Origin of the sequence: Pseudomonas sp. Irchel s3f19 (assembly GCF_900187555.1) — a bacterium.
GTDB classification, from domain to species: Bacteria; Pseudomonadota; Gammaproteobacteria; order Pseudomonadales; family Pseudomonadaceae; genus Aquipseudomonas; species Aquipseudomonas capeferrum.
The window spans coordinates 1-230,686 of sequence record NZ_FYDW01000007.1; the positions used below are offsets into that span (position 1 = coordinate 1).

Below are 230,686 nucleotides of genomic sequence, written 5' to 3' on the forward strand. Positions count from 1 at the left end.
TTATCTCTGCGCGCAGGCGGGCATCCTGAGCGCCTTTGCGAAGTTTGATCCGGCGTAGCAGTTCCGACTTTTCAGTTTCGGAAAGGGTAATGACGGTTGCTGGTCGGCCCATGTCGATGCCCTTGGAGAGTTGGCTTCTACAGAGCCTAGCTCAGATTTTCAGCGGTATTTGTGAAACACCACACTAGACAAAGCAACACTCGCTGATAGTGATCCTCGATCCGTCAAGCGTGCAAGGGATCGTGTCTCTGGAAGTTGTGTAACTCATCTCGCGGCGCTATTGAGCGTCCTCCACACCTTTGCTTGATCAGCAGAAAACCAAGATTGACCATGTAAGGATTTTTCCTTACCCTTCAACCAATACATCCGGGAGAACGCTCATGCCTGCCATCCACGAAATCGCCACATTGACCTCGAAGGGGCAGATCACACTGCCCAAATCCGTTCGCCAGCTTTTGGGCATTGACACTGGTGGCAAGATTGCATTCGACGTACGCGGAGGTGAAATCGTGGTCAGCCGCGTAGAAACCACCCACGAAGACCCTGCCATCGGTGCGTTCCTGGGTTTGCTGGAGGCTGATATCCGAGGCGGCCGCAACCTCACCACTCTGCCGGAAGACTTGGCGCAAACCATGCTCGCCAACGCAAACCACTCCGTAAACCTGGACGAAGATATCGATGGTGAGGTCGCGATCTGATGCTGCGACATGGCTGGACACTGTTGTTCCATGAAGGTGTGACTTTACAGCTACGCAAATTGCAAGAAGCCGCCGCCCGGGCCGAGCAGAACGACCCGCAAGGTTTTGAAAGCAACGCCAACGTCAAGCTGCTTCGGGCATTGAGCCATCTGATCATGGAGGCTGTGCCTGCCGATCCGGGCCGTGATGAGTTCCGCCAAGGGAATACGCTGGGCACCGCGTACCGACATTGGCGCCGTGCAAAAATCGGCAGGTGCTTTCGGCTGTTCTTTCGCTACGACTCAAGGTCCAAGGTCATCGTCTATGCATGGGTCAACGACGAAAATACGCTAAGGTCCGCAGGCAGCAAATCCGATCCCTACGCCGTATTCGAGAAGATGCTGGGCTGCGGCAACCCTCCTGATGACTGGGGTGCGCTGACTGCTGCAACGCGTAGCGACTGGGACGAGCCCAAAGCATAAATGGCGCAAGTGGGTGAGGGATTGCACGTTTCGCGCCAGCCCCGCCCCCGGTGTATCCACTGTAATCCACTCGTAGCTGCTGTAAAAATGGGTACATCTGGTGGAAACCAATTCCCCATTCATAACCATCTGACTTATATGAATGGCCAAATTTTTTTGGGGACCCTGAGAGTCTTTGAATCGCACATCGAGTCCAGAAATACTCTCCCCTCAAATCAGACGGACACAATCACATCGAATGCTGATTGTGGTGTTCTTCGCGTCTTTAGATATGACCGGATTCACCTTCAGATCCGCCCCAATACCATCGGCCAATATTTTAAGGCTGAAGACACTTATACGTGGGTTGTCCGTCACTACGGAGACTAAGGCTACCAAAAACCACTGGCCACCCAAAGCGCGCTGCACCAAATTAAAGCTACCCCCTTGCGTAACTACCCCAAACATCTATATCATGCCGCCCGCAAATAATGGCATTATGCTATAACAGGCTGTAGTCTCAGCCGCACTCCGCTTGCGGCCAACGGCCGTGTCAAGGTTAGCAATGACGCAAGACCTCGTTTTACAGGCGCTCAGGGAGGCGCTGCTAACCGCCGCCATGGTGGCCGCGCCATTGCTGCTGGCGGTGCTGATCGTTGGCTTGCTGATTAGCATTCTCCAGGTCGCTACGCAGATCCAGGAAATGACCCTGACCTTCGTCCCGAAGTTAATCGTGAGCGTGGTGATGCTGCTGGTTTTCGGTGGCTGGATGCTGAGCTTGCTCAGGCAATTCGCCCTGAGCGTCATCACCCGCGCCGCCAGTCTCTAGCCCTCGCCTTCCTTCGCAATACGGACGTTGCTATATCGTGTCGAGCTCCTTTTTCGTCAATGCTTTACTGCTGTCCGTGCGCCTGCTGCCGCTGATGGTGGCTTCGCCCATCCTGTTTTTCACACGCATCCCTTTGACCGTCCGGGTGCTGCTGAGCCTCGCCCTGGCAACAGTGATCGCCAGTGCAATACCGGCAGCATCGGCGCCACGAGTCACCGTACTTGTGCTGGCCGGCGAACTGCTGCTTGGTACAGTCATGGCCTTTGCCCTCCATGCCGCCCATGCTGCGCTGGACATGGCCGGCAAGCTGATCGACACCCAGGTCGGCCTGAATGCCGCCGGGGTTTTCGACCCAGGCACAACAGGCTTGAGCGGCATGGTCTCGGAACTGCTGACCCTCACCTTGGCGGTATTGTTCGTCAGCCTCGACCTGCACCATGACCTGCTGCGGGTGTTCAGTGCGCTGCTCGCAACGGTGCCACCCGGTTCGGTATCGGTGGGGCTGCTTGATATCTCGCTGGCTGGCATTCTGACGCGCCAGCTCCTACTCGCCTTTCTGCTGGTCAGCCCGATTATTGTCGGGCTGTGGTTGATCGATGCTGCGTTCGCCTTCCTGTCGCGCTCCATGCCTCAAGCCAACGTGTACTTCCTGGCTCTTCCGGTGAAGCTTGGCATGGGCATGTTCCTGGTATTGCTGACCCTGCCGTTGCTCGTCCAGCGCCTTCCGCGGTTGCTCGAGCAGGCTCTGCACTTCGCTTACGTCCCGGGGGCCAGCGCATGAGCGGCGGCGACCAGCAGGAAAAAAGCGAACAGGCCACGCCTTTCAAGCTTGATGAGGCACGTAAGAAAGGCCAAGTCGCGCGCAGCCCGGAACTGCTTTCGTTCATGATGCTGCTGAGCTTCCTGTTCGTAATTTCAGCCACCGTCCGCGAGCTCTGTGGCGTTATCGCCACCCACAGCCACTGGTGGCTGGGCAACGCCGCCAGCCTCGGCCAAGACTGGGGCAACGTGTCCGCCCAGGGCAGCCACAGCCTGCGCCATTTGCTTGATGCGCTGATGCCCCTGCTCGGTGCGCTTGTGCTGGTGGCGATACTGACCAACCTGATCTTCAACGGTCCGGTATTCTCCCTCACCCCGATCAAACCCGACTTCAAGCGCCTGCACCCGGTCCAGGGGCTCAAGCGCATGTTCAGCCGGCGCATGCTGGTAGAGCTGCTCAAGGTCTTGGCCAAAGGCGTGCTGTTTTCGCTGGCACTGTACTACCTGTTCCTGGGCTTGCTACGAGAACTGCTCGACCTCGCTACCCTCGCCCCGCTCGCGCTGCCCCCGGCCATGCATGGGCTATTGATGCAAGTGGGCTTCGCCGTACTGATGGTGATGGCGGCAGCGATGCTGTTCGATATCTGGTACTCGCGTCGGGACTTCGCCCGGCAGATGCGCATGAGCCGTCGCGAGGTCAAGGATGAGCATCGCCGCCGCGAGGGTGACCCGGAAGTGCGCTCGCGCCGACGTCAGTCCCAGCAGGAGCTACTGCAGAAAACCGCCGCGCTGGGCAAGGTCAAAGACGCTGATGTGATCATCACCAACCCGACCCACTACGCCGTCGCCTTGCAATACCGCCCGGCGAGCATGCGCGCACCGGTGGTGGTAGCCATGGGCCGCGGCCTTCTGGCCCTGCGTATCCGCGGCCTGGCACGCAAGCACCAGGTGCCGGTGCTGCGCCGCCCAGGCCTGGCCCGTAGCCTGCACGCCCTGGCCCAACTCGATGCAGCCATTCCTGATATCACGCAAAACGAAGTGGCCCGGGTATACCGGTGGATCATTTCCGTGCCCGGCAACAAGGTCATGACCCCATGAAAGCGATCTGGTCCCGATTCATGAATGAAGGCAGCGATCTGCTGCTGGCAATCGCCGTGATCGGCATTCTTCTGGTGCTGTTCACCCCGATACCCACGGTGCTGCTCGACCTGCTGCTGCTGACCAACTTCGCCATCGCCCTGCTGGTGCTGCTGGTGACGTTCGACACCGACAAGCCGCTGAGTTTCTCCACCTTCCCATCGCTGCTGTTGATGACAACGCTGTTCCGCCTGTCGCTGAACATCGCCGCTACCCGGCTCATCCTCACCGACGGAGATGCCGGCCAGGTGATCAGCGCCATAGGCCGTCATGTGGTGGGTGGCAACTATGTGATCGGCTTCGTGGTATTCCTGATCCTGGTGGTGGTGCAATACGTAGTGGTCACCAGCGGTGCACAACGGGTCGCCGAAGTGGCCGCACGTTTTACCCTGGACTCGCTGCCTGGCAAGCAGATGAGTATCGACGCCGACCTCAACATGGGGCTGATCGATCAAGACGAAGCGAAGAAGCGCCGCAGCCAGCTGGAGCGCGAATCGAACTTCTACGGCGCGATGGACGGCGCTTCGAAATTCGTCAAAGGCGACGCTGTGGCGGGGATCATCATCATCGCCATCAACATCGTCGGCGGCCTCTCCGTGGGTTTGCTGCAAAAGTCCATGAGCTGGGGCGATGCTCTTCATCACTACACCCTGCTGACCGTTGGAGACGGCATCGTCACCCAAATCCCTTCGCTGATCATTGCGGTCGGCGCAGGCATCATCATTACCCGCGCCGCCACCGACGCGCGCCTTGGCCAGGAACTGGGCCGCCAGGTTTCAGCCTATCCGAAGATCCTGCTGGTCGTGGCGTTGGTCACCCTGCTCCTGATGATGATGCCGGGCCTGCCGATACTGCCGCTGTTGCTGCTGTGCCTGGTGTTTTCTGCAGCCGCCTGGTTCGCCTGGCGCAGGAAGCGCCCCACGGTGGGCGAGCATGACAGCGAGGGCAGTAGCGTGGTCGACCAGGCCCAGGGCAGCGAGACGGAGGACATCTATGCCCTGATGAGCAGCCAGCCTTTCGAGTTGCGCCTAAGTGCGGACCTTGCCAGTAATGTGTTGTCGGTCAGCAGCACCTTGAGCCTGCGTATAGACAACCTTCGCAAGCAGTTTGCCCGCGACTATGGCTTTGCCCTGCCGCAACTGCACGTGCATGTGGAAAAAAAGCTCGGCCCCGGCACCTACCAGGTTTGTGTTCAGGGTGCGGTCATCGCCAACGGCGAGCTGGCCTTCGACAAGCTGCTGGCAATCAATCCTGGCAATGCAACCCTGGCCCTCGAAGGTCGCCTCACCCGCGAACCCACCTACGGCCTTGCCGCCTTGTGGATTGACCCGGCTCAACGCAACCAGGCACGTGTTGCCGGGCATACCCTGGTGGAACCGGACACCGTGCTGCTCACGCACCTGTCGGAACTCGCCCGGCGCTACGCCCCGGACTTCCTCACCCGCGCCGAAACCGAGCGCTTGGTAGAGAAGAAACGCGATGCCCTGGGCAGTTTGGTAGACGAGTTGATTCCACAGGTCCTCAGCTATTCGGATGTGCAACGTGTACTTCAACTGCTGTTGCGCGAGCAAGTACCGATCCGCAACCTGGAAACCATTCTCGAGGTGCTGGTGGACACCGGCCGTACCCAGAAAAACGCCGAGGACCTCGCCGAGAAGGTCCGCGAACGCTTGGGCGCTGCACTGTACGAGCGCTTACTGGACAAGAATGGCGAACTCAACGTGCTAACCCTGGCCCCGCAACTTGAAGGCTACATGCTGGCCGCCACCCGCCCCCGAGACGGCCTGCCGGGCGCCCTGTTACCGGGAAGGGAGCTGGAGCAGTTCGTCGGCAACATGGCACGCGAAGCCGAGCGCCAGCTCAGTACCAACAAGCAGCCGGTGCTGCTCTGCGCAGCGCCGCTGCGGCGCGTGCTGCGTGCCTTCATGGCCCGTGCAGTTCCGCACCTGGCCGTGCTGTCTGTCAATGAGGTTGGTCAGCATGCCCGGGTGGTCTCGGCGGGCATGATCGATTTACCGAACTTCCCCCGTCAGGAGAGCTGATGAGCGATCTGATCATGCAACTGGCCGGCGTTATCCAGCGCGACATCGATAGCCTGAACGCGGTCTCGCAGAACGTCGCCAACGCCAATACCCCGGGCTATCGCGCCAGCCACAGCTTCAATGTGCTAGCCCCGGTGAGTACGCCCACGGGTGCCAGCCAAGGCCTGGAAAGCATTGCAAGCCGCACCAGCTTCGACCTGCAAGGGGGTGCCCTGCAACAGACAGGCACCGCTACCGACCTGGCCCTGACAGGCGAGGCCTGGTTCGCTTTGCAGGATGGCCAAGGCACCCTGCTGACTCGCGACGGGCGTTTTCATGTCGACAACAGCGGCTATCTGGTCAACGCCAGCGGCCTGCGCGTACTTGGCGACAGTGGCCCGTTGCAGGTGGACACCGGTGTACTCAAGGTCGACAGCCGTGGCGAGGTGCTTCTCGACGAGCAGCCCGTGGCTCGCCTGAACCTGGTGCGGATCAGCGACCCGACACGGCTGACCGCCGTCGGTGCCGGCCTCTACCAATACACCGGCCGCATGGCCCCGGCACAGGATTACGTGGTTCATCAAGGCGTGCAGGAACGCTCCAATGTGGCCCTGGGCAATGACATGGTGAAAATCATGGAAGTCACCCGCCATGTGGAAAGCATGCAGCGCGCACTCTCGGTGTACGACGGCCTGCTCGATACCGGCATCAACCAATTGGGAAAGGATTGAGAAGCACGACATGATCGACGCATTGAGCATCGCCAGCTCCGGCCTGACGGCGAACCAGAACTGGATCGACACTATTTCCAACAACGTCGCCAATATGCAGACCCTTGGCTACAAGCGCAGCCAGGTAGAGTTCCACGACCGCGTGCGTGAAGTCGCAACCCGTGACGAAACGGGCGCGACCAGCGAAATCCTCACCGCAGGTGCCGGTATCCAGGCGGCCCCGACGACCCAGGTGTTCAGCCTCGGCACACTGCGCCAGAGCGGCAACGAGCTGGACCTGGCAATCCAGGGTGACGGCTTTTTCGAAGTAGCCCTACCCACTGGCGAGATGGCCTATACCCGCGCCGGGCGGTTCCACCTCGACAGCAACGGCCAGCTTGCCCTGACCAGTGGCCAGGTGTTGACCTCCGACCTGCGCGTGCCACCTGACGCAAGCAAGTTGGTGATCGACCAGGCCGGGCAGGTCCAGGCGACCCTCACCGAGACCGGTGAAGTCATCACCATCGGCCAACTGCAACTGGTGCGCTTCGCCAGCGCCAACAACCTGGCCAAGCTCAGTGATGGCCTTTACCGCCCCACAGCCGCCAGCGGCGAGGCGCTGTACGCGGAACCCGGCCGCGACGGCCTGGGCTCGCTGCTGCAGGGCTATGTGGAAATGTCCAACGTCAACCTGATCGACGAGATGTCCAGCCTGGTCCTGGCCCAACGTGCCTACCAGATGAACGCACGGCTGCTGCAGGCCAGCGACCAGATCCTCGAAACCATCAACAACCTGCGGCGCTGAACAATGGAACTGCGCCGATCTGCCCTGCTTGCGCTACTCCTCAGCGCGCCCGCCCTGGCTTGCGATACAGACGACCAACAGCGTCTGCTGGTACGCATCGATGTGCAGGTCCGTGCGGGCCTGGCGCTGGACAGCGCACAGCTGGAATTGACGCCGATTGGTGCACTGCCGACGTTGGCGGCGCCCCGCGTGCGGCTGCTTGGGCCAAGCCTGCGCAGTCGCCTGGCAGTGGAGCTTGAGGGCGTGCCCTGCACGGGCGGCCCGAGCCAGACCCAGACTTTATGGTTCAAAGCCCGGGCCTGGCGTGAAGCTTGGGTGTATGGCCGCGACGGGCACGCCGAGCGGGCACTGGCTGACGCCCAGCCACGCCGCGCGCGCATCGACGTTGCAGCGCTGCAGTTGCAGCCTCTCGACCTGGCGCAACAAATCGACGGGCTCTGGCTGAATCAGGCTACCCGCGCCGGCGCGCCAGTACTCAAGCGCCACCTCCAGCCTGAGCCGCTGGTTCAGCGCAACGCCGTGGTCAACGTGGTGGTACAGGGGCCAGGCCTGCGTTTGCAGACCCAGGGAAAAGTCATGCGCCAGGGCCAGTTCGGTGAGCGGGTACCGGTGCTGGTTGACGGCGCCGAGTCGAGCATGATGGCGGTGGTCAGCGCAAAGGGTGAAGTACATGTGGAACATTAAAAAGGCAGTTTGCGGCCTGGCATGGCTGTGCCTGCCGCTGCTGGCCGAGGGCCAGAGTCTGGTCAACCCGGACAGCTACCGGGCCCTGACCGGTGACCGCCGCGGCCACCATATCGGAGAAATGCTCACCGTGCTGGTGATGGAGTCGACCAATGCGCAAAGTGCCGCCGGTACGGGTGCCGACAGCTCGACCAGCATTTCCGGCAAGGCCGGAGTCAACAGCCATTCGAGCAAAGCGTCCCTCGGCCTGCAGGGCGACACCAACGGCGTTGGCCAAACCAGCCGCAGCGGTCAGGTGCGTGCCAATGTCTCGGTACGCATCATCGACACGCTGCCTGAAGGGTTGCTGCGCGTCAGCGGCGAGCAACTGGTCACCGTCAACGACGAGAAGCAGCAGATCCGCATCAGCGGCCTGGTCCGCCCGGATGACATCAATTACAACAACACGGTCCTTTCCTATCGCCTTGCGGATGCACAGATCGACATCCTCGGCGATGGCGTGGTGGCCGATTCGCAGAAACAGAACATCGTGTTCCGAATCATGAAGTGGTTGCGCATTCTATGAAATCGCTAATGGCAATTTTGGCCGCAGTGTTCCTGTGCCTACCCGCCCTGGCTGAGGTACGCATCAAGGAACTGACGCGCATCCAGGGCGTGCGCGACTACTCGGTGATTGGCTACGGCCTGGTGGTAGGCCTGGCGGGCAGCGGTGACAGTGAGCGCAACCGGGCGACCCGTCAGGCGTTGGTCAATACCTTGAAGAACTTCAACGTGAATGTCGCCGACAGCGACCTGAACGCCCGCAACACGGCGGCGGTGATGATCACCGGCACACTGCGCTCGTTCGCCGAGACCGGCGACAAGATCGATGTTGCGGTCTCGTCCCTGGGCGACTCGCGCAGCCTGCTCGGTGGCACGCTGCTGATGACCCCGCTGTATGGCCCGGACGAAAAGCTCTACGCCTTGGCCCAGGGCCCGGTTTCGGTTGGCGGTTTCGCCTTCGAGGCAAATGCCAACTCGGTGCAGAAAAACCACCCCACGGTTGGCCGCATCCCCCGTGGAGCAAGCATCGAACGCTCGGTATTCAATGAGCAAGACCGCGCACCACGCAACCTGGTGCTGATTCTCAACGACCCGGACTACACCACCGCCCAGCGCATTGCCGACACACTCACCGTGCAAGGCGGGCTGCCCGGCGTGCGGGTGGTCCATGCGGCCAGGGTGGAAATCCCGGTATTGCCCGGGACCGCCGTGCCACGCCTGATCTCGCAGTTCGAGAACCTCTCGGTCAACCCGGACTACGCAGCCCGTGTGGTGGTCAACGAGCGCACCGGCACGGTAGTCGCCGGGGCCAATGTGCGCATCGGCGAGGTGAACATTTCCCAGGGCAACCTGAACGTGATGATCAGCACCAAGTACCAGGTATCACAGCCAGTGGCGCTAATCCGACCGGGCGCAAACGTCAGCACCGTGGTGGTACCGGATACCGAAATCGATGTCCATGAAGAGCAGTATCCGCCGGTACAACTGGCCGAAGGCGCCAAGGTCGGCGACCTGGTCCAGGCGCTGAACCGGATCAGGTTGAGCACCCGCGAAATCATCACCGTGTTGCAAGCCATCAAGCAGGCCGGCGCGTTGCATGCCGATCTGATCATTCAATAAGGAGTCCAGATGTCTGCAGACATGGGCCTGGCGGTGGACGCCGTGCGTCTCGCCATGAATCTCGAACAACTGCGCGCCCGGGTAGCGGCGCACAACATCGCCATGGCCAATGTGCCCGGCGCCACGGCCATGCGTGTGGATGTCGCCGGGGCCCTGGCCGCCGCACGCGGCAGCCAGCATGACGGCAGCCTGTTTGTGCAGAATCTTCATGCTCTGGCCCGCCAGGACCTGGATGTTTATCTACACGACAGTGCCAGCCCTTCTGCGCTCACGCTGGACGGCGAAGTAGCGGAAATGTCGGCCGCCAGCGGCCGCTTTCAAGCCCTGGCGGAAGGCGTGTCGCGCCAGTTCGGCCTGATGCAGCTGGCAATCAAGGGAGGGCGCTGACCATGCCGCTGGACAACGTCAGCGAAGTGATTCGCGCCAGCCTTGCCTACGAGCGCACCCGCGCCGAAGTAGCCAGCTACAACCTGGCAATTGCTAACGTGGCCATACGTCCTGGCGAGGGCTCGCCGCTGCTACGGGTCGCAGCGCCGGCGCCATTCGCCGAACAGATCGGTATCGGCGCAGCCAACGTGCAGGCCCAGCGGGGCAATGATACGCGGGTCGAGCACGACCCCACCCACCCCCTGGCCGACCGCGACGGCATGGTCCATTACCCGCGCCTGGAACCCGCGCTGGAAATGGCCACGCTGGTTTCCGCAACCCGTGCCTATGAAGCCAATATCCGTGCCTACAACACGCTGCGGGCAATGAACCTGAAAGCCTTCGAGATCGGAAAGTGACATGACCAGTGCGATCAACCCCATCGAGTGGCTGCCGCAAGCCAAGGAATCCGTGATGCCGCTGGAAGCCACTGCGCAAAGCGCCGCCAGTGATTTCACCCGCTTGCTCAAGTCTGGCGCCACCACCCTTGGCGAACAGACCGGTCAGGCCAGCGAGCTGCTCTCGGCCTATGCCGTTGGCGAGAACGTTTCCCCGCATGAACTGGTCATGGCCATGGAGCAGGCGAAGCTGTCCCTGCAACTGGCCGTGGAAGTACGAAACCGCCTGGTGGACGCCTACCAGGAATTGACCCGGCTGCAGATCTGAATCATGGAAAATACCACCCCGTCTTCTCTGTTCACCGGCCGTTCCGGGCTGTTCTTCACCGGCCTGGTGATCATTATCGTCCTGTTCGGCTCAGCGCTATGGTGGCTGACTCGGCCAACCTGGGCGGCGTTGTACAAGGACGCCGGCGAAGCCAACCAGGCAGCAATCCTCGCCACCCTCGGGCAATGGCAGCTGCCCTATCGCATCCGCCAAGGGGTGATCGAAGTTCCCGAAGACACCGTCGCCGCCGCCCGAATGCACCTGGCCGATGCCGGCGTGCCAGGACGTGGCAGCACGGGTTTCGAGTTGTTCGACCAGGCCGACTACGGCATGTCCGAGTTCAGCCAGAAGATCAACTATCAACGTGCGCTGGAAGGAGAGCTGGCGCGGACCATGATGGGTACTGCCGAAGTGCAGCATGCCCGGGTCCACCTGACCTTCAAGAAAAGCGGCCTGTACCGTCAGGCGGAAGAACCGGCCAAGGCCTCGGTGGTGTTGCGGTTGCAGCCCGACGCAGTGCTCGACAACCAGCGCGTGCGCGGCATCCAGCAACTGGTGGCCTCGGCGGTGGAAGGCATGAGTGCCGAGCGCGTCGTGGTGCTGAATGAGAACGGCCTGCTGCTCAGCAGTGCCGACGGCAGTGCCGCACAACCGGAGCACCTGCGCATGACCGCCCAGGTCGAACAGGACCTACGGAGCAAGGCGCAAACCTTGCTCACCCGGTCCCTGGGGTACAACGCTGCCGAAGTTTCTGTGCGTGTGCAACTGAACTTCGACCGGGTCAAATCGGTGCGCGAGCTGCCCGTAGGCGGCGGCAGCGATGCGCTGCAACGCTCGCGGGAAGTCACATCCACTGAAAGCGCCAGCGGTAGCAGCGACAGCAAGCGGCGCCAGAGCACCCGAGAAAGTGACTTCATGGTGGGCAAAGAGCGCGCGGAGATCGAGCACGCCGCCGGCGGCATCGAGCGCATCAGCGTCGGTGTGGTGCTGGCCGCGCCGCAGCCCGAGGCCGGTTTGAAGGAAATGCGCAACTTGCTGCAGGCAACCCTGGGCCTGGACACGACGCGCGGCGATCAGTTGGTGATTGCCTATCTGCCGCGTTCCCCGGCAGCCACTGCAGCGCCCGCCACAGTCACACCTGCGCAGCAGGCACCCACTGCCATCGTGGCCAACAGCGAACCGGTTGCCACCCCAGAAGCGCAAACGCCCTGGTTGCGCTGGGCCGTCTCGGCCGCTGCCGGCCTGCTTTCCGTGATTCTGCTTAGCCTATGGCTGAGCGTGCGCAAGCGCGCCCGCCGCCCTCTGGCGGCTGCGCAGCCGCGACTGACTTCTGTGGAGCGGGAACAGTTGCTGGTGGATCTGCGCCGCTGGCTGGCAGAGGTTCGTTAAGCCATGAATCCATCTCCCTTACGCAAACTGGCAATCCGCTTGGCATGCGTCCATGCCGAAGACCGCGCCTGGATCCTTGCTCAGCTCGATGACGACGACGCCCTACGGCTCAACGAACTGTTGCAGGAAATCGAAACACTGGGCCTGGCCAGCGATCCGTCGGTGGTCAATGCGGTGATGACCGAGATAGCCAGCCAGGGCGTGACACGGCCTGTGCCGGACAGCGCAAACCACGTCTGGGCAACGGTTCTGGCACGCGCTGAACACCCGCTATGGGCTGCTCTGGCCCTGCAACTGCAAGACAGGGACATGCGCAACGAGTTGCTCGAGGCCCTGCCCGAAAGCGCGGCCGTGCGCCGGTGGGATACGGCTTTTGCTGCGCAAACAGTGCCCCCCGCTTTGGCTCGCTGCGTCAGCCTGCTTTTGCAACCCGAGGAGCGTGCCCATGACTGAGCAGCAACCTCGAATCGGCTCCGTCCTGCGCCAACCTGACCAACGTAGCGGTGGTCGTCGGCTGCCTGGCCCGCAATCAGCGACGCCGGCCCAGGCGCAGGTACAGAACCGCGAGCAAACCCTCGATGGCCTGCGCCAGGCGTTTGCCGCCGAACTCGCGCAACTGGAAGAACAGGCCCGCGAACGCGGCCTGGCGGTAGCCCGCGAAGAAAGTGCCAAAGCCCTCTCGCAGAGCCAGCAGCGCCTGAGCCGCGAATGGCAGGACAAGCAGGCCGCCCTGGACAAGTCCCTGGAGCAGCAACGCCGACAGGTGGCTGAGCTGACCCGTGCCCTGGAACAGCAGCGGGAAACCTTGCTGCAGGCCATGGAGCCAGTGGTCGCGCGCCTGGGCCTGAGCGTGGCGACCCGCTTGCTCGGTCAGCAGGCGCACAGCACGACGCTGGTGGCGGCCCTTGCCACCCACGCCATCGAGGAGTACCGCCTGAAAGCGCCGCTACGCATCCGCGTCAGCAGCGCCGATCACGCTCGCCTGCGCAGCTTGCTCGATGATGAACACACGCTATCAGCCTACCAGGTCGACCCTGCCGCCAACGTAGGGGCTTGCCTCATCGAACATGCCCTGGGCCACCTGGATGCAGGGCTCGACACACAGATGACCGCGCTGCGCCAGGCGCTGCTGGGAGACGACCGTGTGGCAGTTGGTTGAACAACGCCTGATGGCACGCCTGGCCGGCGCCCGCCCGTGCCGGCGCAGCGGCCGCCTCAGCGCTATTCGCGGCATGGTCCTGGAAGCCTCGGGGCTGGACGTGCGCCTGGGCGAACTAGTGGATATCCACCCCGCTCATGGTGGCGAGGCGCTGGCTGCAGAAGTAGTCGGTCTGCACGACGCACATGCCTTGTTGATGACCTTCGGGCCTGTGGAAGGCCTGAGCCTGGACAGCAAGGTCCTGGCCCGTGGCCAGGCCTGGAGCATACCGGTGGGCGCAGGCCTGCTCGGTCGGGTACTGGACGCGACCTGCCAGCCCCTCGACGACATGCCGCTGCCGAAGGACCTGCAAGCCGTGCCGCGCCTGGTTACACCGATCAATCCACTGCACCGCACGCCCATCGACCAGCCGCTGGTTACCGGGGTGAAAGCGGTGGACCTGTTCATGCCGCTTGGCCGTGGCCAGCGTATGGGCATTTTCGCCGGCAGCGGTGTGGGCAAGAGTACCCTGCTGGGGATGATGAGCAAGCACACCGAAGCCGAGGTGATCGTGATCGCCCTGATCGGAGAGCGCGGTCGTGAGGTGGGCGACTTCATCCGCGACAGCCTCGGCGCGCAAGGCTTGAAGAAAGCCGTGGTCATCGCAGCTGCCGCCGAACAGCCGGCGGTACTGCGACGCCAGGCCGCCTATACCGCTACCACGATCGCAGAATGGTTCCGGGCCCAAGGCAAGCAGGTGCTGCTGATCATGGACTCGGTGACCCGCTTCGCCCTGGCGCAAAGGGAAATAGGCCTGGCCACCGGCGAACCCATGGGCAGCCGTGGTTATCCGCCGTCGGTGCTTGCTTTGCTACCACCGCTGATGGAGCGTGCCGGCAACCTGCGCGGCCAGGGCTCGATTACCGGGGTCTACACCGTGCTGGTGGAGGGGGACGACATGAATGAACCGGTGGCTGACCATATGCGCGCCATTCTCGACGGCCATATCGTCCTTGACCGAAGCATTGCCGCGCGCGGTCAATGGCCAGCGGTCGATGTACTGAACAGCATAAGCCGCCTGGCCGGCACCTTGCACGGCAAGCAACAGAAACAGGCGATAGAGCGGGTGCGCAGTGCCATGGGCGTGTACCGCAACAGCGAAACGCTGATTGAACTGGGCGCTTATGAAAAGGGCAGCCAGCGACTGATAGACCTGATGATCGAACTGAAACCCGACCTCGATGCCCTGCTTGCCCAGTCCCTGGACGAGCACAGCGCGGTGGAGAAAACCTGGCAGACCCTCTACCGACTGGCCCAGCAACTGAACCGGGAAACTGCCCATGCCGGCTAACGCCCATGATCTGCGCCAGTTGCGTGGCGTCCTGCGCCTTCGGCAAATTCGCTGCGAGCAGGCCGAACGGATCCATGAACACAGTCGCAAAGCCCTGGTCCAGTCGCAACGCCTGCTCGAACTGGCGTTACGACAGCAGCGCGCCACCCTTGCCCGCCTAGGCGAGCGGCAGTGTGCCGGCGCGTTGCTGGACCCGGCACAACACGAACAGCGCCTGCTGGCACAACAGGCGGGGCAACTGCACATTGATGACTGGCGCCACGCCACGGCCGAGGCCTTGGCCGCGCAGGAACAGGCGCTGGCCGACCTGCTCGCGGCCAAGGTTGCGGAGGATGTCGCCACCAAGGCCTTCGAGCGCTTGGCCACTGCCCTGCGCCAGCACACCGAGCAACGCGAGAGGCTGGATATCTTCGACAGTTGGCTACCACGGAAGCAGCCCCATGGACTTTAAGGTTTCGGTATCGCTGTGGAGCCAGGCACAGAATACGACTGCGACAGCCACAACGTCGACTTCGACAACCAGCGACTTCAAGCAGCGCCTGGGTCTGAACCAGCAGTCCACGCCGCGCCAGGGTGATGCAGGACACCAACCTGCAGACCAGAACGAAGCGCCACTGGGGAATCAGGCGTTTCTGGAGGGACAACAGCCAGATGCGAACATACCTGGGTTCAAGTCTGCGCCGGTCAGGGTCGACCCCGCAGCCGGCCTTGAACTTTATACCCTCGGCCTGCAGGCCGGCACACGGCTGTCCCATGTACCTGCCGGGTTGCTGGCCAGCGTCGAGGCGGCCTACCGGGCCAATGGCTCTGTCGCCACGGCGAACGCCGCCGACACGCAGCAGCTGTTATCAACGACGCTTGCACCCACGTCCGTTACTGCCGCAGCGCCAACCCACTACCAGGCTGTGAGGGCGCCGGTCATACCCGATACGGGCTCTGGCGAACAAACCCTGGCCCGCCTCAACGAAGGCTTCGGCGCCTGGCACAACGCCCGCTGGCCACAACGCAACTACTTGCTGCTGCCCCGAGGCGATGGGGTGGAGCTGCTGATCCGTGACCATCACCTGAACGCCGAGGAACAGGCCACGCTGCTTGGCGAACTGCTGCGGCGCTTGCCTAGCAGTGGCGCCGACACGCAACGGATCTGGATCAACGGTCACTCTGTGTGGCAACGGCAACCTCATTCACGCCTGCAAGGAGATGCCTGAAATGGCCATCGACGCAATTGGCAATGCCCTGAATTCCACTACCTCCGAGCTGAGCCAGAGCCGCCTGGGCCAGGAGGACTTCATCAAGCTGTTCCTCACCGAACTGACTTTCCAGGACCCGCTTGAGCCGATCAACAACCGTGAGTTCCTGGCGCAAATGGCGCAGTTCGCGAACCTCGAACAGACCCGGGTCACCAACGAGAACACCGAGAACCTGGTAACCCTGAACGCTACCGCGCAATCCATCGGCCTGCTCGGGCGGCAGGTGGAGGTAACTACCGAGTCCGGCGAATCGGTAATTGGCGCGGTGACGTCGATTGCTTTTTCGCTATCCGGCCCGGTGCTGAGCATCAAGGACGGCAACGGCAACGTGCTGCCGGACGTACGCATGGCCCAGGTCAAACTGGTGCGAATCTAAGGAGGCATGATGCTGCAAGCATTCTTCAATGGCCTGAGCGGGCTACTGGCGTTCTCCAAGGGCCTGGACAACGTGTCCAATAACGTGTCCAACATGAATACCCCGGCCTATCGCGGCAGCGATACCTTCTTTCGCAGCGTCAACGGCCAGGACGGTCAGGGTTTGGGCGCTGGCATCACCGGCACGCAGGTGCGGACCAAGGCGGGTGACACCCGACAAACCGGCAACGACACCAATGCTGCGATCACCGGTGCCGGCTACTTCGTCCTGCACGACAGCAACCAGCAGCTTTTCTATAGTCGCGCCGGGCAGTTCCAGATCGATAAAGACGGCTATCTGGTGGACTCCGTCAGCCAGTTCCGCGTGCAGGGTGTGGATGCCTCGGGCAAGCGTGGCGACATCAATATCAACGCGCATCGGGCCCTGCCGCCAACAGCTACCACCAAAGTCGAGATGATCGGCACGCTGGCCCGCAGCGGTAGCACCGAGCCGACCCACCAGATCAAGGATATCGTGGTCTATGACGCTTCTGGCTCTGGCCAGAAGCTGACCCTCAAGTTCACCCCGCAAGCCACCTCGGTCTCCGGCAACAGCTGGCAGGTAGATGTCAGCGATGCCCAGGGCACGCTGCTGACCAGCGGCAGCATTGCCTTCGGCATCGATGGCAGCCCCGCAGTCGGCTTCAACACCCTGACGGTACCGCTACCCAGCAACGGTGGCAGCCAGGCCATCGTTCTCGATTTTGGTACGCCGGGCAGCTACAACCTGGCTTCCCAGGTCGCCAGCGGGGCAAGCCATACCCTCACCGCCAGGGTGGTGGACGGCAGCGCAGTGTCCGGCCTGAGCAATTATGCGTTCGATGAAAAAGGTGTGATGAAGCTGACCTATGCCAGCGGCGAAAAGCGCGACGGCAGCCAGCTGGTGCTTGCCGACTTCGACGACAGCGCAGCACTTGTTGCCGGGGAAAACGCCCTGTACCGCAGCCCAGACTACATGCATCCGCAATTCGGCCGCGCCACCGAAGGCCGCTTGGGGCGCATCCAGGGCGGTTACCTGGAGCTGTCCAACGTCGACCTGGCCCAGGAATTCGGCGACATCCTGATCATCCAGCGGGGCTACCAGGCCAGTTCGCGGGTGATGACCGTCTCCAATGAAATGATCGAACAGCTCTACAACGGCACCCGCGGAGGCTGAAACATGAGATTACTAGGTTTTCTGGGCACCAGCCGCCTAGCCATGGCGCGCCAGGTGTTGCCAGAGCAGGTCGAACAGTGGCGTGGGCAATGGTGCTTCTATGGCGGTGAGCGCTGGCATATCCAGTGCCACGCCGAACAGGCACTGGCCAACCATGAACAGGCTGCCGACCTGGCCTGGCAGCGAGCACAAGGTGCCCATGGCGCGCTTTACATAGCAGGTCTGCGGGCCGATAGCTGGAAACGCGCAGTATTCGCCACCCAGGCCGGCAAAGTGCCTGACGACGCCAGTGCCCGCCATGTACTTGCACAGGCGCGCCTGGCCTTGGTCAACACCCTGTTCCAGGGCCTCGGCCAGGCGCCGGTCGAGCAACTGGACGATCAAGCTCCCGATGCGCCCGGCGCAGTCCTCGGCTCCCGTCTCTGGTTGCAGATCGAACTCGCCGATGCAGCACTGCTTTGTCTGGTGGACGCCGCGCTGCTGGAGCCGGCGCTACCGGCCCTGGCAAAGCCTGCCGCACTGACGCCGCGCAAGGACGCTATCGGCGGTGCAAAGATCCGCCTGAACCTGGCTTTGCCCCTGGCAGGGCTGGCTTTGGGCGATATCAACGACCTGAACCCTGGTGATGTGCTACTTGCGCACGCCCGCCTCGATCAACCCCTGACCTTGAGTAGCACACAGGGCGCCCCCCTGGCGACCGGTTACCTGGCTCGCCGCCAGGAATGCCTGGCGCTGCAACTGATTCCCTGAATTCGCGGAGAAAACCAACATGACCACCGTTATCGATGCCATCGAGCTGGAAGAACCCCAGCCCGTCAACAACAGCGCCCTTGCACCGCTCATCAAGCGCGATCTGGGCCTGATCAAGCACGTTCGTGTAGAGCTCAGCGTTGAGCTGGGCACGGCAGAAATGACCGTCGACGAGCTGTTCGCGTTGAAGGCCGGCGATATCGTCAAGCTGCTGCAGCAGGTCAACGAGCCGGCGCGGCTGAGCCTCGATGGCAAAGCCGTAGCCCGCGGCAACCTGGTGGCGGTGGACGACAACTTCGGCCTGCAACTGACGGAAATCCTGTGAGCACAGTGACCGACCAACTCGCAGCGCCACCGCCATTGCCGCTGCGTTACGACGACCCCATCTCGCTGATGCTGATCATCAAGACCCTGGCCATCACCGCCCTGCTGCTGGCGGTGGCCTACGTGGTGCTGCGCTGGTACAGCCGGCGCGGCAACGTGGGCATCGGCGCGCGCAACGAACAGGCGGGGCTGCACTGCATTGCCAACCTGCGCCTGTCGCCGCGCACCCGGGTATTCCTGGTCAAGACCGCCAACGAACAAGTTCTGATTACCGAAACGCCGACCGGCGCGACGGTGACCCGCCTGTCCGGCCCGGCGCCGGCGACGCTTGCTGACTGAGTGCCTGCCATGCCTCTTCCCGATCACCCACCAACCAGCGATTCGTCATGTTCAGCCGCCCCCAACTGATTGCCCTGCTCTGCCTCGTTTCCGGTCCGTCCATGGCTGCTGGCGTCAACGCCCCCTGGGACAGCTTCGCTGCGTCGTCCCTGGGCTCGCCTGTCAGCGTGTTCTCCATGCTCACGCTACTCTCGCTGTTGCCCTTTGGCATGATCGCCCTGACTACCTTCACCCGGAACATCGTGGTGCTGTCCCTGGTGCGCCACGCCCTCGGCTTGCAACAAACGCCGCCGAACATCGTGCTGATCGTGCTGGCCCTGTTCCTTACCCTGTTCGTCATGGCACCGACGCTGGAGAGCACCTACCAGGCCGGGGTCAAGCCATTTCTCGAGCAGCAGGCCACCCTTGAGCAGGCCGCCGTGAAAGGCTGGGTTCCGGTCCGCGACTTCATGGTGCGCCAGACCCACGAATCCGACTTGCGCCTGATTCACGAACTGGCCAAGGCACCGCTGCCGGCCACGGTGGATGAACTCACGCCGGTGCACTTAGTGCCGGCGTTTATGCTTAGTGAACTGAAGATTGCCTTCCAGATCGGCTTCATGATCTTCCTGCCGTTTCTGATCATCGATCTGATCGTCTCCTCGATCCTGATGTCGCTCGGCATGATCATGGTGCCGCCGATCACGCTTTCGCTGCCGCTGAAGATCATGCTGTTTCTGCTGATCGATGGCTGGGGCCTGATAACCCAGACGCTCGTGCGCAGCGTGGTGTGAGCTGTCCATGGACAACCCGCAAGTGCTCAGTGACGAAGAACGCCTGCTCTGGCAGCAATGGCTGTGCCTGCGTGAGGCAGACACCCGCACACGCCTGTTCTTCTTCCATAGCCCCTGGTCGCGCACCGTCGCCGGGTACTACTACAACCGCTATCCGCACCCGCTGGCGCAATGGCACGACTACCTCAGCCTCACCTCCCAAGGGCTGCTGCAGGCCATCGACGGCTTCGACCCACTGCGCCAGGTACGCTTTCGCACCTACGCCGAGCCATTCCTCAAGGGCGCAGTACTCAAGGGGCTGTCTGCCTATATCAAGGATCAGCGCCCAATCGCCCGCGAACGCCTGGAAGGCATCGGCAGCGAGCAGCGGTTCGGCGCCACCGACAGCGATTTCGAGCTGGTGGTCAACAACGCCGTCGACCTCGCTTTCGGCTACTTCCTTGAACTGGGGGTGATCGATGAAGAACCGCCAGACAACAACCCTCTCAGCGCGTATGTCCAGCAAGACAAGGATGAAAGCCTCGGCCTGCTGGTAGAGCGCCTGCCGGAGCGGGAACGGCAGATCATCGTCGGGCATTACTACCAGCAGATGAGCTTTGTGGAGCTGGCGGGATTGCTCGGGGTGGGCAAGGCGCGGGTGTCGCAGTTGCATGGGCAGGCGTTGCGGCGGATCAGGGAGCTATATGAGGAGGTCGGGGGGATAGAGTGGGAGTGGTGAGGTTTGCGGCAGGGAAGTGACGTAAAAAAGCGCACTTCTACTGATGCATCTGCCAACAAACCAGCCACTGGTAACCGACTTTCATCTAGGCAATCTGCTCAACGTACTTATGTACCTTGTCAGCTGTTAGGCGTTTGGGGAATCGAGTCCTACCCCCTGAAGTCGAATCCCGCCGGAGATTGCGTCGTCACGTAATGCGCCAGGTAATTGTCCAGGACGGTTTCTGGATCATCGAGCAGACGATAATCAGCAAAGTTATCGCCCTGGACGTGATAGACCTTCCCATCGCGCTTTTCTTCGTCAAGAAACAGGGCATCGCCCGCATCAGTCAACAGCCAGCAACGCAAATAGTGCTCGGAGTTCGCCTGGATGCTTTTGACGAAATCCCTGATCACGGCCTTCTTCACCCCACGCAACACTCGATAGCGTTCGATTGACAGACGTCCGCTGTAGGAAAACGGGGTGTTGGTCCAATCAATGGACAGATAGGAATCCTCGGTCAGCATGAAAGAATTGAAATAGCGATACAGTTCCTTCCAACGGGGCGGCAGCATCGCACATTTTCTTTCGAACTCTGCCCCCTCTGCTACAAGTGTTTCCGGAATCAAATAGAAGAACAGGTTCAGTGCGCGCCCTTCAGCCGCTAGCGATGCTATCCAAGTACCCTGAAAACGCCTGCACAGCACTATCGGCACCGCGTACTCACTCTTGATCGCCGCCACTGTACGAGGAAAGGCGGCAGCAAAGCCAGGAAACATTTCATCTACGGAGGCGCCTAGTTTATCGATCACCACGCTGCTCAGCCGCTGACGCTGGGCATCACCAACATCGACTGTCCGCGTGCAGACCAGATCATACATAGTCTTATCAAGCATCAAATGCCTCCAGCGTTCAGTTTTAGGAAAGCCTGTATCTGCTTCTCGATTTTCTCCGCCAACAGCATCTGCGTATCCTGTAAATTGCGGATATATGTTGTATTCAGCCCTTGACCACGGTGAGTCTCCCATTTTAGGTTGGCGCCTTTCGAAGCATTGAGCGACTGCGGCAGCGGCTGCAGATTTCCAAGCCCGACACGGTCCTGAATAATGTCAGTCATCTGTGATCGGGTGAGTCTATCGAATCCATCCATTTCAATAATCCTGCTAACCGGGAAAATATGATCAACCGCCAGCACTTGACCAGCAGATGGCGCAATGAACTTGTGTTTTTCCATCGGATCTAGGTAGCCATTGCCCTGAAACCTGTCGCTCATCGCCTTGGTGACCGTGGTAATCCGCTTGCCAAGGCTCGGGATAAAGATCCCGCCGTATACGGTACCGCGTGACATTGGAGGTGGCACGTACACCGAATTACGATAGTAGTTGGCCCCCGCCCGCACCGTCGAGCGCGCTGCATCAGTGGTCGCCCGCAAGGCCAGGCCACCGGCCAGGGTGCTGGTGAGCATGCGCAGGCCATCCTCGGCAATCTGCGCACCCTCGGTTTGCGTCAGGTAGCGATCCGCCGCGCTGGCTGTCCTGTCGAAGACACCCTGTGGGTCATTCAACACCTCGCTGCCCAGGCGGGACAAGCCTTCCAGTGCCTGGTCGCGGAGCTGTGCATCGGTCACCAACCCGGCCATTATCGCCGTGCTGTCGAGCATGTCCAGCGCCGCATTGGAAACCCCGCGTACGGCACGCCAAGACAGCGCTTCTGCCTGGCTGTCGGCAGCTCCGACCCGTGGATCGAGGACAGCGCGCAATGCTGTGCGGGCTTCACCAGACACGTTCAACAGGGTCTTGTAGCTAATGGTGGGGGTGTCCGGTGCAGCCTCATAGGTGATGTCGTTTGCACCAGCGGCGACCCAGGGGTAGTTACCGGCATCGAAATCGAACAGAGGTTCCTGCTGGTCCGGTGTTACCAGGCTTGCCGGCAGTTCCACCACCAGCCCGTCCGCAAGTGACGCAGCCATTGAGCCGTACCGAGCGGCCTGGGTGCGGAAGCTGTCGGCAGCACCGAAGGCGAAGTTGGCCAGGACGTTGCCAAAGGCATCCGCCGCAACCCTGGAGTAATCCGGTTTGTCGCCACCAAACCACTTGTCGTTCATGAACGCATTGGCGTGAGCGGCGACCTGGCCTCTAACGACCATGCCCCCTACACCCGGCTGCACGATCTGCCCACTGACATTGGCCGCCAGCGCCGAGGCCGCCATGCCACCCCAGCTGAAGGTACTGTCCAGGCCGACGATGCGGTTGGCGACCTGGCTGCTGGCGTAGTTGAAGACACCCAGCGCGGTATAACCCAGCGCGTCCTTGCCTTTGACCACGTCGGCGGCGGCCCGTGCCCAGGAGCCGGCCTGGGCGCTGCGGGCCAGGCTCCCCGCACCGGCTGTAATTCCCGCAGTCAAGCCGCTGGCGGCCACCTGCCCCCAGGAAAAGCTGTCGACCGCGCCCATGGCCATGCCGCTCAACTGCGCCGCCGCGCTGCCGGCTGCGGCGCCCACTATCGCGCCGCCAATCATGGCGCCTGTGCTGACCCCGGTAATCGCACCACCGGTCAACGCGGCCGTTCCGACCGCCGCATAACCACCGGCCGCACCCACCGTGGCGGAGGACGCCGAGGCCAGGGCAGCTGCCCCTGCACCGGCGGTATAGACCGCTACCACCACCGCCACTACTACCATCACCACGCTGGCAAGGCCGTTGCACTTCTTTTTCTTCGGCTTGGGTGGCGGCGGGAATACCGGCTTCGGCGTGGTATCGCCAACCACATCACTGGCGTTGTACGGCTTGAAGGTGGTTGCGTCGTTGTGGGTGCTGCTGACCACGTTGGGGATGCGGATACTGTCGCCGACCACCAGTGTCTTGGCCGGGTCGATGCCGTTGGCATCGGCAATCAGGTACCACATTTTCGAATCACCCCAGACCGCCTGGGCGATGCTGGCCAGGGTATCGCCCTGGTTGACCACGTAGTTGCCCGGCGTGCGGCTCGGGTACTCCTCAGAGATAGGGGTCAGGGTATCGGTGATCTGCGCTGCACTGAGATTGCCGTAGTTGGCCAGGGCAGCGCCCTGATAGTAGAGATAACTCTGGTTGCGTTGGCTGTCCGTGCCGACGCGAGTGGTTAGCATACCCTCCTTGTTAGACGTGAAGTTCTGGTTGAGGATCGAGCCGTTGTAGGTCATTACCCACACTGCATTGCCGCGAGCATCGAAGGTGGTCGAGGTCCACCCCGGGGTACTGGATATATTGGTGGTGACCTCGATATTCGTCTCTTTGTAGCTATCGCCGGCCAGGAACTTACGGACGTAGGTACCCCGGTAACTGACGGTAGTGCCGTTGGCCGCATACACGACATAGCGATAAGACGCCTGGTTGCCCGCGGCATCGATCATCCCGGCTTCGCCAAAGTAGTTGGCCTGCGACTTGCGTTCCACGCCGCTGGCGATCTTGTAGACCAGCTGGGCGACCAACTGGCCGTCGCCACGATAGGCGTAGCTGCTGCGCTCCACCGCGACGCCGTTGCTATAGGACATCTGGCTGGAGCGATTCCCCAAGGAGTCGTAGGTGTTCCTGAAGAGCAGTTTCCCGGCATCCGCCACCTGGACGGCCCCGGCAGTGTCGGCACCGGCTGCACGGGTCAGCAGCCCGCTGCTGGCGTCCAGTACCTGCCCCATATCGGTGTAGCGGTATGTATCGCGGGCATAGCGCTCACCACCGCTGATCGAGGTACTCCAGGTTTCGGAGGACAACCGCCTGCCAGCGGTGTCGTAAGTTATTGCATAGCCCTTGGCCTTGCCCGCCAGCTTGCCGGCAACCACCTTGCCATTACTCAGATAACCGCTGCCGATAAGTACCCTGCCCTCCAGGTCGTACTTGTACCAATCGTCGATAACCGTTCTGGCGCCCGACTGGTTGGTCGTATCCATGTAACTGCGACGACGATTTCCAAGCTCGTCGTAGTCATAGCGCAATGCATCGACGCGCGCGGTGCCAACCTGAGATGGCGAGAAAGCTCCGGCAGCCACCGTGCCCGCTGGGCTCTTGACCTCTTTAAGCCGGCCAACCTCATCAAGCTTGTAGCGTGTATCGGCCTGACCGCTGACGGCCGCGAAAGACAAGATCTTGTCTTTGTAATAGGACTGGGAATATTCCCGTACGCGTTGTCCTGCCTGGTCGTATTGGTAGTTTTCGACCGACCACTCAACGCTGTAGATCTGCTCGGTATTTTCATCACGGATACTTTTGAGCAAGCCATTGCCGTAATAATCGAAGGTCTTACGATAGGTGGTTAGATATGAACCCTCGAAATAGACAGGAATGCTGTCCGTCAGCACTTGGCCGAAGGCGTTATACGTATAAGTGGTAACCTGCTTCGACAGATCCGCCCGGGACACCATTCGCCCGTAATCCGCCTCGTTGTAGGTCCACGTCAAACTGTTGCCCAGCCCATCGACTTCCGCCACCTTGCGATTGGCCGCGCTGAACACGTAGGACTTGACAATGTTCGATTCATTACGCGTCGCAACAATGTTGCCGCGCTCGTCAAACAGACTGAAACGGGTATTGCCTGCCACCCCGGCGACGGCACTGGTAAAGTCGGCTTTGACCGTGCCGGTGAGGGTTTCCGTAACCGTGGTAGCGCCTTTGATCTCGCCGTACAGACGGCCTGCCTGGTCGTACTGGTTGGTCAGCAGCACCACCTTCTGCCCGCTGCGTACCACACCGTGGCGGGTGTGCCGGTCCATGGCGTCGTACTCGTCGAAGGTGACCACGCCCACGGCATCGCGGGTACCGACGCGGTTGCCATAGGCGTCCACTGCGTAGGAGCGCACGGCGCCCAGGGCATCGATGTCGCGCACCAGGTCGCCGCCTTGGTTGTACACATGCTGGCGGCTGCGCAACAGGCTACTGCTCGTGACGCCAGTGTAGGGCCCTACGAGGTCGGCCTCCTCCAGCAGGCGCCCCAGAGCGTCGTAGCGTTTTTCGTGAATCAGGCTGGCGCGGTAGCTGGTGCCGTTTTCCCGCAGAATGTCGGTAACCGGCAAGGTCTCGGTCAGCGCCTGGTTGTTGTGATCGTAGCTATAGGTAGTGACCTTGCCGCGGGTATCGGTACGGCTCAGCACATTGCCCCAGCGATCATTGACCAGGCGAATGATCGGTGTAACCCGGGTCAACGTGAGGTTGTTCAGTGTGTCAGCATTGACGTTGGCCTCGAAGGCAGGCAGATGCTGCTCCATGGCTCGGCCGAGCAGGTCGTTGCGGAAAAAGGTGACACGATCGTCCGTCGCGCTGGCCACAATGCCCAACTGGGCACTGCGGCTGGCTTTACCGGTGAGGTCATAGTCGACCTGGGTCACCCCTTGGGCATTCGTCTGCCGGAACGCATTACCGATCCGGTCGTATTCGTAGCGCGCCTTGTAGTTGCCGTTAAGCAACTCGGCCGTGACTTCGCCGAACAGGTTGTAGGTCACCGTGTTGCTGGTGCTTTTCTGCACGCCATTATCGGTGTACCAGTCCGTGGTGCCGACCTGCTGGCCCAGGCGGTCATAGCCGTAGCTGCGGCGCAAGGTCTGGTTATTGTTACGCCAGCCAGTCAGGCTGGTGCTGATCACACGGGTTTCCTCCAGGCGGTGCCCAGCGACATCCACCTTGAATTGCTGCGCGGAACCTGCAGCATCGTACTCCCGGACCAGATGCCCGGCGGCGTCGTACAGGCTGCGTGTGATCTGGGTCAAGCCCACCTGCCCTGCCCCGGCGCTGCGCTGTTCGTAGACCACCTGACCGAAGGCGTTGACCCCATACTGGGTGGTCGGTGCAGCCGAGACCGGTGTCTCGAAAGGGCTGACTGCGCCGGCCTTGGCGGCAGACCGCGCCGGCTCGGTAACCAGCACCACCTGGCCCGCCGCGTTGTACTCGGTGGTGGTCACGTAGCCCCCCGCATCGGTCAGGGTACGCAGGTTGCCAACCCCGTCGTAGGTATTGCGGCTAACGATGACATCGCCCGTGAGTCGGGTCATGGTCGCCCGGGTGGAGCCAGCAGCGAAGCTCTGCCGCCAGTAGGTGACGTTCTCCTGCACAGTCTGCACCAGGCGATCAGCAGCGTTGTAGACGAAACGCTGGCTGCGGTCATTGCCACTGGCCTTGGCCACCGGCATGGCCGTCTCGCTCCAACTGGCCAACGCCGTGGCGTACTCGACCCGGCGGCTGAGATTGCCGTTGCCGTCGTACTCCATGCGGGTGAAAAAACCCAGTGCATCGACGGTACCGATGCGCTGGCCGGCCGAGTTGTAATAATGGACCGTGCTGATCTGCGCCATTACCGAGGCACCGGTGCTGTCGCGCGCCACCAGGGTCTCGCGGATCACTTGGCCAAAGGCGTTGTAGCTGTAGACCCGGGTCGGTGCGACGTTCTTCACGGCTGATGTGGCAGCATTCCCCGTGAAGCTGTAGAGGTTGACGAAATCCTGCTGCACCTCGCTCTTGCGACCGATACGGTCATAGCGGGTGACCAGCGTGCGGTCATTGCCCGCACTGGCCGGCAGTGCCTTGGCGGTAAAGTCGGTAGGCTGCAAATAGCCGATCGCCGGGACCGCAGCAGCCAGTGCAGTGGCATAGCGTCGGGTCAAGGTAACCTGGCCGAAAGCGTTGTATTCGTAAGCCGTTACCCCCTTGAGCGCATCGACCTCGTAGCGCACCCGCCCGAGTACGTCATAGGCCTTGTAGCTGTCGGCGTAGTCGTTGGCCGCAACCCCGCTGTTATTGATCCTCACCCGGTTGCGCACGGCATTGCCAAGGCCGTCGTAGCTCACCTCGGTGGTGACCTGGAATGTATTGGCCGTACCGTCGCTGGCTTGCTGGTATTGCCCTGTAGCCTTGTTGTACCAACCCGGGCTGGTGACACGAACCTGCCGGCTCAGGGCATCGTAGACGTAGCTGCTGGTCCGCGCCTGGCTCAGGTCGTCCAGTGCCGGATCGCTGCTGGCATCAGCACGCAGGCGGCCTTCGCTACGGGTAAGCATATTGCCCAGGCCATCGTAGCTGTAGCGGGTGACCAGCGACGCTGCCAGCCCGCTGACCACGCCGGCGACGTCGACTTTGGTGATCCAGATCGGCGGGGTGATTTCCTCGAACAGGCGACCGAGCTTGTCGTAGCGGTAGTTCCATACCTGGCCATTCTTGTTGGTCAGGCTGATGCGATTGCCAGCAGCATCATAGGTGTACGACTCGCTGAAGCCGGCGGGGTCAATCACGCTTTTAAGGCGCCCAAGGGCGTCATAAGTGTAACGATTGCGGCGGTCCGCAGCCCCGACCAAGGTCGGCTTCAGGGTATTGCTGGCCGCAGGCGCCAACAGCGTCTGCAACGTCGCGGCATCCCGCGCCCCCTGCAGCGCATTACTGTAGCGCAACTCCTGGGCGAGATTACCCGCGGCGTCATAAACACGCTCGCTGACGTAGCCCAACGCGTCCACGGTAAAGCGCAGTTGCCCGGCCTGGTCATGCACGTAGTCGGTAGTGCCCGCGCCAGCATCGGTTCGCCGCGTAACACGACCGGCATGGTCGTACTGATACTGGGTCAACAGGTTCAGGCCTTGCGGATCGACGTGTTCTTCGATACGCCGGCCAAGGTTGTCGAACACATACTGGGTGACCCGCTGGGCCGGGCTGGCGACCGTGCCCAGGCTGACACTGACCACATTGCCGGTGCCGTCGTAGTTGTAACTGGTGCTGAGTTTCTGCCCTGCGGGGTCGACGATACTCTGCTTGAGTTGACCCTTGCGGTCGTAGCGATACTCGGTGGTGCGGGTGGCAGTGGTGCCGGCGTTTTCCACCACGCGCACCTTTCGCCCTGCGCTATCGAACTCGTAGGTGGTGCGCAGGTTCAGGCCATTCGGATCGACGCTCTGCTGCACCACTCGGTTTGCCGCGTCGTAGGACAGGCGCGTGATCACCCCACGCGCGTCCACGCTCTCACTCAGGCGCCCGACCACGTCATAGCGCTTGATGTCGGCTACCTGGCCGAGGGCATTGAGGGTCCGGGTCAGCTGACCATCACGGTTGTATTCATACTGGGTAATCTCGCCATTGCCATTGGCTACCTTGATGGTTTCGCCGTGACGATTCTTCCAGGTGCTGATGCGCGCACCGTCCGGCAAAGTCACGATGATGCTGCGATTGGCGTCGTCATACGCGTAGAGCGTGGACTGGCCCAAGGCATTGATTTCTTTGAGCACCCGGCCGAAGGCATCGTATTCACTGCGTCGGGTACGGTTCAACGGGTCACGGACCACTACGCTGCGCCCGTTGTCCAGGTACTCGGTGCTGCTGACGGCCCCTCCCGCGTCGACGCTGCGGACCAACCGGCCGTAGGCGTCGTAGCTGCTGCTGTCAGCCAGATTCAAGCCACCCACATCGCGCGTCTGGCTAACCTGTTCGCCGCGCAGGTTATAGGCGAAGGCAGTCGTCAGCGTCCGCCCCGAAGCGATGCCGCGGACTTGCCGCAGCAGCTGGCCATACTGGTCGTACTGATGGCTGGTGACGAAGCCCTCGGCGTCCTTGTTGATCAGCAACAGGCCCCGTTTGTCGTACGTGAGGTTGCTGCGCCTGTCGTTGGCGGCGTTGCGGATGGCCGCCACCAGATTATCCAGGGCGAGGAACTCGGGGCCTCCGCTCAGGCTCGCCAGGCTGCCGAGTGCCAGGCGGTTGGCCAATTGCGTGCGCTCGATGACATCGCCGAAGGCGTTATATCGGGTTTCACTGACTTCACCAAGGGCATTGATCACCCGGGTCAGGCGCCCGGCGGCGTCATAGTATGAGAGCGTGCGGTTACCCATGGCATCGCTGACGCTGGCCACCCGCCCTGCACTATCGTAACGCCAGGTCATGCCGTACTGGCTAAAGACTGCGGCGATCTCTTCGTCGCTCATGCCTGCGGTGATCCGCGTAGAGGCTTCACCCAACAGCTTGCCGACGGTCTGACCGAAAACGTCATAGCGGGTACGCTCGCTACGCGCCTCGCTGGTACCCGCGGCGGTGGTTTGCCGGATCAGGCGTCCAGCGACGTCATATTCGAAAAGGGTGACACTACCGTCCGCCGCTGTACGTCGCACCACCCGGCCCAGTGCGTCGTAAGCCGTCGTCTCCACCTGGCTACCGCCTTCGGCCACGGCACTGCGCACCGTGGCAAGACTGCTTGCGGCAGTCAGCGCTGTAGTGTGGGCCTTGGCATAGAGGATGCTTTGCTGAACATTGCCGGCTTCGTCGTAGACAGTCTCGCTGACAAACTGACGCTCATCGACCTTGCCTACCTGGCGCCCCGCACCATCGTAGAAGTACCAGGTGCTAAGGCCCGCGCTACCCGGACGCAGCTCGGCCAGGCCGGCGCCAGCGCGCAAGGTGCTATTGGTCGCGGCCGCATAGCGGATTACCTGCTGCAATTGGCCGGCGGCGTTGTAGCGGTTTTCCCGCAAATAGCCTTCGCCATCCAGTTGCCCGGCCTCGCGCCCGTCGGCGTCGTAGAACGTGCGAATCACACGCTCGCCGGTCTGTTGGCGTACCTGTTGGCCACGCCCGTCGTATGTATAGCTCGTCACCGTGCCAGCAGCATTGATGCTGCTGGCCATACGCCCGCTCTTGTCGTAGGTGAAACGTTCCTGGCGGTCTGTAGAGTTGGTAGCCGGTAGCGCCTGAGCCAGCGTCACCGTTACCGCAGTACCGTTGAACCAGGTGCTGGTGTCGACCAGGGTTGCATAGTGCAGCGCCACGAGACGCTGGTCGTTGGCATTGTAAGTATGACGCGTGACGCTGCCCGCGCCGTCGACCTCGGCGGCGAGCCGGCCCAGCTGGTCGTAAAACCGATAACTGCGTACGCCGCTGGCCTCCTGCTTCATGCTCAGGCGCCCTGCAGCGTCATAGTAATAGCGGGTAGTACGCGACGGGGTGGCAGTGGCAGTTTCCTGGATGGCAATCAGGCGCCCACGGGTGTCGTAGAGTTGGGTCAGGGTCAGGCCGCTTGCCGTGGTCACCGCGATACTGCGCTTGCTGTTGTCGTAGACGGTAGTGCGAGTGCCATCGGCATCCATCTGCACCAGCAGCCGGCCCATGCCATCGTAGGTGGTCGAACCGAGCAGGACTTTGCTGGTCCGTGCACTGCCGCGTACGGCCAGGGTTTGCAGCAACTGGCCGTGGGCACTATGAACATATTCGGTGATCTGCGCAGCGCCATCGACTACCCCGTTGCCGTTAGCGTCGACAGTGGCGTAGAGCACGCGGCGGCTGAGATTGCCACGGTAGTCCCAAGTCATCTCGGTAACATGCGCCCGGGTCTTGTCACGTGCTGCAACCCACGTGACCAGCCCTGCCTCGCTCAGGGTGGCCGCAGGCGCCAGGCTGGCAAGCGGATAGGCGAGGTCGCCATAGGCAATCTCCCGGGTGCGCAGCCCCCGGGCATCGTAGCGGAACTCCACCACATTGCCGGCCGCGCTGACTACGAAACGCAGGCGCTCAGCACTGTCGTAGACATGCCGCGTGACTTGGGCCGAACTGGCAGGCGGCTCGTCCCAGCTACCGCTGGTGACATTCCAGGTCGACGGCAGGCTGTAGCGAATCTCGTTCAGCAACTGGTTGCTTGCGCTGAACAGGCGCGTCACGGTTACGCCCGATGGATCGCGCTCGAGAATGCGGTTGCCACGTTCATCGTAGATATAGGTCAGCACACTGCCGTTGCTATTGACCCTGATGACATTGCCTGCAGCATCGTAGGCGTAGGTGGTCTGGAAGACCTGGCCGTTTTCGGCGGGCGACTGGACAACCGTCAGTTGCCCTTTGGCGTCGTAGACATAACCCCATTCCTGGTCAAGGGCATTGCGTACCGCCGTACGACGGCTGGCCAGGTCATAGCTGAATGCCGTGGTGCCGGACGAATCGGTGACCGTCTTGACCCGATACTCGCTGCCCACCAGCTCATAAGTAAAACTGGACGTGCTGCCGTCGCTCTGGCTGACGCTGGCGATGCGGAAGCTGTTACCGTCATAGGTGTAATTGGTGCTATAGACGTTACCGTCGGCGACGCTGTTGTCGTCGGGTGTCAGGTCGGTCTGGACACGGGTCAGGCGGCCATGGTTGTCATAGCTGTAGTACACCTGGCGGGTCAGTGGCCCGTTGGCCAGGGCACGAGTATCCAGGCGCTCCAGCTTGCCCGCCGTGTTATAGACCATGACCAGCGCCTGGCCCGAGCTGTCGCTGACACTGCTGAGCCTGCCGTTCTGGTAACCATAACTGACGAGTGTACCCTGGCTATCGCGCACCGAGGCCAGTCGGCCCTCACGGTCATAGCGCTCCACGCGTCGGGTGCTGCCGTCGGTCCAGTACCACTCGCTGGTCTTGCTGTCCCACCGGATGAAGTCGTGGGCGCCGTCGCCTTCCGTGGACTGGTAGCTCGTGCCGTTCCAGGCGTAGACCGTCTCATGGCCGTCACCGGTGGTGCGGGTCAGGCTGCTGCCGACGGCCAGCGCCGTGCCGGAGAGCAGCAGACGGCGCTCGCCATCCCAGCGCCAACCATCGCCGTCGGCATCATTCAGTGCACCCAGGGCATTGTAGGTACGGGTATGCAAGAGGTCCTGGCCCAGGCCTGAGAGTTGCTCGTCAGTGAAACGCAGGATCAAGTTGCCAGTGCTGGCATTCACCCAGGCCTTGCCACCGGCCTGGCCCAGGTTACCTTGGCCGAACGCACCTGCGGCCGCGCCGAGGATGTTCAGCGAGGTATTGAACAGCCCCAGCCCATTGCCGGCGACCACTGCAACCATTGTTTCAGTCCTTTTTTTCAGTGGGCCAAGGGCGACCCGAAAATCCTTGCCTGCCTGTGCAGAGCGCCTCTCTGTCTGCGTTATGCGCGGATTTGGGCAAAGGTTTAGGGGGTAAGAAAAAAAAGCTGCCGCAAGTGGCGATATGCCTTTTCGTGCATGACAGGCGGCCTGCAGCACGGTGATAATCGCCCTCATCCGTACCCGCGAAGCCAGGACCATGACCTCCAATACCCTTTCTTCGAAGCAGGACCGACTGGTCAGGCTACTTGGCTTTCTGAGCTATGACCCGGCCAATCAGGCGCTGCTGACAAACGCCCTGAACCTGGCGATCGAGACAGGTGACGCGGGCAATGGCAAGCGCCTGCTCGAACACCTTGAGCAGCACCCCGTCGATGACCCGCAACTCTGCGCCCTGGCCCTGCACCTGGCGCTGATGGCCCAAGATTTCGTCTGCGCAGCGGCCTATGGCGACAAGGCGGTGAAGGCCGGTATCGAGCATCCAGCGGTTATCTACAACGCCGCTTTCGCGCATTTCTACAGTGGCGACTACATGGCTGCCGCCGACCTCTTCGGGCACCACCCTAGTGCCCAGGACAGTAGCGCCGCGCTGCTCCTGCATGCCCGCGCCCTGCACCATCAAGAACTGACCGAAGAGGCCGAGCCACTGGCAGTCCTGGCCCTGGAGCAAGAACCACAGAACAATGAAGCCCGCGGCCTGCTGGCGCTGCTGCGCTACGAAAACGACAACCTTGAAAGCGCCCTGAACCTGTCCCAGGAAGTGCTGGTCCACGATCCTGACCAGCTCGACGCCCTGATCGCCGGCGCCTCTGCCCATTTCGAGCAACGCCATATCGCCGCCTCGCGCAACGCCTGGCAGCACGCTGTCCATGCCCACCCCCAATGCGGTCGCGCCTGGTCTGGCCTGGGCCAGCTGGAATTTAACGAACTGCAGTTTGATCAGGCGCTGGAGCACTTGCGCAAGGCAGTCGAGTTCATGCCGGACCATATCGGCACTTGGCACCTGCTGGCCTGGATTTTTATCCTCCGCAATGACAGTGCTGCCGCCCGTGAAGTTTTGCTCAAGTCCTATGAACTGGATCGCAACTTCGGCGAGACCCATGGCGGCCTGGCGGTGGTCGACGTCATCGACGGCCTGGAAGACGAGGCACGCATTGGCATCCGCCGCGCCCTCAAGCTCAAGCCCGACAGCCTCAGTGCGCGCTATGCCGAAATATTGCTCTTGCAGCGCGCCGACAACGGCGACCAAGCGATGGCGTTGATGCACCAGGTACTGGCGGAGCGTTCGCCCGACGGTCAAAACAACGGCCAGGTCTTGCTTGAACGCTGGTTGCATGAGCACCAGGACAAGCGTGGCCGCACCCGCCCCGATCATCATTGAACCGCATCACCTGGAGCCTTCTGATGCTGGAAGCAAACGAATACCTGCACCTGGCCATACACGCCAGCCAGGAAAACAACCATCACGCCGCCCTCGATTACCTGGAGCGCGCTCTGCAGCTGGAGCCGGACAACCCGCAGGTGCGTTACTTCCAGGCTGCCGAATACGCCGAGCTCGGCCTGTTCACCCGGGCTATCCTTTGCATGGCTGAGGTGCTGGAGCTAAACCCGAGCATGGACCTGGCTCGCTTCCAAATGGGGTTGTTGTACCTCCAGCAACAGTCCCCGGAGCAGGCTCGCGGCTCATTCGAGCGTTTGTCCGCCAACAGCCTCGACGAAAGCCTGCGGTCCTTCGCCCACGCCTATGTCTCGCTCATCGACGAAGACCTGCAGGTCGCAATCATTAAGTTAGAGCGCGGCCTGCAGGCCTGCGAAAACCCATCGCTCAAAGACGACATGACCCGCGTACTGGCGACACTCAAGTCCGATTACGCTCCGCTAACGGCCGACCTCGCATCTGCCGGGGATAACGCCCCGGTGTTCCTCGGTGCCTACCGGGATGTGGGCGAGACGCCCTGATGTCCAGTATTGATCGCACCCGCCTGACGCGGCTGCTCGCCACCCTTGGCAAGCCTGCGCCTCAGGGCAGCAGCAATACCCAAATCGCCTCGACGGGAAGCCAGCACCACCCTGTCCCGGCAAAGCCGGGGGGCCGAGACCCCTTGGTTCTCCGGGCACGGCTGCGTAGCCGGCTGACCACCCTGCTAGAAAGTGCCGGCGATTTCCAGCAGGCCGCACCTTTGGTAACCGTGCAGGAAATCCTGCGCTGGGAGTTCGGCCAAAACGTTGTGGCTCATCCGCAGTTCGAGCGAGTGGCGGGTAAAGTGGCGCAGGCGCTGCTGGCGGATGAAAAAATGGAGGCCGCTGTTTATCGGGTGATCGAGACGTTGTTGGTATCAGATTGACACGGCAGTTCACCGCGATCAGCAGAAAATGAAGTGCTGGTATGTTCGTTCCTTCCGTTGATGCCGCGGGGCCGCCTGTCCGACAGGGACATAAAGACGATCTGGTGCAACGTGTTTTGGCGTCTGCAGGTTGAAGGCCAGGAAGTCGATCTGCACTGAGCCACAGATAGTCCGCAATGGGGTACACAAAGCCAGAGTACGCCACCTCGGCAGCGTCAAAAATCGCCATTTTACATCGTGCATCCTGTTGGGGATATCAAGGGGTATTTCTGGGGGTACATTTCTGCTTTCGCTAACGAGAAGTACCGCGCTAGAGCCCTATCAAAATGTTCTTTGGCGACCCGGACAGCCTCTGAATCGGCATAACGTACAAACGCCCAACCGCTCCAACGAGGCCCCGGATGTCCCTTCAGCCTCTCTGCCCTGCCTCTCTGCCCGATAACTGCAGGAGCCTGCTCTATGACCTGGCGACGGCGCTCCCTGGCAAAGGGCGAACTTCGCTGCTCAAACAGCTCAATAGCTACTGTACGCATGCAGGCGACAAGCAGATTGAGGGCTCACCACAGCCCGGGCAATCACGACTCACACATCGCACAACAGTTCGATAATCGCACAAAATCCGCTTAGCTCCCTCTACTTGTGCACGATCTTGCGGCACGCTAGTACGCAGTCACCCAACAATTCCTAGGTGCTGATTGGCCCACCGCTTCGCCACGCGAAGACAAGGTCGATAACCCACACTCCAGGAAAAACCAGGAGCTCGCTTTGATCAATAAAACGTTTGAGTCCATCGCCAGCGCGGTGGAAGGCATTACCGACGGTTCGACCATCATGGTCGGTGGTTTTGGCACTGCCGGCATGCCGTCTGAACTGATTGATGCCCTGATCGCCACCGGTACCCGCGACCTCACCATCATCAGCAACAATGCCGGCAACGGTGAGGTCGGGCTTGCCGCGCTGCTCAAGGCGGGCAGCGTACGCAAGGTGGTCTGCTCGTTCCCGCGCCAGTCCGACTCCTACGTGTTCGACGAACTGTACCGGGCCGGCAAGATCGAGCTGGAAGTGGTACCGCAAGGCAACCTGGCCGAGCGTATCCGTGCTGCGGGCTCGGGCATCGGTGCGTTCTTCTCGCCGACCGGCTACGGCACCCTGCTGGCCGAAGGCAAGGAAACCCGTGAAATCGACGGCCGCCAGTACGTTCTGGAGATGCCGCTGCACGCCGACTTCGCGCTGATCAAGGCGCACAAGGGCGACCGTTGGGGCAACCTGATCTACCGCAAGGCCGCCCGCAACTTCGGCCCGATCATGGCCATGGCCGCCAAGACCGCCATCGCCCAAGTTGACCAGATCGTCGAACTCGGTGAACTGGACCCGGAACACATCATCACCCCGGGTATCTTCGTCCAGCGCGTGGTCGCCGTCTCCGGCACTGCCGCTTCTTCGATCGCCAACGCTGTCTGAGGCCTGCCATGACCATCACCCGAAAACTCTCCCGTACCGAGATGGCCCAGCGCGTGGCCGCAGACATTCAGGAAGGCGCCTATGTAAACCTGGGCATCGGCGCACCGACCCTGGTGGCCAATTACCTGGGCGACAAGGAAGTATTCCTGCACAGCGAAAACGGCCTGCTGGGCATGGGCCCAAGCCCTGCGCCGGGAGAAGAAGACGATGACCTGATCAACGCCGGCAAGCAGCACGTCACCCTGCTCACCGGCGGCGCCTTCTTCCACCACGCCGACTCCTTCTCGATGATGCGTGGCGGCCACCTGGACATCGCCGTACTGGGCGCCTTCCAGGTGTCGGTCAAGGGCGACCTGGCCAACTGGCACACCGGCGCCGAAGGTTCGATCCCGGCTGTAGGCGGTGCGATGGACCTCGCCACGGGCGCCCGCCAAGTGTTCGTGATGATGGACCACCTGACCAAGTCCGGCGAAAGCAAGCTCGTGCCCGAGTGCACCTACCCGCTGACCGGTATCGGTTGCGTAAGCCGCATCTACACCGACCTGGCCGTGCTGGAGGTGACGTCCGATGGGCTGCAGGTGATAGAGATCTGCGCCGACATCGACTTCGACGAGTTGCAGAAGCTCAGCGGCGTGCCGCTGTTCAGGTAATCCACCCTGCCCGTATGACGCCTGGAATCCCCGGGCGCCTCTACTTGGCCAAGCTGGGCCACGTGCGCGTTAGTGAGAGGCGTTGATGACATTTCGTGATACCTCGGCGTCACTCAGGTAAGCTCTGCCCCCTGTAAGGCAGCGCATGGCGGGTCTTGATTGAATCAACGGCCGCCATGGGTTGACCCGCCGACATCACCACCAACCGATAAGGAAATCTCATGCGTAAACTCAAATTCGTGCTCATGGCGTTGCCGTTCTGCGTACTGGCCGGCTGCGGCGGCGACGCGCTGGAAGGCACTTACGAACAAACCACCACCGTGATGGGCTTCCAGGGTCCCAAGCAGACGGTAGAGTTCTCGAGCGACTACATCATCGCCAACGGCAACAAGGTCAAGGTTGACGAGTGGGAGCGCAAAGATGATGTGGTCACTGCTCGCAACAAGGACGGGGTAGCCCTGATCAACGTTCGCGTACTGGATGGCGGCAAGCGCCTGGAAGCCGTTGGTGGCAGTGACATGGCCAAGAACGTGTTCGTGCGGGTAGATTGATCTGGCGGGGCGGGCGTTCGCCTGCCCCCAAACACCGACCTTGGTCTGATCAGGGTAAAGCCGAGTGAGCCAATCTGATGCTCGCAATGGCGCAGGATGCCTATCGGCTGCACTGAGGCCAGGATTTGTTGGCACGCTCTACTTCTGAGCCGGATGCACCGCCTGCAGGTGGTTGGAAAACCCTGCCTCCGTTTCACAGCGCCAGGTCGCCCACAGCTTGCTACCGGCCTCACCGCCCATGTCCAACTCGAACGCCAACCAGTTCCGGGATGGCATCACATAGCGATTGAACCCCGGGAACAGCATCATCTCGACACAGTGCTGCACATCGATGGACTGGACCTTGCTCGCGGTATGGTTCAGCAACTGCAGAAACAGCCGTTCGGCCACGCCGATCAACGAAGGATGCACCACACCCGACGAGGTGAATTGCTGAATCTGCGCCCAGTTCGAGGTCGGCGGGATGTCTCGGCGATAACAGCTGCCCCACGCCGCGACGTGCACGTCCCCAGAAGCGATGGATACCCGCAGCAGCCTCTGCTCGGCAATCCGGGTCAGCGATTCCAGCAGGCGCTTGCGCTCGCCCTCGTGATCGCCGTGCGACCAATGGTCCTTGAGGTCGTCAGCATTGCTGTCGAGCACATGGTCCTGGCCGAAGGTATCGAGTAACCCTTCAGCCAGGGACAGTTTGGGGTGCGCGACTGGCACCGAGGACATGAACATCAGGTGCTGGCATTTGCTCCCCGGATGGGCAGGCTCACCGTCACGCAGTGTGCCGAGCCAAGCCTGCATGGCAGCCCACGTCGCGGCCCCCATCACCTGGGTGCGTGAACGCTCGGTGCGCAAATCAGCCACGAACAGTGATACCGGCCCTATGTGAAAGCCGAAACTGAAGCCCGGTTGGCCATCCAGAAGTGGCAAGGCCAAACGGTCCCCTTTCAGCCATGTGCCCCATGCTATCGGCTCGTACTGAGGGTCCTGCTGGGAAACATTTGCACGCTTCAGCCCTTGCAGCGGCGGCAAGTCATCCAGGGCATGCTGCAACTGAAACACCCAGAACGCCTTGCGCGCGTGGCGCATCATCACCTGGAACAACTCACAGTGTTGCATGGCGGGGCTGTAAGACCCCCAGCCGTCGAAGATGTCGTGGTCGTCCCACATCATCACCGTGGGGATTCTCGCCATCGCATCAGCGGCATCCAGGTTCGGCTTGGCCTGGCCCCAGTCACGCCGAGTATCCGGCAGCCAACGCTTGGCATAGAGCCCGAAATAGTAAGATTCGATCTCCCTCTCCAGCGTCACACCTACCTTGAATGCCAACTGCTCCTTGCGCGACAGCCCGACCCATTTCTTGAGCGCTGTTATATCTTCCCAGATCGAATCGAAGTAAATCTGATCGCCCCCCATCAACAGCAATTGAAAGCGCTTCAAGCCCTTGTCATGGATACGGGCTTCGTGCCAAAGCTGCTCCTTGTCCAGCACGTAACCTGCATCGCGCAGCGTACTGTCATGGTTACTGATCAGGTCAGCCCAGACGGCGTTTTCAGGGCGCACCAACTTGCGCATGCCACTTGGGTCGGAGAAGCCATTGCAAGAGACGTAGGCCATTCTCGGCGCATAGTCTCGGCCGGGCACGGAGAACTCCCATTGCGGCCCGCCCTGCGCTGCACCAAATCGCACCGTTCGCTCCTGGGCCTGTTGCTCGCAACTCAGGTCATAGCGAAGGATGGTTTCCTTGCCATGCTCCAGCAACACCTTCGGCGCAGCGCATGCCCGCCCTTCAATAACCAGCGCGGGGAATGCAGAACCCTGTGCAACCCCGACCAACGCAGTCACTTGCCACTGCCCGGTTTCACTGACGCCGCGAAAAGACAACACCGGCCCTACGGTAAAGCGTGCTTTGGACATCCCTGTTATCTCCCCTCAAGCTCGGCAGCAATAACGCTGACAATTCTGGCGCGCGAAACGGCTCTCTTGGCCAGCCTCTGCGCTTCACCGGTCTGGTCCAGCCATTCTCTGAAGCGCTGCAGCGCATGGCGCGTTTGCGACGCATCGCGGCAGTTGGCCAGGAAGGCAAACTGTACCTTCTGTACATCATCGGCGACAAACACACCGAAGGGTCCGCTGACCACGGTTGCATCAGCAAAGCCCAGCAACGCCGTGGCCTGATGCTCTGTAGCCCCCCGATGGCAGGCAATCAGGTGCAACGGCCCATGCGCGCCTTGCAATAAATGAGCATGCTCATGGTCACGTAGAAAGGGTTTACCCACCAACTCACGCGCAGCGGCAACGGTGAACGCAGCCGGGATTGCATGGACAAACACAGCGATATTCACGTCGGCCATTGGAACAATGGCATACGCATCGCCCACAGGGGCTTCGCCACCCGTAAGCGCCTGCAGCAACACCGTTTCCATCGCGCGTTTGCGCTGACGAAAGTCCATCCGTGTCCAATCGAGCGCCTGGCCCATGTCGAAGCGGCTCGAAGCGGCAGCGGTTACCCCACGCTGGGTCAGAACCACCACCGCGTCGAGCAGCGCTTCCTGAACGCGGTCGCGCAACTGCTCGACGGTAGAGACCATTCCCCCCCTGAACGGGGTCTGTTGCGCGATAAACGCCTGGAAGCGCTGATTACGTGCTGCCTCAGCTTCCCGGCTATCACCGACCGGAATATTCGGCATGGCGATGAAGCGCACCTTCCCGCGCGTGGTGGCAAGCCCTTCCATGTACTCCGCATGGCAGATGCCGATGTCACCGTCACCACTGGCCCAGCCGGCATTGCCATTGGACAGCACCAACAGCACATCGCAATCGCGCACGGCTTGTAAACAAGCGTCCCAACTGTCCTGCATGCCATCGGCTGGGGGGGCATCTTCGTTGATCCAGACTTCGAACAGTTGCTTGCCGAACAGCGTCGTGCCTTCTATCTCACGCTTGAGCTGCGCGCGGATACTGCTGAGGGTTTGATCGCTGCCAGCGGGAAAACGGTCGTTGCAGCGACTGGACAGCATGACGCTGATTTTCTTTGACTGGGCCATCCTTGCTCCTGCCCCACGTGCGAGGCCTCAACAGTCTTTGATCGATAACAGGTTTCCGCCCCAAGCATAGATCAGGCGAAGACCGTGTCTAAAAGCATCGAAGGGTATTCCTATCGGCAATCAGTGAAGCCTCATGCAGTTTGGCCGCTAAACACTGAACAGCAGTTCCTTGTCAAAGTACTTCACCGCGACATGATGGCCAGTGCCAACCAGGTCGAACGGTTCGCACATGGCGCCTGTCGAGACGATATCGCCCGCACGCAGAACCTGCCCGCGCTCAGCCGCATGGGCATACAACGCTGCCAGCGAATGCATCGGGTCTGTCGCGGCATCGCCGAACAAACCACGCGCCCGTGGCACGCCATCCAGATGCACGACCGCGGTCGCGGCAAGTTCAGTCAGCAATCTATCGTCGATGCCACTGCAAATGTGCTCGCCGATGACCAGCGCTTCAAAACCGACGTTGTCGGCCACAAAGCTCGGCCAGCCGACACTTTTGCGATCAACAAAGCGTGAGCGGACGACCTCGAAGGTTACGCAGGTGGCACGGATATCGTCAGCTGTCGGTGCACGCCCCGGTTCAGGATGTACATCGCGGTCAAGCACGAACGCGACTTCACATTCGACAGTGACCGGCGTCAGCGCCGGCAACGGTACCCTGACCCCGCTTGGGTGGCAGCGCGCAGCATCGAGTTGCCCAACCAGCGGCCGTGTCAGCTTGCCGGCGTGCATGGCCGCTGGGCTGCCTACCCCAAGTTTCCAACCGACACGTTGGCCACCCACCGTACTGAACAGCCGATCCTGAGCGTCGTACCCCTGCTCGAGGGTCTCGGGTTTCAGGTGCGCGGGCAAACACTGCAGAAGGTCGCCGCTGCGCCATGCGCGCAACAGGGCATCGGCGGTTGGCTGGGGCGTGAACGTCGAAGGAGTCATCAAGGCCTCTGGCTGAGTGGGCGGGTCAATGGGTTGCAGGTGGGGTACGGAATTGCACATCGAGCAGCGCCTCGAACACTTTGATCATGGCGCCTTTGTCCTGGCTGCCATGGCCTTGCAGCAGTGCCGTCTGGTAGGTCGCGGTGGCAGCCGCCAACACCGGTAGTGGCAGGCCCATCTCGGCGCTCAGCTGTGCTCCGTGACGCATGTCCTTGTAGGCATCCTGCAGCGGGTAGCTGCTGGTGAAGCTGCCGGCCAGAATATGCGGCAGAAAGTATTCCGAAGCGTGGCTGCGCCCGGTTCCAGTGTTCACCACGCGGCTGACCTGCTGGGCATCCAGGCCCAGCTTGCAGGCCATGGGCAGGATTTCGGCAAGTGCTGCGATGTTGATGTTGTAGAGCAACTGGTTGATCAGCTTGGCCAATTGGCCGCTGCCCACCGGGCCCATATGAAGGATGGTCGATGCCATGGTCTGCAGGTAAGGACGCATCTGTTCAACGACCTCGGCCTGGCCGCCACACATGGCGGTAAGCGTGCCGTCGCCAGCGCGCTGGGCCATACCCGAGACAGGGGCGTCCATGAAACGCACGCCCAGCGAGGCGAGGCGGCGCGCGATGTCGAGGGTCTGGGCATACCCGAGGGTACTGGTATCGACCACCGTACTGCCAGGGCGCATCCATTGCGCCAGGCCCTGGGCAGAAAACAGCACCTGCTCGACAACCTGGTCATCGGGCAAACAGAGAAACACCGTGTCGCAAGCGGCCAAGGCCTTACGCTCATCGGTCGGCTGCGCGCCCAGACGCTCCAGCGCCGCATACGCCTGACCGCTGGCAGAACTCACCAACAAGCCCGGGTAGGCGCTGAGCAGGTGGGTTGCCATGGGCAGCCCCATTGTTCCCAAACCGATAAAAGCGATGGTCATCATGCGGCCCCTGGTGGTTGAGCAGCACATCCTAGACAGGCTTGTTCATAATGAAAAATATATTGTTATGATACTCTCGATCACATTTTGTTATGGAGCAGTGGCATGAACCTGAAAGCGCTACGCTGCTGCGTCGAGGTCAATCGCCAGGGCAGTTTTACCAAGGCTGCGAAAAGCCTGCACATCGCTCAACCGGCATTGAGCATGGCGATTACCCGCCTGGAGGAAGAACTGGGCATGATGCTGTTCAACCGCGCCGGCCGCCGTGTAGTGCCGACCGCAGAAGGCGAACGCTTCCTCGCCCGCATCGATTCGGTGCTGCGAGAACTGGACACGGCTCGCCAAGAACTGCGCGACATGGGGGACCTGCAAAGCGGCGAGGTGCGCCTGGGTATCCCGCCGATGTTCGGCCTCTATTATCTGCCTAGGCTGCTGAGTAGTTTTCGCAAGGCTTACCCAGGCGTTGTCATGACCGTGCTGGAAGGCAGCGCCGACGACATCAGCCAGCGCCTGGAGCGGCGTGAAATCGATGTGGCGCTGCTCGAGTCGCGGCGCGTGATCCCGTCCTGGGAGTCAGTGCTGCTGGGCAAGGATGAAATGGTGCTGTGCATGCACGCGGACCATCCCCTGGCCACCCTGCCCCATCTTGAACCTGGCGACCTGCAGGACGTCGAAATGGCCGTATTCGACAGCACATTCCTGCAACGGCACATGCTCGACGCATTCGTCGCCACGCGGGGCGTGCGCTACCGGACTGCACTGCAGAGCAACTTCGTTTCGCTGGTGATCCAGGCAGCACAAGACAACGTCGGTATTGCCACCCTGCTGCGTTCGGTGCAGCAATGCACACCAGGGCTAGTCGGCATTCCCTTCGAACCCGCGCAGCACATGGACTTTCGATTGTGCTGGCGACGCGGTGAATACTTGGCCCTGGCAAGCCAGCGCTTCATTGCATTCGTCCGCGAAGACCGCACACTGGAACGCACGGCTGAGTAGCGCATCCCTGGTGTACGGTCGCCCTAGTGTGGTGTTTCCGAAACACCACACTAGGGGCAGCGTGCCTCAACGCCACTCGCTGTACGGCTCAAGCGGCGCCACCGGCAGCGCCAGGTTGCCCCGCCACGGCTCGAACAGGTAGCGCAGGTACAGCATGCCATGGCTCGGAGCATAGTCATCGCTGTGCTGCCAATCGAACCCGCCCCCCAGCACCCAGTGGTCGCTCAGGCGGCGCTCGAACAGGCCGCGCAGGCGGTAGCCCAGGCCGCTGCTGTCGCTGGCGTCGTTCATGGCATCGATGTTCGAGCGCACGTCATACTGCGCCAGTACCTTGTGGTTAATGTGCGCGTCCGGGTACAGGCGGCTGCGGCCGCTGTGGGCCTGGGACCAACCGACCGAACCTTCCAGCAGCAACGACCAGTCGTAGTTGCGCCAGGCGTAACTGGCCGGCACGCCCACCGACGTGTAGCGTTGCGGGCTGTAATAGCCGCCCTGCCCCAGGCTGTAGCCACCCAGGTCCTTGTCGTGACGCCAGTGCATCAGCGTCAGGCCAACGCGTACGCGCTCGTCGGCTTTCTCCACCAGGCGGTGGTAGTAGCCGGCCATGGCGCGGGTGCGCTGGTTGTCGGTGACGTTTTCGCCATACAGCCAGTGGTGCCCCAGGCTGGCCCAGACGCCGTTATCGCCCCCTTGGTCCCAGCTCAGGCCAAGCGTGCCGCCATTGGCCGTGACCCCGCCCCAGCGCACGCCGGTTGCCGGGTCACGTGCCCCGGCGAACGACAGCAGCGAGTTGCTCATTGGCCGCCGCGAAGCGGTCAGTGACCAGCCGACCTGGCCCAGGTCGCCGTTGACCGTTGCCCCACCCAGCCAGTTGTTGACTGCGTAGCCCTGGGTGGTGCCCAGGTCGAAGGCCCAGCGGCTGCCCTGCCAACCCAGCGCCAGCACACTGCCGTTGGCTGTCTGCGAGCCGCCCGTACACGCGGGCAGCGATGTTCCGTCAGCCGTCTGGCCAACAAACTGGCAGCTGCCGAAGTCGGGGGTGTAACGCCCCTGATCGTTCTGCTCGAACGAGCCCGCATCCATGCCGATACGTTCTACCCGCGCAAAGGCGGTGCCGTCCTGCCAGGGGGTATCGACATGCAACAAGGTCGACTGGGTGCTCAGCTCGGACGTGCCCGGCGTACCGTCATCCTCGCGCCAGCCGTAGTCATGCATCAGGGTCACGTGGGTATTGCGCTGGCGATACAGGGCATCGACGTCGCTGCGCAAGCTGCGCGCCAGCCAGTCATCGGCGCCCTGCTCGCGGCTGGCCAGTGTCAGCGCGCGGTCGTCGCGTGGCGACACGGCGGCGCGGTCGAGCAACTGCGCATCGGCCATGGCCGCCGCATAGAGGTCCAGCGCCCGTTGCGGGTCATCCTGCGCCACCAAGCGGGCGGCGTCGCGCCGCAGCAATGGATCGGGGCGCGTCTGCTGCGCGGCAATCCGGTCGAGCAGCCTGGCCGCTTGCTCGTGTTCGCCCAAGGCGACCCAGACCGCCGCCAAACGCCGTTGGGCGTTGCTGTCATCAGCGGCAAATTGTGGCACCTGCACGCCCAGCATGTGCCGGGCCTGCGCCAGGTTGCCTTCGGCCACGGCGCTTTCCATCACCCCAAGCCGCGCATCAGCACGCCCAGGCTGCACGGCAAGTACACGCTGGTAATAGCCACGCGCTTTGCCAGGTTCACCGCGCGCTGCTGCCCAGTCGCCCAACAGCATCACGTCATCCGGGCTACCTTCACCACGCGCCAGACTGGCTTCCAGCAAAGCTGTTGCCTCGGCACCACGGCCTTGTGCCTGCAGCTGTTGCGCCGAGGCCAGGGTCATGCGCCGTTGAATACGCTGCTGCAGCGCGTGCATGTCCGGGTTCCAGGTTGCCTGCGGTACTGCGCCCAGGCTGTCCAGAGCCAAGGCATCACGGTCGCTGGACTCCAGGAACAGACCGTGGGCATAGCGGGTTGCCGGGTCGAGTGGCTGGTGCTGCACCAGCCTGGCGAATGCTGCGTCGGCCTCGGCGGTGCGCCCCTGGTGACGCAAGCTGTTGGCCAAATGATAGACCAGCCAAGGCTCATCGGGGGCCAAGGCAGTTGCCTGGCCCAGCGCCTGGCTGGCCGCCTGCCAGTCTTCGCGCTGCAGGGCTTCATCACCCTGTTGGCGCAGGCGCGCCAGTTCCAGGCTGCGGCGCAGGCTGGCGAACTGCGCTTGCTGGCGTGGCGGCAGGCTGTCCAGGTATGCCTGCGCCTTGTCTGGCGACTGCGCCTGGTACACACGCATCAGGCCACGCACAGCGCTTTCGTTATCCGGCGCCATGCGCCGCACCTGCAGGAATTGGCGCTCGGCAGCTGCCGCATCGCCCTCTGCCAGCGCGACATCCGCCAGGCCCAGCAAGGCGTATTCATCCTTGGGACGCTGCTGGCGTGCCTGCAGGTAAAGGGCGCGCGCGCCTCGCAGGTCGTTTGCCTGCAATGCCCGCTCAGCTTTGTTGAGCAGCGCCCAGTACTGGCTGGACGACTCCAGGTCTTTCCATTGGCTGATCCAGTAGGTGTCCTGCTCCTTGACGCTGGCCGCCCGGAACGCAGCGTTGGCGTCTTGGTAGCGGCTCTGGCGCATCAGCGCATAACCCAGGGCACCGTACAGGCTGGCATCGTCCGGATATTGGCGCAGCGCCCGGCGCAGTTGTGCTTCAGCTTCGGCGTTACGGCCCTTGTCGAGCAACGCCTTGCCCCGCTGGCCAGCCTGCCAGGATGGGTCGGCCAGCAGTTTGCGCTGCTGTTGCAGGTTATCGCTGGCCTGGGCCAGCAGCGGCGAGGCTGGGTAGCGTTGCAGGAAGGCTTGCCAGGCCGCCGCACTGGCGGTGCTCACCGCCTGCCCGGACAGGTAGTCGAACTCGCGCTGGGCAGCGGCATCGCGTGCGCCAGGGTCTCGCGACAGTTGATCGAGCAGCGCCAGCGCTTCGCGGTCGCGGTTTTCAGCGAACAGCCAACCGGCCAGGGTCTGGCGCAGCCCGGCGCTGCCGGGGTACTGCCGGTCCAGTTGCTGCAACTGGCGGATGGCTTCAGGGCGTTGGCCTGGCAGGTTGCCGCGCACGCGCCAGTAGTCAAGGGCCAGCTCAAGGCTGGGCGGTTCACCCGCAAACAAGTGCTCATACGCCGCCAGCGCTTCTTCATTGCGCCCGGTGACGGCCAACAGGCGTGCCTGCTGCAAGCGCCGCACGGCCTCTGGCTGCTGCAGCGCAAGCAGGCGCGTGGCCTGGCGTGCCTGCAGGCTGCCAGGCGCCAGGGCAGTGATCCGGGCCTGCAACTGCTGGGCCTCGGTGGTGTTCTTGTCACGCAACGCCAGGCTCAGGGCTGCCAGCAGCACGTCCGGGTTGCGCGGCTCCAGCAATTGCAGGCGGCCCAGTGCATCGCGCACCAGATCGTCACGGTGCAATGCCTCGCCCCGACGCACCTGGTCCAGCAGCCATTGGCGCTGTTCAGCGGCATCCTTGGGTTGCGCTACGGCCTGGCACGCCAGCGTCGCCAGCATCACCACACCAATCATTTGCTGCATGGCGCGCTCCAGGCCGGCAACAAGCGGCCGTGCGGGTCAAAACGGTAACGGGCTTCATCCCAGCCCTGGCCGAACAGCGCCAGCACCTGGCCGTAATAGGCCTTGACCTCGACTGGCTGCTCGTGCAGGCGCTGACGCTGGGCGGCAAGGCTGGCAACGTGCGCTGGCGACGCGGCCAGCAAGGGCAGCAATGCTGCAGAGAACCCCGCCGGGCCATGGCCGCTGGTGTTACCGCTGTGCGCATCCGCGCGTTCTGGCGGTAGCCCTTGGTGTGCGGTCACTGCCGCCATCGGGGCATAATGAGCCAGCAGTTCGGCACGTTGCGCCGCGCCCTCGGCCAGCATGCCGACCCACAGGTACACGCGAATGGCGTCGTAGTCGCCGGCGTTGCCATGCTGCGGGTCCGCAGCCAGCTCACCGGCCGGCGTCCACAGCAGCCAGTCCGGGGCGAAGCCCTTTGGCGACGAAGCCAGCCACAGACGCCGCGTATTGGCGGCCAGTTCGCCCCACAGCGGGTCCACCAGGCTGAAGCGGTCCAACACCTGCAGCGGCAGGTAGCTTGGGTTCAAGCGGGTGCCGTTGGCATCCTCGAAGCCGTAGTCACCAGGCAGCAGCATCACCCCCAGGCCCGGCAGCTTGCGCACGGTCTGGGCGGCGATGCGCCATAGCATGTGCTGCCCCAGTTGCGTATAGGCAGGCATCTCCCAAAGCCGCCCCGCCTCCAGCAGGCTGTAGGCAATCCACAGGTCGGCGTCGCTGGCGTTGTTGGCGTCCAGCACCTGCCACTGGTTCTGGCCCTTGCGGCCCCACAACCAGGCTGGCAGGTGCCGCGCCAGGTCGCCCTCGGCGAGGTTATTGCCGGTCCAGCCCAGCACCTGCGCGAACGCCTTCCGGTCATTGCCCACCAGAGCGAAGAACAGCGCATAGCTCTGCCCTTCCGAGGTGGTGATCAGGCGCTCATCGCTCGGGTCGATGACCCGCCCGTCCACGCTCACCAGCTCGGCCTTGAAGCGCTCCCAGGCCGGCCACGGGCAGGCGGGTGCGGCATTGGCGAAAACGGGCAAGCCCAAGGCGACCAGCCCTACCAGCAACGGACGCACCATCACCCGCGCTCGCCCAGGCGACGACGGCCAGCCCAGCGCAATGCCCGCCACAGCAAGAAGGCAAACAGCACCACGCAAAGGGCCGCGATCGCCGCCAGCAACACCGGGTGCTCGGACAAGTGGAACCACAGCAACATCCACCAGGGCAGCGCACCGACAAAGTAGTGCTCGCCGACGAACTGGCTGGTGACGCCACTGCTGCGCACCAGCGTCACCGAACCGGCCACGGCATCGAGTTTGCCCACATCACCCAGCACGTCGCGCAGCAACCTGTAATCGCTGTCGCTGTTGGCCAGCAGGGCGACGACGCTGCGCTGCTCGTGGAACGGCGATTTCAACCCGGTGATGGCCGCGATCGGCGCCTGCGCGCTGACCGCCACACGGCTGCTCGCGGCCACCGGCGCGGTGTCGAAGCGCTGGCTGCCTGGCAACCCTGCGCTACGGCCTTGCAGCAGCCAGTCACGCTGGGCGCTGAGCAGCAGGCCGAGGTTAGGCGCATCGCTCAAGGCCTCGGGCAAGCTGCCAATCAGCAACAAGTCGGCATCGGCGGCCGTTGCCTGCTTCCAGTCATCGACCAGCTTCAGGCCAAGCGCGGGGTAACCGATTTGCCCGGCCAGCCCACCAACCGCATCGAGCAAGGTGCCAACCTGCATCGCCGTGGGCTTTGCCGGCATGATGACCAGGGTTTCGGAAAGGTCGGCCATGCGGCTGAACGGGAAGCCGCTGCGGGCGAAGGCGCGCAGGTCGGGCATGGCGATGTAATGGTGGTAGCCGGACAAGTCGATGGTCGAGTTTTCGTCGATCGCCGCGCGCACATCCACCGGCAGCGACGTCTGGCAATGATCGCGCTGGGCGCTGCCCAGGGTGCTGGCAAAGCTGAAATCGAAACGTAGGCGGTTGCGGTCGCCGATCTTCAAGGCCGGCACCAGCGAGTTTTCGGTCAGTGCGCTGCTGTCACCGGACAACACCGCCAGGCGCACCTGCTCGAGCGTGCCGCCGCGCCGGTCGTTGCCCACCAGCGGCATGCTGGTGATGTACTGGTCATTGACACTGATGCTCAGGCGCGATTCGTCACTCACTGCCGGTGCCGTATAACGGTACAGCGTGCGCAACGGGATGCCCTGGTTGCGCCAGACGAACAAGTCTGGCGGCAAATTCAGTGACAGCGTCACCGGCCGCGGTTGCAGGCCACTGACTTGCAGTTGCTCGGGGTAGTCGAGCAGTTCGGCGAAGCGCACCGGCCGATCGGTGCGCGTCCAGTTTGGCGCGTCGTAGGGCTTGCGCGGCTGCAGCGCGGTCATCTGCTCGACCTGCACTCGGGCACCACGGAACAGGTTGTTGCCAACCGCCAGCGCCGAAGCTGCCTTGATCAGGTCGTCATCGTTGCGCCCCAATACCAACAGCACCTTGCTGAAGCGGTCGTGCGGATGGTCGATCATCTGCAACACCGGGCCGTCGACCAGCGGAAACTGCTGCAGGTCGGCGAGAAATGCCGGGCGGCGTTCATTGCTGGCAAACACGATGCTCGGCTTGGGGGTGTCGGCACTGGCCGGCAGGCGGTTGTACAGCACCGGGAAGGTTGCCTTGCGCCAGCCGGCCTGGCTGCCGAAGTAAGACGCCAGGATAGCGGCCGCACGCTGCTCACCCAAGCTCGGCACGCCACTGAACACCACCGGCAGCTCGACCTTGCCGGTGTCGCGCGCGTCAAAGAACGGCAGCGGGAAGTACGCCAGGTCGTTGTCCAGCGCCAGTGCCTGCTCGTGCAACTGCACCTGGCTCTTGCGGTTCAGGTTCAGCCACAGGCCGCTGTGCGCCGGGTCTTCGCAGATGTCGGTGTAATGCCCGACAAACTCCAGGCGGACCCGGTTGAAGTCGCTGAGCAGCTTCGGGTCCAGGGGCAGTTGGCGGCGCACGCGCTGGCCAAGTTGCTCCTTCTCAACCGGCACTACCCCCATCAACTCGTCATTGAGGTAGACGCGCAGGTGTGACAGGTTCGGCAACAGCGCGGGCGAAGGCGTGTAGTCCAGCTGCAAGGTGGCGTCGGTGGCGAGGCGGTCGCGACGCAGGCCGAACTCGATGTGTTCGCTATTGCGCACCCCCAGCAGCAGGCTGTCGGACGCATGCCCGAGCTGCTCGAAGGTTTTCGTAACCGGCCAGCTCGGCACCTTGGGTACGACGGGCTCGGCAAGCGGGGCTTCGGAGGCGGCAGCGGCGCTCTGCGACAAGGCGGCAAACAGCGCCATCGCCAGGCCCCAGGTACGCGCGGGATAACCAGTCATCATGCGTCTCGATCAACAGGGTTCATGAAAGGGATAGGCCGCGGCGTGCGGGGCCTGTAGCTGGCCAGCCAATGCACCAGCGCGCGCAGCGGGCGCAACCATGTCCGCAGCCACGGCGGCATGTGCTCGACCAGGCGCAGGTAACCGACAGCGCCCAGCTTCAGCACCTCGACCAGGCTGCGCAGCGGGCGATCGGCCTCGTGTTGCTGGTGCCAGCCAAGCCAGGCATCGGCACGGGCAAAGGTGCAGTGAACCAGGTCGATGCGCTGTTGCTGGCTCAGGTCGTGGAACACCAGACCCACGTGTTGCCCGACGGTACGGGTGACGCTGGCCTGGAAGGCAAACTCGCGCTGGCCACGGTTGAGCAGCAGGCGTACCTGCGCCCCGGGTTTGAGCGCAAGGCCTTGGTGCAACTGCAGGCCGACGCCGCCATCGGAGTAATCGACCAGGGTGCAGGGGTAGGCGTGACCGCTGGCCAGCACCAGCCCCGCCGGCAAGTGCATCTGCACCCGGTGGGCGCGGCGTACCTGGCGCACCTCGGCGGCCACGGCAACGGCGGCGCCGATGATCAGCAGGTTGTAGACCACCCACAGCGAGCTGACGATCACCGTGCCGACTTCCGCCGTGGGGCCGGTGAACAGCCGCCACACGGCAAAGCCCAGGCCGGCCACGTTGAGTGCCGCAAGCCACAGGTAAGGCTGGGCGATGCGCCAGTCGAACTGCCCCTGCTCCATCAAGCCGCCCTTGGCGGTGACGTTGAAGGTGCCCTTCTTCGGCGCGAACAGCGCGACCGTGGTGGGGCGGGCGATGTACCAGGCGAGCACGGTCTCGTAGACCTCGCCCCAGAACGTTTGCCGGTACTTGCCCTGCATGCGCGAGTTGGTCAGGCTGGCGTGGATCATGTGCGGCAACACGTACAGCAGGATCATCAAGGCAGGGGCATAGATGATGTAGGCATGCAGCAACAGGAACGCCAGCGGCGCAGTCAGAAACACCAGCCGCGGCAGGCCGGCCAAGAAGTGCAGCATGGCGTTGGCGTAACACACCCGCTGGAACAGGCTCAGCCCGCGGCCGAAAATCGGGTTGTCGGTACGAAAGATTTGCACCATGCCACGCGCCCAGCGAATACGCTGGCCGATGTGCGCCGACAGGCTCTCGGTGGCCAGGCCTGCCGCCTGGGGGATGCTCAGGTAGGCCGAAGACCAGCCCTGGCGGTGCATGCGCAAGGCGGTGTGGGCATCTTCGGTCACGGTCTCCACGGCAAAGCCGCCAATGCTTTGCAGCGCCGTACGCCGCAGTACCGCGCATGAACCGCAGAAGAATGCCGCATTCCACATGTCGTTACCGTCCTGGATCAGGCCGTAGAACAGCTCTCCTTCATTGGGCCGGCGGCGGAACGAGCCCAGGTTGCGTTCGAACGGGTCTGGCGAGAAGAAGTGGTGCGGCGTCTGCACCAGCGCAAGCTTCGGGTCCTTGAGGAACCAGCCCACCGTCATCTGCAGGAATGAGCGCACCGGCACGTGGTCGCAGTCGAAGATGGCGATCAGCTCGCTGTCGGTCACACCCAGCGCGTGGTTGAGGTTGCCGGCCTTGGCGTGCTTGTTGTCCGGGCGCACGATGTAGCCCACGCCGACCTCGTCGGCGAAGGCGCGGAACGCATCGCGTCGGCCATCGTCGAGAATGTAGATGCGCAAGCACTCGCGTGGCCAGTCAAGGCCCAGGGCGGCCAGCACTGTGGTGCGCACCACCGCCAAGTCTTCGTTGTAGGTGGGGATCATCAGGTCGACCGTCGGCCAGTGCCCGGGGTTGGCCGGCAGGTTCGCTGGCTTGCGCTGCAGCGGCCAGCAGGTCTGGATGTAGCCAAGAATCAGTACGCACCACGAGTAGGTCTCGGCAGCCAGCAGGATCACCCCGCACACCAGGTCCGTGGTGTCGTTCCAGTTCAGTGTCGAGGTATAACGCCACCACAGGTAGCGGCAAGAGATGATGGTCGACAGCACGATCAACATCAGGGTCGGAAAGCGGCCCGGCATGTGCCGCACCAGCATGGCGATACCCAGAAGCAGGCAGATGAACATCAACTGTGCCAGGTAGCCGAACGGCTCGGTCACGCACAGCAAGGCCAGGCCAAAGGCGCAGAGCGTCAGCACACCATAGAAGGCCCAGCGGGCGAATACGCTCAAGCCACGCAGGCGTGCCGAAGCTGCCTGCTTGAAGGCACTGGCCCGATAGCGCGCGGGCAACTGTTGCAGCCGGTCGATCAACCGGCCACGGTAGTGCTGCACCCTCTGACGCGTGGTGTGCCAGTGGCCGCGCACGGCACGCCAGGCCTTGCTGGCCGGCCTTGGTTGGCGTGGCAGCGGTTGGCGCCGTAGCAGCAGCCACAGGCTCTGGATCAACACCCGCACGGGGTCGCCCAGGCTCGGGCGCTTGCCCGCCAACTGCGGGTACAGGCGCTGACGCTCGGCCAACAGGGCCTGCCAGGCGGGCGACTCCAGGCGCAAGAACAGCACAGCCAGCGCCACACCCAAGGTAAACAGCCAGGCGACCGGCCGCTGCGCGCCGCGTGTGGTGAACCAGGCGTAAGCCGACAGAGGGTTCAGGGTCACGACTGCCGCCTCGTCAGGCAGCGCACTGCCAGGCTCTGCACATCCCGACAGGCCAGGCTCTGCGGCGCGTAATGGCCCAGCGGGGCCTTGCACGCCAAGGCCTCGAGAAAGGCCTCGTCGCGGTGCACCACCTGCAGGGGCAAGCGATCACGGAACAGGTCGCGCCACACCATCAGAAGGTCGCTCTGCAAGCGGCTGGCCGGGTCGTAACGGTTGATCAGCAGCAGGTCGTAGCGCTCGATGGGGCGGCGCCCGAGCAGCAGATGGCTGGCCATTTCGGCCTCGGCCACCAGCACCTGCACATCGGTCTCGACGCAGTGGCCCGCAGTCGCGGCCGGTAACTGCGGCACGTCGAACAGCAACCAGTCGAAGTGTTCGGCCAGTTCAACCTGGCGAGCGGCCCAGGTTGCAGCGTCGGCCGCCGGGTGCAGCGCATCGCCAGGTGCATTGCCGAACGGCATCAGGCACAGCCCATCGAGCACCTCGTATACAGCGTCGGTGTACGGCCGCCCTTCCCGCTCGGCAAGCGCCCAGCCCTCGCGCGCCTCCAGCGGCAGGTTGAAATGCAGCCCCAGCAGGTTGTCCGGGCACAGGTCGATCAACAGCACCCGCTCACCCACGCCCTGCAGCGCATAGCCCAGCGCGGCCAGCAAGGCACTGCGCCCCAGGCCACCGCGCACGCCGTGCAACGCCAGGCTGGTCATGGCAACACCGCCTCGCCCTTCGGTGCAGGCATGAGCAGCCCATCCTGGGCACTGGACCGGCAGCTTTCACCCAGCAACGGCCAGCGCTGCAAGGCCTGCTGAACCCCCACCAGCATGGAAATATCCTGATAGTTCAGGTCCGGCATATCCAGGTGCTGGCGCAGTTGGGCAATGTCGTCACTACGGTCGGCAGGGTCAGCGTTGCCAGGCTTCATCGGCTCTCCTCGGGGATAGGCTGCCAGTCAGGCTGGCCTTGCAGGCGCATGTAGGCGCGCCCCTGGTAGTTCAAGACCTGCGCACCGGAGGTTTCCGCGACCTGTTCGGTGGTCGGCAGGTCGTTCAGCAGGCTGGGCACGTCCAATGCCTGCTGCTGGCCAAGGCCGGCGTACACCGGCGATATCAGCTCGGACAACGCCAGGTAACTGGTGGGCGCCGAGACCCGCAGCGGCTCGCTGCGCGCAGGCTGCCCCATGCCGATGAACTTGAGGCCAACCGGCACATGGGTAATCGACGGCGTGGGGATTTCGCGCATGCCCGACAGCTGCATGCGGTCGCCATGCAGCGCGGCGCCATGTTCTGGGACGATGGCCACGACCACGCGGCGGCCACTGCGCTCCAGTTCGTCGAGGAAGGTGCCCAGCTCGCCGAACAGGCGGTTGGCGCGAGTGGCGTAGTCGGCCACACGGGTGCCGCCGTCGGCGGTGACGATGCGGTTGCCGTCATGCAGGCTGATGCTGTTGTAGAACAGCGACACATGCTCGGCCGGCGTGCCTTTACGCTGGCCCCACCAGCGCCGTAACACGTCCAGGTCGCTGGCAATCGGCGAGCCGTCGAAGCCGACCAGTGCCCGCGGGAAATCGGTGTTGCGCAGGCCAGGTTGCGGCATGTGCTGCTGGGTGATATCGCCGATGAAGTTGTCGAAGCGCCCGCTGTGGTTGAGCAAGGTATTGCTCTGGAAGCCAAGCCTGGCCAGGTTCTGGAACAACAGGCACTGCTCCGGGGCGCTCTGGTACAGGCCCGCGTGGGACGACTGCCCACAGCTGGCACGCAGTACGCGGATGGCGGCCGGCCCGCTGTAGGACGTGGCCGAGTTGAACTGATCGAAGACCACGTCCAGGCGCGAGAGCAGCGGGTTGTCACGCAGCCCCACGGCCGACAGGTCATCCCAGGCCAGCGAGCAGATGTTGATCACCAGCAGGTCGAACGGCTGCTCCTCGGCATTCATGGCAGGGAACGCCGTTACTCGTTCACGCTCACTGGCGAAGAACTGCTCAAGCCAGCCGTCGAGCGTGGCGTTGTCGGCCACCGCCGTGGCCTGCGCCTGCGCAGCGGGGCTGGTAGTCACCGTGCCGGGCGCCTGGCCCGCAGTGAACCCCAGTGACGGCAGCCCGCCGACGGCCAGCCAGCCCAGCCCTAACAGGCTCAGGGTACTCAGGCGCAGCCAATGGCGCAGGTACAGATACCCCACCAACAGCAGTGCCAGCGCGCCCATCAGGTTCCAGTTGATGAAACGGCCCAGCAGTTCGAGCAGGTAGTTCCACGAAAAATCGAGTACCCCCGGCTGCGCCAGCAGGCGACTGAACGGCGGCAACCAGGTGTCCTGGTAGAACAACGCGATGCCAATCGGCAGCGCCGCTAGCTGGCGCGCAATGCGCAACCACTTGCCCGGCAACGGGATCAGCAGAAACGCTGCGAACAAGAGGTTCGGCAGCGCCTGGAAGTCGAGCATGCCCAGAGCGACCAGCAGGAACTTGGCCAGAAAATAGAGGTTCCACGCTCCCAGACCAGGCCATCGGGCCAGAACCGGGAGCGTGACGGTGGTATTAGTCATTACGGGGTTCCTGGCGTGCAGCGCGGTGGCGTACGCCCAGCGGTTTCAGGTAACGGGGGGAAAGGCGGCGGTGCAACCAGCCGCGCAACACTGCGCGCAGGCGCACCACCAGCAAGGCCAGGCCCAAGGTGACCAACGCAGTGAGGGCGATCACTTGCAGCAATTGCGTGAAGTTCATACTGCGCCCCGCTTGCCCAAGGCGACCCGGCGCGGCGCCAGTGCCGGCCGCGCTTGCGTGGGTAACTGCGCCGCTGCATCGACCCGCGGCGGCTGCGGCGAGCGGTTATCGAGGAAGGCCGGGGCGGCCAGGCTGTCGACGCCGGCAAGCACTTCCTGGCTGATGAACAGCTCTTTCCATGACAACTGGAAGATGTGATCAAGTGCCTGTTCGACGCCTTCGGAACGGCAGGCAAACAGGAACAGAAACAACACCTCCCCGACCACACAAGCGATGTCGCCGTCGCGGCGGAACACCGTACGCGAGCATGCCTGCAGGGGAGTCAGGCCTGGGGCCGGGCGCAGCACCAACAACTGGTGGACGATTTCGCCGTTACGCACACCGTGCCACATGTTCTGCACTGCTTCGGCGAACGCATCAGGCGCTACCAAGCCGCAGATCGCGAGTGGCCGCAAACGCGTGAGCAAGGCATCGAAGTCGGTTGGCAGGTGTCGGCGCCAGACATAACCCTGGATGCTTTCCACCATGGTCAGGAAGCGTGACAGGCTGGCGCCAAACGGCACGATCTGGGTGGCGCCGCAGGCCAGCAGCAGTTGTTCATCCTGGTAGCGCAAGGTGGGCGCCATTTCGCGCACTACCAGCTTCAAGGCATTGCCACGCAACTGGCGCAAGCGGTGCAGCTGGCGCGCCAGGCTGTCCAGGCGCTGCCCGCCATCCATGGCGAAAATGACCGTGGCGGACACCGCTCGGCTGGCGCGGTCAGCCAGTTCGTCGAGGCTTTCGCAGACCTGCCAGTGCTCGGAGAAAGCAGGCGCCCCTTCAAGGACCGGCCGCTGGGCCAGGCACAACAGCTCATCGCCACCGGTATCGGTGGGCGCCTGCGGCGTACCGGCAACGGCAAACCCCGCGTCAAGGCGCACCAGCTCCATGTCCCGGGTGCCCGCCTTGCCAAGCGGGTTGCTCCAGAAGTGCTGCAGGTAACGGACCCCGCCTTTGCCGCGATACACCTGGGCCAGGCCGTCGACGCCCTGGTTGAACACGCGCAGGCGCTCCACCAAGCCGGCACTCTGGCCACCGCTGATGACCAGCAGCAGCGCCGCCTCGGCCAACAACAGCGGGCGCAGCGCCTCGCACCAGCGCTCGACCTTGCCGTCTGCCCAGGCACCGGCAGGCGCCAGCACGACAAGCACACGGCCAGGAACATCGAGACGGGGCAGATCATCGACCAGGTGCAGGGTGGCGTGAGGGTTGGCTTCATACAGCGCCAGCTCGCCCGGGCCCTTTGCGGCATCCAGTGCACTCAGCACATCACCCATGCCTTGCGCATCGGCGATCAGGGCTGCCCGCGTTGGTTCGGGCAACCCCTCCACCACCTGGCGGCAGAGCAAGGTGGCGTCTTCTGCGGTGTCACAGGCCAACCAATACAGTCCTTGTAGATGAAGCTGGCTGCTTTCGGCGCCTAAGCCGGAGATTGCCAACAACGGCATTCCATTCGTCAAAACACTGGCTCTGAATTAAGAATTGAAACGGATTTCGGGAGGAATATCGCATGCGCGCTAGGGTGGCATTTTGATCTTCGTCAAAAAAATAGCAAATTAGCATGCGATTTAGCTTAACCGTCAATCTTACAGCACGGAGGCAAAATGCTGGCGCACTCAAATGTAATTAATTGCAAGGAGATGTTCGGATAGGCCTGTGAGGCGCATGGGGAAGGGGTGCCTGGCTTGGTTTCGGTGCACAACCCGATTCCTGTCTAAGCTTCTGCCAGCATTTCCAGCAGTTGAGGCTTACGACGTACTCATGGGCAACATTCTGTCATCACATATCGGCCTGCGTGGCCTGATTTTGAGCTTTGTTCTACTTGCCGTGCTGGGCACCCTGTGCAATGGCCTGATCACGGCCTACGGCGTGCAACGCGATGCTTTGGTCCACTCGGCGCTAGAAGCCAACCGTGCCTATGCCTTCAAGGTGGCCTCCAGCATCGATGGGTTCCTGTACTCGGTCAATGAACGCCTGAAATACAGCAGCCAGCGCCTGGGCCGCGACATTGCCAACCCAGCCTTGCTAGAGGAGGAAGCACTTCGCTTGCAGGCCCAGGACTCGGAACTGAACAGCGTGCTGATCACCGACCCTGCAGGCAAGATCCTGCAGGCATACCCGCCCGGGGTGCAGATCGGTTCGACGGTGGCGTCTACTGAGTTGCACGCAGCACTCAAACAACGGCAGCCCTTGGTCAGCCAGGCATTCACCGCGGCCAACGGCAAGCTCATCGTCTTCGTGTCGCAGCCGATCTTCAACCCGGCCGGCCAGTTTCTCGGGCTGGTGGGCGGTTCGGTGTACCTGCAGCAGCGTGGCGTGATGCATTCGCTGATTGGCGAACATCACCTCGATGGCACCTTCGCCTTCGTCGCCGACGGCAACCGCCGCTTGCTTTACCACCCCGACCAACAGCGCATCGGTGAAGTGCTCGGCTGGAGCGAGACGGTGGACATCGCCCTGCACGGTGAAAACGGCACCCTGGAGACCGTCAACTACCGAGGGGTACCGATGCTCGCCGGGTTTGCCCATGTACAAGGCTCCAACTGGGCTGTGGTGGTGCAACAACCGCGGGCACAGGCACTGGCGCCATTGGCCAAGCTGATGCGCGACATGCTGATCAAGATCATCCCGGCCGGGGTGGTCGGTTTTGCTCTGATACTGCTCGGCGTAATGCTGATCACCCGCCCGTTACGTGCGCTGGCCGGCCATGCCATCGACCTTTCGGCGCCCAATGCAACGGCAGAACTGTCCGCGATCAATGCCTGGTACGCAGAGGCTGCGGCGATCCGCCAGGCACTGGTGATGCAGGCGCAACACCTGCAACAGAAGATCGGCACCTTGAACGCCGCCGCCGAAACCGACCTCTTGACCGGCCTGGGCAACCGGCGCGCGATGAAGGCAGCACTTGAGGCCCTGGATGCATCGCAGCAGGCTTATGCGGTACTGGCGTTGGATATCGACCACTTCAAGCGGGTAAACGACACCTTCGGCCATGATGTCGGCGACCTGGCCCTGCAGCAGGTGGCGCAGGTGATCCGTGACTGTACCCGTGCAGGGGACCTGCCCTGCAGGGCCGGCGGCGAAGAGTTCTGCCTGCTGCTGCCGAACACCGGGCCGAGTACTGCGAAAGAGGTCGCCGAGCGTATTCGCTCGACGCTGAGCGCCACGCCCATGAAGCAGGTCGGCACACTGACGCTATCTATCGGTGTGGCTTACCGCAGTACAGAGACCCCCACCGCCGAAGCCATCCTCAAGCGTGCCGACGAGCGCCTGTACCTGGCCAAGGAAAATGGGCGTAACCGTGTGGTAGCTGAAGATCGCGTGCCTTCCTAGGTTTTGTACGAAAGTATGGTCATCCATCGTTGTAGGAGCGGGCTTGCCCCGCGAAGCAGGCACCGCGAACGATGGCACGGGCTTCGCCCGTGTTCGCGGGACAAGCCCGCTCCCACGGGGGTCATGCCTGTTTTAGAGTTTTGAGCAAGGCAGTTGCTCTCACAAAACTTTTTGTACAGAGCCCCTGCCGCTAGAGGGTCAGAAATCCAGGGCGCCGCTGAGCAAGGCGTTGAGTTTGCCCGCGACGTCGGCGCCTTGCTCGTCCAGCAGGCACAACGCAATGCCTTGCAACGCCGCCTGAGAGCCCGCTAGGCCTGCGCCTATCAGCGCCAGCGGGCAGGCAATCTCCATCTGCAACGCGCGCAGGCGCCTGGCCAACACGGGGCCAACCGGTGCCTGCAGCGCAATCACCAGTGCCGCCGGCTGCATCGCCGCACACAACAGAGGCAGCTCTTCCAGCGGTTGCCCGCAGCCGAGCACCTCGATGCGTTGTTGCTCGCCGCTCAACAGCAGCCCGGCACACAACACTTGCAGTTCGGCTTGCCCTTCGGTGCCCGCCAGCAGTACGCGCGGCGCATCGGGCTGGTTCATCTGCAGGCGCAGCAGCAAGCGGGCGCGCAGGAACGTATCGAGAAACAGCCATTGGCTACGCTGGCCGAACGCACTGCCTGAAGCCAGCTCATGCCACACCGGCATCAGCACTTCACGCAGTACGGTGGCCTTGGGCATGAGTGTGAACAACTGGCCATGGATCCCTTCCAGCGCCTGCGCATCGAATGCCTGGGTTGCGCGCACTACGGCGGCGCGCCAATCGTCAAAGGCCGAATGCGGCTGCACAGACGCCTCAGGCTGGCCTACGAGCATGTCACCGACCTTGCTGATGGGCAGGCCGTTGGAGGTCCAGCGCAAGATGTCACGTATACGCTGCACATCCCGGGCCGTGTACAGGCGATGGCCGCCCTCGGTGCGCTGCGGGCGGATCAGCCCGTGGCGCCGCTCCCAGGCACGCAAGGTCACCGGATTGATGCCAGTCAGGCTGACCACGTCGCGCATGGGTAGCAAATCGGGTGGGGTGGCGTCTGTCATGGCGAGTGGGCTTCCGGGGGGTGCCCTATTCTAAACCCATCTGCACCTTCTGCGGCGAGCAACCTTGGTTCATCATACAGCACACGGCGCCGAAGCCTTCTGCACAGAGGCTACGCTGCGCATATCGCATACGAGATTTCTGTGGGTGGGCCCTATGATCAACGCAAAACTCCTGCAACTGATGGTCGAGCATTCCAACGATGGCGTCGTCGTCGCCGAGCAGGAGGGCAATGACAGCATCCTTATCTACGTCAACCCGGCCTTCGAGCGCCTGACCGGCTACAGCGCCGACGACATCCTCTACCAGGACTGCCGCTTTCTTCAGGGCGAGGATCATGACCAGGTGGCCATCGCCACCATCCGCGAGGCAATCCGCGAAGGCCGCCCCTGCTGCCAGATACTGCGCAACTACCGCAAGGACGGCAGCCTGTTCTGGAACGAGTTGTCCATCACGCCCGTGCACAACGAAGCGGACAAACTGACGTACTACATCGGCATCCAGCGCGATGTCACAGCGCAGGTATTCGCCGAGGAGAAGGTTCGCGAGCTGGAGGCGGAAGTGGCTGAATTGCGCCGGCAACTGGGCCAGGCCAAGGGCTGACCCAAAAAACCTATACACGATCGTTAATTTGTATAGATTAAGACTTAGGCTTCAGCTATACCTGTACAACAAAGCATCGTTGTACAGGATTGACTGGAGCCCAGCATGTCAGCGTACCTAAAGCAATTCGCCGAGCGCTTCGCCAGCCTCGATGGGGGCAACCTCGACACGCTGGCAAAACTGTACAGCGAAGAGGTCACCTTTCGCGATCCCCTGCATCAGATACAGGGGCTGCCGGCCCTGCGGGCCTACTTCGAGCAGCTGTACGCCAACGCCCACGATATCCGCTACGCCTTCACCAGCGCCGACGAGGTGAGGCCCGGGCAGGGTTACCTGCGCTGGACCCTGCAGTTTTGCCACCCACGCCTGGCCCGCGGCCAGCAGATCACCTTGCAAGGCTGCAGCTGCTTGCATTGGCGCGACCGCGTGCATTTTCACCAGGACTATTTCGACGCCGGCGCCCTGCTGTATGAACACCTTCCGGTCATGGGCAGTGCTATCCGCTGGCTCAAAGGCAGGCTGGCATGAGCCGCTGCTGGCTGACCGGCGCAAGCAGCGGTATCGGTGCCGCACTCGCGCAGACACTGCTGGAGCAAGGCCACCAGGTTGCCCTGGGGGGGCGCCACGCGGAGCGCCTTGCCCCCTTGGCTGAACGGTTCCCCGGGCAGGTATTGCTGGCCATTGGCGATATTGACGACCCGCAGCAGGTGGCCGTTATCGCTGCCCGCATCGAGCAGGCCTGGGGCGGGCTGGACATGGCCATTCTCAATGCAGGCACCTGCGAATACCTGGAGCCGGGCCATTTTGATCCGGCCGTGGTCGAACGTGTGCTGCGCACCAACGTGCTGGGTGCCAGCTACTGCCTGGCGGCGGCACTGCCCTTGCTTCGCGCCGGCCAACGTCCCCACCTGGTGGTGATGGGCAGTTCGGTGAGCTGGCTGGCCTTGCCTCGCGCTGGCGCCTACGGCGCGTCCAAGGCTGCGGTGCGTTACCTGGTGGAGTCACTGCGCATCGACCTGGCACACGAGGGCATCGCGGTCACCCTGGTCAGCCCCGGCTTCGTCGACACGCCATTGACCCGGCGCAACGATTTCCCCATGCCGCAGCTGTGGCCCGCGCACCGCGCAGCCCAGCATATCGCCAGGCGTCTGCAGCGCCGCCCGCTGGAAATCAATTTCCCCGGCTTTTTTACCTGGGCGTTGCGCCTGCTCGGGGCACTGCCCGCGCGCCTGCGCCTGGCACTGGGCCAACGCCTTGCCCGTCATGAACAGGAATGATGATCCATGCGTATAGCAATCATCGGCAGTGGCATCGCGGGGCTGACCTGCGCCCATCTGCTGTCACGCAAGCACGAAGTGACGGTTTTCGAGGCCGAGCAATGGGTCGGGGGGCACACGCATACCTTCGATGTGATCTGGCAAGGTGAGCGCCATGCAATAGACACCGGTTTCATCGTCTTCAACGACTGGACCTACCCGCACTTCATCCGGTTGCTCGACCAGCTCAAGGTCGCCTCGCAGCCGACCGAGATGAGTTTCTCGGTGCATGACCCGATCACCGGCCTGGAATACAACGGTCATGACCTGAACACACTGTTCGCCCAACGACGCAACCTGGTGTCCCCTGGGTTCTGGGGGATGCTACGGGATATTCTGCGTTTCAACCGCCAGGCAGTCGCCGACCTCGACGCCCAGCGCATCGACGCCAACACCACCCTGGGCGCCTACCTTCAGGCGCACCGCTATGGGCGGCGGTTCATCGACCACTACATCGTGCCAATGGGGTCGGCCATCTGGTCGATGTCCCGCGCAGACATGCTCGGCTTCCCCCTTGAGTTCTTCGTGCGCTTTTGTCGCAACCACGGCTTGCTGTCGGTCACCCAACGGCCGCAGTGGCGGGTGATCAAAGGGGGTTCGCGCGGCTATGTTGCGCCGCTGTGCCGACCGTTTGCCGAACGCATCCGCCTCAACTGCAAGGTTTACCGGGTCAGCCGCGACGAAGGTGGCGTCACCCTGGTCAGCGCTGCCGGCAGCGAACGCTTCGACAATGTGGTGTTCGCCTGCCACAGCGACCAGGCCCTGGCGCTGCTTGACACCCCAAGCCCGCAGGAGCGCGCCGTGCTCGGCGCCATCGGCTACGCCAGCAACGACGTGGTGCTGCACACCGATACCCGTCTGCTGCCACGCCGCAGGCGCGCCTGGGCCAGCTGGAACTACCGCCTGGGCGGCCCAGAGCAGGCCCCCGCGGCGCTGACCTACAACATGAACCTGCTGCAAGGCATCAAGGCGCCGACCACCTTCTGCGTGAGCCTCAACCAGACCGCGCAGGTAGACCCGGCACAGATCATCGCCCGCTTCCAGTACGCCCACCCGCAGTACAGCCTTGCGGCCTCCGCCGCGCAGGCGTGCCAGGCGCAGTTGCAGGGCCAGCAACACAGTTACTTCTGTGGCGCCTACTGGGGTAATGGTTTTCACGAAGACGGGGTAGTCAGCGCGCTGAAAGTGGCCGCGCACTTTGGAGAGCAGCTGTGAACAGCAGCCTTTGCCTGGGCTGGGTCAGCCACCGGCGCCTGACGCCGCGGCGCCACGCGTTCCGTTACCGGATCGGCATGTTCTACCTGGACCTGGACGAGCAAACCTGGCTGCTGAAACTGTCTCTCTGGCTGGGGCGCTGGCGCCTGGCACCGCTGTGTTGGCGCGAGACCGACTACCTGCCCGCGCTGACCCGCCAGGGCGAACCGCTGGCCCAGGCCGCACGCTTGCTGGTCCACCAGGCGACAGGGCATATGCCCGAAGGCCCGGTGCGCCTGCTCACGCAACTGCGTTGCTGGGGGCTGTCGTTCAACCCGGTGAGCTTCTACTTCTGCCATGACCGCGACGGGCGCCTGGCGGCGATTCTGCTGGAGGTGCGCAACACGCCGTGGCGTGAACGCTTTCACTACGTGCTGCCAGTGCAGGGCAACCTTGCCAAGCGCTTCACCGTAGCCAAGGCCTTCCATGTGTCGCCGTTCATGCCCCTGGACATGGACTATCACCTGCGCTTCAGCCTGGACGCGGCGCATGTACGCATTCACATGCAGAACTGGCAAGGCGGCCGCAAGGTGTTCGAGGCTGACCTCACCTTGCAGCGCCAGCCACTGGATGCACCCGCGCTGCGCCGCTACGTGCTGACCTTTCCCTGGATGAGCCTGCACACCGTTCTGGCCATCTACTGGCAAGCGCTGCGCCTGTTGTTCAAACGCACCCCCGTCCATGACCACACCACCCGCCAGGGTGACCTGGCGCTCGGCCAACCTTGCGAGGACCCTGAACATGTCGAATCCCACCCTGAGCGTTAGCAAGTTCGCCGGCCTTGCGCCCTTACTCGGCGGGCTTGCACGAAGCGCCGTGCTGGCCCAGATGGGCAAACTGCGCCACGGCCACCTGCGTCTGCTCAGCCACGGGCAGCAGTGGAGCTTCGGTGATGCCGAAAGCCTGCTCCAGGCCGAGGTGGAGATCCTCGATGACGCCACTTGGAGCCTGATCGCCGGTAATGGCTCGATCGGCGCGGGCGAAGCCTACATCCATGGCTACTGGCGAAGCCCCGACCTGGCACTGGTGACGCGACTGTTCGTCGCCAACCTGGAAGTGCTCGATGCGCTCGAAGGTGGCCTGGCCCGCTTCGGCCGCCCTGCCCTGCGCCTGCTGCACCGGCTCAACCGCAACAGCAGGCGCGGCGCCCGGCGCAACATTCTGGCGCACTACGACCTGGGCAATGCCCTGTTCGAGCGGCTACTGGACCCGACCATGATGTATTCTGCCGCCCAGTTCGAGTACCCCGGGCAAACCCTGGAGCACGCCCAGTTGCACAAGCTGGAGCGCATCTGCCAGAAGCTCGAACTACGCGCTGACGATCACCTGCTGGAGATTGGTTGCGGCTGGGGCAGCCTGGCAATCCACGCCGCCACCCGGTACGGCTGCCGGGTCACCACCACGACACTCTCCGAAGCCCAGTACGCCCATACCTTGCAGCGCGTTCAGGCCCTGGGGCTGGCGCAGCGCGTGACGGTGCTGCGCGAAGACTACCGCGACCTTCAAGGCAGCTTCGACAAATTGGTATCGATCGAGATGATCGAGGCTGTCGGGCACCGTTACCTGCCGGTGTACTTCCGTCAGTGCGCCTCGCTGCTCAAGCCCGAAGGCCTGATGCTGTTGCAAGCGATCACCATCCGCGACCAGCGCTATGCCCAGGCACGGCGCTCGGTAGACTTCATCCAGCGCTACATCTTCCCCGGTGGCGCCCTGCCCTCGCTGAGCGTGATGCTGGACACCGCCAGCCGGCAGACTGCACTCAACCTCGTGCACCTGGAGGATTTTGGCCTGGACTATGCCCGCACCTTGCAGCATTGGCGCGAAAACCTGCGCCAGGCGCGCACAGCGCTGATGGACCTGGGCTACGACGACATGTTCCAGCGCCTGTGGGAGTTCTACCTGTGTTATTGCCAAGGCGGCTTCGAGGAGCGCGCCATCGGTGTCGCGCACCTGCTGTGGGCGGCCCCCCAGGCACGGCGCGCCCCCTGGCCTGGCAGTGCGTGATGCGCAGCTGCTGGCTGGTCGCCAATGCGCTCTGGTTACAGGCCGGCTGGTGGGCCTGCGTGCTGGGCGCGCAACGCCCTTGGTTGCTGCTGCTGGTACCTCTGGGCCTGGCAGTGCACCTGCGCCTGTGCCCGAACTTCAACGCCGAGGGCAAGGCACTGTGGCGCGTTGCGTTGGCCGGCTGCCTGCTCGATAGCGTGTTGGGGGTACTGGGCGTGTTCGGTTTCGACGCCTGGCCGCTGCCGCTGTGGCTGGCACTGCTGTGGTGGGTGCTGGCCAGCGGCATGCGCCACAGCCTGGCATGGGCCGGCAAGCGCTACTGGCTCGGCGCGTTGCTGGGCGCATTCGGCGGCCCGTTGGCGTATGTCGGCGGCGCCAGGCTGGCGGATGTCGCCTTGCCTTTGGGCACGATGGAAACCGGCCTGTTATTGATGCCGGTGTGGGCGTTGGCCCTGCCACTGCTTTCGCGTCTCGCGGCGTCGCCCTCACGTTGAGCGGGGCAAGCGCGATCAGCTTCAGGGCGTGCCCGCTGGCAAGCGGCGGAAGAACAGGGTGATCTGGCCAACTTCCACGCCCAGTTTGCTCATGCTCGTGCGGTTGATCAGCGTGTCTTCATCCATGAGGTACATCCAGTCGTCCATGTCCACCTGCCAGTGCCGCCCGTCGACCGGCAGGTCAAGCTGGTAACGCCAACGCAGCGCATTCCCCGCCACTTCGCCGCGCGCCTCACCGATCACGTCCCCCGCTGTCCCCCGCCAGCGGCCAGGGCCGTCCGGCACCAGTGTCCAGGTACGCTGCTGGCGCGTGCCATCGCTGTAGAGAAAATGCTCGTCGAGGATCAGCCGCTCACCTTCGCGGCGGCTGTCGATGCGCACGTGGAAGCGCTTCACCACTTCGCCGGAACGCTTCTGGAACATCCCCCAGGCCTGCACCGGGCGCGAGAAGAACGCCGCCAGGTCCAGCTTCGGTTGCGCCTGGGCATAGTGCTCGACACCGACATTGCCACAGCTTCCCAGAAGCAGACAGGCAACCAGCAACAGCGCTTTGTACATGTTCAGCTACCTCGGTCGTTGCCCGCGGCCAGCCCGAGGAGGCGCTGAGGCAGTTGCGGGTCCCTGGACTGCGGATCGAGCCAGAGGGCGAAGAACGCCCTGCAGGCCTCGACACCTCGAAAAATACTATACAATACTAACTTATTGCATAGATATTAGATGAATTTGTACAGATTTCTACGCACTCCACACACGCCCTGCTAATCCCGCAAAATACGCCGTCTACTGCCCCCTGAAGGAATTGCTCATGCTGTACGTAGTCATGCTCGGTGGCCGCCACCCACGGGCCAGTATCGAGGTACACGACGTGCTGTTCGCACAGGCCGATTCACTGGAGCAGGCGTACCCGCAACTGTGCCAGGACTGGTTCGGCAGCCGTGCGGGCCTGCACATCGACTCGTGGCTGGAAGTCGACGGCATCGATCGCTACCGTGTCGCGTTCAGCCCGCTGGCGCCAGGCGCGGATGACCCACGGCTGTTCTTCATCAACCTGGGCGGCTACGAGCCCAACGTGTTTGGCGAGGCGCACCGCTACCTGCTGGTGGTGGCCAGGGACAAGGCCCAAGCCAAGCAACTGGGCAAGCAACGCTTGCAGTCGGCCTGGCTCAAACCGCATACCGATGCAGTACTGGAAGTAGACGACTGCCTGCCCGTCGACCTGGTGGGCGGGCGCTATGTGCACTTGATCGAAGGTGCCCATGGCGGGCTGCGTCAATACAGCGACTACATCCTGCTCTGAGATTCAATCACCCTCTCACCGGCGGGGATCAGCCCGTACGACACCCAAGTGCCTGGCTTTCGGATTGTCATGAAACAGGCTATGTTCGGCGAAACTCGACTGCGCGTCGCCAGCACCGACTTCGATCAAGGGAAACCTCATGCAGCAACGTGAACTGCTGACAACCGTTGCAGGTGCCTGCGAAGTGCCGCAACGCGCTACCGTTCAAGCGTGGCGGCGGCAGCCATGACAGGCCTTGATCCTCGCGATGAGATAGCGCACTCGGTAAGGACGGACCGCCTGAAACAGCTGTTCGTCCAGTCAGCGCCCGCTGTGCTGGGCAGCTACTTGGCAGCCATCATGTTGTGCTGGCTGGGCTGGGAGCGTTTCGACCAGCAAAAGGTGGTCGCCTGGATGGCCGTACTCAGCCTTTCGACGGCCCTGCGTACCGCCATGTTCATCACCTACCTGCGCGCTCCCGCCAGCCAGCGCACGGCTGAACGCTGGGAGTGGCGCTACTGGGCCACGCTGGTATTGTCGGCGGCAACCTGGGGCTTGGGTGCATTGGCTGTGATGCCGGCCGACGACCTGCTGGGGCAGACATTGATCATGCTGTTTGCCGTGGGCATGTCGGTCAGCGCCGTGTCGTGTTACTCGTCATACCGCAACATGACCGTGGTATCGATCGCCCTGGTGCTGCTGCCCTGCACCGGTTGGCTGGTGGTGCAGCCTTCCGCGCTGCAGCAGGGGATCGCACTGGCGGTACTGGTGTTCGCATCGTTCGTCGTCAACGCGACGCAAAGCCTGTCCTCAGCCCTGTTGACCGCGTGGCGCCTGAAACACGAAATGGAACACGCTCACCGGCTTGCCATGGTGGCTTCGTGCACGGACGAACTGACCGGGCTGAACAACCGACGTGCCTTTTTCGACTCTGCATCGGTGCAGCACGCCCGCTGCAGGGAGGGTTGTACCTTCGTGGCCGTGCTGATGCTGGACGTCGATCATTTCAAGCAGATCAACGATACGGCCGGCCACGCGGCGGGCGACCAGGTGCTACAGCGGATCGGTGCCGTGATCAGCGCCAGCCTGCGGGATGACGACATAGCCGGCAGGCTGGGCGGCGAGGAGTTCGCCATCCTGCTGCCCGATACGCCTCTGCACACCGCCACCGAGATCGCCGAGCGCCTGCGGGCCCTGATAGCCAAACTGAACGTCAACGTTGAACACCCGGTGACCGCAAGCATAGGCCTGGCGTTCGCAACAGCCCCCACGAGTGAACTCGGTGCGTTGCTCAGTAGCGCAGACAAAGCCATGTACCACGCCAAGGCATCCGGCCGTAACCGAGTGATGGTCGTCGACCAGATGCACGCCGCCGTCTGACAAGAGGCAAGCCTGCCCAGATTTGGTTCAACCCTGCCATCACGCCAAACCTTGCACTCAATTGATGCAGGGCAGCCGCGCGCTCGGCATTCGCCCCTACATCCAGGTGCCATAAATCCCCGCCAATTCGTCTGATACCGTCGCGTTTCTGCTACTAAACCGCGCACATCTGCTTTTTTAGCGCCATTTTCCCTCCCGATTCATCCGCCCTGCCCGTTCCGGCATTGTCATTGCAAAGCGAGTTCACCCCTTAACCCGAGGCGATCCATAAAAACCGCATCCACAAGTAAATGCAGTACCGCACCGCGTTGTGAATGGATGAATGTGCAACAACACTGCCGACGAGTCGTGGCAAGGAGGGGGTATGTCCCGGGCTTTTTTCAATGAAATGTATGAGGCAAACGGAAGTTGCCGCCCGCACTATCAGGAGTTCGCCCGCTGGCTAGCGAACACGCCGCTGGCATTGTTGGAGCAGCGGCGGCACGAAGCCGACCTGCTGTTTCATCGGGCCGGCATCACCTTCACCCTGTACGGTGACCAGCAAGACACCGAGCGGTTGATCCCCTTCGATATCATCCCGCGCAGCATCCGCGCCAGCGAATGGCGCATCGTCGAACGCGGGTGTATCCAGCGCGTCCAGGCGCTGAACCTGTTCCTGCAGGACATCTACCACGAACAGCGCATTCTCAAGGCCGGCATCATTCCGCCCGAGCAGGTGCTGGCCAACGAGGGCTACCAGGTCGCCATGCAGGGCCTGAATCTGCACCGTGGGCTGTACGCCCATATCGCCGGCGTCGACCTGGTGCGTGACAGTGACGGTACGTATTACGTACTGGAAGACAACCTGCGCACGCCCAGCGGCGTCAGCTACATGCTCGAAGACCGCAAGATGATGATGCGCCTGTTCCCCGAGCTGTTCGCCGCCCAGCGCATCGCCCCCATCGACCACTACCCCAACCTGCTGCTGGACACACTCAAGAGTGCCAGCCCGCTGGACAACCCGACCGCCGTGGTGCTCACTCCGGGGCGCTTCAACAGCGCCTACTTCGAGCATGCATTCCTGGCCCGGGAGATGGGCATCGAGCTGGTCGAAGGCGCCGACTTGTTCGTGCGCAACGACCATCTCTATATGCGTACCACCGCCGGCCCACAGCAGGTGGATGTGATTTACCGCCGCCTGGACGACGAATACCTCGACCCACTGTCGTTCAACCCTGACTCGATGCTGGGCGTACCGGGGCTGATCTCGGTGTACCGGGCTGGCAACGTGGTGCTGGCCAACGCGGTGGGCACCGGCGTTGCCGACGACAAGTCGATCTACCCCTATGTCGACGACATGATCCGCTTTTACCTGAGCGAGGAGCCGATCCTGAAGAACGTGCCCACGTGGCAATGCCGCAAGCCACAGGACCTTTCCCACGTCCTGGCCCACCTCCCCGAGCTGGTGGTCAAGGAAACCCAAGGCTCCGGCGGCTATGGCATGTTGGTCGGCCCTGCCGCCACAGCGGCGCAGATCGAAGACTTTCGCGCCCGCATCAAGGCGCGCCCGCACGCCTACATCGCGCAGCCCACGCTGTGCCTGTCCACCTGCCCGACCTTCGTCGAAAGCGGCATTGCGCCGCGCCACATCGACCTGCGTCCGTTTGTGCTGTCAGGCAGTGAAACCCGCCTGGTGCCCGGTGGCCTGACCCGCGTTGCGCTGCAAGAAGGCTCGCTGGTGGTCAACTCGTCGCAAGGCGGCGGTACCAAGGACACCTGGGTGGTGGAGGACTGACCCATGCTTTCGAGAACAGCTTCCGATCTGTACTGGATGTCCCGCTACCTGGAACGCGCCGAAAACCTCGCACGCATGCTCGAGGTCAGCTACTCGCTGTCGCTGATGCCGCAAGCCGGGCGTTCGGATGGCCACGCCGAGCTGGCCATGTCGCTGCTGGCGTCCGGTACGCTGGACGATTACATCCGCAAGCACACCGAGCTGGACCCCGAGCGCATGCTGCACTTCTTTGCGCTGGACGCGAGCAACCCCAGCAGCATCTATTGCTGCCTGCAAGCTGCCCGTACCAACGCCCATGCTGTACGTGGGCGGATCACCGCCGACATGTGGGAAAACATCAACGCCACCTGGATCGAAATGCGCAACATCGCCAGCAACGGCCTTGGGCGCTACGGCATCAGCCAGTTCTGCGACTGGGTCAAGGAACGCTCGCACCTGTTCCGTGGCGCGACCTCCGGCACCATCATGCGCAACGATGCCTACAGTTTCATTCGCCTGGGCACCTTCCTCGAGCGGGCAGACAACACCCTGCGCCTGCTCGATGCCCGTTATGAAATGTTCGGGGAAACCTCCGAGGAGGTCAGCGACGACTCTGCACGCGGTTATTACCAGTGGAGCGCCTTGTTGCGCGCCCTGACCGCCTACGAAGCCTTCAATGAAATCTACCGCAACGCGCCCAGCGCGCGACCGGTGTCGGAGCTTTTGCTGCTGCGCGTTGACGTGCCGCGTTCGCTGCATGCCTGCATTGATGAGCTCGACCAGATTCTTGCCGGCCTGCCTGGCAATACCGGCCGCGCCGCACAAAGGCTGGCCGCCGAACTCAACGCACGACTGCGCTACACCGCCATCGACGAGATTCTCGAAGCCGGGCTGCACCTGTGGCTGACCGACTTCATCGGCCGCATCCACCAACTGGGCCAGACCGTCCATAACGCCTATCTGGAGGTCATATGAAACTGTCCATCCGCCACGACACCACCTACAGCTACGCCAGTGACGTCTGCAACAGCATCCAGTTCCTGCGCCTGACACCGCGCAGCAGCGAGCGCCAACGTATCCTCGACTGGCAATTGGACTTGCCCTGCAAGGTGAACAGCCAGATCGACCCCTATGGCAACATCCTGCACGTGCTGACCTTGGAAAAGCCCCATGGCCACCTGGCCCTGACGGCCAGCGGCCAGGTGGAAATCGACCCGGATTGCGAGCACGAGGCCGGCAGCCAGTCGCCCCTGCCGTTCCTGCGCAGCAGCCACCTCACCCAGGCCAGTGACGCGCTCAAGGCCTTCGCCACTCAGCAGTGTGGCGAGCGCCGCGACCGGGCAGCGTTGACTGCGCTGATGCAAGGCCTGGCCGACCATATGCCCTACAGCCCAGGCGCGACCTCGGTGGGCACCACCGCCATCGAGTCGTTTGCCGGCGGTGCCGGGGTGTGCCAGGACCATACCCACGCGTTCCTGGCCTGCGCCCGCAGCCTGGGTATCCCCGCACGCTACGTGTCCGGCTACTTGTGCACCGAAGACGAAACCCACCTGGCCAGCCACGCCTGGGCTGAAGCCTGGATCGATGAAGCCTGGTACAGCTTCGACGTCACCAACCGCCTCACCCGGCCCGAGCGTCACCTTAAACTGGCCGTCGGGCTGGATTACCTCGATGCCTGCCCAGTCCGCGGAGTGCGCCGGGGTGGCGGCGTCGAATCCATGCAGGCAAGCGTTCAGGTGCATCGCCAGTAGCCCCCTGGCGCAACACCAGCAGGCCCCGGCATGCCGTGTGCGGCGGGGCCCTCCATTCAAAGCACAAGGTAAACAGCATGACCTACTGTGTCGCTATGCACGTGGCGGACGGGCTGGTATTCATCTGCGACTCACGCACCAATGCCGGCATCGACCAGATATCCACGTTTCGCAAGTTGTTCGTTTTCAGCGTGCCCGGCGAGCGGCTGATCGTCCTGCAAACCGCCGGCAACCTCGCCACCTCGCAATCGGTGGTCAACCTGCTCGAACAACGCAGCCGGGGCTCCGGCACCCACCTGCTGAACGTCGCCACGCTCTACGATGCAACGGTACTGGTGGCCGAAACCCTGCGCGAAGTGGTCGCCCGTGACCGCAGCAAGCTGACAGCCCAGATCGATCTGAGCGCCTCGTTCATGGTGGGCGGGCAGATCGCTGGCAGCCCCATGGGCATCTACAACGTCTATGCCCAGGGCAACTTCTTCCAGGCCACCCAAGACACCCCCTTCCTGCAATTGGGCGAGAGCAAGTACGGCAGGCCGATCCTGGACCGTAACCTCACCTACCACACGCCCTTGGACGAGGCGGTGCGCTGCGGCCTGATCTCATTCGACTCCACCATCCGCAGCAACCTGTCCGTGGGCATGCCCCTGGATCTGCTGGTGTATGGCAAAGACAGCTGCACAGCCAGGGAGCCGGTTCGCATTCATCATGACGACCCTTACTACAGCCAGATCCGCAAGCAATGGGGTGATGGCTTGAAAAACCTGCTGGCCGAACTCACGCCACCCCCACGGGATTTCATGGCCCAATGAGCGAGGTCGAAACATGCCGTCGGCTGGCGACCGAGCAGCCTCCATGCTCAAATAACCTTCACCGCACGGCCTATGAATTTCACCGGCCCGGTCGGCCGCCCGGTGGGCGAGCCACCGGCTTTTTCAAGCGTCAGCTCGAACAGTTGGTCGGGTTCTAAAGGCGGCATGCTGCTGGCGGGGACGCGGTATTGCTCGCCTGGCTTGATCAGCCCCAGCGAAACGGGTGCGGGCCATTGCGAGCCCTTGGTCCAGAACTGCAGTGCCATGCCGTCAGGTACAGCGTCCTGGCCCAGGGGGATGAGCTCCAAGGCCCGCCCATCGCTTGCCTGCACCACCCATCCCGGCGCCTGGTCCGTCGGTGCAACCAGCACCACCAGGTAGCGCGGCGACGGTGCCTGGCTGACCAGCAACAGAAACGTCAGCACCAGGCTCGCTGCGATGCCCACGGCACTCACCCCCTGCCACAGGCGAAGACGCTGCCACCACGCCACGGACGGTTTGGCAAACCACCCCGCGCGCTCGTCCAGGCTGCGCTCTATACGCCCCCATAAGCGGGGGCTGGGTGTTGAGGGTTGGGCAACACGGGTCAGGGCCAGCAGGCGTTCTTCCCACGCATCCACAGCCCGCTGCAGGCGCGGGTCATGCGCCATGCGCGCGGCCAGCGCCGCGCGCTGGTCGGCAGGCAGTGTGCCGAGTACGTACTCCCCTGCCAGCGCCTCCAGCGCGTCCTGGTCTTGATCGGCAGCATCCGCTTTCATCCCATGCACTCTCTGAGAGCCTTGAGGCTTCGCTTGATCCAGGCTTTGACGGTGCCTAGTGGCGCGTCGAGCAGGCTAGCGATCTCGATGTGGCTGCACCCGTCCACATAAGCATGCAGGATGCACCGTTGAGGTGAAGGCTGCAGTTGCTCCAGGCAGCGGTAGATCCTGCTCGAACCCGACCATGCCTCATCATCGGCACCCGGGAACACGGCGCCGATGGCGTCGATATCGCTTTCGTCAAAAGCGACTTCACAGCGCACGTCACGTATGTGATTCAACGCCAGGTGCCGGGTGATGCTGTAGATCCAACCCCGTGCCGAACCGCGCGCCGGGTCGAAACTCGCGGCGCGGGTCCAGATGCGGATGAAGGCATCGTGGACGATATCCTCGGCGGTTGCGTCATCCCTGGCGATGCGCCGCGTAACGCCCAGCAAGCGTGCGCCTTCATGGGTGTAGAGCGCCTGCAAGGCGCGCCGATCGCCTTGAGCGCACGCCGCCAGGCATGCCTGAAAATCGAAGGGGGTAACAGGCAGGTTCAACGTTCGATCACTCCTAGCATTACCGAGTGCAGCCCCAGCCTTGAGGCCAGGTCTGGCGGTAAGGGTAGATGATCAATCACCCGCCGGCTGCCACAACATCGATCATTTGGCGGCCCAGAACACGTAGTCAGCCTGGTACTTGACGATTTGTCGCTCGCCTTTGTTCTGCGCCGTGCAGCCACTTTGCGGCGCAACGCCACCATGGGTCGCAACGCGCTGGATGTAGCTGACGCCGTGCATGGCACCTGGGCCTTCGGCGGGGTTGGCCTTCACCAGTTGATACGGCAGCGCGGTCTTGTCCACGGGCGCCACAGCGAGCTGGGTCCCGGTGATTTTCGAACCGTCTTTGGCTTGCCAGGTGGCAGGCGGGCCGAAGTAGTCGCCCACTGCCTTGCCCGAACGGTCATTGAGCACCGCTTTCGGGCCTACGAAAACCCACTCGGTCTGCCCCGGCATGCTGGCCTTGTCGCGGCATTCGTAGGTGATTTCGCCCACGCCCACGGTTTCCAGGACCACCTTGTGGCCTTCGGGCACCTTCACGGCATCAGGCAGGCCTTGTTGAGCGTGGGCTGTGTGTGAGGCCAGAACCAGGGCCAGGCCAGCGACGAGCGAGCAGGGAACGGATGTGAAGGTCATCGTGCAAACTCCTGATAGGGGGTGGTCGGGGCTGCAGCAAGGCTGCCCTGTCCTGATTACCCGCCACCGTCCTGTTTGGATGCACCCCTGCACAAAAAAATGTGAGGACGCTGACGCACAGCGTCGGAACTTTGCTGGCTTGTCGCAGGCCTTCTTTCTCAGGTGTATTGATAAAAGGAGATACCCGATGAGTGCGCAACTCAGTGGCAAGCGCGTGGCCTTTCTAGTCACCGATGGTTTCGAACAGGTGGAACTGACCGGTCCTCGTGATGCCTTGAAAGATAACGGCGCAGTGGTCGATATCCTGAGTGACACGCCAGGCACCGTTCGCGGCTGGAATCATGACAAGCCTGCCGACGAATTTACCGTGGATGCAACCTTCGACGATGCCCAGCTCGACCTCTACGATGCCCTTGTACTGCCTGGCGGCGTACAGAACTCCGACACCATTCGCCTGATAGCCGGCGCGCAGGAACTGGTAAAAGCCCACGATTCGGCCGGTAAACCACTAGCGGTGATCTGCCATGGTGCATGGCTACTGGTGTCCAGTGGCCTGGTCAAAGGCAAGCGGATGACCAGTTACAAGACACTGCAGGATGATATCCGCAACGCCGGCGGCACCTGGGTGGATGAACAGGTGGTGGTTGATGGCAACCTGATCAGCAGCCGCCAGCCAGATGATATTCCCGCGTTCAACCAGCAGTTGATCAGCGCCCTGGCAGGTTGAACCTGCCCCTTGCAGCCCCTTGCATCGCTCAAGGGGCCTGCGCCTCAGCTCAGACGAAACGGGCAATAACGCGCTGAACCATTTGCCTGTGTACCACGTCCACCGCAAAAGCATTCATGAGTCGAAACCAAAATGGCGTGCGATCCCGTGCTGGCAGTGCTCGGCTACCTCAAAGACCACCAGTTGGTACTCACCACCGCAGAATCCTGCACGGCAGGCTGCATGATTGCATTGCTGGCCGCCTACCCGGGTGCAGGGGAAGTGCTTGAAAGCGGCTACGTGGTGTACTCACCCACGGCCAAGAAGCGTCTGTTGGGCGTGAACCCGCAAACCATCGAGCGCTATGGCCTGACCAGCGAGGCCGTGGCCTGGGAAATGGCATTAGGTGCGTTGAAGGACAGCGATGCCAATGTCGTCATCGCAACCACCGGCGTAGCCGGGCCTGGCCAGGCATCGGGGGTTTTACCCGGCACACTGTGCTTTGCCTGGGCTTTTGCCGGCGAACCCATCGCAGTGTTTACCCGTACCCAGCGATTCTTTGGGGAACGTGCGCAGGTCATGCACGAGGGCGCCCTGTATGGGCTGACCCGACTGGGTCACTACTACGAGCGCTGGCTGCGCGGGGACCGCGCCTGAATAACGGACACTTCATGAGGGCCACAGTCTCGTCCTAGGTTTACTGAACCAGGATGGCGTGATGAAGCTCGATAGACGGGACGGGCACCACACTGCGCCGCGTCGTCAGCCACTCACGCATCCGTGCAGTATCGAAGATCTGCCCCTCTTCCATCATCACCAGAATCAGCGCTTGGGACATTCGGTAGCACCCGCATTGCGAACAGTGACGCTCTTCCCACCCCGTCGAACACTCGACGGATTCGGCACTTCCCGCGCAAATCAGACAACTCATGAAGCCCCCTTCTGCTTATTTTTGGTAGGAGGTTGAAACAGGGTTATTGAGATGAACTATTTCTCATAGTTACCAAGAGATTTCCATGCCAATTCGAAATTCCCTGTTTTTTTTGGGGGGGGATTGCATTTGGGCTACAAGGTGCCCGCCAGTGCATTTTTAGCGCCTGTCAGATCGAGCGCCGCGCGGGCGGCGCTTGATCTTCGCGACACCTCCAAGCCCAAGACAAGCACGCCAACCATCATCCTTGTTGAACCCTGCTGCACAAGGTCGACTCAATGCCTAGTAAGCCTGTACTAACCCGCCCGCACTGAGGTGACGACATGAATGCTATCGATCTGCTGGTTCAAGACCACAACGTGGTGAAAAAGCTGCTGGAAGAACTGTCTTCGACCACTGAACGTGCCGTAAAGAAACGCGCTGAACTGCTGCATCGGATTGAACAGGAACTGCAAGTCCACACCGCCCTGGAGGAAGACATCCTCTACCCTGCGATCAAGCAGGCCGGTGGCAAGGAAGAAGCCAAGATGTATTACGAAGCGAAGGAAGAGCACCGCACCGTCGATTCATTGGTGTTGCCTGATCTGCTTCATACCGAAACCGGCACCCTCGAATTCGCCGGGCGGGTCAAGGTGATGAAAGAGCTGCTGGAGCATCACATCGAGGAAGAGGAAGGCGAGCTGTTCCCGACGGCCAAGAAGCTGCTGGGCAAGGGCCAGCTTGAAGAGCTGGGGCTGGCCATGGAAGCGCAGAAGAAACTGCTCAAGAGCGAGCAGCGCGCCGCTTGAATCGAGTGCGCCGTGCCGGGGCCCTCTCGGCTCGCCCTGGCAGGCGCCCAGTAAGAAAATGCGTTGGGATTGGCGTTGATGGCGAACTGGATCGAATTGCTGGAATGGCCTGCCATGGCGGTCACGGTACTGGCCGCCTGGTGCATAGGCTCGCGCCGCGCCGGGCGTCGCAAGATTGGCTTCTGCTGTTTCATTGCCAGCAACCTACTATGGTCAGTCTGGGGCTGGCACGCTCAGGCCTGGGCGTTGATTGTGCTGCAGGTAGTGCTATGCCTCATGAACCTCAGGGGCTGGAAGAAGAACACGGCTGCCGAGCTCCAGTCGTGACGTTCACCTTGGCTGCAGGGGCCTGTTAACCCAGCAACTGGCTCAATACCGCGCGCAATTTCCCCGGTTTGACGGGCTTGTTCAATAGCGGCGCACCGAGCTTTTGCAAAGCACGCCGGCACTGATCGCTGCGGTCTGCGGTGATGATCACCGCAGGGATGGGGGCGTTGAAATGCTCACGCAAGTGCCGGACCACCTCGCAACCCACAACCCCGTGATCCAGGTGAAAATCCGCCAGGATCAGCTCCGGTGCCTGCCCCTGCAAGGCCAACAAGGCCCCTGCCTGGTCGGTCGCGGTCACCACCTCGCAGCCCCACTGAGCCAGCAGCGCGCGCATGCTTTCGAGAATGCTCACTTCGTTGTCCAGCACCAGCAGCCGGCGGCCGGGCAACGGGTTACCGGCGCCGGGCTGCGGCGCGCTCTGGTGGATTGGCAACGGTACTTTCTCGCCGATCGGCACCTCGATGCTGAACATCGAGCCACGGCCCGGCCATGACCGCACCTGGATCCGGTAACCGAGAATCTTGGCGATCCGCTCAACGATGGCCAAACCCAGGCCTACGCCTTTGCGATCAGCGGCGCGGCCAACGTCCAATTGGTTGAACTCAAGGAAAATGGCCTCCAGCCGATCCTGCGCGATGCCACGCCCGGTGTCCCACACCTCCAGGCGCAAACAGGCGCCGCGACGCCTGGCCCCCAGCAAGATCCGGCCCTGGTCGGTATAACGGCAGGCGTTGCTGAGAAAGTTGCGCAGGATCCTCGTCATCAGCCGCAGGTCGGTGCTGATAGCGTAGTCACCGATGCGTGCCCGCAGTTTAAGGCCCGCCGCGTCGGCCACCGAGCGGAATTCCGAGACCAGCGGCCCGAGCAGTTCATCGAGACGGTACAACGCCACGTCAGGCTTGACCGCCGCCTGGTCGAGCCGGGAAATGTCCAACAGGTCGGTGAGCAGGTCTTCGGCGCCCTCCAGAGCCTGATGGGTACGCTCCACCAGCACCTGCTCGGCCTCCGGCAATGGCCGTTCGCGCAAGGTCGAGATCAGCAGGCGTGCGGCATTGAGCGGTTGCAGCAGGTCATGGCTGGCGGCAGCCAGGTACTTGTCCTTGCTGCGGTTGGCGGTTTCCGCGGCGTCGCGAGCGTCGCGCAGGGCTCGGGCGATCTGTTTACGCTCGGTAATCTGCTGTTGCAGGTTGCGGTTGGCCTCCAGCAGTTCATCGGTACGGGCAGCCACCCGCTGCTCCAGTTCGTCATTGAGCTGTTGCAGGCGCTGCTGGGCCTGCTTGCGTTCGGTGATGTCGGCGACAAAACCTTCCACCAGCCCTTGCTGGCCGGGTTTGAGCAGCAGGTTCATCAGCACATCGAGGTGGCTGCCGTCCTTGCGCCGCAAGCGGGTCTCGTAGCCGTGCAGGCTGTGTTCGCGTGCTAAGGCTGCGGTAATCGCTTGCAGTTCCTGGGCGCCGCCGACAAACAGGTTGGCGGCCAGGTCGGTCAGGGAAAACAACACCGCCTGCGGGCTCTCGTAACCGAGCATGCGCGCCAGCGCCGGGTTGGCGGCACGCATGCCCTCTTGCAGGCTGGCTTGGAAAATCCCGTGGACGGCGTTCTCGAACAGCCATTTGTAACGGTTGCGCTCGGCTTCCAGTTCGTCCAGGCGCGCCGCCAGTTCCGGGTAATGACTCTTGCGCGCCGAGTGGTCGCCCAGCCCCAAAAGCCCGGCCAGTGCCCGCTGCTGCTCGTCAGAGGGCCTCGCCATAGACGACCTCGACATCACGTTGGCTCGACTCGCGAGGGTTGGTGAGGATGCACGGGTCACCCATCGCGTGCTGCGACAAAAACGGAATGTCGGACGTGCGCACCCCATGCAGACCAAGGGTTTCATGGAAGCCGATAGCGCGCTTCAACGCGATCAGGTGGTCCACCAGGCGCGCGCAGATCTGCCGATGGTTGAGACCGCGGCAGTCGATGCCAAATACCTCGGCAATCACCTTGAAGCGCTCCGGGGCCGAGCTGTAGTTGAACGCCACCACGTGCTCCACCAGCACGGCGTTGCACAAGCCATGGGGTAAGTCGAGGAACCCGCCCAGGCTGTGGGACATGGCGTGCACCGCGCCAAGAATCGCATTGGAGAACGCCAGGCCGGCCTGCATGCTGCCCAGCATGATTTTCTCGCGCAGGGCGATATCGCCCGGGTTGGCGATCATCTGCACCAGGTTGCCATTGATCAGGCGCATGGCCTCCAGCGCATGGGGGTCAGTCAGCGGGCCGTGGCCGGTGGAGACGAAGGCTTCGATGGCATGCACCAGCGCGTCGATGCCGGTGCAGGCAGACAGGAAGGGGTCCATGCTCAGGGTGGTTTGCGGGTCGATCAGCGAAACGTCCGGCACCACGGCCTTGCTGACGATGGAGAACTTCATGCGCTCCTGCTGGTTGGAAATGATCACGAACTGCGAGACGTCGGCCGAGGTACCGGCCGTGGTGGGGATCAGAATCAGTGGCGGGCTGGGCACCCGGATCATGTCCACGCCTTCGAACTCAAGGATGCTGCGCCCGTGGGCGACCACGATGCCAATCGCCTTGCCGCAATCCATCGGGCTGCCGCCGCCGACGGCGACAATCACGTCGCAGTGGTTTTCCCGGTAGATCTCGGCGCCGAGCATTACCTCTTCGACCCGCGGGTTGGGCGACACGGCGCTGTACAGGCAGTAATCGATGCCTTGCGCCTGCAGGCTGGCCTCGACATCCGCCACCCAACCGGCGGCAATCACGCCGGGGTCGCTGACCACCAGCACCTTGCGGGCACCGAAGGTCTTGGCGTAGTTGGCGACGTTATGCCGGCAGCCGGCACCAAAGATGATTTCAGGCGAAACGAACTTGCGAAGCGGGCTGAAGCTCTGGCTCATCGGAAAGCCTGTTTTTTTTGTTCTGAAAGGTAACCGCCAGCGTAAAGCATCCCGCAACGAAAGTAACCAGACCAAAGGGTGGCAAGGGCTCAGCCCCGAAAAATCAGGCGCGACGCCTTTTCGTTGCGCAAGGTCAGTTGCACCATGCCCTGCCCCGCTGCCTGCGCCTCCTGCCGGGCCTGGAGGATGACGCCGTGGTGCGGCGACTTGCTGCACACAGGGTCGGCATTGGCCGCATTGCCGGTGAGCATGTAGGCCTGGCAGCGGCAGCCACCGAGGTCCTGGTGCTTTTCATCGCAGGAGCGGCAGGGCTCCTTCATCCAGGCCGTGCCGCGAAAACGGTTGAAGCCGAAGGCGTCGTTCCAGATATGCTCGATGCTGTGTTCGCGCACGTTGGGGAAGCTCACGGGCAGCTGCCGGGCGCTGTGGCACGGCAGCGCAGTGCCATCCGGGGTGATGTCGAGAAACAGATTGGCCCAGCCGTTCATGCAGGTCTTTGGGCGTTCTTCGTAGTAGTCCGGCGTGACGAAAATCAGCTTGCATGGATGTCCCTCGGCCTCCAACCGCTGGCGATAAACCTGGGTAATCCGTTCGGCCCGTTGCAACTGCTCACGGGTCGGCAACAGGCCTGCACGGTTGAGCTCGGCCCAGCCGTAGAACTGGCACGTCGCCAACTCGACGAAGTCCGCCTGCAAGGCCAGGCACAGCTCGATGATCTCGGCAATCTGGTCGATGTTATGCCGATGGGTCACGAAGTTCAGCACCATCGGATAACCCTGGGCCTTGACCGCCTGGGCCATCGCCAGCTTCTGCGCGAACGCCTTGCGCGAGCCGGCCAGCAGGTTGTTGACCGCCTCGTCGGCAGCCTGGAAGCTGATCTGGATATGGTCAAGCCCGGCGCGCTTGAAGTCGCGGACTTTCTGTTCGGTCAGGCCGATGCCGGAGGTGATCAGGTTGGTGTAGTAACCCATGCCCCGCGCGGCCTCGATCAGCACTGCCAGGTCTTGGCGCACCAACGGTTCGCCGCCAGAGAAGCCCAGTTGCGCGGCGCCCATTGCCCGCGCCTCGCGGAACACCCGGATCCATTCTTCAGTGGTCAGCTCCTCGCCCTGTTGGGCAAAGTCCAGCGGGTTGGAACAATACGGGCACTGCAGCGGGCAGCGGTAGGTCAGTTCCGCCAGCAACCACAGCGGCGGCCCCGGGCGTGGCTCATTCGATCCAGTATTTGGCACGGGCCACCTCCAGAAACGCCAGCACATCTTCATCCAGCCCCGGCACGCCGGGGAAGCGTTGCACCAGTCTGTCGATGATCAGCGCCACGCTGCGCTGGCCGTCGAGCAATTCGAGGACCCAGCCGGCGCTGGCATTGAGGGTGATCATGCCTTCGGGGTACAGCAGCACATGGCAATCCTGGCGTGGCTCCCATTGCAGGCGAAAACCGCGGCGCAAGGCCAGCGCCTGCTCACGCTCGATCAGCTTCACAGGATAATCCCCCGATGCCAGACGTTGTCCCGAGTGACGCTGTGATACGGCAGCCGCTGCAGCTCATACGCCATGCTCATGGCATCGAGCATGCTCCACAGCATATCGAGCTTGAACTGGAGGATCTCCAGCATGGGCTGCAATTCCCAGAGAAGAAACGGCCATCGCAACGATGGCCGCAAGGCCATCAACGATTGGCGAAGTACATCGTCACTTCGAAGCCAATGCGCAGGTCGGTAAAAGCGGGTTTAGTCCACATGGGGCAGTCCTCTTCTATTGCCGGGCGATTCCGGTAGAGGCATTAATGCACGGGGGGGCGACGGGCCGTATGCTACTTTGGAACGAGCTTGCGGGGTGCGTTGGTAGGGGGTGACACGGGACATTACGCAAACGGGTGACGCGCGCGCAGAGGCGCCCACCCAGAGCCCTCTGCGCGTGCGTCGTTGCATCCAGGCCCAGCGGCACCCTACCGCTGGGCCTGTGTGCGCTTAGAAGAAGCCCAGCGGATTGATGTCGTAGCTCACCAGCAGGTTTTTGGTCTGCTGGTAATGGTCGAGCATCATCTTGTGGGTCTCGCGGCCCACCCCAGACTTCTTGTAACCACCAAACGCCGCATGCGCCGGATACAGGTGGTAGCAGTTGGTCCACACGCGACCGGCCTTTATCGCCCGGCCCATGCGGTAGGCGCGGTTGATGTCGCGGGTCCACAGCCCTGCGCCCAGGCCGAACTCGCTGTCGTTGGCGATCGCCAAGGCTTCGGCTTCGTCCTTGAAGGTGGCCACGCCCACCACCGGGCCGAAGATCTCTTCCTGGAAGACGCGCATCTTGTTGTGGCCCTTGAGCAGGGTCGGCTGAATGTAGTACCCACTGGCCAGGTCGCCGTCGAGCCGCTCGGCGCCGCCGCCGGTGAGCAACTGCGCCCCCTCGTCCTGGGCGATCTGCAGGTAGGAGAGGATCTTGTCGTACTGCTGCTGCGAGGCTTGGGCGCCGACCATGGTTTCGGTGTCCAGCGGGTTGCCGCGGGTGATCTTGCCGATCTTCTTCATCACCTCGGCCATGAACGGTTCGTAGATCGACTCCTGGATCAACGCTCGTGACGGGCAGGTGCAAACCTCGCCCTGGTTGAAGAACGCCAGCACCAGGCCTTCGGCGGCCTTTTCGATGAACGCAGGTTCGGCCTGCATGATGTCTTCGAAAAAAATATTCGGCGACTTGCCGCCCAGCTCCACGGTGGACGGGATGATGTTCTCGGCCGCGCACTTCATGATGTGCGAGCCCACCGGGGTGGAACCGGTGAAGGCAATTTTGGCAATGCGCTTGCTGGTGGCCAGGGCCTCGCCGGCTTCACGGCCGAAGCCCTGGACGATGTTCAGCACACCTGCGGGCAGCAGGTCGGCGATCAGCTCGGCAAACACCGTGATCGACAAGGGCGTCTGCTCGGCGGGTTTGAGCACCACGCAGTTACCGGCGGCCAGGGCCGGGGCAAGTTTCCAGGCGGCCATCAGCAGCGGGAAGTTCCACGGGATGATCTGCCCGACCACGCCCAGCGGTTCATGGAAATGGTAGGCCGTGGTCAGTTCGTTGATCTCTGCCGCGCCCCCTTCCTGGGCGCGGATGCAGCCGGCGAAATAACGAAAGTGGTCTGCTGCCAGCGGCACGTCGGCATTGAGGGTTTCGCGTACGGCCTTGCCGTTGTCCCAGCTTTCGGTCACAGCGAGCACTTCCAGGTGCTGCTCGATGCGGTCGGCGATCTTCAGCAGCACCCGCGCGCGCTCCTGCACCGAGGTCTTGCCCCAGGCTTCGGCGGCGGCGTGCGCGGCGTCCAGGGCCAGGTCGATGTCCTGGGCAGTGGAGCGTGGGAATTCGGCAATCGGTTGGCCATTGACCGGCGAGCTGTTGGTGAAGTACTGGCCACCCAACGGTGGCACAAACGCGCCGCCGATGAAATTGCCATAGCGGGGTTTGAAGGCCACGACAGCGCCTGGCGTTCCGGGTTGTGCGTAGATCATGCTGAGCCTCTGCGGGTCGATGCCTGTCCGACGACGGGCGATGGAGCCATGGTAAAAAGCCCCGCGTGCCAGACGAATGCATCGTTGGCAGTGGAGGTCTCGTCATTTGGTAGTAGGGGCGCGAAGGGTCGGGGTTCAGTTTGAGGGTTGTGGCGCTCGATGACCCAGGCGCCAAAAATGCCAAACCGATCGCTACAACCCCACCCTCCCCCCATCAACCCGCTGCAACCGCTGACGTTCATAACGCGGATAAAGATGGCTGACACTGCGGATCAATTCATACCGGCTCAAGCTGATACCGGCAAACCGCTCGGGTATCGGGCTGCGGATCATCTCGACCATGTCATCCCCCCGCGCCGCCCCCTCAAGCATCAGACCATCGAGCCAGCCCAGGTAGTCGCGCATCTGCGCAAACGGCCGCGCATCGCTGGCCACCGGCCCGTGCCCGGGTACAACCACCTTCCAGGGCAAGGCTTGCAGGGTATCCAGGTCCTTGAGCCAAACCTCCAGCCCCGGGCTGTTGGGCGTGGTCAGAGCACGCTCATGGAACACCAGGTCACCCGCAAACAGCACGCCCGTCTGCTCATCGAAAATCGCCAGGTCAGCGCCGGTATGCCCGCCCAACGCCAACAGCCGCAGCCGGTGGCCGCCAACCTCATGAACGCCTGGTTCCAGCACTCGGGTCGGCAGCACCACCTCGGTGCCGCGCATCCAGTCGCCGACCAGGCGGTACATGTTCTCGGCCATGGCGTCGCCCTGCTGGCGCAAGAGCTCGCCAGTGCCTGCCAGGGCGCCAATCGGCACATCGGCAAACGCCTGGTTGCCTAGCACATGGTCGGGGTGGTGGTGGGTCAGCAGCAGTTCGACCACCGGCTTGTCGGTGATCGCGGCAATGGCCTGGCGCAAGGCCTCGCCATAGCGTTTGGACGGCCCGCTGTCGATCACCACCACGCCGCAGTCGGTGACAATGAACGCCGTGTTGACGACATTGCCGCCATTGCCCTTGGCGAAATTGTCGGTGCTGCCCTCCAGCAACCAGGTGCCCTGCGCGATCTGCCGGGGCGTGAGGCGATAGTCCAGGTCGGCCCAGGCCGGCAGGCCCAGGCATAGCAGCAACAGCAAGGTCCAACGCATGGCGGGCGCCTCGGGTCAGGGAATGAAAGCGAGCAACACGCTCAACGAACGGTCGCCTCGAAGCGGTTGCCACTGTTGTCCTGCAACACCAGCCGGGTCAGCCCAGGGCCCTGGATATCGAAGCCCAGGTTGGGGTTTTCGCTGACCGCCGGGTACAGTTCCAGGCTGGCCAGGCGCTGGCCATCCGCGTCTTGCAACTCGGCATGGTTGAGGAAGAATTCGGGGATGCCGCTGACCAGGCCGTTGTCCATCGGGTGGGCCACCTGCAAACGCAGGCGGCTGGTATCGCCTCGCGGGTAGCGACCGCCCAGCACTTCACCCAGGTGTTCCTCCCAGCCGGGCTGGCTGCGCACCACGCTGGGCGCCGTACAGCCTCCACCTGCAGCATCGATCAAGGTCGAGCCGACATGCCAAAGGCCGTCGCGGGTCAGCACCGCCGCACGCAGCGGCGTGGCCTGCTCAATGCGGATGCGCACCGACAGCCACGGCAGCACGCGCTCGCCCGGCTCGAAATCGACGATGCGCGGCAGCGGGTTGAGCTCGGCCCAGGCAATGATGCGTACCACCTCGCCGGCGAACGCCCGGGCGTCGATTTCCAGCGGCACCTGGCGTGCGTCCTCGGCAAAGGGCGGCGCCAGCAGCTTGACCCGATCATCGAAGACGAAAGCGGCCTGCCCCAGCAACTGCTTGTGGTAGAAGTCCCACATCACCGACGGTACCGGGTCCGGGTGGGCACTCGCTTCAGTGGCCAGGCCCTGCGCTGCCCAGGGCATCCAGCAGGCCAGCAGCATAGTCGTTCGCCAGTTCATCACCTGCTCCTAGGGTTGTCACTCCTCGACGTGCACGCTGTCCAGGTAGGTGCGCACTGCCCACAGGGCTTCCTGGCTCAGGTAGTCGGCCATCTTTGGCATGTACACCCGCCCGTCACGCACCGCGCCGTGGCGCACCCGCTCGACAAACCACTCATCCCCTGCCTCGCCGACATCGAGCATGCGCAAATCCGGGGCGATGCCGCCGGACTTGGCTTCCAGGCCATGGCAGGCAGCGCAGTTCTGGTTGTACGCCGAGGCGCCGATTTCCACGGCCTTGTCGTGCTCGGCGGAGGTACGGTACGGGTTGACCGCCGCCCAGCCGTCGCCGTCCAGGCTGACCCCGGCGTCCTTGATCGGGGTCAAGCCCTTGGTTTCCACTGCCTGGGGCACCACGTTGCCATGGGCCCAGGCCGCACCGGTCAGCAAAGCGCCGGCCAGCAGGCCTGTAGCGAGCAAGACGTTGCGTTTTGTTGTCATTGTTATGCCCTCAAGTTGCACGCAAGGCCTCAACCACAGAGGCCGTGCCGCCATCTTAGAAACAGCCCGCAGGCGGCCGTATGCTGCTTTGGTGGCCGGGCCGTACTCCCTTGGTAGTAGGGCTTGTGGCGAAGGGCCAAATGAGGTGCCGACCGGGAACTTTTCCCGGCAAGTGCGGGACTTTTTCCGTATCCCCGACAGCCGCCCCGCCCCACCCTGTGCAGGCCAAAACTCCACAGGGAACTGCAACCATGACAATAAGATCGCTACCCGCCCTTTCCCCTCTGGCCCTGGGCGTGCGGGCCCTGCTGCTGGCCGGTAGCCTGGCCCTCTGCACGGCGGCCACGGCGGCCAGCGCGCCCGCGGCACCGGCCGGCAAGAACGTGACCTGGGAAGACATCGCCAACGACCACCTGACCACCCAGGACGTACTGCAGTACGGCATGGGCACCAACGCCCAGCGCTGGAGCCCCTTGGCCCAGGTCAATGACCAGAACGTGTTCAAGCTGACCCCGGCCTGGTCGTATTCCTTCGGCGACGAGAAGCAGCGCGGCCAGGAATCCCAGGCCATCGTCAGCGACGGTGTGGTCTACGTCACCGGCTCGTACTCACGGGTGTTCGCCCTCGATGCGAAGACCGGCAAACGCCTGTGGACCTACAACCACCGCCTGCCGGACAACATTCGCCCGTGCTGCGACGTGGTCAACCGGGGGGCGGCGATCTACGGCGACAAGATCTACTTCGGCACCCTCGACGCCCGCCTCATCGCCCTGGACAAGCGCACCGGCAAGGTGGTGTGGAACAAGAAGTTCGGCGACCACAGCGCCGGCTACACCATGACCGGCGCCCCGGTGCTGATCAAGGACAAGACCAGCGGCAAGGTGTTGCTGATCCACGGCAGCTCCGGCGATGAGTTCGGCGTGGTCGGCCAGCTGTTTGCCCGTGACCCGGACACGGGCGAAGAAGTGTGGATGCGGCCCTTCGTGGAGGGCCACATGGGCCGCCTGAACGGCAAGGACAGCACGCCGACCGGCGACGTCAAGGCGCCGTCCTGGCCAGACGACGCCACCACCGAAACCGGCAAGGTCGAGGCCTGGAGCCACGGCGGCGGCGCCCCTTGGCAGAGCGCCAGTTTCGACGCCGAGAGCAATACCATCATTGTCGGCGCAGGCAACCCTGGCCCCTGGAATACCTGGGCGCGCACCTCCAAGGATGGCAACCCCCACGACTACGACAGCCTCTATACCTCGGGCCAGGTCGGCGTCGACCCGAGCACCGGCGAGGTGAAGTGGTTCTACCAGCACACGCCGAACGATGCCTGGGACTTTTCCGGCAACAACGAACTGGTGCTGTTCGACTACAAGGACAAGGACGGCAAGGTGGTCAAAGCCACCGGCCACGCCGACCGCAACGGCTTCTTCTACGTGGTGGACCGCAACAACGGCAAACTGCAGAACGCCTTCCCCTTCGTCGACAACATCACCTGGGCCAGCCATATCGACCTCAAGACCGGGCGCCCGGTCGAAAATCCCGGCCAGCGTCCGGCCAAGCCGCTACCGGGTGAAACCAAGGGCAAGCCAGTGGAAGTCTCGCCGCCGTTCCTGGGCGGTAAAAACTGGAACCCCATGGCCTACAGCCAGGACACCGGCCTGTTCTACATCCCCGGCAACCAGTGGAAAGAGGAGTACTGGACCGAGGAGGTGAACTACAAGAAGGGCTCGGCCTACCTGGGCATGGGTTTTCGCATCAAGCGCATGTACGACGACCACGTCGGCACCTTGCGCGCCATGGACCCGAGCACCGGCAAGCTGGTCTGGGAGCACAAGGAGCACCTGCCGCTGTGGGCCGGCGTACTCGCGACCAAGGGCAACCTGGTGTTCACCGGCACGGGCGACGGCTTCTTCAAGGCCTTCGACGCCAAGACGGGCAAGGAGCTGTGGAAGTTCCAGACCGGCAGCGGCATCGTCTCGCCGCCGATCACCTGGGAACAGGACGGCGAGCAGTACATCGGCGTGACCGTGGGCTACGGCGGCGCCGTGCCGCTGTGGGGCGGCGACATGGCCGAGCTGACCAAGCCGGTGGCCCAGGGCGGCTCGTTCTGGGTGTTCAAGATCCCGAGTTGGGACACCAAGACCGCTCAGCGTTGATCCCTGCGGGGCGCGGCCAGCCCGCGCCCCGCAACAGCCCTCCTTTCGCCGAGAGCCTTTTGCCATGAACTACCTGCCTTTTGCCCTGCTGCTGGCCCTGACACCTGCCCTGGCCGCGAACGCCGACGACGATGGCAACGATACCCCCTTGACCGTCAACGGCTGTGTCATCGCCGAAGCGAGCCAGTGCCCGGGGGCCAATCTGCGTGGCGCCAACCTGGCCAACCAGGACCTGCGCAAGATGAACCTGGCCGGCGCCGACCTGCGCGAGGCCGACCTGCGCCATGCCCAGCTGGACCTGGCCAACCTGGAAAAAGCACGCTTGCAGGGCGCCAACCTGACCCGCGCCAGCCTGCAGCAGAGCAACCTGCGCTTGGCAGACCTGAGCCATGCCCGGCTCATTGCCATTCAAGGCTGGGGCCTGTTCGCCCAAGGTGCGCAGTTTGAAAGTGCCGACCTGAGCGCTGCGTACCTGCAGTTCGCCCGGCTTTCTGGGGCGAAGATGCACCAGACCAACCTGCAGGCGGCGGACCTGGAGATGGCCTGGCTGAGCAAGGCAGATCTGCAAGGGGCCAAGCTTGGCGATGCCAACCTGCAGGAAGCCAAGTTTGGCCAGAGCAACCTGGCAGGGGCCGACCTGCGCGGGGCGCGGCAGCATTATGGGAATTTCCAGGAGGCGAATATGGAGGGGTGTGCGGGGTGTCCTGAGACTTGGGATAAATGAGTTGGGGTGTTCGCCGTGGGGTTTTTAGCGCCTGTGAGATCGAGCGCCAAACCTATCAAGCCGAACGCTTGGGGCCTGCCAGATTTTTTGTGTGCCCCCCACAATCCTCATCCCCACCCTCACCCCGCCACCCTCACCACCCCCATGTCGATTCCCAGATGCACCAGCTCGGCATGGGAACTGACTTGCAACTTGCTCTTGAGCAACGTCAGGTGGTTGGACACAGTCTTGGCGCTGATGCACAACTGCTCGGCAATCACCCGCATCGGTGTGCCCTTGGCCAGCATCACGAAAATCTCCATTTCACGCTGGGTCATGCGCCGCATGTGCGGGTCGCTGGCGCTCTGTTGTGGGGTATACGCCAGCTGGGTGGCCAACCCTTGTTCGATGTAGGCATGCCCGGCCAACACCCGCTGCACCGCCTCGATCAACACCTCGGGCGCCGCGCTCTTGGTCAGGTAACCCGAGGCCCCCGCATCCAGCGCCTGGCGCACCAGGGGCAGTTCATCGTGCAGGCTGAAAAACAGCACCCGCAACTGTGGCAGGCGCTGGCGCAGGCGGCGGGTGGTTTCCAGGCCGCTGATGCCTGGCAGGCCAAAGTCCATGATCACCAGGTTCGGCACTTGCTCCTGAACCCGGGCCAGGGCCTCTTCGCCGCTGGCGGCCTCGCGCACCTGCAACGCCGGCAGCACTGCCCGCAGCAGGCTGGCGTAACCTTGACGGACCACCGCGTGGTCATCGACCAGGACGATATTCATCAGACCTCCACGGGCATGTTCAGGGCCAGCGCCCAACCGGCACCCGGCCGGCTGAGGATGCGCAATTCGCCGCCCAGGCTGCGGGCGCGCTCGGCCATCGAATGCAGCCCCACCCCGGGGCGCTGGGGCTGGCATGCGCCGCAGCCGTTGTCGCGGATCAGCAGGCGCACGCCCTTGGCGCTGCGTTGCAGGCGTACCCGCACCTGGCTGGCGCCGGCATGCCGGGCGACATTGGTCAACGCCTCCTGCAGCAACCGATACAAGTGCACCCGGCTTGCCCCACTCAGCGTCGGCAGGTGCTCAGCGACCCGCAGGCGGCAATCGATGCCCTGGCTGGCCTGCCATTGGCTTACCAACTGGCCGAAGGCTTCGGCCAGCGGTACCTGGTGCAAGGCCACCGGATACAGGTCGTGCACCAGCGCACGAAAGCCCTGCTGCAGGTGATCGCAATGGAGTGCCAGGGCCTGCGCGGTCTGCTCCACCCGCGCAGGCTGGTCGGCCACCCTGCGCAGCAGGCAGGCCTGGGCGCGGATGCCCGCCAGGTATTGCCCGAGGTCATCGTGCAGGGCCTGCGCCAGCCGTGTGCGCTCCTGCTCCTGCACCGCCAGCAGGGCCTGAGTCAGCTGGGCATTGGCGGCCTGGGCCTGGGCCAGCTCATCCAGCAACCCCCTGCCCCGGCGCACCGCCCAGCGGATCTGCAGCAACGGCAGAAGCAGCACTTTGACCAGGCGCATAGGCGGTTCTCCTCAAGGGTTGCGCGCCCAGCCTGGGGTGCGCTGCTGCCCATCGTAGAACCGAGCACCCCCAGCGGATTTACTACCTTGGTGCCGGGTAACCGCTACTTTCTGCATAGGCCCGCAACCCACTGGGGTCATCAGCCACGGCCAACTACTACTTTAGTACTGGCTTTGCTGTCTATCGTCGCATTCACAAAGCACCCCTGCTGGCATGTAATGGGCCTATAACAAAAAGGACAAAGCCATGCCACGTGCCCTGCCCAGGCTGCCGCGCCCTTTGCTGGCGGCCCTTTCGCTGAGTCTGTCGCTGGGCGTCGCCCAGGCCGACACGACGCCGCTGTTCTCCGCCGAGGGCTATCGCACCGCCCTCTATCGCAGCCCGACCCCGCACCAGGTCGAGGGCGCCCAGGTTATCGATACCGCCACACTGCAGGGCCTGCTGGGGCAACAGCCCAGGCCGGTGCTGGTCGATGTCTATCGCCGGCAATGGCTGCAAGGGCGCTTCATCGAAGACCACCCCCACACCAACCTCCCCGGCAGCTACTGGCTGGCCAACACCGGTGACGGTGAGCTGAGCCCGCCCTGGCAAGCCTACTTCGCACGCCATCTGCAAAAAGCCACCGGCGGCCATATGGATCAACCGCTGGTCTTTTACTGCCGCGCCGATTGCTGGTTAAGCTGGAACGCGGTAAAACGCGCAGCGACCCTGGGCTATAAGAACCTGTATTGGTATCGCGATGGCCTGGACGCCTGGCAAAACGCCAAGCTGCCGCTGCAAGCCGCGCAGCCAGAGCCCTTTCCCTGAACTGACCGCCTGCGAACGCGTGCCCGCCCCATCCAAGAACAACGAGGTGAAAAGGCCATGTACAAAATTCTGATTGCCGACGATCACCCACTGTTTCGCGAAGCCATCCACAACGTCATCAGCGATGGTTTCCAAGGCAGCGAAGTCATGGAAACTGCCGACCTGGACAGCGCCCTGGCGCTGACCCAAGCGCATGACGACCTCGACCTGATCCTGCTCGACCTGAACATGCCAGGCATGCACGGCCTCAATGGCCTGATCACCTTGCGCAACGAAGCACCGACCACACCGGTGGTGATCGTCTCGGCCGAGCAGGAAAAACAGATCGTGCTGCAGGCCATCACCTATGGCGCCGTGGGGTTCATCACCAAGTCCTCGCCGCGCTCACAGATGATCGAAGCGATCGAGCAGATCCTCAACGGCAATGTCTACCTGCCCCCAGACATCATCCGCGCCCAGAAGCCCGGCACCAGCCGACGCCTGAACGAGGCCCCGAGCTTCCCGCCGGAGATGCTCCAGGCCCTGACCCGCAAGCAACTGCTGGTACTGGAACGCATGACCAAGGGCGAGTCGAACAAGCAGATCGCCTACACCCTGGATATCGCCGAAACCACGGTCAAGGCCCATGTCTCGGCGATTCTGCGCAAACTCAATGTGCACAATCGTGTACAGGCGATCCTCAGTGCCGGCGATATCGACTTCGGCGACTACCTGCGCCGCTGATCAGGCTGCGTGGCGTTGCCGGCCAGCAGGTGGCTCATCGCGGTCTTGAGTTTCATAGGCCGCACCGGTTTGTGCATCAGGGTGTGGCCCAACTCACGGATCTGTTGCTTGAGTTCGTTGCTGTAGTTGGCGGTGATCATCATCACCGCCAACGGCACCGCACGGCGGGCATTGATCCGCGCCACCGCATCAACGCCATTGCAGCCGTTGCCCAGGTGGTAGTCGGCGATCAGCAGGTCGGCTTCGGCGTGGTAGTTGTCCACCTGGCGCGCCAGGTCTTGCTCCGAGAGTGCCGTGACCACCCGGCAACCCCAACCTTCCAGCAGTGTGCGCATGCCGGCGCAGATCGCCGCGTCGTTATCCAGCACCCAGACCCGCGCCCCGCGCAGGCGTTCGAGCATCGGCTCGCTGATTGCCAGGCTCGGCTGTGGCTTGGGCGCGGTGGCGCTCAGCGGCACCTCGACAGCGAACACCGAGCCCTTGCCGAGCCATGAGCGCACACGGATCCGATGGCCGAGGATGCCGGCGATCTTCTCCACGATAGCCAAACCCAGGCCCAAGCCTCGGTCCTGGTCCGGGCGCTGCACATCGCCACGCTTGAACTCCTGGAACATTTCGTCAAAGCGTTCTTCGGCGATGCCGATCCCGCTGTCCCACACCTCGATCCACAGGCCGCGGTGCTGGCGCCGACAGCCCAGCACCACGCGGCCACTGCGGGTGTAGCGGATGGCATTGCTGAGCAGGTTGCGCAGAATCCGCGCCAGCAGCTGGATGTCGCTGTGCACCACGGCCGAACAGCCCACGAAGTGCAACTCAAGCCCTTCGCTGCGCGCCACCTGGGCGTACTCGGCGGCGAGGTTGTCCATCAGCTCGCTGAGGGCGAAGGGTGCGATATCGGCCTTGATCACCCCGGCATCAAGCTTGGAAATGTCCACCAGGGTGCCTAACAGGTTTTCCACGTCTTCAAGGGAATTGCTGACATTACGCACCAGTTGAACACTCTGCTGCGGCTCGCGGCGCTCGAGCAAGGCGCTGGTGAACAGCCGCGCCGCGTTCAAGGGTTGCAGCAGATCATGGCTGACGGCGGCCAGGAACTTGGTTTTCGACAGGTTGGCCTGCTCGGCCTCGCGCTTGGCCTCGCGCAAGCGCGATTCGGCGTGGCTGCGCTCATCGATCTCGCGCAGCAGCTGGTCGTTGAGGCGGGTCAGTTCGGCGGTGCGCTCGCGCACCCGTTGCTCCAGGTTCTGGTAGGCCTGGTGCAGGGCCTCGGCGGTCTTGCGGCGCTCGGTAATGTCGCGGATCAGCACGAAGATCCCCACCACTTCACCGTTGGCCAGGCGGTTGGGGACGTAGGAGCCCAGCATGTAGCGCTCCTGATCGTTGATGTTGGTTTCGGCAAGCTCGAACGTCACGCTCTCCCCCGCCAGCGCCCGCGTCACGTAGGCTTCAAGGCGCTGGTAATGCTGCTCGCTGTGGGCCTCGCGCAGGCTCTGGCCGAGCATTACGCCGCGCGGCCAGCAATACCACTGTTCATAGACCTTGTTGGTGAACTCGTAGACCAGGTCGGCATTGAGGTAGGCGATCAGCGCCGGCACATGGTCGGTAATCAGCCGTATCCAGCGCTCGCTTTCGCTGAGGGCTTCGGCGTGCTGGTAGCGCTCGGTGATATCGGTGAAGGTGTTGACGAAACCGCCGGTGGGCAGCGGATGCGTACGGATTTCCAGCATGCGCCCGTCGTACAGGCGTTGTTCGCACTCGTGGATGACCCGCCCGTTGGCGTCGCGGCTGTCTGGGGTCAACAGGCTCAGTTCGCTGTCGCCGATCACCTCGGCAAAGGGCCGGTGGGCAGCGACTGGAGCCAAGCCGCTGAGCTCCAGAAAACGCCGGTTCCACAGCTCCAGAACCCCCTCGGCATTGACCATGGCCACCCCCTGGGACAGGTTGTCCACCGCCCGCTGCAACAGGTGCGACTTCTGTGCCACGGCCTGCTCGCGGCGCAGGGTTTCGCTGAGCTTGACCTCGGTGATATCGGTAAACAGGATCACTCGCCCGCCTTCGCAGGTCGGCCGTTCACTGACTTGCAGCCAGCGCCCGTTGTACAGCCGGTACAGCAGGTGCTCGTCGGCGTGCCCGCGGGTTTCTTCGCTGAACAGGCCACTGGCCGTCATCAGCCGCTTGACCTCGGCCAGGCGCATGCCGGCAATGATGCGCACCCGGGTGTTGGCCCAGAAGGCCTTGAAGCGGCTGTTGCACAGCACGATCCGCTGGTTCTGATCGAACAGCACGAAGGCGTCCGAGATGCTTTCGATGGCGTCGATCAGGTGCTGGTGGGCCGTCTCGGCCCGCAGTCGGGCTTCGCCGAGCAGATGGTTGCCGGCCTTGAGCTCGGCCATGGCCTGGTTCAGGGCATCGGTGCGTTCACGCACCTGCTCGGCCAGCACTACCGAATGCTGGAACGCCGCGTACGGGTCGTTGCCACGCGTCACGCCGGACTCGATGCGCTCGATCAGTGCGCCATTGATCCGCTGCAGCTTATGGTTTTCGTGCTGCAGCCGGGCGACCTCGGCCTGCAGTTCAGCGGCTGAGCGCAGCTCGGTTGCGGGCAATGGCGACCCCGGTGAAGGTCTGGTTGATGTGCATGCCATTGAACTGCTCTCCGTAGGTGTTGAAGCCCATCACCCGCTGCTCGCGCAAGAACCCGCCGACCTGCGCCAGGCAGCCCTGGGCTTCCAGCTCCAGGCGCCGCAGGAAGCAGTCACAGCCGATGGTCAGCAGCAACGGGCCGAGGCGCCGGTGCAAGCCATCGAACACGTTGTGCAGGTTCGGCAACAGTGGCCCTGGGGCCATGGCCGTGAGCACGATGCCGTTCTCCACCGCGCAGTAGAAGCTCAGGCTCAGGTCCGGGTGCACTTGCTGGATCGCCCGCACGTAGTACTGGTCGTGGAGACGTACTGCCAGCGGGTGGGCGGCGAAAACCCGGTGATCGAGCTCGGCCACCGGCACGCCGATGTGCCGGGCGTACTCCTCGGCAGCGGGTTCGGCATTGAGCTCGAAGACCCGGCGCTGGGCACTGTCGGCGCCGGTCACCACCAGCTTTTCCTGGCGCGGCAGGATGTGGTGGGTGGTGAACACTTCGAAATCGAGCCAGGTGTTGACCAGCACCACCACCGCCGCACCGCTGTGGAAGGCGCCGCCGAAGTACACATGGGTGCGGGTCAGGTAGTTGTCATCGCCGGCCGAACCGCCGAAATGCGGGATGTCCCCCAGTGCTGCGCTCAGGGCGGCGAGGATCATCTCCTCGCGGCTGGACAAACCGTCGAGCAGGGTCAGGGCAAAGCTGTGGCCTTTGATCGGCGCCAGGGTATTGCTGCGGCAGGTGCCGACCAGGCGCTCGACCCGCTGTTGGGCGTCGATCAGGCTGAAGTGCTCCATTTCATCGATCAGTTCGGTGGCGATGGAGAAATGCCGATGATCGAACCCCACTGCCGTCACGCAATTGCGGCCGTAGCCCAGCGGGGTGATTTCGCCGGCACTGGTGCAACCGACCAGGCGGATGCCGCCGAAACCTTGTTCGAGGGCCTCGCCCAGCTCGCGTAGATTGTATTCGGCCGAACAGAAGAACAGCACGAAGCCCAGGTGCGGGTGCAGCAGTTGCCGCGCCAGGTCCTGGGCCGCCAGCCGCGCGTCGGTTGCCTGTGACATGGCGCTGACAACACCGTCGTTTTGGGCCTGCTGCATCGTGGTCTCCGGCGCGGGGTGTCTGAGGCTTGAGTGTACGGAGGACGCACGGGGGGACGAATGCTACTTGGGTAGCGGGTTTGGGGTTCGATGGGTGTAGAGGGGGGGCGGATTGGGGCTTGGCGCGAGATAGGGTTAGGGCTTGCAGGTGCCAGGCTTGGGGTTTTCAGCGCCTGTGAGATCGAGCGCCGCAGGTGCCAGGCTTGGCATTTTCAGCGCCTATGAGATCGAGCGCCGCCCGCGCGGCGCATCGCGACGCAAGGCCGCTCCTACATCTGTTTCGGGCCAATTATTCCTCTGGCATTGGCGCGCGGCCCCTTGGTGCCCCCCTCAATATCGCGTCGTACAAACAAGGCGGTCGCGCGCAAATGCCACTGGCCTCACTGGCCCGAAACAAATGTAGGAGCGGCCTTGCGTCGCGATGCGCCGCGCGGGCGGCGCTCGATCTCATAGGCACTGAAAACCCCAAGGCGAACACTCCGCGTACGCCCCCTGGCCAGCCAAAGGCCAATCCGTGTTTCGTCCGCCGGCCATTTGCCTAATGCTAGAGCGCTTCTATATTCAGAAAGGCCTCACTGCCGGTTGATCAGAGCATCATGATGTCCACACCCGAGCAATTGATCATCTGCGAGCACTGCGATTGCGTTTATCAGAAGGCATTGCTCGCCAAACATCAGAAAACCGTGTGCACGCGCTGCGGCGGTGTGCTGCAGCGGCACAACGGCTTGACGGTGGAACAACGCCTGGCATTAAGCTTCACGGCTGCGGTGCTGTGGTTGTTTGCCAACTTCTACCCGGTGATGAGCATCAGCCTGCAGGGGCTTAAAAACAGTGCCACGTTATGGGACTCGGTGCTGGCATTGAGCCAGGGGCCGATTACCTTCATGGCCATGGTCGCGGCCATTTCGATCATCATCGCCCCCGCCTTCCAGCTGCTGTTGCTCATCTGGGTGCTAGGTTTTGCCCTCACCGCCCGCCGCTCCCCCGCGTTCAAGCTGTGCATGCGCTGGCTGGAGACCTTGCGCCCCTGGAGCATGCTCGAAGTGTGCCTGCTGGGGGCGATGGTGGCGGTGTTCAAACTCGCCGGTATGCTCGATGTACTGCCGGGTATCGGCCTGCTCGCACTGGCCGTGTTGAGCCTGTTGATGATCCGTATCGCCGGGCGCGATATTCGTGACTTGTGGGACATGCCATGAGCCGGCCACCAACCGCCAGCGAGCTTGACCTGTGCCTGTGCCACAGCTGTGGCCTGGCCTGCGACATGCACGACGAACCGCACCAGTGCCCGCGCTGCGACGCCCCTTTGCATCGGCGCAAGACCAATTCCCTGGGCCGCACCTGGGCTTACCTGCTGGCCGCCCTGGCCTTCTATGTACCGGCGAACGTGCTGCCGGTGATGAACACCATGATGCTCGGCAGCGGCGCCGACAGCACCATCATGAGCGGCGTGCTGGAGTTCTGGGAGCACGGCGCCTGGGACATTGCGCTGATCATCTTCATCGCCAGCATCGCTGTGCCGGGGGTGAAGTTCGTGGCCCTGTCGATGCTCTTGATCACCGTCCAGCGCGGCAGTACCTGGGCGCAACAGCAGCGCTCGAAGCTCTACCGTTTCGTTGAACTGATCGGCTATTGGTCGATGCTCGATGTGCTGGTGGTAGCGCTGGTCGCGGCGCTGGTGAAGTTTCAATCGCTGGGTGACATCGAGCCGCGTCCGGGCATCCTGTTCTTTGGCCTGGTGGTGGTGTTCACCATGCTCTCAGCGATGAGTTTCGACCCCCGCATGATCTGGGACACGCCACCTGACAAGGAGCTCATGGATGACCCCATCCAGCAATGACCGCCCGCCCATTCCCGGCCCTGCACCGGTCAAGACTCGGCGCTTCGGCTTTTCCCTGGTGTGGATCGTGCCCATCGTGGCCGTGCTGGTCGGGCTTTCCCTGGTCGTGCACAACCTGATGCAGGAAGGCCCGACCATCACCCTCACCTTCAAGACCGGCGCGGGGCTGGCGGCCAACAAGACCGAGGTACGCTACCGTAACGTGGTGATCGGTCACGTCACCGAAGTGGCCCTGAGTGACGACCAGAAAAACGTCAACGCCACCGTCAAGCTCGACAAGCAGGCCGAGAGCTTCACCCGCGAGGACTCGAAGTTCTGGGTAGTCCGCCCGCGCATCGGCGCCGGTGGCGTGTCGGGCATCGACACCCTGCTTTCGGGCGATTACATCGGCGCCGACATCGGCCAGTCGAGCACCCGCGTGAAGCACTTCATCGGCTTGGAGAACCCGCCGGCCATCACCTACGGCGAGCCCGGCAAGCACTTCACCCTGCACACCCAGGACCTAGGCTCGCTGGACATCGGTTCGCCCGTGTATTACCGCAAGATCCCGGTCGGCCAGGTGGTCGCCTACGCCCTCGACCAGGAAGGTAAAGGGGTGGACGTGGAGATCTTCATCCATGCACCCAACGACGCCTTCGTGAGCGCCAACACACGCTTCTGGAACGCCAGCGGCATTGATGTGGAGGTCGGCGCCAATGGTTTTGCGCTGAAAACCGAGTCGTTGTCGTCGATCCTGGTCGGCGGCATCGCCTTCCGCGCGCCGGACTACAACCCGAACGACACGGCCGCCAGCGAGAACCAGCGCTTTGAACTGTTCGCCGACCAGGCCGGTGCATTGGCCCCGCCCGCCGGCAAGGCGCAGTACCTGGCGCTACGCTTCGACCAGGCGATGCGCGGCCTCAAGGTCGGTGCGCCGGTCGAGTTCCTGGGCGTGGAGATTGGCCGAGTGGTCGCGGTGAACCTGGACTACGATGAAGTCAAACGCAGTTTCCCGGTGAATGTCGGCATCGTCATCTACCCTCAGCGCCTGGGCCGTGCGCACGAGAAAATGATCAAGGCCCTGCAGCACGACCCCAATGACGAAGCCTCCGCCGCCAAGCTGATCGGCACCTTCATCGACAACGGCCTGCGTGCCCAGGCGCGCAGTGGCAACCTGCTCACCGGCCAGCTGTACATCGCCCTGGACTTCTTCCCCAAAGCCGAGAAGGTGGCCTTCGACCCGACGGCCCGCCCGGTGGTCATCCCGACCATACCAGGCAGCCTGGAGCTGCTTCAGGAGCAGTTGCAGACCATGGTCGACAAGCTCAACCGGCTGCCGCTGGAGCGTATTGCCGGTAACCTCGATGCCAACCTGGTAGAGCTGCGCAAGGGCCTGACCCAGTTCAACGCACGGACCTTGCCAGGGGTGCAGAACACCCTGGCAGAGGTCAGCAATACCCTGAAGTCGGCCAATTCGACCCTGGCCGAAGACTCGCCACAGCGTGAACAGCTGACCCAGACGCTCGACGAGCTGGGGCGCATGTCGCGCTCCCTGCGCGAGCTTGCCGACTACCTGGGCCGCAACCCCGAGTCGCTGATCCGTGGCCGCCCGGACAACGCGGGGCCGATGGACCTGCAAGGGCCGCCCCGCAAATGACCACAGGAGTGTTGAACATGACCCAGCTGCCAAGGATTACCCTGCTGGTCGCGCTATTGGCCCTGGGCGCTTGCCGCAGCGACCCGATCCAGTTCCATACCCTCACGCCGGCGCAGCCGGCACCCACGTCGCACAACGCCGCGGACGAGATCCTGATCGAAAGTGTCAGCGTTCCGCCACAGGTCGACCGGCCACAGCTGGTGATCCGACAGGGCGACAGCAGCCTGGCGATTCTCGAGACGCAGTGGTGGGGCGCCACGCTGGTGGATGAGCTGCGCAGCGCGTTGGTCGACCAACTGAGCAATACCCGCCCCGCTCGCAAACTGTCCCTGCGCGTGGATGTGCAACGCTTCGATTCACTGCCGGGGCAGTACGCACTGCTGGACGCCAGGTGGCGCTTGCGCGCCCGCGAAGCCAATACCCAGCTGACCTGCCGCAGCACCTTGCAGACCGCCGCTGGCAGCAGCATCGATGACGTGGTGATTGCCCAGCAAGCCAACGTCAAGCGCCTGGCGGCCCTGATCAGCCAGGCCGCCGCGTCGTCAAGCGGCACTTGCCCTGCCAATGGTTGAAGCGGCGGGGTCGTCACGCCAGCCGCCGCGCTAGCAGTTGTTCACACCGTTGAAACTTTCCCAGCGCAAGCCCAGTCCAGACCCCTATCGACCACAGCACGGGAGCAGACAATGACGGGCACGGTAGGCGACTTTCTGGTGGAGCGTTTGTATCAATGGGGGGTGCGGCGCATCTTCGGCTACCCCGGCGACGGCATCAATGGCGTGTTCGGCGCGCTGAGCCGGGCCAACGGCAAGATCCAGTTCATCCAGGCGCGCCACGAGGAGATGGCCGCGTTCATGGCCAGTGCCCACGCCAAGTTCACCGGCGAACTGGGCGTGTGCATTGCCACTTCAGGCCCCGGCGCATCGCATTTGCTCACGGGCCTGTACGACGCGCGCATGGACCACATGCCGGTGCTGGCCATCGTCGGCCAACAGGCACGGGCGGCACTGGGTGGCCACTATCAGCAGGAGCTGGACCTGCTGTCGATGTTCAAGGACGTGGCCGGTGCATTCGTCCAGCAGGCCTCCACACCTTCGCAGGTACGCCACCTGCTCGACCGCGCCGTGCGCACTGCCGTCGGCGAGCGGCGGGTGACGGCGGTGATTCTGCCCAATGACCTGCAGGACCTGCCCTACCACGAACCGCCACGTGCCCACGGCACCGTGCATTCGGGCATCGGCTACAGCAAACCCAAGGTGGTGCCCTATAACAGCGACCTGCAACGCGCCGCCGAAGTGCTCGACGCCGGGCGCAAGGTCGCCATCCTGGTGGGCGCCGGGGCCTTGCAGGCAACCGATGAAATCATCGCCATCGCAGACACGTTGGGCGCTGGGGTGGCCAAGGCGCTGCTGGGCAAGGCTGCAGTAGCCGATGACCTGCCCTGGGTGACCGGCGCCATCGGCTTGCTGGGGACCGAGCCCAGCTACCAGATGATGAACGAATGCGACACCCTGCTGATGGTCGGTTCGGGTTTCCCCTATGCCGAGTTTCTGCCCAAGGAGGGCCAGGCCCGTGGCGTGCAGATCGACCTGCAACCCGACATGCTGAGCCTGCGCTACCCCATGGAGGTCAACCTGGTCGGTGACGCTGGCGAGACCTTGCGTGCATTGCTGCCCCTGCTGCAACACAAGACCGACCGGCGCTGGCGCAAGAAGGTCGAAGGCTGGCGCGCACGCTGGGACAACACCCTGGCCAAACGTGCCATGGTCCATGCCGAGCCGATCAACCCGCAGCGCGTGGTGTACGAGCTGTCCCCGCGCCTGCCAGACGACAGCATTGTGACCAGTGATTCCGGCTCTTGCGCCAACTGGTATGCGCGCGACCTGCAGATTCGCCAAGGCATGCAGTGTTCATTGTCCGGCGGCCTGGCCTGCATGGGCGCCGCCGTGCCCTATGCCATTGCCGCGAAATTCGCCCATCCGCAGCGCCCGGTGGTGGCCCTGGTCGGCGATGGCGCGATGCAGATGAACAACCTGGCCGAGCTGATCACCGTGGCCAAGTACTGGCAGCAGTGGGAGAACCCGCAATGGATCTGTGCGGTGTTCAACAACGAGGACCTCAACCAGGTCACCTGGGAACAGCGGGTCATGGAAGGCGACCCCAAGTTCGAAGCGTCGCAGTCGATTCCCGACGTGCCCTACCACCTGTTCGCAATCTCCATCGGCCTGCAGGGCATTTTCGTCGACCGTGAAGAAGACATCGCAGCCGCCTGGGAACGCGCACTGAACGCCGATCGCCCGGTGCTGATCGAGTTCAAGACCGACCCCAACGTGCCGCCCCTGCCGCCGCATATCAAGCTGGAACAGGCGAAGAAATTCGCCAGTACCTTGCTCAAGGGCGACCCTGACCAGGCCGGGGTCATCGTGCAGACGGCCAAGCAGGTGCTCAGTTCGGTGTTACCGGGGAAGAAGTGACGGCAGCTGGGCAGAAACGCTGAACGTTTGCCCGCCAGGGTCAGTCGCACACCGTAGACGCAGTCGACTGTGCGACCCCCAATCGTGAGGACACCCAATGAGCGCAAACTCCCCCCAGAGTGGCGAAGCACACCCCCTCCGCCTGACAATCAACGGCCAGGCCAGGTCGCTGCAGGTTTACCCCTGGACGACACTGCTCGACCTACTGCGCGAGCAACTGGACCTGATCGGCACCAAGAAAGGCTGTGACCATGGCCAATGCGGTGCCTGCACGGTGTTACGGGACGGCAAACGCGTCAACGCCTGCCTGACCCTGGCCGTCATGTGTGACGGCGCTGACCTGGTCACCATCGAAGGCCTGGCCGAGGGTGACGAACTGCACCCCCTGCAGCGCGCATTCATTACCCATGATGCCTTCCAGTGCGGTTACTGCACCCCAGGCCAGATCTGCTCCGCCGTTGGCCTGGCAGAAGAAGGGCGCGCCTGCACGCGCGAAGCCATTCGCGAGCAGATGAGCGGCAACCTCTGCCGCTGCGGGGCCTACAGCAACATCATCGCGGCGGTGGAAGAAGCACTGCCGCTGATGCGCGCCAAGGCCAACCTGCAGGGAGGGCCGCGCGCATGACGCCGTTCAGCTACCACAAGCCGGCATCGGTCGGCGAAGCCGTCGGCCTGGCCGACGTGTCCTCACGTTTCATCGCCGGTGGCACCAACCTCGTCGACCTGATGAAAGAAAACGTGGTGCGCCCCGAGCGCCTGATCGACATAACAGGCCTCGGGTTGAACGGTATTCAGGCCACCGCGAACGGTGGCGTGCTGATCGGCGCACTGGTCAGCAATGCCGAGCTGGCCTGGGCCTCTGTGATCGAACAGCACTATCCCCTGCTGGCCGAGGCCATTCTGGCAGGCGCCTCGCCGCAGTTGCGGAACATGGCCAGTACCGGCGGCAACCTGTTGCAACGTACCCGCTGTTACTACTTTTATGACACCGGCACACCCTGCAACAAGCGCGAGCCAGGCAGCGGCTGCCCGGCGCGCACAGGCCTGAACCGTATCCACGCCATCCTCGGTGCCAGCGATGCCTGCGTTGCGACACACCCTTCGGACATGTGTGTGGCGCTGGCAGCGCTCGAGGCCGTGGTCCATGTGCAGGGCCGGGCCGGCAAACGCCAGATACCCTTCGCCGACTTCCACCGCCTGCCCGGGGACGCACCGGAGCGCGACAATCAACTGGCCGCCGATGAGCTGATAACCGCCCTCGAACTGCCGCCCCCCACGTTCGAAGACCACTACCGCTATTTGAAGATCCGCGATCGGGCGTCTTATGCGTTTGCACTGGTATCGGTTGCCGCCGGGTTGAACCTCAATGGCGGCGTGATCCAGGACGCACGCCTGGCGCTGGGTGGCGTGGCCCACAAGCCCTGGCGAGACCCGGCTGTCGAACGCACGTTGATCGGCCAGGCGCCCACGCAGGCGCTGTTCACCCAAGCGGCCGACGCCCTGCTGCAAGGGGCAGAACCCTTGGCCCACAACGGCTTCAAGGTGCCCCTCGCGCAACGTGCCATCGTGCGCGCATTAAGCGATGCGGCGCTCGGGGCAAAAGCCAGGGGGGCAACTTCATGAACATCAAAACAGCGGTAGTGGGCACGGCCATGGACCGTGTCGACGGTGTGGCGAAAGTCACCGGGCAGGCGCGCTATGCGGGCGAGTACCCACAGGCCGGGTTGCTGCATGGCAGCGTGGTGTCCAGCACGATCGCCCGTGGGCGGGTGCTGAGCATCGACACTGCCCAGGCACTGAGCGTGCCGGGGGTAATCGCCGTGCTGGACCATGCCCATCGCCCTCGCATTTCCAGTTACGACGACGATTACAGTGACGCCGACTCGGCCGAGGGCACGCCATTTCGGCCGTTGTTCAACGATCGCGTGCTGTACAGCGGCCAGCCCCTGGCGCTGGTGGTCGCGCAAAGCCTGGAGCTGGCAAGGTATGCAGGATCGCTGGTGAAGGTCGAGTACCTCGAAGAACCCCATGAAACCGACCTGGCCAGCGTACTCGACAAAACGCACCCGGCACCCGCCGAAACGCCCGCCCCTCGCGGCGATTTTACCGGGCAGTTTGCCAACGCCGCGGTGCAGGTAGACGCGACCTACCTCACTGCCAACGAACACCACAACCCGATGGAGCCCCATGCTTCGACGGTGCTGTACCAGGCCGACGGCAGCCTGGAAATCCATGACAAAACCCAAGGTACGCAAAATTGCCAGGACTACCTGCACAAGGTATTCGACCTGCCCAAGGAAAAAGTCCGGGTGCTGGCAGCGTTCGTCGGCGGTGCCTTCGGCTCGGGGTTGCGCCCGCAGTACCAGCTGCCCCTGGCGGTGATGGCGGCCTTGCACCTGCAACGTTCGGTGCGTGTCACGCTGACCCGCCAGCAGATGTTCACCTTCGGCTACCGGCCCCGCACCCAGCAACGGCTGCGCCTGGGGGCCGATTCGCAGGGGCGGTTGCTGGCGATTGCCCATGACGCGCTTGGCCAGACCTCACGCTTCGAGGACTTCACCGAGCACCTGGTGGAATGGAGCGGCATGCTCTACCAGTGCGACAACGTTGCCCTGAGCTACCGCCTTGCGCCCCTGGATGTGTACACCCCGCTGGACATGCGCGCACCGGGCGCCGCGTCCGGGATGATCGCCCTGGAATGCGCCATGGATGAGCTGGCGTGCGCAGCCGATATCGACCCGCTAGAGCTGCGCCGTCGCAATTTCGCTGCCATCAATGGCAACGAGGGCAAACCCTATTCGAGCAAGGAGCTGTTGGCCTGCTATGACCAGGGTGCCCAGCGTTTTGGCTGGGGCAACCGCCGCCCACAACCCCGCAGCATGCGCCATGGGCAGCAGTTGGTTGGCTGGGGCATGGCAGGCGGGGTCTGGGAGGCCATGCAGATGAAAGCCAGTGCCAAGGCGCGCATCGATGGCGCAGGGCATTTGACCGTCAGCAGCGCGACTACCGACATCGGCACCGGCACCTACACCGTCATGACGCAGATCGCGGCCGACGCCGCTGGCGCCCGTGTGCAAGACGTGACCTTTGTGCTGGGGGACTCTTCGCTGCCGACCGCGCCGCTGCAGGGTGGGTCTTTCACGGTGTCGTCGGTAGGTTCGGCCGTGCGCCAGGCGTGCCTGGCCCTGCGCAGCAAGGTGCTTGCGCATGCACGCCAGCATTACCCTGAGGTCGGTAAAGCGCCGGTTGAAAAAATCACGTTCGCTGACGGCTACCTACAGGCAGGCAACCACCGCCTTGCACTTGCGGACATCGTGGCCAGTGCCCCCGAGGGGTTTTTCGAGGTGCAGGTCGAAGCAGCGCCCAGCGCCAAGCGCAAACCCTTCGCCACCGCGACCCATTGCGCCGTGTTCGTCGAGGTGCAGGTCGATGAAGACCTGGGCTCGGTCAAGGTCACCCGGGTGGTCAGCGCTGTGGCAGCGGGCCGCGTCGTCAACCCCAAGACCGCACGCAGCCAGATCCTCGGCGGTGTCATCTGGGGTATCGGCATGGCATTGCACGAAGCGACGCAAACCGATCACCGCTTGGGGCGAATCCTCAACCACAACCTGGCGGAATACCACATACCGGTAAACGCCGACAGCGGTGAAATCGAGGTTATCTTCGTCGAAGAGCACGACGACATCGTCAACGAGCTGGGCTCCAAGGGCGTGGGGGAAATCGGTGTGGTCGGGGTGGCAGCGGCGGTGGCCAACGCCATTTACCACGCCACCGGCAAGCGGGTGAGGGAATTTCCGATCACGCTCGATAAGCTGCTGTAGCACGCCCTCAGCTCAGGCAGGCCAGCGTTGTCAGGGCATTGCCCAAGGCTGCGCCCGAAGCGGTATTGTCGAAGATGCACCAGGTCGGCCCCCCGCGGCATGGCTGCGCTGCAGCCGTGCCGCCAGGTTTTGTATCGGCCTCAAACCGCGCCGGGCTGGCAGCCACTCAGGCGACCTGAAAATCATTCATCCTGGTGTTCCTGAATGAGGTGCCGGCGCTGTAACACGCCCGTATGCATGCACAACGGGGGTATGAAAAGCATGATAATCCAGGCCCGCCACCGCCTTGAGAAAGGCCCAATCGGCCAGGCGCCGCAAGTCACGCCACTCTTGCCATTCGATCAGGTGCAAGCGGTCCATTTCATCGGCCTGGCGTAGCAGCTGCTCGTGATAGCTGCTGGGGCAATCGCGGCGCAATTGCTGGTCGTCGAAATGCTGGAACCATCGGTTGATGGCTTCGAGGCGGCGCTGCGCCAGCCCTGCCTGCTGTGTAAACGCATTCATCCCGGTCATCCCGCGCGCTTCTGACAATCGAGCCGTCGGCAGCAAGATAGGTTCATTCAGAACTATCAACGGTCGAAGTCGCCGCTGAACCTGTTGGTCTGAACTTTGCCGTGCCCGCCAGTTTCCTCTGCTTAGCCTCGTACATCCACCACTGCAGGAGATGCATGCCATGAGAGCGTTGACCTATCACGGAGCCAACGATGTCCGGGTCGATACCGTGCCTGACCCCAGCCTTCAGGAGCCGGACGACATCATCCTCAGGGTGACGGCCACCGCCATCTGCGGCTCGGACCTGCACCTCTATCGGGGCAAGATCCCGCAGACCGAATCGGGCGATATCTTCGGCCACGAATTCATGGGCATCGTCGAGGCCACCGGCAAGGACGTCACCCACCTGCAGGTTGGCGACCGTGTGGTGATCCCCTTCGTCATCGCCTGCGGCAATTGCTTCTTCTGCCAGCACGATCTGTTTGCCGCGTGCGAAACCACCAATACGGGGCGCGGCTCCATCGTCAACAAGAAAGGCATCCCACCGGGGGCTGCCTTGTTTGGCTACAGTCATCTGTATGGCGGCATTCCTGGCGGGCAGGCCGACTATGTGCGCGTGCCCAAAGCCAATGTCGGCCCGTTCAAAGTGCCCACCGACCTGGCCGATGACAAGGTGCTGTTTCTCTCCGATATCCTGCCGACCGCCTGGCAGGCGGTGATCAATGCTGAAGTCGGCCCGGGTTCGTCGGTGGCAATCTACGGTGCCGGGCCGGTGGGGCTGCTGAGCGCTGCCTGTGCGCGAATGCTTGGGGCACAGACCGTGTTCATGGTCGATGACAATGACTACCGCCTGGCGTATGCCCAAGAGGCTTACGGGGTTGTCCCGATCAACTTCGAGCAGGATGACGACCCGGCCGACAGCATCATCCGCCACACACCGGGGATGCGCGGTGTGGATGCCGTGATCGATGCAGTCGGCTTCGAGGCCAAGGGCAGCACCGCAGAAACCGTGATGACGGCGCTGAAGATCGAGGGCAGCAGCGGCAAGGCCTTGCGCCAAAGCATCGCTGCCGTGCGCCGCGGCGGCGTGGTCAGCGTGCCCGGGGTGTATGCCGGCTTCATTCATGCCTTCATGTTCGGTGACGCGTTCGACAAGGGCCTGACGTTCAAGATGGGCCAGACCCATGTGCACAAGTACCTGCCTGAACTGCTGGAACATATCGAGGCCGGGCGCCTGCAACCGGAGATGATCGTTACGCACCGACTTGCCCTGGAAGAAGCAGCCCTTGGCTACAAGCTGTTCGACCAGAAACAGGACAGTTGCCGAAAAGTCATTCTTGTTCCGGGGGCTGCACCCGGAACCCTGGGCAGCGACTTCGCATAGCGCTGATGAGGGCGGTGCAATCAGGCCCCGCCCTCCCCAACCGATCAGGCCAGCTGGATGTACACCGCGTAAGTGCCCAGCAGCACCCAGAAGCCGAGAAAGATCCAAGGCGTGCGAAGTGAGAACAGCAGGGATTTTCGATGCCCTGCCCGGGAGGTTTCAGCCTCACAGAACAGCGGCGATTCGTCGTAGGCCAAGCCCATCATCGGCTCACTGCGCAGCAGGTGGCTTTGCTTGAGCTGCCAGTGATCGATGATCCGATAGGCAGCGCGAATACCCGGCCAGGCATTGAGCGAACTCAAAACACCCAGCAGCGCGAGAAAGGCAGGCACGATCAGGGTGAACATCTCACCCCAGCTCTGGTTCAGGTTGCCCATGGATGACACGAACGCAATCACCAGAAAAGACTGTGCAGCAAGATAGGCGTCGGTACGGTTGGCCAGGATGGTGGTTTCGTACTGGATTTCCCTTCGATAGAAATCAAGACGTTCCTTGGCGGTACCAAACATTCTTGCATTCTTTTCCTCGATCTCATGTTCAGGCGTCGATGGCGTGATGATACGAGGCACTTGCAGGCTCCAGTGTCGTTAAGCCTTGCGCGAAATGCGGGCTGTTCAGCGATAGAACCATCGAGCGAGCGAAAAATTCAGTGTATCTGCGTGGCCTGACCGTCCGTCGTTGAAACCCGGCATCCACTCCAACACTCGCGCTACACCCCTTTCGAATCGGTATGAACGTTCTCAGCTGAAGGAGCTTCTGCCATGCGCGACTACCCCACCCCACCCTTCCCGTCACAGCCGCAAAACGTGCCAGGCGCTCAACGCAAGATGGAGCCCTACCCCGATTGTGGCGAGCAGACGTACACCGGCAGCGGCCGGCTCGATGGCAAGATCGCGCTGATTACCGGTGCCGACAGCGGCATCGGCCGTGCGGTGGCTATTGCCTATGCCCGCGAAGGGGCAGACGTTGCCATTGCCTATCTCGATGAGCACGACGATGCCCAGGAAACCGCGCGCTGGGTCAAGGCCGCAGGCCGGCAATGCCTGCTGCTGCCCGGTGACCTGCGGCAAAAACAGCAGTGCTACGACATCGTCGACAAGACCGTGGCGCAATTTGGCCGTATCGACATCCTGGTCAACAACGCGGCGTTTCAGATGGCACATGAGTCGCTGGATGAAATCGACGATGACGAGTGGGTGATGACCTTTGATGTCAATATCACTGCTATCTTCCGCATTTGCCAACGGGCCTTGCCGTCGATGCCCAAAGGCAGCTCGATCATCAACACCAGTTCGGTCAACTCCGATGACCCCTCGCCCAAGTTGCTGGCCTATGCCGCCACCAAAGGCGCCATCGCCAACTTCACTGCAGGCCTGGCGCAATTGCTGGCAGACAAGGGCATCCGGGTCAACAGCGTTGCCCCTGGGCCAATCTGGACGCCGCTGATCCCGGCGACCATGCCCGATGAGGCTGTGAAGAACTTTGGCTCGGGCTACCCGATGGGCAGGCCGGGGCAGCCCGTCGAGGTGGCGCCGGTGTACGTATTGCTCGGGTCCGATGAGGCCAGCTATATCTCTGGCGCGCGCTACGCAGTAACGGGCGGCAAGCCTGTGCTGTGAAATGCCCAGGGAAACGCCCTGGCCTTTGCCAGCTCAACCGCTGCCGGCGAAGTTCACATCATTGGCATCGTCGTAAGTGTTGCGGGTTGCACATTCGAACTCGGCTTCGGCGCGTGTTGAGAAACTCAAACTGAGGCGGATCTTGTCTTGTGTGTCGTATAAGTCGTAGCCCTCGCCCAGGGCACTGGGGAAACCGATGCGCCGAGGCAAGATCTCTTTCTGACGAGGTACGGCGGGAACCACAACAAATCGCCTATGCATGATCAGCCCTCTTCCGGCAGTTCTTTAGTATTAGTCTGACTATGACAAAGACTCAAGACGACTCATGCAAAGTTTTTTAATTCGCAGCCTCCAATGCCAACAGCACCGAGGCTATTGGAGCCACAAATGCCGCTCCCCCAGTTGTTCAGGCGTTTTGTCTGAATCTGGCGCAATAAATGAACAGCCTCAAACGGTCACGGAGTCACAACTGAACACAGACCTTCCTGTGTTCGAATAGAGGTATGCGGTCATGGCTAACAATCAGGACAGGGGCGCAAATCAAGGCGACAACGCCGACTCCAAGGCCGGCGATGCAGGCCAAAGAGGTGGCCAGGGTGCAGGCGGTGACATGCCCGACAAACAAAAAGGCAGCCAGCAACCTGGGCAAAAGCCTGAAGACAAGATGAACAAGGATTGGGAACGCTCCAGCGACACCGGTAGCAAGGGAGGTCAGGCAGGTACTGATCAACCCACCGGGCAAAACCCGTCTGACCCTGGCCGTATGGGCGGCGGTCAAGCCGATCAAGGCGATACGCAGCACCAGGACAAAAATCGTTGATGCCATTGACCCCGGGGTGGCATTGCTGCCCTGGGGCCAGAACGCAGGCGCATGTCGCTAGAGTTTGAAGCGCACGTGAATCGTGCTTTTACGTTCACTGCGATCCACCGTGATCGCCAGGCTGCCATAGCCCGAATAGCTTTTTACCAGGCGCATGCCCAGCCCGGTACCGGTAGGTTTGGGGTAAGACTCCGGAAAGCCATCGCCCTCGTCCGATACCGTGATCAGGGCATGATTACCGTGGCCCATTACGCTGACATCCACCGTGCCTCTTCCATACTTCAGCGAGTTAGTGATCAGTTCGGATATCACCAGGCCCAGTGGCGCCATTCTTTCGGGCGCAAGAATGAACGTGTCAGCATGCAGCACTATCTTGCGGTCGGCCAATGCCTTGCCCAGATCACCCAGTAGCGCCTCTAGATAATCCGAGACGCGCACGTGTTGCGTTTCAGCATTCTGATAAAGACGCTCATGGACGCTGGCAATGGTCAATACCCGGGTCGCGGCTGTTTCCAGTTGCAGTTTGACCGCTTCATCAGCGGCCATGTTTGCCTGCAACAGCAATAAGGTGTTGACCAAGTGCAGGCTGTTCTTCACCCGGTGGTGGATTTCTTCCAGGTGCAGGTCGGTTTTATTCAACTTGGTATTTTGTGCATCGATCAACGATAACAATTGGGCTTCATGATGCCGACGTTCGGTAATGTCACGCGACACGGCAATAATCTTTGCAAATTCGCCCTGCTCGCCAAATATTGGCGCCACCGTCACATCCCACCATTTCGGCTCATTCTGCAGGGTCGGGCAGAACGCCTCGAAGCGCGCTGACTCCCCACCCGCTACTCTTCTGATAGCGTCCAGCACCACACTGCGGGATTCATCTGGCCAGATCTGCGGCCACGCCACCCCACGTATCTGAGCGAGGTCGCCGATGTGCAACAGGCACATGCCAGCATCGTTCATGAACTCGATATCACCGCTCGCCGAGAGGATTTTCACGCAGTCAGGGCTGGCGTTCAGCACACTTTCGGAATACGGGTCCGTAGACTGCATTTCTGCGCCTGCCGTGATCCTTTCCACCGCCATGGAGATGACATTGGCAATGCCTTCCAGGAACACCAGGTCGCTTTCGATGAAGTCTTCGCCATTGCTGCTGTCCGCTTCGAGTACGCCAAAGGGGGCGGTGGTGCCTCGAATAGGCACGTTGATCGCTCGCTCGATGCCGTATTTCTTGAGCAGCGAGGGGGTTCTGAAACGTTGCTCCTGCCCCAGATGGTTCGACAGCACAGGCCTGTAGGTCGAGATGGCGTAGCCCGCAGGGCTGGCGATATCGCCACCCACCGTGGCGTGCCCGATATCAGCGTCATCCCAACCCACACCATGGGACAGCAAAAACTCATCGCTGTCGGGTATCGGCGTAAGCACCTTGGCAAAGCGGGTGTCCATGCCCTTGGCCACGGCAGAGCAGGCTTGGGTCAGCAACGTATCCAGGTCAGACGACTTGAGTGACATGACGCCGTACTCGACCACCAGTTCATGCTGGCGATGAAGCCTGGCGTGCGACTTCTGCAACGCGGCGCGAATTGTTTCGTCAGGGGTTTGATGCATGGGGACGATATCCAAAGCTGGTTGAGATGCACGCTGAAACGGTTGCGCCGCTGTGCCAGACGTCAAGTAACATAGCAGCAGATGCCAAGCTAAGAACATGGCTGACAGACGTGAATTCAGCTATCTGGTTTATCACCGCTCATCGCCTGGGCGCAACGACGAAAACAGTCTAACTGCGCGGCAAGCAGATGCGCCCTGCGCTACCCAAGGCCTATTCGCACCTTATGGAGCAGGTCACTGACCTGAAACGGTTTGATCAGCAGGTCCATCCCGGTATCCAGGAACGCCTGACGATCCAGCGCAGTCTCGGCGTAGCCGGTCATGAACAGCACCGGTAGCGCCGGGCGGTAACTACGCGCCATATCCGCCAGTTCGCGGCCGCTCATGCCTGGCAGCCCGACATCGGTCAAGAGCAATTCGATACTGGCGTCTTCACGCAAGCAGTCCAGCGCTTGTTCGGTGGTTTCCGCCAAGGTGCAACGATAACCCGCATCGGCCAGCACTTCTGCCACCGACAGGCGTACCGAGGCCATGTCTTCGACAACCAGCACATGCTCGCCGGCGCCCTGCTGGTTCAACGGCGACGCTTGCTCCTCACAGGCCACCTGACGGCTACTGGCCGGCAACATCAACGTCACCTCGGTGCCCTGCCCTGGCACGCTGCGGATCGACACATGCCCGCTCGATTGGCGGGCAAAGCCGTAGATGGTCGACAACCCCAGCCCGGTACCTTGGCCGACCGGTTTGGTGGTGAAAAAGGGGTCGAAGACCCTTTCCAAAACCTCAGGCTCGATGCCAGCGCCATCGTCGCGTACGGTCACCGCCACATAGGGGCCGTCTTGCAGGTAGGCATTGCCGTGCGACCAACTCGCGGCAGTGTTGACCCAGATATGCCCACCCTGGGCCAAGGCATCACGGGCGTTGATCACCAGGTTGAGCACTGCGCTCTCCAGCTGGATCGGGTCGACCAGGGCAATCGTCGGCTCGCTGGAAAGCGCCAGCTGCAGCACGATACGTTCGCCAATGGTGCGGGTGATCAGCTCTTCAAGCGAACGAACCCGTTCGTTGACGTCCACTGGGCGGGTGTCGAGCGGTTGCTGACGTGCGAACGCCAACAGCCTGTGGGTCAGCGATGCCGCGCTCATGGCCGAACTGAGCGCAGCGTCTGCGTAGGTGGGGATTTTCTCCAGTTGGTTCTGCCCCACCCGTTTGCGGATCAGTTCCAGGCTGGTAATGATACCGGTCAGCAGGTTGTTGAAATCATGGGCGATCCCGCCTGTGAGGCTGCCCAGGGCATCCATCTTCTGCAATTGCAGCAATTGCGCCTCGGTCTGCGCCCGCTGCGCCATTTCCCGCGCCAGGCGGGTATTGGCGTCGTCCAGGCGCGCCAGGTGCGAGCGCTCACGGTGGCGATGCTCGGTGACGTCCTCGACAAACACCAGGCATAACCCCGGCGCCCGGTAGGGCGAGAGCTGCCATTCGGTGTCGCGTTGCAGGCCGCGCACGCTCATGCCCAGGGTGCCACGCCAGCGCCGGCCATCGGCCATGTGCTGGCGCAAGGCGACAATGGCGGCATGCTGGCCGTCGACAAAGCACTCCTGCAGTGTGTCGGGGTTGCGGTTGTCCTGGATCAGCTGGGTAAATGCACGGTTGCACTCATGCACCTTGAGCCCGGCATCGAGCACGGCGATCGGTGCCGACACATTGTTGAAAATTTCCCGGAAGTTGGCCTCGCTTGCGCGCAGTGCCCGCTCGGTATCGCGCACCCGCATCAGGGTCCGCAGGGTGGCGACCAGTACATCCGGGTCCACCGGGTGCACCAAGTAGGCGTCGGCACCGGCATCGAGCCCGGTAATGATGTCGCCGGTCTGGATCGACGCCGCCGACACGTGAATCACCGGCAGCAAGGCGGTCTCAGGGTCGGCACGGAGCAACCGGACAACATCGAAGCCGCTCATGTCGGGCAGGTTGACATCCAGGATCAACCCATCGATCTGCTCACTGTGGATCAGTGCCAACCCCTCGCCACCGGTGCCCGCTTCGAGGATCTGATAGCCATGCAACGCCAGGCGCCGACGCAGCGCATACCGGGTGGCTGCGTTGTCGTCGACGATGAGCAGGCGAATGTCAGGGTTCATCAGCGCCCTCCTGAGCCAAAGCCAGCGGAATGATGACAAAGAACGTGGAACCGGCGCCCGGCACGCTCTCCACCCCCACCTCGCCGCCCAGCAAGGCCGCGAAGCGTTTGCACAGTGACAGACCAAGGCCGGTGCCGCGCAGGCGTTTTTGCAGCGGCGAGTCGATCTGGGCGAAGTCTTCGAACAAGCCACCCAGCAGCTCAGGGGCGATGCCGATGCCGGTGTCGGTGACAGCGAAACGGATCTGGTCGCTGCCCAGCAGTTGCGCCGACACCCGCACCTCACCGCGGGTGGTGAACTTGAGGGCATTGGCGATGTAATTGCGCAGGATCTGCGCCAGTTTCTTGTCATCGGTGTAGATCCGCGGCAACCCCTCCGGCTCTTCGAAGATCAGGTCCACGCTACCGGTGTCGACAATCGGCCGGAACATCCCGCGCAAGGCGGCGAACAGGTCGAGCATGTCGAACCAGGCTGGCGAGATGGTGATACGGCCGGCCTCGATCTTGGCCAGGTCGAGCAGGTCGTCGACCATGTCGCTGAGTTCGCGCGTTGCAATGCTGACGAAGGCCACCTGCAATTGCTGCTCCTTGCTCAGCGGCCCGTCCACCTCATCGGCGAGCAGGCTGGTGATGCTCAGGATCGAGCCCAGCGGCGTGCGGAACTCATGGCTCATGTAGGAAAGGAAGCGGCTTTTCAGGTCCGATGCCTGGCGTAACTGCTCGGCTTGGGTGTCCAGCTCTGCGTAGAGCGCCAGCACCCCCTGGTTGGTTTCTTCCAGTTCTGCGCGCAGCGCTTCATTTTCGGCCTGCAGGCGTGCCACACAGGCAGCCTGCGCGGCGCGGTTTTCGGGCGTTGACTCAGGCATGCACGGTCTCCAGGTCGAGCACCAGCACAGTCACATCGTCCCGCCCACGGCAGAAGTCGCGATGCAGTACCGCAGCGATCACGGCCGGGTGGCGGTGCACCAGGCCCGGGTAGGCTTGGAGGTTCCAGCGAGATTGCAGGCCGTCACTGAACATTATCAACAGATTCCCCTTCACATGAGCGTAGTCGAACACTTGCCCCTTGCGGTACTGACCACCGACGATGCCCGGGTGAGAGGCCAGGCCACGCGGTCTATCGCCACCGACCAATGTTGCGCCAATGTTACCGATGCCGATGAACTTCACGCTGTCGTGCCCCCCTTCATACTGGGCAATCGCAACAGCCCCACCGCGCGTACCTGCCATGGCCTGGTGCAATTCGCCCAGCAGATGAAGCGGTGCACTGAACGGGCTCTGGGCGAACGCCTGGGCACCGGCCTTAGCGGCGCGTTCAGCCTCCTCGCCATGGCCCAGGCCGTCGATCAGCAACGCACTCAAACGCTGCTCGCCGAGCGTCACGTGCCACGTATCACCGCAGGCCGGGTCGTCATGCAGCGAATGCTGGCTGATACCCAGGCGAATGTCCCTGGGCGTATCAGCCTGTTTATAAAGGCGCGCCAGCACCACGGCCCCTTGGGCATCGCTGTGCACATCGAATACCTGCGCCAAGCGGCTGACAGCGCCCAGGCCAATACCCGCGGTTGCGCCGGTGGAGTAACCGTCGACCAGGCAATGGTTGAGGTCGAAACCTTGGCCGCGATCCACCGCCAGCAGTTCGATGCCAGGCTGGCTGGCAGGGCCAAGCACGCGCAGGTGCAGTTCGCCGCATTTGGCATGCTTGAGCACATTGCTGGCCAGTTCGGTCGCGACAATGGCCGCCCGGCCCGCATCGGTGGCGTCAAAGCCCTGCTGTTCGGCGAGTTTCTGCACGACCCGTCGGGCGTGCCCGACCTGGGTAGCATCGTCAATGCGCAGGACCTGGGTCAGGCTTGCAGTCAGGTTCATATCCATCGGGTGATCATTACCCGGGTGCCTCGCCCGGGAGCGGTATCCAGCTCGAACTCATCGACCAGGCGTCGCGCCCCGGTCAGGCCCAGGCCCAAGCCACTGCCGGATGTCCAGCCATCGGTCAACGCCAGTTTGATGTCGGCAATGCCTGGCCCCTCATCCCGGAAGACCAGACGTACACCCGTACGGCCGGCCTCTTCGATGACCTCCCAGTCCATGTCGCCACCCCCGCCGTACACCACGGTATTGCGGGCCAGTTCACTGACGGCCGTGACCAGCTTGGTCAGGTCGACCAGGCGCATGCCGCAGTCACTGGCGAGCTTGCGCGTCAATTGGCGGGCCAGCACGACGTCCTGTTCGATGCGTACCGGCTGGCTGCCATGCTCGCGAATGGTCATGGGCGGCCTACCCGCTTGCGCAACAGGTGCATGCCACGATCGACATTGAGTGCAGTGCTGACCCCGGGCAGGGTTAGCCCGAGCTCCACCAAAGTGATCGCGACCGCTGGCTGCATGCCGACCAGGACGGTCTCGGCATCCATGATCCGTGACAACCCCGAAATAGTGGCGATCATGCGGCCGATGAACGAATCGACCATGTCCAGCGCCGAGATGTCGATCAGCACGCCCCGGGCGCTGGTGTGTTCGATGCGATCGGTAAGATCGTCCTGCAGGCGCAGTGCCAGTTGGTCATGCATGTCGACCTGGATGGTCACCAGCAGGAACTCGCCCATTTGCAATATGGGGATACGCTCCATTGCCTCACACTCGCTCGCCAGCAGTGGTACCCAGGCGCGACAGCGCCAGTTTCAGCGCATCGGCCAGGTTGGACTTGGTGGTCAGGGTGCCCAGGTCCAGGCCCAGGTGCACGATGGTTTGCGCAATCTGCGGGCGCACGCCGCTGATGATGCAGTCGGCGCCCATCAGGCGGATGGCGGTTACGGTCTTGAGCAGGTGCTGGGCCACCAGGGTATCGACCGTCGGCACACCGGTGATGTCGATGATGGCGATTTCCGAGCCTGTGTCGACGATGCGTTGCAACAACGACTCCATCACCGTCTGGCTGCGCTGGGAGTCAAGCGTGCCGATCAATGGCAGCGCCAGTACGCCCTCCCACAGTTTCACCACCGGGGTGGACAGCTCCAGCAGTTCCTCTTGCTGACGCTTGATCACTGCCTCGCGGTTTTTTTGGTAGGTGCGGATGGTGTGCAGCCCGAAGGCATCGAACAGTGAAGATATTTCCCAAAGCTGTTCGGCCAGCAGCGCGGGCTGCTCGCGGTAATGGGCTTGAAGCAGGTCGAACAGCGGCCCTTTCAGGGCAAAGATGAAGAACGCGGTCTGGTGGGATTCCTGACCGACCTGCGCACGGCTGGCAGAGAGTTTTTCCAGGAAGCGGCGCGTCTCCTCCCAGCCTTCGGCGCCAATGTGGGTGCTGCTCTCACGGCCCAGGCCGTCGATCACCAATTGCAGGAAATCACGGGTCTCCTGGCGCAGGTCCTGTTCACGGATATTACGCGCCGCCCCCTTGGCTTCGAGAGCTTCAAGCCAACTACGCTGCAACTGCGCCTGATTGCCGACAATCGCTTCCAACGTACTGCTTTGCAGTGCTGCCATGTCAAGTTCGCTCCGATATGCCTAGCCGGTGCCCCGAGAATCGTGCCGGCTCCGGAAAGTGACATTTGCCGATGAGAATAGTTGTGGCGATCGGCAAATAATTGCATTGCGCCACCGTGTGTGGGACTAACTTTAGGCCAAGTTTGTGGGGTGCGTTGGTGGCGACCGTCTTCGAGATAGGGTGGCGGCGGCTAGTGTTCTCCCCTTATCTCCCGCCAAGCACATCGCAGCCCTACTACCTTCCCACCAATGCCCGAAGCGCCTTTCAAACCGGCAACTCGGTCGTCAACTTGATCTTCTCCATAGGCACTTCAGTCTTGACGTTCTGCACCACGCTCAGGCTGGTCAGGTGCGCGATCTGGAACCGACGGTAAGCGTCCAGGTCCGCCGCGACCACCCGCAGCAGCAAATCGCAATCGCCCGCCATCACATGGCACTCCACCACTTCGGGCAGCAGGCGCACTGCCTCGACGAATTCATCGGTGGTCTGCTGGTCCTGGCGCTTGAGCCACACCCGCACGAACAGGGTCAGGCCCAGCGCCACCTTGGCCGGGTCCACCAGCGCCACGTAGCGCTCGATCACCCCCGCTTCTTCCAGCAGGCGCACCCGCCGCAAGCACGGCGAGGGGGATAGCCCCACCTGCTTGGCCAGCTCCTGGTTCTGTAGACGGCCGTCGCGTTGCAGCGCCCGCAGGATACGGCGATCGATAGCGTCGAGTTTGATTGGCATACAAAACCTTTAAATGGAGTTTCTCGGCATCTGATGCCAAATCCTCGGCGCATGCGCGCAACTACGCAAGCCAATTTCAGCGATACATTGAAATAATTTGCCTCCACTGGAGGAAGCCATGACAACCCTTGAACCCTTACTGAACGCTTCACCCGCGCTGGTGCTGCCGCTGCTGGGCGACCTGCGCAGCTACGGATTGGACATGGCCTTTAGCGCAGTCTTGCTGGTGCTGCTCAACGGCATGTGGCGAGGCGTGCACGCCGCCATGCCCTGGCTGTTCAGCCTGATCACGGCTGACCTGTTCTACCTGCTGATTCCCGGTGCCTGGTACGTGCTGGCGGGTACGCTGGCGGGCCTGGTCGGCGCTTATCTATGGGCAAAGCCATGATCGGCGCCGCGCCGGGCTGCCTGCTGGTCGCCTTGCTAGCGCCCTGGTTGGTCTCTGGCTCCCCAGCCGACCTCGTCGCCCTGGCGCTCACCGCGTATGCCGCTTCACGGTATTGCCTGTTACCGGTGGTGCTGTTCGCCATCATCGTGACCGCCGCGTTGCGGGCGCTACTGCCCGCCTGAGGCGAGCATGCCGGCTGCGGGCAAGCTTTCTAGAAATGCATCGATCTGCCGGCCGCCGCGCAAGTGCACGGTAGGAACATCGGGCCCGAGCGCCTGGCGCAGTGCATCGATACCTGGGCGGTAGCCACGGTCGAACTGCCACACGAAATTCAGGAACGTCAGGAACGCCCGGTCGAGCTTCTCTGTACACCCCGCGGGCAGGTCCGACCGGGGCCGGTTCATCACGCTGCGTACGATCACCCGCTTGAAGCAGGTCAGCCGAGGCGTATCGAGCCAGATGACCAGGTCGGCACGGGGCAGGCGCAGGTCGAAGGTGCGCCGGGCATAGTTGCCTTCACACACCCAGGCCTGCCCCGCAATCGCTGCACCCACCCGGGTGCGGAACTGCTCGGCGTCAGGCTCGACCCAGCCGGGCTCCCAGAACAGGGTGTCCAGGTGAACCACCGGCAGGCCGAGGCGCTTGCCCAAGGCGCGGGCAAGGGTCGATTTGCCGCTGCCGGCATTTCCCAGAATCACAATCCGTTGCATGGCGGCTTCCTGTGGCGAAAAAAGCCGGCGATTGTGCGGGTTTTGGTCGGGCAACCCAAGACCAGAATGCGATCACAGGCGCCGAATTACACTTTCTTACTCTTTCACGTGTGTTCCAGGAAGACTGACCCTCACCAACTCGGCAAAGTACCGCGCACCGGTCACCAGTATTTCATCGTTGAAGTCATAGCCGGCATTGTGCAGGGGCGTCGCTCCGTCCTGCCCCTCTGCGCCGTTGCCAATGAACACGAAGTTGCCTGGCACCGTCTGGAGGAATGCGCCGAAGTCTTCGGAAATCATCATGGGTGACACCTCTGGGTCTACGGCCTTGTCACCCACCACATTGCGTGCAGCTGCAATGGCAATGTCGGTATTGTTCGCCCAGTTCACGGTCGGCGCAAACTCGTGGCTGTACTCGAACCTGCAGGTGGCGCCATGCATTCGGCAGATGCCTTCACTGATCTCGCGCATGCGCTGCTCAAGCAGACGCTGCACCTCAGGGCTGTAACTGCGGGTGTCCCCTTTGATCGTCACATGCGTGGGGATGGCGTTGCGAATACCGTCGGTGATGAATTCGGTGCAGGAAACCACTGCAGGCAAGCTGGGGTCGACGTTGCGCGAAACGATGGTTTGCAACGCCAGTACGATCTCGGCGCCAATCACCAAGGGGTCGATACCCATGTGCGGCCGAGCCGCATGGGTGCCCCGCCCTTGGATATGGATGACGAAGTTATCTTCGCTGGCCATGATCCCCCCGGCGCGCGTGGCGATATGGCCTGCCGGCATGCCTGGCATGTTGTGGGCACCGTAGATGGCATCCACCGCAAAGCGCTCGAATAACCCGTCCGCCATCATCGCCTTGGCACCGCGGCCGTGCTCCTCGGCCGGCTGGAAGATGAACCTGACGGTACCCTCGAAGTCGCGCCGACTGCACAGAAGCGCTGCAGCGCCCAGGACCATTGCCATGTGCCCGTCGTGGCCACAGGCATGCATCTTTCCAGGGTTGCAGGACGCGTGAGCGCGCCCTTTCGCCTGCTCGGTGATGTTCAAGGCATCCATGTCGGCGCGAATGCCGATTACCCCACGCCCTTCCCCGACTGTCAGGCTTGCGACAACCCCTGTTCCGCCTATTCCCCTGTGCACTTCCAGGCCTAGACCTGTGAGGATGCTGGCAACCTCGTCTGCTGTCGTGAACTCTTCGAATCCGGTTTCAGGGTGGCGATGGAAGTTGTGCCGCCATTGCTTGATGCGCTGCTCGAATGCTTGCTCGTTGCTCATGCTGGAAGTCTCCTGTTACTGGGTCAGCGAAGGGTGTCGATCAGACGGTTGAGGTATCGAGTGCGCCGCGTCGTCGTTGTGCCAGACACTGCTCTCGGCCAGATACGGGGTGCGGTAGCCACTGCGAACCCCCAAGCGATAGAACGCGAATGCGACAGCTGCCACGACGGCCATGTCCACACCCTCAGGCAAGATGCCAAGCCCGCCAAATGCTTCACTGCCGATGCAGGACACCAGCGCCATGGCCGGCAAATAGCCGATCAACCACACTGCGGCACGCACCTCACGAGCAAACCCCGTCCAGCCGCTTTTGGCCTGGTAGTAGAAGTACAGGGGCAAAGCACCGATCACCAGCAGGATGACCTGGCCGGTCAATGGCCAGCGCGCCCAGTACAACACCAGCGATGCACAGATGAAGGCAAATGGCGCTATGACGGGCATGCCCTTCAAACGCAGAGGGCGTTTGACATCGGCTGCATGCACCCGCAAGGACATTACGCTGACGGGGCCTGTCAAAAACGAAATGATCACCGCGACAGAAATCACCGCAGCCAGCGTGCCCCACCCCCGGAAGAAGAACAGGAAGACAAAGCTCACCGCCAGGTTCAGCCACATCGCCTGACGCGGGACGCCATACAGGGGGTGGAGGTTGCCGAACACCTTGGGCAGCGTGTTGTTCTTCTCCATCGCATAGATCATTCGCGCAGTGGTCGCGGTATAGATCGCCCCCGTACCCGATGGGCTCACGAACGCGTCCAGATAAAGCAGCATCGCCAGCCAGTTGAGGTTCAGCGCCAAGGCCAGCTGCGCCAACGGCGAGTCAAAGTTCAGGCTGTGCCAGCCCGAAGCAATGCTTTCAGGGCTTACTGCCCCGATGAAGGCCACCTGCAGCAGCACGTAGATGATCAAAGCGATCAGCACCGAGCCGATCAACGCGAACGGGATGCTACGCCCCGGGTTGCGGGCCTCCCCGGCGAGGCTGACCGGGCTCTGGAAACCGTTGTAACTGAATACGATGCCGCTGGCGGCAACGGCCGTGAACACGGCTGACCACCCATAGGGGGCGAAACTGGAGACTGAACCGTCACCAAAGTTCTCGCTGTTGAAGCTGGCCATGCTCAACGCCACCGCAGTCAATGCAGGCACCACCAGCTTGAACACGGTAATGGCCGTGTTGGTCTTGACGAACAGTTTCACCCCCCAGTAATTGAGGGCGAAATACACCAGTACCAATGCCCCGCTGCCGACCAGCCCTGTGCTGGTCAGTTCACCCTGATGCACCAACGCCCTCGCCCAGGGGAATGGCCAGGAGGCCATGTACTGGACCGAGGCAATCGCTTCGATGGGGATGACTGAAACGATCGAGATCCAGTTTGCCCATGCGGCCATGAAACCCACCAGCGATCCATGCGAGTACCGTGCGTAGCGCACCATGCCGCCTGATTCCGGGAACATGGCGCCCATTTCGGCATATGTGAGGGCGATCGCAAGGACGACGACTGCACCAATCACCCATGCCAGGATTGCAGCCGGCCCGGCAATGGCCGAAGCGTGCCAGGCGCCAAACAGCCAGCCTGAGCCAATGATGGAGCCGAGGCCGGTCAGCATCAGCGACCACGGGCTGATGTCTCGTTTTATCGTGTTCATGGAGTCTCCGATTGTTGTTCTTGTGTGGAGCACCCAAGCGCTTGGCCCAAGCCCTTGGGTAAACCTGCCTAGGGCTCAGGCGGCGGGCGCCCAGGCGCTCTGGCGGGCCAGCACCGACTCCGCGCTCTCGCCCAGCAGCTCGGCGTAGACACCGGGGGCGGTGGCGCCTTCGGTGCTGATCAACAACACCCGTGAATTGGCGTTGATGCCCAGGTCTGTAGCGCGGCCTGCGCCTTCGACCAGGCAACCGAGAGCAGCCAGCCCGGCGACACTCGATTCACCCGCCACCAGTGGAATGTCCCGCGCACTGCCAGCGGCCAGGCGGCGCATGGCTGCGATGGCCTGGTCATCTTCGATGGTCATGAAGTAATCGACACTGGCGGCCAGGAACCGCCAGGCCAACGGCGAGGTTTCGCCACACGCCAGCCCGGCCATCACCGAGTCCACCGAGCCGGTCGCCCGTGCCGGTCTGCCGGCAAGCGCACTTTGGTACAAGCAATCGGCCTGCACCGGCTCAACCATGATGAAGGTCGGCCGGTCTGCCCCGTACCGCTCCCACAGGTAGCTGACGATGCCTGCCGCCAGGCCACCTACCCCGCCTTGCAGAAAAACATGGGTGAAAGCAGGTTGTGCCGCAGCCGTAGCCGTCGCCTCGACGATTTCCGCCGCGATAGTGCCGTAGCCCTGCATGACATCACGGGGGATCACCTCGTAACCGTCGTAGGAGGTATCGGAAACCACCACCCAGTGGTTGCTGGCGGCCAGGGCAGCAGCGTGCTCGACAGATTGGTCATAGTTGCCAGTGATCCGCACGATCTGTGCGCCGTAGGCGGCGATGGCCTGCTCGCGCTCGATACTGACCTGCGCATGCAGCACGATCACGCAGCGGCAACCCATGCTTTGCGCGGCAGCCGCCAGCCCTTTGCCGTGGTTGCCATCGGTGGCACTGACCACGGTGAAGTCCGCCAGCACCCCGGCGTATTTACCGTCCAGCAGCCCATGCGGGTCAAACTGCTGTTCAGGGAAGGTCCGCAAGACCAGCCGCACCAGCGCGATGGGTGCGCCCAAAGCCTTGAAACTGCCCAACACCGAGCGCACGGATTCGTCTTTCACCATGATCTGCGCCACACCAAGCGCACCTGCCAGGTCAGGCAGGGAATACAAGGGTGTTGCTCCCGCATTGAGCTGTGACCAGTGGGACAGCCACTGGCGGCTTTCATGGGCCTTGGCGATGCTCATGACCGCTTTTAGCGAGTCCGGGTAAGGCTGGCGGCTGGCCTTGGGGTTGGCGATAAACATGCAGCACTCCTTTCAACAGGCAACAAGACGCCCCTACCGCTGCATTCAGGCCTCAGCGGGTTGGGATCGAGAGAAGGAATCAGCCGATGGTGCGCAAACGGTGCCGGAAGCCCCGGTCTTGCACCCTGATCAACCTATGGAGAAATTCTATTCAGCTGCTGCGCACTAGAATCTTGATTTTCAGTGAAGACATGAACTTCTATTACGATTTACATCACTCCACACCCTTTCCATTACGGACTATTCACCATGCCCCTCGATCACTTCGACCTGGCCTTGCTCGACGCGGTGCAGCGCGACGCTGGTACTTCACAACTGGACCTTGGCAGCCAGGTCAATCTCTCCTCCGCAGCGGTAAACAGGCGGCTGAAAAAGATGACCGAGGATGGCGTCATTCGCGGCACCGTTGCACAGGTAGATGCGCAAAAGCTTGGCTACACACTCACGGTCATCGCCCAGGTGGAAGTCGAGAACGAGCGAGTGGATTTACTCGACGCCATGAAAAAGACCTTTCTGGCCTGCCCGCAGGTGCAGCAGTGCTTTTATGTCGCCGGCGAGTGCGACTTTGTGCTGATCCTGCTGGTGCGCGACATGGAGCAGTACACGCAGCTCACGCGTGAACTGTTTTTTCAGAGCAACAACGTGAAGCGGTTCAAGACGCTGGTCTCGATGAGCAAAGTGAAGACGGGAGTATTCGTACCTACCCTGGATTGAGGCGCGCACAGGTGCGCGGCGACTCTGCCCCCTAGGTACCAACCTGTATGCCGTAACAGCATGGTAATAAAAGAATATCGGTACTAGACGGCATAGTTATGCCGTTTTAGTCTTCCCCTCACCCGGCGGCCTTGCATGTGCACACATGTTCCTAGCCCGCCCCTCCCTGTTGCGCCCTGCCACAAAAATAACTAACAGGCACTCACCGATGCTTAACAAACAGGCTAACGCTCGCTGGCTTGCCGGCACCCTTGCGACTTTTTTCTCCCTCTCCCCGGTTATGGGCAAGGCCCAGCCAGGCTTGCTCGAAGACAGTTCGCTGACCATGAACCTGCGCCATTGGTACTCCCATGAGACAGGCCATAAAAGCACCTATTTCCTGGCTCCAGACAAAGGAAGCGCGAAGCCGGTCAACGACCGTACGGCTTGGTTGCAAGGCGCCAGGCTCGATTTCGTCTCAGGCTATACCCAAGGCCCGGTTGGCCTGGGTATCGACCTGTCGCTGTATGGCGCGGTAGCGCTTGAACGCAGTGGGTTGGCGGCAGCCGGCGGCAGCAGCAGGCTGCTCGTGGAGCGCGACGGCGATGTGGTCGACGACTGGGGCAAGGTCGGTATCGCAGCGGCCAAACTCAAGGCCGGCCAAACCGTGATCAAGGTCGGCAGGCAGCAGGTACGCACCCCCGTCATGGACTATGCGGACACCCGGACCTTACCTGCGTCGTTCGACGGCGTGTCGCTGGAAAGCCACGACCTCGGCGCACTGACGCTCAAGGCGGGCTACTTCGACCGGGCCACGCCACGCACCGGCGCAGGCAGCGAAGACCTGACGTCGACCATGACCACGCGCAAGGTTGAAAGCGATTGGGTTGCCTATGCCGGCGGCGATTACAACCTGAACACGGCAGCAACGGCCAGCCTCTATCTTTCCCGCTTCGATGCCATATGGGACCGCGCCTATCTGGGCTTCAACTCCCGCCACGAGTGGAACGCTGCCTGGGCTAGCGAAGTGCAGGCCGACCTGTATCACACCCGTTCCAGCGGGCGTGAACTGGCCGGGGCAATCGACCAACAGGTCTACGGCCTGAGCCTGACCCAGCGTTACCTCAACCACTCGGTGAAGTTCGGGCTGCAGCAGGTGGTCGGGGACGAGTACTTCGATTATGTCGGCGAATCCAACGCCATTTCACTGCCCAACACCATGCTCTCTTACTACAACGGCCCCAACGAGCGTTCGTTTCAAGTCAAGTACACCAATGACTTCACCGCCTACGGCGTGCCCGGCCTGAAAACCATCCTCTGGTACATCAAGGGCTGGAACATCGACGGCACCGCTTACGACGGCGGCGCCAACGCAGCCTACGGCTGGGCGTCGAGCCAAAACGGCGAGAGCCACTACGAAGTGGGCGCCTTTCTCAACTACGTGGTGCAGTCCGGGCGCATGAAGAACCTCAGCGTCCTCACCGGCAACGCCTGGCATCGCGCGAGCCGCAACCAGATCGAAGGCAATCTCGAAGAGTTCCGCCTCATCGTCAACCTGCCAGTGAAGCTCTTCTGAGCGCTGCAGCAACGCCCCCCTTCTAAGGAGAACCTCCATGAAACCCTTGTTTGCCGTACTGATCGGCTCCCTGCTAGGCGCGCCAAGCGTGCAGGCCTGGGCCAGCATGCCTGATGGCACCTGGGTAAAGCACGCTGCCTTGAAGGTCGAGGACGAGGTCGTGCGGATCCGGCGACAGATTCACCAGCATCCGGAGCTGGGCAACCAGGAGTTCCAAACGGCCCAGCTGGTTGCCAAGCAGCTACGTGAACTGGGCATCGAGGTGCGCACCGGCATTGCCCGTACCGGCGTGGTCGGCGTGCTCAAGGGCGGTAAGCCTGGGCCGGTCATGGGCTTGCGTGCCGACATGGATGCTTTGCCCGTGCAGGAACAGACCGGCCTGCCGTTTGCCAGCAACACGGTTGCCCAGTACCAGGGCAAATCATCCCCAGTCATGCATGCCTGTGGCCACGATGCCCACACGGCCATGCTGCTCGGGGCGGCACGGTTACTGGCCGAGCATCGCGAACAGGTGGCCGGGACCGTGGTGTTCATCTTCCAGCCGGCTGAAGAAGGTGGCGCGGACATCGACAATTTCACCCAGGGTGCCGAGGTGGGGGCACGCAAGATGATCGCCGAAGGCGTGCTGACCGACCCGCCGATCGAGGCGCTGTTCGGCCTGCATGTGGTGGCTGGCATCCCGACCGGTGAGCTGCGCTACCGCCCCGGCGCGACCATGAACAGCGCCGATGGGGTGCGTATATCGCTGCAAGGTGTGCAGGCCCACGGCTCGATGCCGTGGAAGAGCAAGGACCCGGTAGTCGCCGCAGCGCAGGTGGTCACCAGCTTGCAAACCCTGGTAAGCCGCCGGGCAGACCTGACCCAAGGCATGGCAGCTGTCACCATCGGCAGCATTCACGGTGGCACTGCGCCGAATGTCATCCCGCAGGACCTGACGATGCTGGGCACCCTCCGCACCAGCAACAACGACATCCGCAAGACCCTGCTCGGCGACTTGCCAAACCTGGTGGAGCACATCGCCCTCGCCCACGGGGTGGCCCCCAAGGTGGAGCTGTCGGAATACGCCCCCGTGCTGATGAACGACCCAGCGCTGACCCAGGCAACGGTTACGGCGCTGCAGCGCGCCTCCGATGGCAAGGCAGCGCGGCTGGATTACACATTCTCCGCCAGCGAAGACTTTGCCCACTATGCCACCCAGGTGCCCAGCCTGTTCGTGCTGCTGGGTGCCACCCCTGCCGGCCAGGACATGAGCAGCGCACCGGTCAACCACAGCCCGTCGTTCACTGTGGATGAAGCCACGCTGAGCACCGGTGTACGCGCCCACGTCGAGTTTGTGCTGGCCTACCCGGCCTACGCCCAAGCGCGCCAGGCCGTGCGTTGAGTTTGCTTCAAGCCCACCCGCTACGCGCGCGCTATCACCCCGGGTGCCGCGCCGCGCAGCTTTGATCAGAGAGATGAACAATGCAAATCTGGAAGTGGAGTGCCACCGAAACGCGTGCACGGATCGCGGCAGGTGAAGTCAGCTGCACAGAAGTCGTCACGCAGCACATCGATCGCTGCGAGGCGATCAACCCCAGCATCAACGCTGTGGTCACCCGCAACTACGAACAAAGCCTCGCGCAGGCTCGGCGGATGGACCAGCAGCGCCGCGCCGGTGACACGCTGCCGCCACTGTTCGGCGTGCCGGTCACGGTAAAGATCAATGTCGACCAGGCAGGCTACGCCAACTCCGATGGGGTTCCCGCCCTGGCCGCGCAACGCTGCGAACACGACGCACCCGTAGTGGCCAACCTGCGCAAGGATGGGGCGATCATCATTGGCCAGACCAACACGCCGGAGTTCAGCACCCGCTGGTTCACTGACAACCCGCTGCACGGTGCCACCTCCAACCCCTGGAACGCGGCGCTGACGCCGGGTGGCTCGTCAGGTGGCGCAGCGGCGGCCGTGGCGTCAGGCATTGGCTGTATCGCCCATGGCAACGATATGGGCGGCTCGCTGCGCTACCCGGCGTACTGCTGTGGCGTGACCACCTTGCGCCCGTCCATGGGCCGCATCGCGAACGGTTCGCCCGCCTGTGAACAGGGCCGCCCGCCGATTTCCCAACTGTTTTCGGTGCAGGGTCCGATCGCGCGCAATGTGCAGGACTTGCAACTGGCGTTTGCGTCGATGAGCCAGCCCGCCGCCCTCGACCCGGACTGGCGCGCCGGGCGCAACGCCGGGCGCATCGATCGCCCCATGCGCGTGGCCTGCTGCATCGACCCGTTCGACAGCGGTGTCAGCCCGGCAGTGGAACGTGCCATAGCCACCGCGTGCCTGGCGCTGACCGAGTCCGGGCACCAGGTAGAACAGGTTCGCCCGCCACTGGCCCTGGAAGGCGCGATGCTTTGGGGGCGATTGGTCGCCGCCGAATCCACTGCATTGTTCGTAGAGGGTGTCGCACGCCATGGCTCAGCGCAGATCAACGAGGTGGTCAACGGCATGAATGCCCACTTCGGTGCCTCCGATGCCGGTCAGCTGCTGCGCGACTTGCGCCTGCGCAACCTGATCCGTCGCCAATGGAACCTGTGGCTGCAGGCCTACGACGCCGTGCTGATGCCGGTCTCGGCCCAGGCGCCGTTCGCGGACAACTATGACCTTGGCGCCCCGGCACAGCTTGAAGCGCTGCTTGAGGCCCAACGCGCGCTGTACTTGGTGAACCTGCTGGGTTTTCCAGCGGTTGCCGTGCCGACCGACGTGCAGGCAGACGTACCGCAAGGTGTGCAACTGATCGGCGCCCCCCTGGAAGACGAGCGCTGCCTGCAACTGGCAGCAGACATCGAACGCCACTGCGGGGTGTTCACGCCCGCACTGTGGAACAAGCAACAATCCTTCAGCAACAAGAGCCTTTGACATCATGACCCGATTCATCAGCGTTTCAGACCTCAGCGAGTACTTGTCCGGTCATGGGGTCGATACCCTGCTGCGCCGCCTGACCGACTACATCGAAGATGATTTCCGTCGATGGCAGGCCTTCGACAAGTCTGCACGGCTGGCCAACCATAGCGATGTCGGCGTCATCGAACTGATGCCCATCGCCGATGCCGGGCGTTATGCCTTCAAGTACGTCAATGGCCATCCAGGCAACATCGAGCACAACTTGTCCACGGTCATGGCCTTCGGCGTGCTGGCCGATGTCGCCACCGGCTACCCGCTGCTGCTCTCGGAACTGACCCTGACCACTGCAATCCGCACCGCTGCCACTTCAGCACTGGCGGCCAGGTACCTGGCCCGTGACGACGCGAAGGTGATGGCCTTGATCGGCAATGGCTGCCAGAGCGAGTTCCAGGCCATCGCGTTTCACACCCTGCTGGGTATTCAACGGGTGCAGTGTTTCGATGTGGACCCTCGCGCCACGCAAAAGCTGCTGCACAACCTCAAGGACTATCCAGGCCTTGAGGTGGTTGCCTGTGAATCGGCCGAGGCGGCCGTGCACGGCGCGGATATCATCACCACGGTAACCGCCGACAAATGCCTGGCCACCATCCTCACCTCGGACATGGTGGCGCCAGGCATGCACATCAACGCCGTGGGCGGCGACTGCCCCGGCAAGACCGAGCTTGACCCGCAGGTGCTGCGCCAAGGCACGGTGTTCGTCGAGTACGAGCAACAGACGCGTATCGAAGGCGATATCCAGCAACTGCCCGGTGATTTTCCGGTTACCGAACTGTGGACCCTGATCGCCAATGACCGTCACGGTCGCACGAGCAAGGACGAGATCACCGTGTTCGATTCGGTGGGCTTCGCCCTTGAGGACTACTCGGCCCTGCGCCTGCTCTACGAGCTGAGCAGCCAGGAAGGCCTTGGCAGCAGCATCGAACTGGTCCCTGAACTGCCCGACCCCAAGGACCTGTACAGCCTGACCAAAGATGGCCGGGCAACGCGCAGCCTGCATAAGGTTGCCTGACTTCCGGCACACGTGCGACCGAGGCCCACGTGCCCGGTCGCCGACAATCAGCGCTTTGCCTGCGTCGCCAACAAGAACAACATATTCCAAACAGTGGGGCATCCATGAGCAATACGGCTACCTTCAAGCGCAACCTGGGGCTGCTCGACCTGACCCTGATCGGCGTCGGGTCAATGATTGGCTCAAGCTGGCTGTTTTCATCGCTACTGGCGGTGAAGATCGCCGGTCCGGCCGCCTGGATTTCCTGGCTGATCGCTGCATTCGCCAGTTTCTTCATCGCCATGACCCTGGCCGAACTGGGCAGTGCGCTGCCCAAGACCGGCGGGTTGGTCCGATACCCGGCCATGACCCACGGGCCTCTGATCGGGTTTATCGTCAGCTTTGCGGCGTTCATCATGTACTCGTGCGTGGCCGGGCTCGAGGCCGTGGCGGTGCGCACCTACGCCAGCGCCTGGCTGCCCGCGCTGGGCGGTGCAGAACCCACCCTGCTCGGCTGGTGGTTCCAGGCCGGCTTGATCGGGGTGTTCTTCCTGATCAACTACTTCGGGGTCAAGTCGTTCGGCAAGGCCAATTCGCTGGTAACCGTCATCAAGCTGGGGGTGCCGGCGGTGGTGATCGTGACCTTGGCCTTGCATTTCGAACCCAGCAATTTCACCGCCCATGCGTTCGCGCCAAACGGCGTCAGCGGTATCACCGCCGCCGTTTCCACTGCGGGGCTGATCTTTGCCTTTGGCGGGTTCCAGAACATCGTGATGTTCAGCGCCGAGGTCAGGAACCCCTCGCGCACCATTACCCTGGCGATCTTCTTCTCGTTGCTGATCACCACGCTGGTGTATGTGCTGCTGCAAGTGACCTTCATCGGGGCGGTGCCCAGTGCAATGCTGAACCAAGGCTGGGGCGCCCTGCAGATGAGTACGCCATTCGCCGACCTGGCCAGCATGCTGGGCCTGGCATGGCTGGTCAAAGTGATCATGGCCGATGCCCTGATCTCACCCGCCGGCACCGGCAACGTGTACCTGGCGGCAACCGCACGACAGGTGTATGCATGGGCGCGCAATGGCACGTTCTTCAAACGCTTCACCGCACTGGACGCCAACACCGGCGTCCCCCGGCTGGCCCTGTGGCTGTCGCTGTTCATGGCGCTGTTCTGGACGTTGCCGTTTCCCTCCTGGGAGGCCTTGGTGCAGGTGAACTCGGCAGCTGGGGTGATGCTGTTCACGCTGCTACCCATCTGCGTGATGACCCTGCGCCTCAACGCGCCCGACCTGCCGAGGCCTTATCGGATCCGCGGCATCGGCCTGATCGCGCCACTGGCATTCGTGAGTGCAACGTTCATCTTCTATTGGGTGGGCTGGAAGACCCTGTCGTGGATGCTCGGCGCGTTCCTGCTATTGATGCTGGTCTATTGCCTGGTGGCCCGAGGCAGACAAGTCGCGGGGGTTGGCTTTGCCCAGCAGCTGCGCTCAAGCGCCTGGATCGTCGCCTACTTCCTGGGCTTGATGCTGATCAGCTGCCTTGGCAACTTCGGTGGCAGCGGGCTCATGCCGGCGCCGTGGGACCAGGCCTTGGTTCTGGTGTTGTCGCTGGCATGCTTCTATTGGGGTGTCGTGTCTGGCATCGCGCGCGCGCCACAGCAGGTGAGGCTGGCCACCGTGCCCGGCGCTTAATCGATGCTTTGCAGAAAGCCTGCCAGCCGCAAGGCGATGGCCTCCAGGGCTTGCGGGCAGTAATGTTCAGCGCTCCAACCGGCGTGCAGGTCAATGCCCAGGTAAGGTTGCGCAGGGCTGGGTAGCGGGTCAATGACCCGCAGGCTGTACGCACCGAAGCGCGGCAGGTCGGTCACGATACCAATGCCGCGCCCGGCTGCGCACAGCGCTTGCAACACAGTGGCGTGGCCACATTCGCTCACCCCACGGTAAGCCAGCCCTGCACGAGCCACCGCCAGGTCCAGCTGGATGCGGCTGATGTTCTGGCTGCCGAGCAGCAGCAAGTCGTGTTGCAGCAGCTCGGCCAAGGCTATCTCGCTGCGCCCTTCGAGCGCCCATGGGTGCGCTGCCCAGACATAGGCGCGCAAGGGCGCCCGTCCCAGGTAAAGGCTACGCAGGTCGCTGTCGAGGGCGCTGGGTGTAACCACCATGTCCATGCCTTGATGAAAGCGCTCAAGCAGATCGGCATGAGGCGCATCCACGGTGAGGATCATCGGGTCGTCCCTGCCCAGCGTAGTGATGAATGGCGCGATCAACTCACTGATGGTGGCAGGCGTGGCGGCGATGCGCAGGTCGCGCAGTTGGCCGCTGGCCAGGCTTTGCGCGGCAATGCGGATACTGCGCGCCTTCTCCAGCAACTGCCGCGCCAGCGGCACCAGGGTATGGCCCGCAGCAGTCAGGGCCAAGCGGTTGCGATGGTGCTCGAACAGCTGCAGGCCCAGCTCCTGCTCCAGGGTCTGGATCTGACGGCTCAGCGCTGGCTGAGCCAGGTGCAGTTTATGAGAGGCCGCGGTCACGGTGCCTAGATCGACCACTGCAAGAAAGCACTCGATCCGCCTGATATTCACTGTGCAGGTACTCTTAGGCCAATGCAGAACGTGCCCATGAACAGGTCATCACAGCTAGGAAGTCATGGGCTCGCATGGCGCGCATCATAACGGGCTTTGCAACATTGCTACAGAGGCTTGCGGATACGCCGACGGCGCCACCTTGAAGGCAGCACCGCCTGCAACGGCGCCTCAAGCCCCCGTGTGCATCTCGCGAATCAGCTTCTTGTTGATCTTGCCAATGCTGGTCTTGGGGATATCGGCAACGAAATGCACCTGTCGCGGAATCGCCCACTTGTTGATCTGCCCGCAGTCGACGAACTGCTTCAGGTGCGCCTCGAGCATCGGCTGGTCAAGGCTGCCGTCTGATGCACGCACCACCAGGGCGATAGGCCGCTCGCCCCACTGCTCGTCAGGGATGCCGACCACCGCCACGGCGCTGACCGCCGCATGCTGGCTGATCAGGTTTTCCAGGGTCAACGAACTGATCCACTCCCCGCCGGTCTTGATCACGTCCTTGATCCGGTCCTTGATCTCCAACACCCCGTGGCGGTCGATCGAGCCCATGTCACCGGTGTGCAGCCAGCCGTCCTGCCACAGTTCGGCGCCTTTCTGCGGCTCGTGCAGGTAGCCCTGGGTCAACCAGGGTGAGCGCACCACGATTTCACCCAGCGACTCACCGTCGTGAGGCATGGCGTTACCCTGGGCATCGACGATGCGCAGGTCAACCATCGCCACGGGGGCGCCGGTTCTGATCCGCTGCGCGACCTGCTCGGCCATGGGCAAGGCCAGGTCGGCTTCGCGCAAGTGGGTCAGGGTCAGCAGCGGGCAGGTCTCGGACATCCCGTAGCCACTGTAGATCAACATGCCACGCTCGCTGGCCTGGCGGGCCAGGCCGTGGGTCAACGCGCTGCCACCGAGCAGGATCTTCCAGCGGCTGAAATCGGTGTGCTGGCCTTGCTCGCAGTCCAGCATCATCTGCAACAGGGTGGGCACGCAGTGGGAGAACGTCACCCCTTCGTCGCGGTACAACCGCACCAGGGTGTTCGGCTCGTAGCGCCCGGGGTACACCTGCTTGACCCCCAGCATCGTGGCCACGTAAGGCACGCCCCATGCGTGCACATGGAACATCGGCGTGATGGGCATGTACACGTCGCTGGACCGTAACAGTGGCTGGCCATCGTAGGCGGCGAAGGTGCCCAGTTCGTTGAGGGTGTGTAGCACCAGCTGGCGGTGGGAGAAGTACACCCCTTTGGGGTTGCCCGTGGTGCCAGTGGTGTAGAACAGCGTCGCCACCGAATGCTCGTCGAAGTCGTCGAACTCGGCTTCAGGGCTGGCGGCGGCCAGCAGCGCTTCGTACTCGCCCAGCACGGGCAACGAAGTGGCCGGCGCCTGCGCGTCCGTAAGCTGCACGTAGCCGCGCACGGTCCCCAGCTGACCGTGAATCTGCTCCAGCAGCGGCACGAAGTCGTCATGCACCAGCACCAGGTCGTCTTCGGCGTGGTTCATGGTGTAGGCAACCTGCTCGGGGGACAGGCGCACGTTCACCGTGTGCAACACCGCACCCAGCATCGGCACGGCAAAAAAACACTCGAGCGAGCGGTGGCTGTCCCAATCCAGCAGCGCCACGGTATCCCCGGCCTGCACCCCGGCCGCACGCAGCGCATTGGCCAGGCGCCGGACCCGCTGGTCGAGGTCGCGGTAGGTGTAGCGCAGCTTGTCGGCGTAGACGATCTGCTGTTCCGGCTGGTGGCGTACCCCTGACATCAGCAGGCGTTTGATCAGCAGGGGGTAGGCATAGGCACCGGCTGCCGGCGGCATTATTTTTGTCTTGGCCATGTAGGTAGCTTCCAGTTATTCGTGTTCGGTTCGACTAAAGGGCACTCACGCGCTCATCCGCGTGGGCGCCTGGGGTTGGCACACGCGCTCGTCAGGTGGCGTCGGCGCAGCACACGTCTCGGGCTCGGCGGCAACAAAGCGCTTGTCCGGCAGCAGGAAGTACGACAACGCCGGGATCAGCACCAGGGCACCCAGCATGTTCCACAGGAACATGAAGGTCAGCAGGATGCCCATGTCGGCCTGGAACTTGATCGGCGACCACGCCCAACCGACCACGCCCGCCGCCAGCGTGATGCCGACCAGGCCGACCACCCGGCCGGTGAAGGCCACGGCGTTCTGGTAGGCCTCGCCCAACGAGCGGCCCTGGCGCTGGTAGTGCAACTGCACGCTGAGCAGGTACAAGGCGTAGTCCACGCCAATGCCGACACCCAGGGCGATGACCGGCAACGTGGCCACTTTCACGCCAATGCCCATCGCCACCATCAAGGCCTCGCACAGCACCGAGGTCAGCACCAGCGGCAACAGCGCCACCAAGGTCGCTCGCCAGCTGCGGAAGGTGATCAGGCAAAACAGCGTGACCGCCAGGTAGACGAACAGCAGCATGGTGCGGTTGGCGTCACGGACCACGATATTGGTTGCCGCCTCGATGCCGGCGCTACCGGCCGCAAGCATGAACTGGCGCTCTGGGGTGCTGTTTTCGCGGGCAAAGCGGTCGGCGATAGCCACCACATCGTCGAGGGTCTGGGCCTTGTGGTCCTTGAGGTAGGCGATCACCGGCATCAGCGAACAGTCGTTGTTGAACAGCTCCGGGGCGTTGACCGACGCTTGTTGGGCGGCATAGTTGAGCATGTCTTGGTTGCGCTGCAGGCTGCTCATCTTCGGGTTGCCCTCGAACGAGCCTGCGGTGATCTGGCGCACGGCGTTGACCAACGAAACGGTGGTCTGCACGCCCGGGTACTGCTGCAGCTCCCAGGCCAGGCGGTCGGCGAGCATCAGCGTCTGGTAGCTCAGGCAGCCTTCGGGTGGGGTCTTGATCATCACCGCAAACAGGTCGCTGGACAGTGCGTAGTGGCGGGTGATGTAGGCGTTGTCGCGGTTGTAGCGCGAGTCGGCGCGCAGCTCCGGCGCGCCGCTGTCGAGGTCGCCGATCTTCAGCTGCAGGCTTGCCCAGAAACCAACTGCGCCCATCAGCACGGCCACCAGCACCGCGCCGGTCGCCCACTTGCGCGTGGTGAAGCGGTCGAGCGCATCCCACAGCTTGCCGAAGCCGCGGTGCTCGGCGGCGCGGCGGTCGATGCGCAGGGCGCGCTCGGCGGCCTTGCGGCCCACGCCGACATACGACAGCGCCACCGGTATCAACAGCAACGAGGTGAAGATCAGTACCGCAACCCCAATGCTCGCGGTGATCGCCAGGTCCTTGATCACCGGGATGTCGATCAGCATCAGCACGGCAAAGCCCACGGCGTCGGCCAGCAGCGCGGTGACCCCGGCCACGAACAGGCGCCGGAAGGTGTAGCGCGCGGCTACCTGCCTGTGCGTGCCGCGGCCGATGTCCTGCATGATGCCGTTCATCTTCTGCGCCGCATGCGAGACGCCGATGGCGAAGATCAGAAACGGCACCAGGATCGAATAAGGGTCGATGGCATACCCCAGCCAGCCGACGATACCCAGTTGCCACACCACCGCCGCCAGCGAACAGCACACCACCAGCAAGGTACTGCGCACACAGCGGGTATACAGGTAGATGATCAGCAGCGACGTGCCCACCGCCAAGGCGAAGAACATCATCATCTGGACCAGCCCGTCGCTCAGGTCGCCCATCAGCTTGGCAAAACCGATGACCCGCACCTTGTACTTGCCGTGGCCCTCCTCGCCTGCCCTGCGCGCCTTGCTGTCGCCGGCGTACTCGTACTTGTCGCGCAGTTGCTGTTCGAGCATCTGCGAGAACTGCCGGTAGTCGATGCCGCGGCCGGTGGCCAGGTCGTGGTCGAGCAGCGGCACCACCAGCATGCTCGACTTGAAGTCGGTCGCCACCAGGCTGCCGACGATGCCGGCACGGTTGATGTTCTGCCGCAGCTGCTCGATGTCGGCCGGCTTGCCCTGGTAGTCGTCGGGCATCACCGTGCCGCCCTGAAAGCCCTCCTCGGTGACTTCGGTCCAGCGCACCCCGGGGCTCCACAACGACTTCATCCAGGCGCGGTCCACGCCCTGGGCGAGAAACAGCTCGTCGTTGATCTGCTTGAGCACAGTCAAATACTCAGGGTCGAAAATGTCGCCCTGGGTGTTCTCCACCACCACCCGCACCGAGTTGCCCAGGCCGCGCAGCGATTTGCGGTTGTCCAGGTAGTTCTGGATGTAGGGTTGGCTCTGCGGGATCATTTTCTCGAAACTGGGCCGCAACTCCAGGCGGGTCAGCGCCAGGTAGCCCAATACCCCCGTGACCAGCACCATGAACAGCATGAACAGCGGGCGGTAGTTGAAGACCATGCGCTCCAGCAGGTTGCCGGAGCGGGGATCGAAATCCTTCAGGTCGCGGATCACCGGCAGGGTGTCTTGCTTGATGTTGGCCATCACGAGTTCTCTTCGAATGCTTGGGGTTGTTATCGGGCCGGCAGCACGCGTACACCGCGTTCACCCACCAGTACGGTGCCGTTGCTGCGGGCCTGCACCGCAGCGGTCACCGGCGCCGGCGGCACCTGCGGCTGCACGGCAAAACTCAGGCCGCCGTCGCGGCTGCGCAGTACCTGGCCGGCCTGGCTGAACAACCAGTAGTCGCCGTTGCTGTCGATGCTGGCAGCCGTGATGCTTTGCGTAACCCCCGTGTTCACCCGGGCCCAGCTCTGCCCGCCGTCACTGCTGCGCGCCACATGGCCACGCAGGCCATACGCAAGCACTTCGCCGGGTTTACCGAGCACCCCGAACCAGGTCCCTTGGTAGGGGCTGGGCAAGCTGACGAAACGCTGTTGCCCAGCCTGCCACTTGAGCAGCAAGCCCTGTTCACCGGCCACGTACAGCTCATCACCGATTGCATGGATGGCATTGAGGTGCAGGCCTTGCGGGTTGTCGGTGCGGTCCTGCATCGGCACCCAGCTGTTGCCGCCGTCGTCGGTGCGCAGGATCAGGTTGAACACGCCCACTACGTAACCGTGCCGGGCGTCGACGAACCACACGCCAAGCAAGGGTTTGTCGGCGCCCTCCTCCACCAGCCGCTGGCCTTCGGCGGCAAATGCCGGCCATTGGGGGTCGTCCGGATGCGCCTTGGCCAAGGCCTGGTAATGCGCCTCGACCAGCGTGCCGATCTGCCGGCCGTCAAGCTGCCGGGCCCAGCTCGCCCCCCCGTCGCGGCTGTGCAGGACCACGCCATCGTTGCCCACCGCCCAGCCTTCGCGCGCATTCGCAAACACCAGGGCGTTGAGGTCGGCACTGACCGGCACACTGGCCTGGTGCCAGTCCTGGCCCTGGTTGTCGGAATACACGATGTGCCCACGCGGCCCCACCGCCACCAGCCGATCCCCCGCCCGCGTCACATCGCGCAAGGGGCTGAGCACCGCCAGCGCGCTCGGCTTGGCCGGCAAGTCCAGCACATCGACATACCCAGCCGCCCGCGCCGGGCCTTGAACGCCAGCCACAGCCATGGCCAACGCCAGCGCCCAGGGCGCCCATTTTCTTGAACAAGCCATGCCACATCCTCTGCAGACTCTGCCGGGTGCCCTTCTGGCGCGGCCGGCAGGTTGATCGTCGGGGGTCAGCGAATACCGGCGCCGGCGAGGGCTTCGGGCGACCACTGCGCCTTGGACAGAGGGCTGATGTACTCGATACCACCGTGCGGGCCGATCAGGCCGTTGATGTTGTAGCTGCCGCCGACCAGGTCGTAGACCACATGCGGGTTGTTGTTGGGGATCTGCACGTCGTAGCTCTGCGTGAAGAAGCTGTAGGAGCCGCGATACAACTGGCCTCGGGCGTCGTACTGGTCGGACGCCAGGGCGAACCAGCTGTCCTCGTCCAGGTAGAAGCGGCGTTTGGCATAAATGTGCCGGGCATTGCCCTTGAGGGTGCCCTCGACCACCCAGACCCGGTGCTTCTCCCAGCGCACCTGGTCTGGCGCCAGGTGGTTGGGCGTGGTCAGGCTTTTCGGGTCGTGGATGTAGGTCAACCGGTAGGTGTTGTACGGCACGTACATTTCGCGCTTGCCCACCAGGTGCCAGTCATAGCGGTCCAGCGCACCGTTGAACACATACACATCATCGAAGGTACCGGAGCCGGCCGTACCGGGGTTTGGCGTGTCGTAAGCCAGGTTCGGTGCCAACTTCACCCGGCGCTGGCCCGGCAGGTACTGCCAGGCGCGGCGTTCCTGCACCAGAGGGTTGGCGGCATCCTTGAGCATCATCGACTCACCGGCACGGCGTGCCGGGCCTTCGAAGTACAGCTTGGTCTGGAAATAGATGTCCTTGGCTCCGATGACCTTGTTCAGGTCCTCGTAGATCGGGTAGGCGTTGTAGGCCAGGCCCGTGGTGGCCAGGGCTGCCACACCGGCTGCGTCGACGTTCCACGAATCGTACTTGGCCTTCTGCGCTACGCCCTGGTAGCGCAGCAGGTGGTTCCACATGGCTTCGGCGCCCGACTGCGGGATGGGGAACGGCACGCCAGGCAACACATTCTCGATGGCCAGGCCATCCTCTAGCGACTTGGCGTTGGCGGCATTTTTCAGGGTGTTGTCCAGCAGCGCCTTGGGCAATGCCGCCGTACGGTGGCTCGGGTAGACCTCGATGCGGAAGGTGGGGAAGCGCTTGGCCAGCTCCACCGTGGTGGCGGTCAGCGAGCCCTGATACTGCTCGACGTTCTTGCCATCGATCACCAGCAGTGGCTTTTCCGCCGTGTAGGGGTCAGGCCGCAGGGTATCGCCTTGCTTGAAACCGGCAGGCGGGGTGTTCAGGCCGCCCTCGTAGGGCGGGATGGAGCCGTCGGCGTTGCCCGCCTGGTCGGCCCCCACCACGGTCAGGTCCTTGCCCAGCCGGGCGACGTCCTGGGCCGGTGCGCCCGCGTGGGCATGCCCGGCGAAGATGACCGCCAGCGAGGCGCACAGCAGGCTGTTGAGATGCTTCATCGCGTTTCTCCGCTTGTTGTTGTAGTGGCGTTTCAGAAGGTGGTCTTGAACGATGCGGTGACCATGCCGCGGTCCTTCAACAACGGCGCCAGGCCTGCCTGCGAGGTAATCTGGCCGGGGATGCACTGGTAGCGCCCGTTGGTGCCTGGGGTGTTGTTGTCGGTACCGGTTTCGCAGGTATCGAACTTGCCGAAGGAGTCGACATACTTCAGGTCGAACTTGTACTTCTGGTAGACATCGGCGGCGATGCCCACCGAGTAACTGCCCGAATCCTCGTTGCCGCCCAGTTGCACGGCAGAGTTGCCCTTGAGGCCGACGTTGTAGGACAGCGGCATGGAGATATCGACCCCAGGCAGCGCCTGGAACCAAGTCGGCGTGAAGTTGACCGCCAGGGTGTAGGCGTTGGTGGTGACCTTGTCGACACCCTCGTAGCTGGAATCACCCTTGAAGGTCTGCTCACCCTTGTCGACGCTGACCAGGTGGGTCATGGCGCCCTCCACCGCCAGCGATGAGGCGTCCCACAGTGGCGTGGCACCGAACGTGACCAGGCCGTTGAGCACCACATGCAAGGTCTTGCCGCGGGCCAGGCCGGTCTCGCCGTTGCCCGGCACCTCGCCGATCAGGTTGGTGCCGCCCGCCGTGCCCACCAAGGCCTGGTACAGCGGCCCGTTGATGGTGGTGAAGTTGCTGATCAGCGGCATGTTCTCGCGGTAGTTGACGTCCAGCCCGACACTCACCGGCCCGACGTTCTTCGCCAGGCTGATGCCGTAGATATCGATGTCGTCGGCGTAGGCCGCCATATAGCTGGTACCGTCCAGGCTGCCGGTGTGCAGGTTGGGCGCATTGATCAGCACGGCCGGGGTCGGGTCGGAAGTGTTGCGGTAGTAGAAGCCCAGGGTGCCGTCGAGCCATTCCGGGCTCCACTTGGCCATCAGGCCGAAGTCGCCCGCGTTGCGTGGCCGGATGTCATGCCCGCGGGGTGCACCGTAGAACGCACCGGCCCCGCCAACGGCATTGGGCACCGGCAGCCAGAAGATATCGCCACCCTCGCCGAGCATGTCGTAGGCGCCCATGTAGGTACCGCCTTCGGGCAGGCGCGAGTTGTCGAACTCGAGGAAGTACTGCGCCGCCAGCGTCAGCTCGGGGTTGACCGTGAAGCTCAACGACAGCTGCTTGCGCGGCAGGAACAGCTCTTTGGTTTCGGTGCCCGGCACGTTGTACAGCTTGGCCAGGTCCAGTGCCGACTGGCCATAGTTGATGCCGTTGGCGGCGTTGAACAATGTCTCGCCCCAGTACACCGAGTGCCAGCCAAGCTTGCCACTCAACATCGACTCGTCGCCGATCTCGGTGTTGTAGAAGACGAAGGCATCGAGAAACTCGCCGGACGGCCCATTGTAGTAACGGTCGCTGTAACGGCTCAGGCCATGATGACGCGCCGGGCCGCCGGCCAGCACGGTGCCCGCCGGCAAGCCTGCGGCCGGGCGCGCCAGCACCAGGTTGCCGGCATTGCCCTGCTGGCCGGGGAACGGGTTGCTGTTCGAGCCGACGTCGTCATAAGCATGGTCGTACCAGCTGGCGGCGCTGACGCGCATGCCCATGCTGCCCTGATAGACGATATCCAGCTCGGTGAGCAGGTCCAGGCGCTGGGTAACCGCGCTACCCACACTGAAATTCTTGTCGCCGTCATTGAGATTGGAGGTGCGGGCGACCTTGGCGTTTTCGCCTTCGACCCGCTGGCCATAGCTCAGCTTGGCGGTGTTGTCGAAGCGCACGCTCCAGTCGGGGTCGGCGATGTCCAGCTGAAATGCCTGGGCAGCGGGTGCACCGGCGATCAGCAGCAGCGTGGCCATGAGGTTAAAGCGGGGAAGGCAGAAGAGAACGTTCTTATTGTTGTTCATGCGATGTCTCTGCTTGGGTGAGTCTCTGCTTGGGTGATAGATGCGCCCTAGTAATCGAGTTGCCGGATCAGGGCCTCGGCGTGGGGCCATGGGCCGTAGCCCGAGGCAGGGTTGAGGTGGCCGACGGCACCGAGCTCGACCAGCTCGCTGCCCCACTGCGCGGCCATGCCGGCCACTGCGGCGGGGCTGGCCAGGTGGTCATTGCTGCTTGCCGCCAGCAGGCTTGGGAAAGGCAGCGGGCCGCCCGGCAGCGGCGCCCAGCCGTGGGCGCGCAGGCTGTCAGGGCTGGGGTAGCCTTGCGGCCAGTCGCTTTGCAGGTCAGGGGGGGCGGCGAGCAAGGCGCCCTTGATCGGGCGCTGATAACGTGCGGCCCAGTGCACCACCATCAGCACACCGGCACTGTGCGCGACCAGGATCACCGGGCCATCGATTGCGGCCAGTTCACGCTCGATCGCCTCGACCCGCGCCGTGCAACTGAGCGTGTCGGTTGTCAGCGGCAGCACGGCACGCACCTTGGCCAGGCGAGCCTGCAACAGGGTTTGCCAATGTTCTGCCACATGGTCGCGCAGACCGGGAACGATCAGCACGGTAGCGGCGGTTTGCAGTTTTTCCATGTCAGGGCCCTTTGCTCTGGATCACTCGGTCGATTGCCGACTGCTTGAGGGCCAGAGTAAAGCGTCGTTCCGGCACACGCTTTACATTGCGCGTCAGCCATTTTTCAGTTGATGACACAGTTGGCATGGCGGCCCGCACGCCCTTGGTGAGTGGGACCAGCGGTCTGAAAATGGCTTTGCATCCGATGACACAAACGCTATAAGTGACTACCCGCCAGCGCAGCGGGACGCCCATCAAGAACACGTGGAAAACAACAAATATGACCGTGCTCGCCCGTGCTGCTTCGCTGACCAATTACCTGGAAGTCTCCCGCCATCTGGGCCTCAATGGCCATGGGCTGCTGGCCCAGGCTGGCCTCAGCGCTTCATTGCTCGAAGCCCCCGACCAGCGCATTCCAGTCGCTGCTGCCATCAACGTGCTCGAAGAGTCGGCGCGCCTGAGCGGCTGCGAAGCCTTCGGCCTGCGCATGGCCGAACTGCGCCAGTTGTCGGATTTTGGTGAAGTCAGCCTGCTGATCAGCCACCAGCATTCGCTGCGCGATGCGCTGCAGGTGATCGTGCAATATCGCCATGTGCTCAACAATGCCCTGGCGATTCACGTCGAAGAAACCGGCAAGACGGTGATCATTCGCCAGGAAGTCATCACCGAGCAGCCCATGCACAGCCGCCAGGCCATCGAGCTGGCCATTGGTGTCATGCACCGCTTCTGCTCGGCGTTGCTGGGCGCGCACTGGCACCCGGTCAGCGCCAATTTCACTCACGCTGCCCCCGCCGACCTGGCCATCCACCGCCGCATCTTCGGCTGCAAGCTGGAGTTCAACAGCGACTTCAATGGCATCGTCTGTTCCGCCGCCGACCTGGACACGACCAACCCACAGGCCAACGAAGCCATGGCGCGGCTGGCCCAACGCTACGTGTGTGCCCTGCAGGATGACGGCAACCCTTCGCTGGTGCACGAGGTGCGCAAATCGATCTTTCTGCTGATGCCGATGGGCCGCGCCACCATCGAGCACATCGCCCAGACCCAGGGCATGAACGTGCGCACCTTGCAGCGCCGCCTGGAAGAGGATGGCGCCACCTTCAGCGAGCTGGTCAACAGCGTGCGTCGCGACCTGGTGCTGCGCTACCTGGAAAGCCCCGGCTATTCACTGGGGCGTATCGCCGACATGCTTGGCTATTCCATGCACAGTTCATTCACCCGCTGGTTCATCAACCAGTTCGGCCAGCCACCGGCCACCTGGCGTGTGCAGCATGACCTGCACACGCCGCACAAACGCGCCCGCAGCGCCGCGCAAGGGCCTGTCACCACGCGTTGAGCGCCTGGTGTAGTGGGAGTTGTGGATGCCTGGAGATTGTATTTGGGGCCACCAGGTGCCTGGCTTGGCATTTTCAGCGCTTATCAGATCGAGCGCCGCGCGGGCGGCGCTCGATCTCCGCCCCACCTCCAAACCCAAGACAGGCACCTAGCCGCCATCATCCTATCTCCCGACAAGCACCTACCAGCCCCACTTCCCCAACATTCCGTGAAGAAACCTAAAAAAGCCGAGGACACCCTGGCCTCCATCGCCTGGGCAAGCGCCAGGCTGTTCATGACAGGGTCTCCTGGCAGGCCATCACGATGAACACCCGGTCACCCTCCACCTCCACGGGGTAGCTGGCCACCTTGAGCGCCGTGGAATTGAGCAGGTAGCCGCTGGCCAGGTCAAAGCGCAGGCCATGGGCCCGGCACTGGATCACACCACCGTCCAGCTGGCCGGCGCACAGCGACGACCCTTGGTGCGGGCAGTTGTCGTCAATGGCCAGCAAACGCCCGGCGATATTGAACAGCGCCAGGCTTTTGCCTGCATGCTCGAACAACGCGCGCCCGCCGACCGTGGGCACGCGCTGGGCCGGCACCTCGATACGCTGCGTCATGCGCCGGCCCCCGCTGCTGCCGAACGCGACAGCGCGAGCTGCATGGCGTCGAGCAACGCCTCTGGCGGCTGCGCACCGAACACGGGCAGATGATCGTCGAACACGAAACACGGCACACCCCGGCTGGCGATGTTCGCGCTGGCACTGGCAAACGGCCGGCCATCGCCGCGCAGGCTGCCGGCCAGCGCGGCAGGCGCAAAACCGCACTGCTCGGCAATACGCAACAGCGTGGCGCGGTCGCCCAGGTCTTCGCCCAGCCGAAAATACGCGGCAAACAGCCGCTCCAGCAGCGCTTCGAGCTGCTGCTCGCTGCCCAGCTCGGCGGCATGCAACAGCAAGCGATGGGCGTCTGCAGTGTTGGGCATGCGCGCAATGCGGCTGAAATCGAGCTGTTCACCTACCGCACTGGCGGCCTCCTGTACCTGGGCCTGGCGTTGGCGCACCGCCTCGTCACTGCCCAGGCGGCGCCGGTAGAACGCGGCGAACGGCTGGCCGGCCACAGGCAGGTCGGGCAACAACTGCACGCCCTGCCAAGCCAGGTTGATCACGACCTCTGGCCGCGCTTCGCGCAATTGCGCCAACGCACGCTGCAATTGCCGCTTGCCGATCAGGCACCACGGGCAGATGAAATCGACGTACACATCAATCGACAACGAAGGGTTCACGTTCGGGCCTCCAGTACAGGCTCGACAGGCGCTGGCATGCTTTCGCCCAGGGCCAGGCGCGCCATGTCACGGTGGTAGTGGCGCTTGGCGTAGAAGAACACCGCCGCGGCGGCGATGCTGATCAACGGCACCAGTTCAAAGGCGGCCTGCAAGCCGATCAGGTCGGACACCTTGCCGGTGATCAACGGGCCGGTGGCCAGGCCGAGCAAGTTGTTGCTCAAGGTCAGGGTGGCGAAGGCAGTGCCATGCACCGTGTAGTGGGTCAGGTTGGCGACCATGGCGCTGGACGGGCCATTGGTGCCGGCGGCTATCATCATGCCCAGGCAGATGAGCACCAGTTGCGGCATGCCCGCCGGCAAGGCGAAGGCCACCGACAGCAGCACGCAACTGCCCAGGCAATAGGCGATGGCCAGGCTGATCTTGCGATCAGGGCGGTTGCGCCCCATGCGGTCGCACAGCATGCCGCACAGCACGATGCCCACCCCACTGCACAGCACGATGAGCGCCGCCACCGCGCCGGCCTGGTCGGTGCTCATGGCGTAGTAACGGTTCAGGTAACTGGGGAACCAGACGATCACCGTGCCGCCGACGAACAGCTGCAAGCCGCTGCCCACGTAGGCGCTGATGACCGAACGGCTGGAATACAGCGTGCGCAACGGCCGCAATGCCTTCAGCGCAGCCTTGTCGGCGGCATCGGCCAGGCCCCTCGGGGCAATGCGCGCCTCACGCACGATCAACGGGTAGAGCACCGCCAGGGCCAGGCCAAAGAACGCCATGCCGGCAAACGCCCAGCGCCAGCCCAGGTGCTGGGCCATCACGCCGCCCAACGCCATGCCCAGCACCGAGCCGAACATGCCACCGGCCATGAACGAGCCGGCCAGGGTGGCGCGCATCTCGCGCGGGAACACCGCCACCACCACGGCGATGCCGACGCTGCCGTAAGCGGCCTCGCCGACGCCGACCAGAAAGCGCGCGATGAACATCTGCTGGTAGTTCTCGGCGACAGCGCAGCCCAGCGTGGCCAGGCTCCACATCACCGCCATGAAGGTCAGGCTCTTGATCCGGCCGATGCGGTCGGCGAGCAAGGACAGCGGAAAGGTCAGCAGGCCGACCATCAAGGCGACGATGCCACTGAGCAGGCCGAGCTGGCTGTCGCTGAGCTGCCACTCCTGCTTCAGCAGGGGGAACACGGCATTCAGCACTTGCCGCGACATGTAGTCGGAGATCAACAAACCGAAGGTCAGGGCAAAGACGATCCAGGCGTAGCGCCGGGGGATGCCCAGTGATGTATCAGCGCCGGGTTCTGACGCACTGGCGTGGTAGGTGGCCATGCTGCCTCCTCGGGTATCTGGCTTGGGTTGTTTTTGTTGTTATGGGTAACAGCCGATCAGGTACTACTGGAAGAACAACAGCGCTCTATGGGCCCTGCAAAAACATGTGGGAGCAACTGCCTTGCTCAAGCGGCTCCCACAAGCCCCTGCTCATTCATCACGCGCGCTGTGGCACGCCCTTCTGCCCTGGCCGGCGGTTCGGCGCCATGCCGTTGGCCAGCAAGGTCTGCTCGACGGTCGCGTACTGCTCGCCGATGCGGTAGATGGCGCGCGCTTCCTTGCCGCTGGCCACCTCACGCCCCAGTTCGTGCGCCACGCGCACGGTCTGCTGAATCTGCTGCACCGAGGTGAACGGCTTGCCGTGCTGGTCGATGATGGTGTCTTCGATGCCACAGCGCGGGTGCAAGCCCATGGCCAGAGCCATGGTGTTGAACGGCAGCACGTTCTTGAGCAACGACTCCGCAGTCAGGGTGCAACCGTCCGGCGCCCGGTGCACGAAATTGAAGAAGTTGAACGGGTTGGGGCCGTCGAAGCCGCCACCAATGCCGATCCAGGTCAGGTTCAGCGGGCCTTTGTAAACGCCCTTGCGCACCAGGCGCTCGAGGGTTTCCAGGGCATGCATGCCAGTCAGTTGGAAGTGCGGCTGGATGTGGCTCGCCTGCAGGCGTCGCAGGTGCTCTTCGACCCAGGCCGGCCCCGCAGGCACGGTCATTTCACTGTAGGCGGCCTGGATCCCGGGGCTGGCCAGCGATGTGCCTTCCAGGTACTCCGGGTACAGCAGCTCCATGATGTTCATCTGGGTGGTGTTGATCGCCACCGTCACCTGGTCAGGCTTGGGGGTCAGCTCGGCCAGCATGTGCCGGGTGTCGTCGCTCAGCCACTTGGCCGCTTCGCCTTCGCCTTCGGGCGCAAAGGAAATCGAGCCACCCACCTGGATGATCATGTCCGGTACCGCTTCGCGGACCCCGGCGATCAGTTCGTTGAACTTGGACAGGCGCTTGGAGCCGGTGCCATCGAGTTCGCGCACGTGCAGGTGCAGCACCGTGGCGCCCGCTTCATAGCAGTCGACTGCCTTTTGCACCTGCTCATCCATGGTGACCGGGATGTCCTGCGGGAAATCATCCGGCATCCACTCGGGGCCATAGGGCGCCACGGTGATGACTACCTTTTCCATGTTTTCCGGGTGCAGCGAGTCGTCGAAGAATTGCATGTCTGATCCTCAGTCTTGTTCTTGTCTGTTCAGAAGGTGCTGTCGCCCATGATCCCGGCACGCTCCATCTTGCGATGGCAGGCCGGGTAGTCCATGACGGCGTAATGCTGGGTGCTACGGTTGTCCCAGATGGCGATGCTGTTAGGTGTCCAGCGCCAGCGCACCTGATACTCGGGGATGTACACCTGGCTCACCAGGTAGCGCAGCAGGTCGGCGGCACCGGGGTTGGCGTCCTGGCCGAAACGCACGCGTTCGGGGGTGTGGTAATTGCTGAAATGGGTGGCGAAGGCATTGACGAACAGCACCTTCTCGCCGGTTTCCGGGTGGGTACGCACCACCGGGTGCTCGGCGTCGGGGTAACGCGCCTTGAGCGCAAGGCGCTTGTCCAGCGGCATGGCCGCACCAAAGCTGGCCTCGATGCTGTGCCGGGCGCGCAGCCCTTCGACCCTGGCCTTGATCTCGGCCGGCAGGTTGTCGTAGGCCAGCACCATGTTCGCCCACATGGTGTCGCCGCCTACCGGTGGGCATTCGACGCAGCGCAGCACGCAGCCCATCGGCGGCGCTTCGCGCCAGGTGGCGTCGGTGTGCCAGGCGTTCTCATAGCGGTCGGCCGGCTGGTCGGGGCGCTTGTAGATCTGCACCAGGCCAGGGTGCTCCGGGTCGCTGCCGGCGACCGGGTGGTCTTCCAGCTCGCCGAAGCGGCGGGCAAAGGCCACATGCTCGGCGCGGCTGATGGCCTGGTCACGCAAGAACAGCACCCGGTGCCTGAGCAGTTGGGCGCGGATCTCGGCGAACAGGCCGTCATCATGAATGGCATCGGCCAGCCTGACGCCCACCAGTTCGGCACCGATGGCGCAGGTCAGTTGTTCGACTTGCATGGCAGTGCCCCCTCAGATGACGAAGATCGACGAACCCGTGGTCTTGCGTGACTCCAGGTCACGGTGGGCCTGCACCGCATCCTGCAGGGCGTAGTGCTGGTTGATCTCGATGCGGATGCGGCCACTGCTGACATGGTCGAACAGCTCGCTGGCCAGGCGGGCTTTTTCCGCCGGCTCGGCGATATAGTCGGCCAGGGCCGGCCGGGTCATGAACAGCGACCCCTTGATCGCCAGGATCTGCGGGTCGAACGGTTCGATGGGGCCGGACGCAGTGCCCACGCAGACCATCAGGCCGCGGCGCTTGAGCGAGTCCAGCGAGCCCATGAAGGTGTTGCGGCCGACGCTGTCGAAGACCACGTTGACGCCCACGCCGTCGGTCAGCTCACGCACGCGGCTGGCCACATCCTCGTGGCTGTAGTTGATGGTGTGGTCGCAACCATGGGCGCGTGCCACCTGGGCCTTGGCGTCGGTGGACACCGTGCCGATCACGGTCAGGCCCAGCAGTTTGGCCCACTGCGAAACGATCAGGCCGACGCCGCCCGCCGCAGCGTGCAGCAGGATGCTGTCACCCGGCTTGAAGTCGTACAGGCGGCGCATCAGGTACGACGCCGTCAGGCCGCGCATGGTCATGGCGGCGGCGGTCTCGAAGGATAGGGTTTCCGGCAGTTTGATCAGTGCTGCTGCGGGGATCAGGCGTTCGGTGCTGTAGGCGCCGAGGGTGTTGATAAAGCCGGTGTAGGTCACCCGGTCGCCAACGGCCACATGGCTGACGCCCTCGCCCACCGACTGCACCACACCCGACGCTTCCACGCCCATGCCATTGGCCAGCGGGATCGGGTAGGTGCCGTTGCGAAAATAAGTGTCGGCGTAGTTAAGGCCAACCGCCACGTGGCGCAGGCGCACCTGCCCAGGGCCCGGCTCGCCGACTTCGACGTCTTCGTAGCGCAGGACCTCAGGCCCTCCGGTTTCGTAGAAACGTACCGCTTTGGCCATGCCAATCTCCTTTCTTGTCGTTCTTGTTAACCGATAAACCGCGTGTTGAAGGGCAATTTAGGCCGTTGCGCCAAGCGGCGCTTATCATCGGACGACAACGGTTTTTCAGTTGATGACAGCGCGCATGGCACAAGCGCTCAGAGCGCTGAAAGGCCACCATCGACGGCGATGGCCTGGCCGGTCATGTAGCTGTTTTCGCGGGCACACATTGCCCGCCCCCCGTGGCGGCACGGGCGAGGATCTTCTTCGCCAGGCTCATCCGGTGCACTTCGTTGGGGCCGTCATAGATACGGAAGCTACGGGCATCACGGAAGATCCGCTCGACAATCGATTCGCCCGTGACGCCCTGCCCGCCCAGCACCTGCACGCAGCGGTCGATCACCCGCCAGATGGCCTCGGAGCTGAGCACCTTGGCCATGCTCGACTCGAAATTGCCACGCTCGCCCTGGTCCAGTACCCAGGCGCAATGCCAGATAGCCAGGCGCGTGGTATGCAGGTCGATTTCGTTGTCGGCGAGCATGAAGCCCACACCCTGATGCTCGCCCAGCGGCTTGCCGAACGACATTCGCCGGTTGGCATAGTGGCAGGCCTCGTCATGGGCGCGGCGGGCCTGGCCCAACCAGCGCATGCAGTGGGTCAGGCGGGCCGGCGCCAGGCGCACCTGGGCGTAACGGAAACCTTTGCCCACCTCGCCCAGCACATCGCTGGCCGGCACCCGCAGGTTGTCGAAGCGCAACACCGCATGGCCGCCGGCAAAGCAGCTGTCCAGCGAGCCCATCATGCGTTCCAGGATAAAGCCCGGGCGGTCGGTGTCGGTCAGGAACATGGACGCGCTACCGTCCTCCATGCGCGCCATGATGATCGCCAGCTGCGCGCCTTCGGCACCGGTGATGAACCACTTCTGGCCATTGATGACGTAGTCGTCACCGTCACGCACGGCCTGGGTGGTCAGCATCGAGGGATCGGAGCCGGCACCTGGGCTCGGCTCGGTCATGGCGAAGCACGAGCGGATGTGGCCCTGCACCAGTGGCCGCAGCCAGCGGTCTTTCTGCGCCGCCGTGGCCACGTGTTCCAACAGGTGGATATTGCCTTCGTCGGGCGCGTGGATGTTCAGGGCGACGGGCCCCAGTGGCGAATAGCCCGCCTCTTCGAAAATGATCGCCTTCTCGATATGGCTCAAACCCAGGCCGCCCATTTCACGCGAGGCATGCGGGGTCAGCAGGCCGTGTTCACGGGCCCTGTCGAGTAGCGTCTGGCGCAGCTCAGGCGATGGACCATGGGCTGTCTGGCGGGGGTCATGCTCCATCGGCAGTACCGATTCGGCAATGAAGTGCCGGACTTTGGCTTGCAGGGCGAGCTGTTCAGCTGGCAGGGCAAAATGCATGGTGGGGTTCCTTGTAGAGGCTCAGGCGTGCAGGCGACGCGGGTCGATGGCGGCATGCAACTGCTCCATGACGGTCTTGTCGATCGATGCCTTGCCGGGGTCGTAGGGGGTGTAGTTGAGTGTGCGTATGCACGCGTGGGTTACCTGCGCGCCCGCCATGTCGATATCGACGATGTTCAGGCAGGCAGGGTCTTGTTCGAAGGCGGCAAGCCCGCCCAGCCCGGCTCCGCTGGCCCAGGCCAGCAGGATGCGGTTGACGGCGTCGTGGCTGACCAGCAGCAGCGATGCCCAGCCGGGCTCAGCCAGCAATTGCTGGAAACTGTCTAATACCCGTTGCTGGAACGCCGCCCAGGGTTCACCGCGCAGAAAGGCAGCGCCGTGGTGGTCGGCCATTTGGTAGGCCTGGGCCACTTCGCGGTACAGGCAATCCAGGGGGATTTCCCGCAGGCGGCCGGCCCGCACCTCGCGCAAGGCGGCGCGCTGTTCCACCTCCAGGGCGCGGTGGCCCAGCAGTTGGTCGAGGGTCTGGCGGGTGCGCGGGTAGTCCGAACACACCGCACGGTCGAACCGAGTGTGCGCCAGCACACGGCCCAACGCCTGGGCCTGGGCCACGCCTTGCGCCGACAACGGTACAGTGCGCGGGTCGAGTGGGCGGCCGTCGGCGTCGAAGTAATCGACATGGCCATGCCGAACCAGATAGCAGCGGCGACGCTGTACGGGCAATTCAGTCATGGGCCAGCACCTTGGGGTTGCTGATGCTCAACTGCGCCCGGTTGATTGCCCGCAGTGCCTCCAGCAAGCGCGTAGCGTGCTGATCGTAGGCCCCTTGGCGAATGTTCCGCGCTAGCCACTCGCGGGCCTGCTCAAGCTCGGTCACTGCCTGGCCGCCCTGTGCCAGCAAGGCCTCCAGGGCCTGGCGCTCGACCTCGGTACAGTCCGCTGCCTGCGCCAGTTCGCGGCTGGCGATCAGCATGGCGCTGGCGACCATCCGCCCTTCGTAGTGCAACCCTTTCGGCAACGCCGGCAGCAAGTGCGTGAGCAGGGCTTCGTGCGCCGTCACAAGCAGGTCATGGGCATCGGGCTGGTTCATGCGTGGCCTCCACGGGTGAGCAAGATGATTTCCTGTTCCAGTTCACTGACCATCCGCCCGGTCAACGCCAGCTCCAGCGAACGTTGCTGGCCCGACACGTGGCGTTGAGCCTGCTGCAGGGCGATCACTGCCCAGCGCAGGTGGGCCATGACTTGCCAAAAGCGCAGCGCCTGGCGGTCCAGTTCCAGCGCCGACACGCTGCGGTATCCGGCGAGCAGGTCATCCAGGCGGCCGACGCCGCCGGCCTCCAGGTCCGGCCGGCCGAACCGCCAGCAACGTGCGGTGAACCAGCCCAGGTCTTCACGCGGGTCACCCCAGCCGGCGAACTCCCAATCCAGCACGCCGGTCAACGCGCCGGCCTCGACCAGGTAGTTGCCGGTGCGGTAGTCGCGGTGGATCAGGCACGCGGGCAAGGGCGCAGGCTTGTTCAGCTCGCACCAGCGCAAGCCCCACTCCAGTGTCGGATGGCTACCTGGCAAGGCATCCAGAAAGCTACGGTACTGATCGACGCTGGCCTGCACCGCGTCAGGCGCTGCAGCGGGCAGAAACGCCAGCGCCGGTTGCGGCGGACGCAACTGATGCAGGCGCGCGAGGTTGGCACCCAACTGCCGGCATAGCGCCGAGTTGCCCTCAGGCGCGGCGTGGTCGTGGGTGAGGCGGTGGCCGCTGGCATTGCCGTCGAGGGCCTGCATGATGAAGAAGCTGCGGCCGATCACCTGCACGTCCTGGCACAGCCAGAGTGGCTTGGGCACCTTGACGCCGGCCTGGTGAACGGCGCTGAGCACCGCGAACTCTTGCGCGCGGCTCAGGCTGGCGGCCACAGCGGACACCGCGTCAGTGCGCAGGACCCAACGCTGGGGCTTGCCGGCGACATCGGCTTCGAGTAGCCAGTTTTCCTGGATGGCACCGCCTGACAACCGCTCACTGCGGGTGATGTGCACTGGCGGGGTGTCGAATTGCTGAGTCAGGTAGGTAGACAGTGGCTCATGGGCGCTGGCGATGTCGAGGCGAGCGCTGGGTTGCGGCGCGTGGTGACGGGTTGGCATAGGCGGTCCGGTTGGCTGTTCGTAGGTGAACAGGGCAATAGCAAGATGACTGCCAGGTTTTTTGATATTTAGTTACGTCTTGTTTATCAATGGGTTGGGTATGGTTTTGCGGGGTGTTCTGGGCAGGTTTGAACGGGGCGGTTTCATTTTTGAAACGGTTGTTCAGGGGTGCACGCTCGACACGACATCTTCAGCGCCTATGAAATCGAGCGCCGCCCGCGCGGCGCATCGCGACGCAAGGCCGCTCCTACATCTGTTTCGGGCCAATTATTCCTGAGGCATTTGCGCGCGGCCCCTGGGTGCCTGTCTCAATATCGCGTCGTACAAACAAGGCGTTCGCGCGCCAATGCCACAGACCTCACTGGCCCGAAACAAATGTAGGAGCGGCCTTGCGTCGCGATGCGCCGCGCGGGCGGCGCTCGATTTACGCCCCACCTCAACACCTGAGCCAAGCGCCTTGCAGCCCCCTGATCCCCCGACTACACCCCGCCCCCCCAACCAACAACCAAAATTCCCACGCACCAAGCGCCCCCTCGGCTAGGATGTCTGGCTGACCCGACGGAGCACTGCTTGCCATGCACCTTCCCGCGCTCAAACCGAACCAGCTGCGCCCGCCCGCAGATCCCCCCAAGGGCCTACTGCGCATACGGTTGCTCGACCAGCTGACCAGTGCGCTGGACGACGGCGCTGTCATCCTCCTGCAAGCGCCCTTGGGCTATGGCAAAAGCACATTGCTTGGCCAGTTCGCCCGCCGCCTGGCAGGCCCCTTCGCCTGGCTGCGACTGACCCGTGCCGAGAACCAGCCCCTGGCCCTGCTGCTGCACCTGCACGCAGCGCTGCAGTTGCCCGCGCAAGCGCGCGACACGCCCCAGGGCGAACTGCTGTGGAGCCAGATCCTGGCCGACCTCGAAGCCCGCCAGGCACCCGTGACCTTACTGATCGACGACTTGCACCTGCTCAACGCCGCCCAGGCCTGGCACTACCTCGACACCCTGCTGCACGACCCGCCCGCGGCACTGCGCCTGATTGCCGCCAGCGAAGGCCCACCGCCACTGCCGCTGGCCCACCTGCGCCGTAACGGTCGGCTGGTGCTGCTGGGCGCCCGTGAACTGGCCCTGGACAGCGAAGAGACCCGGCAATTGGCACTGGCCCGCGATGTCAGGCTGGGCAGCGATGCGCTGTACCAACTGCGCGCTGGCAGCGAGGGCTGGCCCAGTGGCGTGCTGTTCTGGTTCGAGGCCTACCGCGAGGCACTGCACAGTACCGGCCAGCCACCCGCCGACCTGCGCCCGATCACCCGCCAGGCCTATGCCCATGCCCGGCAGTTTCTTGAAGAAGAACGCCTGCGCCACTTGCCCACGGCGCTACGCAGCTTTCTCGAACATACCGCCGTGGCCCAGGTGTTCGATGCAGGCCTCGCTCGCGAACTGGCCGCCGACACCGATGTCGCGGCCGCGCTGCGCCAGTTGCAGCGCCTGGACCTGATCATCGAAGTGCCGCACGCCAGCCACGCCGAATACCGCTACCACCCTGCCCTGCGCAACAGCCTCTACCAGCGCCTCGAACAACGCGACCCGCAGCGCCTGCGCCTGCTGCATCGCCAGGCGGCAAACTGGCTGCTGGTGCAGCGGCGCTACACCGAGGCGATCTACCAGTTCGGCCGGGCCAGAGACCTGGATGCCGTGCTCGGCATCGTCGACCGGCATGGCTTCGAGCTGTTGCGCGAGGGCAAGGTCAACACCCTGGTCGATGTACTCGACGAAGTGGCCGGCCATGCCGGCAACGACAGCTTCACCCTGGCGGTGACCGAAGCCTCCACGGTGATGGTCACCAACGATATCGCCCAGGCGTGCCAATGCCTTCGCCAGCTGTACGCCCTGCAGCGTCGCCAGGCAGTGCCGCGGCACCCCGAGCGGGTACAGCAGACGGTGATGTTCCTGCGCAGCCGCCTGGCCTACCTGGGCGGCAACCTGGCGCACGGCCTGGCCCTTGCGGCGCGGGCACTGCAGCAGTTCGGGCAACACAACGCGGCGCGTTCGGTGCTGTATTTCGACCGGGCCAACTGCCTGGCGGCCCTGGGTCAACTGCAACCGGCCCACGCCGAAGCCAGCCGTGCCCTGGTCGAGTTGCAGGGCTTCGGCCTGAGCGGCTACACCAACTTGCTGCAACTGCTGCTGGGCCAGATCGAGCTGGCCCAAGGTGCCAGCGAAGCGGCCTGGGCGCGCCTGCAGAACATGGCCGAACTGCCCGCCGCCGGCAGCTCGGGGCGCTTCTACGAACTGTTCCGGCACTTGGGTAAAGGGCTGGCGCTGCTGCAGGCCAACCAGCTGACCCAGGCGCGCCACGCCTTGGCCCAGGCCGAAGTGCTGGCCCTGGGTTTCCCGCACAGCGCCACGCTGCCCTGGGTGTTCCACCACCAGGCCTGCCTGCACTGGGCGCTGGGCGAGACCAGCCAGGCCAAGGCGCGCTGGGCCGAAGTGCGGCGCCTGGCCCTGCAGTACCGCTTGTTCACCCTGTATCGCCAGGCCGGGGCCTGGCTGGCGCGCCTGGCGCTGCGCGACAACGACCCGGACTACCTGCCTCGCTGGCTCGACCAGTGGCACTGGTGCAACCGCCAGTATGACCAGCAGCTGCTGCCGGAGGAGTGGCTGGCCTATGCCTGGGTGCAGCGCCACCTGGGGCAGCGGGACAAGGCGCGGCAGATCCTGGCAACACTGCAGGCTCAGGCCCAGGCCCAGCTGAACCGCCGGCTGTTGCTCGACACCCTGTTGCTCGACGCGGCCCTGCACCAGGACCGCGGCGCCCACGACGACGCCCTGCACAGCCTGGAACAAGCATTGCAACTGGCGTGTCAGCACGGTTTCGGGCAACTGTTGCAGTACGAGGGCGACGCCTTCCTCGAAGCCTTGCGCCAACTCCTGCTGCCGCAGGTTCGCGAACGCCTGGCCCTGGCCGCCCCGGCACCGCCACGCGAACGCCTCAACAGCCTGTTCCGCCCGTTGCTGGCCGGCCGAGAGCACGCCGACAGCGCGTTGATCGTGCCATTGTCACGCCGTGAGCTGGAGGTGCTGCAACGCATGGCACGTGGGCAGAGCAACGGGCAGATCGCCGAAGCGATGTTCATCAGCCTGAGCACGGTCAAGACCCACATCAACAACCTGTTCCGCAAACTCGACGTGGTCGACCGCGACAGCGCCTTGTGCTCGGCACGCGAACTGCAACTGCTGAACTGACTCCACCCCGTGCAACGCCGATTCCACCCCCCATTCCACCGGGGGGGTGGACGCGGCACCCAGGCCTGCCTGCTACAACATGCCGAATCCACCCAGCCAGGAGTCCGGCATGCCCAGCTACAAAGCCCCGTTGCGCGATATCACCTTCGTTGCCCAGGAACTGCTCGACCTGAGCAGCCACTATCAACAGCTGGCCGGCTGCGAAGCCCCCGACGCGGCCACCTTCGCCGCCATCGTCGAGGAAGGCGCCAAGTTCGCCGAACAGGTACTGGCGCCGCTCAACGCCGTCGGCGACCAGCACGGTTGCCAATGGCAGGATGGCAAGGTCAGCACCCCGCCGGGCTTCGCCGATGCCTTCAAGCGTTTCGCCGCCAATGGCTGGCTGGGCCTGGACAAGGACCCCGCCTACGGCGGCCAGGGCCTGCCGCCTTCGCTGGGCTTCGTCAACCACGAAATGGTCTGCAGCGCCAACCACGCCTGGGGCATGTACGGCAACCTCACCGGTGGCGCCATCAGCACCCTCAGCGAGCATGCCGACGCGGCGCTGCGCCAGCGTTTATTGCCGCCGATGATTGCCGGCCGCTGGAGCGGCACCATGTGCCTGACCGAGGCCCACTGCGGCTCGGACCTCGGCCTGCTGCGCACCAGCGCCCGGCCCGAGGCCGACGGCAGCTACCGCATCAACGGCAGCAAGATCTTCATCTCGGCGGGTGAGCACGACCTGACGGAAAACATCGTGCACCTGGTGCTGGCACGCATCGAAGGCGCGCCAGCGGGGGTCAAAGGCATTTCGCTGTTCGCCGTGCCCAAGCGCCAGGTGGATGAAGCCGGTAACCTGGGCCAACCCAACGGCGTCAGCTGCGGCGCCATCGAGCACAAGATGGGCATCCACGGCAACGCCACCTGCGTGCTCAATTTCGATGGCGCCACCGGTTACCTGCTGGGCGAGGCCAACCGTGGCCTGAACGCCATGTTCACCTACATCAACGAGTCGCGGCTGGCCGTATCACAACAAGCCCAGGCCCACGCTGAAGCTTCGTTCCAGGGTGCCCTGACGTATGCCCGCGACCGCCTGCAGATGCGCACCACACCGCGCCTGCGGGCCGACCAGCCGGCCGACCCGATCATCGGCCACGCCGATGTACGGCGCATGTTGCTGACCCAGAAGGCCTACGCCGAAGGCGGTCGCATGCTCGCCTACACCTGTGCCAAAGGCGTCGACCTGCTGCACCACGGCGCCACCCCGGGCGTGCGCCAGGCGGCAGCACGCCGGTTGGCCCTGCTCACGCCGATTGCCAAGGGCTTCCTGACCGAGACCGGCAACGAGGCGGCGCAGCTGGGCATCCAGGTATTCGGCGGCCACGGTTTCATCCGCGAATGGGGCATGGAGCAGATCGCCCGCGATGTGCGCATCACCGCGATCTACGAAGGCACCAACACCATCCAGGGCATCGACCTGCTGACCCGCAAGGTACTGGCCGATGGCGGCGAGGCCTTGTCCGAACTGCTGGCTGAAATCGAAACCTTCATCCACACCACTTCGGCGTCGGCCGACCTCGCCCAGGCTTTGCACGACCGTGTGATCGCCTGGCGCGAGGTCAGCGAGTGGCTGCGCGACGCCAGCGCCACGGATGCCAACCTGGTTGGTGCCAGCGCGTACGACTACCTGATGCTCTGCGGCTACACCTTGATTGGCTACTTGTGGTTGCGTGCCGCCTGCGTCGCCGAACAGGCACTGGCGGCCGGCAGCGAGGACGTCGCGTTCTACCAGGGCAAACGCGAGACCGCGCGCTTCTACCTGCAGCGCCTGCTGCCCAGGGCAAGCCTGCACGAAACGCTGATCCGCACCGGCAGTGACAACCTGATGCGCATCAGCGACAGCGCCTTCGCCCGCTGACCCTGCACGGCAGCGGTTTTTCCGGTGGTGGCCAAGGCTCCGGGCCACCACCTGTTTTTCCAGGACACTCACAAGAAGGTTCCCATGCAACTGATCGACTACCGTCGCGACAACCAACTGGCCCTGATCGGCCTGTGCAACGCCCCGGTCAATGCCCTCGGCCACGGCCTGCGCCAGGCGCTGATGCAGGCTTGCACACGGGCCGCCGCCGACCCTGAAGTGAAGGCCATTATCCTGCATGGGCACCACCTGCCGTTCAGTGCCGGCGCCGACATCAGCGAATTCGGCAGCCCACGCACCTGGCAGCAACCCGCCCTACCCCAACTGCTGGATGAACTGGCCCGCTTCAGCAAACCGCTGATCGCCGCGCTCGACGGTGTGGCCCTGGGTGGCGGCCTGGAACTGGCCCTGGCCTGCAGCCACCGGGTCGCCAGCGCCACTGCCCGCCTGGGCTTGCCGGAGGTGCGCCTGGGCCTGCTGCCCGGTGCCGGGGGTACCCAGCGCCTGCCACGGCTGATCGGCGTGGCACCCGCCCTGGCACTGATGCTCGGCGGCGAGCCGATCGATGCCCGCCAGGGCCTGACGTTGGGCCTGGTGGACCACCTGGTAGAGCCCGGCCAGGACCTGCTCGAACAGGCCTGCGCCTTTGCCCGCAGGCAGCTCGCGCATCCCGCCCCTGCGCTCACGCCTGCGCCGCTGTCACAGGGCCTGGCCGATGACTTCTTCGACACGCACGCGGCGCAACTGGCTGTACGCAAACCCGGCCAACGGGCACCGCTGCGGGTGCTGGCAGCGCTGCGCGCGGCCTGCGAGCTGCCCTTGGCCGAGGGCCTGGCACGCGAGCAAGCACTGTTCCGCGAAGCCCTGCAAGACCCCCAGGCCACGGCATTGCGTCACCAGTTCTTCGCCGAACGCGAGGCTTTGCGAGTGCCGGGTATCGACGCTGCCACCGCGCTGCGCAGCATCGCTCAGGTCGCCGTGATCGGCGCCGGCACCATGGGCGCCGGCATCGCCATGAACTTCATCAACGCGGGCCTGCCGGTGCGCCTGCTGGAGCTCAAGCCCGAGGCACTGGACCGTGGCCTGGCACAGATCCGCAAACACTACGAAAGCAGCATCACCCGCGGCAAGCTGACCCCCGCGCAACTCGAACAGCGCATGAGCCTGTTGCAAGGCACCCTCGACTATGCCGACCTGGCTGACGCTGACCTGGTGATCGAGGCAGTATTCGAGGACCTGTCGATCAAGCAGTCGGTGTTTCGCACCCTCGACCGGGTGTGCAAGCCCGGCGCGATCCTGGCCAGCAACACCTCGACCCTGGATGTCGACCGCATCGCCGCCAGCACCCGCCGCCCGCAAGACGTGGTCGGCCTGCACTTCTTCAGCCCGGCCCATGTGATGCGCCTGCTCGAAGTGGTACGTGGCCGGGCCACGGCGCGCGACGTACTGGCCACCACGCTGAAAATCGCCAAGCGCATCGGCAAGCTGCCGGTGGTGTCTGGCGTGTGCTTCGGCTTCATCGGCAACCGCATGCTCGAACCCTACGCCCGCGAAGCCCATCGCCTGGTGCTCGAAGGCGCCTCGCCGGCCCAGGTGGACAAGGTGCTCACCGACCTGGGCCTGGCCATGGGGGTATTCGCCATGTACGACCTGGCCGGCATCGATGTGGGCTACCTGGTGCGGCAGGCGCGGCGCAACGAACTGGCCCACGACCCGAGCTACTTCCGCCTGGCCGACGAACTCTACAGCCTGGGCCGCCATGGCCAGAAGAGCGGGCGCGGGTTCTACCGCTACGAAGGCCGCGAGCGCATCGAAGACCCCGAGGTGGTGCAGATCGCAGCGCGACTGGCCGGCAAGCTGGGCATCAACCGGCGCAGCATCAGTGACGCAGAAATCCACGACCGCTGCCTGTTCATGCTGATCAACGAAGGCCTGCAACTGCTCGACGAAGGTATCGCCTTGCGCAGTGGCGACATCGACCTGGTCTGGACCAACGGCTACGGCTTCCCTGCCTGGCGTGGCGGCCCGCTGCACTATGCCCGCGACCTGGGCCTGGACAACGTGCTGGCAGGCATTGAGCAACTGCGCGAGCGCCTCGGCGCCTATGGCCAACTGTGGCTGCAGCCAGCGCCCTTGCTACGGCGCCTGGCCGGCAGCGGCAAGCTGCGCGTGCAAGGCCACTGAGCTGCAAAAACCCTCGCCAACAAGGAAACCCTGATGAAAGAAGCCGTCATTCTCTCGACCGCCCGCACCCCGATTGGCAAGGCCTTTCGCGGTGCCCTCAACAACCTGCGCTCACCCAGCCTGGCCGCCCATGCCATCAAGGCTGCCGTTGCCCGCGCCGGCATCGCCGCCGACGAAGTGGAAGACCTGGTGATGGGCACCGCGATGCCCTCTGGCACCGCCGGCTGGAACCTGGGCCGCATGAGCGCGCTGGCGGCCGGCCTGCCGGTTTCGGTGAGTGGCCAGACCCTGGACCGGCAATGCGCCTCCGGGCTGATGGCGATTGGCACCGCCGCCAAGCAGATCATTGTCGATGGCATGCACGTTACCGTCGGCGCCGGCCAGGAAAACATCAGCGCGGTGCAGGTGCGCAACCTCGAATGGGCCTTGGCCGAGCAAGACAACGCGGTCATCCAACAGGTACCGCACGCCTACATGCCGATGCTGCACACCGCCGAGCATGTTGCCCAACGCTACGGTATCAGCCGTGCTGCGCAGGATGCCTACGCCCTGCAATCGCAGTTGCGCACTGCCGCCGCCCAGCAAGCCGGGCTGTTCGAGGCCGAGATCGTGCCAGTGACCGCCCAGCAGAGGATCAAGGACAGGCACACCGGCGAAGTCAGCTACCGCCAGGTGACCCTGACGCAAGATGAAGGCAACCGCCCGCAGACTCGCCTTGACGACCTGGCAGGCTTGCAGCCGGTGGTCGAGGGCGGCTGTATCACCGCTGGCAATGCCAGCCAGCTGTCCGACGGTGCCAGCGCCTGCGTGCTGATGGATGCGCGCCTGGCCGAACAGCGCAACCTCAGGCCGCTGGGCCTCTATCGGGGCATCGCCGTGGCCGGCCTGGCACCGGAAGAGATGGGCGTCGGCCCGGTGTATGCGGTGCCGCGCCTGCTCAAGCAACACGGGCTGAAGGTCGCCGACATCGGCCTGTGGGAGCTGAACGAAGCCTTTGCCTGCCAGGTGCTGTACTGCCGCGACAAACTGGGCATCGACCCGGCGCGCCTGAACGTCAACGGGGGGGCCATCGCCATCGGTCACCCCTATGGCATGAGCGGCGCGCGGATGGTCGGGCATGCCCTGCTCGAAGGCAAACGGCGCGGGGTGCGCTATGTGGTGGTGACCCTGTGCGTAGGCGGCGGCATGGGTGCGGCCGGCCTGTTCGAAGTGCTGTGAAGAAACCCCAGCCCTCCACAAGTCCCAGCTTGATCATCGAACAAGGAGAAACCATGCTAGCTACCCCCTTTACCCTGGCCGGCAAGACCGTGCTGGTGACCGGTGCCTCCAGCGGCCTGGGTGCCCACTTCGCGCGCCTGGCCCAGGCCGCAGGCGCCCGCGTGGTGCTGGCGGCGCGCCGGGCCGAGCGCTTGCAGGCGCTGGTCGAACAACTTCAAGCCCAAGGCGGAGAAGCGTTGGCCGTGGTGCTCGATGTCACCCGGCGCGACAGTGTCGAACAGGCGTTCGACCAGGCCGAGGCGCGTTTTGCCGTGGTCGATGTGGTCATCAACAACGCCGGCATCGGCGACCCTGGGCGCTTCCTCGAACTGAGCGGGCAGGACTGGCAGCACATGCTCTCGACCAACCTCGACGGCGTGTTTCATGTGGCGCAATGCGCCAGCCAGCGCCTGGTGAAGGCCGGCCGCGCCGGGAGCATCATCAACATCGCCTCGATCCTGGGCCTGCGTGTTGGCACCGGCCTGAGCCACTACTGCACGGCCAAGGCCGGTGTGGTGCAGTTGACCAAGGCCATGGCGCTGGAGCTGGCCCGCCACCGGATCCGGGTCAATGCCATCGCCCCGGGTTACTTCAAGACCGAAATGAACGAGGCCTACTTCGACAGTGAGGCCGGCCAGGGCTACATCAAGGATCACGTGCCGATGCGGCGTCTGGGCCAATTGAGCGAGCTGGACGGACCTGTGCTGTTGCTGGCCAGTGACGCCGGTGGCTTCATGACCGGCAGTGTCCTGGCCGTGGATGGCGGGCACCTGGTCAACCCGTTATAGCAAGGAGCCTGCATGCCCGTTGCCGCCTACCTGCCACGCGTGGTCGCGCTGGTCACCCACTTGCGCCAGCCACCGGCCCCCAGCCGCATGGCGCGCCTGATCGAACAGGTCAGCGCCGACTACCGCCAGCAGGCCCATATCGAGGTGATCGAAACCACCCTGGCCGAACTGCTGCCGCTGGCGCGCGACCTGGACCGCCACCAGCGGGCAGACATCATTTTGTGTTCCGGTGCCGTCGCCGAGTACTTGCGCCAGCACCTGACGACCAAAGTGCTGGCCCTGCACCCAGGCCAATGCGACCTGGCCCGCGCCCTCACCCTGGCCCGCCGCCGCGCCAAGCGGGTCGGCGTGCTCAACTTTGGCCAGCACCCCGGTCCGGCCACCCCGCCGCCACTGTTCGACCTGCGGGTTCAGCAACACACCTATACCAGCCTGGAACAAGCCCGGGTGCAGGTCGAGCGCCTGGTGCAGGACGGCGTCGAAGTCATCATCGGTTCGCCTACGGTCTGCCAGCTGGCTGATGCGGCCGGCGCCGAAGGCGTGCTCGCCCTGGACAGCGACAGCCTGCGCCAGGCCTTCGACCGCCTGCGCGCGCGGTCCCGGCGCGCGCGCAAGCCGCCCACCCCACAGCCGTTCACCACCCGCTATCGTTTCGATCAGTTGCTCGGCGACGCCCCGGCGTTTCGCGCGACCGTGCAGTTGGCGCAGCGCTACGCCACCAGCAACGCCACGGTGCTGATCACCGGTGAAAGCGGCACCGGCAAGGAATGGCTGGCGCAGAGCCTGCACCACGCCAGCGCCCGCCAGCCGGGGCCGTTCGTGGCCATCAACTGCGCGGCCTTGCCTGAGTCGTTGCTCGAAAGCGAGCTGTTTGGCCATGAAGATGGCGCGTTCACCGGCTCGCGCAAGGGTGGCAAGCCTGGCCTGATCGAGCTGGCCCACGGTGGCACGCTGTTCCTCGACGAAGTCGGCGACATGCCCGTGGCCCTGCAAACCCGCCTGCTGCGCGTGCTGCAGGAGCGCGAGGTGCTGCGCCTGGGCGCCTGCGAGCCGACACCAGTGGATATCCGCGTGATTGCCGCCACCCATTGCGACTTGCCTGCGCGCATCGCCAGCGGGCAGTTTCGCGCCGACCTGTTCTACCGGTTGAACATCCTGCGCCTGGTGGTGCCGCCCCTGCGTGAGCGGGTTCAAGACATCCTGCCGCTGTTCGAAGCGCTGCTCGCCCGGCACGGCACAACACGGCTTGGCGCACCGCAGTTGCAGCCGCTGCTGCCCATGCTGCTGCGCCACAGCTGGCCGGGCAACATCCGTGAGCTGGACAACATTGCCGAGCGCGCCGCCCTGTGTGCCCCCGCCCTGGAGGGCGCCGATGGCATCGCCCTGGCCAGCCTGTTCCCGGAGTTTTTCCAACAGCCGCAGGCCCCCACCCAGCCACTGACCGTCAACGACAACCTGCGCAGCCTGGGCAAGGCCGCCGAGGCGGCGCATGCCCGGCGTACGCTGGCCAGCTACGACGGCAACATGGAGCAAGCCGCACGTAGCCTGGGCGTCAGCCGCAGCACCCTGTGGCGGCGGCTGCGGGCGCAGCCCTGAGCGGCGAGCACAGCCATGCTCAGCTTACGGATGACTTATCGCGTAACGCCCGATACCCTTGGCTTCTGCAGGCCTGAGGGTTTCAGGCTCAATTACTTCCCCCGCAGACGAACATGCCATGAAAACTGCCGCAGGTTTGCTGCTGTCGGCCATCGAGCTGGACCGCGCCAGCCCCCTTCCCCTGTACCGCCAACTGTACCTGCAGATTCGCAAGCAGATACTCAACGGCAGGATGCAGGGCGGCGTCCGCCTGCCCTCGACCCGTACGTTGAGCCACGAGTTGGGGCTGTCGCGAATCACCATTCTCAACGCGTTCGATCAGTTGATTGCCGAAGGTTTCCTGGCCTCGCGCACCGGCGCCGGCACCTATGTCGGCAGCGAGTGGGAGAGCCGGGGCGGCCAGGCCGAGCAACAGCAGCCGCCACCGCGCCTGTCCGACCTGAGCCAGTCGATGCTGTCGCTGCGTAGCGACCATTTTCGCGGCATTTCGTACGCCGATTGGGACCCCGCCACACCGACGTCTTTCCTGCCCAGCCACAGCACCTATGAAGCGTTCCCCCAGGCGGTCTGGCGACGCCTGATGAACCAGCACCTGCTCAAACCCACCAAGGCGATGCTGGGGTACGGCGAGTTGCAAGGCTTGCACGCCCTGCGCAGCGCGATCGCCGAGTACGTGTTCGATGCCCGTGGCATTGACTGCGAGGCCGGGCAGGTGGTGATCGTGTCCGGCGCGCAGCAAGCGTTCAACCTGCTGGGCATGCTGTTGCTCAACCCTCAGGACAGCGTGTGGATGGAAGACCCGGGGCACATCGCCGCGCGCATTGCGTTGCAGGCGCAAGGGGCACGGGTGACGGCGTTGCGTGTCGACCCTGACGGAATCGATGTCGAACAAGGGCTGAGCGAGTGCCCTGAGGCGCGGCTGGTGTTTTGCACACCCTCGCGCCAGCACCCGCTGGGCGTCACCTTGAGCTATGCGCGGCGCCAGGCACTGATCGACTGGGCCGCACAGCAACAGAGCTGGATCATCGAGGACGATTGCGACAGCGAGTTGCGCTACAGCGGCCGCCTGCTGCCCGCGCTGTACGCCCTGGACCAGATGGCCCGGGTGATCTATGTCGGCACCTTCAGCAAAGTGCTGTTTCCATCACTCAGGCTGGGCTACGTGATTCTGCCGCCGGCGCTGGTCGAGCCCTTCTGCACCCTGCGTGCAGTCATGGACCGCAGCCCGCCGACGCTGCTGCAGGCAACCACCGCAGACTTCATGGCCCAAGGTCACTTCATTGGCCACATCCGCCGCATACGCGGCCTGTACAAGGCGCGCCAGCAGGCGTTGATCGAACAACTTGAACTGCAGGTTGGCGGCTTCTTCACCCTCACCCCGGCCGATGCCGGCATGCACTTGATCGCCTGGTTGCCCACCCACCTCAGCGACGCAGACATCGCCCGGCAACTGGCCGAGCATGGCATCCACACCTACCCCTTGAGCGACTACAGCATCGCCCATGCGCAACCGCCGGCGCTGCTGATCGGCTTTGCCGGCACGCCTGAAAACCAGGCCGCGACGCGGGTCGAGGCGCTGGCCCGGGCCCTGCGCGCACTGGGGTATCTGCCCGGCAACGCTTGAGGCCGGGCAAGTGGTCCTATCGATTGATGGATAATGGATCTATCGAACGTTCCTGACTGGCGCGATAAAGGCTGGGCCGGCAAAACCCGGCGTCTGAACCAGGAACGACGCTAATGAACAATAAGATCCAGGAACGTTTCAACGCCTTGCTCAGCCACAACGTGGTCGAACACACGGCAGCCCCCATGCTGACGCCCGCCTTGGCCCAACGGTTGCTCGAACGCCTTGCACAGGTGCGCCTGTTTGCCCACGCCTATCCGCTGTTGACCAACCTCACCCACGGCCACGTCACCCCCGCCGACCTGCTGGACTTCGCCTATCGCCACGAACTGCAAGGCCTGAGCCTGCACGTGCTCGACGGCGAGCAGAACAGCCTGAGCCAGATGTCCCCCGGCCAGCTCCAGGCGTTTGCCGACAAGGCCCAGGCACTGGGGCTGGACGTGCACGTGGAAATCAGCAGCACGCTGAAACAGGATGTCGACCAGGTGATCGCCATCGCCAAGGCCCTGGGGGTACGCAACATCCGCGTCTACTCGCGTTACGAGGGCACGCTGTCGCGGGTCATGGACATCATCGAGAGCGACCTGCACTACCTGGCGCAACAGGCCGACGCCCACGACCTGTACTTTGACTTCGAGCAGCACGAAGAGCTCAAGAGCGACGAGATCGCCCAACTGCTCAAGCGCCTCGACCACCCACGCCTGCATGCCCTGTTCGACTTCGGCAACATGATCAATGCCTGCGAACAGCCGCTGCAAGCCCTGCGCAACCTGGCGCCGCACATCCGCCAAAGCCACCTCAAGGGGGTGCGCATCGTCGCCGAACAGAACGGCTTCGGCCATTACGGCGTGCTGCAGGGCAGCGCCGAGGACGACCTGCCCAGTGCACGCATGCTGTACGAATTGCTGATGCTGGGCGACACAGCCCCGCAGGTGATCGCCTTCATCCTCGAACAGGAAAACCACTACGTGGCCCCGGCCTTCCGCCAGCAGCAGGAAGCGGCCGACCCCTTCATCGCTTATCGGGAAATGAGCGAAACCCCGCTGCCTGCCGGTTTCACCCTGGCGCGCATGCTGGCCGACGAACACCGTTGGGCCAACAACCAGGTGGCCTACGTGCGCGGCCTGCTGGGCGAATTTCGCACCCTGGCCGAGCTGACCTTGGCCAACGCTTGACCCTGGCGACCCGATTACCTGCGGAGAACAACAATGACATCCCAGAACAAAGCCAAATGGCTCCGATTCCTGATCCTCATCCTGGGCGGCGGCACCGTCTACAAGCTGGCGAACCTGAAGGACGCTTTCTACGTTCCCATGCAGGAATTCATGGGCCTGAGCCACACTGAAATCGGCCTGCTGCTCAGTGCCAACGCGGTCATCGCCACAGCCCTGTTCGTGGTTGGCGGCCTGCTCGCCGACCGCTTCGAGACGCGCAAGCTGATCCCCCTCGGGCTAATCGGCACCGGTTGCCTGGGCGTGTACCTGGCAACCTTCCCCCCGTTCAGCAGTTTGTTGATCGTGTTCAGCCTGCTGGCCGTGTGCGCCGATTGCCTGTTCTGGCCCTCGCTGCTCAAGGCTATCCGCAACCTGGGTAACGACCAGGAGCAAGGGCGCCTGTTCGGCCTGCTCGAAGGCGGGCGTGGCGTGGTGGATACACTGGTCGCCTTTGCCGCACTGGGGGTGTTCGTTGCCATGGGCTCGGGCGAAAACGGCCTGAAGTCGGCGATCCTGTTCTACTCGGTGATCGACTTGCTGGCCGGCACCCTGACCTGGTTCCTGCTCAAAGGCGGCAACGCGCCGTCGGTGGCCAAACCGAAAAACGGCCTGGCGAACCTGATGGAAGCGATCAAGGTACCGGGGATCTGGCTGGTCAGCCTGAACGTGTTCATGGTCTACATCGTCTACTGCGGCCTGACCTACTTCATCCCCTACCTCAAGGAAATGTACGGCTTGCCCGTGGCGTTGGTGGGTGCCTACGGCATCATCAACCAGTACTTCCTGAAGATCCTGGGCGGGCCTGCCGGCGGTTTCATTGCCGACAAACAGTTCAAAAGCACCAGCCGCTACCTGAAATGGGCATTTCTGGCGCTGTTGCCAGTGATGGCAGTGATCCTGCTGATCCCCAAAAGCCCGGGCTTCATCTATGCCGGCATGGCCGCCACCCTGTCCTTTGCGCTGATCGTGTTCTCCATGCGCGGCGTGTTCTGGGCGCCCATGGGTGAAGTCGGCATACCCCAGCACATCACCGGGTCCGCCTTCGGCATCGGTTGCCTGATCGGCTACGCACCCGGCATGTTTGCCTACGTCATCTACGGCGCGATCCTCGACCACTTCCCTGGCCAGCAGGGTTATACCGTCGTCTTCACCTTGATGAGCCTGCTGGCCCTTGCAGGGTTCATGGTGTCCAGCCTGCTCTATCGGGCAGTGCGCAAGCAATCCGTGGCCTCTGATGGGATGCGTGCGGCGCAGGCCTGACCCGCGCAGCGCATGGGCCAGTGGCAAGCCTGAGGGGTTCGGTTTCCATGTCGGTCTGGCATCTGACGCCAGCGCGCGGTACAACTGAACCTTTTGGGAGCCCACCATGCTTGGTGTTTTTGAACGACGGCTAGACCCCTTCCCACCCGACGAGGCGCCGCCGCCACCGGTCGGCCTGCTGCGCTTCCTCTGGGCGTGTACGCGTGGTGCCCGTGGCTATGTGCTTGCGCTGGCCTTGCTCAGCGCGGCGGTGTCGATCTACGAAGCCTGGTTGTTTTCCTTCCTTGGCCAGGTCGTCGACCTGCTCTCGACCTGGCAGGCCGGCGGCGCTGCAGCCGGGCAGGAACGCAGCGTGCTGTGGGGTATCGGCATCGTGCTTATGACCAGTATCGGGCTGGTGGCACTGCGCACGATGGTGCAGCACCAGGTGTTGGCGATCAATTTGCCGCTGCGCCTGCGCTGGGACTTCCATCGCCTGATGCTGCGGCAAAGCCTGTCGTTCTTTTCCGACGAGTTCTCTGGCCGGGTCACCACCAAGGTGATGCAGACGGCGCTGGCAGTGCGCGAAGTGCTGTTCACCCTCATCGAGATCGCCCCCGGTATCGGTGTGTACTTCATCGCCATCATCGCCCTGGCGGGCGGCTTCGCCTTGAAGCTGATGCTGCCGTTCATTGCCTGGGTCGCGCTATTCGGGCTGGCGATGGTGTACTTTGTGCCACGCCTGGGCAAAGTCGGCCAGGAGCAGGCCCATGCGCGCTCATCGATGACCGGGCGAATTTCCGACGCCTACACCAATATCACCACCGTGAAGCTGTTTTCGCACTCCAAGCGCGAAGCGCACTTCGCGCGTGCGGCGATGGAGGATTTCAAGCAAACCGGCTTTCGCCAGATGCGCCTGGTGAGCCAGTTCGAGATCGTCAATCAGGCCCTGGTGGTCGGTTTGATCCTTGGCGCAGGCGGCTATGCCCTATGGCTCTGGCACCAGGGTGAGGTAGGCACCGGCGCCGTGGCGGCGATTACCGCCATGGCCTTGCGTGTCAATGGCATGTCGCACTGGATCATGTGGCAGATGACCGCCCTGTTCGAGAACATCGGCACCGTGCAGGACGGCATGGCCACCTTGACCCGCGGCCCCAAGGTGCAGGATGCGCCGAACGCGAGCGTGCTGGAAACCCGCGGCGGCGCAGTGGCCTTCGACAAGGTCAGCTTCAACTACAACGGTGAACGGCAGGTGCTCAACGGCCTGAGCCTGAACATCCGCGCGGGCGAAAAAGTCGGCCTGGTGGGGCGCTCCGGCGCCGGCAAGTCGACGCTGATCAACCTGCTGCTGCGGTTCTATGACGTGGACAGCGGCGAGATTCGCATCGACGGGCAGAACATCGCCCAGGTCACCCAGGACAGCCTGCGCAGCGCCATCGGCATGGTCACGCAAGACACTTCCCTGCTGCACCGCTCGATCCGCGACAACATCGCCTACGGCCGCCCCGACGCAACCGACGCGCAAATCCGCACGGCTGCGGCCAATGCCCAGGCCGACGGCTTCATCGAACAATTGAGCGACCGGCAAGGCCATAGCGGCTACGACACGCTGGTGGGTGAACGCGGTATCAAGCTCTCCGGTGGCCAACGCCAGCGCATTGCCATTGCTCGGGTGATGCTCAAGAACGCGCCGATCCTGTTGCTCGACGAAGCCACCAGCGCGCTGGATTCGGAAGTCGAAGTCGCCATCCAGGAAAGCCTCAACGAGATGATGCAAGGCAAGACCGTCATCGCCATCGCCCATCGGCTGTCCACGATCGCGGCCATGGACCGGCTTATCGTCATGGATGAGGGGCGCATCATCGAGCAAGGCACCCACGCCGAACTGCTGGCCCGCAACGGCACCTACGCCAGGCTCTGGCAGCACCAGAGTGGCGGGTTCCTGGGTGAGGACCAGGGGGTGGCGGAGGCCATGGAGTAAGCCTGAGCGGTGGCAGCCGGTTGCGAAGGCTGCCCCTCACCCGGAAGGTGGCGCTGTTTGCAGGCGCTCGGCATCGGTTATACTTGTTAATCATTTTTGTCCCTACCACCCCTGACACACGAGACCGCATGAAGACTTCCCCTGCACTCCAATCGGGCGCCGACGGCAGCGAGGCCAGCGCGCCGGCAGACCTCAATGACCTGGTTGGCTACGCCTTGCGTCGCGTGCAGATGAAGGTGTTCCAGCACCTTGTCGATTGCCTGACACCGTACGAACTGCGGCCTGCACAGTTCTCCGCGTTGGCGATCATCGCGCAGAACCCCGGCCCCACGCAGGCCGAGCTGGCCAAGGCGCTGAACATCGAGCCGCCCCAGGTCGTGCCCCTGCTCAACAAACTGGAAGAAGCCGGGCTGGCCCTGCGGGTGCGCAGCAAGGCAGATAAGCGCTCGTATGGCCTGTACCTGAGCAAGGCGGGTGAGAAGCTGCTGAAAACGCTGTACGGCGTCGCCGAAGAAAGCGACCGCGCCGCCACTGCCAACCTGAATGATGACGAGCGCCAGCAGTTGCTCGCCCTGCTGCGCAAGGCTTATTAGGCTGCCGGAAGGGTTGCCCAGCCCTTTGAACTGCGCTGTCGCGCAGAGAACCTGTGGGAGCGGGCTGGTCCCGCGAACACCGGCTAAGCCGGTGCCAGGCACCGCGTGGCCCCATTCGCGGGACCAGCCCGCTCCCACAGGTTCCAGAGCGGGCTTGAAGGGTGGTGTCAGCCCACGAACGGCAATGGCAGCTGCGCCGCGTGCAGCCGCTGCAGCCGATAGGCAAAACGCAACCACAGATGGTCAAAGAAATACGCCGCCGTCTGGCGTTTGCGCCGGTAGAACGGTTGATCCGCGTGCACCAGTGCCAGGCGCGCCGACCGGGCCCAGGCATGGCCCAGCAACAACATTGCCAATGCCTGGAGAAAATCACCCGCAGCGCGGTAGGCGTACTCCTGGTCATCGTGCTCGACAAGCCCACCCACCCACGCCTGCAAGCCGTCGCTGGCAACGCGCAGCTGCTGCGCCCAGCGCATGCCTTCAGCGTCGCTGGCCAGGCCTGCTTCTTCCAGCACGTGGGCCAACAGTGCTTGCAGGGCCTCGCCACCATCGCCCAAGACCTTGCGCAGCAACAGGTCGTTGGCCTGGATCTCGTTGGTGCCCTCGTAGATCATCGCCACGCGGCTGTCGCGCACGGTTTGCTCGATGCCCGACTCGGTAACATAACCGTAACCGCCGAACACCTGCAGCGCGTCACTGGCCAGTTGAAACCCTTGCTCGGTGAAAAAGGCTTTGACCACCGGGGTGAGCAAGGCGATGCGCGCCTCCAGCGCTTGCCGGGCCATGCCTTGCGCCTGCTCGGCAAGGTCAATCAGGTGGGCGCTCCAATAACCGATGGCCCGCATGCCTTCGGTCATCGCCCGAGACTGCCAGAGCACCTGGCGCACGGCCGGGTGAAAAGCCACAGGGTCCGCCGCAGCGGCCAATGCACCTTCGGGGCGTAGCACCGCGCGCATCTGCAGGCGCGCCTGCGCATACGCCAAGGCGCGCTGGCCAGCGCTTTCGGCATGGGCCAAGCCCTGCAGGCCCACGTAGGTACGGGCACTGTTCATCATCACGAACAACGCTGCCAAGCCACCCTGCGGCTCGCCGACAAGCCAGCCTTCGGCCTGGTCGAAGCTCAGGCTGCAGGTGGCGCTGGCGTGAATACCCATCTTGTGTTCGATGCCGGTGCAATGAACGCCATTGAGCCGGCCTTGCTCAGTCAGCTTGGGTACCAGAAACAGCGAAATCCCACGGCTGCCTGCGGGCGCATCGGGCAACCGCGCCAGCACCAGGTGCAGGATATTGTCGGTCAGGTCGTGCTCGCCGCCGGAAATGAATACTTTGTTGCCGGTCAGCCGATAAGCCCCGGCTTCATCTACCCGCGCCTGTGTGCGCAGCAGCCCCACATCGCTACCGGCCTGGGGTTCGGTCAGGCACATGGTGGGCAGGCACTCACCGCTGACGATTTTGCCAAGCCAGGCCTGGCGAAGCTCGGCAGAGCCAAACTGACGCAGGCATTCGTAGGCGCCATGGGCAATGCCGCTGTACATGGCCCAGCCATGGTTGCAGGCGTAGATCACTTCGTGCAGCGCAGCGCCGAGCAGCAGCGGCAGGCCCTGCCCGCCGTGCGCCTGCGCGCAGGCCAAGCCTGGCCAGCCGCCGTCCACATAACGCTGGTAAGCCTGGCGAAACCCGGTTGGCGTGCTCACATGGCCGTCCTGGAACCGGCAGCCTTCGCGATCACCGGGCCTGTTCAGCGGCACGAGTTGCTGTTCTGCAAAGCGCGCGCCCTCCTCCAGCAACTGTTGCGCCAGGGCACTGTCGACGCCAGCGAAGCGCTCGCATTCGGCCCACGCCGCCGGTGCCTGCAGCCAATGATCGATCACAAAACGGATGTCTTGCAGCGGAGCGCGATAGCTGTGCACGTGAAACTCCTTGTCAAACCATGGCCAGCGGGTTTTCCAGCAGCAAGGCCATGCCCTGGCCGCCGCCGACGCAGGCCGAGACCACACCAAAACGCTGGCCACTGGCGCGCAGTTGCCGGGCCACACTGATGACCAGGCGCAGGCCGGTAGCGGCCAGCGGATGGCCCAAGGCGATAGCGCCGCCGCAGGCATTCAACCGCTCGGGGGCAATGCCCAGCGCTTGCTGCACCGCTACGATCTGTGCCCCCTGGGCTTCATTGATTTCAAAGCAGGCAATGTCGTCCAGCGCCAGCCCAGCCCGCGCCAGCAGCAAGCGGATGGCCGGTACCGGGCCCAGCCCCATCACCTCGGGCGCCACGCCCACCACACTGCTGGCCCGCAACCAGGCCAAAGGCGTATGCCCGACCAGCGCGTCGGCCGAACACATCAACACCGCCGCCGCCCCATCCGCCACCGCACAGCTGTTGCCCGCAGTCTGCACCCCCTGCGGGTAAAGCGCGGGCAGTTGCTGCAGACGTTCGAACGCGGTCGCACGTGGGTGGCTGTCTTCAGTGACAGCTTCAACGCCACGCGGCAGGCGAATACCGCGCGCCAGCAAGCCGGGCGCTTCGAACACTTCGCTGCAGACGCTGACGCATTCGTCGCTGAACCACCCGCGCGCCCGCGCCTCCATGGCCCGCGCAAAGCTCATGGCAGCCCAGGCGTCTACGGCCTCGCGGGGGATGCGGTATTGCCGGGCGATATTCTCGGCGGTCTGGATCATGCTGATGCCCACCGCAGGGTCGAACAATGCCTCCCACAGAAAGTCCTTGAAGCCGACCTCGCCGCCCAGCTTGAACCCGCCACGGTGGGTGTAGGCGACAATCGGGTTACGCGACATCGACTCGGCGGCCACGCACAGCACGGTGCCCGCCTCCCCCGCCTGAATCTGCTCACCAGCCTGGCGCAGCAGCTCGAAACCGGTGGCGCAGATCCGTTGCACCATCAGCGCCGGCACTGCCTGGTCGACACCGCAATAAAGCCCGATATGCCTGGGCAGCATGTAGGCATCGAAGTCTGCCTGGGCCATGGAGCCGGCCAGTACGCTGTCGACTTCGCCGGCATCGAGCCTGGCACGCTGCAACACCGCGCGGCCGGCCTTGATGCCCAGGTCGGTCGGCGAGACCAGGCCGAATGCGCCATTGATATCGACCCACGGCGTACGGATGCCCTCTAGCAACGCGGTCGCCGCAAACGTGCGGAACTGCCCCCGGGCCGTCATGGTGCGTCTACACGCAACGGCCCAGGCCCTGCATACAGGCTGTCGATCAGGCCGTGCCGCAATTGCAGGACCACGCGCTGGTTGAGCGAGCCCTTGTCGGTGATCTCACCACGGTCGATGGACGGTGCTTCGGCGGCCAGGCCGGCGAAGCGGATGTAGCTGGCGTTGCCTGTCGCGCCCCGGTTGAGCGTGGCCAGCAGGCTGGCCAGCCAGTCACGCACGGCGGGCGATGCCAGCACCTGGGCGTCACTGGCCTGGGCGCCAAGCCCGGACAACTGCCGACATTCCGGCAAGCGCGGGAAGATCAGCAAACCCAGGCATTCGCGGTCCGGGCCCAACACCACCACATCCAGCACATAGGGCGCACCCTGCAAGATCACCTGGGTGCGCATCGGCCCAACGCTGACGAACACCCCGGAGGACAACTTGAAGTCCTCGGCAATGCGCCCGTCGAACATCAAACCCAACTGCGGATTGCCGGGGTCGCACAGGCGCACCGCATCACCGCTGCGGTAGAACCCCTCTTCGTCGAACGCCTCCTGGGTCTGCTGCGATGAGCGCCAGTACCCCGGCATCACGTGGGGCCCGCGAAACCTCGCCTCGAGCTTGCCGTCCACCGGCACCAGCTTGACCTCGCACCCCGGGGCCGGCAGGCCGATGTAGCCGGCCACCGACAGCGGCCCGGTGGTGAAGGTGCACGACGGCGAAGTCTCGGTCATGCCCAGCCCCGCCATCATGCGGATGCGTTCGCCGCAGTGGGCCACGGCCACGGCGTCAAGGCGGTCCCAGATGGCCTGGGACAACCCGGCACCGGCGAAAAAGAACAGCTTCATGCGCTGGAAGAACCGCTCGCACAGGGCGCGGTCCTGCTCCAGTGCCTTGACCAGTTCCTCCCAGCCTTTGGGCACGGTCAGGTACGCCGTGGGGGAAATGTCCTTGAGGTTGTGCAGCGTCTGGGCAAAGCCCTGCGGCGTCGGCTTGCCATCGTCGATGTACAGCGTGCCGCCGTTGTACAGCACGATACCGACGTTGTGGCTGCCGCCAAAGGTGTGGTTCCACGGCAGCCAGTCGACCAGCACTGGCGGCACTTCGGCGAACTCCGGGAAGGTCTGCAACAGCATCTGCTGGTTGGCACACAGCATGCCCTGGGTGGTGACCACCGCCTTGGGCAGCTTGGTGGAGCCGGAGGTGAACAGGAACTTGGCCAGGCTGTCCGGGCGCAAGGCGGCAAAAGCCTGGTCGGCACAGGGTTGGGCGACGGTGGCCAGTACCTCGGCGAATGGCGTGCTCGCCCAACCCGCCAGCTCGCCCTGGCCCAGCACCAGGTTAATCGAGGGTTCGAACACCGCATCGATGGCCCTGCCGTAGGCGGCATCAGCCGCGAAGACCAGGCCCGGTTGCAGTGTCTGGACGATATGGCGCAGCTTGCCAAAATCCTGGGACAACAGTGAATACGCTGGCGATACCGGGCAATAGGGAATACCGGCATACAGCGCGGCCGTGGCCAGTTGCACGTGCTCAAGGTCGTTGCCCGAGAGGATCAGTAGCGGGCGTTCGGCGCTCAGGCCTTGGCCCAGCAGCCACGTGGCGATCCGTCGAACACGCTGCAACATGGCGGCGTAAGTGATGTGCTGCCACTGCCCGTCGGCAGCGCGGCGCGCGACAAACGTCTGCTCGCTGCGCTGCTGCGCCCAATGCAGCAAGCGCTCCATCAGCCGTGCAGGGTAGGCATCGAGCGTTTCCACGGGGTCCAGGTACAGCACGTCGCCCTGTTGGCGCACCTGTACCTGGGGCTGCCCGATCTTGACGGCGCGCAACGGCGCACGCTGGGCAACGGAGAGGGTTTCGCAGTCCATGAAGGCTACCTCTGCGTGAGTGCGCCAAGGGCCGAGGGGCGCCAGGCGCATTCGCTATTGTTGTTGTGAGGTTGTGGGTCAAATCGGGTAGTGCCGCGCGCCATGTTGCACGGTAACCCAGCGCAACTGGGTGAAGGCATCGATAGACGCCGTGCTGCCGAAGCTGCCGTAACCGCTGGCCTTGACCCCGCCAAACGGCATCTGCGCTTCGTCATGCACCGTCGGGCCGTTGATATGGCAGATGCCCGACTCCAGGCGCTGGGCAAGGGCCAGGGCACGTTGGGTATCACGGCTGAAGATCGCCGCGCTCAGGCCGAACTCGGAGTCGTTGGCCAGGGCCAGCAGCGCTTCGTCGCCGCTGGCGCGCAGCACCACTGCCACCGGCCCGAACGACTCTTCGCGGTACAGCTTCATGCCCGCATTGACGTGGTCAAGCAGTACCGGCTGCATGACGCTGCCCGTACGTTCGCCACCTGCCACCAGGGTCGCACCCTTGCCAACGGCATCATCGACCAGCGCCTGTATGCGCTCACCAGCCCCGGCATCGATCAATGAGCCCAGCGGCGCGTCAGGTTGCGAGGGGTCAGCCGCACGCAAGCGGCGCACCTTCTCACCCAGCTTGGCCACGAACTCATCGGCCACCGCCTGGTCGACGATCAGCCGCTCGGTAGACATGCAGATCTGGCCCTGGTTGAAGTAGGCACCAAAGGCCGCCGCATCGACCGCAGCCTCGAGGTCGGCATCGGCCAGGACCAGGAACGGTGCCTTGCCACCCAGTTCGAGCACTGCAGGCTTGAGGTGACGCGCCGCCAGTTGCCCAACGATGCGCCCGACATGGGTAGACCCGGTGAAATTCACCCGCCGCACCGCCGGATGGGCGATTAGACGCTCAACCACTGCCGGTGCATCGTGCGGGGCATTGCAGATGACGTTGACCACACCGTCGCCCAAACCGGCCGCCTGCAATACCTGACCGATCAGGCCATGCACCGCCGGGCTGGCTTCGGAGGCCTTGAGCAGCACGGTATTACCGCACGCCAGGGGCATGGCAATAGCGCGTGTGGCCAGAATCACCGGGGCATTCCAGGGGGCGATACCCAGCACCACCCCACAGGGTTGGCGCAGGGCCATGGCAAAGCTGCCAGGCACGTCGGAGGGGATGACACTGCCCTGTATCTGCGTGGTCATCGACGCCGCTTCACGCAGAATATTGGCCGCCAGCATCACATTGAAACCGTACCAGTTGGCCTTGGCCCCGGTTTCCCCGGCCATGGCCAGAAATTCGTCGCGCCGGGCATCCAGCGCATCGGCTGCCTTGAGCAAGCGCGCACGGCGCTCGCCCGGCCCCAGCGCGGCCCAGGCGGGAAACGCCGCCTGCGCCGCTTCGACCGCCGCGTCGGCGTCGGCCAGGGTGGCGGCGGCCACCACCGACACCACCTCGCCGCTGACAGGATGGCGACGCTCGAACGTGCCGCCGTCGCTGGCCGCACGGGCCTTACCGCCAATTAACAAGGGCACCTCGAACATCGGGCATTCCTCTTTTCTGATTGTTCGGGAATGAAAACCGCGGCCGCTCAGCGCTTGTAGGCTTGCAGGCCTGGCTTGATGCTTTTGTCGTCGAGGAACTGCTTCAGGCCTTGCGCGCGGCCGTGCTCCGGGTCACGCAGCTGGGCCTGGTCCAGCTTGGCGTACAGGTAGTCCTCGTTCTGCTCCCAGGTCAACTCGCGGCAGCGCTTGAAGCCGTTTTTGGCGGCGCGCAGCACAACCGGGTTCTTGTCGAGAAGGTCCTGGGCGAGCAGCACCACTTCATCGCGCAACTGCGCCAACGGCACGCTCTTGTTGACCAGCCCCATCTGCGCGGCTTTCTGCCCGTCGAAGGTCTTGCCGGTCATGATGTAGTACAGCGATTCACGGTGGCCCACGGTGTCGGCCATGGCCTTGCTGACCAGGTTGCCCGGTGGAATACCCCAGTTGATTTCAGACAGGCCGAAGGTGGCCTCGTCGGCGCAGATGGCCAGGTCGCAAGCGACCAGCGGGCTGAAACCACCGCCGAAGCACCAGCCGTTGACCATGGCGATGGTGGGTTTGCTGTAGAAGCGCAGCAGCTTCCACTGCCATTCCGAGGCATCGCGACGGATACGCTCCTGAAGGATCTCGGGGCCTGCGTCCACCTCGCGGAAGTACTCCTTGAGGTCCATGCCGGCGGTCCAGGCGCTGCCCTCACCGGTCAACACCAGCACGCGTGCGTCGGCATCCTGCTCGACGGTTTCCAGTACATCGCGCATTTCACGGTTGAGCGTTGGGCTCATGGCGTTGCGCTTTTCAGGACGGTTGAAGCTGACCCAGGCGATGCCTTGCTCGACGGTGACTTTCACGGTCTGCCAGCGGTTGTCGTATTGGCCCATCACACACCTCTTGTACTGATTGTTCTTTGTGGTTGGCCGAACATTAGCCCGGCCAGATAGTTAAGTCAATTAACCATTAATGAAATTATCTATTTTACTTCGAATGCGTCGTAGACCACGGCATTGCCCAGGCGCATGGCGCTGCCCACGCCCACCGTGCGGTTCAGCCAGGCGTATTGCGGGGCCGAGGTTTCAAAGCGCAGCGTGATGCGGAACTGGTACAGGCTGGGGTCGACGTCCTCGCCGGCGGCGACTTTCTTCATTACCTCGGGCGGGCCGAAGCGGTAGCCCTCGGTGCGCAGGTAGATCAACGCACCGTCATCGGTCTGCAGCAGGTAACGGGTGTCGATAATGGCCACCCCCTCTGGGGTGACCACTTGCCAGTCCGCGCCGTTGTTGAGGATGGTGCCCTTGAGCCGAGCGCCCTCGAAATGCCCACCCGTGATGGGGATGATGCGCCGCTTGCCCTGCCCGCTGGTGCTGCCCAGCTCCCAGATGGGTGCCACCAGGTCGACACTGAAGCGCGCCAGTGGCTCAAGCTTGAGCGGCGGCGGTTCATAGCTGGCCGCCTGGGCCAGTGCGGCGCAACCGCTCAACAGCATGACGGCAAGTGCTTTACCCAGGCTCATGGCGCAACACCTCCCGAGGCTGCAGCTTCGGCCTGCGCTGCACCGCGCCCCAGCAGTGCCATCGCCGCTACGGCAGCCACCACCAGCCCCGGTGAGGCCGCCAGCAACAAACCGCCTACGCCTGCGCCGGCAGCGAGGATCTGCCCGGCCGCCAACGGCCCGGCCATCGACCCCAACCGGCCCACGGCCACCGACGCGCCCACCCCCGTGGCGCGCACGTGTGTCGGGTACAGCGTGGGGGCCAGCGCATACAGCACCAACTGGCCGCCGATGGCGCAATAGCCTGCGGTAAAACCCGCCAGCAAGAGCAAGCCGAAGCTGGTGGACAGGCCCAGGCCTGCCAACGAGGCGAGCATGCCGGCATAGGCGATGCACACCGCACGCCCCGCATGGCCACGGTCCATCATGCGCCCGGTGAGGAATGACCCCGCCGCGCCGCCCAGGTTGAACAGGATCTGCACCGCGCCGGCCTGCGGCCGCGTATAGCCCTGGCCAATCAACAGCGAAGGCAGCCAGTTGAGCAGCATGTACAGCACGGTCAAGGTAAAGAAGCACGCCAGCCACAGCAGCAGCGTGCGGCTCGCCCGGCCTGGGCCGAACAGTTGCGCTGCCAGCCCGTTCTGCGTGCCCGTGGTCGCGGCCTGGGCACGAAACGCCTGGGATTCAGGCAGCCAGGCCATCAGCACGAAGGCAATCGCGATCGGTGCGAAACCGCCGACATAGAACACCAGGCGCCAGCCCTCACCCAAGCCTGCCATGCCAATCACCGACGCGATGGCGCCGCCTAGGGGGACACCGCAGTAAGTCAGGCTGACGGCCGTGCTGCGCAAGCGTTCGTGGGCCGCTTCACTGGCCATGGCGATGAGGATCGGCAATGCCGCCCCCAGCCCCAGCCCGGTCATCAGCCGGGCAACCAGCAGCGAGGCATAGTCCCAGGCATGTGCGGTGCCCAGGGAGAACAGCCCGAACAGCAACACGGCCATGATCAGGATGCGTTTGCGGCCCAGGCGGTCAGCCAGCCAGCCGCCAACGAAGGCGCCAGGCAACAGGCCGAGCAAGCCGGCACTGAACACCCACCCCAGCATCGCCGGAGTCAAGGCGAATTCCTTGGCCATGTGCGGCGCCGCAATACCGGTGGCTTGCAGGTCGAGCCCTTCGAGCAGGGCGACGAGAAAGCACAAACCGATAGTCAGTACCGGTCGGTGCGAATGTGCGATTGAACCACTCATGTGCAGCCCTCTTGTTGTTATGCGTAAGGTAATCAGAGCCTGAAGGTGGCGCGCATGGACACGAACGAGGCGTCGTCGCCCCCGGCATCGCGAATGGCAGCGCCTATGTCGTAGTACTTCAGGTCCAGGTCGAGCGTCAGGTTAGGCGTTGGCAACCATCGGGTGTTGACCCGGTAGATGGTGCCCACGTGCCGGCCAGTGCCGCGGGTGTTGGCAAGTACGCTCATGCCAGGCATGTATACCCCGTCGCTGGTGTTCTGTTTCCACACTTCGAACACGCCGGGCTCGAAGCGCAGGTTGCGCCAAGGTGAAAAACCGAAGGTCGGGCCAATGACGATGACGTTGCTCAAGGTGGTCAGGCTGGCCTCGCCGTAGACGCCATTGCGCGGGTACAACGGGTCGAAGGTACCGACCTTGCCATCGCCCACCTCGCTGTCACCACTGGCGGCGTCCAGGCGCATGGCCAGGCGCGGGTTCCACGGATGGCTGAAGGTGTACCCGGTGTCGCTGGACACCGCCCAGGCCCGAATGTCGGCGTTGCCCAGGTGCCCGCGCTGGGCCGCCAGGTCCCAGCTCCAGTCGATGGCCTGGTAACGGCCGAACACGCGGGTGCCGAAGGTGTAGCGTTTCTCGTCACCGGTTTCCCCCGCCAGGGTGCGGTCGTCGGTTTCCAGGCCGAAGGCGAACAGGTCGATGTTCCACGCCTGGGTCAGCGGCTGCGTGCCATACAGGCCATAGAACTTGACTGCATTGTTGCTGCCGTCATCCCAGCTGTCCTCGCCGGTTTCTACGGGCCGCACGGCAAAGGCATCGAGCTTGCGCCCGTCCTTGAGGTTGAGGCTGGCGCGCAGCCCATCGAAAGTCTGGCGGATGTTGGGCGAATCGCGGTAGGTCACGAACACCTGGTTGCCATAGGCCATTTCCTGGCGGCCGACGCGTGTGGTGTAGCGCCCACCGGTAAAGTCATGGTTCAGGTCGATAAAGGCCTGGCGCACTTCATTGCGGCTTTCGTCATTGGGCGAGTACAGGTCTTTGCCGAAGGCGCGGGTGTTCTCGACCTGCACGAAGGCGCGCAGCGCATCGTCGAACAGGTGCAGGTCGGCGTGCGCCTGCAGGCGCTGCATCAGGTAGGAATCGTCCTTGATGCCGCGCAAGCCGAAGAACGGTTTGTCCATTGCATCGGCGCGGTAGCGCGCCTCTGCGCCCAATTGCAGCCAAGCGCTGTCGGACAAGCGATGGTAGCGCAGGCCATCGAACGGATCGGTGGCTTTGCCCGGTGCATCCAGAAAGCGGTAGTCCTCGACCCAGCGCGGCGCGCCGGGACGCCCCGGCCGACTGTCCTCCAAGGGGCTGGCAGCCTGTGAAAGCGGAGCGATTGATAACAGCGCCAGGGACAGACATGCCCCCGTCAACGGCTTGGTCATCAGAATATCCTTTCTTGTTGTTGTGAAAATGGATAACTCTGTTAACGATTATTTTGATTAACGATGGTGCCGTCAATAGGCGCCAGCGCATATTACCGCTGCGGCTGCGCGATCAGTGTTCGCTGATCGAACACTTTTGAAACCCCCGATTCAGGGCCGTTGCCTGGCAAAGCCCGTAAAGAAGCGTTTCAGCCACGGGCGCCTGCGATTTGCTTTCCTTGACAAGATCATTAAATAAAAAAATCATGTGGTGCATTCCACCCACAATAATAAAGAGAACCCCATGACACCCTCTAAGCCCTTGCTTGCTTTCGGCCTGCTTCTGCTCGGCGCGAGCCAAGCGTTCGCCGCGCCAACCGTTAAACAACCCAACATTCTGCTGGTGGTCGCGGATGACCTGGGGTTTTCCGACCTGTCTGCGTTGGGCAGTGAAATCGCTACCCCCCACCTGGACAAGCTGCTGGCGGACGGGCGCCTGATGCTGGACTTTCACGCCGCACCCAGCTGCTCCCCCACCCGCGCCATGCTGATGTCCGGCAACGACCCGCACCTCTCCGGGGTTGGCATGATGGCCGAGTCGCGCGGGCGGCTGCCGGCGGGCAGCGAAGTGCAACCGGGGTATGAAGGTGTGCTGGGGGCCAACGTGGCCACGCTCGCCGAGTTGTTGCGCGATGCCGGCTACCGCACCTACATCGCCGGCAAATGGCACCTGGGCATGACCCCGGCGCAGCAGCCGCAGAACCGCGGTTTCGACCAGGCTTATGTACTGCTCGAAGGGGGGGCGGCGCACTTCAAGCAAACCAACATGGGCCTGCTGCCTAACTACAGCTGGACCTTCCGCCACAACGGCGAGCCGGTGGAGCTGCCTAACGATTTCTACTCGACCCGCTGGTTCACCGACCGCCTGATCGACGCCATCGACCAGGGCAAGGCCAGCCACAAGCCGTTCTTCGCCTTTGCCGCCTACACCGCACCGCACTGGCCGCTGCAGGCACCCGACGCGTACCTGGCGCAATACCGCGGCCGCTATGACCAAGGCTATGAGCAGATTGCCCGCGAACGGCTTGAGCGCCAGCGCAAGGCGGGGTTGGTGCCCGCCGACTTCCCGATTGAGCCGCAACTGGAAGGCGTGCCGGCCTGGGCGTCGCTGAGCCCTGAGCAACAGCAGCAGTCAGCCCGCACCATGGAGGTTTACGCAGCCATGGTAGCGGCGCTGGACGCCGAGGTCGGACGCTTGGTGGAGCATCTGCGGGCCACGGGCGAACTCGACAACACCCTGGTGTTGTTCATGTCCGACAATGGCCCGGAAAATGCCAACCGTGTAGACCCGGCGTGGATCAAAAGCAACTTCGACAACCGCCTGGAAAACTACGGCCGGCCCGATTCTTTCCTGATGATCGGCTCGGCCTGGGCCCAGGTCAGCGCCCTGCCCAGCCGCCGCTACAAGATGACCACCTACCAGGGCGGAATTCGCGTACCGGCCTTCGTCCACTACCCGGCGACGATAAAACCCGGGCGCAGCGAAGCGCTCGCCAGCGTCCGCGACATCATGCCGACCTTGCTGCAACTGGCCGGTGCGTCCTTGCCAGGCATCAAGTACCGCGACCGCGATATCGTGCCCCCCCAAGGCACATCAGCTTTGGCTTACCTCGAAGGCAAGGACACCCAGATCCACCCCCGCGACGAGGCCCTGGGCTGGGAAATCAACGGGAATGCCTCCTTGCGCAAGGGCGACCTCAAGCTGTTGTTCGATACCACCGACGCAGCGCCGGCCTGGCGTTTGTTCGATTTGAGCAAGGACCCAGGCGAACGCCATGACCTGGCCCCGCAACAGCCCATGCAAGTGGCCGAACTGCTGCGCGACTGGAAAAGCTACGCCCAGCGCAACAACATCGTGACCACGGCCGAGGGGCGGCCTGTTTCCCCCGCGTTGGTCCGCAAGCCATGACCCCCCGGAGGCTCGGGGGTGTGGTACTCGCCCTCGGCGTGCTTGCCGCCGCGTATGCCGCCTGGCCGGTGCCCCCTGCACCGGCGCTGCTATGCAGCAGTTACAGCGGCGTGCCAGAGCCCCACCAGGGGCCTTGGCGAGACGGTATGGTCCGCGTTGCCGGGGGCACGTTCAGCTTCGGCTCAGACCGCTTCTACAGCGAAGAACGCCCGCCGCACCGGGCCAAGGTCTCGGCCTTCTGGGTCGACGTGCACCCGGTCACCAATGCCCAGTTCGCCCGCTTCGTACAGGCCACCGGCTACGTGACCCAGGCCGAACAGGGCATCGACGCACAGGCCGCCCCCGACCTGCCAGACCCGCTGCGGGTGCCAGGCGCAATGGTGTTCAAGCAAGGCGCGCAGGTGTTGCGGCCCGGCTGGCAATTCGTTGCCGGGGCGAACTGGCGCCACCCCCTGGGGCCCGGCAGCCACTGGCACGATCGGGCCAACCACCCGGTGGTGCAGGTGACCCTGCGCGATGCCCAGGCCTACGCCCGCTGGGCCGGGCGCACACTGCCCAGCGAGGCGCAGCTGGAATACGCGATGCGCGGTGGCCTGCAGGATGCGGACTTCAGTTGGGGCACGGCTGAGCGGCCCAACGGCAACCCCATGGCCAATACCTGGCAGGGCCAGTTCCCGTATCACAATCAAGCGCTCGACGGTTTCACCGGCACCTCCCCGGTGGGCTGCTTCGTGGCCAATGGCTTTGGCCTGTTCGACGCGGGCGGCAACGTCTGGGAGCTGACGCGCAGCGGCTATCGCCCCGGGCATGATGAGGCACGCGACGCCGCCCTCGACCCCACGGGCCCGGCGCTGGGCGACAGCTACGACCCCGTACAACCCGGTACGCCGGTGGTGGTGATCAAGGGGGGTTCACACCTGTGCTCGGCGGATGCCTGCATGCGCTACCGGCCTTCGGCACGGCAGCCGCAGACGGTGTACCTGGCAACGTCTCATGTGGGGTTTCGGACGGTGCGGGCAGCTGCGGCCGACTGAGGCTGCCCAGGTCGCTTGCCGCCTGTGCCAGCCGCTGGGTCGCACGGCGGATCTCGTCCACATCGAGCGAGGCGAAGCCCAGGCGCAAGGCATTTTCGCGGTGGCCGAACGGTGAAAACTGGCCGCCGCCGCGCAGCACCAGGTCCAGCTGCAACGCTTTGGCCGCCAACTGGTCGACATCGATCGCATCGTCGAACGTCACCCACAGTGCCAACCCGCCTTCCGGTGCCTGCACCGCTATCTGCTCGCCAAAGGCATCGCGCAGGCAACTCAACAAGGTCTCCCGACGCCGACGGTACTCGCTGGACACCCGCCGCAGGTGCTTTTTCAGCTCGCCGTCATTGATCAGGTCCGCCAGCATCCGTTGCATGACCGCATCCCCCTGCCCCAAGGTCAGCACCGCGGTACGCTCAAGCACCTCGATCACATTCGGCGGCGCCACGATAAAGCTGCAACGAAAGGTGCTGCCCAACGACTTGGACAGCGAACCGATGTAGATCACATGGCGCTGCGAAGGGTCGCTGGCCAGCGGCAAGTAGGGGCGTCCGGCAAAGTGATACTCGTGGTCGTAATCTTCTTCGATCACGCAAAAATCATGCAGCCTGGCCAGCTCCAGCAATTGCTGCCTGCGTGCGGCATGCAGGCTGACCGTGGTCGGGAACTGGTGATGCGGGGTGAGGTACATCATGCGAACGTCGTGTGCCCGGCACAACGCGTCGACCTGATCGACCCGGCAACCCTCCTCGTCCAGGTCGACGGTAACCAGCCGCGCCCCCAACTGGCGGAATATCTCCCACGCCGGCGGGTAGCTCAGGCGCTCGACCAGCACCACATCACCCGGCTTGAGCAATGCGCTGGCCGTCAGGTACAGCGACATCTGCACGCCTTGGGTCAGGCAGATGTGTTCTGCTCCCACGTTCAGGCTGCGGTTATGGCGCAGCATGTCGGCCAATGCGCTGCGCAGGTATTGGCTGCTGCCCTCGCAGCCATGGCGCACGGTGTTGGTGGTGAAACTGGTGCGCAAGGCCTTGCGGTAATAGCGATGCAACACAGCCTGGGGCAGCAGGCGATGGTCACAGGCGCCGTTATCGAAAAACAGCGCGCCCGGCCGATGGTGCAGCGTCGTCACCTGCTCGCTGTGGGTGAAATACGCCACCGCTGGCGCGTCGTTCAGCGCCAGGGCGAAGGTCGGCGGCGCGCCGCGCGCAGGCAGCGTGCCCGCGGCGAGCCGGGTACTGACGAAGGTGCCCCGGCGCTGCACGCTCTCCAGCCAGCCTTTGGTGACCGCCTCTTCGTAGGCGAGGATCACCGTCTTGCGATTGACGTCAAGCAGTTGCGCCATCTCCCGCGTGCCGGGCAACAGTGTGCCGGGGCGCAGGCGGCCCTCGACGATGGCGGTCACCAGGCCTTCGACGATCTTGCGGTACGAGGCCTGCGGCTGAGCCCCATCGAGCTTGAGCAGCGGCCGCCATTTGCGAAGCTGGACCATGTGAATTATCCAGAACTGGAGGTTCTTGTGGTCCTAGTCTAAACGCAACAATCAGGCCTCTCCAGCCCACCCTTGCGCCCTGAGGTCTGTATGCACGATCGCCATGTCATTGAACTCTCGCCCTCGGGCAAGCGCTTCGAAGCCGCCGAAGGCTTGCTGCTCGATGCAATGCTCGCCAGCGGCCTGTCCGTGCCCTTCTCGTGCCGCCGCGGCGCCTGTGGGTCGTGCAAGGTCAAGGTGGTGGCGGGCCAGTATCGGGCCAAACAACGCAGCGACGACACGCCCGCGCCCTGCTACCCCCTCGCCGCCAACGAGATGCTGCTGTGCCAGAGCCATGCCTGCAGCGACATGCGCCTGGAAATACCCGGCTGGTCAGTGGACACGCCGACCCTGCAGATCAGCGCCCATGTGCTGAGCAAACGCGCCCTGAGCGTGGACATCACCGAACTGGTGCTGCAACCCACGCAGCCCCTCGAGGTACGCGCCGGCCAGTACCTGAGGTTTTGCCTGGCCAACGGCGACAGCCGCTGTTTCTCCATCGCCAACCTGCCAGCGCAGGACCAAGGGCGGTTGGTGTTTCATATTCGTACCCTCAGCGGCGGGCTGTTCACCGCAGGCACCCTGCCGTCCCTGCAGGTGGGCGACGCGCTGCAGCTCGAAGGGCCCGTGGGCGCCTGCACCTGGCAACACGAAGGTGAACGCCCCGTGGTGTTGTTCGCCACCGGCACCGGCTATGCCGGCATCAAGCCGTTGTTGCTGACGGCCCTGTCTGGCACTGCCCAGGTCACGTTGTATTGGGGCGGTTCAGCGCAGGCCGACTTCTATGACAGCGCGTTTCTCGACCAGGCCAGCCAGGCCCATCCACGGTTTCGCTGGCACCGGGTGCTGTCGGCACAAGCCCGCGTGCAACAGGTTGCGCTGACGCACGCTCACCCGTGGGCCGACACCCAGGTCTATGCCTGCGGCAACCCTGCGATGATCAGCCAGGCCCGCGCGCTGTGCCTTGCAGCGGGCGTGCAGGCACACCGTTTTGTCGCCGAAGCGTTTGTACCCAGCGGCGCATCGGTACCGGCGGCCGCGATGCTCGACACGCTGGACCCGGTACTGGAAAAAGTCGGCCCGCGCTACTCGCTGGACGGCATGCTCGCCGCCCGCGAGCAGTCGGTGCGGGCCCTGGCGGCCATCGCCAGCCAGCTGAAAGTCGGCATGACCACCGCCGAGGCGTTGCACATGGCAGGCCAGACGTTGCAGGCAATGGGCGCGTCGCACACCTGGCACCCGACCTATATCCGCTTTGGCGACGACACCATCCGCACACCGCGCCAGGGCATCGACCTGCAGCGCCGGCTGCGTGCCACCGACATCGCCGTGGTCGACCTCGGCCCGGTGTGGGATGGTTATGAAGGCGACTATGGCGACACCTTCGTGTTCGGCGAGCACCCGCTGTATCAGGCCTGCGTCACCGCCCTGCACGAGGTGTTCGAAGAGACGCGCCAAGCCTGGTGCGACGGGCTGACCGGCCGTGAACTGTACGACGTCGCCGAGCGCAGCGCCCTGGCCAAAGGCTGGCAGCTGGAGCGCAACCTGGCCGGGCACCGCATCGCCGACTTCCCCCATGCGCTGTTCGGCCAGGACAAACTGGCCGACCTGGACATCGTACCGAGCGAGATGGTCTGGGTACTGGAGATTCAGCTGTGCCACCCCACGGAGCCGGTCGGGGCGTTTTTCGAAGACATTCTGGTTGGGCAAGCCAGGCCGGCCAAATCTGTGGTGCTTCAGAAACACCAATGAAACGCCTGGAGATTCTATTCGGGGCCACCAGGTGCCTGGCTTGGCATTTTCAGCGCCTATCAGATCGAGCGCCGCCCGCGCGGCGCATCGCGACGCAAGGCCGCTCCTACATTTGTTTCGGGCCAGTCATGTCTGTGCCAGCGCGCGCGAGCCCTTGTTTGTACGGCGCGAAATCGAGGCGGGCGCCAAGGGGCCGCGCGCCAATACTTCAGACGTAACTGGCCCGAAACAAATGTAGGAGCGGCCTTGCGTCGCGATGCGCCGCGCGGGCGGCGCTCGATATCTGCCCCACCTCCAAACCCAAGACAGGCACCTAGCCGCCATCACTCCATCTCCCGACAAGCACATTTGATCGTGCTGCCAGGGCGCCCTACCCCTGGGCCGAGAACAACGCGAACAGCTGGCTGCGAAAGTGGATGCCTAGCCGGTCGAACGCCCGGTTACGGTAAGTCTTCACGGTACTTTCCTTGATGCCCAGGTCGGCGGCGATGCCGGCATGGGTCATGCCCTGTAGCAGGCGGGCACAGATGTTCAACTCTTGCGTGGTGAGCTCGGGGCAGCGCTGCAGCAACTGCTGCTGAGGGTTCTTGACCGGGTTCAGGCTGTTCAGCGCCAGGTGCCCGCGCAACAGCTGCAGCAGCGCCGGGCTGAGCGCTTCGCACATCTGCAATTCCTGGTCGTTGAAAAAACCCTGATCGTGGTGCCGGTAGAGGTTGAACTGCACTGGGCGCGCCTGTTCGTCCAGGTACACGCTGGACAACCGTTCGATCATGCCATTGCGCTGGTAGATCGCCTCGCGGTATGGCCCATGGCGGATGTCCTGGGCCAGCAGGTGGCCGACCTGCCCGGGGGCCTCCTTCAACGGCTCGAACAAGGGGTCATAACGATGGTAGTGCTCGATGTACGCCTGGCCGCAGCGCAGCACCAGGCTGGCGTCAGGGTGGCGGGTGCCGGCCGCCAGCAGCTGCGGCCGCGCGCCGTCCATGCGCAACACGGAAAAATGCTCGCAGGCCGCCCACTGGCCCAGGCAGTCCAGCAACGCAGCGGGAAAGCCAGGCGTGCCCAACGCGCGGGTCAGGTCGCTGAAAGCGCGAATTTGCGCGGGCAAGGTCGATGCCTGTGGGGTGCTGAGACGAATCATGGCGGCACTCGGATATTTATTGTTATTGGCTCGGGCGAACAGCGCCCGATAAATAGTTAACCTATTAACTATCAGTCTGCCGCCAATCCACGACCTTGTCCACCTCACGGGTGACAGCCCTGGCAAACGCGCGTCCGTAAGCTGACCCCGACAACGACAATGATCGGGAACACCCATGAACCAGCACCCACTGAACCTGCGCGTCACGCGCTACGCCGCAGAAGCCAAGGACGTGGCACTGATCGAGCTGCGTGCAGACGATGGCCGGGCACTGCCGCCCTTCAGCGCGGGTGCCCACCTGGAAATCCTCGTCGCAGGCGACCTGCCGCGCCACTACTCACTGCTCAACGCGCCCGATGAACGCGACCGCTACCTGATCGGCGTGGGCCTGGCACCTGATAGCCGCGGCGGCTCGCGTTTCATGCATCAGCAACTGCGCCTGGGCGACACCCTCGCCTGCAGCCTGCCGCGCAACCACTTCGGGCTGGACGAGCACCTGCAACGCTATTGCCTAGTGGCGGGCGGCATCGGCATCACGCCGATACTGGCGATGCTGCGCTGGTGCCAGGCGCACGACAAGGACTGGCGATTGGTGTACAGCGCCCGCAACCGGCAACGCGCCGCGTTCTACGAAACCCTGCGCGCACTGGACCCTGCCCGGGTGCAACTGCACTTCGACGACGAAGCGGGCGGCCATCTGGATACCGCGCAACTGCTCGACACCCTGCGCGATGGCGAGCACCTGTACGCCTGCGGGCCAGCGCCGATGCTCGACGCCTTGCAAGCCGCTGCCGGGCCACGCGCCGAACGCCTGCACATCGAACGCTTCAGCGCCGCACCGGCCAGCACCGAGGGCGACCGTGGCTTCACCGTGCACCTGAACCTCAGCGACCGCAGCATCTGGGTCGCCCCCCAGCAAAGCATCCTCGAAGCCCTCGAGGCCCACGGCGTCGAGCTGCCGTTTTCATGCCGGGCCGGCATCTGCGGCAGTTGCCAGACCCGCGTCTGCGCAGGCGTGCCAGACCACCGCGACCTGATCCTCTCGGATGCCGACAAGGCCGCAGGCCAGAGCCTGATGATCTGCGTCTCGCGTGCCCTGGGCGACAGCCTGGTGCTGGACCTCTGAACCGCCTCACCCTTTTTCAAGGAGCATCCCCATGTCACTGCCCACCAGCAACCTGATTGCGCATGCCCGCAAAGCCAGCGAACCGATGGCCAACCGCGAGACCCCGTTCATCTACAATGAGTGGTATGTCGCCGCCTTTGACGATGAAGTCGGCCGGCACTTGCTGGCCCGGCGCCTGCTCGACCGCCGCGTGGTGATGTACCGCACAGAGGCAGGCGAGCCGATCGCCCTGGAAGACCGCTGCGCGCACCGCTCGTTCCCGCTCTCGCGCAGCCATCTGCAAGGCGACACCATCGTCTGTGGCTACCACGGCTTCCGCTACGACGCCGCCGGCGACCTGACCGAGGTGCCGTCACAGAAAAACTGCCCACGTGGTATTGGCGTACGCCGGTACCCGCTGGTGCGCCAAGGGCCGTTACTGTGGATCTGGCTGGGCGAGGAGGCCCTCGCCGACGCGGCGCAGATCCCCCATCAGGCATGGATCGACGACCCGGCCTGGGCCTGCACCTCCGGGTATTTCCATCACCCGGGCAACTACGTCAGCCTGCATGAAAACCTCATGGACCTGACCCACCTGAGCTTCCTGCATGCCAACACCATCGGCACCCCGGACTACGCCAGCGCGCCCTACAAGCTGGACCTCAAGGAAGGCCATTACACCCTGATCCGCGAAGTGGTGCCGACCACCCTGTCGCCAGTGTGGGGCAAGACCACAGGGCTGGAAGGCTGCCCCAGCGCGGCACGCATTGCCACGTCGGAGTTTCTTTCGCCGGGGCTGCACCGGGTCAGCGTGACCTTCTACGACAGCGCCCAGCCGCTGGAGCAGCGCCAGCAGTTCCACATCCGCACCGCGCATATCCTGACCCCGGAAACCGCCAACAGCCTGCACTACTTCATCGTCCATGGGCGCGACTTCGCCCAGCACGACGAAGCCCTGGGCGAGTACATGCACGAGCAGCTGTTCGCCGCCTTCAACGAAGACGTGGAAGGCCTCGGTGCACTGGAGGCCGCGCTCGACGACCGCGACGACCATCACTACGAAATATCCGTGGCCAGCGACGCCCCTGCCGTCGCCACCCGCCTCTACCTGAAGAAACGCGCCGATGCCGAGCGCCAGCACGACAGCCGCAAGGTCGGCTGAAGGCAGCGCTGGCCGCCGTCCATAACAACAATAAAAGGGACATCACATGTTCAAGCCTGAACCGGCTATCACCTGCCTGCGCCTGGCGCTGGTGGCAGCGCTGGCCTTGCCACTGCCCGCCCGCGCCGACTTCATCGGCGACAGCCAGGGCAGCCTGGAGCTGCGCAACTTCTACCAGAACCGCGATTATCGCCAGCACGGGGCCCAGGCTTCCCAGGTCGGCAACTGGTCGCAAGCCTTCATGCTGCGAATGCAATCGGGCTTCACCGAAGGGCCGGTCGGCGTTGGCCTGGACTACCTGGGCCTGCTGGGGGTCAAGCTCGACTCGGGGCGCGGCCGCAGCGGGGACGGCACGCTGCCCTTCGGTTCGCAGTCAGGCCGGCCGGTGGACGACTTCAGCCACATGGGTGTCACCGGCAAGCTGCGGGTGTCGAAGACCCGCCTTGATGTCGGCATCCTCACCCCGACGCTGCCCGTGGTCTTTCGCGATGACATGCGCCTGATGCCCCAGACGTTCGATGGCGCGCTGCTGCAATCGCAGGACGTCGAGCGGCTGACCCTGACCGCCGGGCAGCTCTGGCGCTCGCGCACCCGTGAGTCGTCGGGCAGCGACCGCATGTACCTGGCCGGGCGCAGCGCCGCGTTCGACAGCGGCGCCTTCGATGTGCTGGGCGCCAGTTATGACGTTGGCCACGGCTTGATCGCCAGTGCCTTTCGCGGCGAGCTGCGTGACGTGTACCAGCAAGACTTCTACGGCCTGGTGCACACGCTGCCATTAGGGCCGGGGTTGTCGCTGCTCACCGACCTGCGTTACTTCGACAGCACCAGCGCCGGCACTGCCAAGGCCGGCAGCGTCGACAACCGCAACTTCAACATGATGAGCACCCTCAGCGTGGGTGCGCACAAGGTCGGCGTGGGCTACCAGCGCATGTACGGCAACGATGCCTTCCCCACCCTGAACGGCTACACCCCGCCCTACACCGCCAACCTGGTCACGATCGGCACCTTCACCAGCGCCGGCGAAGTGTCGTGGCAAGCCCGCTATGACTACAACTTCGCCGGCCTCGGGCTACCCGGGCTGAGCTTCATGACCCGCTACGTGCGCGGCGACGACATCCGCACCCGCGCGGCCGACGGCCATGAGTGGGAACGCGACACAGACCTCGCCTACGTCATCCAGGCCGGCTACTTCCAAGGGCTGGGCGTGCGTTGGCGCAACGCGGCCTATCGCTCCAGCTACGCCAGCGACATGGACGAGAACCGGCTGATCCTCAGCTACACCCTGAAACTCTGGTGACCCCCTTACACCTGCCCTTCGAGGTAACCCCATGAGCCAGACCTTCGAGTCTCTGCAACACGCGCAGAGCACTGCCAATACCCACCGCCAGATCAGTTGGCGGATCATGCCGCTGCTGCTGATCAGCTACGTTTTCGCCCACCTGGACCGCATCAACATCGGCTTCGCCAAGCTGCAGATGAGCAACGACCTGCAGTTCTCCGACACCGTCTACGGCCTGGGTGCCGGGCTGTTCTTCGTCGCCTACGCGATGTTCGGCGTGCCGGCAAACCTGGTGCTCGACAAGCTCGGCCCACGGCGCTGGATCGCCCTGATGATGGTGACCTGGGGGCTGCTCTCCAGCGCCATGCTGCTGATTGAAAGCGCCCACGGCTTCTATGCCCTGCGTTTCGGCCTGGGGGTGGCCGAGGCCGGTTTCTTCCCGGGCATTCTGGTCTACCTCTACCGCTGGTTCCCGGCCGGGCGCCGGGCCTCGATCACCGCCCTGTTCACCCTGGCAGTCCCCATGGCCGGCGTGGTCGGCGGCCCGGTATCGGGCTGGATCCTCGAACACATGCAAGACACCGCCGGGCTGCGCGGGTGGCAGTGGATGTTTCTGATCGAAGGCCTGCCGGTCGTGGCCTTGGGCCTGGTGATACTGGCGCGGCTGGACGGCCGCATCGAAGACGCACGCTGGCTCAGCGACGAACAGAAGCACGCCCTGCGCCAGACGCTGGCCCGTGAAGAAGCACGCAAACAGATCAGTTCCTGGCGCGGGATCTTTGCCAATGGCCAGGTCTGGCTGCTGGTGGCGATCTATTTCGCGGTCATGCTGGCGGTCAACACCCTGGCGTTCTGGATGCCGACCCTGATCCACGGCGCGGGCGTTGCCCACGACAGCCAGATCGGCCTGCTCAGTGCACTGCCCTATCTGGCCGGGTGTTTCTTCATGATTGCCGTGGGGCGTTCTTCCGACCACCACAAAGAGCGGCGCTGGCACCTGTGCGTGCCGATTCTGATGTGCGCGGTGGGGTTGACCCTGACCGGCCTGCAGCCGCAGTCACCGCTGTGGGTGATGACAGGCCTGGCCATTGCCGGCATGGGTGCCAGCAGTGCGTTGCCGATGTTCTGGCAATTGCCTCCGGCCTACCTGGCCGGGCCGATACTGGCGCCTGGGTTGGCCCTGATCAGCTCGCTGGGCAGCGTGGCGGCGTTTGTCGCGCCTTACCTGATCGGCTGGATGCGCGACAACACTCAAAGCGCCAGCCTGGCGCTCTACTTGTTGTCGTTGGTGATCGCCTTGGGCGCCTTGCTGGTGCTGCGCACCTCGGCCGCGGTGGTCAACCCACGCTGAGGCAAGGTACGCAGGCAGGCGTGGCTGGGCCACGCCTGCTTCAAGCAACGGTCTTGTCAGGGACGAACCGCCGTGACTTCGATCTCGACGCGCCAGGCTGGGTGTGCCAAGCCTGCAATCTGGAACGCCGAGCGGGCAGGCAGTACTGGCTGCTTGGCCGCTGGCCCGAAGAACTGGGTGTAGCCGGCCATGAAGCCGTCGAAGTCCATCTTGCCGCCGTTCTCCGGCCCGCCTACCAGGAATACCTGCATCTTCACCACATCCTTGAGGCCCAGACCGAGGTCTTTGAGCTGCTTCTGGATGTTTTCAAGCACATTGATGGTCTGGGCTTTGGTATCACCGAAGGATTCCAGCGAATCCTTGGCGGCGTCGGGGTGGATGACCGACGGAACGGAGCCGCTCAGGTAAACGACTGTCTTGCCAGCAGGCACTTCCACAGCGGCCGAAATGGGGAAACTACCTGCGCTATGGCGCACAACATCCTGTGCATGAACGCTCCCGGCACCGGCGATCGTCAGGGCCAATGCAGCAACGGTCTTGAAAGCGACCTTCATGTGTTTCTCCTAAATGATTACCAAGGGTGATGCGCACGCATCGATGACGCGTGCACGGGTCATTCCATTGTCGTAGCAGGTTTAGAATCGGTACAAGCTAAACGGCTCTGGATCAAGCACTGGCGCCTTGCCCAGCAGCAGGTCAACCGTCAACTCGGAGGACACCGGGCTCTCCGTCATACCCCAGCCGGTCGCGGTGTTGATGACCAGGCCTGGGTACTCTTTGACCGTCGAAATGATGGGGTTCTCATCCGGGGCGATGGCCATGGCGCCGCTCCACTGATCGATCAGCTTCGAGTCGTTGAAGGCAGGGAATTCGACCTTGAGTTTGGCCAGGGATGCATCGAGCTCTGGAATATCAGGGGCCGCGGTCATCAGCCTGTTCTTCTCGAACGGCGACACCTCATCCAGCCTCCAGCTGGTTGGCTGAGTGAACGAGTCGATCAGCTGCTTGTTCAGCGAGATGTGTACCGGGAAGTCGGGGATGGCCAGCAGTGGCAGGTACTTGTAACCATACATGAACGACTCTTTGACCACCGGCGCAACGACAACGCGCGGCGAGGTGGCGTAGGTGCCGTCAGCCTGCTCGCGGAAGTAGATATTCCCCGGCAATGCAACGTTGCCACCCGGTGCGCGGGGCGCAGCGCTGATGATTTGCTGGGATTGGTAGGCAGGCAAGGTCGGCACGTCGACGCCCAGGTTCTGCATGAACAACCGGGACCAGGCACCGCCCGCGACGATCACGCGAGACGCGCGAATGGCGCCCTTCTCGGTCACCACATCAGAGATGGCACCTGCCTGGGTTTCCAGGCCCCTTGCCGCGCAGTGGGTGTAGATACGCACACCCATTTTCTTGGCGTACTCGGCCATGACGTACGACGCGCGCTCGGCGTCCAGGCTACCGGAGTCTTCCTCGAAGCCTGCGACCTTCCAGCTGGAGGCTGAACCGCGCAGCCGTTGATCGAGCTCATTGCCTTGGATGATGCGCGTCTTGAAGGGGATGTCCGAGCCGACTTCGCGGGTTTTCAGATCGATCCACTTTCTGACGCCTTCCAGGTCTTCTTCATCGAAAGGCACTTCGACCCGGCCTTGTGTGCGATAGCTGGTATCCGCACCTACTTTGGCGTTCATTTCACGCCAGCGTTGCTTGGCCAGGTGGTGCAACTGGAACGTCGCATCAGGCATCTTGTAGGTCATGACCTGACCATAGAACCGGCACGACTGCTCGCCGGCAATCTCACCTTTTTCGACGACAACGACGGAGAGGCCACGCTCGACGAGGTTGATCGCGGTCATGAGCCCCAGAATGCCAGCGCCAACGACGACCACGTCCGCTTGCTTGGGCAGCGTGCCCTCGGTGCCCTGTACAAAACCGAAGCGCGGTTTGCCGGGGATCAACCGACCTTCGCGCGTCAGCATAGGCGTCAGAATACCCGCACCCGCCGCAGCGGCCACGACGCCGCCGCCAATCAAAAATTTACGCCTTGTCATTCCCATGACACTTTCCTTTCCAAGCATTCGGTGTGGGTTGCATCAGCCCAGACAATGGGCCATAGGCTGGCCGACAGCCCCCGTGGCCAACTTTGTGGCCATCGCGTCAGGCTGACGGTTCAAATTGAGGGCGGGCATTCTGGTGATGCTGTTCAGACTGTGGAATCGCTGAGGACAAATAATTAGTTCAGGGATTTCGTAACTATCATGGAGGGGACATATAAAGTTGATATGGCGACACGCCATATTAGTTATAGGGGATTAGTTCGGGTGAAGTAACTGGATGGTTAATTGTTATTTGCGTGAGGGCTGCCAGGTGCCTGTCGTGGGATTAGTGGTGGGGCGTACATCGAGCGCCGCCCGCGCGGCGCTTCGCGGGGCAAGCCCGCTCCCACATCTGTTTCGGGCCAGTTATGCCTGAAGCATTGGCGCGCGGCCCCTTTGGTGCCCGCCTCGATATCGCATCGTACAAACAAGGTGTCGCGCGCCTATTTAACAGGACTCATTGGCCTGAAACAGATGTGGGAGCGGGCTTGCCCCGCGAAGCGCCGCGCGGGCGGCGCTCGATCTCATAGGCGCTGTAAAAACCAAAGACAAGCACCTAGCCGCCCTCACCCGATCTCCCGACGTACATTCATTCCCTCAGAATGCCGGTACACTAACGCCCCTATTAAACCCTACAGAACAATCGCCACAACGCATCTTCGGACTGTTCGGTATTGCCCCTGCACTGTCACCCAAGGAAGAGCGGGATGCTGCAAAACCAGATTCAACACCACTACCCCAGGGCACTGGGCCGCTGGCCAATAAAAGCAACCCGCCAACCCCCGACCTTACAAGCGCTGCCTTCAAAAAGCGGCTGAGCAATTATCCAGGCGTTATCGTCGCGTCGGTGATACTTCGCCCCAATGGCAACTTGATCCCAAAGACGCTCCAGCAGAACGGTGTAAAAATACCGCCGCACGCCTGGAGCGTTAACGATTTTCGCGACCTGAACCAATACATGACCGGTGTGATTTTAAGAACCCCCTGATCCTGAAATGACTGGCAGGCGCTCAGCGCCGCACTGATAGCTGGCACTCTCAAGGCTGGCTTCAAACGCTTCAAGCCCCGCGTACACCTGCTGCAACCCACTGATCTGCGCCATCACTTCAAGCTTCTTGTCGGCAATGGCCTTGCCCACCAGCGCCCACGGCAATGCTTGCCCACGGTGCCCCTGGAGGATCGCCTGCATTTCCTTGAGTTTGAAGCCCAACTGCTGCGCGCATTTGATGAGCGTCAGCAGCTCAACGCTTTGCTGGTTGTAAACGCGGTACTTTCCCTGACGCTCGGGCGGCGGCAGCAGGCCAATCGCTTCATAGTGGCGGATGGTCTTGACCGTGGTGCCCGACAGCTGGGCGGCTTTGCCGATGTACATGAACGTCCTTTTTCGTTCGGGTGCGCCGCATCTTCACATAGCGCTGCCGGATCGGGAACCACCCGGGCCTGGTCAGCGGCTGGCGATACTGTTGGCCTTCGTAAGCCAGGCTTCGCGTTGCCGCGGGCTGGAGCCGAGCAGCGGCCCGAACGTCAGGGTCTTCAAGGGTTTTATGCCGCAGAACTGCAACGTCGTCTTGCGTACCTGATGAAGGCCAGGCATGCGGTAAACCCATCTGTAATACCACGGGGGAGTGTCCATCGTTACCAGCAGATGCGCCGTTCGCCCTTTCAGGCGTTGCTCGGGGAAGGCCTTGCCTGCGCGGTACTGGAAAGCAAAACCGGGCAGGAACACCCGGTCGAAAAAACCTTTCATCAAAGCGGGAATGCCGCCCCACCAAATCGGGTAGATGAAGGCCAGGTGCTCAGCCCAGGTGATGTCTGCCTGGGCCTTGAGCAGGTCGGGCTCCAGTGGCTGAACCTGCCTGTAGCCTTCGCGCAGCACCGGGTCGAAGTTCAAGGCACCAAGGCGTAACACCCGTACATCATGCCCGGCACTGCTGGCTGCCTCGACGTAACGCGCGGCCAAAGCACCGCAGAAACTATCGCCAGAAGGGTGGCCCAGCACCACCAGTACGCGCTTACTCATCATGACCACATCCTGAACGTGAAGCCTTCAGGGTAAAGGCTGCCCGTAACAGGAGAGTCAAGGCCAGCCAGGCCGTTACTGCGAATCCAGATGGTTGATGCACACCACCTTGGGCTGGGTCATGTCTTCATAGGCAAAGCGCACCCCCTCGCGGCCGAGGCTGCCGTACTTGAAGCCGCCAAACGGCATGGCGTCGAAGCGGTAATCGGACGAGTCGTTGATCATCACGCCCCCCGCCTCGATCCGCCGCGCCAGCTTCAGCGCCGTCGACAGGTCCCGGGTAAACACTCCCGCATGCAGGCTGTATTCCGGCGCATTGGCCAGGGCAACGGCCTCATCCAAGGTGTCGAACGGCTCAAGGATCGCCACCGGCGCGAACACTTCCTGTAGCCAGATACGGCTGCTGTGGCTGACCTGCTCCAGCACAGTGGGCGCATACAGGGCGCCTTGCCGGCGATGGCCACAAAGCAGCGTTGCACCCTGCCCCAGCGCCTCGTCCACCCACTGCTCGGTGCGACGGGCCGCCTGTTCGGTGACCATGGGGCCGACATCCGTTTCCAGGTTCGCCGGGTCCCCCAACTGCAACGCCTTGGACTGCGCCACGAACTGTTCGCGGAATGCCGCGTACACCGCGCGCTGCACGAGGATCCGTTGCGTGCCGATGCAGTTCTGCCCCGCCGCCCAGAAGGCACCCGAGACACATGACTCTACCGTCTGCTCCAAGTCGCAGTCCGCCAGCACCAGCACAGGCGCATTGCCGCCCAGGTCCATGGCAAGTTTTTTCAACCCTGCGCTGCGGGCGATCGACTCGCCGGTGGCAAAGCCGCCGGTGAAGGAAACCATGCGCACCTCGCGCAGTTCGACCAGCGCCTTGCCCAGTTCGACACCGCCGGTGGCGGTAGTCACCACGTTTTCGCCGAGCCCGGCCTGTACCAGGCAATCGACCAGTTTCAACGCCGACAGCGGCGCCAGTTCGGACGGCTTGAGGATCACCGCATTGCCACCGGCAATCGCCGGGCCCAACTTGTGCGCCACCAGGTTCAGCGGGTCGTTGTAGGGTGTGATCGCCACAATCAGCCCCAGCGGTTCGCGGCTGAACCAGCCCTGGCGGGCCTCGGAGCCTTCATAGGCTTCGAACGGCACCACTTCGCCGGCATTACGCCGCGCCTCCTCGGCGGACAGCTTCAGCGTGTTCACACAGCGCTTTACCTCCTTCTGGGCCTGACGCAGGGTTTTACCGGCTTCGGCCACGATCAGCTCGGCGAACGCGGCAGCATCGGCTTCCACCAACCGCGCCGCCTCTTCCAGAATGCGCGCGCGACGGTGCCGGGGCATTGCTGCACTTTCAAGACACCCCGCCCGTGCACGCGCCAGCAAGGCGGGCACTGCACTGGCGTCCAGGCAGGGCACACGTCCCACCAGGCGGCCGTCAAAGGGGCTGAACACGTCTATGTGGCTTGGCGCTACAGCGTGAACACTGGCCATGCGAGATACGCTCATAAAGGCTCCGTTACTGACGGTGGGTGGTGTGCAGGGCAATGATGTCGGAGAGCAAGGCGTAGGCCGTCTCGATGCGCCCTGCGCCCGGCCCGGACACCGTGACAGCACCCAGCAGCCCGGTGTCGAACGACACCGCATTAATTGCGCCGCTGATGCCGGCAAGCGGATGCTCAAGTGGCAGCAAGCGGGCTTCGACACTCGCAGACACCGCACCGTCAGCCGCCTTGCTGGCAGCACCGATCAGCTTCCAGCACTGGCCTGTGGCCTGCGCCTTGACGATGTCCGACGCGCTGATGCCGCTGATGCCCGAGCACGTCACATCGCTGACGCTCAAGCGTGCATCCAGCAACTCATTGGCCAGGATCACCACCTTCAGGCGCACGTCATAGCCTTCGACGTCGGCCGTCGGGTCGGCTTCGGCATACCCCAGCTGCTGCGCCTGGGCCACCGCATCGGCGAACGACAAGCCGTCTTTCATGCGGGTCAGGACATAGTTGGAGGTACCGTTGAGAATGCCCTCGAAGCCTTGTATCTGCGCACCCGCCAGGGCCTGCTTGGCCAGGCGAATCACCGGCGTGCCGCTCATCACTGCGCCTTCGTATTCGAACGCAACGTTGTGCCGCTGGGCCAGCGCCTTGAGCTCGGCACCGTGCAAGGCGATCGGCCCTTTGTTGGTGGTCACCACATGGATGCCGCTCTCCAGCGCCCAGCGGCAGAAGGTGGCGGCCGGCTCACCATCGACCGGGTTGGTGAAGGTGGCCTCGGCGATGATGTCGGCGCCGGACTGCTTGATGACGGTTTCGTTGAACGCCTCGGCGGTGCCGCCTGGCAGCTGTGCAAACGCGCCCTTTTCGGCTGGCAAGGCCGCCAGTGCGGCAGCGTCCAGGCCATTGCGGTCGACCAGCGAGCCGAGGAACAGGTCGGTGACGCCGACGATTTTCAGGCTGAAGCCGAGGGTGGCCTGCCAGCTGTCGTTGCTCGTTGCAATCAGTTGGGCCAGGCCTCTGTTGACACCGCCAAAACCTACCAGGGCAATTTTGTATTCAGTCACGAAGGCGTTCCTTTTTGCTGTTGTTTGATGGGCTCAGCGTACGAGGTGGCGGCGGGCAGTAGAATTGGCCAAAACGCCGTATTTATTGGGCGATCTGCACAGGCTCGCAGGCCCGCGAATGGGGCCACGCGGTAGCTGACACCGGCTTTGCCGGTGTTCGCGGGGCAAGCCCGCGCCCACAGGGTCGCTGCGTAATCAATGAGATAAATTTTGTTCGGGGGGATAGAAGCAGGGTTAAAAGACGGCGGAGAGGACGAAGGAGGTGACGGTGTTTTCAACACCCTTGATGCCGGCGATTTCTTTCCACACGGCGTGGACCCGCTCCGGGGTAGCGGCATCGACCCTCAGCATCAGGTCAAACTCGCCGCTGAGCACTTCGCACTGCACCACCTCGGGGATGCTCCGCAAGGTGGCCAGCACGTCGTCACCGCGCATGCGGTCGTAGCGATAGACGAAAATCACCGCACTGATCAACGACGATGGCCGGCGGGCGTCCCCCAGCCTAACCGTATAGCCCTGTATCGCACCGTCGCGCTCAAGCCGTTCGATACGCTGGCGCACCGCATTGCGCGACAGGTTCACCTTGGCCCCGAGCTCGGCGTGGGCGATGCGTGCGTTGGCGGTCAGTTCGGCAAGGATGCGCTCGTCCAGCGGGTCGAGAATACGCTTCATGCGGGCCTCGACTGCGCCGCCAGCAAGGCCTTGCACAAGCCATCCAGGTCACCCCGATGCAACGCCGGTGGGCCCTCTTGCACCGGTGGCAGGCAGGCCAGCTCACCCTCCCAGACACCCAGCTGCGCCAGCAGCGCGGCAGACTTGCTTGGCGCGATCTGGCCCAGGGTCACCATCGGCGCACCCAGGCTGCGCCGATGCATGCGGCCCGCCAGTGCGCCGACGGCCGTATGAGGGTCGACCAACGTTGCCGCTTGCTCGCGCAGGGTGATGACTTCGCGGCGTACTTCGGCTTCGTCCACCGCATAGGAGTCGAACAACACCCGCGCCTCAAGCCATTGCGCATTGCCGATGCTCAATTCACCACAGGCCTCGAAATGCTCCATCAGCGCTGCGACACGGCTGCCGCTGCGCCCATACAGCTCCCAGATGAAGCGCTCCAGGTTCGAATACAGCGAAAAGTCCATGGCCGGTGACGACGTGCGCTGACTGGCATGGGGGGCGTAGCGGTTGCGATGAAGGAAACGGTGAAGGGCATCGTTGCTGTTGGTCGAAACGATCACCTGATTGATCGGCAACCCCATTTTCTGCGCAATGAAGCCGGCGTAGATTTCCGCGAAGCTTGCCGCCGGTACGCTGAATGCAACCGGCCGGGTGCCGCCACCCAATTGCAGGGCCGCGTGGAAGTAGAACACGATCTGCGCCAGCACCCCTACCCAGTTGGTCGAGTTGAAACACACCGGTATCAAACCCTCCAGCGGCCAGGCACGAAACAGCCGTGCTACCAGGGTCTGACAGTCGTCGAAACTGCCCTCCACCGGCAGCAGCTGAACACTGGCGGGGTCCGCCGCCTGCAAGGCGACAAGGCGGTCTGCCGGGATCTCGCCCTGCGGGTAGAGAATGGCCAGGCGCACATTGGGCCTGGACGCAAAGGCCTCGATCGCGGCAATGCCGGTATCACCATTGGTGGCCCCGACCACCAGTGCCTCGCCGCCGGAGCGCGTCAGAAAGTGGCTGACCAGCCGTGCCTGGAGCTGCGCGGCGAAGTCCTTCGAGGTGCGTGTGGGGCCATGGAACAACTGCAGGATCCATTCGTTATGGCCAATCTGCTGCAAGGGTGTGATCGCGCGGTGGCTGAAGGCCTGGTAGCTGTCGCTGAGCAGCACGCGCAAGCACGGGTCATCAATGGCATCGCCGACAAAGGGCGCGATGACCCGCCAGACCAGCTCATCGAAGGGCAGCCAGGACCAACTGGCAATCGCCTCAGGGCTGATTACCGGCAAGTACGCCGGCACATACAGCCCGCCATCGGCGGCAGGCCCCGACAGCACGACTTCACGGAAGTCCGCTCGCACATCAGCGTTGCGGGTACTGACGTAATGCATGAAAACTCCCCAGGGTTACGAAGGCCGGTGCGCGTGTGCCACCAGCCAGGATGAAAACAGCGCAGCATCGGGCGGCAGTGGCCGCCCTTGCTCGCGTACCAGGTAAAACGATTCGCTCGCTTCGATGCGCTGGCTGAAGGGTGCGACCAGTTGGCCGTCCCTGAGCAGATCCTCGACTACGGACGATCGCGCCAGCGCCACCCCCTGCCCCAGTTCGGCCATGCGGATGGTGGACACCAGCGTGTCGAACTGCAGCCCCCGCGAGTAGTCGACATCGTCCGCGCCTACCCGCTTGAGCCAGTAGCCCCAGCCCTCCTCGTAGCCCAGCACATGCAGCAGCGGGTGGTGCCTGAGGTCGCGCGGCTGGCGAATGGGCGAGCGCGCCATCAGCGCCGGCGAACAGACCGGCACCAGCACGTCCCAGGTCAAGCGTTGGGCATGCAGCCCGGGCCATTCGCCATTGCCCCAGCGCACCTCCAGGTCGTCCTCGCCATCCGGCGCCTTGACCCACAGGTTGCTGATATAGCGGATGTCGATGTGCGGGTGCTGGCGGCTGAAGTCGGGCAGCCGCGGGGCTAGCCAGTACTGCAGGAACGACAAGCTGCCGCGCACCTTCACCGGCCCGCGCTGGTGCTGACCGAAGATCTCGTTGGTGCCCACCGCCAGGCGGCTGATCGCATCCTGCACCACCGGCAGGTAGGACTGCCCCTCTTCGGTCAGGCCCAGGCCCCTGGGCAGGCGCTTGAACAAGGCCACGCCCAGGTGGTGTTCGAGTTGCCGGATCTGCTGGCTCACCGCCCCCTGGGTGAGGTGCAGCTCCTCGGCTGCGTGAGTAAAGTTCAAGGCGCGTGCCGACACTTCGAAAGACCGCAGCCAGTTGAGCGGCGGCAGGGTTTTTTGCTTCATCGACACGACCTCGTTCACAGTGGGGTCCGTGCATCATGAACCGGAAGGCTCAGCTCACGCCAACACTCGAACCTGCCGGCGCCAGGGCCGCCAGCCGCTGTGCACGCTTGTTGCGGGTAACCCAGTAGACGAAGTAGCACCAGCCAATGAACGGGATGCCGAAGTACAGGGCGACGCGTTGTTCGGGGTCGAAGGCGATGCCGACACAGGCCAGCACGCAGCAGGCAATCGCGCCCAGCGGCACCCAGGGGTAGCCGCGCACCCTGAAGTGCAGGTCTTCGACCCGCCCGCCATTGGCCACGTAATGGCGGCGGAAGGCGATCTGGCTGCCGGCAATGCTCATCCACACCACCACCACCGCCAGGCCGGAAATCGACACCAGCGCCAGGTACACTGTGTCCGGTGCCAGCACGCTGCTGAGCAACGACGCCGCGGCCCCGGCCATGCTCAGCACGATCGCGTTGACCGGCGTGCCACGCGGCGACAGGCGGGCGAAGCACTTGGGCATATGGCCCTGGTCACTGAGCGTCCACAGCATCCGCGAGGCCGCGTACAGCCCGGAGTTGGCGGCCGACAGCAAGGCGGTGAGGATCACGAAGTTCATGATGTCTGCCGAATACGGGATGCCGATCAGGTCGAAGACCATGACGAACGGGCTTTCGACCAGGCCTGCCTGTTCGCGCGGCAGCAAGGTGGCCAGCACGATGATGGTGCCGACGAAGAACAGCGCCAGGCGCACGACCGTGGTCCGAATGGCCTTGGGCACGCTCACCTGCGGGTCTTTTGCCTCGCCGGCGGCAATGCCGATCAGTTCGGTACCGGAAAACGCAAAGGACACCGCCAGAAGCGTCATCGCAATCGGCAGCACGCCGGTCGGGAACAAGCCCTCACGGGTGAAGTTGGACAGCCCGATACCCTGCACATGCTGCACATCGAAGAGGCCGAAGATGGCGCCAGCGCCGATGGCGATGAAGGCAATCACCGTCAGCACCTTGACCAGCGACAGCCAGAATTCGGTCTCGGCGAACAGGCGCACCGACACCACGTTGCTGACCAGTACCGTGATGGCGAACAGCGCGCTCCAGATCCACACCGGCGTGTCGGGAAACCAGCGGACCATCAGGATGCCCGCCGCGGTAAACTCCGAGCCGATGGCCACGGCCCAGGTCAGCCAGTACAGCCAGGCCACCGTGTAGCCGGTGCCTGGCCCCAGGTAGCGGGTGGCATAGCTGCTGAACGAGCCGGTTTCGGGCATCTGCACCGCCAGCTCACCCAGGCAGACCATGACCAGGTAGACCATCACCGCGCCGACGCAATACGCGATCACCGCGCCCAGGGGGCCAGCCTGGTTGACCGTGTAGCCCGAGGTCAGAAACAGGCCCGTGCCGATCACCCCGCCCAGCGCCAACATGACGATATGGCGGGTGTGCATCTCTTTCTTGTACCCGGCCGCGTGGGCCGACGCCGGCTTTGATTGTTCGGTGGACATAATCGAGTTCTCATGAAGTGGCTGGCAATCGACCGGCAAGCGGCCCTGGGGCCGACCCCGTCGATGTGTCAGCGGCTGTTATTGTTATGGCTTTCATGAATCAGGAAGGGCGCGCCCAACGCCTCAGGTCGACACTTCAACGTGCCGATCGCAGCGGTCGCTGCCCTGCCCCTGCTGGGCGCGCACTGTCGCGAACGCCTGGCGCAGGTCTGCCAGCAGGTCAGCGGTATCCTCGATGCCGACCGAAACCCGCACCAGGCCTTCGGAAATGCCCAGTGCCTGGCGCTCTTCCAGGGTGTTTTCCACGTGGCTGGTTGTCCGTGCCGGCCCGTAGATGGTTTCCACTGCACCGAGGTTGCCGGCGCGGTGGGCATAGCGCAGCTTAGGCAGCAGCGCGACGACGGTGTCCATCCCGCCTGCCAGGACGAAACTGACGATCGCGCCAAAACCGCGCATCTGCGCGTTGGCGATCGCGTGGCCGGGGTGCTGCGGCAACCCGGGGTAGTTGACCGCCTCCACCAGCGGCTCGGTGCACAGGTATTCGGCCAGGGCCTGGGCGCTGGCCTGTTGCTGACGCAGGCGCAGCGCCAGGGTCTTGATGCCGCGAATGATCAGGTAGGCGGAGAACGGGTCCAGCGAGGCGCCGTTGATTTCACGGTAGTGACGCACCTGCGCCATCAAGGTTTCGGCGCCGCAGACGACACCGCCCAGCACATCGCCATGCCCGGACAGGAATTTGGTCGCGCTGTGCACCACCACGTCGACGCCCAGCAGCAGCGGGTTCTGGTTCAGCGGCGTGGCGAAGGTGTTATCGGCAACCACCAGTGCCCCCACACGCTTGGCGGCGGCTACCAGCCGGCGGATGTCGAGGATTTTCAGCGTCGGGTTGCTCGGCGTCTCCAGGTAGACCACATCGCAACCGCGAGCGATTTCACGCTCCATGGCTTCGCTGTCGAGGGTGTCGCACAGCGTCACCTCGATGCCCTGGCGGGGCAGAAACTCTTCGAAGATCTTGTTGGTGCCGCCGTAGCTGTCGCGGGTCGAGACCACACGCTTGCCGTTGCACAGGAAGGTATGCAGTACACCGCTGATGGCGGCCATGCCGGTGCTGAAGGCCACGGCCGACTCGGCGTGTTCCAGGGCGCACAGTTTGTCTTCAAGGACCGCAACCGTCGGGTTGCTCATGCGGCTGTAGATGAAGCCAGGTTGTTTGCCCAGGGCGATGTCGTACCAGGCGTCGATGTCCTGGTAGCCGTAGGCGGCACTGGCGATGATCGGGGTTTGGGTGGCGTTGTAGGGGTGCTCGACCTGTTCACCCTCCCACACCACCTGGGTACCGATACCGGGCTGCACGCCGTGGGCGACCTTTGCTTGGTTATTCATGTAATTGTCTCGCATCGATGAAACACGACGGTGTTTCGACTGGTCTGCGAGGACTATAGAGCGCACATACGCCCCTGAAAAACGATGCAATAAGGGCCTTAGGGGCGCTTTTTTTAATGACTTCTGGGGGGCCGCTTTGCGGCCCATCGCGGCACAAGGCCGCTCCCACACTGGCCGCACCTACCCTGTGAATATGGGCATACACCGTCAATGTGGGAGCGGCATTGCGCCGCGATGGGCTGCGCAGCAGCCCCGGCGTTTACCGAATCGCGTGCAAGGCTTGCTGGTCGGCATGGTAGGACGAGCGTACCAGCGGCCCCGACGCCACATTCCTGAAGCCCATCGCCACAGCCTGCTCGGCGAACCAGGCAAAGGTATCCGGGTGCACGAACCGCTGCACCGGCAGGTGGCTGCGCGAAGGCTGCAGGTACTGCCCCAGGGTCAGCATGCCGACCTGATGCTCGCGCATGCGCTGCATCGCTTCCAGCACCTCCTCGTCGGTTTCCCCCAGGCCCAGCATCAGCCCGGACTTGGTCGGCACCCCGGGCACCCGGCGCTTGAAGTTCTCCAACAGGTCCAGCGACCACTCGAAGTCCGACCCCGGCCGTGCCGCCTTGTACAAGCGCGGCACGGTCTCCAGGTTATGGTTGAACACATCCGGCGGCGCCTGTTCGGTGATGGCCAGGGCCACGTCCATGCGCCCCCGGTAATCCGGCACCAGGGTTTCCAGCTTCGTGCCCGGCGACAGCTTGCGGATTTCGCGCAGGCAGTCGACGAAGTGCTGGGCACCGCCGTCGCGCAGGTCGTCACGGTCCACCGAGGTGATTACCACGTACTTCAGGCGCAGCTCGGCAATGGCGATCGCCAAGTGCTTCGGCTCATCGGCATCCAGCGGTTTCGGCCGGCCATGGCCGACGTCGCAGAACGGGCAACGCCGGGTGCAGATGTCGCCCATGATCATGAAGGTCGCCGTACCACCGGAAAAGCACTCGCCCAGGTTCGGGCATGAGGCTTCTTCGCAGACGCTGTGCAGCTTGTGCTTGCGCAGCAGCGCCTTGACCCGGGCGACCTCGGGTGACGTGGCGATTTCCACGCGGATCCAGTCGGGTTTGCGCGGCACTTCCTCGGTGGGCAGGATCTTCACCGGTATGCGCGCCACCTTTTCGGCGCCGCGCAGTTTCAAGCCGGCTTGCAGGGGCTGCGGGCGCGTGGCCGCAGTCAGGGTCTGGTTCATGTTCATGCTCCGCCAGTCAGGGCTTCATCCACGGTTGCTTCATCCACGAGGCTTCATCCACGGCCGATTCAGGCGCGGTAGACCGGATATTCCGCACACAGCTTGGCCACCGACCCGGCCACCTGGGCCTCGACATCGGCATCACCAAGGTGGTCGAGGATGTCGCAGACCCAGCCCGCCAGGGCCACGCACTCTGCAACCTTGAAGCCGCGGGTGGTGACGGCCGGAGTGCCGATGCGCAGGCCCGATGTCACGAACGGCGACTGCGGGTCGTTGGGCACGGCGTTCTTGTTGACGGTGATGTGCGCGCGGCCAAGGGCGGCGTCGGCGTCTTTTCCGGTGAGGCCCTGGCGGATCAGGCTGACCAGGAACAGGTGGTTGTCGGTGCCGCCGGACACCACGTCGTAACCGCGTTCGATGAACACCTGGGCCATGGCTTGGGCGTTTTCGATGACCTGTTGCTGGTAGCGCTTGAACTCAGGCGCCAGCGCTTCCTTGAAGCACACGGCCTTGGCGGCGATGACGTGCATCAGCGGGCCACCCTGGGCGCCAGGGAATACGGCAGCGTTGAGCTTTTTCTCGATCGCTTCGTTGGACTTGGCCAGGATCAGGCCGCCACGCGGGCCGCGCAAAGTCTTGTGGGTGGTGGTGGTGACCACGTCGGCGTACGGCAGCGGGTTGGGGTACAGGCCAGCGGCAACCAGGCCGGCGACGTGGGCCATGTCGACGAACAGCAGCGCACCGACCTTGTCGGCGATAGCGCGAAAGCGTGGGAAGTCGAGGGTCTTGGAGTAGGCCGAGAAGCCGGCAACGATCATCTTTGGCTTGTGCTCGACCGCCAGGCGCTCGACTTCGTCGTAGTCGATCAGGCCGGTGTCGGTGTTGATGCCGTACTGCACAGCGTTATAAAGCTTGCCCGAAGACGACACCTTGGCGCCGTGGGTCAGGTGGCCGCCGTGGGCCAGGCTCATGCCCAGGAGGGTATCGCCAGCTTGCAGCAGGGCCAGGTACACCGCGCTGTTGGCGGAAGAGCCAGAGTGCGGCTGGACGTTGGCGTAATCGGCACCGAACAGCAGCCTGGCACGTTCGATGGCCAACTGTTCAACCACATCGACGTGTTCGCAGCCGCCGTAGTAGCGCTTGCCCGGGTAGCCTTCGGCGTACTTGTTGGTCAGCTCGGTGCCCTGGGCCTGCATCACTTGCGGGCTGGTGTAGTTCTCCGAGGCGATCAGCTCGATATGGTCTTCCTGGCGCTGCACTTCGCGGCTGATGGCCGCTTGCAGTACAGGGTCGAAATCGGACAGGGTCAGGCTTTTATGGAACATGCGTGTGCTTCCTTGTTGTTGTGGGCAGGCAAGGCCCGGACCGGGACCGGGTCCGGGCCCGAGCGGTCAGGCATCCTGGTAGAGCGACAGGGGTGGGCAGGCGCACGCCAGGTTGCGGTCACCGTAGACGTTGTCCACGCGCCCCACCGGCGGCCAGTACTTGTTATCGCGCAGCGCTGGCAGCGGGTACACCGCCAGCTCGCGGGCATAGCGATGGGGCCATTCGCCGACCAGTTCGCTGGCGGTATGCGGTGCGTTCTTCAGCGGGTTGTCGAGCTTGTCGAGGGTGCCGTTCTCCACCGCGCGGATTTCCTCACGGATACAGATCATGGCCTCGCAGAAGCGGTCGAGCTCTTCCTTGGACTCGCTCTCGGTTGGCTCGACCATCAACGTGCCCGCCACAGGGAAGGACATGGTCGGGGCGTGGAAGCCGAAATCGATCAGGCGCTTGGCCACGTCTTCGACGCTGATGCCACTGCTGTCCTTTAGCGGGCGCAGGTCAAGGATGCACTCGTGGGCCACCAGGCCGTTCTCGCCGGTGTACAGCACCGGGTAGTGCTCCTCCAGCCGCCGGGCAATGTAGTTGGCACTCAGAATGGCCAGCTGCGAGGCGCGCTTGAGCCCTTCCCCACCCATCATGCGGATGTACATCCAGGTGATCGGCAGGATGCTCGCGCTGCCATAAGGCGCCGCGCAGACAGCGCCCTCTTTGTGCGCCATGTGCGCGTGGCCGGGCAGGAACGGCGCCAAGTGCGCCTTGACACCGATCGGGCCGACCCCGGGGCCGCCGCCGCCGTGGGGGATGCAGAAGGTCTTGTGCAGGTTCAGGTGCGACACGTCACCACCGAACTTGCCCGGCGCGCAGAGGCCGACCATGGCGTTCATGTTGGCGCCGTCCAGGTACACCTGGCCGCCGTGCGCATGGATGATGTCGCAGATGCGGGTGATGCCCGCTTCGAACACACCATGGGTCGAGGGGTAGGTGATCATCAGCGCGGCCAACTGGTCGCGGTGCTGCTCGGCCTTGGCTTGCAGGTCGGCCACATCGACGTTGCCACGCTCGTCGCAGTTGACCACCACCACACGCATGCCGGCCATCTGAGCCGTGGCCGGGTTGGTGCCATGGGCCGACGACGGGATCAGGCACACATCGCGGCCCGCTTCGCCGCGGCTGGCATGGTAGGCGCGGATGGCCAACAGGCCTGCGTATTCACCTTGGGAGCCGGCGTTGGGCTGCAGCGACATTGCGTCATAACCAGTGGCCTCGCAGAGCATGGCCTGCAGTTCATCGGTCAACTGGCGGTAACCGAGTGACTGTTCGGCCGGGGCGAACGGGTGCAGGTTGCCGAACTCGGGCCAGGTGATCGGGATCATCTCACTGGCGGCGTTGAGCTTCATGGTGCACGAGCCCAGCGCGATCATGGTGCGGTCCAGGGCCAGGTCCTTGTCGGCCAGGCTACGCAGGTAGCGCATCAGCGCTGTTTCAGAGTGGTAGCGGTTGAACACCGGGTGCTGTAGGAACGCGGTTTCGCGCAGCAGTTGCGCCGGCAGGCGATCGCCACTGTCAGCGGCCAGGGCGGCGAAATCGGGCAGCGCCTGGCCAGGGGCGGCGAACACCTGCCACAAGGCCTCGACACTGGCCTGCTCGCAGGTTTCATCCAGCGACAGGCCGACGCGGGTCTGGTCAATCAGGCGCAAGTTCAACTGCGCACCGTGGGCGGCGGCCAGCACCTCGGCCACAGGCTGGGCAGTCACCACGCTAACGGTGTCGAAGAAGTGCGCCTGCTCCACCAGGTGCCCAAGCTGCTGCAGCCCTTGCACCAGGATCGCGGTCAGGCGGTGTACCCGCCGGGCAATCTGCGCCAGCCCCGCGGGGCCATGGTAGACCGCATACATGCTGGCAATGTTGGCCAGCAGCACCTGCGCGGTGCAGATGTTGCTGGTCGCCTTCTCACGACGGATGTGTTGCTCGCGGGTCTGCATGGCCAGGCGCAGGGCCGGCTTGCCGAAGCGGTCGATGGACACACCGACCAGGCGGCCAGGCATGTCGCGCTTGAACGCATCGCGGGTTGCAAAATACGCCGCGTGCGGGCCACCGAAGCCCAGCGGCACGCCGAAGCGCTGAGCGCTGCCCAGCACCACATCGGCATCGAATTCACCCGGTGGGGTCAGCAAGGTCAGCGCCAGCAGGTCGGCAGACACCGCCACCAACGCACCGACGGCATGGGCGCGTGCTACCAGGCTGCGGTGGTCGGCGATGGCGCCGGTGCTGGCCGGGTACTGCAGCAGCAGGCCGAAGTACGGCTCAAGGCTTTGCCACTGCAGCGCCGCTTCATCACCGATGACCACTTCTATGCCCAGGGGTTGGGCGCGGGTGCGCAGCACGTCGAGGGTCTGCGGGTGGCAATGGTGGGAGGCAAAGAATGCCGGCGCCTTGCTCTTGGCCAGGCGTTTGCAGAAGGTCATGGCTTCGGCGGCGGCGGTGGCCTCGTCGAGCAAGGAGGCGTTGGCGATCTGCATGCCGGTGAGGTCGCTGACCAGGGTCTGGAAATTGAGCAGCGCTTCCAGGCGGCCTTGAGAAATCTCTGGCTGGTAAGGCGTGTACGCGGTGTACCAGGCCGGGTTTTCCAGCAGGTTGCGCAGGATCGGCGTCGGCGTATGGCACGGATAGTAACCTTGGCCGATGTGGTTGCGAAACAGCTGGTTCTTCGCGGCGATGGCCTTGAGTGCTGCCAGGGCTTCAGCCTCGCCCTGCCCTTTGCTCGGCGCGAGCACGCTGGTGCCCTTGATGCTGTCGGGGATGACGCTGTCGATCAGGGCATCCAGGGTGTCGTGGCCGGTCAGCGCCAGCATCGCCTCGATGTCGTGCTCGCGAGGGCCGATGTGACGTGCGATGAACGCGTTATCCGTGGTCAATGCGACAGGTGCGTTGGTCATGTCGATACCCTGGTTCAGGCGTTGTCGGCCAGGAAGCGCTCATAGCCTTCCTGGTCCATCAAGGTGTCGAGGTCGGCGATGTTGGCGACCTGGATGCGGAAGAACCAGCCGTCCTTCATCGGTGAGGCATTGACCAGTTCCGGGTCGTCGGCCAGGGCCTGGTTGACCGCCACCACGCTACCGTTCAGGGGCATGCTGATGTTGCTGGCGGCCTTCACCGACTCCAGCACCGCGACTTCATTGCCCTCGGCGTACTCGCCCGGCTCCGGCAACTGCACGAACACCACATCACCCAGCGCCTCCTGGGCATAGGTGGTGATGCCGACGGTCAACTCGCCAGTCGCTTCCAGACGCAGCCATTCGTGCTCGGGGGTAAAACGCAGCGTGCTCATGGGTCTTCCTCTCTTGTTATCAGGTGGGTCCCGGTCCAGGACTGAAACCACAAGAGCAAGGGCGATGCCAACTTGTATAAAGCCTTTAATTTCAACTAGTTAGTTGAACATCGAGGTCATTTTCAAACGGCTTCTGCGGAACGAAACAGCTCCAGTGCGTCGCGCCGAGAGGCGCCCTTGAAGGGGCGTGCCAATGAATGTGGGGGCCCCGTTCCAGTGGAGTGCATTCACTCCACTGGAACGTATTGGCACCAGGGCGGCTACGCGGGCCGGCTGGCGATGCCGTATTTGCGTAAGCGCTGGCCGATTGCGGTGTGCGAGGTCTGCAGGCGCGCAGCCAATTGCCGGGTCGAGGGGTACGTCGCATACAGGTTTTCCAGCAGGGACTTTTCAAACCCCTGCACCGCTGCTTCCAGGCTGATGACCGCTTGGGCGTCAGGCTGCTGGCTGCTCAAGGCGGTGCCGGCCAGTTCCAGGTCGTCGCAGTCGATCACCTCCCCTTCGCTGATGGCTGCCGCACGGAACACCACGTTCTGCAACTGGCGCACGTTGCCCGCCCAGCGGTTGCCCAGCAGCAACGGGTGGGTGGCCAGCGCCAGCCGGCAGGGCGAGCGCTGGATCTGCGCGCAGGCCTGGCGCAGGAAGTGCTCGGCCAGCAGCAGGATGTCCTTGCCACGCTCGCGCAAGGGCGGCACCTTCAGGTTGAGCACGTTGAGGCGGTAGTAGAGGTCTTCGCGAAAGCTGCCTTCGAGCACCATGTTTTCCAGGTTGCGGTGGGTCGCACAGACCACTCGGACATTCACCCGCACCTCACCGCCGCCGCCCACCCGACGGAAGCTGCCGTCATTGAGAAAACGCAACAGCTTGGCCTGCAGGTAGGGCGACATCTCCCCCACCTCATCGAGAAACACCGTGCCGCCATCGCCCAGCTCCAGCAGGCCAGGCTTGCCGCCGCGCTGGGCGCCAGTGAAGGCGCCGGCGGCGTAGCCGAACAGTTCGCTTTCGGCCAGGCTCTCTGGCAGTGCAGCACAGTTGAGCGCCAGAAACGACGCATCACGCCGGGCGCTGAGGGCATGGCAGGCACGGGCGACCAGCTCCTTGCCAGTGCCTGTCTCACCCTGGATCAGCAGCGGCGCTTCAAGGCCGGCCACTTTGTGCAGGCGCACCTTGAGTTCCTTGAGCGCGGTCGAGTCACCAAGCAGCCCGTCCAGCCCTTCACCAGGGTCGTGCAGCAACGACGCCAGGCGCTCGCCGATGCGGCTTGGCGGGTAAAGGGTGAGCAGGCCGCCGACCAGGGCCTCGGCACCGCCACTGATGGGCGTGGCTTCCAGCAACAGCGCCTGGCCCTGGAAACCCACCTCGCACATGGGCAGGCGAAAGCCCTTGTCGATCAAGGTTTGGGCCAGGTCTGCCTCGGCAAACAGCCGCGATAACGGCTCACCAGCCGGCTCGCGGCCAATCAGGCTGACCAGCGTGGGGTTGGCCAGCAGCACATGGCCGCCAGCGTCCACCGCCAGCACCGGGTCACTCATCGCCGCCAGCAGCGCCTCCAATTGCAGGCGTCGGCGATGGCCGGGCAGGAAGTCGACCAGCTCGACCGCCTGCACACCGGCCACCCGCAACAGCGCAGCATGCAGTTCGTCCAGCACCGCCTGCTGCAGCGCCGGGGCGTCGATGTAGACGTTGGGCGGGATCATTTCCACCGCATCCAGGTTGAGGTTGCGCGCCCCCAGCAGTGCCAGGATTTCCTGGGTGATGCCGACGCGGTCGATGAAGGTGACGTGGATTCTCATCGTGATTCCCTGGTTGGCAAAACGACAACAGGGGGACGGCGCACACTGCGCTGTCCCCCTGGGTAAACGTGACGTTGGCGATCAATCCGCTTCGAAGGACAACGCAGTGTTCCCCTGTCTTTTCTGGCGGACGGACCGGTAGAACAGGCCCAGCAGCGCGAACCACACCGGCATGGCGAACAACGCCATGCGGGTGTCCGCTTCCAGGGCCAGCAAGCCGAGGATGAAGGCGAAGAACGCCAGGCACACCCAGCACATGATGGTGCCGCCCGGCATCTTGTATTTCGACGCACGGTGCAGGTGGTCGCGCCGCTTGCGGTACGCCAGGTACGACAGCAGGATCATCGACCAGACGAACATGAACAGCAGGGCCGACACCGTGGTGATCAGGGTGAAGGCGTCGAGCATGTTGGGCACCAGGTAGATCACCAGCGCACCGGCGGTCAGGCACACACAAGAGAAGATCAGGCCGTTGGACGGCACGGCGCGGCACGACAGTGCGCTGAACGTGCCCGGTGCATCACCTTCCATCGCCAGGCCGTAGAGCATGCGGCTGGTCGAGAACACGCCGCTGTTGGCCGAAGACGCCGCTGACGTCAGCACCACGAAGTTGATGATGCCTGCTGCGGCGGGTAGCCCGGCCAGCACGAACAGCTCGACGAAGGGGCTCTTGTTGGCCACCACATCTCGCCAGGGGGTAACGGCCATGATGGCGATCAACGCCAACACGTAGAAGACGATGATGCGCAGCGGAATGGAGTTGATGGCACGCGGCAGGTTGCGTTCCGGGTTCTTGGTTTCGGCAGCCGTGGTGCCGACCAGCTCGATGCCGACGAAGGCGAACACCGCAATCTGGAAGCCGGCGAAGAAGCCCATGAGGCCATGGGGGAACATCCCGTCGTCGTTCCACAGGTTGGCCAGCGTGGCGACGTTGCCAGCGGGCGACTGGTAGGCTGCCGCCACCATGTACACCCCAGTGCAGACCAATGCGCAAATGGCCACGATCTTGATCATGGCGAACCAGAACTCCAGTTCACCGAACATCTTCACCGTCATCAGGTTGAGGCTCAGCAACAGCCCGACGCAGCCCAGCGCCGGCAACCACAAGGGAATATCCGGGAACCAGAATTGTGAATAGGCGGAAATGGCGATCACATCGGCAATCCCGGTGACAATCCAGCAAAACCAGTAAGTCCAGCCCGTGAAAAAGCCTGCCCACGGGCCTAACAAATCGGCGGAAAAATCGATGAACGACTTGTACTGCAAGTTGGACAAGAGCAGTTCGCCCATGGCCCGCATGACGAAAAACAGCATGAAGCCGATGATCATGTAGACGAAGATGATCGAAGGCCCAGCCAGGCTGATGGTCTTGCCAGAGCCCATGAACAGGCCGGTGCCAATCGCACCGCCGATGGCGATCAACTGGATGTGGCGGTTGGAAAGATTACGCTTGAGTTCGTGCGTGTCACCCTCAGGCGGACAGTGACCCTGCGGCAGGTTATTCATTGTTATTTACCTTGCTAGTTTAATTGTTTTTATAACGTCACAAGTTCAACTTTCTGCCCGGATATGCCGTGGAGCATCCGGACGAGCACAAGGGAATCAGCAAGGACTATGCCAAGGAGTACAGGCCACTAAACACGGGGTTTTGTGCAACTATCATCTTTTGCCACTGTAATGAAGCCACTCCAGTGGCAAGGCTAAAGGGCACGGTGTACGACACCGAGGCGTCGTATACCGTGCCCTGCCCTGCGCTGTATTGATATCACTACAATGGAGCGCTATCAGTCCAAGCCTTGCTTTAGCGTCTAAAACAGGTGTGCCCCCGCGAATACCGGCGAAGCCGGTGCCATACACCGCGCCGCGCCATTCGCGGGGCGAGCCCGCTCCCACAGCAATAGCGCGTCCGCTGGGGTTCCTACAGTCCGTTCTAGGGATGTTTCAACCTGTGCGCACCTCGCGCCGTGGTGCGCGGCTGCGCTGTTGATCCTGCCAATCCTCTACCAACCCGACCGGCACATCGGCCGGCGCCAGCGGCTCGCGCCCGCGCACCAGGTCGGCAGCGCGCTCGGCGAGCATGATGGTCGGCGCATTGAGGTTGCCGTTGGGCTCGCTGGGGAACACCGACGAGTCGATCACCCGCAGCCCCTGCAAGCCATGCACACGCAACGCCGAGTCGACCACCGCCATGGCGTCCTCGCCCATGCGGCACGAGCCACAGGGGTGCATGGTGCTTTCCATGTTGGCACGCACGAAGGCATCGATCTGCTCGTCGGTCTGCACCTGCGGCCCCGGCGCCAGCTCCTCGCCGCGGAAGCGGTCCATCGCCGGCTGGGCGATGATCTCGCGGGTCAGGCGCACGCAGCGGCGGAAGCCCTCGCGGTCCTCTTCACTTTGCAGGTAGTTGAAGCGGATTTCCGGGTGCTGGTAAGGGTCGGCAGACAGCGCCCGCACATGCCCGCGGCTCTTGGGTTTGTTCGGCCCGGTCAGCACCATGAAACCATGGCCTTTGAAGGGTTTGTCGCCGTCATAGCGCATCGCCGCCGGCAGGAAGTGGAACTGAATGTCCGGCCAGCGCAGCCCCTTGGCCGAGCGGATGAAACCACCTGCCTCAAAATGGTTGCTGGCGCCCAGGCCATCTTTGAACAGCAACCAGCGCAGGCCGATCATCGCCTTGCCCAGCAGGCTCATCTTGCCGTTGAGCGTCACCGGCTCCTTGCAGGCGTACTGGATGTAGATTTCCGAGTGGTCCTGCAGGTTCTCGCCCACACCCGGCAGGGCATGAAGCATCTTGATCCCGGCCTTTTTCAGCACCGCCTCGGGGCCGATACCCGAGCGCTGCAGCAGGTGCGGCGAGCCGATCGGGCCGGATGCCACCAGCACTTCGCGGCTGCAATGAACCGTGTGGGTCTGGCCGCCTTCGTCGTACTCGACCCCAACCGCCCGCTTGCCATCGAGCAGGATGCGCCGGGTCATGGCGTGGGTCACGACGGTCAGGTTCGGCCGGCTCATGGCCGGGCGCAGGTAGGCATTGGCGGTGGACCAGCGCACCCCGTCCTTCACGGTCATGTGCATGGCGCCGAAGCCTTCCTGCATGTAGCCATTGCAGTCGTCGGTCTTGATGTAGCCGGCCTCGGCACCGGCTTCTATCCAGGCGCCGTACAGCGGGTTCTGCATGTTGTTGCCGTTGTTGGTGGCCAGCGGCCCGGCGCCACCGCGGTAGTCGTCGCCGCCGAACTTGAAGTTTTCGGCGCGCTTGAAGTACGGCAGGCAGTTGCGATAACCCCAGCCGTTCGCGCCCAGGCTTTCCCACTCATCGAAGTCGCAGGCATGGCCACGGATGTAGACCAGGCCGTTGATCGAGGACGACCCACCCAGCACCTTGCCTCTTGGGCAGTGCAAGCGTCGGCCGTCCAGGTGGGTTTCGGCGGCGGTCTCGTAGCGCCAGTTGTACTTCTTGGTGTTCATCGGCAAGGAAAACGCACTGGGCATCTGGATCAGCACACTGCGGTCGCTGCCGCCGAACTCCAGCACCAGCACCGAGGTGGCAGGGTCTTCGCTGAGGCGGTTGGCCAGGACGCAGCCGGCAGAGCCTGCGCCGATGATGATGTAGTCGTATCGTTTGTTCATTGTTCTAGTCCTGTACGCGAAGGCCTGCGGCCTCGATGGTGCTTTCATTGCCCTTTGGGTAGCCGCCCCAGCCCAGGCGCGTAGCCAGCAGACGGGTCAGCCCGTAATGCACCAGCCCGGCCAACAGGCAGGACGGCAGCGAGGCGGTGGCGAAGGTGAAGAAGTCGGTATGGGCCAGGGTCTGCGGGTTGAACACCACCACGTAGATGGCAAAGCCTGCCACCAGCGCCAGCAGCGCGATGGGGTTGAAACCCTTGCAGAAGCGCAGCGGCGAGCCGCTTTGCTCGGCATACAGATGGCGTAGGTTCAGGCGCTGCTTGCGCAGGAAGAAGTAATCGGCAATGCCAATGCCGGCCAGGGCGCTGTTCAGTGCCGACGTCCACACCAGGAAGATGAAGAAGCCGTCGTAGATACCCGGGGCCAACAGCACGATCACCACCGGTATGATGCAGAACAGCCCGATCAATACCCCCCAGCCCAGGCTGCGCAAACGCTCCCCGGCCAGTTGCCGCAGGCCGATCACCGCGGTGTAGAGGATGTTGACCATGCCGGTCAGGTTGGCCAGCGCCAGGAAGCTCAGGGCGATGACGCCGAATGTCATGCCGCCGGCCAGCCGCATCCAGGCCGTAGGGTCGCTGCTGCCCAGGGTGGTGGCGGCGAACAGGCTGACCGACTCGCCCAGCGAAGCAGCGCCGAAGATGCCCACCAGGTTGGGCCAGAAGGCCGTGCGCTGGTTGCTGCACAGGCGCGACAGGTTGCCGATGTAGGGCCACCAGGAGAACCCTGCGGCGATGTTGATTTCCACCGCGATCATGAAGTTGACGTGCGGGTTTTCGAAGGGTGGCTGCAAAGGCGGCATCGCCAACAGTTCGCCGAAGCTGTAACGGCGGGAGATGAAGTACATCAGCGCCAGCATGATCAGGATCAGGCTGGGCGCGATCACCGCGCTCAGGCGGCGGATCATGTCGGGCCCGCGCATGGCCACCAGCGCCGCCAGCACGATGGCCAGCAGGGCCCCGGCGGTCACCAGCCAGTCGCCGGCGTCGGGCTCGCTGTGCTGTACCAGGGTTTCCAGGTTGTCCAGCGCCCGCCCGCACATCAACCCCAGCACCGCCAGCCAGCCCATGGTCAGTATCACCACCGAGAGGATGTACACCAGGCGGCTGCCATTGACGCCGAACATGCTGCGCAGGAAGGTGAACTGCTCGACGCCATATTTGCCACACGGCAGGCAGGTGGACGATGCCGCCAGTACCACGCCGATGATGTTGCCGATGATGATCGCGGCAATCCCTTGCAACGGCCCGACGAACAGCGCGGTGGCACCGCCGATCAAAAACACCCAGGTGGCCACCGCCAACGCCGAGTTGGCGTAGGCATAGCCCCAGAAGCCCCAGACCCGTTCACCCGGCAGCAAGGGCGTGTCGCCGCGTTCGGCGGCCAGGCGAAATTCCTGCTCTCTGGCCCGGCTCATGGCTGGCCCCCCAGCACATACGCGCCGACCACCATGACCAGGGTCAGCACGGCAAGGGCGATGACGTCCGTTGCCTTCAGCGCGCCGGGCCAGTGCGCCCTGCCCTCCAGTTCTTCATAGGCGCGCAGGCGCCGTTCCAGGTCTTGTGCACGCTCGGTATCCACTTGGCTGTTCATGGGCATCACCTCGACGGGTTCTTGTTCTTGAAATTCGATGCGTTCGTGTTGCCTGCGTCGCTCGCCAAACCAGGCGACGCAGGCCGGCCCTGTCCCTCAGGGCAAGGTGATCCAGACCGCCTTGGTCTCCAGCAGAAACTCCAGTTGTTCGGCGCCCATGTCCTTGCCATAGCCCGACTGCTTGTAGCCACCGAACGGCATGGACGGGTCGAGTGTGCTGTGGGCATTGACGTAGACCGTGCCGGCACGCAGGCGCGGGATCAGCCCGTGGACCTTGCCCAGGTCGTTGGAGTAGATCGCCGCCGCCAGGCCGTACTGCGAATCGTTGGCCAGCGCCAGCGCCTGTTCCTCGGCGTCGAAAGGCATGGTTACCAACACCGGCCCGAAGATTTCCTCACGGACGATGCGCATGTCGTTGTTGCAGTGGGCAAAGATGGTCGGCTGCACGAAGAAGCCAGCGCCCTCGACCGGCTCACCGCCGTAGTACACCTGCGCCCCTTCGGCCTTGCCCAGGGCGATGTATTCCAGCACCCGCTGCTGTTGCTGGCGCGACACCATGGGGCTGATGAAGCAGTCCGGGTCCAGCCCCGGGGCGATCTTCAACGTCGCCGTGTAGCGCGCCAGCGCTTCGAGGAAGGCCGGGTAGACACTGCGCTCGACATAAGCACGGGTACCGGCATCGCACACCTGCCCCGAGTTGAAGAACACACCGTTGGCGACCGCCTCGGCCGCAGCAAAGATATCGGCATCGGCGAACACGATCACCGGCGACTTGCCGCCCAGTTCCAGGGTCAGGCGCTTCATCTGGTCCATCGCCGCCTTGCCCACCGAGCAGCCCACCGGGGTCGAACCGGTAAAGCTCAGCTTGTCGATGCCCGGGTGGCTGGACATCGCCGTGCCCACCACGCTGCCGCGCCCGGTGACAATGTTCAGCACACCGTCGGGGATGCCCGACGCCTGCACCAGCTCGGCAAAGCGCAAGGCCGACAGTGAGGTCAGCTCCGCCGGTTTGACCACCACGGTGCAGCCGGTCGCCAGCGCCGCGCCGAGCTTCCAGGCCATGGTTTGCAGGGGGAAGTTCCAGGGCACGATGGCCCCTACCACGCCGACGGCCTCCTTGCGGGTATAGGCCAGGTAGTTGCCCGGCAGCGAAGGCTCGACGGTGCGCCCATGGATCTTGCTGGCCCAGCCGGCAAAGTAGCGCAGCGTATCGACGGTGCCCTGGATGTCCACGGCACGGGCCTGAGCGACCGACTTGCCCATGTCGATCGACTCGATCTGCGCCAGCTCATCGCCATTAGCCTCGACCAGGTCGGCCAGGCGATGAATCAGGCGCTCGCGCTCCAGCGGCTTGAGCTGGCTCCACGGGCCGCCATCGAATTGCGCGCGGGCGGCACGCACCGCACGGTCCAGGTCGTCCGGGGTGCCCATGGGGATGCGCGTCAGCACGCCCTCGGTGGCCGGCTCGATGACCTCGGCGCTGGCACCATCACTGGCCTCCAGCCAGGCACCGCCGATGAACATGCGCTGGGGCTTGCTGAGAAAACGCTGGGCGGCCTCTGAAACCCCGAAGGCCTGCAGGTAGGCTTTTACCTTGTTGTCCACGGTACAGTCTCCGGATCAGCGGGCGTTGGCGCGCGCGTGGAAGATGAAGCCGATGCTGTTCATCAGCAACTGCGCGGCAAGAATCGAGGTCACGCCTGCCGGGTCGTAGGCCGGGGCCACTTCCACCAGGTCCATGCCGACGATCCGCCCCTGGCTGCGCCGGGCCAGCGCCTGGATGATCTCCAGTACTTCGTAGTAGAAGAATCCGCCATGGCTCGGTGTGCCGGTACCTGGGGCGATGGACGGGTCGAAACCGTCGATGTCGATGGTGATGTAGTAGTCGCGGCCTTCGGGGATTTTCGCCATCACGCCTTCACAACCCAGGCGGCGCACGTCGCGTACCGAAAGGATCTGCGAGCCGGCGTCGCGCGCGGCGTCGTAGTCATCGCGGTTGGAGGACGACACGTTGCGGATGCCCATCTGGGTCATGCCGACGATGTGGTCCAGCTCCGAGGCGCGGCGCAGGGGGCTGCCGTGGCCGTAGCGCACACCATGGCGCTCGTCGACGAAGTCCAGGTGGGCATCGAAGTGCACGATGTGGATCGGCCCATGGCCTTCGAAGGCCTTGATCACCGGCGCATGGATCGAGTGGTCACCGCCCAGCACCACCGGCATGGCGCCGGCCTTGAGAATCTGGCGCACGGCCGACTCGATGTTGGCATTGCTGCTGGCCATGTCGGTGTGCACGATATCGGCGTCACCGACATCGACCATGCGCAGTTGGTCATCGGTCAGGTAGGTGGCGTCATCTTCGAAGTCGTAGGCGCCGGCATGGCCGAACGAGAACAGGGTTGATGCCTCGCGAATGCCGCGCGGTCCGAAACGTGCGCCAGAGCGCCATTGGGTGCCCATGTCGTTGGGCGCACCGAGGATCGCCACATCGGCGTCGATGGCATCCCAGTCGGTGCAGATGGGCGATTTGGCGAAGGTGCAATGCCCGACGAAGGGCAGGTTCAGGCGGCCGGATTCATAACCGTGCTTTGCCATGTTCAGGTTTCTCCACTTATTGTTCTGGTCAGGAGACGGGGCGACTGCTCGACCGCCGTTGCAGCCACTATGGCGGCAGGCCAACAGCGGAAAAATGCGCAAGTGCAGATGCATACATCGGGCAACCCGAAGTATTCGCCCGAATGCCAAAGGCCCGCCGGCATTTCCAGGCGCCAGGCATTGCAGTGATCACGGGTGCGTGGTTAGCTTGAAAAAAAACAATGGCCGGACGCTCATATCAGCCAGCGCGATGTGACGCAGCGATGTGAAGCACCGCCAGGAGGCCACAGTGATCCAGCTCCACGATGTCGATCTGAAGCTTCTCAGGGTGTTCACCACCATCGTCAGGTGCGGGGGCTTTTCCGCCGCGCAGGCAGCACTCAACGCCGGCCAGTCGACCATCAGCGAACAGATGACGCACCTGGAAACCCGCCTGGGGGTCAAGCTTTGCCAGCGCGGGCGCAGCGGCTTTCGCCTGACCGAACAGGGCGTGGCCATCCATGAGGCCACCTTGCGCCTGCTAAGCGCGGTGGAGAGTTTCTGCATGGATGCCGACGTGCTCAAGCAGCACATCAGCGGCAAGCTCAACCTGGGCATCATCGACTCCACCCTGACCGACAACGCCTCGCCCCTGCCGCGCACCACCCAGCGCTTTGTCTCACGCGGGCACGATGCCCACCTGCACATTTACATCGGCGCCCCGGCGGAGCTCGAAGAGCGGGTACTGGACAGCCGGCTGCACCTGGCCATCGGCCACTTCCCGTTGCGCGTGCCGGGGCTGTCGTACCTGCCGCTGTACGACGAAGCCCTGGGGCTCTACTGTGGCCGCCGCCATCCGCTGTATGCCAGCAAGGCGGCCAACGGCCGCCTGCTTGAAGAAGTTCGCCAGTGCCACATCGTCGTGCGTGGCTACATGCAGCAGTACGACCTGGAGCAATTGGGCATCAGCAAGGCCGCCGCAACCGTGGAGAACATCGAGGCAGCGGCGATCCTGATCATTTCCGGCGCCTACATCGGTTTCCTGCCCGTGCACTTCGCCGAGCAGTGGGTCAAGACCGGCGAAATGCGCCGCCTCGGCGCCAGCACACTGGACCTGACCTCCCCCTTCGATGTAATCACCCGGCGCGGCGTGTCGCCGCCACCGATCCTGCGGGCGTTTCTTGAAGACCTGAACACCTGCATCCACCAGGCTGGCGTCTGACCACGCTCGGCTTACCCTGTACTACGGCTTCCCGCAAGCTGCCCCTCGATCCAGTCGATGAAGGCACGCACCTGGGGCCGCTTCAACTGCTCCTTGCGGGCGACCAGGTAGTAGGCAAAGCGTGACGGCCAGGGCCGATCCACGGCCACTACCAGGCTGCCGTCACGCAGCCCGTCCTCGGCATGCTGCGCCTGGACCAGGGCGATGCCTTGACCGCTCGCGGCCGCGCGCAGCAACAGCAGCTCCTCGTCAAAGCTTGGCCCACGCCGGCTGCGGCTGTCAGGCTCGAAGCCGTGGGCCTGCAACCACAGCGTCCAGTCGGCACGGTCGGCATCCTGCAGCAGCGGGTACTGCAGGCAATCTACGGGTTCATCCAGTGCCGGCCCACTGGCGAGCAGCGCCGGGCTGCAAACGGGTAGCAGCACGGGCGCCAGCAAAGGCATCGACTGCAGCCCCGGGTAGTCGCCCAGGCCATGGCGCAGGGCAATGTCGACACGCTCACGCTGCAGGTCGACCAGTGCCGCGGTGGCCTCGACACGAACCTCGATACCAGGGTGCAGCGCGCTGAAGCTACTGAGGCGCGGCACCAGCCAGCTGGACGCGAAGGAAGGTTGCGTGCTGATGGTGAGGGTGCTGGCCCGTGCCAACGCTTCAAGGTCGAGCAAGGCGCTCTCGATTTCGCCGAAACCGCGCGAAACGCCGGGGTACAGGCCCGCCCCGGCCTCGGTGAGCTGCACGCCATGGCGGCTGCGTGTCAGCAGGGTGACGCCGAGGCGGTCCTCCAGTAGGCGAATCTGCTGGCTGATGGCTCCCGGCGTAACCCCCATGCGCTCGGCGGCAGCCTTCAGGCTGCCCAGGCGGGTGGTTTCGCTGAAGGCGCGCAAGGCAAGCAGTGGCAGAACGGCACCCATGGAATTCCTCGATTTAGAAAAACTAACGCTGGCACAAGAAGCAATCGTTTTAGTATCGCGCTCGATCTGCATAGCATAGCGCTCAGGCCAAACAACTTGCGTTAGTTTTCCTGAGGTTATTCGACATGCATGATCCCTCACTGGTGCTGTACACCGACAGCTCGCCCAACGGCTTCAAAGCCACCATCGCTCTCGAAGAGATGGGCCTGCCCTATCGCCTGGAGCATGTTCGCATCGAGCACGGTGAGCATTTGCAACCAGGCTTTCTCGCGCTCAACCCGGCAGGCCGCATCCCGGTCTTGGTCGACCATGCTGCCAACATCGTGCTGTTCGAGTCTGCTGCCATCTTGCTGTACCTGGCACAGCTCAGCGGCCAATTGCTCGACCCCGCGCCGCAGCCGCGCTGGGCGGCGATCACTTGGTTGATGTACCACAGCGCCAGCATGGGGCCGCTGCTCGGCCAGCGCGTGCACTTCGAATGCTTCGAGGCCACGCCCAACCCTGCGGCGCTCAAGCGCTACCGCAGCCTTACCGAAGGCACCTTCAGCGTCCTCGACCAGCAGCTTGCCACCCAGCCATGGCTGGCCGGAGAGCGCTATTCGATCGCAGACATCGCGACCTTCGCCTGGCTGCACATCGCCGCCCTGGTGGGCTTCGACTTCAGCCCCCACCGCCACCTGACCCGCTGGTACCGCCTGGTCGAGCAACGCCCCGCCGTGCAACGGGGTATCCGCCTGCCCGCCCCGGCCACTGGCCCATGAAATCGCTCAATCAAGGAACGGCCGTGAACCCTACAACTCCCACCTGCGGCGCCAACGCCAGCGCCTTCGCCCAGCACCCCGGCTACCGGCGCATGTTCGCGCCCGATCAACTGACCTTGGGCATCTTCATGCCGCTGCGTTTCTACGACGGCAACATGCAGGCACTGGCCGGGCAGGCACGGCTGGTCGGCGACATCGACCGCCTGGGCTTTGCCGCCGCCTGGGTGCGTGATGTGCCCTTGTTCGACCCGACCTTCGGTGACGCCGGGCAGGTATTCGACCCGTTCACCTACCTGGCCTACCTGGCCGCGCAGACTCAGCGCATTGCCCTGGTGACCGGCAGCGCGATCTTCGCCTTGCGCCACCCGATCGACTTGGCCAAGGCCGCTGCCACCCTCGATACCCTGTCGGGTGGGCGCCTGGTGCTGGGCATCGCCTCGGGCGACCGGCCCGTGGAGTTTCCAGCCTATGGCTTGGACCACGACAGCCGCGGCGAGCGCTTTGCGCAAAGCGTGGACTACTTCCGGCAACTGTTGGCCGAGCACCCTGGGCCGATCCAGTCGCCGCTGGGGCAACTCGGCAGCGCCCGGCTGCTGCCAAGGCCAGTGTCAGGGCGCATCCCACTGGTGGTGACCGGCTCGTCACGCCAAAGCCTGCAGTGGCTGGGCGAACACGCCGATGGCTGGCTCACTTACCCCGACGCCACCCATAACGTGCTTGGACCACGACGGTTGGCCGAAAAAATCCGCGCCTGGCGCGCAGCGATACCGGGCGGTGGTTTCCGCCCGCACATGACCAACGAATGGATCGACCTGGACGACGACCCGAACTTCCCGCGTACACCGCTGCAAGGCGGCTACGTGCTGCGCACCGGGCGCAACGGGTTGATCGACCTGCTCGGCGAGTGGCGCGAGGCCGGGGTCAACCATGCAGCATTGGGGGTGCAGATGGCGCGGCGCCCGGCCCAGGACATCCTTCAGGAACTGGCAGAAGAGGTACTGCCGCTGTTTCCGGCGCTGGCAGGGCCAGCACCGCATTCGCAGGACTGGTAGCGCGCTGCTCAGTTGCACAGTGGGTCGCGCAATGAATCGGCAATGTGCGTGTGCAGCGCATCGGCTGCGCGCGAACCTGCAGCGTCTCGGCTGCGGGGTATTGGCATGAGCAGCTGACACAAGTGACTTGCCTGACATCGAACTGCTGTGCGACTGGGGAGCTGTCAGCTTAGGGTCGAACGTGGCCAATCGCGAGTGGCTGCTTTCGACTTTCCAAACATCGCACAACGAGATCAGCTGCCTTGGCCAGCTATTTGCCCTGCCCCATTCTGCTCATCAAAATTGATCCTGTCTTAGGGCGCGATCCAACCCGCCTGCCAATGTTCGCCTTGCAGAATGAAGCGTGCCCGCTGGTGGATATCCTGGGTAAGGTCGAGCCACTCAATTTTTCTCAGGTGGACAGTCACTAACGCGAAGTTTTCGAAACCCTCCAGGTGCGTTTCATAGGCTGATGAAGGTGCAGAGATCGCCTCACCGGGGATGCTTCCATGGCGAAAGAGTGCTTGAGTTCTTCCTCGTGCCTGCTCCCAGTGCTTGGTAAGTAACGAAACATCCGACACAGGTTCACCTCGGCCTTTCATCCGCAGCTGAAGCTTGCCGGATGGGTCGACGGAGGTTATGCCGACTCTAGGTTCGGCAAGTATCTCCGCGCATTTTGCCGACCGCTTGTCCGCATAAAAGATGATCGACTGCGTAGATTCATCCGCATGGCGCAAGACCACAGTGCTTACCTTGGGTTGCCCTTCAGCATTGACGGTTGCCAGTTGCATCAAGCGAAAGGGATTGGGAATACCGCCAACAGGTAGAGATAAATCCGACCATACCTTGGTCAATATCAGATCAAGCATGGCAATCGCCCAAAAATGAAAAAGGGCCGCGAACGGGGTGCGGCCCGGAGGCTCAGACGCTGCGGGTAAGGCCGCCGTCGACCTTGATGTTCTGGCCGGTAATGTAGGCTGCCCCTTCGCTCGCCAGGAAGGCGATAGTGGCGGCAATCTCCTCACTCGTGCCATAGCGCTTAAGTGGCACACCTTCTCGACGCTGCTCGGTAGCAGGGAGACTGTCGATCCAACCCGGCAGCACGTTATTAATGCGAATGTTGTCAGCGGCGTACTTGTCAGCAAAGATTTTGCTGAACGACGCCAAACCGGCACGGAAAACTGCCGAGGTAGGGAAGAGTTCGCTTGGTTCGAACACCCATGCAGTAGAAATGTTGATTATTGCACCGCCGTTCTGGCGCTGCATGTACGGCGTCACCAATCGCGTAGGGCGAATGACGTTGAGCAGGTAGGTCTCCATACCCAGGTGCCAGTCTTCGTCGCTGATCTCAAGGATCGGTGCCCGCGGGCCATGGCCGGCGCTGTTAACCAACACATCGATACGGCCCCATTTCTGAATGACTGCATCGACGAGGCGCTGCAGATCTTCGTTTGACTGGTTACTGCCGGTTACGCCGATACCGCCTAACGCTTGCGCCAGGGCCTCCCCCTTGCCAGAGGAAGAAAGAATACCGACCTTGAAGCCGTCGGCAGCCAGTCTACGTGCTGCTGCCGCTCCCATGCCGCTACCACCGGCAGTGACTATTGCTACTTTTTCTACTGACATACATCCTCCTGAGTGAGGCGTGGATGGGTGGTTGGTGAAATGAGACTAGCACCGCTCAGCACCGCTCAGAGAGACAGCAACGCTTGTTCATGTCAGTAGATAATCTATAGCCTCGCCTGTTGTCATTGGAACAAGCCCTTGAGTCCGCGCGTGTCGATTACGGTATTTTGCGGGCCGATTGGCGTGCATGACGGGCCGTTATCGACCCATTGCGGACGTCCGTCAGAGACTGCTTTCGGCTCATACCCGTCGTTCAGAAGGGGCCGCAAAGGCCTGAAACAGACTGTAGGCAATACTAGGGCGGTCTCTGAAGTACTGCGTTTGCATGTTGAGTCATAGGTCATCACGTTTTAGCGGCAGGTTTGAGTCGGAAGCTGACGCCCATACGGTTAAAAGCGTTCATTGCGGCAATGGCCGCTGTCAGGTCGACAAGGTCCTTTTCGGCAAACATTGCCGATGCTGCTGCGTAAGCTTCGTCGGATACATGTGTCTCGCTTACCCGCGTGACTTCTTCTGCCCAGGCCAATGCTGAGCGCTCCTGATCCGAGAACAAATAGTGCGCTTCATGCCATACTGGTACTAACAGCACTTTGTCCACTGAAATACCTGCTTTGATCAGATCGCGTGAGTGCAGATCGATGCAATGGGCGCAGCCGTTGATTTGAGACACCCTGAGAAACACGAGGTGAATCAACGGGGCTGGCAAATTTGTCGCGGTGGTCACGAAATGATGCAGCCCGCCAAGGGCCTTGGCTGCACCAGGCGAAGCTTCAAACCAATTGAGTCGACTCATGATTTCTTTTCCTGTCTTTGAGCAATGAAGAGGGTGACATGCGGATTGCCGCTTGACGGCACACCGCCCAGCTAATGTGCAAACCTATACGCTTGAATTCGATGATGTTCTTAAAGCGGGCTGCAGACTTGATCCACACCATGGCTATCCCTACCAAAGAACGTCTGCACCTCACCGTACCCTGTTTCCCTCCCAGTATTCAGTGACTCCACACCCTTGGCGGTACCTTCAACGGTGAAGTAGTACACGTGATTGAGACCGATGGTGGCGAGGACGGCGGACAGGTAGGGTCGCAGAAAGTCGGGTTGACGGGCATGCTGGCCGCTGATGTAGCCCCCGCAAGCTATTGCGACGTAAACCGGACGATCCGTCAGCGATCCGACTTTGCCTTTGGCGGTGCCCAGAAACGTTTTGCCCACGCGTACCACCTGGTCGATCCACATCTTGAGTGGGGCGGGCACGCTGTAGTTGTGCATCGGCGTGGCAATCAGCAGTACGTCGCATGCCTGCAGTTGGTCGATCAACTCGTCGGAACGGCTCAACGTACCCTCCTGACCGCTTGCTATGACTACGCGCTGATTGGCTAACGCCTGGGCGTAAGGCGCATCGACTGGGGCCAAGGAGTTGAGGTCTAAATCGGTCAACTGGATACCCCTTCTGCCGGCCTGACTGGCCAAGGCAAACAGGATCTGCTGGGACAGTTTCAGACTTTCCGAATCCTCTGCATTGGGGCTGGCGACCAGGCGAAGAATGCGCAAAGGAGCAAGTGGCTGTTGTGACGATGTCATGAGGTTCGCCTCCTTGGATGTGCGTGCGGGTTATGGCGTATCGAACTGTTTCTGAAAGCGCAGTGCACCCGTCAACAGGCCTTCACGGAAGTAGAAGCGTTGCGCGCGGGCGTTGGCCAAACCCGTGTCGAGCACCAGGCGTGCACAACCGCTGGCGCGGGCCAGTCGCTCCAAGGCTTGCAATAAGCGCGAGCCCCACTGACCTCCCCGCTGAGCCTCGGCGGTTACAAGGTCATCGACATACAGGAATGCGCCGTAGACCAGGTTTTCCTGTAAGCGGTAACCAGCCAGTGCCACAAGAACGCCTAAGTCATAAGCACCAATCAGGCGATAGCCTTCAACGCGCATACGCTCGATGCGGCTGACGAAGTCAGCTTCGCTCGTCAGATGAGGGCGCAATTGCTGCATTACCGGGAATGCGCTGCAGAGGTCATGGGTGCTGTCCAGGGGGCGCAGGGACGTGTCGGCCAGGTCGAGCACGCTGGGTATGAAGTTGTGCAAAGGGGATGTCATGGGAGTTGCCCTCATGAGTAGGTGATGGCGCTATATTGGACTACCATTGACCCACTTGATTGAGCCAAGAAATGGGATATGAACTAGGCCATGATGACCTCCCCCAAGCCGCCTTTTGCTCCCTTGGAAGAGCAGTCTGCCTTGCCTCTGTATCGTCAACTGTACGACCGCGTACTGGCCGCCGTTGCCGCAGGCACGTTGTCCCCCGGTGACCGCTTGCCGTCGGCGCGCGCCATGGCCAAGGAGCTGGGGGTGGCCCGTGGCACCGTCGAATTGGCCTATTCGCTGCTGGCCAGCGAGGGTTACCTCCTGGCGCTCGGGCAGAAAGGCACCGTAATCAATCCTGAACTGCAGAAGCCCGTGTCGGAGGCCACCGCATTACCAGTCAGCAGCCAAGTGATCGAAGACGCACCTGATTCGCTCTGGCGTCCACCGCAGCTGTTGCCGTTCCAGATGGGGGTACCGGCGCTGGATGCATTTCCGCGCAAGATATGGGCGCGTCTCGGTGCTCGGTATCTCCGTGGGATGCGTCTTGGAGATCTGGACTATCCGGCACCCCACGGCCTGGCAGCGTTGCGCAGCGCCATTGCTTCGTATCTGCAGGTGTCCCGAGGTATCGATTGCGGTGCCCATCAGGTGTTTATCACCAGCGGTTGGCGCAATAGCCTGTCCTTAGTCGCACATACCCTGTTGCAGCCAGGCGAGTGCGCCTGGGTGGAAGACCCGGGCTATCCCACTACGCGCCAGGTGCTTCGCCAGTTCGGCCTGGACCTGGAAGCGGTGCCGGTTGATGCCGAAGGCATGAACGTAGAACACGCCATCGCGGGTTCTCGGACTGCTCAGGTCGTCATGGTGACACCAGGGCATCAGAGCCCGCTGTCGATGGCACTGTCGCTGCCACGCCGGCAACTGCTACTCGATTGGGCTGCCCGCACCGGTGGCTGGATTGTCGAGGACGATTACGACGGCGAGTACCGCTACGTCAGCCGTCCACTTCCAGCGCTGGCCAGCTTGGATCGCCATGGGCGCGTGCTGTATGCCGGCACCTTCAGCAAGGTGCTGTTTCCCGGTATTCGCCTGGCTTATCTGGTGGTGCCGCAGGCGCAGGTGGCAGCGTTCGAGCGCGTCGGCCGGGCCTTGTTTGCTGCCGGGTCACCGTCAATTACCCAGGCTTTGGTGGCGGAGTTCGTTGCCGAGGGACACTTCGCTCGGCATATCCAACGCATGCGCCGCCTCTACAACGAGCGACGGGCATTGACCATCGAAGCACTGGACCGGAGTTTGCCGAAGGGTCTGCAGGTGGAACGCTCGCCAGGCGGCATGCACTTAGTACTGCGTTTGCCGGAGGACGTAAGCGACACCGCCCTGGCCGAGCAGGTGCTGGCCAGGGGTATGTCGGTACAAGCGTTGTCGCGCTGGGCTGCGTCATCGCAGCGTCAGTCAGGTCTGCTCCTGAGTTTTACCAACTGCGCCACGACGGCTCCAGGCGAGCAGCTTGGCGCGTTGATCAGCAAGTTACTCAGTTGAGGTTGGCCTTGTTCAGGCCGAACAGCTCATCGGACGAGCCGGGGATCGCCTGGAAGGCCACATTGAGGCGATTCCAGCCATTGATGGCGACGATTAGGAACGACAAATCCGACAGCTCCTGCTCGGAACACTGCTCAAGCGCACTCGCATACAGGCTGTTGGAGATACCATGAGGCGGCAGTTGGGTTAGGGCTTCAGTCCACTCCAGCGCCGCCCGCTCTACTGGCGAAAACAGCCCTGACTCACGCCATACGGCCACGTGGTGAAGACGCAGCTCGCGCTCGCCATGGATCTTGGCCTCTTTCACATGCATATCCACGCAGAACGCACAGCCGTTGAGCTGCGAAGCGCGCAACATGATCAGGTGGGCAAGATCGGCCAGTGGCGGTTTCTTGCTCAGTTGTAGGGTGAGTTCCACCAGTTTGTTGGACGCTTGGGGAGACAGCTTGAAGTAATCAAGGCGGTTGTTCATGGGTAGTTGCTCGCAGTGGGTGGAGTTTGTTGGAGCCCACTGTAGCAACGCTTGGAATAGCCCCACAGGGCCAAGATGGTAGCTTCGAACTAGGCCATGTCTGTATCGAAGTACGCCATGAACACCCATCGAGCGGTATGGTCGAAGGGGCGCTATAGGCCGTTCATTGCCCTCCGCGAATGGCCGCAATGGGTCGAAAGCTGCCGTTCGTGGAAGGCGGCTTTTCGACCCAACGCCGCCCATTATGCCCCCCCACTAATTCCACTCAGTTTCAGGTGGCAGCGGACTGCCTCAACCTGCGACTCGACCCAGGCGTCTTACCCGTAACACGCTTGAACGCCCGACTGAACGCCGCCTGAGACGTATAGCCCAAACGCTGCGCGACCTCTTCAATCGGCACCCTTTCCAGCGTCAGCCACTGGCTGGCAAGCCGCATTCGCACTTCGGTGACGTAGCGCAGCGGGGTCATGCCAATCGTCAATTGAAAACGCTCCGCAAAGACCGAGCGGGACGTATTGCATTGCTCCGCCAACTGCTCGACGGTCCAGTCGCGGCCCGGTTGTTGATGCAGCGCCAGAAGTGCACCTGCCAGCCGCGGATCGCGCAGGGCGGCAACCAGGCCGGAGGCGTTGCCGCAGGCGCACTCGACCCAACCACGAACGACCATCGC

203 protein-coding genes and 4 pseudogenes (1 of these 207 cut by a window edge) are annotated in these 230,686 nt (G+C 63.5%); 100 read left to right on the forward strand and 107 right to left on the reverse strand.

What is annotated here, in order from left to right; genetic code table 11:
• Positions 1-380: 380 nt before the first annotated feature.
• The 27 genes from CKW22_RS17270 to CKW22_RS17400 all read left to right on the forward strand — a co-directional run bounded on the left by CKW22_RS17270 (position 381) and on the right by CKW22_RS17400 (position 20,439).
• Complete coding sequence (locus CKW22_RS17270; RefSeq protein WP_095064487.1) at positions 381-698, forward strand: type II toxin-antitoxin system PrlF family antitoxin; 318 nt, start codon at positions 381-383, stop codon at positions 696-698.
• The gene (locus CKW22_RS17275) at positions 698-1,159 is read left to right on the forward strand and encodes a type II toxin-antitoxin system YhaV family toxin (protein ID WP_095064488.1); all 462 of its coding nucleotides are present in this window, start codon (positions 698-700) and stop codon (positions 1,157-1,159) included. The genes CKW22_RS17270 and CKW22_RS17275 overlap by 1 nt, the downstream gene beginning before the upstream one ends.
• 544 nt (positions 1,160-1,703) lie before the next feature.
• Positions 1,704-1,967, forward strand: coding sequence for a flagellar biosynthetic protein FliQ (locus CKW22_RS17280; RefSeq protein WP_095064489.1), 264 nt, complete (start codon positions 1,704-1,706; stop codon positions 1,965-1,967).
• Positions 1,968-2,004: 37 nt separating this feature from the next.
• Complete coding sequence (locus CKW22_RS17285) at positions 2,005-2,748, forward strand: flagellar biosynthetic protein FliR (RefSeq protein WP_095064490.1); 744 nt, start codon at positions 2,005-2,007, stop codon at positions 2,746-2,748.
• Positions 2,745-3,824, forward strand: a complete 1,080-nt coding sequence (locus tag CKW22_RS17290) for a flagellar biosynthesis protein FlhB (RefSeq protein ID WP_095064491.1) — start codon at positions 2,745-2,747, stop codon at positions 3,822-3,824. The genes CKW22_RS17285 and CKW22_RS17290 overlap by 4 nt, the downstream gene beginning before the upstream one ends.
• Positions 3,821-5,905: a flagellar biosynthesis protein FlhA gene (locus CKW22_RS17295; protein ID WP_095064492.1), complete on the forward strand. Its 2,085-nt coding sequence runs from the start codon at positions 3,821-3,823 to the stop codon at positions 5,903-5,905. The genes CKW22_RS17290 and CKW22_RS17295 overlap by 4 nt, the downstream gene beginning before the upstream one ends.
• A complete protein-coding gene (locus tag CKW22_RS17300; RefSeq protein ID WP_095064493.1) occupies positions 5,905-6,615 on the forward strand; it encodes a flagellar hook-basal body protein in 711 nt (236 codons plus the stop codon). Before CKW22_RS17295 ends, CKW22_RS17300 begins: the two co-directional genes overlap by 1 nt.
• A gap of 10 nt (positions 6,616-6,625) precedes the next feature.
• Complete coding sequence (locus CKW22_RS17305; protein ID WP_095064494.1) at positions 6,626-7,399, forward strand: flagellar hook-basal body protein; 774 nt, start codon at positions 6,626-6,628, stop codon at positions 7,397-7,399.
• 3 nt (positions 7,400-7,402) lie between these two features.
• On the forward strand, positions 7,403-8,083 hold the full coding sequence (flgA, locus tag CKW22_RS17310; protein ID WP_256577307.1) for a flagellar basal body P-ring formation chaperone FlgA: 681 nt from the start codon (positions 7,403-7,405) through the stop codon (positions 8,081-8,083).
• On the forward strand, positions 8,070-8,648 hold the full coding sequence (locus tag CKW22_RS17315) for a flagellar basal body L-ring protein FlgH (protein WP_095064495.1): 579 nt from the start codon (positions 8,070-8,072) through the stop codon (positions 8,646-8,648). Before flgA ends, CKW22_RS17315 begins: the two co-directional genes overlap by 14 nt.
• 8 nt (positions 8,649-8,656) lie before the next feature.
• A complete protein-coding gene (locus CKW22_RS17320; protein WP_256577308.1) occupies positions 8,657-9,745 on the forward strand; it encodes a flagellar basal body P-ring protein FlgI in 1,089 nt (362 codons plus the stop codon).
• A gap of 9 nt (positions 9,746-9,754) precedes the next feature.
• A complete protein-coding gene (locus CKW22_RS17325; protein WP_095064497.1) occupies positions 9,755-10,132 on the forward strand; it encodes a flagellar biosynthesis protein FlgB in 378 nt (125 codons plus the stop codon).
• A gap of 2 nt (positions 10,133-10,134) precedes the next feature.
• A complete protein-coding gene (locus CKW22_RS17330) occupies positions 10,135-10,530 on the forward strand; it encodes a flagellar basal body rod protein FlgC (RefSeq protein WP_095064498.1) in 396 nt (131 codons plus the stop codon).
• A gap of 1 nt (position 10,531) precedes the next feature.
• Positions 10,532-10,837, forward strand: coding sequence for a flagellar hook-basal body complex protein FliE (gene fliE, locus CKW22_RS17335; RefSeq protein ID WP_095064499.1), 306 nt, complete (start codon positions 10,532-10,534; stop codon positions 10,835-10,837).
• Between the two features lie 3 nt (positions 10,838-10,840).
• Positions 10,841-12,226 (forward strand): flagellar basal-body MS-ring/collar protein FliF, encoded by a 1,386-nt coding sequence (gene fliF / locus CKW22_RS17340; RefSeq protein ID WP_095064500.1) that lies wholly within the window; start codon positions 10,841-10,843, stop codon positions 12,224-12,226.
• Between the two features lie 3 nt (positions 12,227-12,229).
• Complete coding sequence (locus CKW22_RS17345) at positions 12,230-12,679, forward strand: hypothetical protein (protein ID WP_095064501.1); 450 nt, start codon at positions 12,230-12,232, stop codon at positions 12,677-12,679.
• Positions 12,672-13,385 carry a FliH/SctL family protein gene (locus CKW22_RS17350; protein WP_095064502.1) on the forward strand — a complete coding sequence of 238 codons (714 nt, stop codon included), beginning with the start codon at positions 12,672-12,674 and terminating at the stop codon, positions 13,383-13,385. The genes CKW22_RS17345 and CKW22_RS17350 overlap by 8 nt, the downstream gene beginning before the upstream one ends.
• Entirely contained in the window at positions 13,369-14,715 is a 1,347-nt protein-coding gene (locus CKW22_RS17355) for a FliI/YscN family ATPase (RefSeq protein ID WP_256577309.1), read from the forward strand. Before CKW22_RS17350 ends, CKW22_RS17355 begins: the two co-directional genes overlap by 17 nt.
• Positions 14,705-15,166: a hypothetical protein gene (locus CKW22_RS17360; protein WP_095064503.1), complete on the forward strand. Its 462-nt coding sequence runs from the start codon at positions 14,705-14,707 to the stop codon at positions 15,164-15,166. The genes CKW22_RS17355 and CKW22_RS17360 overlap by 11 nt, the downstream gene beginning before the upstream one ends.
• On the forward strand, positions 15,156-15,923 hold the full coding sequence (locus tag CKW22_RS17365) for a hypothetical protein (protein WP_095064504.1): 768 nt from the start codon (positions 15,156-15,158) through the stop codon (positions 15,921-15,923). The genes CKW22_RS17360 and CKW22_RS17365 overlap by 11 nt, the downstream gene beginning before the upstream one ends.
• Before the next feature lies 1 nt (position 15,924).
• The gene (locus CKW22_RS17370; RefSeq protein ID WP_095064505.1) at positions 15,925-16,341 is read left to right on the forward strand and encodes a flagellar hook assembly protein FlgD; all 417 of its coding nucleotides are present in this window, start codon (positions 15,925-15,927) and stop codon (positions 16,339-16,341) included.
• A 9-nt stretch (positions 16,342-16,350) separates the two neighbouring features.
• Complete coding sequence (locus CKW22_RS17375) at positions 16,351-17,535, forward strand: flagellar hook-basal body complex protein (protein ID WP_095064506.1); 1,185 nt, start codon at positions 16,351-16,353, stop codon at positions 17,533-17,535.
• A 3-nt stretch (positions 17,536-17,538) separates the two neighbouring features.
• On the forward strand, positions 17,539-18,285 hold the full coding sequence (locus CKW22_RS17380; RefSeq protein WP_143500747.1) for a hypothetical protein: 747 nt from the start codon (positions 17,539-17,541) through the stop codon (positions 18,283-18,285).
• A gap of 19 nt (positions 18,286-18,304) precedes the next feature.
• Complete coding sequence (locus CKW22_RS17385; protein ID WP_095064508.1) at positions 18,305-18,610, forward strand: FliM/FliN family flagellar motor switch protein; 306 nt, start codon at positions 18,305-18,307, stop codon at positions 18,608-18,610.
• Positions 18,607-18,948, forward strand: a complete 342-nt coding sequence (locus CKW22_RS17390; protein ID WP_256577310.1) for a flagellar biosynthetic protein FliO — start codon at positions 18,607-18,609, stop codon at positions 18,946-18,948. The genes CKW22_RS17385 and CKW22_RS17390 overlap by 4 nt, the downstream gene beginning before the upstream one ends.
• A 47-nt stretch (positions 18,949-18,995) precedes the next feature.
• Positions 18,996-19,721: a flagellar type III secretion system pore protein FliP gene (gene fliP, locus CKW22_RS17395; protein WP_095064509.1), complete on the forward strand. Its 726-nt coding sequence runs from the start codon at positions 18,996-18,998 to the stop codon at positions 19,719-19,721.
• Between the two features lie 7 nt (positions 19,722-19,728).
• Positions 19,729-20,439, forward strand: a complete 711-nt coding sequence (locus CKW22_RS17400; protein WP_095064510.1) for a sigma-70 family RNA polymerase sigma factor — start codon at positions 19,729-19,731, stop codon at positions 20,437-20,439.
• Positions 20,440-20,588: 149 nt separating this feature from the next.
• On the opposite strand, the gene CKW22_RS17405 is transcribed toward CKW22_RS17400, so the two are convergent.
• The gene (locus CKW22_RS17405) at positions 20,589-21,314 is read right to left on the reverse strand and encodes a hypothetical protein (RefSeq protein ID WP_095064511.1); all 726 of its coding nucleotides are present in this window, start codon (positions 21,312-21,314) and stop codon (positions 20,589-20,591) included.
• Positions 21,314-32,218: a LysM peptidoglycan-binding domain-containing protein gene (locus CKW22_RS17410; RefSeq protein ID WP_160015195.1), complete on the reverse strand. Its 10,905-nt coding sequence runs from the start codon at positions 32,216-32,218 to the stop codon at positions 21,314-21,316. Before CKW22_RS17410 ends, CKW22_RS17405 begins: the two co-directional genes overlap by 1 nt.
• A 217-nt stretch (positions 32,219-32,435) precedes the next feature.
• On the opposite strand from CKW22_RS17410, the gene CKW22_RS17415 reads away from it, so the two are divergent.
• The 6 genes from CKW22_RS17415 to CKW22_RS17440 all read left to right on the forward strand — a co-directional run bounded on the left by CKW22_RS17415 (position 32,436) and on the right by CKW22_RS17440 (position 37,243).
• Positions 32,436-33,617: a tetratricopeptide repeat protein gene (locus CKW22_RS17415; protein WP_095064513.1), complete on the forward strand. Its 1,182-nt coding sequence runs from the start codon at positions 32,436-32,438 to the stop codon at positions 33,615-33,617.
• A 23-nt stretch (positions 33,618-33,640) separates the two neighbouring features.
• Positions 33,641-34,195, forward strand: a complete 555-nt coding sequence (locus CKW22_RS17420) for a tetratricopeptide repeat protein (protein ID WP_095064514.1) — start codon at positions 33,641-33,643, stop codon at positions 34,193-34,195.
• The gene (locus CKW22_RS17425) at positions 34,195-34,581 is read left to right on the forward strand and encodes a hypothetical protein (RefSeq protein WP_095064515.1); all 387 of its coding nucleotides are present in this window, start codon (positions 34,195-34,197) and stop codon (positions 34,579-34,581) included. The genes CKW22_RS17420 and CKW22_RS17425 overlap by 1 nt, the downstream gene beginning before the upstream one ends.
• A 765-nt stretch (positions 34,582-35,346) precedes the next feature.
• Positions 35,347-36,042 (forward strand): 3-oxoacid CoA-transferase subunit A, encoded by a 696-nt coding sequence (locus CKW22_RS17430; RefSeq protein ID WP_033698416.1) that lies wholly within the window; start codon positions 35,347-35,349, stop codon positions 36,040-36,042.
• 8 nt (positions 36,043-36,050) lie between these two features.
• Positions 36,051-36,692, forward strand: a complete 642-nt coding sequence (locus tag CKW22_RS17435) for a 3-oxoacid CoA-transferase subunit B (protein WP_033698417.1) — start codon at positions 36,051-36,053, stop codon at positions 36,690-36,692.
• A gap of 221 nt (positions 36,693-36,913) precedes the next feature.
• A complete protein-coding gene (locus CKW22_RS17440) occupies positions 36,914-37,243 on the forward strand; it encodes a hypothetical protein (RefSeq protein WP_033698419.1) in 330 nt (109 codons plus the stop codon).
• A gap of 138 nt (positions 37,244-37,381) precedes the next feature.
• On the opposite strand, the gene CKW22_RS17445 is transcribed toward CKW22_RS17440, so the two are convergent.
• The 4 genes from CKW22_RS17445 to CKW22_RS17460 form a co-directional block, all read right to left on the reverse strand.
• Positions 37,382-39,151 (reverse strand): alkaline phosphatase family protein, encoded by a 1,770-nt coding sequence (locus CKW22_RS17445; RefSeq protein ID WP_095064516.1) that lies wholly within the window; start codon positions 39,149-39,151, stop codon positions 37,382-37,384.
• A gap of 5 nt (positions 39,152-39,156) precedes the next feature.
• A complete protein-coding gene (locus tag CKW22_RS17450; RefSeq protein ID WP_033698421.1) occupies positions 39,157-40,281 on the reverse strand; it encodes a DUF4062 domain-containing protein in 1,125 nt (374 codons plus the stop codon).
• 147 nt (positions 40,282-40,428) lie between these two features.
• Positions 40,429-41,214, reverse strand: a complete 786-nt coding sequence (locus tag CKW22_RS17455) for a 2-keto-4-pentenoate hydratase (protein WP_047583142.1) — start codon at positions 41,212-41,214, stop codon at positions 40,429-40,431.
• Positions 41,215-41,239: 25 nt separating this feature from the next.
• Positions 41,240-42,094: an NAD(P)-dependent oxidoreductase gene (locus tag CKW22_RS17460; RefSeq protein WP_238338593.1), complete on the reverse strand. Its 855-nt coding sequence runs from the start codon at positions 42,092-42,094 to the stop codon at positions 41,240-41,242.
• Between CKW22_RS17460 and CKW22_RS27595 the strand changes: the two genes are divergently transcribed.
• Both CKW22_RS27595 and CKW22_RS17465 read left to right on the forward strand, forming a co-directional pair.
• The gene (locus tag CKW22_RS27595) at positions 42,093-42,245 is read left to right on the forward strand and encodes a hypothetical protein (RefSeq protein WP_177447952.1); all 153 of its coding nucleotides are present in this window, start codon (positions 42,093-42,095) and stop codon (positions 42,243-42,245) included. The genes CKW22_RS17460 and CKW22_RS27595 overlap by 2 nt on opposite strands.
• A complete protein-coding gene (locus tag CKW22_RS17465; protein WP_033698426.1) occupies positions 42,242-43,132 on the forward strand; it encodes a LysR family transcriptional regulator in 891 nt (296 codons plus the stop codon). The genes CKW22_RS27595 and CKW22_RS17465 overlap by 4 nt, the downstream gene beginning before the upstream one ends.
• Before the next feature lie 66 nt (positions 43,133-43,198).
• Here CKW22_RS17465 and bcsC read toward each other — a convergent pair whose 3' ends face one another.
• The 9 genes from bcsC to CKW22_RS17510 are packed head-to-tail and all read right to left on the reverse strand — an operon-like array spanning position 43,199 to position 56,908.
• On the reverse strand, positions 43,199-46,717 hold the full coding sequence (gene bcsC / locus CKW22_RS17470) for a cellulose synthase complex outer membrane protein BcsC (protein ID WP_095064517.1): 3,519 nt from the start codon (positions 46,715-46,717) through the stop codon (positions 43,199-43,201).
• Complete coding sequence (gene bcsZ, locus CKW22_RS17475) at positions 46,705-47,820, reverse strand: cellulose synthase complex periplasmic endoglucanase BcsZ (protein WP_095064518.1); 1,116 nt, start codon at positions 47,818-47,820, stop codon at positions 46,705-46,707. Before bcsZ ends, bcsC begins: the two co-directional genes overlap by 13 nt.
• Complete coding sequence (gene bcsB / locus CKW22_RS17480; RefSeq protein ID WP_081874721.1) at positions 47,820-50,102, reverse strand: cellulose biosynthesis cyclic di-GMP-binding regulatory protein BcsB; 2,283 nt, start codon at positions 50,100-50,102, stop codon at positions 47,820-47,822. Before bcsB ends, bcsZ begins: the two co-directional genes overlap by 1 nt.
• Positions 50,099-52,708 (reverse strand): UDP-forming cellulose synthase catalytic subunit, encoded by a 2,610-nt coding sequence (gene bcsA, locus CKW22_RS17485; protein ID WP_095064519.1) that lies wholly within the window; start codon positions 52,706-52,708, stop codon positions 50,099-50,101. The genes bcsB and bcsA overlap by 4 nt, the downstream gene beginning before the upstream one ends.
• The gene (gene bcsQ, locus CKW22_RS17490) at positions 52,705-53,412 is read right to left on the reverse strand and encodes a cellulose biosynthesis protein BcsQ (protein WP_033698435.1); all 708 of its coding nucleotides are present in this window, start codon (positions 53,410-53,412) and stop codon (positions 52,705-52,707) included. The genes bcsA and bcsQ overlap by 4 nt, the downstream gene beginning before the upstream one ends.
• On the reverse strand, positions 53,409-53,627 hold the full coding sequence (gene bcsR / locus CKW22_RS17495) for a cellulose biosynthesis protein BcsR (protein WP_052040664.1): 219 nt from the start codon (positions 53,625-53,627) through the stop codon (positions 53,409-53,411). Before bcsR ends, bcsQ begins: the two co-directional genes overlap by 4 nt.
• Positions 53,624-55,243, reverse strand: a complete 1,620-nt coding sequence (bcsG, locus tag CKW22_RS17500) for a cellulose biosynthesis protein BcsG (RefSeq protein ID WP_095064520.1) — start codon at positions 55,241-55,243, stop codon at positions 53,624-53,626. Before bcsG ends, bcsR begins: the two co-directional genes overlap by 4 nt.
• Positions 55,236-55,421 carry a cellulose biosynthesis protein BcsF gene (gene bcsF / locus CKW22_RS17505; RefSeq protein ID WP_047583147.1) on the reverse strand — a complete coding sequence of 62 codons (186 nt, stop codon included), beginning with the start codon at positions 55,419-55,421 and terminating at the stop codon, positions 55,236-55,238. Before bcsF ends, bcsG begins: the two co-directional genes overlap by 8 nt.
• Entirely contained in the window at positions 55,418-56,908 is a 1,491-nt protein-coding gene (locus CKW22_RS17510) for a BcsE family c-di-GMP-binding protein (protein WP_047583148.1), read from the reverse strand. Before CKW22_RS17510 ends, bcsF begins: the two co-directional genes overlap by 4 nt.
• A gap of 313 nt (positions 56,909-57,221) precedes the next feature.
• Between CKW22_RS17510 and CKW22_RS17515 the strand changes: the two genes are divergently transcribed.
• Positions 57,222-58,793, forward strand: coding sequence for a diguanylate cyclase (locus tag CKW22_RS17515; protein ID WP_095064521.1), 1,572 nt, complete (start codon positions 57,222-57,224; stop codon positions 58,791-58,793).
• Between the two features lie 198 nt (positions 58,794-58,991).
• Here CKW22_RS17515 and CKW22_RS17520 read toward each other — a convergent pair whose 3' ends face one another.
• Complete coding sequence (locus CKW22_RS17520) at positions 58,992-59,879, reverse strand: MerR family transcriptional regulator (protein ID WP_095064522.1); 888 nt, start codon at positions 59,877-59,879, stop codon at positions 58,992-58,994.
• A 154-nt stretch (positions 59,880-60,033) separates the two neighbouring features.
• On the opposite strand from CKW22_RS17520, the gene CKW22_RS17525 reads away from it, so the two are divergent.
• The 7 genes from CKW22_RS17525 (at position 60,034) to CKW22_RS17555 (ending at position 65,548) form a co-directional block, all read left to right on the forward strand.
• Positions 60,034-60,480, forward strand: coding sequence for a PAS domain-containing protein (locus tag CKW22_RS17525; protein ID WP_095064523.1), 447 nt, complete (start codon positions 60,034-60,036; stop codon positions 60,478-60,480).
• A 105-nt stretch (positions 60,481-60,585) separates the two neighbouring features.
• A complete protein-coding gene (locus CKW22_RS17530; protein WP_033698449.1) occupies positions 60,586-61,008 on the forward strand; it encodes a nuclear transport factor 2 family protein in 423 nt (140 codons plus the stop codon).
• Positions 61,005-61,757: an SDR family oxidoreductase gene (locus CKW22_RS17535; RefSeq protein ID WP_095064524.1), complete on the forward strand. Its 753-nt coding sequence runs from the start codon at positions 61,005-61,007 to the stop codon at positions 61,755-61,757. Before CKW22_RS17530 ends, CKW22_RS17535 begins: the two co-directional genes overlap by 4 nt.
• A 6-nt stretch (positions 61,758-61,763) precedes the next feature.
• On the forward strand, positions 61,764-63,011 hold the full coding sequence (locus tag CKW22_RS17540) for an NAD(P)/FAD-dependent oxidoreductase (RefSeq protein WP_033698452.1): 1,248 nt from the start codon (positions 61,764-61,766) through the stop codon (positions 63,009-63,011).
• A complete protein-coding gene (locus tag CKW22_RS17545) occupies positions 63,008-63,817 on the forward strand; it encodes a DUF1365 domain-containing protein (protein WP_047583153.1) in 810 nt (269 codons plus the stop codon). The genes CKW22_RS17540 and CKW22_RS17545 overlap by 4 nt, the downstream gene beginning before the upstream one ends.
• The gene (locus CKW22_RS17550) at positions 63,792-65,054 is read left to right on the forward strand and encodes a cyclopropane-fatty-acyl-phospholipid synthase family protein (RefSeq protein WP_095064525.1); all 1,263 of its coding nucleotides are present in this window, start codon (positions 63,792-63,794) and stop codon (positions 65,052-65,054) included. The genes CKW22_RS17545 and CKW22_RS17550 overlap by 26 nt, the downstream gene beginning before the upstream one ends.
• Positions 65,054-65,548: a DUF2878 domain-containing protein gene (locus CKW22_RS17555; RefSeq protein WP_033700116.1), complete on the forward strand. Its 495-nt coding sequence runs from the start codon at positions 65,054-65,056 to the stop codon at positions 65,546-65,548. The genes CKW22_RS17550 and CKW22_RS17555 overlap by 1 nt, the downstream gene beginning before the upstream one ends.
• Before the next feature lie 21 nt (positions 65,549-65,569).
• Here the strand turns inward: CKW22_RS17555 and CKW22_RS17560 are convergent, their stop codons facing one another.
• A complete protein-coding gene (locus CKW22_RS17560; protein ID WP_095064526.1) occupies positions 65,570-66,106 on the reverse strand; it encodes a DUF3833 domain-containing protein in 537 nt (178 codons plus the stop codon).
• A gap of 247 nt (positions 66,107-66,353) precedes the next feature.
• On the opposite strand from CKW22_RS17560, the gene CKW22_RS17570 reads away from it, so the two are divergent.
• From CKW22_RS17570 to CKW22_RS17595, 6 genes are all read left to right on the forward strand, one after another.
• Positions 66,354-66,845 (forward strand): DUF1543 domain-containing protein, encoded by a 492-nt coding sequence (locus CKW22_RS17570; protein WP_095064527.1) that lies wholly within the window; start codon positions 66,354-66,356, stop codon positions 66,843-66,845.
• Between the two features lie 312 nt (positions 66,846-67,157).
• Complete coding sequence (locus CKW22_RS17575; protein WP_033698459.1) at positions 67,158-68,204, forward strand: diguanylate cyclase; 1,047 nt, start codon at positions 67,158-67,160, stop codon at positions 68,202-68,204.
• 364 nt (positions 68,205-68,568) lie between these two features.
• The gene (locus CKW22_RS17580) at positions 68,569-69,978 is read left to right on the forward strand and encodes a circularly permuted type 2 ATP-grasp protein (protein WP_033698460.1); all 1,410 of its coding nucleotides are present in this window, start codon (positions 68,569-68,571) and stop codon (positions 69,976-69,978) included.
• Between the two features lie 3 nt (positions 69,979-69,981).
• Positions 69,982-70,932 carry an alpha-E domain-containing protein gene (locus tag CKW22_RS17585; RefSeq protein ID WP_033698461.1) on the forward strand — a complete coding sequence of 317 codons (951 nt, stop codon included), beginning with the start codon at positions 69,982-69,984 and terminating at the stop codon, positions 70,930-70,932.
• On the forward strand, positions 70,929-71,708 hold the full coding sequence (locus CKW22_RS17590) for a transglutaminase family protein (RefSeq protein WP_033698462.1): 780 nt from the start codon (positions 70,929-70,931) through the stop codon (positions 71,706-71,708). The genes CKW22_RS17585 and CKW22_RS17590 overlap by 4 nt, the downstream gene beginning before the upstream one ends.
• 77 nt (positions 71,709-71,785) lie before the next feature.
• The gene (locus CKW22_RS17595; protein WP_033698463.1) at positions 71,786-72,520 is read left to right on the forward strand and encodes a proteasome-type protease; all 735 of its coding nucleotides are present in this window, start codon (positions 71,786-71,788) and stop codon (positions 72,518-72,520) included.
• A 47-nt stretch (positions 72,521-72,567) separates the two neighbouring features.
• Here the strand turns inward: CKW22_RS17595 and CKW22_RS17600 are convergent, their stop codons facing one another.
• The 3 genes from CKW22_RS17600 to CKW22_RS17610 all read right to left on the reverse strand — a co-directional run bounded on the left by CKW22_RS17600 (position 72,568) and on the right by CKW22_RS17610 (position 74,456).
• A complete protein-coding gene (locus tag CKW22_RS17600; protein ID WP_047583155.1) occupies positions 72,568-73,278 on the reverse strand; it encodes an anti-sigma factor domain-containing protein in 711 nt (236 codons plus the stop codon).
• Positions 73,275-73,820, reverse strand: coding sequence for a sigma-70 family RNA polymerase sigma factor (locus CKW22_RS17605; protein ID WP_033698465.1), 546 nt, complete (start codon positions 73,818-73,820; stop codon positions 73,275-73,277). Before CKW22_RS17605 ends, CKW22_RS17600 begins: the two co-directional genes overlap by 4 nt.
• Positions 73,821-73,922: 102 nt before the next feature.
• The gene (locus tag CKW22_RS17610) at positions 73,923-74,456 is read right to left on the reverse strand and encodes a DUF3455 domain-containing protein (protein WP_095064528.1); all 534 of its coding nucleotides are present in this window, start codon (positions 74,454-74,456) and stop codon (positions 73,923-73,925) included.
• Positions 74,457-74,643: 187 nt separating this feature from the next.
• Here CKW22_RS17610 and CKW22_RS17615 point away from each other — a divergent pair, with 187 nt between their 5' ends.
• On the forward strand, positions 74,644-75,183 hold the full coding sequence (locus tag CKW22_RS17615; protein ID WP_033698468.1) for a type 1 glutamine amidotransferase domain-containing protein: 540 nt from the start codon (positions 74,644-74,646) through the stop codon (positions 75,181-75,183).
• Between the two features lie 132 nt (positions 75,184-75,315).
• A complete protein-coding gene (locus tag CKW22_RS17620) occupies positions 75,316-75,819 on the forward strand; it encodes a CinA family protein (protein ID WP_095064529.1) in 504 nt (167 codons plus the stop codon).
• Between the two features lie 40 nt (positions 75,820-75,859).
• Here the strand turns inward: CKW22_RS17620 and CKW22_RS27600 are convergent, their stop codons facing one another.
• Positions 75,860-76,000, reverse strand: coding sequence for a hypothetical protein (locus CKW22_RS27600; protein ID WP_177447953.1), 141 nt, complete (start codon positions 75,998-76,000; stop codon positions 75,860-75,862).
• Positions 76,001-76,416: 416 nt separating this feature from the next.
• Here CKW22_RS27600 and CKW22_RS17625 point away from each other — a divergent pair, with 416 nt between their 5' ends.
• Together CKW22_RS17625 and CKW22_RS17630 are read left to right on the forward strand one after the other, a co-directional pair.
• Positions 76,417-76,881, forward strand: coding sequence for a hemerythrin domain-containing protein (locus CKW22_RS17625; protein ID WP_033698471.1), 465 nt, complete (start codon positions 76,417-76,419; stop codon positions 76,879-76,881).
• A 78-nt stretch (positions 76,882-76,959) separates the two neighbouring features.
• On the forward strand, positions 76,960-77,208 hold the full coding sequence (locus tag CKW22_RS17630) for a hypothetical protein (protein ID WP_033700117.1): 249 nt from the start codon (positions 76,960-76,962) through the stop codon (positions 77,206-77,208).
• Between the two features lie 25 nt (positions 77,209-77,233).
• On the opposite strand, the gene CKW22_RS17635 is transcribed toward CKW22_RS17630, so the two are convergent.
• The 10 genes and pseudogenes from CKW22_RS17635 to pedF all read right to left on the reverse strand — a co-directional run bounded on the left by CKW22_RS17635 (position 77,234) and on the right by pedF (position 86,022).
• Positions 77,234-78,961 (reverse strand): NahK/ErcS family hybrid sensor histidine kinase/response regulator, encoded by a 1,728-nt coding sequence (locus CKW22_RS17635; protein WP_033698472.1) that lies wholly within the window; start codon positions 78,959-78,961, stop codon positions 77,234-77,236.
• Positions 78,945-80,108 carry an alcohol dehydrogenase-like regulatory protein ErcA gene (gene ercA / locus CKW22_RS17640; protein WP_033698473.1) on the reverse strand — a complete coding sequence of 388 codons (1,164 nt, stop codon included), beginning with the start codon at positions 80,106-80,108 and terminating at the stop codon, positions 78,945-78,947. Before ercA ends, CKW22_RS17635 begins: the two co-directional genes overlap by 17 nt.
• Before the next feature lie 89 nt (positions 80,109-80,197).
• Positions 80,198-81,340, reverse strand: coding sequence for a pyrroloquinoline quinone biosynthesis protein PqqE (gene pqqE / locus CKW22_RS17645; RefSeq protein WP_033698475.1), 1,143 nt, complete (start codon positions 81,338-81,340; stop codon positions 80,198-80,200).
• Complete coding sequence (gene pqqD, locus CKW22_RS17650; RefSeq protein ID WP_033698477.1) at positions 81,318-81,590, reverse strand: pyrroloquinoline quinone biosynthesis peptide chaperone PqqD; 273 nt, start codon at positions 81,588-81,590, stop codon at positions 81,318-81,320. The genes pqqE and pqqD overlap by 23 nt, the downstream gene beginning before the upstream one ends.
• Positions 81,587-81,724: pseudogene (locus tag CKW22_RS17655) on the reverse strand (pyrroloquinoline quinone biosynthesis protein C); the annotation flags it as partial. The pseudogene CKW22_RS17655 and the gene pqqD, both read right to left, overlap by 4 nt.
• 53 nt (positions 81,725-81,777) lie before the next feature.
• Positions 81,778-81,849, reverse strand: a complete 72-nt coding sequence (gene pqqA / locus CKW22_RS17660) for a pyrroloquinoline quinone precursor peptide PqqA (RefSeq protein WP_003253598.1) — start codon at positions 81,847-81,849, stop codon at positions 81,778-81,780.
• A gap of 229 nt (positions 81,850-82,078) precedes the next feature.
• Positions 82,079-83,599: an aldehyde dehydrogenase family protein gene (locus tag CKW22_RS17665; protein ID WP_033698479.1), complete on the reverse strand. Its 1,521-nt coding sequence runs from the start codon at positions 83,597-83,599 to the stop codon at positions 82,079-82,081.
• Between the two features lie 192 nt (positions 83,600-83,791).
• A complete protein-coding gene (locus CKW22_RS17670) occupies positions 83,792-84,733 on the reverse strand; it encodes a quinoprotein relay system zinc metallohydrolase 1 (RefSeq protein ID WP_033698480.1) in 942 nt (313 codons plus the stop codon).
• A gap of 41 nt (positions 84,734-84,774) precedes the next feature.
• Complete coding sequence (locus CKW22_RS17675) at positions 84,775-85,542, reverse strand: quinoprotein dehydrogenase-associated SoxYZ-like carrier (RefSeq protein ID WP_095064530.1); 768 nt, start codon at positions 85,540-85,542, stop codon at positions 84,775-84,777.
• An 18-nt stretch (positions 85,543-85,560) separates the two neighbouring features.
• Positions 85,561-86,022, reverse strand: coding sequence for a cytochrome c-550 PedF (pedF, locus tag CKW22_RS17680; protein ID WP_095064531.1), 462 nt, complete (start codon positions 86,020-86,022; stop codon positions 85,561-85,563).
• 251 nt (positions 86,023-86,273) lie between these two features.
• Between pedF and exaA the strand changes: the two genes are divergently transcribed.
• Together exaA and CKW22_RS17690 are read left to right on the forward strand one after the other, a co-directional pair.
• The gene (gene exaA, locus CKW22_RS17685) at positions 86,274-88,169 is read left to right on the forward strand and encodes a quinoprotein ethanol dehydrogenase (protein WP_095064532.1); all 1,896 of its coding nucleotides are present in this window, start codon (positions 86,274-86,276) and stop codon (positions 88,167-88,169) included.
• Between the two features lie 64 nt (positions 88,170-88,233).
• The gene (locus CKW22_RS17690) at positions 88,234-88,893 is read left to right on the forward strand and encodes a pentapeptide repeat-containing protein (RefSeq protein WP_033698485.1); all 660 of its coding nucleotides are present in this window, start codon (positions 88,234-88,236) and stop codon (positions 88,891-88,893) included.
• A 119-nt stretch (positions 88,894-89,012) separates the two neighbouring features.
• Here the strand turns inward: CKW22_RS17690 and CKW22_RS17695 are convergent, their stop codons facing one another.
• Together CKW22_RS17695 and CKW22_RS17700 are read right to left on the reverse strand one after the other, a co-directional pair.
• Positions 89,013-89,651, reverse strand: a complete 639-nt coding sequence (locus CKW22_RS17695) for a response regulator transcription factor (protein WP_095064533.1) — start codon at positions 89,649-89,651, stop codon at positions 89,013-89,015.
• Positions 89,651-90,367 (reverse strand): annotated as a pseudogene (locus tag CKW22_RS17700) (sensor histidine kinase); the annotation flags it as partial. The gene CKW22_RS17695 and the pseudogene CKW22_RS17700, both read right to left, overlap by 1 nt.
• Before the next feature lie 265 nt (positions 90,368-90,632).
• On the opposite strand from CKW22_RS17700, the gene CKW22_RS17705 reads away from it, so the two are divergent.
• Together CKW22_RS17705 and CKW22_RS17710 are read left to right on the forward strand one after the other, a co-directional pair.
• Complete coding sequence (locus CKW22_RS17705) at positions 90,633-91,193, forward strand: PQQ-dependent catabolism-associated CXXCW motif protein (RefSeq protein ID WP_033698487.1); 561 nt, start codon at positions 90,633-90,635, stop codon at positions 91,191-91,193.
• A 57-nt stretch (positions 91,194-91,250) separates the two neighbouring features.
• Positions 91,251-91,916, forward strand: a complete 666-nt coding sequence (locus tag CKW22_RS17710; RefSeq protein WP_033698488.1) for a response regulator transcription factor — start codon at positions 91,251-91,253, stop codon at positions 91,914-91,916.
• Here the strand turns inward: CKW22_RS17710 and nahK are convergent.
• The gene (gene nahK / locus CKW22_RS17715) at positions 91,901-94,561 is read right to left on the reverse strand and encodes a hybrid sensor histidine kinase/response regulator NahK/ErcS' (protein ID WP_095064534.1); all 2,661 of its coding nucleotides are present in this window, start codon (positions 94,559-94,561) and stop codon (positions 91,901-91,903) included. The two genes, CKW22_RS17710 and nahK, sit on opposite strands and share 16 nt — an antisense overlap.
• Positions 94,491-95,654 (reverse strand): nitric oxide-sensing protein NosP, encoded by a 1,164-nt coding sequence (gene nosP, locus CKW22_RS17720; RefSeq protein ID WP_095064535.1) that lies wholly within the window; start codon positions 95,652-95,654, stop codon positions 94,491-94,493. The genes nahK and nosP overlap by 71 nt, the downstream gene beginning before the upstream one ends.
• A 599-nt stretch (positions 95,655-96,253) precedes the next feature.
• Between nosP and CKW22_RS17725 the strand changes: the two genes are divergently transcribed.
• The 8 genes from CKW22_RS17725 (at position 96,254) to CKW22_RS17760 (ending at position 105,419) form a co-directional block, all read left to right on the forward strand.
• Positions 96,254-96,850 (forward strand): paraquat-inducible protein A, encoded by a 597-nt coding sequence (locus CKW22_RS17725; protein ID WP_033700120.1) that lies wholly within the window; start codon positions 96,254-96,256, stop codon positions 96,848-96,850.
• Positions 96,847-97,491, forward strand: coding sequence for a paraquat-inducible protein A (locus CKW22_RS17730; protein ID WP_033698493.1), 645 nt, complete (start codon positions 96,847-96,849; stop codon positions 97,489-97,491). Before CKW22_RS17725 ends, CKW22_RS17730 begins: the two co-directional genes overlap by 4 nt.
• Entirely contained in the window at positions 97,472-99,127 is a 1,656-nt protein-coding gene (locus CKW22_RS17735; protein ID WP_033698494.1) for an intermembrane transport protein PqiB, read from the forward strand. Before CKW22_RS17730 ends, CKW22_RS17735 begins: the two co-directional genes overlap by 20 nt.
• Before the next feature lie 17 nt (positions 99,128-99,144).
• The gene (locus CKW22_RS17740; protein WP_033698495.1) at positions 99,145-99,699 is read left to right on the forward strand and encodes a PqiC family protein; all 555 of its coding nucleotides are present in this window, start codon (positions 99,145-99,147) and stop codon (positions 99,697-99,699) included.
• Positions 99,700-99,810: 111 nt separating this feature from the next.
• Positions 99,811-101,598 (forward strand): thiamine pyrophosphate-requiring protein, encoded by a 1,788-nt coding sequence (locus CKW22_RS17745; protein WP_095064537.1) that lies wholly within the window; start codon positions 99,811-99,813, stop codon positions 101,596-101,598.
• 97 nt (positions 101,599-101,695) lie between these two features.
• On the forward strand, positions 101,696-102,223 hold the full coding sequence (locus CKW22_RS17750; RefSeq protein ID WP_095064538.1) for a (2Fe-2S)-binding protein: 528 nt from the start codon (positions 101,696-101,698) through the stop codon (positions 102,221-102,223).
• Positions 102,220-103,221 (forward strand): xanthine dehydrogenase family protein subunit M, encoded by a 1,002-nt coding sequence (locus CKW22_RS17755; protein WP_033698500.1) that lies wholly within the window; start codon positions 102,220-102,222, stop codon positions 103,219-103,221. Before CKW22_RS17750 ends, CKW22_RS17755 begins: the two co-directional genes overlap by 4 nt.
• On the forward strand, positions 103,218-105,419 hold the full coding sequence (locus CKW22_RS17760) for a xanthine dehydrogenase family protein molybdopterin-binding subunit (RefSeq protein ID WP_033698501.1): 2,202 nt from the start codon (positions 103,218-103,220) through the stop codon (positions 105,417-105,419). The genes CKW22_RS17755 and CKW22_RS17760 overlap by 4 nt, the downstream gene beginning before the upstream one ends.
• Positions 105,420-105,605: 186 nt before the next feature.
• Here the strand turns inward: CKW22_RS17760 and CKW22_RS17765 are convergent, their stop codons facing one another.
• Complete coding sequence (locus tag CKW22_RS17765; protein ID WP_320326799.1) at positions 105,606-105,968, reverse strand: hypothetical protein; 363 nt, start codon at positions 105,966-105,968, stop codon at positions 105,606-105,608.
• Positions 105,969-106,092: 124 nt separating this feature from the next.
• On the opposite strand from CKW22_RS17765, the gene CKW22_RS17770 reads away from it, so the two are divergent.
• Positions 106,093-107,295 carry a zinc-dependent alcohol dehydrogenase gene (locus CKW22_RS17770; protein ID WP_047583372.1) on the forward strand — a complete coding sequence of 401 codons (1,203 nt, stop codon included), beginning with the start codon at positions 106,093-106,095 and terminating at the stop codon, positions 107,293-107,295.
• A gap of 44 nt (positions 107,296-107,339) precedes the next feature.
• On the opposite strand, the gene CKW22_RS17775 is transcribed toward CKW22_RS17770, so the two are convergent.
• Entirely contained in the window at positions 107,340-107,864 is a 525-nt protein-coding gene (locus CKW22_RS17775; protein WP_033698504.1) for a hypothetical protein, read from the reverse strand.
• 192 nt (positions 107,865-108,056) lie between these two features.
• Between CKW22_RS17775 and CKW22_RS17780 the strand changes: the two genes are divergently transcribed.
• Positions 108,057-108,914, forward strand: a complete 858-nt coding sequence (locus CKW22_RS17780) for an SDR family oxidoreductase (protein WP_033698506.1) — start codon at positions 108,057-108,059, stop codon at positions 108,912-108,914.
• A gap of 33 nt (positions 108,915-108,947) precedes the next feature.
• Here CKW22_RS17780 and CKW22_RS17785 read toward each other — a convergent pair whose 3' ends face one another.
• A complete protein-coding gene (locus CKW22_RS17785; RefSeq protein WP_033698508.1) occupies positions 108,948-109,181 on the reverse strand; it encodes a hypothetical protein in 234 nt (77 codons plus the stop codon).
• 244 nt (positions 109,182-109,425) lie between these two features.
• On the opposite strand from CKW22_RS17785, the gene CKW22_RS17790 reads away from it, so the two are divergent.
• On the forward strand, positions 109,426-109,734 hold the full coding sequence (locus CKW22_RS17790) for a hypothetical protein (RefSeq protein ID WP_033698510.1): 309 nt from the start codon (positions 109,426-109,428) through the stop codon (positions 109,732-109,734).
• Between the two features lie 57 nt (positions 109,735-109,791).
• Here the strand turns inward: CKW22_RS17790 and CKW22_RS17795 are convergent, their stop codons facing one another.
• The 8 genes from CKW22_RS17795 to CKW22_RS17830 form a co-directional block, all read right to left on the reverse strand.
• A complete protein-coding gene (locus CKW22_RS17795) occupies positions 109,792-111,339 on the reverse strand; it encodes a sensor histidine kinase (protein ID WP_095064539.1) in 1,548 nt (515 codons plus the stop codon).
• A gap of 200 nt (positions 111,340-111,539) precedes the next feature.
• Positions 111,540-113,477, reverse strand: a complete 1,938-nt coding sequence (locus CKW22_RS17800) for a response regulator (RefSeq protein WP_095064540.1) — start codon at positions 113,475-113,477, stop codon at positions 111,540-111,542.
• Positions 113,467-114,342, reverse strand: coding sequence for a sensor histidine kinase KdpD (locus CKW22_RS17805; RefSeq protein WP_095064541.1), 876 nt, complete (start codon positions 114,340-114,342; stop codon positions 113,467-113,469). The genes CKW22_RS17800 and CKW22_RS17805 overlap by 11 nt, the downstream gene beginning before the upstream one ends.
• Positions 114,335-115,351: an ATP-binding protein gene (locus CKW22_RS17810; protein WP_177326499.1), complete on the reverse strand. Its 1,017-nt coding sequence runs from the start codon at positions 115,349-115,351 to the stop codon at positions 114,335-114,337. The genes CKW22_RS17805 and CKW22_RS17810 overlap by 8 nt, the downstream gene beginning before the upstream one ends.
• Positions 115,342-115,746: an ATP-binding protein gene (locus tag CKW22_RS17815; RefSeq protein ID WP_033698519.1), complete on the reverse strand. Its 405-nt coding sequence runs from the start codon at positions 115,744-115,746 to the stop codon at positions 115,342-115,344. The genes CKW22_RS17810 and CKW22_RS17815 overlap by 10 nt, the downstream gene beginning before the upstream one ends.
• Complete coding sequence (locus CKW22_RS17820; RefSeq protein ID WP_033698520.1) at positions 115,743-116,105, reverse strand: STAS domain-containing protein; 363 nt, start codon at positions 116,103-116,105, stop codon at positions 115,743-115,745. The genes CKW22_RS17815 and CKW22_RS17820 overlap by 4 nt, the downstream gene beginning before the upstream one ends.
• Positions 116,106-116,109: 4 nt before the next feature.
• Entirely contained in the window at positions 116,110-116,961 is an 852-nt protein-coding gene (locus tag CKW22_RS17825) for an STAS domain-containing protein (protein WP_033698521.1), read from the reverse strand.
• A gap of 265 nt (positions 116,962-117,226) precedes the next feature.
• Entirely contained in the window at positions 117,227-117,691 is a 465-nt protein-coding gene (locus CKW22_RS17830; protein ID WP_081874722.1) for an Lrp/AsnC family transcriptional regulator, read from the reverse strand.
• 118 nt (positions 117,692-117,809) lie between these two features.
• Between CKW22_RS17830 and CKW22_RS17835 the strand changes: the two genes are divergently transcribed.
• Together CKW22_RS17835 and CKW22_RS17840 are read left to right on the forward strand one after the other, a co-directional pair.
• Entirely contained in the window at positions 117,810-118,079 is a 270-nt protein-coding gene (locus tag CKW22_RS17835) for a hypothetical protein (RefSeq protein WP_033698522.1), read from the forward strand.
• Positions 118,064-118,261 (forward strand): hypothetical protein, encoded by a 198-nt coding sequence (locus CKW22_RS17840; RefSeq protein WP_050506073.1) that lies wholly within the window; start codon positions 118,064-118,066, stop codon positions 118,259-118,261. The genes CKW22_RS17835 and CKW22_RS17840 overlap by 16 nt, the downstream gene beginning before the upstream one ends.
• Here CKW22_RS17840 and CKW22_RS17845 read toward each other — a convergent pair.
• The 4 genes from CKW22_RS17845 to CKW22_RS17860 form a co-directional block, all read right to left on the reverse strand.
• Complete coding sequence (locus CKW22_RS17845; protein WP_033698523.1) at positions 118,247-118,789, reverse strand: AAA family ATPase; 543 nt, start codon at positions 118,787-118,789, stop codon at positions 118,247-118,249. The genes CKW22_RS17840 and CKW22_RS17845 overlap by 15 nt on opposite strands.
• A gap of 96 nt (positions 118,790-118,885) precedes the next feature.
• On the reverse strand, positions 118,886-120,067 hold the full coding sequence (locus CKW22_RS17850; protein WP_095064542.1) for a M20 aminoacylase family protein: 1,182 nt from the start codon (positions 120,065-120,067) through the stop codon (positions 118,886-118,888).
• Positions 120,068-120,082: 15 nt separating this feature from the next.
• Positions 120,083-121,714, reverse strand: a complete 1,632-nt coding sequence (locus tag CKW22_RS17855) for an APC family permease (protein ID WP_081874723.1) — start codon at positions 121,712-121,714, stop codon at positions 120,083-120,085.
• A 75-nt stretch (positions 121,715-121,789) separates the two neighbouring features.
• Positions 121,790-123,013 (reverse strand): diaminopropionate ammonia-lyase, encoded by a 1,224-nt coding sequence (locus tag CKW22_RS17860; RefSeq protein WP_033698526.1) that lies wholly within the window; start codon positions 123,011-123,013, stop codon positions 121,790-121,792.
• A 249-nt stretch (positions 123,014-123,262) separates the two neighbouring features.
• On the opposite strand from CKW22_RS17860, the gene CKW22_RS17865 reads away from it, so the two are divergent.
• The 6 genes from CKW22_RS17865 to CKW22_RS17890 all read left to right on the forward strand — a co-directional run bounded on the left by CKW22_RS17865 (position 123,263) and on the right by CKW22_RS17890 (position 130,892).
• The gene (locus CKW22_RS17865; RefSeq protein ID WP_095064543.1) at positions 123,263-123,727 is read left to right on the forward strand and encodes an Lrp/AsnC family transcriptional regulator; all 465 of its coding nucleotides are present in this window, start codon (positions 123,263-123,265) and stop codon (positions 123,725-123,727) included.
• A gap of 208 nt (positions 123,728-123,935) precedes the next feature.
• Positions 123,936-125,282: an OprD family outer membrane porin gene (locus tag CKW22_RS17870; protein ID WP_033698528.1), complete on the forward strand. Its 1,347-nt coding sequence runs from the start codon at positions 123,936-123,938 to the stop codon at positions 125,280-125,282.
• A 37-nt stretch (positions 125,283-125,319) separates the two neighbouring features.
• A complete protein-coding gene (locus CKW22_RS17875) occupies positions 125,320-126,663 on the forward strand; it encodes an amidohydrolase (RefSeq protein WP_095064544.1) in 1,344 nt (447 codons plus the stop codon).
• A gap of 80 nt (positions 126,664-126,743) precedes the next feature.
• A complete protein-coding gene (locus CKW22_RS17880) occupies positions 126,744-128,171 on the forward strand; it encodes an amidase (protein ID WP_033698530.1) in 1,428 nt (475 codons plus the stop codon).
• Between the two features lie 4 nt (positions 128,172-128,175).
• Positions 128,176-129,225, forward strand: coding sequence for an ornithine cyclodeaminase (locus CKW22_RS17885; RefSeq protein WP_033698531.1), 1,050 nt, complete (start codon positions 128,176-128,178; stop codon positions 129,223-129,225).
• Positions 129,226-129,329: 104 nt separating this feature from the next.
• Positions 129,330-130,892 carry an APC family permease gene (locus CKW22_RS17890; RefSeq protein ID WP_050506075.1) on the forward strand — a complete coding sequence of 521 codons (1,563 nt, stop codon included), beginning with the start codon at positions 129,330-129,332 and terminating at the stop codon, positions 130,890-130,892.
• Here CKW22_RS17890 and CKW22_RS17895 read toward each other — a convergent pair.
• The 7 genes from CKW22_RS17895 to CKW22_RS17925 form a co-directional block, all read right to left on the reverse strand.
• On the reverse strand, positions 130,889-131,779 hold the full coding sequence (locus CKW22_RS17895) for a LysR family transcriptional regulator (protein ID WP_095064545.1): 891 nt from the start codon (positions 131,777-131,779) through the stop codon (positions 130,889-130,891). The genes CKW22_RS17890 and CKW22_RS17895 overlap by 4 nt on opposite strands.
• Positions 131,780-131,950: 171 nt before the next feature.
• Positions 131,951-133,597 carry a fatty acid--CoA ligase gene (locus tag CKW22_RS17900; protein ID WP_095064546.1) on the reverse strand — a complete coding sequence of 549 codons (1,647 nt, stop codon included), beginning with the start codon at positions 133,595-133,597 and terminating at the stop codon, positions 131,951-131,953.
• Positions 133,598-133,642: 45 nt separating this feature from the next.
• Complete coding sequence (locus tag CKW22_RS17905) at positions 133,643-136,168, reverse strand: RND family transporter (RefSeq protein WP_256577311.1); 2,526 nt, start codon at positions 136,166-136,168, stop codon at positions 133,643-133,645.
• A gap of 29 nt (positions 136,169-136,197) precedes the next feature.
• Positions 136,198-137,277 carry a YCF48-related protein gene (locus tag CKW22_RS17910; protein WP_033698538.1) on the reverse strand — a complete coding sequence of 360 codons (1,080 nt, stop codon included), beginning with the start codon at positions 137,275-137,277 and terminating at the stop codon, positions 136,198-136,200.
• A 65-nt stretch (positions 137,278-137,342) separates the two neighbouring features.
• Positions 137,343-138,701: a DUF1329 domain-containing protein gene (locus CKW22_RS17915; protein ID WP_033698539.1), complete on the reverse strand. Its 1,359-nt coding sequence runs from the start codon at positions 138,699-138,701 to the stop codon at positions 137,343-137,345.
• Positions 138,702-138,733: 32 nt separating this feature from the next.
• The gene (locus tag CKW22_RS17920; RefSeq protein WP_095064547.1) at positions 138,734-140,599 is read right to left on the reverse strand and encodes a DUF1302 domain-containing protein; all 1,866 of its coding nucleotides are present in this window, start codon (positions 140,597-140,599) and stop codon (positions 138,734-138,736) included.
• A 47-nt stretch (positions 140,600-140,646) separates the two neighbouring features.
• Positions 140,647-141,213, reverse strand: coding sequence for an alpha/beta hydrolase (locus CKW22_RS17925; protein ID WP_033698542.1), 567 nt, complete (start codon positions 141,211-141,213; stop codon positions 140,647-140,649).
• A 260-nt stretch (positions 141,214-141,473) separates the two neighbouring features.
• Here CKW22_RS17925 and CKW22_RS17930 point away from each other — a divergent pair, with 260 nt between their 5' ends.
• Entirely contained in the window at positions 141,474-142,529 is a 1,056-nt protein-coding gene (locus tag CKW22_RS17930) for an AraC family transcriptional regulator (protein ID WP_033698543.1), read from the forward strand.
• Between the two features lie 271 nt (positions 142,530-142,800).
• Here the strand turns inward: CKW22_RS17930 and CKW22_RS17935 are convergent, their stop codons facing one another.
• From CKW22_RS17935 to CKW22_RS17980, 10 genes are all read right to left on the reverse strand, one after another.
• A complete protein-coding gene (locus tag CKW22_RS17935) occupies positions 142,801-143,127 on the reverse strand; it encodes a Rieske 2Fe-2S domain-containing protein (protein ID WP_033698544.1) in 327 nt (108 codons plus the stop codon).
• Positions 143,124-143,792 (reverse strand): DsbA family oxidoreductase, encoded by a 669-nt coding sequence (locus CKW22_RS17940; protein ID WP_047583382.1) that lies wholly within the window; start codon positions 143,790-143,792, stop codon positions 143,124-143,126. The genes CKW22_RS17935 and CKW22_RS17940 overlap by 4 nt, the downstream gene beginning before the upstream one ends.
• Positions 143,789-145,123 (reverse strand): MFS transporter, encoded by a 1,335-nt coding sequence (locus CKW22_RS17945; RefSeq protein ID WP_047583383.1) that lies wholly within the window; start codon positions 145,121-145,123, stop codon positions 143,789-143,791. The genes CKW22_RS17940 and CKW22_RS17945 overlap by 4 nt, the downstream gene beginning before the upstream one ends.
• 157 nt (positions 145,124-145,280) lie before the next feature.
• On the reverse strand, positions 145,281-146,333 hold the full coding sequence (locus CKW22_RS17950; protein WP_033698550.1) for a 3-keto-5-aminohexanoate cleavage protein: 1,053 nt from the start codon (positions 146,331-146,333) through the stop codon (positions 145,281-145,283).
• A gap of 29 nt (positions 146,334-146,362) precedes the next feature.
• Positions 146,363-147,211, reverse strand: coding sequence for a TauD/TfdA family dioxygenase (locus tag CKW22_RS17955; protein WP_033698551.1), 849 nt, complete (start codon positions 147,209-147,211; stop codon positions 146,363-146,365).
• Positions 147,212-147,223: 12 nt separating this feature from the next.
• Positions 147,224-148,204 (reverse strand): quinone oxidoreductase, encoded by a 981-nt coding sequence (locus CKW22_RS17960; protein WP_033698552.1) that lies wholly within the window; start codon positions 148,202-148,204, stop codon positions 147,224-147,226.
• Positions 148,205-148,385: 181 nt separating this feature from the next.
• Complete coding sequence (locus tag CKW22_RS17965; protein WP_033698553.1) at positions 148,386-149,588, reverse strand: acyl-CoA dehydrogenase family protein; 1,203 nt, start codon at positions 149,586-149,588, stop codon at positions 148,386-148,388.
• Positions 149,589-149,609: 21 nt separating this feature from the next.
• A complete protein-coding gene (locus CKW22_RS17970; protein ID WP_095064548.1) occupies positions 149,610-150,320 on the reverse strand; it encodes a histidine phosphatase family protein in 711 nt (236 codons plus the stop codon).
• Positions 150,313-150,678 (reverse strand): DUF6285 domain-containing protein, encoded by a 366-nt coding sequence (locus CKW22_RS17975; protein ID WP_095064549.1) that lies wholly within the window; start codon positions 150,676-150,678, stop codon positions 150,313-150,315. Before CKW22_RS17975 ends, CKW22_RS17970 begins: the two co-directional genes overlap by 8 nt.
• Positions 150,675-151,724, reverse strand: coding sequence for a phosphotransferase family protein (locus tag CKW22_RS17980; protein WP_047583386.1), 1,050 nt, complete (start codon positions 151,722-151,724; stop codon positions 150,675-150,677). Before CKW22_RS17980 ends, CKW22_RS17975 begins: the two co-directional genes overlap by 4 nt.
• 575 nt (positions 151,725-152,299) lie before the next feature.
• Between CKW22_RS17980 and CKW22_RS17985 the strand changes: the two genes are divergently transcribed.
• The 11 genes from CKW22_RS17985 (at position 152,300) to CKW22_RS18035 (ending at position 169,330) form a co-directional block, all read left to right on the forward strand.
• Positions 152,300-154,957: a LuxR C-terminal-related transcriptional regulator gene (locus tag CKW22_RS17985; protein ID WP_095064550.1), complete on the forward strand. Its 2,658-nt coding sequence runs from the start codon at positions 152,300-152,302 to the stop codon at positions 154,955-154,957.
• 109 nt (positions 154,958-155,066) lie between these two features.
• The gene (locus CKW22_RS17990) at positions 155,067-156,854 is read left to right on the forward strand and encodes an acyl-CoA dehydrogenase C-terminal domain-containing protein (RefSeq protein ID WP_033698559.1); all 1,788 of its coding nucleotides are present in this window, start codon (positions 155,067-155,069) and stop codon (positions 156,852-156,854) included.
• 84 nt (positions 156,855-156,938) lie between these two features.
• Complete coding sequence (locus tag CKW22_RS17995; RefSeq protein WP_095064551.1) at positions 156,939-159,038, forward strand: 3-hydroxyacyl-CoA dehydrogenase NAD-binding domain-containing protein; 2,100 nt, start codon at positions 156,939-156,941, stop codon at positions 159,036-159,038.
• Between the two features lie 33 nt (positions 159,039-159,071).
• Positions 159,072-160,256 carry an acetyl-CoA C-acyltransferase gene (locus CKW22_RS18000; RefSeq protein WP_095064552.1) on the forward strand — a complete coding sequence of 395 codons (1,185 nt, stop codon included), beginning with the start codon at positions 159,072-159,074 and terminating at the stop codon, positions 160,254-160,256.
• A gap of 53 nt (positions 160,257-160,309) precedes the next feature.
• Positions 160,310-161,083 carry an SDR family NAD(P)-dependent oxidoreductase gene (locus tag CKW22_RS18005; RefSeq protein WP_033698563.1) on the forward strand — a complete coding sequence of 258 codons (774 nt, stop codon included), beginning with the start codon at positions 160,310-160,312 and terminating at the stop codon, positions 161,081-161,083.
• A gap of 12 nt (positions 161,084-161,095) precedes the next feature.
• The gene (locus CKW22_RS18010) at positions 161,096-162,679 is read left to right on the forward strand and encodes a sigma 54-interacting transcriptional regulator (protein ID WP_095064553.1); all 1,584 of its coding nucleotides are present in this window, start codon (positions 161,096-161,098) and stop codon (positions 162,677-162,679) included.
• Positions 162,680-162,797: 118 nt separating this feature from the next.
• On the forward strand, positions 162,798-164,303 hold the full coding sequence (locus CKW22_RS18015) for a PLP-dependent aminotransferase family protein (protein ID WP_095064554.1): 1,506 nt from the start codon (positions 162,798-162,800) through the stop codon (positions 164,301-164,303).
• 113 nt (positions 164,304-164,416) lie between these two features.
• Positions 164,417-165,478 (forward strand): sugar phosphate isomerase/epimerase, encoded by a 1,062-nt coding sequence (locus CKW22_RS18020; protein ID WP_095064555.1) that lies wholly within the window; start codon positions 164,417-164,419, stop codon positions 165,476-165,478.
• A gap of 33 nt (positions 165,479-165,511) precedes the next feature.
• A complete protein-coding gene (locus CKW22_RS18025; RefSeq protein ID WP_033698568.1) occupies positions 165,512-166,777 on the forward strand; it encodes an MFS transporter in 1,266 nt (421 codons plus the stop codon).
• A gap of 106 nt (positions 166,778-166,883) precedes the next feature.
• Positions 166,884-168,737: an ABC transporter ATP-binding protein gene (locus tag CKW22_RS18030; RefSeq protein ID WP_095064556.1), complete on the forward strand. Its 1,854-nt coding sequence runs from the start codon at positions 166,884-166,886 to the stop codon at positions 168,735-168,737.
• 128 nt (positions 168,738-168,865) lie between these two features.
• Complete coding sequence (locus CKW22_RS18035) at positions 168,866-169,330, forward strand: MarR family winged helix-turn-helix transcriptional regulator (RefSeq protein WP_033698571.1); 465 nt, start codon at positions 168,866-168,868, stop codon at positions 169,328-169,330.
• Positions 169,331-169,497: 167 nt separating this feature from the next.
• Here the strand turns inward: CKW22_RS18035 and CKW22_RS18040 are convergent, their stop codons facing one another.
• The 8 genes from CKW22_RS18040 to CKW22_RS18075 form a co-directional block, all read right to left on the reverse strand.
• Positions 169,498-171,240: an acyl-CoA dehydrogenase gene (locus CKW22_RS18040; RefSeq protein ID WP_047583395.1), complete on the reverse strand. Its 1,743-nt coding sequence runs from the start codon at positions 171,238-171,240 to the stop codon at positions 169,498-169,500.
• Positions 171,241-171,253: 13 nt separating this feature from the next.
• A complete protein-coding gene (locus CKW22_RS18045) occupies positions 171,254-172,501 on the reverse strand; it encodes a thiolase family protein (protein ID WP_095064557.1) in 1,248 nt (415 codons plus the stop codon).
• Positions 172,498-174,357 (reverse strand): feruloyl-CoA synthase, encoded by a 1,860-nt coding sequence (locus tag CKW22_RS18050; protein WP_095064558.1) that lies wholly within the window; start codon positions 174,355-174,357, stop codon positions 172,498-172,500. Before CKW22_RS18050 ends, CKW22_RS18045 begins: the two co-directional genes overlap by 4 nt.
• Positions 174,358-174,435: 78 nt before the next feature.
• Positions 174,436-175,884, reverse strand: coding sequence for an aldehyde dehydrogenase (locus CKW22_RS18055; RefSeq protein WP_095064559.1), 1,449 nt, complete (start codon positions 175,882-175,884; stop codon positions 174,436-174,438).
• A 47-nt stretch (positions 175,885-175,931) separates the two neighbouring features.
• Positions 175,932-176,762, reverse strand: coding sequence for a p-hydroxycinnamoyl CoA hydratase/lyase (locus tag CKW22_RS18060; protein WP_033698578.1), 831 nt, complete (start codon positions 176,760-176,762; stop codon positions 175,932-175,934).
• A gap of 89 nt (positions 176,763-176,851) precedes the next feature.
• Positions 176,852-177,391 carry a DUF3237 domain-containing protein gene (locus tag CKW22_RS18065; protein WP_033698580.1) on the reverse strand — a complete coding sequence of 180 codons (540 nt, stop codon included), beginning with the start codon at positions 177,389-177,391 and terminating at the stop codon, positions 176,852-176,854.
• Positions 177,388-178,620, reverse strand: a complete 1,233-nt coding sequence (gene mhpT / locus CKW22_RS18070; protein WP_033698581.1) for a 3-(3-hydroxy-phenyl)propionate transporter MhpT — start codon at positions 178,618-178,620, stop codon at positions 177,388-177,390. Before mhpT ends, CKW22_RS18065 begins: the two co-directional genes overlap by 4 nt.
• A gap of 32 nt (positions 178,621-178,652) precedes the next feature.
• On the reverse strand, positions 178,653-180,044 hold the full coding sequence (locus CKW22_RS18075; RefSeq protein WP_033698582.1) for an alginate export family protein: 1,392 nt from the start codon (positions 180,042-180,044) through the stop codon (positions 178,653-178,655).
• 283 nt (positions 180,045-180,327) lie between these two features.
• On the opposite strand from CKW22_RS18075, the gene CKW22_RS18080 reads away from it, so the two are divergent.
• Entirely contained in the window at positions 180,328-181,992 is a 1,665-nt protein-coding gene (locus CKW22_RS18080; protein WP_033698584.1) for an arylsulfatase, read from the forward strand.
• 20 nt (positions 181,993-182,012) lie between these two features.
• The gene (locus CKW22_RS27900; RefSeq protein WP_033698585.1) at positions 182,013-183,026 is read left to right on the forward strand and encodes a formylglycine-generating enzyme family protein; all 1,014 of its coding nucleotides are present in this window, start codon (positions 182,013-182,015) and stop codon (positions 183,024-183,026) included.
• Positions 183,027-183,030: 4 nt separating this feature from the next.
• Here CKW22_RS27900 and CKW22_RS18090 read toward each other — a convergent pair.
• Positions 183,031-184,515 (reverse strand): annotated as a pseudogene (locus CKW22_RS18090) (PLP-dependent aminotransferase family protein); the annotation flags it as partial.
• Between the two features lie 90 nt (positions 184,516-184,605).
• On the opposite strand from CKW22_RS18090, the gene CKW22_RS18095 reads away from it, so the two are divergent.
• Positions 184,606-186,306, forward strand: coding sequence for a M24 family metallopeptidase (locus CKW22_RS18095; RefSeq protein ID WP_047583399.1), 1,701 nt, complete (start codon positions 184,606-184,608; stop codon positions 186,304-186,306).
• A gap of 370 nt (positions 186,307-186,676) precedes the next feature.
• Here CKW22_RS18095 and CKW22_RS18100 read toward each other — a convergent pair whose 3' ends face one another.
• On the reverse strand, positions 186,677-187,447 hold the full coding sequence (locus tag CKW22_RS18100) for a helix-turn-helix transcriptional regulator (RefSeq protein WP_052040678.1): 771 nt from the start codon (positions 187,445-187,447) through the stop codon (positions 186,677-186,679).
• 175 nt (positions 187,448-187,622) lie between these two features.
• Between CKW22_RS18100 and CKW22_RS18105 the strand changes: the two genes are divergently transcribed.
• The 4 genes from CKW22_RS18105 (at position 187,623) to CKW22_RS18120 (ending at position 192,344) form a co-directional block, all read left to right on the forward strand.
• The gene (locus CKW22_RS18105) at positions 187,623-188,573 is read left to right on the forward strand and encodes a PDR/VanB family oxidoreductase (RefSeq protein WP_047583401.1); all 951 of its coding nucleotides are present in this window, start codon (positions 187,623-187,625) and stop codon (positions 188,571-188,573) included.
• Positions 188,574-188,604: 31 nt separating this feature from the next.
• Positions 188,605-189,714: an aromatic ring-hydroxylating dioxygenase subunit alpha gene (locus tag CKW22_RS18110; protein WP_033698592.1), complete on the forward strand. Its 1,110-nt coding sequence runs from the start codon at positions 188,605-188,607 to the stop codon at positions 189,712-189,714.
• Between the two features lie 46 nt (positions 189,715-189,760).
• Entirely contained in the window at positions 189,761-191,011 is a 1,251-nt protein-coding gene (locus CKW22_RS18115; RefSeq protein WP_095064560.1) for an OprD family porin, read from the forward strand.
• A 106-nt stretch (positions 191,012-191,117) separates the two neighbouring features.
• A complete protein-coding gene (locus CKW22_RS18120) occupies positions 191,118-192,344 on the forward strand; it encodes an MFS transporter (RefSeq protein WP_371856432.1) in 1,227 nt (408 codons plus the stop codon).
• A gap of 56 nt (positions 192,345-192,400) precedes the next feature.
• Here CKW22_RS18120 and CKW22_RS18125 read toward each other — a convergent pair whose 3' ends face one another.
• Together CKW22_RS18125 and CKW22_RS18130 are read right to left on the reverse strand one after the other, a co-directional pair.
• Positions 192,401-192,898, reverse strand: coding sequence for a RidA family protein (locus tag CKW22_RS18125; protein ID WP_033698594.1), 498 nt, complete (start codon positions 192,896-192,898; stop codon positions 192,401-192,403).
• Between the two features lie 81 nt (positions 192,899-192,979).
• A complete protein-coding gene (locus tag CKW22_RS18130; RefSeq protein ID WP_033698595.1) occupies positions 192,980-194,395 on the reverse strand; it encodes an FAD-binding oxidoreductase in 1,416 nt (471 codons plus the stop codon).
• Between the two features lie 778 nt (positions 194,396-195,173).
• On the opposite strand from CKW22_RS18130, the pseudogene CKW22_RS27905 reads away from it, so the two are divergent.
• Positions 195,174-195,422: pseudogene (locus CKW22_RS27905) on the forward strand (cytochrome C); the annotation flags it as partial.
• Here CKW22_RS27905 and CKW22_RS18140 read toward each other — a convergent pair.
• From CKW22_RS18140 to speB, 20 genes are all read right to left on the reverse strand, one after another.
• Positions 195,408-195,806: a MerR family transcriptional regulator gene (locus CKW22_RS18140; protein ID WP_033698596.1), complete on the reverse strand. Its 399-nt coding sequence runs from the start codon at positions 195,804-195,806 to the stop codon at positions 195,408-195,410. The pseudogene CKW22_RS27905 and the gene CKW22_RS18140 overlap by 15 nt on opposite strands.
• A 72-nt stretch (positions 195,807-195,878) precedes the next feature.
• Positions 195,879-196,457, reverse strand: coding sequence for an NAD(P)H-dependent oxidoreductase (locus tag CKW22_RS18145; RefSeq protein WP_095064562.1), 579 nt, complete (start codon positions 196,455-196,457; stop codon positions 195,879-195,881).
• A 72-nt stretch (positions 196,458-196,529) separates the two neighbouring features.
• The gene (locus CKW22_RS18150; protein ID WP_033698599.1) at positions 196,530-197,954 is read right to left on the reverse strand and encodes an aldehyde dehydrogenase family protein; all 1,425 of its coding nucleotides are present in this window, start codon (positions 197,952-197,954) and stop codon (positions 196,530-196,532) included.
• Between the two features lie 10 nt (positions 197,955-197,964).
• Positions 197,965-199,005 carry a homoserine dehydrogenase gene (locus CKW22_RS18155; RefSeq protein ID WP_095064563.1) on the reverse strand — a complete coding sequence of 347 codons (1,041 nt, stop codon included), beginning with the start codon at positions 199,003-199,005 and terminating at the stop codon, positions 197,965-197,967.
• A gap of 234 nt (positions 199,006-199,239) precedes the next feature.
• Complete coding sequence (locus tag CKW22_RS18160) at positions 199,240-199,677, reverse strand: Lrp/AsnC family transcriptional regulator (RefSeq protein ID WP_047583424.1); 438 nt, start codon at positions 199,675-199,677, stop codon at positions 199,240-199,242.
• Positions 199,674-201,062: a threonine synthase gene (gene thrC, locus CKW22_RS18165; RefSeq protein WP_095064564.1), complete on the reverse strand. Its 1,389-nt coding sequence runs from the start codon at positions 201,060-201,062 to the stop codon at positions 199,674-199,676. The genes CKW22_RS18160 and thrC overlap by 4 nt, the downstream gene beginning before the upstream one ends.
• 15 nt (positions 201,063-201,077) lie before the next feature.
• The gene (locus CKW22_RS18170) at positions 201,078-201,968 is read right to left on the reverse strand and encodes a LysR substrate-binding domain-containing protein (RefSeq protein ID WP_033698604.1); all 891 of its coding nucleotides are present in this window, start codon (positions 201,966-201,968) and stop codon (positions 201,078-201,080) included.
• Positions 201,969-202,017: 49 nt separating this feature from the next.
• Entirely contained in the window at positions 202,018-203,457 is a 1,440-nt protein-coding gene (locus CKW22_RS18175; protein WP_047583406.1) for an amino acid permease, read from the reverse strand.
• A gap of 123 nt (positions 203,458-203,580) precedes the next feature.
• Positions 203,581-204,840 carry a cystathionine gamma-synthase family protein gene (locus CKW22_RS18180; protein WP_033698607.1) on the reverse strand — a complete coding sequence of 420 codons (1,260 nt, stop codon included), beginning with the start codon at positions 204,838-204,840 and terminating at the stop codon, positions 203,581-203,583.
• A 259-nt stretch (positions 204,841-205,099) separates the two neighbouring features.
• Entirely contained in the window at positions 205,100-206,074 is a 975-nt protein-coding gene (lipA, locus tag CKW22_RS18185; RefSeq protein ID WP_095064565.1) for a lipoyl synthase, read from the reverse strand.
• Positions 206,075-206,142: 68 nt separating this feature from the next.
• Positions 206,143-207,399 carry a serine hydroxymethyltransferase gene (glyA, locus tag CKW22_RS18190; RefSeq protein ID WP_047583408.1) on the reverse strand — a complete coding sequence of 419 codons (1,257 nt, stop codon included), beginning with the start codon at positions 207,397-207,399 and terminating at the stop codon, positions 206,143-206,145.
• Positions 207,400-207,465: 66 nt separating this feature from the next.
• Positions 207,466-210,336, reverse strand: coding sequence for an aminomethyl-transferring glycine dehydrogenase (gene gcvP / locus CKW22_RS18195; protein ID WP_095064566.1), 2,871 nt, complete (start codon positions 210,334-210,336; stop codon positions 207,466-207,468).
• 14 nt (positions 210,337-210,350) lie between these two features.
• Positions 210,351-210,728, reverse strand: coding sequence for a glycine cleavage system protein GcvH (gene gcvH, locus CKW22_RS18200; protein WP_033698613.1), 378 nt, complete (start codon positions 210,726-210,728; stop codon positions 210,351-210,353).
• A gap of 260 nt (positions 210,729-210,988) precedes the next feature.
• A complete protein-coding gene (locus CKW22_RS18205) occupies positions 210,989-212,521 on the reverse strand; it encodes a sigma-54-dependent transcriptional regulator (RefSeq protein ID WP_095064567.1) in 1,533 nt (510 codons plus the stop codon).
• Positions 212,522-212,602: 81 nt separating this feature from the next.
• Positions 212,603-214,027, reverse strand: coding sequence for a D-serine/D-alanine/glycine transporter (gene cycA, locus CKW22_RS18210; protein ID WP_047583411.1), 1,425 nt, complete (start codon positions 214,025-214,027; stop codon positions 212,603-212,605).
• 435 nt (positions 214,028-214,462) lie between these two features.
• Complete coding sequence (betA, locus tag CKW22_RS18215; RefSeq protein WP_095064568.1) at positions 214,463-216,151, reverse strand: choline dehydrogenase; 1,689 nt, start codon at positions 216,149-216,151, stop codon at positions 214,463-214,465.
• Between the two features lie 4 nt (positions 216,152-216,155).
• Entirely contained in the window at positions 216,156-217,625 is a 1,470-nt protein-coding gene (locus CKW22_RS18220; protein ID WP_033698617.1) for a cytosine permease, read from the reverse strand.
• Positions 217,622-217,801, reverse strand: coding sequence for a hypothetical protein (locus CKW22_RS18225; RefSeq protein ID WP_033698618.1), 180 nt, complete (start codon positions 217,799-217,801; stop codon positions 217,622-217,624). The genes CKW22_RS18220 and CKW22_RS18225 overlap by 4 nt, the downstream gene beginning before the upstream one ends.
• 96 nt (positions 217,802-217,897) lie before the next feature.
• Positions 217,898-219,406: an aldehyde dehydrogenase gene (locus CKW22_RS18230; RefSeq protein ID WP_033698619.1), complete on the reverse strand. Its 1,509-nt coding sequence runs from the start codon at positions 219,404-219,406 to the stop codon at positions 217,898-217,900.
• 15 nt (positions 219,407-219,421) lie between these two features.
• Positions 219,422-220,393 (reverse strand): agmatinase, encoded by a 972-nt coding sequence (gene speB, locus CKW22_RS18235; protein WP_033698620.1) that lies wholly within the window; start codon positions 220,391-220,393, stop codon positions 219,422-219,424.
• Between the two features lie 289 nt (positions 220,394-220,682).
• On the opposite strand from speB, the gene CKW22_RS18240 reads away from it, so the two are divergent.
• Positions 220,683-221,594, forward strand: a complete 912-nt coding sequence (locus tag CKW22_RS18240; RefSeq protein WP_047583414.1) for a LysR family transcriptional regulator — start codon at positions 220,683-220,685, stop codon at positions 221,592-221,594.
• 11 nt (positions 221,595-221,605) lie between these two features.
• Here CKW22_RS18240 and CKW22_RS18245 read toward each other — a convergent pair whose 3' ends face one another.
• Entirely contained in the window at positions 221,606-222,505 is a 900-nt protein-coding gene (locus tag CKW22_RS18245) for a LysR substrate-binding domain-containing protein (protein ID WP_095064569.1), read from the reverse strand.
• 125 nt (positions 222,506-222,630) lie between these two features.
• On the opposite strand from CKW22_RS18245, the gene CKW22_RS18250 reads away from it, so the two are divergent.
• Both CKW22_RS18250 and CKW22_RS18255 read left to right on the forward strand, forming a co-directional pair.
• Positions 222,631-223,266: a glutathione S-transferase family protein gene (locus CKW22_RS18250; RefSeq protein WP_095064570.1), complete on the forward strand. Its 636-nt coding sequence runs from the start codon at positions 222,631-222,633 to the stop codon at positions 223,264-223,266.
• On the forward strand, positions 223,263-224,318 hold the full coding sequence (locus CKW22_RS18255; RefSeq protein WP_095064571.1) for an LLM class oxidoreductase: 1,056 nt from the start codon (positions 223,263-223,265) through the stop codon (positions 224,316-224,318). Before CKW22_RS18250 ends, CKW22_RS18255 begins: the two co-directional genes overlap by 4 nt.
• Before the next feature lie 293 nt (positions 224,319-224,611).
• Here CKW22_RS18255 and CKW22_RS18260 read toward each other — a convergent pair whose 3' ends face one another.
• The 5 genes from CKW22_RS18260 to CKW22_RS18280 form a co-directional block, all read right to left on the reverse strand.
• The gene (locus tag CKW22_RS18260) at positions 224,612-225,166 is read right to left on the reverse strand and encodes a pyridoxamine 5'-phosphate oxidase family protein (RefSeq protein ID WP_095064572.1); all 555 of its coding nucleotides are present in this window, start codon (positions 225,164-225,166) and stop codon (positions 224,612-224,614) included.
• A gap of 52 nt (positions 225,167-225,218) precedes the next feature.
• Positions 225,219-225,923 (reverse strand): SDR family oxidoreductase, encoded by a 705-nt coding sequence (locus tag CKW22_RS18265; protein ID WP_033698627.1) that lies wholly within the window; start codon positions 225,921-225,923, stop codon positions 225,219-225,221.
• A 343-nt stretch (positions 225,924-226,266) separates the two neighbouring features.
• The gene (locus tag CKW22_RS18270; protein WP_023532827.1) at positions 226,267-226,716 is read right to left on the reverse strand and encodes a carboxymuconolactone decarboxylase family protein; all 450 of its coding nucleotides are present in this window, start codon (positions 226,714-226,716) and stop codon (positions 226,267-226,269) included.
• Positions 226,717-226,826: 110 nt separating this feature from the next.
• Positions 226,827-227,504 (reverse strand): FMN-dependent NADH-azoreductase, encoded by a 678-nt coding sequence (locus CKW22_RS18275; RefSeq protein WP_023532703.1) that lies wholly within the window; start codon positions 227,502-227,504, stop codon positions 226,827-226,829.
• A gap of 30 nt (positions 227,505-227,534) precedes the next feature.
• Positions 227,535-228,017, reverse strand: coding sequence for a GNAT family N-acetyltransferase (locus CKW22_RS18280; RefSeq protein WP_023532427.1), 483 nt, complete (start codon positions 228,015-228,017; stop codon positions 227,535-227,537).
• A gap of 90 nt (positions 228,018-228,107) precedes the next feature.
• Between CKW22_RS18280 and CKW22_RS18285 the strand changes: the two genes are divergently transcribed.
• Positions 228,108-229,544, forward strand: a complete 1,437-nt coding sequence (locus CKW22_RS18285; RefSeq protein ID WP_033728313.1) for a PLP-dependent aminotransferase family protein — start codon at positions 228,108-228,110, stop codon at positions 229,542-229,544.
• Here the strand turns inward: CKW22_RS18285 and CKW22_RS18290 are convergent.
• Together CKW22_RS18290 and CKW22_RS18295 are read right to left on the reverse strand one after the other, a co-directional pair.
• On the reverse strand, positions 229,537-230,016 hold the full coding sequence (locus CKW22_RS18290) for a carboxymuconolactone decarboxylase family protein (RefSeq protein WP_095064573.1): 480 nt from the start codon (positions 230,014-230,016) through the stop codon (positions 229,537-229,539). The genes CKW22_RS18285 and CKW22_RS18290 overlap by 8 nt on opposite strands.
• 271 nt (positions 230,017-230,287) lie before the next feature.
• Positions 230,288-230,686 carry the end of an AraC family transcriptional regulator gene (locus CKW22_RS18295; RefSeq protein WP_033698645.1) on the reverse strand. The gene runs 570 nt beyond the window's last position, so only the last 399 of its 969 coding nucleotides appear in the window; the start codon falls outside the window, past its right edge; the stop codon is at positions 230,288-230,290.

Excerpts from the sequence above, each read along its gene's own strand:
- CKW22_RS17270 (WP_095064487.1), top strand. The coding sequence starts at position 381 with ATGCCTGCCATCCACGAAATCGCCACATTGACCTCGAAGGGGCAGATC.
- CKW22_RS17275 (WP_095064488.1), top strand. The coding sequence starts at position 698 with ATGCTGCGACATGGCTGGACACTGTTGTTCCATGAAGGTGTGACTTTA.
- CKW22_RS17280 (WP_095064489.1), top strand. The coding sequence starts at position 1,704 with ATGACGCAAGACCTCGTTTTACAGGCGCTCAGGGAGGCGCTGCTAACC.
- CKW22_RS17290 (WP_095064491.1), top strand. The coding sequence starts at position 2,745 with ATGAGCGGCGGCGACCAGCAGGAAAAAAGCGAACAGGCCACGCCTTTC.
- CKW22_RS17295 (WP_095064492.1), top strand. The coding sequence starts at position 3,821 with ATGAAAGCGATCTGGTCCCGATTCATGAATGAAGGCAGCGATCTGCTG.
- CKW22_RS17300 (WP_095064493.1), top strand. The coding sequence starts at position 5,905 with ATGAGCGATCTGATCATGCAACTGGCCGGCGTTATCCAGCGCGACATC.
- CKW22_RS17305 (WP_095064494.1), top strand. The coding sequence starts at position 6,626 with ATGATCGACGCATTGAGCATCGCCAGCTCCGGCCTGACGGCGAACCAG.
- flgA (WP_256577307.1), top strand. The coding sequence starts at position 7,403 with ATGGAACTGCGCCGATCTGCCCTGCTTGCGCTACTCCTCAGCGCGCCC.
- CKW22_RS17315 (WP_095064495.1), top strand. The coding sequence starts at position 8,070 with ATGTGGAACATTAAAAAGGCAGTTTGCGGCCTGGCATGGCTGTGCCTG.
- CKW22_RS17320 (WP_256577308.1), top strand. The coding sequence starts at position 8,657 with ATGGCAATTTTGGCCGCAGTGTTCCTGTGCCTACCCGCCCTGGCTGAG.
- CKW22_RS17325 (WP_095064497.1), top strand. The coding sequence starts at position 9,755 with ATGTCTGCAGACATGGGCCTGGCGGTGGACGCCGTGCGTCTCGCCATG.
- CKW22_RS17330 (WP_095064498.1), top strand. The coding sequence starts at position 10,135 with ATGCCGCTGGACAACGTCAGCGAAGTGATTCGCGCCAGCCTTGCCTAC.
- fliE (WP_095064499.1), top strand. The coding sequence starts at position 10,532 with ATGACCAGTGCGATCAACCCCATCGAGTGGCTGCCGCAAGCCAAGGAA.
- fliF (WP_095064500.1), top strand. The coding sequence starts at position 10,841 with ATGGAAAATACCACCCCGTCTTCTCTGTTCACCGGCCGTTCCGGGCTG.
- CKW22_RS17345 (WP_095064501.1), top strand. The coding sequence starts at position 12,230 with ATGAATCCATCTCCCTTACGCAAACTGGCAATCCGCTTGGCATGCGTC.
- CKW22_RS17350 (WP_095064502.1), top strand. The coding sequence starts at position 12,672 with ATGACTGAGCAGCAACCTCGAATCGGCTCCGTCCTGCGCCAACCTGAC.
- CKW22_RS17360 (WP_095064503.1), top strand. The coding sequence starts at position 14,705 with ATGCCGGCTAACGCCCATGATCTGCGCCAGTTGCGTGGCGTCCTGCGC.
- CKW22_RS17365 (WP_095064504.1), top strand. The coding sequence starts at position 15,156 with ATGGACTTTAAGGTTTCGGTATCGCTGTGGAGCCAGGCACAGAATACG.
- CKW22_RS17370 (WP_095064505.1), top strand. The coding sequence starts at position 15,925 with ATGGCCATCGACGCAATTGGCAATGCCCTGAATTCCACTACCTCCGAG.
- CKW22_RS17375 (WP_095064506.1), top strand. The coding sequence starts at position 16,351 with ATGCTGCAAGCATTCTTCAATGGCCTGAGCGGGCTACTGGCGTTCTCC.
- CKW22_RS17380 (WP_143500747.1), top strand. The coding sequence starts at position 17,539 with ATGAGATTACTAGGTTTTCTGGGCACCAGCCGCCTAGCCATGGCGCGC.
- CKW22_RS17385 (WP_095064508.1), top strand. The coding sequence starts at position 18,305 with ATGACCACCGTTATCGATGCCATCGAGCTGGAAGAACCCCAGCCCGTC.
- fliP (WP_095064509.1), top strand. The coding sequence starts at position 18,996 with ATGTTCAGCCGCCCCCAACTGATTGCCCTGCTCTGCCTCGTTTCCGGT.
- CKW22_RS17400 (WP_095064510.1), top strand. The coding sequence starts at position 19,729 with ATGGACAACCCGCAAGTGCTCAGTGACGAAGAACGCCTGCTCTGGCAG.
- CKW22_RS17405 (WP_095064511.1), bottom strand. The coding sequence starts at position 21,314 with ATGCTTGATAAGACTATGTATGATCTGGTCTGCACGCGGACAGTCGAT.
- CKW22_RS17410 (WP_160015195.1), bottom strand. The coding sequence starts at position 32,218 with ATGGTTGCAGTGGTCGCCGGCAATGGGCTGGGGCTGTTCAATACCTCG.
- CKW22_RS17415 (WP_095064513.1), top strand. The coding sequence starts at position 32,436 with ATGACCTCCAATACCCTTTCTTCGAAGCAGGACCGACTGGTCAGGCTA.
- CKW22_RS17420 (WP_095064514.1), top strand. The coding sequence starts at position 33,641 with ATGCTGGAAGCAAACGAATACCTGCACCTGGCCATACACGCCAGCCAG.
- CKW22_RS17425 (WP_095064515.1), top strand. The coding sequence starts at position 34,195 with ATGTCCAGTATTGATCGCACCCGCCTGACGCGGCTGCTCGCCACCCTT.
- CKW22_RS17435 (WP_033698417.1), top strand. The coding sequence starts at position 36,051 with ATGACCATCACCCGAAAACTCTCCCGTACCGAGATGGCCCAGCGCGTG.
- CKW22_RS17440 (WP_033698419.1), top strand. The coding sequence starts at position 36,914 with ATGCGTAAACTCAAATTCGTGCTCATGGCGTTGCCGTTCTGCGTACTG.
- CKW22_RS17445 (WP_095064516.1), bottom strand. The coding sequence starts at position 39,151 with ATGTCCAAAGCACGCTTTACCGTAGGGCCGGTGTTGTCTTTTCGCGGC.
- CKW22_RS17450 (WP_033698421.1), bottom strand. The coding sequence starts at position 40,281 with ATGGCCCAGTCAAAGAAAATCAGCGTCATGCTGTCCAGTCGCTGCAAC.
- CKW22_RS17455 (WP_047583142.1), bottom strand. The coding sequence starts at position 41,214 with ATGACTCCTTCGACGTTCACGCCCCAGCCAACCGCCGATGCCCTGTTG.
- CKW22_RS27595 (WP_177447952.1), top strand. The coding sequence starts at position 42,093 with ATGGGCAGCCCCATTGTTCCCAAACCGATAAAAGCGATGGTCATCATG.
- CKW22_RS17460 (WP_238338593.1), bottom strand. The coding sequence starts at position 42,094 with ATGGCAACCCACCTGCTCAGCGCCTACCCGGGCTTGTTGGTGAGTTCT.
- CKW22_RS17465 (WP_033698426.1), top strand. The coding sequence starts at position 42,242 with ATGAACCTGAAAGCGCTACGCTGCTGCGTCGAGGTCAATCGCCAGGGC.
- bcsC (WP_095064517.1), bottom strand. The coding sequence starts at position 46,717 with ATGCAGCAAATGATTGGTGTGGTGATGCTGGCGACGCTGGCGTGCCAG.
- bcsZ (WP_095064518.1), bottom strand. The coding sequence starts at position 47,820 with ATGGTGCGTCCGTTGCTGGTAGGGCTGGTCGCCTTGGGCTTGCCCGTT.
- bcsB (WP_081874721.1), bottom strand. The coding sequence starts at position 50,102 with ATGATGACTGGTTATCCCGCGCGTACCTGGGGCCTGGCGATGGCGCTG.
- bcsQ (WP_033698435.1), bottom strand. The coding sequence starts at position 53,412 with ATGACCAGCCTGGCGTTGCACGGCGTGCGCGGTGGCCTGGGGCGCAGT.
- bcsR (WP_052040664.1), bottom strand. The coding sequence starts at position 53,627 with ATGAAGCCTGGCAACGCTGACCCTGCCGACCGTAGTGACGACATTGCC.
- bcsG (WP_095064520.1), bottom strand. The coding sequence starts at position 55,243 with ATGACTAATACCACCGTCACGCTCCCGGTTCTGGCCCGATGGCCTGGT.
- bcsF (WP_047583147.1), bottom strand. The coding sequence starts at position 55,421 with ATGAACTTCACGCAATTGCTGCAAGTGATCGCCCTCACTGCGTTGGTC.
- CKW22_RS17510 (WP_047583148.1), bottom strand. The coding sequence starts at position 56,908 with ATGCCGTTGTTGGCAATCTCCGGCTTAGGCGCCGAAAGCAGCCAGCTT.
- CKW22_RS17515 (WP_095064521.1), top strand. The coding sequence starts at position 57,222 with ATGGGCAACATTCTGTCATCACATATCGGCCTGCGTGGCCTGATTTTG.
- CKW22_RS17520 (WP_095064522.1), bottom strand. The coding sequence starts at position 59,879 with ATGACAGACGCCACCCCACCCGATTTGCTACCCATGCGCGACGTGGTC.
- CKW22_RS17525 (WP_095064523.1), top strand. The coding sequence starts at position 60,034 with ATGATCAACGCAAAACTCCTGCAACTGATGGTCGAGCATTCCAACGAT.
- CKW22_RS17530 (WP_033698449.1), top strand. The coding sequence starts at position 60,586 with ATGTCAGCGTACCTAAAGCAATTCGCCGAGCGCTTCGCCAGCCTCGAT.
- CKW22_RS17535 (WP_095064524.1), top strand. The coding sequence starts at position 61,005 with ATGAGCCGCTGCTGGCTGACCGGCGCAAGCAGCGGTATCGGTGCCGCA.
- CKW22_RS17540 (WP_033698452.1), top strand. The coding sequence starts at position 61,764 with ATGCGTATAGCAATCATCGGCAGTGGCATCGCGGGGCTGACCTGCGCC.
- CKW22_RS17550 (WP_095064525.1), top strand. The coding sequence starts at position 63,792 with ATGTCGAATCCCACCCTGAGCGTTAGCAAGTTCGCCGGCCTTGCGCCC.
- CKW22_RS17555 (WP_033700116.1), top strand. The coding sequence starts at position 65,054 with ATGCGCAGCTGCTGGCTGGTCGCCAATGCGCTCTGGTTACAGGCCGGC.
- CKW22_RS17560 (WP_095064526.1), bottom strand. The coding sequence starts at position 66,106 with ATGTACAAAGCGCTGTTGCTGGTTGCCTGTCTGCTTCTGGGAAGCTGT.
- CKW22_RS17570 (WP_095064527.1), top strand. The coding sequence starts at position 66,354 with ATGCTGTACGTAGTCATGCTCGGTGGCCGCCACCCACGGGCCAGTATC.
- CKW22_RS17580 (WP_033698460.1), top strand. The coding sequence starts at position 68,569 with ATGTCCCGGGCTTTTTTCAATGAAATGTATGAGGCAAACGGAAGTTGC.
- CKW22_RS17585 (WP_033698461.1), top strand. The coding sequence starts at position 69,982 with ATGCTTTCGAGAACAGCTTCCGATCTGTACTGGATGTCCCGCTACCTG.
- CKW22_RS17590 (WP_033698462.1), top strand. The coding sequence starts at position 70,929 with ATGAAACTGTCCATCCGCCACGACACCACCTACAGCTACGCCAGTGAC.
- CKW22_RS17595 (WP_033698463.1), top strand. The coding sequence starts at position 71,786 with ATGACCTACTGTGTCGCTATGCACGTGGCGGACGGGCTGGTATTCATC.
- CKW22_RS17600 (WP_047583155.1), bottom strand. The coding sequence starts at position 73,278 with ATGAAAGCGGATGCTGCCGATCAAGACCAGGACGCGCTGGAGGCGCTG.
- CKW22_RS17610 (WP_095064528.1), bottom strand. The coding sequence starts at position 74,456 with ATGACCTTCACATCCGTTCCCTGCTCGCTCGTCGCTGGCCTGGCCCTG.
- CKW22_RS17615 (WP_033698468.1), top strand. The coding sequence starts at position 74,644 with ATGAGTGCGCAACTCAGTGGCAAGCGCGTGGCCTTTCTAGTCACCGAT.
- CKW22_RS17620 (WP_095064529.1), top strand. The coding sequence starts at position 75,316 with ATGGCGTGCGATCCCGTGCTGGCAGTGCTCGGCTACCTCAAAGACCAC.
- CKW22_RS27600 (WP_177447953.1), bottom strand. The coding sequence starts at position 76,000 with ATGTCCCAAGCGCTGATTCTGGTGATGATGGAAGAGGGGCAGATCTTC.
- CKW22_RS17625 (WP_033698471.1), top strand. The coding sequence starts at position 76,417 with ATGAATGCTATCGATCTGCTGGTTCAAGACCACAACGTGGTGAAAAAG.
- CKW22_RS17630 (WP_033700117.1), top strand. The coding sequence starts at position 76,960 with ATGGCGAACTGGATCGAATTGCTGGAATGGCCTGCCATGGCGGTCACG.
- CKW22_RS17635 (WP_033698472.1), bottom strand. The coding sequence starts at position 78,961 with ATGGCGAGGCCCTCTGACGAGCAGCAGCGGGCACTGGCCGGGCTTTTG.
- ercA (WP_033698473.1), bottom strand. The coding sequence starts at position 80,108 with ATGAGCCAGAGCTTCAGCCCGCTTCGCAAGTTCGTTTCGCCTGAAATC.
- CKW22_RS17665 (WP_033698479.1), bottom strand. The coding sequence starts at position 83,599 with ATGATCTACGCACAACCCGGAACGCCAGGCGCTGTCGTGGCCTTCAAA.
- CKW22_RS17670 (WP_033698480.1), bottom strand. The coding sequence starts at position 84,733 with ATGCGTTGGACCTTGCTGTTGCTGCTATGCCTGGGCCTGCCGGCCTGG.
- CKW22_RS17675 (WP_095064530.1), bottom strand. The coding sequence starts at position 85,542 with ATGAACTGGCGAACGACTATGCTGCTGGCCTGCTGGATGCCCTGGGCA.
- pedF (WP_095064531.1), bottom strand. The coding sequence starts at position 86,022 with ATGACAACAAAACGCAACGTCTTGCTCGCTACAGGCCTGCTGGCCGGC.
- exaA (WP_095064532.1), top strand. The coding sequence starts at position 86,274 with ATGACAATAAGATCGCTACCCGCCCTTTCCCCTCTGGCCCTGGGCGTG.
- CKW22_RS17690 (WP_033698485.1), top strand. The coding sequence starts at position 88,234 with ATGAACTACCTGCCTTTTGCCCTGCTGCTGGCCCTGACACCTGCCCTG.
- CKW22_RS17695 (WP_095064533.1), bottom strand. The coding sequence starts at position 89,651 with ATGAATATCGTCCTGGTCGATGACCACGCGGTGGTCCGTCAAGGTTAC.
- CKW22_RS17705 (WP_033698487.1), top strand. The coding sequence starts at position 90,633 with ATGCCACGTGCCCTGCCCAGGCTGCCGCGCCCTTTGCTGGCGGCCCTT.
- CKW22_RS17710 (WP_033698488.1), top strand. The coding sequence starts at position 91,251 with ATGTACAAAATTCTGATTGCCGACGATCACCCACTGTTTCGCGAAGCC.
- nahK (WP_095064534.1), bottom strand. The coding sequence starts at position 94,561 with ATGGCATGCACATCAACCAGACCTTCACCGGGGTCGCCATTGCCCGCA.
- nosP (WP_095064535.1), bottom strand. The coding sequence starts at position 95,654 with ATGCAGCAGGCCCAAAACGACGGTGTTGTCAGCGCCATGTCACAGGCA.
- CKW22_RS17725 (WP_033700120.1), top strand. The coding sequence starts at position 96,254 with ATGTCCACACCCGAGCAATTGATCATCTGCGAGCACTGCGATTGCGTT.
- CKW22_RS17730 (WP_033698493.1), top strand. The coding sequence starts at position 96,847 with ATGAGCCGGCCACCAACCGCCAGCGAGCTTGACCTGTGCCTGTGCCAC.
- CKW22_RS17735 (WP_033698494.1), top strand. The coding sequence starts at position 97,472 with ATGACCCCATCCAGCAATGACCGCCCGCCCATTCCCGGCCCTGCACCG.
- CKW22_RS17740 (WP_033698495.1), top strand. The coding sequence starts at position 99,145 with ATGACCCAGCTGCCAAGGATTACCCTGCTGGTCGCGCTATTGGCCCTG.
- CKW22_RS17745 (WP_095064537.1), top strand. The coding sequence starts at position 99,811 with ATGACGGGCACGGTAGGCGACTTTCTGGTGGAGCGTTTGTATCAATGG.
- CKW22_RS17750 (WP_095064538.1), top strand. The coding sequence starts at position 101,696 with ATGAGCGCAAACTCCCCCCAGAGTGGCGAAGCACACCCCCTCCGCCTG.
- CKW22_RS17755 (WP_033698500.1), top strand. The coding sequence starts at position 102,220 with ATGACGCCGTTCAGCTACCACAAGCCGGCATCGGTCGGCGAAGCCGTC.
- CKW22_RS17760 (WP_033698501.1), top strand. The coding sequence starts at position 103,218 with ATGAACATCAAAACAGCGGTAGTGGGCACGGCCATGGACCGTGTCGAC.
- CKW22_RS17770 (WP_047583372.1), top strand. The coding sequence starts at position 106,093 with ATGAGAGCGTTGACCTATCACGGAGCCAACGATGTCCGGGTCGATACC.
- CKW22_RS17780 (WP_033698506.1), top strand. The coding sequence starts at position 108,057 with ATGCGCGACTACCCCACCCCACCCTTCCCGTCACAGCCGCAAAACGTG.
- CKW22_RS17790 (WP_033698510.1), top strand. The coding sequence starts at position 109,426 with ATGGCTAACAATCAGGACAGGGGCGCAAATCAAGGCGACAACGCCGAC.
- CKW22_RS17795 (WP_095064539.1), bottom strand. The coding sequence starts at position 111,339 with ATGCATCAAACCCCTGACGAAACAATTCGCGCCGCGTTGCAGAAGTCG.
- CKW22_RS17800 (WP_095064540.1), bottom strand. The coding sequence starts at position 113,477 with ATGAACCCTGACATTCGCCTGCTCATCGTCGACGACAACGCAGCCACC.
- CKW22_RS17805 (WP_095064541.1), bottom strand. The coding sequence starts at position 114,342 with ATGCCTGAGTCAACGCCCGAAAACCGCGCCGCGCAGGCTGCCTGTGTG.
- CKW22_RS17810 (WP_177326499.1), bottom strand. The coding sequence starts at position 115,351 with ATGGATATGAACCTGACTGCAAGCCTGACCCAGGTCCTGCGCATTGAC.
- CKW22_RS17815 (WP_033698519.1), bottom strand. The coding sequence starts at position 115,746 with ATGACCATTCGCGAGCATGGCAGCCAGCCGGTACGCATCGAACAGGAC.
- CKW22_RS17820 (WP_033698520.1), bottom strand. The coding sequence starts at position 116,105 with ATGGAGCGTATCCCCATATTGCAAATGGGCGAGTTCCTGCTGGTGACC.
- CKW22_RS17825 (WP_033698521.1), bottom strand. The coding sequence starts at position 116,961 with ATGGCAGCACTGCAAAGCAGTACGTTGGAAGCGATTGTCGGCAATCAG.
- CKW22_RS17830 (WP_081874722.1), bottom strand. The coding sequence starts at position 117,691 with ATGCCAATCAAACTCGACGCTATCGATCGCCGTATCCTGCGGGCGCTG.
- CKW22_RS17835 (WP_033698522.1), top strand. The coding sequence starts at position 117,810 with ATGACAACCCTTGAACCCTTACTGAACGCTTCACCCGCGCTGGTGCTG.
- CKW22_RS17840 (WP_050506073.1), top strand. The coding sequence starts at position 118,064 with ATGGGCAAAGCCATGATCGGCGCCGCGCCGGGCTGCCTGCTGGTCGCC.
- CKW22_RS17845 (WP_033698523.1), bottom strand. The coding sequence starts at position 118,789 with ATGCAACGGATTGTGATTCTGGGAAATGCCGGCAGCGGCAAATCGACC.
- CKW22_RS17850 (WP_095064542.1), bottom strand. The coding sequence starts at position 120,067 with ATGAGCAACGAGCAAGCATTCGAGCAGCGCATCAAGCAATGGCGGCAC.
- CKW22_RS17855 (WP_081874723.1), bottom strand. The coding sequence starts at position 121,714 with ATGAACACGATAAAACGAGACATCAGCCCGTGGTCGCTGATGCTGACC.
- CKW22_RS17860 (WP_033698526.1), bottom strand. The coding sequence starts at position 123,013 with ATGTTTATCGCCAACCCCAAGGCCAGCCGCCAGCCTTACCCGGACTCG.
- CKW22_RS17865 (WP_095064543.1), top strand. The coding sequence starts at position 123,263 with ATGCCCCTCGATCACTTCGACCTGGCCTTGCTCGACGCGGTGCAGCGC.
- CKW22_RS17870 (WP_033698528.1), top strand. The coding sequence starts at position 123,936 with ATGCTTAACAAACAGGCTAACGCTCGCTGGCTTGCCGGCACCCTTGCG.
- CKW22_RS17875 (WP_095064544.1), top strand. The coding sequence starts at position 125,320 with ATGAAACCCTTGTTTGCCGTACTGATCGGCTCCCTGCTAGGCGCGCCA.
- CKW22_RS17880 (WP_033698530.1), top strand. The coding sequence starts at position 126,744 with ATGCAAATCTGGAAGTGGAGTGCCACCGAAACGCGTGCACGGATCGCG.
- CKW22_RS17885 (WP_033698531.1), top strand. The coding sequence starts at position 128,176 with ATGACCCGATTCATCAGCGTTTCAGACCTCAGCGAGTACTTGTCCGGT.
- CKW22_RS17890 (WP_050506075.1), top strand. The coding sequence starts at position 129,330 with ATGAGCAATACGGCTACCTTCAAGCGCAACCTGGGGCTGCTCGACCTG.
- CKW22_RS17900 (WP_095064546.1), bottom strand. The coding sequence starts at position 133,597 with ATGGCCAAGACAAAAATAATGCCGCCGGCAGCCGGTGCCTATGCCTAC.
- CKW22_RS17905 (WP_256577311.1), bottom strand. The coding sequence starts at position 136,168 with ATGGCCAACATCAAGCAAGACACCCTGCCGGTGATCCGCGACCTGAAG.
- CKW22_RS17910 (WP_033698538.1), bottom strand. The coding sequence starts at position 137,277 with ATGGCTTGTTCAAGAAAATGGGCGCCCTGGGCGCTGGCGTTGGCCATG.
- CKW22_RS17915 (WP_033698539.1), bottom strand. The coding sequence starts at position 138,701 with ATGAAGCATCTCAACAGCCTGCTGTGCGCCTCGCTGGCGGTCATCTTC.
- CKW22_RS17920 (WP_095064547.1), bottom strand. The coding sequence starts at position 140,599 with ATGAACAACAATAAGAACGTTCTCTTCTGCCTTCCCCGCTTTAACCTC.
- CKW22_RS17925 (WP_033698542.1), bottom strand. The coding sequence starts at position 141,213 with ATGGAAAAACTGCAAACCGCCGCTACCGTGCTGATCGTTCCCGGTCTG.
- CKW22_RS17930 (WP_033698543.1), top strand. The coding sequence starts at position 141,474 with ATGACCGTGCTCGCCCGTGCTGCTTCGCTGACCAATTACCTGGAAGTC.
- CKW22_RS17935 (WP_033698544.1), bottom strand. The coding sequence starts at position 143,127 with ATGACGCAGCGTATCGAGGTGCCGGCCCAGCGCGTGCCCACGGTCGGC.
- CKW22_RS17945 (WP_047583383.1), bottom strand. The coding sequence starts at position 145,123 with ATGGCCACCTACCACGCCAGTGCGTCAGAACCCGGCGCTGATACATCA.
- CKW22_RS17950 (WP_033698550.1), bottom strand. The coding sequence starts at position 146,333 with ATGCAATTCTTCGACGACTCGCTGCACCCGGAAAACATGGAAAAGGTA.
- CKW22_RS17955 (WP_033698551.1), bottom strand. The coding sequence starts at position 147,211 with ATGCAAGTCGAACAACTGACCTGCGCCATCGGTGCCGAACTGGTGGGC.
- CKW22_RS17960 (WP_033698552.1), bottom strand. The coding sequence starts at position 148,204 with ATGGCCAAAGCGGTACGTTTCTACGAAACCGGAGGGCCTGAGGTCCTG.
- CKW22_RS17965 (WP_033698553.1), bottom strand. The coding sequence starts at position 149,588 with ATGCATTTTGCCCTGCCAGCTGAACAGCTCGCCCTGCAAGCCAAAGTC.
- CKW22_RS17970 (WP_095064548.1), bottom strand. The coding sequence starts at position 150,320 with ATGACTGAATTGCCCGTACAGCGTCGCCGCTGCTATCTGGTTCGGCAT.
- CKW22_RS17975 (WP_095064549.1), bottom strand. The coding sequence starts at position 150,678 with ATGAACCAGCCCGATGCCCATGACCTGCTTGTGACGGCGCACGAAGCC.
- CKW22_RS17980 (WP_047583386.1), bottom strand. The coding sequence starts at position 151,724 with ATGCCAACCCGTCACCACGCGCCGCAACCCAGCGCTCGCCTCGACATC.
- CKW22_RS17985 (WP_095064550.1), top strand. The coding sequence starts at position 152,300 with ATGCACCTTCCCGCGCTCAAACCGAACCAGCTGCGCCCGCCCGCAGAT.
- CKW22_RS17990 (WP_033698559.1), top strand. The coding sequence starts at position 155,067 with ATGCCCAGCTACAAAGCCCCGTTGCGCGATATCACCTTCGTTGCCCAG.
- CKW22_RS17995 (WP_095064551.1), top strand. The coding sequence starts at position 156,939 with ATGCAACTGATCGACTACCGTCGCGACAACCAACTGGCCCTGATCGGC.
- CKW22_RS18000 (WP_095064552.1), top strand. The coding sequence starts at position 159,072 with ATGAAAGAAGCCGTCATTCTCTCGACCGCCCGCACCCCGATTGGCAAG.
- CKW22_RS18005 (WP_033698563.1), top strand. The coding sequence starts at position 160,310 with ATGCTAGCTACCCCCTTTACCCTGGCCGGCAAGACCGTGCTGGTGACC.
- CKW22_RS18010 (WP_095064553.1), top strand. The coding sequence starts at position 161,096 with ATGCCCGTTGCCGCCTACCTGCCACGCGTGGTCGCGCTGGTCACCCAC.
- CKW22_RS18015 (WP_095064554.1), top strand. The coding sequence starts at position 162,798 with ATGAAAACTGCCGCAGGTTTGCTGCTGTCGGCCATCGAGCTGGACCGC.
- CKW22_RS18020 (WP_095064555.1), top strand. The coding sequence starts at position 164,417 with ATGAACAATAAGATCCAGGAACGTTTCAACGCCTTGCTCAGCCACAAC.
- CKW22_RS18025 (WP_033698568.1), top strand. The coding sequence starts at position 165,512 with ATGACATCCCAGAACAAAGCCAAATGGCTCCGATTCCTGATCCTCATC.
- CKW22_RS18030 (WP_095064556.1), top strand. The coding sequence starts at position 166,884 with ATGCTTGGTGTTTTTGAACGACGGCTAGACCCCTTCCCACCCGACGAG.
- CKW22_RS18035 (WP_033698571.1), top strand. The coding sequence starts at position 168,866 with ATGAAGACTTCCCCTGCACTCCAATCGGGCGCCGACGGCAGCGAGGCC.
- CKW22_RS18045 (WP_095064557.1), bottom strand. The coding sequence starts at position 172,501 with ATGACGGCCCGGGGGCAGTTCCGCACGTTTGCGGCGACCGCGTTGCTA.
- CKW22_RS18050 (WP_095064558.1), bottom strand. The coding sequence starts at position 174,357 with ATGGACTGCGAAACCCTCTCCGTTGCCCAGCGTGCGCCGTTGCGCGCC.
- CKW22_RS18055 (WP_095064559.1), bottom strand. The coding sequence starts at position 175,884 with ATGTTCGAGGTGCCCTTGTTAATTGGCGGTAAGGCCCGTGCGGCCAGC.
- CKW22_RS18060 (WP_033698578.1), bottom strand. The coding sequence starts at position 176,762 with ATGGGCCAATACGACAACCGCTGGCAGACCGTGAAAGTCACCGTCGAG.
- CKW22_RS18065 (WP_033698580.1), bottom strand. The coding sequence starts at position 177,391 with ATGAGCCTGGGTAAAGCACTTGCCGTCATGCTGTTGAGCGGTTGCGCC.
- mhpT (WP_033698581.1), bottom strand. The coding sequence starts at position 178,620 with ATGAGTGGTTCAATCGCACATTCGCACCGACCGGTACTGACTATCGGT.
- CKW22_RS18075 (WP_033698582.1), bottom strand. The coding sequence starts at position 180,044 with ATGACCAAGCCGTTGACGGGGGCATGTCTGTCCCTGGCGCTGTTATCA.
- CKW22_RS18080 (WP_033698584.1), top strand. The coding sequence starts at position 180,328 with ATGACACCCTCTAAGCCCTTGCTTGCTTTCGGCCTGCTTCTGCTCGGC.
- CKW22_RS18095 (WP_047583399.1), top strand. The coding sequence starts at position 184,606 with ATGCACGATCGCCATGTCATTGAACTCTCGCCCTCGGGCAAGCGCTTC.
- CKW22_RS18100 (WP_052040678.1), bottom strand. The coding sequence starts at position 187,447 with ATGATTCGTCTCAGCACCCCACAGGCATCGACCTTGCCCGCGCAAATT.
- CKW22_RS18105 (WP_047583401.1), top strand. The coding sequence starts at position 187,623 with ATGAACCAGCACCCACTGAACCTGCGCGTCACGCGCTACGCCGCAGAA.
- CKW22_RS18110 (WP_033698592.1), top strand. The coding sequence starts at position 188,605 with ATGTCACTGCCCACCAGCAACCTGATTGCGCATGCCCGCAAAGCCAGC.
- CKW22_RS18115 (WP_095064560.1), top strand. The coding sequence starts at position 189,761 with ATGTTCAAGCCTGAACCGGCTATCACCTGCCTGCGCCTGGCGCTGGTG.
- CKW22_RS18120 (WP_371856432.1), top strand. The coding sequence starts at position 191,118 with ATGCCGCTGCTGCTGATCAGCTACGTTTTCGCCCACCTGGACCGCATC.
- CKW22_RS18125 (WP_033698594.1), bottom strand. The coding sequence starts at position 192,898 with ATGAAGGTCGCTTTCAAGACCGTTGCTGCATTGGCCCTGACGATCGCC.
- CKW22_RS18130 (WP_033698595.1), bottom strand. The coding sequence starts at position 194,395 with ATGGGAATGACAAGGCGTAAATTTTTGATTGGCGGCGGCGTCGTGGCC.
- CKW22_RS18140 (WP_033698596.1), bottom strand. The coding sequence starts at position 195,806 with ATGTACATCGGCAAAGCCGCCCAGCTGTCGGGCACCACGGTCAAGACC.
- CKW22_RS18145 (WP_095064562.1), bottom strand. The coding sequence starts at position 196,457 with ATGATGAGTAAGCGCGTACTGGTGGTGCTGGGCCACCCTTCTGGCGAT.
- CKW22_RS18150 (WP_033698599.1), bottom strand. The coding sequence starts at position 197,954 with ATGAGCGTATCTCGCATGGCCAGTGTTCACGCTGTAGCGCCAAGCCAC.
- CKW22_RS18160 (WP_047583424.1), bottom strand. The coding sequence starts at position 199,677 with ATGAAGCGTATTCTCGACCCGCTGGACGAGCGCATCCTTGCCGAACTG.
- thrC (WP_095064564.1), bottom strand. The coding sequence starts at position 201,062 with ATGCATTACGTCAGTACCCGCAACGCTGATGTGCGAGCGGACTTCCGT.
- CKW22_RS18170 (WP_033698604.1), bottom strand. The coding sequence starts at position 201,968 with ATGAAGCAAAAAACCCTGCCGCCGCTCAACTGGCTGCGGTCTTTCGAA.
- CKW22_RS18175 (WP_047583406.1), bottom strand. The coding sequence starts at position 203,457 with ATGTCCACCGAACAATCAAAGCCGGCGTCGGCCCACGCGGCCGGGTAC.
- CKW22_RS18180 (WP_033698607.1), bottom strand. The coding sequence starts at position 204,840 with ATGAATAACCAAGCAAAGGTCGCCCACGGCGTGCAGCCCGGTATCGGT.
- lipA (WP_095064565.1), bottom strand. The coding sequence starts at position 206,074 with ATGAACCAGACCCTGACTGCGGCCACGCGCCCGCAGCCCCTGCAAGCC.
- glyA (WP_047583408.1), bottom strand. The coding sequence starts at position 207,399 with ATGTTCCATAAAAGCCTGACCCTGTCCGATTTCGACCCTGTACTGCAA.
- gcvP (WP_095064566.1), bottom strand. The coding sequence starts at position 210,336 with ATGACCAACGCACCTGTCGCATTGACCACGGATAACGCGTTCATCGCA.
- gcvH (WP_033698613.1), bottom strand. The coding sequence starts at position 210,728 with ATGAGCACGCTGCGTTTTACCCCCGAGCACGAATGGCTGCGTCTGGAA.
- CKW22_RS18205 (WP_095064567.1), bottom strand. The coding sequence starts at position 212,521 with ATGAGAATCCACGTCACCTTCATCGACCGCGTCGGCATCACCCAGGAA.
- cycA (WP_047583411.1), bottom strand. The coding sequence starts at position 214,027 with ATGAATAACCTGCCGCAGGGTCACTGTCCGCCTGAGGGTGACACGCAC.
- betA (WP_095064568.1), bottom strand. The coding sequence starts at position 216,151 with ATGAACAAACGATACGACTACATCATCATCGGCGCAGGCTCTGCCGGC.
- CKW22_RS18220 (WP_033698617.1), bottom strand. The coding sequence starts at position 217,625 with ATGAGCCGGGCCAGAGAGCAGGAATTTCGCCTGGCCGCCGAACGCGGC.
- CKW22_RS18225 (WP_033698618.1), bottom strand. The coding sequence starts at position 217,801 with ATGAACAGCCAAGTGGATACCGAGCGTGCACAAGACCTGGAACGGCGC.
- speB (WP_033698620.1), bottom strand. The coding sequence starts at position 220,393 with ATGGCAAAGCACGGTTATGAATCCGGCCGCCTGAACCTGCCCTTCGTC.
- CKW22_RS18245 (WP_095064569.1), bottom strand. The coding sequence starts at position 222,505 with ATGGGTGCCGTTCTGCCACTGCTTGCCTTGCGCGCCTTCAGCGAAACC.
- CKW22_RS18250 (WP_095064570.1), top strand. The coding sequence starts at position 222,631 with ATGCATGATCCCTCACTGGTGCTGTACACCGACAGCTCGCCCAACGGC.
- CKW22_RS18255 (WP_095064571.1), top strand. The coding sequence starts at position 223,263 with ATGAAATCGCTCAATCAAGGAACGGCCGTGAACCCTACAACTCCCACC.
- CKW22_RS18260 (WP_095064572.1), bottom strand. The coding sequence starts at position 225,166 with ATGCTTGATCTGATATTGACCAAGGTATGGTCGGATTTATCTCTACCT.
- CKW22_RS18265 (WP_033698627.1), bottom strand. The coding sequence starts at position 225,923 with ATGTCAGTAGAAAAAGTAGCAATAGTCACTGCCGGTGGTAGCGGCATG.
- CKW22_RS18270 (WP_023532827.1), bottom strand. The coding sequence starts at position 226,716 with ATGAGTCGACTCAATTGGTTTGAAGCTTCGCCTGGTGCAGCCAAGGCC.
- CKW22_RS18275 (WP_023532703.1), bottom strand. The coding sequence starts at position 227,504 with ATGACATCGTCACAACAGCCACTTGCTCCTTTGCGCATTCTTCGCCTG.
- CKW22_RS18280 (WP_023532427.1), bottom strand. The coding sequence starts at position 228,017 with ATGACATCCCCTTTGCACAACTTCATACCCAGCGTGCTCGACCTGGCC.
- CKW22_RS18285 (WP_033728313.1), top strand. The coding sequence starts at position 228,108 with ATGATGACCTCCCCCAAGCCGCCTTTTGCTCCCTTGGAAGAGCAGTCT.
- CKW22_RS18290 (WP_095064573.1), bottom strand. The coding sequence starts at position 230,016 with ATGAACAACCGCCTTGATTACTTCAAGCTGTCTCCCCAAGCGTCCAAC.